Source organism: Halomonas piscis, from assembly GCF_031886125.1.
Classification (GTDB): domain Bacteria; phylum Pseudomonadota; class Gammaproteobacteria; order Pseudomonadales; family Halomonadaceae; genus Vreelandella; species Vreelandella piscis.
Map to the genome: position 1 here is coordinate 2,323,350 of NZ_CP119391.1, position 227,771 is coordinate 2,551,120.

A 227,771-nucleotide genomic window follows, 5' to 3' on the forward strand; every position below is an offset into this window, starting at 1 on the left:
AGGCCCTGCCGCGCATGGAAGGCAACCCGCTGGTATTCCCGGCGCCGCGTGGTGGCGAGATGTCAGACGCCACGCTGGCCGCCGTCATTAAGCGCATGAACGGCAAGCGCCCCGAAGGCGAGGCATACAGCGACCCAAAGCAGGATGGCCGTCCTATCACCGTTCACGGCTTCCGTTCCACGTTCCGAGACTGGGCTGGCGAGAGCACCGCTTATCCCGGCGAGGCCATCGAGCAGGCGCTGGCGCATACCATCCGCAACGCTGCCGAGGCCGCGTATCGGCGCGGTGACATGCTCGACAAGCGCCGCCGCCTGATGGCTGATTGGGCCGATTATCTGGCCGAGCCAGCCGGTAGCGCTGGCAGCGTGACGCCGATTCGCAAGGAGGCATGAAGATGGACTTATCCAACCCTTGGTATAACTTCGCCCACCACGTCAACAAAGGCGACTCAAGTAAGGCCGAGCTGGTTAGCCTGCTGCGCAGCGGCCACCCGATGCCCGTACAGATGCAGCCGCTGATAGCCGACTTGATGGAAGGCAAGCGGCGATACAGCAAGACCGGCCCGAAGGCTGTTATCAGTGGCCACTGGAGCCAGCAGATGGCTATACAGTCGGCGCTGCTAGGCGTGACGCGGTATCTACACACGCAAGATGATGATGACCTTAGCGCCATCTGGTGCTTTCAGCGCCAGCCGAGCAGGGATGACCTAGAGCAGCTTGCCGCCGATGCCAAGGCAATCGAGATGAATGGCGGTAGCACCAGAGAGGCGGTGCTAGAGTTCGTTGCCGCTGGCTTTGATGTTTCCACTCGCACCCTGGAAAAGTACCTGAGCGACATGATGAAGGGTTAGCACCCCCAACCCTTCGGGGAGTTATCAGCCCGCCCATAGAAAAATGAACCTGTCGCAATTCACAAAAGGCAGGTTCATACCATGGATACCAATACCCTACTGTCAGACAAGCGCCTTGCCAACCGGCTTGGCGTATCCCGCGCCACTATCTGGCGCTGGGCTAAAGCTGACCAACTACCCCGCCCCGTAAAACTTTCGCCCGGCTGCACCCGCTGGCGCCTTGCCGACATTGATCAGTGGCTGGCCGAGCTGTCCGGGGAGGTGGCCAAATGAAGCCCAACAACGAGAAAAGCCCCGCGCTGGCGGCCACCAGCGGCGAGGCTCAAGGTAATGCATCTGACACCCATCATTCTAGCCGCTGCCCAACCTTCCCGACAAGCGAACATGGCCGCGCCGTGCTGGGCTGCCTACTGACCGGCGGCAAGGTTGACCAGTACAGCTACTACCAGACGACCGGCCACCCGCTTGTTGACTTCAGGACACGGGTGTCTGAGCTGTCCCGTGACCACTATTGGCCTATTGATGGGGAGTTCCACGAGACCCAGGACTTTAACGGCGAGCCGCGCCGCGTGAAGCGCTACTGGCTGGATCGTGCCGAGCTGCTGGCGCTGTTTGAGCGCTGCCCCAGCCTGAAGCACCGCTGCGAGGTTTTCTCGGACAAGTTCAGGCAGGAGGGCAAGGCATGAGCACTTCAACTGCTGATGTTTATCGTTTCCTCGACCGCCTCGACAAAGTGCAGAGCAAAGGCCCAGAGCGCTGGGCCGCCTGCTGCCCGGCGCATGATGACCGTGGCCCGTCCCTCAGCGTTCGCGTGGCCGATGATGGAAAGCTGCTAGTCCATTGCTTCGCCGGATGCGGTGCCGCTGATGTTGTGGCCGCCGTCGGCCTGGAGCTGTCCGACCTGTTCCCGAAGCGCGATAGCGACACATGGGGCCGCCCGGTGGCGGCTACTCAGCGTTGGGTGCCGCGTGACGTACTGGCCGCCGTGGCCCGTGAGGCGCTCATAGCGGTGATGGCCGCTGAGGCTACCCACCGTGGCGAGTCGCTGTCTGACGATGATCTACAGCGCCTGTCAGTCGCTGCTGGCCGCTTACGCAGCGCGGCCAGGGAGGTCGGCTATGAGCTTTGAGGATAAGGGCGCCTCATTCCTCGACGCCGCCGCCAATGCGGTGCCACTTCGAGATGATTCAGCCGTTTCATACGACGACGTTCTAGCCGCCGCCCAGGCGCTCGGGAAAGACTCGACACCGGAAGCTATCGGCAAAGTGGTGGCCGACGCTGCCGGGCTAGGCGGTATCGCCAAGCGGCGCGTACATGAGGCTATCAAGGAAAGTACCGGGCTGCCATTCAGCGCCATGAAGGCCGAGGAAAGCCAAGAGCAGGAGGAAGGCCCAAGCGAGCTGGAGCTGGCCGAGGCGCTGGTGTCTGAGATCGGCCCCGAGAACGTGCTGGCTGACCATAATTTCGTCTGGAGGTGGCGAGATCGTGGCGTCTGGCAGCGGCTGGAGGATCGTTCCGTTAAGCAGATGGCTCAGCGGCATATTGCCGACAGACTGGAAGGCGTCAGGAAGTCCAACGTGGACAGCGTGGCCGACTTGTTCAAGAACGAGATATTCAAGGACTCGCACCAGTTCGACGTCGGCCCGCCGGAATGCGTAAACACCCCGACAGGCGAGCTAGTGCTAGACCCGGCTGGATTCTGGAGCCTAGAGCCTCACACCCGAGAGCACTACCGGACAACACAAGTCCCGGTGGCATATGACCCCCAGGCCACCGCGCCGCAGTTCGAGCGCTTCTTGGCCAGTACCTTCGAGGGCGACCCAGACGCGGCAGACAAGCGCCAAGTGGTGCTAGAGATGATGGGCTATACCCTGATGGCGCATTGCCGGTATGAAAAGTTCATCACCTTGGTAGGCAGTGGCAGTAACGGTAAGAGTGTGCTGATGGACGTGCTCAAGGCGCTGGTGGGCAGCGAGAATACCGCCGCTGTGCAGCCGTCACAGTTCGGAAGATCGTTCCAGCGGGCACACATGGACGGCAAGCTAGCCAACGTCGTGACCGAGATTCCCGAGGGCAGCGTGATTGATGACGCGGCACTGAAGGGCATCACGTCAGGCGAGGCAACCACCGTCGAGCACAAAAACAAAGACCCCTACGTGATGCAGCCGTTCGCCACCTGCTGGTTCGGCACCAACCACATGCCGCACACACGGGACTTCACCGGTGCATTCTTCCGTCGGGCTATCGTCGTGGAGTTCAACAACAAGTTCAGCCCTGAGCAGGGCAACTGTGATCCGCTGCTAAAAGATAAGCTGCTAGCCGAGCTGCCCGGCATCCTCAACATGGCGCTGACGGCTTACGCAGGTGTCATGGAGACGGGAGGTTTCACCATGCCCGCAAGCAGCAGACATGCTATCGGGAAGTGGCGCATGGAGTCGGATCAGGTGGCACAGTTCGTGGATGCAGCGTGCATTGTTGGCGACGTTGCGCCGGTTGATCGCTGGGCGCCGCAAGGGCTGTATAACCAGTACCGCATCTGGGCAGACAACAACGGCATCAATAAGAAGATCGGCCAGCGCAAGTTCCTAGATCGTCTGGCGACATTGGGCCACCCCGTCGAGAAGAGAGGCGGGAGGCGATACGTCGAGGGGCTGAGGTATGACAGCGCCGCATTCTTGGGAGCATAGGGACGATACAGGGACGCAACGAAACCCAAGCCTGGCCACTGAGCCGGGCTTTTTTGTGGCTGTAGGGACGAAACGGGACAGGATAGGGACGCTATAGGGACGATACTTTTTCGTTCCGTCCCTGCTGCAACCCGCATGGCTGCGGGCTTAGTGACCAAATAGGGACGATAGGGACGATACTTTTAACTCCTTATGTCACGAGAGCAAAACATATACCCCATATATCTTTCGCTCAGATATTAAAAGGTGTGAAAACTTGCGTCCCTTCCGTCCCTATTGAGGCTGTAACCCGCATGGCTAGGGGCTTTGCGCAGGGACGATGCGGCTTTTGTTGCGTCCCTCCTTGCGTCCCTATTGCGTCCCAACCGCCGAAGGGTGTCAGTCGAAGTGACCCCGCTGCACTTTGCCACCACTGGTGGAATCGCCGCCGCATCATCGCCACGTCTGCACCGCCGCTGCACCCCTACCCTGGTGCCTGATACCACGACGTTAGCAGGCTATCGAACACGGCTTATGGCGGAGATATTATCCGCTTAAAAAGGCTATTTTACGCTGTTTAAGACACGATCAATGCTTGAATACCAACATAAATACCATCATAATAGAGGGCGATTAACACGATAAAAGCACGAGGTATCACGCTGATGGCTGAACAACACGACGAACTGCACCGCCTGCGCTCGCACGCCGATGACCTGCTGACTGAGGTAAAGGCCGTGAAGAAGGAGCGCAACGAATTGCGCGAACAGGTAGAGGCACTGACTGGCGAGCGTGACGCCGCCCAGGGCGAACTGAACCGCGTCACCGTGGAAGAACCGCGCCGCGCCGTATTCGAGGAAGTGGCAGCGAAGCCGGAAGTAGCCGACGCGCTTGAACGTGAAGTGCTGCACCATGCCGACATTGCCGACGATGGCGCGCTGCTGGACAAGGCAGGCGAACCGCTCAAAGGCGAGGATGGCGAGCCGCTGAGCTTTGGTGAGGCTGGTATTCAGCACCTCGCAACCACCGTAGCGCCCGCGCTGATGGGCATGATTCGTCCGATCAACAAGTCAGTAGGCGGCGGCGCGCCCGGCTCACGCGGCGGCAACCCGCCCACGACCAGCCAGGCAGTGAAAACCAAGCCCAGCCCGTACGGCCTCAAGTAAAAACACCGCGCCCTGCTGGCCGTCAGTGATGGCAGGCAGGGTGCAGTCGCACCGCCTCCCGTGGGGGCAAGCAACGCGCCGCAAGTCGCTGCGCAGCTAGAACCCTAAGCAACCCCACAGAGGTTTATCACATGAGCACAGTACGCCTTAGCGACGTCATTCAGCCGGTCGAGTTTTCGGCCTACGTCGCACAGAACACCGCCGTTAAGTCGGCACTGGTACAGAGCGGCATCATGGCGCGGAACAACGCCATTGAAGCCCAGCTAAAGGCCGGTGCCGATTCCTTCACAATCCCGGCGTGGCTCGATTTGTCCGACGATGAAGCGTCTATCGTTTCAGACGACCCGGATCAGCTGTCCACGCCCGGCAAAGTCGGCACCACAAAACAGCGCGTTCGCAAGGCTTATCTTGCGAAGTCGTGGGCCGCGATGAACATGGCAAGCGAATTGTCGGGCTCCAACGCGATGGCGCATATCCAGAACCGCGTCACGGCGTACTGGGAGCGCCAACTCCAGGCGCGTCTGGTCGCTTCGCTTCAGGGCATCATTGCCGACAATGAAGCGTCAGACTCCTCAGATATGCTCAACGACATTAGCGAAGAAGCAGACGAAGCCGCGAAGCTGACTGCCGAAGCCCTGATCGACACCGTGGGCACCCTTGGTGACAGCATGTCTAGCGTGGTTGCGCTGTGCTGCCACAGCGACGTATTCCGGTATCTGCTCAAGCTCGACGCTATCGAGTACCTGCCCCCGTCTGAAGGCAGCCTGAGTCTGCCGACATGGCGCGGACTCGCCGTGGTGTACGACGACGCCATGCCCGAAGAAGCCGGCGTTTATACCACCGCGCTGTTCGGCCAGGGTGCCGTTGCCTACGGCGTCACCGCCCCGCGCATTGCCGATGGAACCGAAGTCGAGAGCCTGCCCGCGTCAGGCAACGGCGGCGGCCAGCAAGTGCTCCACAGCCGTCAGAACCTGGCCGTGGCGCCTGCCGGGTTTTCATTCGACGACACCGCTACCACTGGCGACAGCCCGAGCATTGCAGAACTTCGCGACGCTCAGTCGTGGAAACGCACCGCAGAGGATCGCCGCAACGTGCCGATGGCCTTCCTACGCCACAAAATCTGATTTTGTTAGCCGCCGGGTTTAGCCGCCCGGCACCTCAGCGCCGGCGGGTAGTCGCCGGCTTTGCCCTGGCCGTGCCGGGGCTTTTTTTAAGGTGACGCCATGAGCAAGACACAAATTGAGCGCGGCGATGGTGGCAAGTGGAAGTCCGGCCAGTCCGGCAACCCCAAGGGAAGGCCGCCAAAGGCCACGCAGGAGCTGCAACGCCTGATAGGTAGCCGACAGCCCGAGCTGATCGAGCGAACGATTCAGATGGCACTGGACGGCGATATGGCCGCAATGAAACTGCTACTGGAGCGCGTCTTACCACCGCTCAAGGCTAGCGCCGCGCCGGTATCTATCGAGCTGCCCGAAGGTGGCAGCCTGGCCGATAACGCCAAGGCGATCTTATCCGCCGCCGCCAACGGGCAGGTGCCCGGCGACGTGGCCTCGCAGCTAATCAGCGCGATTGGCGCAACCGCCAAGGTCGTGGAGATCGACGAAATCAGCGAACGGCTGGAAGCACTGGAGGCAGCAGCACATGAGCAGGAATGACATCGAGAAGCGCCTGGCCGCCCTGGAACAGCGCGTGGATGAGACGCCGCCCCTTATCATCCTGCTGGACTGCGTGGACGCCAGCGCGGGCCGTGATCCTGATGCACCGAGGGACATTATCAGCGCCGTCGTGACCGGCAGCGGCCAGAACCATGGCACGATGCTGCACCGGGAGGAGGGGGAAACGTCCGAGGAGTTCGAGGAGAGAGCCGAAGCCCACGCCAAGCGTCAGCGCGGGATTGTGTCCACCGTCGAGCTGAGAGGCTAATGCTATGGGTGCTGCACTGGAGCTTGATCTATTCGAGAAGCCGGCCTTGCCCGCGCCCACTGGCTGGGATGCACCCACGCCGCACGACCCCGGCGACCTTTGCCCGCGCGGACACGCCGCCCGCTGCACATCGCTGTGGACGTCTGCGCTGATCCAATACGTCAGGGACGCCCGCAGCGGCCTTGCCGGCCAGATGGGCGCATCACGCGAAGCCCTGGACGACCTCACCGGCAGCGGCGAACAGCTTGCCCACTTGTGCAACGTGATGGGCTGGGACTTCCACAGCACCCGCGCCGGGATCATCGACCTGCTGGATACAGGCCGCAGCCTGCCAAGCATGGGCTAGAGCGTCAGGCCGCCGAGTCGCCGGGCAAGCGTAATTACATAATACGTAATTACACCCACCCGTTGCGGCATTTCCCGGCAGGCAACCGCGTTTTGCTACCTACCGGCGGATAGGCCGCGCCGCGGCTGGCGATGAGTAGAGGGCCGGCCGCCACATCGCCCTACGCCGGCAAGTACCACTTTTGCCATGTTGGGGCTTATGTTGGTAACGATGCTCAGGTATAAAAAAAGCCCTGTAAAAACAGGACTTTATAGCAATTCTTGGCGGAGGAGGAGAGATTCGAACTCTCGAAGCCTTTCGACTTACTCACTTTCCAGGCGAGCTCCTTCGACCACTCGGACACTCCTCCGCAAATTGTCGTCCTGCGCGGGGCGGGCGCTTGGCTTTATCCGCGAGAACGGCGCGTATAATAATAGCTAAGGCAGGGAATGGCAAGGCTTTTTTGTCACCAGCTCAGCGAAAGGCCCAAACGCTGGCAAGAAGCACCGCTAAAGAAGCCTGCGCTCTTGCCTCCGGGAAAATAGCGCGGCCCGAACAGGCAGGCTCAGTCCCAGCGCTCGACGAATTTGGCGATCTCGTGTTCGGGAGCGGGCCTCAGCCGGCCGCCGGGCGTACCGACGTACAGAAAACCGATCAGCTCATCGTTTTCACCAAGGCCCAGCCCCTTGTGCACTACCGGATCAAAGGCGTACTTGCCGGTGCGCCACATGGCGCCAAAACCCTGGGCGTAGGCGGCCAGCAGCATGGCGTGACCGGCGCAGCCGGCGGAAAGCACCTGTTCCAGCCGGGGTACGCCGGGCACGTCGGGCTGAACCCTGGCCACCACGGCGATGAGCATCGGCGCGCGCAGGGGCTTTTTACGCGCGCTGGCAAGCACGGTATCGCTGGCGTCGGGGTCGGCCTGGAACTCGGCCTCGGCGTAAATCTCGCCCAGGCGCTCGCGGCCTTCGCCGGTGAATTCGATAAAATGCCAGGGGCGCAGCTCTTTATGGTCCGGGGCACGCAGGGCCGCCTGATAGATGGCCTCCAGGGCCTCGCCTTCGGGGACCGGGGCCATGAGCTTGCCCATGGAGCGGCGTTCGTGCAGAAGCGTCAGTGCATCCATCAATGACTCCGTTTCAGCGGTAGGAGCGCTACTCTAGCGCGGAGGTTACTGCCTTGCCAGCCGCAGCGGGCTTGGCGGGCGCAGCCCCGGCGTGGCGCGCCAGGGACTGATGTCCAGCCCGCCCCGACGTACGTAGCGGGCCAGCACCAGAAGCGAATCGGGCGCGGCCTTGGCCATCAGGTCGGCAAAGATCTGCTCGACGCAGTGTTCGTGAAAGCCCTGCGCCAGGCGAAAGCCGACGAGGTAGCGCAAAAGCCCTTCGCGGTCGAGCTTCGGCCCGCGGTAACGCACCATGACGCTGCCCCAGTCCGGCTGGCCGGTGACCGGGCAGTTGGACTTGAGCAGGTGGGAATGCAGAGTCTCTTCCACGATCTCGTTGCCGGCGCCCTGCTCCAGCCCCAGGTGCGCGGCGCTGGGGGTATAGTCGTCGATGGCGATGTCCAGCTCGTCGATGCACTCGCCGGGGAGCCGGCGCGGAGTCAGCGCGTCATCATCCACGCCGAGCAGGTCAACGCCCACGCGGCCGCCCACGGCGGCGGAAAGGTCGCGCTCGAGCGTAGCCACCACGTCTTCGCGGCGATGAAAGCGGGTCTGGTTGAAGCTGTTGAGGTAGAGCTTGAACGACTTGGACTCGATCAGGCCGGGCGCGTCGGCGGGCAAGCGAAAGCGCCCCACCGCCACCATCGGCTTGCCTTTGGCGTTGAGCCAGGAAAGCTCGTAGCCGTGCCATTCGTCCTCGCCGACAAACGGCAGCCCGTCGCCTTCCTTGATTCCCAGCGCGGCGCGATTCTCCGCCCGGAGCAAAGGAAAAAGCAACGACGCGTCGTACTGATCGGGATAGGCGGCGCTGCGCCCCAGCGGAGAGTGTTCAAGGCTTGCGGGAGTATCGCTCATCGGGAAGTTCCTTATGTCTGGCCGGCGGGAGGCGACAGGCCTAGCTGCGGATGCCGTAGCCGCGCTCAAGCATTACCAGCGCAATGGTATAAAGCACGGCAATGAACGCAAGCGATGCCGACAGCGCCCACACGGCGGGAATATCCGAGACGCCGAGAATGCCGAAGCGAAAGGCGTTGACCATGTAAAGGATGGGGTTGAGCATCGACACCCCCTGCCAGAAATCCGGCAGCAGCGAGATGGAATAGAACACCCCGCCCAGGTACGTCAGCGGCGTCAGCACAAAGGTCGGCACGATAGAGACGTCATCGAACTTGTTCGCCAGCAGCGCGTTGATAAAGCCGCCGACGGAAAACAGCGCCGAAGTCAGCGTCACCACCAGCAGGGTGAGCAGCGGGTGCGCCACGCTCAGCTGGGTGAAAAACAGCGACACCACCGTAACGATGGCCCCCACCCCCAGCCCGCGGGCCATGCCGCCGAGCACAAAGCCCGACAGGATCACCCAGCTGGGCATGGGCGAAACCATCATCTCTTCCACGCTGCGCTGAAACTTGTTGGAAAAAAAGCTCGAGGCCACGTTGGAATAGCTGTTGGTGATCACCGCCATCATGATCAGCCCGGGGACGATGAAGTCCATGTAGCTGAAGTCGTCCATGGTGCCGATGCGCGAGCCGATCAGATTGCCGAAGATGATGAAGTACATCGCCATGGTGATCGACGGCGGCAGCAGCGTCTGCGGCCAGATGCGGGTGAAGCGCTTGATTTCCTTGATGACCAGCGTCCACAGCGCGACCAGTGTCTGAGTGGCGCTCATGCCCTCTCCTCCTCTTTCTCGCCTGCGGCCGACTCCCGGTCCTCCACGGGCGCCTTCTGGCCAGCGTCGTCCGACTTGTCGTTGACCATGGAGACAAACATTTCTTCCAGCCGGTTGGCGCGGTTGCGCATGGACGTCACCTGGATACCCTGCCGGCTCAGCGCCTCGAAGATGCTGTTGAGCCGCTGGCCGCGGCGGATGACCACTGCCAGCTGGGCCGGCTCGCTTTGGTAAACCTCAAAGCCTTCCACGAAGGGCACCTCGTCGGCTTCCAGCGGGCGCGTGAGGTCAAGCAGAAAGGTTTCCGCATCCAGCTCGGCCAGCAGGCTGCGCACGCTGGTGTTACGGATGATGTCACCGTGGTTGATGATGGCAATGTTGCGGCACAGGCTTTCGGCCTCTTCCAGGTAGTGCGTGGTGAGGATGATGGTAGTGCCTTCTTCGCGGTTGATGCGGCGCATGTATTCCCACATGCTGCGCCGGAGCTCGATATCCACGCCGGCGGTCGGCTCGTCGAGAATCAGCAGCCTGGGCCGATGCATCAGGGCGCGCGCGATCATCAGCCGGCGCTTCATGCCGCCGGAGAGCATCCGCGCGCTGCCGTTGCGCTTTTCCCACAGGCCCAGGTCAGTCAGCAGCTGCTCGGCCCGGGGCAGCGCCTCCCGGCGCGGCATGCCGTAGTAGCCGGCCTGGGCGATGACGATATCGATCACCCGTTCGAACTGGTTGAAGTTGAATTCCTGGGGCACCACGCCCAGCTGATACTTGGCCCGGGCAAAATCGCGGTCGATATCGATACCGAACAGCGATACCCGCCCGGCGGTTTTTTGCACCAGCGAGCACACCACGCCCAGAGTGGTGGACTTGCCCGCGCCGTTGGGGCCCAGCAGGGCAAAAAAATCGCCCTGCTCGACGTCCAGGTCGATGCCTTTCAGTGCCTCAAAGCCGTTGCCGTAGACCTTGGTCAGGCCACGGATCGACAATGCCGGTTCAGCCATGAAACTGTCCTGTGAGCAAGAGTGGGGCGAACTACGCCAATAGATGATACGTCGATATAGCCGTTAAACATTAGGGCACTAACCGGACTTTCAAGGCGCCGCCGTGACAAGCCTTAGATACAGGCCTGAGGGAGGAACGCGCAAAAATCCGACCGTTAGCGGCGCTAGCGTCGGCAAGGCAAATCGATAATTGAACGGCCAGGATAAGGCCGGTGCGCCTGGAGCGGGAAAGGAGATTCGAACTCCCGACCCTCGCCTTGGCAAGGCGATGCTCTACCACTGAGCTATTCCCGCAGCGCATGGGGTGGCAACGATCCCGGGCGAGATGGCGTCCCATAGGGGGTTCGAACCCCTGTTACCGCCGTGAAAGGGCGGTGTCCTAGGCCACTAGACGAATGGGACGCTGGAGCGGGAAAGGAGACTCGAACTCCCGACCCTCGCCTTGGCAAGGCGATGCTCTACCGCTGAGCTATTCCCGCTTGGAAGCCTGCTGTGCACAGGGATCTCGCTGATCGATTGGCGTCCCATAGGGGGTTCGAACCCCTGTTACCGCCGTGAAAGGGCGGTGTCCTGGACCACTAGACGAATGGGACGCTGGAGCGGGAAAGGAGATTCGAACTCCCGACCCTCGCCTTGGCAAGGCGATGCTCTACCACTGAGCTATTCCCGCAATATCGATACCCTGACGTGGCAAGTGGCGTCCCATAGGGGGTTCGAACCCCTGTTACCGCCGTGAAAGGGCGGTGTCCTGGACCACTAGACGAATGGGACGCTGTAGCCGCCTCGTCGAGGTGGCGCGTATAATACTCAGCGGGTTATAGGGTGTCAAGCCTTTATCTTTTCCGCCCCGGACGTTCAATATACGATTGCCAGAGCAAACCAGCGGGCAGAACGGCGTCAGTACCGCTAAAGCCCACTCAGCCAGCAAACAGGAGTGACCAATGGCCAAACTGAAGAAAACGCCCGAGCAGTGGCGCGAGCAGCTCACCGACGAGCAGTACCGCGTTACCCGGGAGAAAGGCACCGAGCGCCCTTTCACCAGCGACTGCGACGTGCACGAGGGCCAGGGTATCTACCACTGCGTGTGCTGCGGCGCGCCGCTGTTTGAAAACGAGCACAAGTTCGACGCCGGCTGCGGCTGGCCCAGTTTTGACCGCCCGCTTGGCCGGCAAAGCGTGGAAGAGCATCGCGACACCAGCCACGGCATGACGCGCACCGAGGTGACCTGCGCCAAGTGCGACGCTCACCTGGGCCACGTCTTTCCCGACGGCCCGCCGGAGACGACCGGCGAGCGCTACTGCATCAACGGCGTGGCGCTGGATTTTCATCCCGACGAATGAGCCCTCGTGGCGCGTCAACGCACGCCAGCCCGGCCGCCTTCTGGTAGAATGGGTGCCCGTTTTTTTGCAGCGCCGCCGGGCGGGCTGCCGGAACCTGTCAGGAGAATGCCATGCTGGGCTGGTTTCCCGGTCACATGAACAAGGCGCGCCGCCAGATCCAGGAGGCGCTGCCCGACATCGACGTGGTGATCGAGGTGCTCGATGCGCGCCTGCCCTACTCCAGCGCCAACCCCATGCTTGCCCAGCTGACCCGGCACAAGCCGGTGCTGAAAATCCTTTCCCGGGCCGACCTTGCCGATCCCGAGCGCACCGCCGAATGGATTGCCCACTTTGACGCCGAGGAGGACACCCGGGCGCTGGCGGTCACCACTACCAGCGCCCGGGAGCTCAAGCAGATCCCCGACCTGTGCCATACGCTTGCCGGCCGGGTACGCGCGGATCGCGACGTTCGAGTGATGGTCATGGGCATTCCCAACGTGGGCAAGTCCACCCTGATCAACGGCCTGGCCGGACGCAAGATAGCCAGCACCGGCAACGAACCCGCGGTGACCAAGCGCCAGCAGAAAGTCCCCGTCGGCAGGCGCGTGGCGCTGATCGATACCCCTGGCGTTCTCTGGCCCAGGATCGAAGACCAGGCCAGCGCCTACCGGCTGGCGGCCAGCGGCGCCATCCGCGATACCGCCATCGAATACACCGATATCGCCACGGTCACCTGCGCCGAGCTGGCCCGGCGCTACCCCGACGCGCTTCGCGCGCGCTACAGGCTAAAGGAACTGCCTGCCTACACGGCCGACGCACCCCACCCCGCCGGGGAAACCGCCGAGGTGGACAGCGACGGACCCCAGCGCCCTGACTTTCTCGCCCTGGCGGGCTTTGACGGCCACGCCATCCTTGCCGAGATTGCCCGCAAGCGCGGCGGCCTTCGCGCCGGCGGCGTGGTTGACCTGCATCGCGGCGCCGAAGTGCTGCTCCACGAGCTGCGCGACGGCAAGCTTGGCCGCCTGACGCTGGAGACGCCGGCGGACATCTCCGCACCGGAAGCCTCCGCCGACGCCGACAACGCTGCTCCAAGCGCCTGACGCCTCGAACCCAACGCCCTGACTTCGCCTACTTTTCTGGAAACGCGCCATGGACACCCTGACCTTCCCCGAGCCGGTTACGCTCAACAAGTCCCACAAGCTGAACAACGTCTGCTACGACATACGCGGCCCGGTGCTGGAGCACGCCCGGCGTCTGGAGGACGAGGGCCACCGCATACTCAAGCTCAATATCGGCAACCCCGCGTCGTTCGGCTTTGAAGCGCCGGAAGAAATTCTCCAGGACGTCATGCGCAATCTGCCCTCCGCTCAGGGCTACTGCGACTCCAAGGGCCTTTATTCCGCGCGCAAGGCGATCATGCAGGAGTGCCAGCGCAAGGAGATTCCCGGCGTCGACATCGAGGATATCTACATCGGCAACGGCGTTTCGGAGCTCATCGTGATGGCGCTGCAGGCGCTTTTAAACGACGGCGACGAGGTGCTGATCCCCGCGCCCGACTACCCGCTGTGGACCGCCGCTGCCAATCTTTCCGGCGGGCACGCCGTCCATTACCTGTGCGACGAGCAGGCCGGCTGGACCCCGGACATGGACGACATTCGCCGCAAGGTCACCGCCCACACCCGGGCGATTGTGCTGATCAACCCCAACAACCCCACCGGTGCAGTGTATTCGCCCGAGGTCGTGCGCGAGCTTTTGGCCATTGCCCAGGCCCACGACCTGGTGGTGTTTGCCGACGAGATCTACGACAAGATCCTCTACGACGACGCCACCCACACCGCTACCGGGGCGCTGGCCGATGACGACCAGCTGGTCATCACCTTCAACGGCCTGTCCAAGAGCTACCGCTGCGCCGGTTTCCGTTCGGGCTGGATGACGCTCTCCGGCACCGTGGCCAAGCAGCGCTCGGAAAACTTCATCCAGGGGCTGACCATGCTCGCCTCCATGCGGCTGTGCGCCAACGTCCCCGCCCAGCACGCCATCCAGACCGCCCTTGGCGGCTATCAGTCGATCAACGATCTGATACTGCCCGGCGGACGCCTGCGGGCCCAGCGCGACATCACCTACGACAAGCTCAACGCCATTCCCGGGGTCAGCTGCGTCAAGCCCCAGGGCGCGCTGTACGCCTTCCCCCGGCTCGACCCCAAGGTATTCAACCTTCAGGACGACCAGCGCATGGTGCAGGACCTGCTGCTCCAGGAAAAAATCCTGCTGGTCCAGGGCACGGCGTTCAACTGGCCGGAACCGGACCACGTGCGCATCGTGACGCTGCCCTGGGCCGACCAGCTGGGCGATGCTCTGGATCGCTTCGCCAACTTTCTTTCGCGCTATCGGCAGTAAAACAGGCCGCCGCGCTTGAAAAGCCGGCGGCCGTACCGATATATAGCTAGCTCTGGTAAATAGTCATGCCGCTCGCCCATCGGGCGGCGGCTTGTTGATCATCCCGGCTTGACGGAGGCCTTTAGCGATGATGCGAATCGTACTGTTTCTTGCCACCAACCTTGCAGTACTGCTGGTGGCCAGCATTACCCTGCGCCTGCTCGGGGTCGAAAGCTATCTCACCAGCCAGGGCCTCAACTTCACCAGCCTGCTGATTTTCTGCTTTGTGTTCGGCATGGCAGGCTCAGTGGTATCGCTGTTCATTTCCAAATGGATGGCCAAGCGCTCCACGGGCACGACGATTATCGAGCGGCCGTCCAACGCGACCGAGCAGTGGCTGCTGGACACCGTAGCGGAGCTTGCCCAGGAAGCCGGCATCCAGACGCCGGAGGTAGGGATTTTCCCCGCCCAGCAGTCCAACGCCTTTGCCACCGGGTGGAACAAGGACGATGCCCTGGTGGCCGTGTCGGCGGGGCTGTTGAAGCGCATGGGCCGAGAGGAAATCCGCGCCGTGCTGGCCCACGAGATCGGTCACGTGGCCAACGGCGACATGGTGACGCTGGCTTTGATCCAGGGCGTGGTCAACACCTTCGTGATGTTCTTTGCCCGGGTGGTGGCGCACCTGGTCGACCAGTTTTTGCGCAGCGACGATGACGGCGGCGGCCTGGGCTTTTTCGGCTACTTCGCCGTGGTCATGGTCGCCGAGGTCATATTCGGCATTGCCGCCTCGACCATCGTCGCCTGGTTCTCGCGCTTCCGCGAATACCGCGCCGACGAAGCCGGCGCGCGCCTGGCCGGCAGCGGGGCGATGATCGGCGCTCTGGAACGGCTCAAGGCCGAAACCCAGGCGGCCGACGAAATGCCCGACACCCTGCGCGCCATGGCCATTACCCAGGGTCAGACCCGCTCGCTGATGGAAAAGCTGTTTGCCAGCCACCCGCCGCTGGACGATCGCATCCGCGCCATCCGGGAAGCCTCCTACCGCCGCTAGGCAGCGCCCTGCTCACCTTCAGGCAGCCAGGGTAAACCCCGCTGCCGCCAGCGGCCCGGCAAGCGTCCGGGCCTCGCCTTCCAGCCGCACGCTCAGGGTGGCAAACTCGCGGCGCAGCGGATAGCCGGCCCGGCAGGCGTCAAAGCCTGCTGCCGTGCCCGCCTCTGCCGCCCGGCGTCTCAGGGCATCATGGTCGCGACGAGCGTCATACACGGCGCGCGCGCACAGCCGCAGGGCGTCCTCCACCGGCAGCGCCCGGCCAAGCGTGAGCTCCGCCAGCGCCGGCGGCGGGCAGATGTCATCGAGCGCAAGCGCGCTTCGGCTCCCCAGGTGCCCTGCCAGGGCGTGATGGATCATCAGGCTGCCGCGCAGCTTGCCGTCCAGGCTATAGCCGGCAATATGGGGCGTGGCAAGAGCCGCCTCGGCGTGCAGCGCGGCGTCGATCCCCGGCTCGTTTTCCCAGACGTCGAGCAGCGCAGCGATATCGCCAAGCATCGTCAGGCGACGGTAAAGCGCGGCGCCGTCGACGCAGTCGCCGCGTCCGGCGTTCAGCACCGCGCTGCCCGGCTGCAGGCCGGCAATGCGGTTGGTGCCCAGCAGGTGGCGGGTGGCGTGGCGCCCCTCGCGCACCAAAGGCGTATGCAGGCACAGCACATCGCAGCGTTCGACCAGGGCATCGAGCCCGGCAAAGCCTGCGCTGCCCTCGCGCTCGGCCCGGGGCGGGTCGCACACCAACACCGTCATCCCCAGGCCCTCGAGGCGGGCCTGCACTCGACGCCCCACGTTGCCGGCGCCGACGATTCCGACCCGGCGCTCGAGCAGCGGCCTGCCCTCGCGCTCAGCGTGAGTGAGAAGGCTCGACAGCACGTAGTCCGCCACGGCTTCGGCGTTACAGCCCGGAGCGCTGGCAAAGCCGATGCCGTGCGCTGCCAGATAATCGCGGTCAACGTGGTCTGTGCCGATGGTGCAGGTCCCCACAAAGCGTACCGGCGTACCGGCCAGCAGCGCCTCACCCACCGGCGTCACCGAACGCACGATCAGCGCATCGGCGTCTTCCAGATGGGCCCGGGTGATCTCGCGCCCGGATACGCGGGTGACCCGGCCGAAGACGCCAAAGCAGGCGTCCGCGGCGGGTATGTTGGCATCCACAATCAGGTGCATGGCGTTTTTTATCTCGACCTTTACAATACGCCCGCCGACGGCTGAACAAAGCAGCGGCGCGCCGCGGGCGTGATGAACGGCACGTCAAAGCCGTGCCAGCAACACAAAGCGTCAAGCAAGAGGATATCGCGTGATCGTACGGTGGGAAACCGACCATGACTATGTGCTGATCCATATCCATCAGGATATGTTCGGCGACTGGATTTTCAGCCGCGCCTGGGGCCAGATCGGCACCCAGTTCGGCGGGCTTGAGCATCGCCTGGCGGATACGCTGGGGCAGGCGCAGATGTGGCTCGATGACGAAGCCACCATCCAGCGCTCCCGAGGGTTTGACAAAGTCCTCGACGTCGACGCCGAAACTCCCGAGGGCCGCCAGGCCATGCGCCAGCTCTCGCTGCTGGATGAGGGCTGAGGCCGCTTTTTATACCGCCCGGTTCACTCCTGGCAGCCCCCTGCCCCCTTTCATGCCGGCCAATATCAAGGCACAACCGGAAAATTGCAGCTAACTTGTATAGGGCACACAATCCATTCGTTTCTTTTCGACTCCCTGGAGGCGACTTACATGCAGGCTGCAGACGTCATGACCCCCGATGTAATCACGGCCCGCGCCCAGAGCGAGGCCAGCGACATTGCCGAACTGCTGCTGACCCACAACATCAGCGCCGTGCCTATCATTGACGACGACGGCCGGGTGCTCGGCATGGTCAGCGAAGGCGACCTGATGCGCCGCATCCAGAGCAGCTCCGATGAACGCCAGTCCTGGTGGCTAAAGCTCTTCGGCGACGGCGCCAGCGCCGCGGACTACGTCAAAAGCCACGGCCGCAAGGCACGCGAAATCATGACTCCGGACCCCGTCACCATTACCGAGGATGAGCCGCTCCATCGCATCGCCGGGCTGCTGGAAAAGCACCGCATCAAGCGCGTGCCGGTGATACGCGACGGCCGGCTGGTCGGCATCGTCAGCCGCTCCAACCTGCTGCGCGGCTTTTCGGCAAGCCGCATCAACGCCGGCGACGGCAGCGACCGGGAGATTCGCGATGCCATTCTCGGCGAGGTGGAAAAAAGCGTCGGCATGCTGCTCTACCGCCTCAACGTCATCGTTGCCGACGGTAACGTGCAGCTTTGGGGGCTGGTCGACAGCCACGACCAGAAGAGAGCTGTTCAGGTCGCCGCCGAACGCGTGAACGGCGTCAGGGCCATCGAAAACAACCTGGGCTTCCTTCCTCCGGGCGTGGGCGCCTAAGCCAGCCCGTCTGCCGCTATCCCAAATACCGCCGGCCATGGCGACGGTAGGCCGCCGTGGCCCGGGGCGCCTCCGGCGGGGTAAGCCAGGCGGCCAGGGCGGCTTCATCCAGCCAGCCGCGGCGGCGCAGCCATTCGCCCAGCCGTTCGGGGTCGAGCCCACGGTCAAGCTCCTTGCCGTCACGGTCGGCAAGCACCGGGATGCGCACGCCGTAGCGCTCGGCAAGCGCCTCGTCCGCGCTTATTTCGACGCGTTCGAGCGCGACCTCATCATTGGCAAGCGTGTGCACCAGCCCTTCCAGCTGGGCGCAGAGATGGCAGCCAAGCGTCGTGTAGAGGGTCAAACGGATCATGCCCAGCTCTCCTCTTTGTCATCTGTCGCTTTTTCCCCCGCTGCGTGGCGCACCAGGAAGACATGGTGCAGACCGGTGCTGCGCGCGAAATCGGGATCAAACGTCCGCCCCGAGATATCGTCCACCGCGTAGCGCTCACTGACCGCCTCATCCAGCTTGAAACGGCGCTGATTGTTGGAAAACACCAGGGTGCCACCGGGCGCCAGCCGCGCCATGGCCAGCGCGATCAGCCGGGCGTGATCGCGCTGAACGTCAAGGCTTGAGCGCATTTTTTTCGAGTTGGAAAACGTCGGCGGGTCCATGAAAATCAGGTCGAACTCGGTGCCGGCGGTTTCCAGCCACTCGATGCAGTCGGCGCGTATGGTCCGATGGCGAGCGCGATCCAGCCCGTTCAGGGCAAAGTTGTCCCGGGCCCAGTCCAGATAGGTGTTGGACATGTCCACGCTGACGCTTTCCGCGGCGCCGCCCAGTGCGGCGTGCACCGTGGCGCTGGCGGTATAGCAAAAAAGGTTCAGAAAACGCTTGCCCGTTGCCATCTCGCCAAGCATCCGGCGCACCGGACGATGGTCAAGAAACAGCCCGGTATCCAGGTAGTCGCGCAGGTTGACCCATAACCGCGCCCGGCCTTCCGCTACTTCGAAGCGCTCGCCGCTGGCGGCGCGCTTTTCGTACTGGGCCTTGCCCGCCTGGCGCTCCCGGCGCTTGACGTAAATATGCTGGGGCGACACTGCAAGCACCCGGGGCAGCGTCTCCAGGGCGTCGAACAGGCGCTTCTGCGCCTGGGCCGGGTTGACCGTGCGCGGCGGGGCGTATTCCTGAACGTGAACGCGGTCGCCGTAGACATCCACGGCCAGGGCATATTCGGGCATGTCGGCGTCGTAAAGCCGGTAGCAGCGCTCGCCGCTCTGCTTGAGCCATTTTTTCAGCCGCCGGCGGTTTTTCCGCAGCCGGTTGGCGAACATCTGCGCGTTTTCTGCCACCGGCGCGGCCGACTTGGGCCCGCTCTCCCCCTTCCCGGCAGCCTTTTGCGCTTCCGGCGCCTGCCTTTCGTCCCGGTCCGCTTGATCGATGGCCATCAGCAGCAGCTTGGCGTCCAGGGGACCGTTTTTCAGCGCGTACTGCCTGTGCGCCCGCAGGCCCAATCGGTGACCGAGATCCGGGTTGCCGGTGAATAGCGCCAGCGTCCAGCCGGGGAACAGCGCCTTTGCCTGCTCGCCGATGGTGGCGTAGAGGCTGACCAGCTCGGGCAGCTCCCCCAGCCGCTCGCCGTAGGGCGGGTTGGTGATCACAAGCCCCGGCCCCTTGGCCTCGACGCTTGTGGAATCCAGAGCGGCCACGCCCTCGCCTTTCAGGGTAAGCAGGGCAGGAATGCCCGCGCGCATGGCGTTGGCCCTGGCCGCGGCCAGCGCCGCCGGGCTTTGGTCAAAGCCGTAAAAAGCGCTTTTGCAGCGCTTGCGACCGATGGACGCCCGAGCTCTAGCTTCACGCGCAAGCTCCTGCCACGCAGCCGGCCTGAACTGCGCCCAGCCGTGAAAGCCGAAACGCCGGCGATGAAGCCCCGGCGCCTGGTCGGCGGCCATCAGCGCGGCCTCGATCAACAGCGTGCCGGCACCGCACAGCGGATCCACCAGAGGCTCGCCGGCCTTGGCGCGCTCGGGCCAGCCCGCGCGTACCAGAAGCGCGGCGGCGAGGTTTTCCTTGAGCGGCGCATGGCCCACGTCTCGGCGATAGCCCCGGCGGTGCAGGCTTTCCCCGGCCAGATCGATCCCCAGCGTCAGGTTCCGGCGGTGGAGATGGGCGTAGATCTGCACGTCCGGGGCCTTGTTGTCCACCCTGGGGCGCTCTCGCCCTGCCCGGCCGAGCGACTCGACGATGCCGTCCTTGACCGTCTGCGCGCCGAACAGCGTATGGCGGATATGCTCGCTGCGACCGTGAAAATCCACCGCCAGGGTGGCACCCTCGCTAAGGTGCTGCGCCCAGTCGAGGCGCGAGGCCGCCGCACGAATCTGCTCCGGCGTCTCGATCATGGCATTACGGCTCAGCTGCACAATGACGCGGTTGGCAAGCCGCGACCACAGACACAGACGGTAGGCGTCAGCGTGGCTTGCCGTGGCGTACACGCCGGCCACCGTGGTTTTCACCGGGGTGGCGCCCAGCGTGGTCATCTCGTCGGCCAGCAGGGCTTCGATACCCTTGGGACAGGTCACCAGAACATCCAGCGCGCCGGAGTCCGGGGCGTTGTTGTGGGGAGATATGTTGAAAGAAGAGTGGCTCGGCTCGGTCATGATGGTCGGGCGCCTGCGGCGCGGCATTCCTGGTCGATGAAAGGGGCAAGGAAAAGGGAGTAAAAAGGGAAACGTCAATGAATGATGCCGGATACGACTCCAAGGCTCGACAGAAGCTCCATTGTGGGCTATGCATAAGAGTGTAGCTACAAAACGCATGCGTTATCGGCCGTGCCTCAAGGCACGGCACCAGGGTAACCGGTGGTACGCTCCGCATGGGAATGCACAGCGCTTTGCCGGCCCGGTTCCCGCCGCTCTTTGTTTGCCAAGAGTGCAAGAGTGTTTGCCAAGATCCGCACGGCTATTCATTTGCCGGCGGCGTTTAAAGTCAGCGCCAGCCCGGCGTCGGGAACCGCCCAACGCCCGGTCAGCCGGCAGCGCGCTGCTTTATCGTCAAGGCTTTCATAAAAAGAGGTTAGCCCATGAAACGACAAAAGCGTGATCCCTTTCAGCGAGCCTATGTACGTGGTTACCAGGCCGGCGTCAAAGGCCGCTCCCGCGATGAGTGCCCGAGTGATAACGTCAACGTGCGCGAATACTGGATGAGCGGCTGGCGCGAGGGTCGCGGCGATCAATGGGACGGCATGACCGGCGTGGCCGGCATCCACCGACGTCCCACGGTTACCGTCTGAATGCGCCGGTGACGCCAGCGTCACTGCGGCCGCTCTCAGACGCAGAAAGCCCGCTTGTCCGGCGGGCTTTTTTGTGCCCACCGTTTCCTTGAGTTAACCGCCCTGGACTAGCGCCTCGGCGCATTCGCTTACCAGCCCGGGCCCCTGATAAATCAATCCGGTATACAGCTGCACCAGATCGGCCCCGGCGGCTATTTTCGCCTTTGCCGCCGCGCCGCTGTCGATGCCCCCCACGCCGATGATCACGACGTCGGGCAAATGCTCGCGCAGCCGGCGAATCACGCGATTCGAAGCCTCAAACACCGGACGGCCGGAAAGCCCGCCGGCCTCTTTGGCCTGGGGATCATCCTGCACCGCTTCCCGGGAGACCGTGGTGTTGGTGGCAATCACGCCGTCCAGGGCATTGCGCTCGATGCTTCCGGCCACCAGCGCTATTTCGTCGACCTCCATGTCCGGAGCAATCTTGACCAGCAGCGGCACGCGCCGGCCGTTTTCCTCATCAAGCTCGCTGGTGCGCGTGCGCAGCGGCGCCAGCAGCGCGTCCAGCTGCTCGCCGAACTGCAGGGTGCGAAGCCCCGGCGTGTTGGGCGAGGAAACGTTCACGGTGACGTAGTCGGCATGGGGATGTACCGCTTCCAGACAGGTCAGGTAATCGCGCAGGGCGTCGTCCACGTCCGTTGCCAGATTCTTGCCGATGTTGATGCCCACCGGGCCGTCAAAACGGCGCTTTTGCACCCGCTCGACCAGGTGCGCCACGCCGTGATTGTTGAAGCCGAAGCGGTTGATGATCGCCCCGTGTTCGGCCAGGCGAAACATCCGCGGCCTGGCATTGCCCGGCTGGGCCCTGGGCGTCACCGTGCCCACTTCCACAAAGCCGAAGCCCAGCTCGCCCAGCGCATCCAGATGGTCGGCGTTCTTGTCAAGCCCCGCCGCCAGGCCTACGCGGTTGGGAAACCGCAGGCCCAGAAGCTCCACCGGGTCTTCCGTGCACTTGCCGGCCAGGCGAGACGCGCCGCCGGCGCGGTGGAGCCAATCCAGGGATTTGAGCGCAGCGTTGTGGGCAGCTTCGGGATCCAGGCGGAACAACAGCGGGCGAACAAGATGATACATCGTCACTCCAGACGTTGGGCGGGGGCCGCGGCGAGTATAGCGCAAACCACTAGGGGACAAAAAAACACGTCGCCAAAAAAGCGCCCCGAGCGGCGCTGCTGGCGTCGCTCGGGGCGTTTGGGACGGCGCCCTGGCGCGCGAAGCGCCAGGCGTGTGGCTTATTCGCTGCCGCTTTCGGCAAGGCCCACCAGCGCTCGTATCGCGACGGTGAACAGGGCAAAGCCGGGCTCGTTGCCGCTGCGCACTTCGCTGATCAGGCGGCACCAGCGGTCGTGGAGCTCGGCGTGCTGCTCAAGCCACCGACCCACCTTGTCGGCGGCGCTGCCGCTGCCCTCGAGCGTCAATACGCCGGTGGTCAGCGCCAGCTGCTGGCGGTCGATGTCGTCGCGGAAGGTTTCCCGGGCCTGGGCCTGCCAGGCGTCCCGGGCTTCCAGCCGGTTCACCTGCTGGATCATCCACGGCAGCTCCAGCCGGCTGCCGATTTCGTAGAATACCTCGGCCACGCGCTCGGGTTCCTCGTCGGCCTGGCGGGCCGCCTGAATAATCCCCAGCCCGGCATACAGGCTCGGCGCGGCGGCCACGGTCGCGGCCAGGTTTTCCGGCACGCCGGCCTGTGTCAGCTCGTCCCGGCGCGCCTGCCAGGTCTCAAGCTCTTCGCCGCTCAAAAGCTCGCCGATGTTGCCTTGCAGCGTCGACAGGCGCGGGCCGAAATAGTCGATGGTCTCGGCGATCGAAAGCCCGGTGTGCTGGCGCAGGAACCAGCGCGTGGCGCGGCGGATCATGCGCATCAGGTCCAGCATCATGGAATACTGAACATGTCCCGGAACCTGGTTGTCGAGCGCTTCGATCTCGTCCCACAGCGCGGACAGGTTAAAGCTGTCCCGGGCGACGATATAGGCCCGCGCGATATCCGCTTGGCCAAGGCCGGTGGAGTCCATCAGCCGGCGCACAAAGACGATGCCCATGCGATCCACCAGGTCGTTGGCGACCTGGGTGGCAACGATTTCGCGCTTCAGGCGGTGGGCGTACATCTCGTCGGTGTAGCGCTCGACCAGCACCTCGGGGAACAAGCGCTCCAGATGCTTTTCCACGTAGCTGTCGTCGGGCAGCTCGGACTCGTTCAGAGCGCCCTTGAGCGTACTCTTGGCGTAGGAAATCAGCGTGGCAAGCTCGGGCAGCAGCATGCCCCGGCCGCCGGCGGTACGCTCCTTGAGCACGTCGTCGCTGGGCAAGGCTTCCAGCTCGCGGTCGATCTCGCCGACCTCTTCAAGCTCGCTGATAAAGCGACGGTAAGGCCCGATGCCCTGCTGCGAAATCAGCTCGGACAAATCCAGCGCCTGGGTCTGGCGGTAGTTGTCCTTGATCACCAGGTCGGCCACCTCGTCGGTCATGTCGGCCAGCAGCTGGTTGCGCTGCTTGTCGGTCATGTCGCCGCGCTTGACCACGTCATCGATGAGGATCTTGATGTTGACCTCGCGGTCGGAGCAGTTCACCCCGCCGGCGTTGTCGATGAAGTCGGCGTAGACGCGAATACCCTTGGCCGCGGCTTCGGTCCGGCCAGGCTGGGTGCAGCCCAGATTGCCGCCCTCGCCGATCACCCGGCAGTTGAGGTCGGCGCCGTTGACGCGCAGGGCATCGTTGGCCTTGTCGCCCACCTCGGCCTGGGTTTCCTGCGAGCCCTTGACGTAGGTGCCGATGCCGCCGTTCCACACCAGGTCGACCCGGGCGGTGAGCATCGCGCGAATCAGCTCCGCGGGCGACAGACGCTCCTCGCTGATGCCGAAAGCTTCCTGCATCTGCGGGGTAATGTCGATGGACTTGGCGCTGCGGCTGAAGACCCCGCCGCCCTCGGAAATCAGCGAGGTGTCGAAGTCTTCCCAGCTGGAGCGCGGCATCTCGAACAACCGCTTGCGCTCCTCATAGGTCGACGCGGCGTCCGGCGACGGATCAACGAAGATGTGCAGATGGTTGAACGCCCCCATCAGCCGGATCTGGTCGGACAGCAGCATGCCGTTGCCGAACACGTCGCCGGCCATGTCGCCCACGCCGACCACGGTAAAGGTATCGTTCTGGGTGTCGACGTCGAGCCCGCGGAAGTGGCGCTTGACCGACTCCCAGGCGCCCCGCGCGGTAATCGCCATGCCCTTGTGGTCATAGCCGTTGGCGCCGCCGGAAGCAAAGGCGTCGCCCAGCCAGTGGTTGTAGTCGTGCGAAATCTCGTTGGCGATGTCGGAAAAGGTCGCCGTGCCCTTGTCCGCCGCCACCACCATGTAGCTGTCGGCGTCGTCGTGGCGAACCACGTTGTCAGGCGGCACCACCTCGTCGCCGTCGAGGTTGTCGGTGATGTCGAGCAGCGCGCGGATAAAGGTCTTGTAGCAGGCGATGCCCTCGTTCTGGCGGGTTTCGCGGTCGGGGTTGTCGGGCATCTGCTTGCACACAAAGCCGCCCTTGGCGCCCACCGGCACGATCACCGAGTTCTTCACCTGCTGGGTTTTCACCAGGCCCAGCACCTCGGTGCGGAAGTCCTCCAGCCGGTCGGACCAGCGCAGGCCGCCGCGGGCAACCTTGCCGCCGCGCAGGTGCACGCCTTCGATGCGCGGCGAGCAGACAAAGATCTCGTACGCCGGCCTGGGCTTGGGCATGCCGGTCACCCGGGAGGGCGCCAGCTTGTAGGCAATGTAGTCCTTGGGTTTGCCGCTGGCCTCCTTCTGGTAATAGTTGGTGCGCAGCGTGGCATCGATCAGCTCCATGAAGCGACGCAGCAGCTGGTCGTCATTGAGGCTGTCCACCTGCTCCAGGTGCTCGTTGATGCGCGACAGGCAAGCGTCGGTATCCCGGCTTTCAAGCGCGGGATCAAAGCGCAGCCGGAACAGCTCAACCAGCTCCCGGGTGATTTCGGCGTAGCCGTTCAGCGTGTTGGCAATGTAGTCCTGGGACATGCCAAAGCGGATCTGCTTGAGATAGCGGGCATAGCCGCGCAGCATGGCCACTTCGCGCCAGTCGAGCCCGGCGGAGATGATCAGCCGGTTGTAGGGATCGTTGTCGGCTTCGCCGGCCCAGATGCGCTTGAACGCCTGGGTAAAGCCTTCGCTCATGTCGCGCAGGCTGATTTCGGCGCCGCTGTGCTCCAGGTTGAAGTCGTGAATCCAGTAGCTTTCGTCTGCCGCGACAATCTCGTAGGGCCGCTCGCCGATCACGCGCAGCCCCAAATTTTCCATCATCGGCAGAACGTCGGACAGCGGAATCTGGTCGTTGCGCTGGTAAAGCTTGAGCTTGACCCCGCCATTCTGCTCTTCCAGCGGGCGGTAGTGGGACATCGCCAGGCGGTTCTCGTCGTCCAGATCCAGAAGGTGCTGGACATCGTACACCGCCGTGCGGGCGGTAAAGTCTTCGCGATAGCTGGCCGAGAAAGCCCCGTCAAAGCGTTCCATGAGCCGGTTGGCCTGCTCTTCGCCAAAGCCCTCGTCCATGGCCGAATGCAGGTCGTCGCGCCAGCTGCGGGCAAGCCTGGCGATTTTCTGCTCCAGCCGGGCCAGATCGAACCTGCCGGGGCGCTCGCCGTTAAAGCGCAGGATCAGCTGAATGCGCGCCAGCACCGACTCGGAGAGATAGGTATTGAAGTCGCCAAAATGGGCGTCCATTTCCTCGCACAGCAGCTCCTGGATATCGACGCGCAGGCGAGTGGAAAACACGTCCCGGGGCACGAAAATCAGGCACGAATAAAACTTGCCGCTGAGGTCTTCGCGCACGAACAGGCGTACCTGGCGACGCTCGCGGATATCGAGAATGCCCCGGGCGGTTTTCGCCAGCGCCTCGGTGCCGATATGGAAGAGGTCGTCGCGCGGATAGACCTCCAGCACCTGCAGCAGCTGCTTGGCGTCGTGACCGTGATCGCCAAAGCCGGCCAGCTCCATCACCGCCTTGATCTTGCGCCGCAAAAGCGGAATGTTGCGCGGCGACTCGTTGTAGACGGTGGCGGTCAGCAGGCCGAAAAAGCGCCGTTCGCCGACGACGTTGCCGTCATCGTCGTAGCGATCGACGCTGATATAGTCCGGGTAGGCCGGCCGGTGTACCCGGGAGTGCTCCGCGCTTTTGGCAAACGACAAAAGCTGCGGCATCAGCACATAGTCGTTGTTGTCGTCCAGCCCTTCCGGCGCGCGGCTATGCTCGTCGTAGCGCGACTCTTCCAGGCGAAACACCCCGAGCAGGCTGTCGGGGTCGCGCCTGAGCGCGCCGTTTTCCAGGCCGTACTCGTCGTAGCCGAGAAAAATGAAGTTGTCCTTGAGCAGCCACTCGAGAAAGGCAATGGCCTCTTCGTGGTCGTCCGGATCCACCTGGGGCGGGCAGCCCTTCTCCAGCTCCTGGATGGCGTCGCCGACCCGCGCGTAGATACGGTCGTAGTCGCCCACCGCCGTGCGCACGTCGCGCAGCGCATCGTGCAACTCCTGCTCCACGGCCTTGAGGGCCTCGGGATCGCTGTGGCGATCCACCTCGACGACAATCAGCGACTCGCGCCGCACCGGCGCGTTTTCGCCGCGCACCGTGGTCACGCTTTGCAGCTCATGATCGGCATTGCGCTCTACCGCCAGCACCGCGTTCTGAATCGCGTGGACGGTGAGTCCCTGGCGGTTGAGGGCAATGCGCACCGAGTCCACCAGAAACGGCATGTCCGGATGCAGGACGGCAACGAAGGTGTGGGAGGACTGCCAGCCGTGGGCCTCGAAGTCGGGATTTAGCACCTGCACCTTGGGGCTGTCCGGCTCGTGGTGCTGCAAAAATTGCCAGACGGAAAGCGTGGCGCCGTACAGGTCATCCAGCCGGCGGTGGGCCAGATCTTCCATCGGCACCGTGGCGTAGAACTGCCGCGCGAAAGCGTCGATAGCGGCCGCTCGCCCGGGCTTCAGGCGAGCGTCCAGGCGCTCCTTTAGCTGCTTCAGCAGATCCTGCCGGCTTTCTTCAATCGCAACGTAATGCATCCGTCACCTCGACTGCCAAGACCGCTATCCGGCCAAAATTGAAAGAAGAGAGGTGCTTGCCTCTCCCTGCCCCAGCTTACGCCAGCCGGGCAAGTGACTAAAGCCCTTGAGCATTTACTCATACTGCATGCCGACTGCGCATGCGCCTGAAGCCGGCGTTGAAAAGCCTCAGGCGCCGTCGTGGCGAACCAGCAACACGCCGCACTCGCAGTGATCCGTAAACGGGAACTGGTCGAACAGCGCCAGCCGCGCGATGCGGTGGGTGGCCGCGAGCTGCGCCAGGTTTTCCGCGAGGGTTTCCGGGTTGCAGGAAATATAGACGATGCGCTCATAGCCGCTGATCTGCGCGCAGCTGTCCGCGTCCAGTCCGGCCCGCGGCGGATCCACCAGCACGGTAGAAAAAGCATAGTCGTCAAGCGCCATCTCGGCCACGCGGCGCCCGCCCTTCTCGCCTTTCAGCGCCAGGGAAAACTCCTCGGCGGACATCCGCGCCACGTGGACGTTATCCACGCCGTTGGCCGCCAGGTTAACCCGGGCGCTGGCCACGGCGGTACGCGAAATCTCGGTGGCCAGCACCCGGCGGAAGTTGCCGGCGAGGGCAACGGTAAAGTTGCCGTTGCCGCAGTAAAGCTCGACCAGATCCTGCGCTTCGCTGCCCTGGGTCACGTCCCGGGCCCAGGCGAGCATCTTTTCGCATACCCGGGCGTTGGGCTGGGTAAAGCTGTTTTCCACCTGCTGGTAGTCAAGCGCTCGGCCGTTGACCCTCAGCCGCTCCCAGACATGATCCCGGGTGAGCACAAGGCGCTGCTTGCGCGAGCGGCCGATGATCATGATACCAAGCGCACGCTCCAGCGCCCGGGCTTCGGCCTGCCAGGCATCGTCCAGCGGGCGGTGATACACCAGCGTCACCAGCGCTTCGCCGGAAAGCGTGGTCAGAAACTCGACCTGGAACAGTTTCCGGCGCAGGGTTTCGCTTGCCAAAAACGCCTCGCGCAGCCGGGGCATCAGCGCGTTGATGGCCTCGCTTGCCACCGGGTACTGGTCCAGACGCACGACCGTTTTCTGCTTGTTGCCGGCGGCGTCTCGCGCCACGTCGAACATGGCGTAGTAAAGATCGTCGCCTTCGTGCCAGAGGCGAAATTCGCAGCGCTGGCGATAGTGACTCGGCGGCGAGTCGTGAACTTCCATCTCGGGGGTGTCAAAGCCGGCAAAAAGGCGGCGGATAGTATCGCATTTGGCCGCGAGCTGGGCCTCGTAATGCTGCGGCTGTACCTGGGGTATGGCCAAGGGCATCTCCTGTTGGGCGAGTAGCGGCTGTGTTTCTGGGGCGACTAATGGGTAGCGGCATCGGCAAGCGCCAGCGGCGCGGGCGGGCCAAAGCCGTAGGCGGCAAGCGCGTACGCAAGCGCCGCATTGGGGGCAGTCGCAAACCCGGGGCCTGGCCGGCCGCCGGAAGCGGTCAGCGGCGCGACAAGCTGGCCCACGCGCCGGGCAATGGCATCGCCGGAATCGATCCAGGCAAGCGGCGTCGGGGCCAGCGCGGAAAGCGACGCAGTTAGCAGCGGAAAGTGAGTGCAGCCCAGCACCACGGTATCCAGCGGGGCCGCCTCGAGTCGGGCCGCCTGCCACAGGGACGCAAGGGCCATGTCAAGGCGCGCAGCGTCGGGCTCGCGCCCGCCAAGCCAGGCTTCCGCTTCGCCTACCAGCGCATCGGCGGCAACGCAGGTGACCCGGCAGTCCGCGGCAAAGCGCTCGATCAGCCGCCGGGTATAGGGCCGGCGCACCGTGGCCGAGGTGGCCAGCAGGCCCAGATGACGCGTACGACTCAGCGCCGCCGCGGGCTTGATCGCCGGCACGGTTCCCACCACGGGGACCTCAAGCGCGGCGCGCAGCGGCTCGAGCGCCAGGGTACTGGCGGTATTGCACGCCACCACCAAAACGGCCGGACGGCAGGCTTCCACCGCGGCTTTGCACGTCGCCACGATACGCCGAACCAGCGCCGCGTCCGGGCGCAGGCCGTAGGGCAGCCAGGCGTTGTCGCAGGCGTAGCACAGCGCCGCCTCGGGGAAGTGGCGGCGCAGCGCCGCCGCGACAGACAGCCCGCCGACGCCGGAGTCGAAAATCAGCACGGGGCCGGACATGAGCGGAAAGGCAATCTCCTCAAGCGTGGTGGCCCGGGGCACAGGCCGGCCCGACGGGCAGCAAGCCTGGAGGGCACAAAAAAACGGGGCGGCCAGTTTAGCACGCCCCGCTGTCAGGGTTCTCGCTTGTTATGCCCTCGGCGGGCGCTACTCGAGGGGCGGCACGTCGGCCTCTTCCAGCTCTTCATAAAGCTCGGGGTAGGCCTCTTTGAGGTGCTCGATTTTCTTGTCGGCGTTGCTGGGCATCGTCTGCTTGAAGAACTCGGTGCCCTTGGCGTCGAAGCGGTTTTCCAGCAGCGGGAAAAGCTCTTCGCGCTCCTGGCGCAGGTACTCCCGGTGCGCTTCCAGATACTGCTTCAAGTCGTCGGCAAAGCGATCCATGGGCAGAATATTATCCATCAGCACCATGTCGATATCGTCGGAAAGCGCTTCCAGCCGGGGCCTGAGCTTTTGGTAGTCGGCCAGCATCTGCTCGGCGACGTCCGAATGCTCGGGCACGTATTCCTTGAGCTGCTCGACGAACCCCTGCTCGAGAGAGACCGCGAAGTCTTCCATGTAGGAAAGAATGTAGTCCACCACTTCGCGCATCAGATGGAAGTTGGGACGCTCACCCTGCTGGAGAACCCGATATTTCAGGTCCAGCACGTGGAGCATCCGCGCCATGTTGGCGTGGTCCAGGCTCAGCTGCTTAATCATGGTACTGTCTCCTTGTTCACCGCGCCTGCTCCAGATCTTCGCGCGTGCACGCCTGACGCGCCAAGCCTGGCGGGGCACGACGAGTCGCTCATGTCCGGGGGTTGCGCTCGACTCTTTTCGCGCTGACTGAAACAATCATGCTAACCGTAGCCGGGCGCCGACTGGATTGCCACCCCAAGGCGAGTCGCGGCGCCTGCTATTCATGACAGCCAACGGCACGGCGTTGTTCAACGGAGTTTGCATGGATCTTTTTTCTACCGCCGGCCAGGCACCGCTGGCTTATCGCATGCGCCCGCGCAGCCTCGACGACTACATTGGCCAGCAGGCGCTGGTGGGCGAAGGCAAGCCGCTCAGGCAAATGGTGGATAACGCCACCGTTCGCTCCATGATCCTGTGGGGCCCGCCGGGCGTGGGCAAGACGACTTTAGCCGAAATACTCGCCCACGCCTCGGGCGCAGCGCTTGAATCCCTGAGCGCGGTAATGGCCGGGGTCAAGGAGATCCGCGCCGTGGTCGAGCGCGCCCGGGCGCTGTCCCCCACGCCGATGGTGCTGTTTCTCGACGAGATCCATCGCCTGAACAAAAGCCAGCAGGATGCCCTGCTGCCCCACGTCGAATCGGGGCTTTTCACCCTGATCGGCGCGACCACGGAAAACCCCTCCTTCGAGGTCAACTCGGCGCTTTTGTCCCGGGCCCGGGTCTACGTGCTCAAGCCGCTTGACCAGCAGGCGTTGATCGAGGTCATGCAGCAGGCGCTCGCCGATACGCAAAACGGCCTGGGCGCACGCCGCATCCGGGTGGAAGACGGCGTGCTTGAGGCGCTGGCCCGGGCAAGCGCCGGGGATGCCCGCCGGGCGCTGGGTCTATTGGAAACCGCCTGCGACTTTACCACCGCGACCGGCGCCGAGGAGACGCTGACGCCTGGCGTACTGGACGACGTCATCGGCCATCAGGCCAGCGCCATGGACAAGCAGGGAGACGACTACTACGACCTGCTTTCTGCCATCCACAAGTCGATCCGCTCCTCTCGTCCGGACGCCGCGCTGCTCTACATCGCACGGTTCACCCAGGGCGGCGGCGATCCGCTGGACGTGATCCGCCGGCTCACCGCCATCGCCTCGGAAGACGTGGGCAACGCCGATCCCCGCGCCCTGCCGCTGGCGATGGCCGCCTGGGACGCCTATCTACGCCTGGGCGACTACGAGGGACAGCGGGCCATGGCCCACGCCGCTATCCATCTGGCCGTGGCGCCCAAGAGCAACCGCATTGACCGCGCCTGGAAGGCAGCGCAGCAGTTCGTGCGCGACCAGCCCCAGGTCGAGGTGCCGGCCTACCTGCGCAACGCCCCGACCCGGCTGATGGAGGAGCTCGGCCACGGCGAGGGCTACCGCTATGCCCACAGCGAGCCCGACGGCTACCCCGCCGGCAGCGCCCACGACTGCTGGCCGGAAGGGCTGCCCCCGACGCGGTTCTACGAACCGGCAGAGCTGGGCCACGAAAAGCGCTTTGCCGCCATCATGGCCTGGCGCGCCGAGCGCGACGCCGAGGTCGACGGCCAGCGCCGGCCATGATGCCGGCGGCTTAGAGCGCCTATTCGCGAATCACGTCGACGCCGTCGGGCATATCAAAGCGGAAGCGCGCGTCGTCGATCGGCGCGTTCTGATGAATGCCGGAAAAGCGAATGGCGGTGCGCTGGCCGGTACTGTCAGCCATCCACAGTTCGGTCAGGGTATCGCCGTCAAAAGTCATGCTGAGCTCTTCAAACAGCGTGTCCGGCGAGACGGGAATCAGGGTAAAGACATCGTCGCCGTTTTCCTGCTCGTGGAAGACGTCGAAGCTGTCGGTAAGCTCGCCGGCACTGCCGGACAGCAGCAGCGCGGGGGTGTAGGTCACCCGGTTGTCCAGGTCCTGGACCGTTACCTGCTCCAGGTCCGGGTCATAGAGATAAACCTCGTCGCCGTCGGACACCACGGTCTGGCTATAGGGTGCAGCCACTTCCCAGCGCAGCATGCCCGGGCGCGACAGCCACATCTCCCCTTCTGCCTGCTGCAGGCGCTCGCCGCTGCTGTCGAGGATCTGCTGATCGAACCGAGCCTCGTAGGTCTCCAGCGGGTCAAGCCGCTCGGTCAGCCGCTCGGCGGCCTCGCTCGCCCACGCCAAAGGCGCGGCGATAAAGCCCAGGGCGCTGGCGGCTAGCGCAAATGAAAAAGATCGCGGTATGGCAAAATGGCGCATCGATATCTCCCTGAGGCCCTGTCAATTCAAGACCGGCCACGTCACTGCCGGTCGATTAGCGGTAAAAATGGCGTGCTCACTATGACGCAAAAAGCGCCGGCAGGTTTCCCTCAGCGGCGCTTTTTCCCGATTTTTTCACGTTGCGGTCAGTCCCTGACCGGCGGCGGCGCCAGCACTTCCCGGGCGCCGTTGCTGCCCATGGGGCTGACCACGCCGGCGCTTTCCATGGCGTCCACCAGCCGGGCGGCGCGGTTATAGCCGATCTTGAAGCGGCGCTGCACCGAGGAAATGGAAGCGCGCTGGGTCTCGGTGACAAACTGCACCACCTCGTCGTAGAGCGCGTCCTTCTCGGCGTCTTCGCCCTCGGCCCCCTCGGCCTCGAGGCCGGCCAGCGCGTCGGCGGATACCCCGCCGGAGAGGATTTCCTCGATGTACTCGGGCTCGCCCCGACGGCGCAGATCTTCCACCACCCGGTGGACCTCGTCGTCGTCGACGAAGGCGCCGTGCACCCGGTTGGGCGGGCCGGAGCCGGCGGGCAAATAGAGCATGTCGCCGTGGCCCAGCAGGCTTTCCGCGCCGCCCTGGTCGAGAATCGTGCGCGAGTCGATCCTTGACGACACCTGAAACGCCATCCGCGAGGGAATGTTGGCCTTGATCAGACCCGTCACCACGTCAACCGACGGCCGCTGGGTGGCGAGAATCAGATGGATCCCTGCGGCCCGGGCCTTCTGCGCCAGCCGAGCGATGAGTTCTTCGACTTTTTTGCCCACGATCATGAACATGTCGGCAAACTCGTCGATCACCACCACGATGTAGGGCAGCTTTTCCAGCACCGGCGGGGTCTGGTGCATTTCCCAGGGCTGGGGCTCCCACAGCGGGTCGGCCACCTGGGCGCCGGCGCGCTCGGCCTCGTCCAGCCGGGCGTTGAAGCCGGCGATATTGCGCACGCCCATGGCGGCCATCAGCTTGTAGCGGCGCTCCATTTCCGCCACGCACCAGCGCAGGGCGTTGGCCGCCTCTTTCATGTCGGTCACCACCGGCGCCAGCAGGTGCGGTATGCCGTCGTACACCGACAGCTCCAGCATCTTGGGGTCGACCATGATCATCTTGAGCTCGTCGGGCCTGGCCTTGAGCAGCATGGAAATCAGCATGGCGTTGACCCCCACCGACTTGCCCGAGCCGGTGGTGCCGGCCACCAGCAGATGGGGCATCTTGCCCAGATTGGCCACCACCGGCCCGCCGCCGATGTCCTGACCCAGCGCGACAGTCAGCGGCGATTCCTTGTCCTGATAGACGTCGGAATCGATCACCTCGCGCAGGCGGATCATCGCCCGACGGGGGTTGGGAATCTCGATGCCCACCGTCGGGCGGCCAGGAATCACCTCGACCACGCGCACGCTCTTGACCATCAGCGAACGCGCCAGATCCTTGGACAGGTTGCTGATCTTGGACACCTTGACCCCGGCCGCGGGCTTGATTTCAAAACGCGTAATCACCGGCCCCGGCCAGGTTTCCACTACCTCGGCCTTGACGCCGTACTCGCGCAGGCGCACCTCGAGAAGCTCGGCCATCTCGGCAAGCTCCTGATCGGTATAGTTGGGTTGGTGCGGTTCGGGCTGGGTCAGCAGCCGATAGCTCGGCAGCTCGCCTTCGGGCTCGGGCATGTCGTCAAGCTCGGGGCGCTGGCTTTGCAGGTGTTCCACCGTCCATAGCGCCGGCGCCTCGTCGTCCGCTGCCGCAGGGGGGTCAGCCATCTCCGTTTCCCGGCGCGCCGGCTCGGCCTCGGGCGCAGGGGCGGGTGATACCGGGGCGGCGGGGGCCTGCGGCGACTCGGGCACCTCATCATCCTCTTCCCAGACGGGCTCGGGCACCACTTCGGGGCTGCGCGGCGGCGCCGGCCTGGGTTCGGGTTCGGGGTCGGGGTCGGGGTCGGGGTCGGGTGCAGAATAGCGGGTAAACGACGGCTCCACCTCCGCCTCGGGGGCTGATTCGGGCTCCGCCTCTGAGTCGCGCTCTGTCTCTGTCTCTGCCTCCGGCTCCGGCTCCGGCTCCGGCTCCGGCTCCGGCTCCGGCTCCGGCTCCGTATCAGGTTCGGGCTCTGCAGGCTCTGTATCAAGCGACGCCTCCGGCGCCGCTCGTGGGCCAAGAATCGGCTCCCGGCGCGTGCCGGCTTCGGCTTCGCTGCGCTCCGGGGCCGGCTGATCCCACCCGGGCTGATCCGCCAGCTTGTCCGTCGACAGCTCAGCGGCTTTTGATTCAGGCTCTTCCGACTCAGGCGCTTCCGGCTCAGGGGCACGGCCGGCGGCCCTGCCGGTAAAGTACGCCGCGGCGTCCCAGGGGATTTCGGTGGCCTCGGCCTGCTCGGCGGCCGGTTCGGTCGCGGTCAGGCTCGGCTCGCGCCGGGAGGGGCGCGCCGGCTCGGCCGACGGGGCGGTACGCGCGCTCGGCGCCGACTCGCGCCTTGCCGGCTCGGCTGCCTGCCGCGCCGGCGACGGCGTCCGCGCAGCCGGCGCGGCGGCGGCGGCAGCACCGGCTCTGTTACGCCGTTTTTCACGCAGGCTCGCCGTGCGCGCCTTGAGCCAGCCGCCCAGGCCGTAGGCACGATGGCCCGCCTCGTCCGCTACCCGCAGCCAGGACACGCCGCTGAACAGCGGGAAGCCGCCGGCCATCAGCGCCGCGGCCATCAGCCCCGTACCGGCACTGCCCAGCAGCGGTACCAGCGCGCCTACCAGGCCCTCGCCGATAATGCCGCCGGAGCCGTAGGGCAGCACGCTTTGCGGATGATAGAAATGCAGCGCTCCCAGCATGGTGGTGCCCAGCACCAACAGTACGAGCCCGCCAAGGTGCACCGCCAGCGCCACCGGGTCCAGGGTAAAGCGCACCTGGCGGGAACGTATCAGCCACCAGGCGGCAAAGCCACACATGCCCGGCCACCACAGGGCGCTGGCGCCGAGCAGCGAATACAGCACGTCGGCAAGCCAGGCACCGATCGTGCCCATCCAGTTGGCCACGTCGCTTTCCGGCCCGCGATAGGACCACCCCGGATCTCCCGGCTGATAGCTCAAAAGCGCCAGCAGCAAGAAGACACACAGCGCCAGCAGTACCACCACAACGCCCTCGCGAGCGGCTCCCTGAAGACGCACCACCATGCGCCGCGCCCCTTGCGTCGCCGCCTGAACGCGCCCTTTTGAAACTTTTCCGGACGTCTGCGGCCTGCGTTTGTTTCCCGCTTTGTTGACTGTCAAGCGACCCCCTCTTGTACCCCTGTACCTTTGATGGATGCTTCGTTTGCCGGACACCGTGCGGTTTTTGGCAACGTTCTCGAACGGGCCGGGACGTGGCATCATACCGGGCATCTTGATGCCGTCACAGGGCTCGTCGCGACCTGTCCGCTACCGGAGCACGCCATGCTACCCTGGCTATCCTCGTCCAAACCCGCCTTTCCACCCCCCCATACGGCGCTGGCTCACCCCAACGGCCTGCTGGCCGCAGGCGGCTCGCTGACCCCGGCGTGGCTGGTCAGCGCTTATCGCCACGGCATCTTCCCGTGGTTCACCGACGGCGATCCGATCCTGTGGTGGAGCCCCGACCCGCGCATGGTGCTGTTTCCCGAGGCGTTCAAGCAGCGGCGCAGCCTGAGCAAGCGGCTGCGCCACGGCGGCTTTCACGTCACGCTGAACGGCGATTTCGCCGGCGTAATACGCGCCTGCGCGGCGCCTCGGGGCGACGAGGCCGGCAGCTGGATCACCGCGGAAATGCACGCCGCCTACTGCCGACTGCACCGGCTGGGCGTTGCCCACAGCCTGGAAGTCTACCAGCACGGCGTGCTGGCCGGGGGGCTGTACGGCGTCGCCCTGGGGCCGGTGTTTTTCGGCGAGTCGATGTTCTCGCACCGGCCCGACGGCTCCAAGGTGGCGCTTGCCTACCTGACCGCCGCCATGCGCGCTTGTGGCGGCAAGCTCATCGACTGCCAGATGCACACGCCGCACCTGGCAAGCCTCGGCGCGGTCAACGTGGCTCGGTCGAGGTTTCTTGCCTATCTTGATACCTGGCTGCCCGAGCTTACCCCCGCCACGCCCGCCAGCTCGACGCCACCGCCGCGCGTGCCTCGTCCTTCCTGGCTCGACGCCCTGGCGGCTCCCGACAATCGGCGGCTGGTCCTTTAGGCGGATTTATCCCGCAGCTTTTGCCTTGACGCCCGCCTTGCGGCACAATATAGCGCGTTTTCCCGCCCGGGCGCTGGCCACGGGCGGTAACTCCCTTCGTGAGTTTCCAACATCCATTGAACCAGTGAGGAAGGGCCTATATGGCACGTGAAGATCATATTGAAATGGAAGGCGTGATCGTCGACACCCTTCCCAACACCATGTTCCGCGTCGAGCTGGAAAACGGCCACGTGGTGACCGCCCATATTTCGGGCAAAATGCGCAAGAACTACATTCGCATCCTGACCGGCGACAAGGTCAAGGTCGAGCTGACCCCGTACGACCTTTCCAAGGGCCGCATCGTCTACCGCTCGCGCTAGCACCGGCCTTTTGCCCTTTCCGGGCACGCTCCCCTAGCGCCGCCCGCCACGCCTGCCGCCTCCCCCATCTTGCCAGGCCCGGATACGCAAGCGCCCCGTCATCGTTACGGACAGGGCGCCTGGCGCATTGCCGGGACGGGCGGTGACGCCTTACCGGCGAGACGAGGGTTTTGCCGGCTTTAGCGCCCGGCAGCGCCCCTCTCAGGGCGCATCCGCCATTTCCGCCTCCGTTGACAGCTTGAGCTCGCCGTTTTCCAGGCGGACGTGGACCGTGCCGCCGTGTTCGGCCAGCTCGCCGAAGAGGATCATCTCCGCCAGCGGCTTCTTGAGCTTTTCCTGGATCAGCCGTGCCATGGGGCGGGCGCCCATATCGGGGTCGTAGCCCTGCTCGGCCAGCCAGTTCCGGGCGCTGTCGTCCACTTCCAGCTGGACGCGCTTCTCGTCCAGCTGCGCCTGCAGCTCGATGAGGAACTTGTCCACGACGTTGCGCACCACCTCGACCGGCAGCGAGCTGAACTGAATGATGCCGTCCAGCCGGTTGCGAAACTCCGGCGAGAACGTGTTGTTGAGCACTTCCATGGCGTCGGTGGAGTGATCCTGGGTCTGAAAGCCGATGGAGCGCCGCGCGGCGAGCTCGGCACCGGCGTTGGACGTCATGATCACGATCACATGGCGGAAGTCCGCTTCCCGGCCGTTGTTGTCGGTGAGCCGGCCGCTGTCCATCACCTGAAGCATCAGGTTGAACACTTCCGGGTGCGCCTTCTCCATTTCGTCGAGCAGCAGCACGCAGTGGGGCTGCTTGGTGATGGCTTCGGTCAGAAGCCCGCCCTGCTCGTAGCCCACGTAGCCCGGAGGCGCACCGATCAGCCGTGACACGGTGTGGCGCTCCATGTATTCGGACATGTCGAAGCGTACAAGCTCGATTCCCATGATGTGGGATAGCTGGCGCGCCACCTCGGTCTTGCCCACCCCGGTGGGGCCGGCAAAGAGAAAGCTGCCCACGGGCTTGTCCGGGGACTTGAGCCCGGCCCGGGAGAGCTTGATGGCTGCCGCCAGGGTGTCGATGGCTTCGTCCTGACCGAACACCAGCATCTTGAGGTCGCGATCGAGATTGGCCAGCAGCTTGCGATCGGAGCTCGATACGCTCTTGGGCGGAATCCGCGCCATGGAGGCTACGACCGCCTCGACCTGGTCGACGTCGATGGTATCGATGCGCATTTCCGACGGCAGCAGCCGCTGGTGGGCGCCGGCTTCGTCGATGACGTCGATGGCCTTGTCCGGCAGATAGCGATCGTTGATGTAGCGATCCGCCAGACGAGCGGCGCTTTCCACGGCGGCGTCGGTGTATTTAAGCTGGTGGTGCTCCTCGAAGCGCGACCGCAGCCCCTTGAGAATGCTGATGGTGTCATCCACCGAGGGCGCCAGCACGTCGACTTTCTGGAAACGCCTGGCCAGCGCGCGATCCTTCTCGAAGATGCCGCGGAACTCCTGGAACGTCGTGGAGCCGATGCAGCGCAGCTCCCCGGACGAGAGCAGCGGCTTGAGCAGGTTGGACGCGTCCATTACCCCGCCCGAGGCCGCGCCGGCGCCGATCACGGTATGGATTTCGTCGATGAACAGAATCGCGTTGGGCTGTTTTTTCAGCTCGGCGAGCAGGGCCTTGAGGCGCTTTTCGAAGTCGCCGCGATACTTGGTGCCGGCCAGCAGCGCGCCCATGTCCAAAGCGTAGACCACCGCGTCGGCGATGACGTCGGGGACGTCCTCTTCCACCACCCGCCGGGCAAGCCCTTCGGCCACCGCCGTCTTGCCCACGCCGGCCTCGCCCACCAGCAGCGGGTTGTTCTTGCGCCGGCGGGCAAGAATCTGCACCACCCGCTCAAGCTCGTGGTCGCGGCCGATCAAGGGGTCGATCTTGCCCAGCCTGGCCTGCTCGTTGAGGTTGGTGGCGTAGCCGGTCAGCGGGTGCGAGGCGTTGTCGCCGGTGCCCTCTTCAGCCTCTTCGGCCTCGTCCCGGGACGGCGACGACGAGGCGCCGTGGCCGGACACCTTGGAAATGCCGTGGGCGATATAGTTGACCGCGTCCACCCGGGCAACGCTTTGCTGCTTGAGAAAGTAGACTGCCTGGCTTTCCTGCTCGGAAAAAATCGCTACCAGCACGTTGGCGCCGGTGACTTCGTTTTTTCCCGACGACTGCACGTGGAAGACCGCACGCTGCAGCACGCGCTGAAAGCCAAGCGTCGGCTGGGTTTCACGCTCGCCCTGGCTTTCGGGAATCAGCGGCGTGGTCGAGTTGATAAAGTCCTGCAGGTCGGAACGCAGCTTGTCCAGATCAGCCCCGCACGCCTTGAGGACGTCCACGGCGGCGGCGTTGTCCAGAAGCGCCAATAGCAGGTGCTCCACGGTCATGAACTCGTGGCGCTTGGAACGTGCCACGGTAAAGGCCGTATTCAGGGTCAGTTCAAGTTCTTTGCTCAGCATGGCAGTCCCCTTTTCGCTACTTCTGCCCGGGGCATAACGCCACCTGGGGCTGGCGTCGGATCGGTTTCACCCTTCCGCACTCTCAACATCGGGCACAAAACACCGACTTGCAAGCCTTCCAGCGAGGTTTTTCTCAACGCATTCGGCAAGGCTCGGCCTAGTCGTCGGCTACTTCGATATCACTTTTCAGCGGGTGTTCGCACTCTCGGGCGTACTCGTTGACCTGATGGCTCTTGGTTTCGGCGATATCCCGGGTGAACACCCCGCAGCTGGCCTTGCCCCGATGATGCACCGTCAGCATGACCTCGATCGCCGCTTCGCTGTCCAGATGAAAAATGCTCTTCAGCACCTCGACCACGAAGTCCATCGGCGTGTAGTCATCGTTGTGCAGCACTACCTTATACATGGGCGGCTTGGCAAGTTCGGGATCCGCCGGCGCGATCGATAGCGCATCGTCGCCCTCCGGCGAGCCCGGGCGCGTCATGCCCGACAGCAGCGGGCGAATGGCATGGGGTTTCAGCATAGGTAACAAAAGTGGCATCGTTCACGTCGGGTAAGGCAGGCCGCGGGGCTTTGCCCTTTGACGCCTCACCCGTGCAAGAGTTCAGAGCATCGGGCGTTCCGGGCTCGCATGGCTAAACGAGCCCAAAATAGCACAGCCGGGCACGCCGGCATAAAAAAGCCCCGCCCGCGGCAGTGCGGACAGGGCCCTGTGGCCGTCATCACGGCTCTTTTATAGCGCACATGGCTATAGCGCACATGGCGCGCGCCTACATGTTGTCGGCAACGGCCTGGCCAAACTCGGAGCACTTGAGCAGCACGGCATTATCCATCTGGCGATGGAAGTCGTAGGTGACTTCGCCCTTGGCGATGGCTTTTTCCATGCCCTTGATCACCAGCTCCGCGGCTTCCGTCCAGCCCATGTAGCGCAGCATCATCTCGGCGGAGAGAATCAGCGAGCCGGGGTTGACCTTGTCCTGACCGGCGTATTTGGGCGCGGTGCCGTGGGTGGCTTCAAACATGGCCACCGAGTCGGAAATGTTGGCCCCGGGGGCAATGCCGATGCCGCCGACTTCGGCCGCCAGAGCGTCGGAGATATAGTCGCCGTTGAGGTTGAGCGTGGCAATGACGTCGTACTCGGCCGGGCGCAGCAGGATCTGCTGGAGCATGGCGTCGGCAATCACGTCCTTGATGACGATGTCCTTGCCGGTTTTGGGGTTTTTCATGGTCATCCAGGGGCCGCCGTCGAGCGGCTCGGCGCCGAACTCTTCCGCGGCGAGCTCGTAGCCCCAGTTCTTGAACGAGCCCTCGGTGAATTTCATGATGTTGCCCTTGTGCACCAGCGTCATCGAATCGCGGTCGTTATCGATGGTGTACTGGATAGCCTGGCGTACCAGCCGCTTGGTGCCCTCCTCGGATACCGGCTTGACGCCGATGCCGCACTGCTCGGGGAAGCGGATGTTGGTGACGCCCATCTCTTCGCGCAGAAACTTGATGAGCTTGTCCGCCTCGGCGGAGCCTGCCTGCCACTCGACGCCGGCGTAGATGTCTTCGGAGTTTTCGCGGAAAATCACCATGTCCACGTCGGCGGGCTTTTTCATCGGGCTGGGCACGCCCTTGAACCAGCGCACCGGGCGCTGGCAGACGTACAGATCCAGCTTCTGACGCAGCGCCACGTTGAGCGAGCGGATGCCGCCGCTGACCGGCGTGGTCAAGGGCCCCTTGATCGACACCACGTAGTCCTCGACGGCGCTCAGGGTTTCCTCGGGCAGCCAGGTGTCGGCGTCGTAGATGCCGGTGGCCTTTTCGCCGGCATAAACCTCCATCCAGTGAATCTTGCGCTCGCCGCCGTAGGCCTTGGCGACGGCGGCATCGACGGCGATCTTCATCGCCGGGGTGATGTCGGTGCCGGTGCCGTCGCCTTCGATATAGGGAATGATCGGCTCGTGGGGAACGTTGAGCGTTTTGTCGGCGTTGACGGTAATCCGGCTACCGCCTTCGGGTACAACGATATGCTGATAGTCCGCGTGGTTGGCGCCCATGAAGAACTCCCTTGTGGGGGTCGGCCCTCGGGCCGGGTTAGCCCGGAGCCGACGGGTTGATTCAGTGCGTCCGCGAGTGTAACACCGCCGCATCCGGACGCAGTAGCCTTGAGGGCGCGCACTGATCTAAAGTCGAGTATGCTATGGCTTTTGCCTTGCCTCCCCAAGGCTCGAGCGAGCAACCTCGAGCCAGCAACAAGGGCTGCCAACGCTGCATGAGCCAACTTTACCTGCTACACAAGCCCTATCGCGTACTCAGCCAGTTTCGCGATGACCAGGGCCGCGCCACTCTTGCCGATCACCTGGACGCCAGGGGCGTCTATCCGGCAGGCCGGCTGGACTACGATTCCGAAGGCCTTTTGCTGCTCTCCGACGACGGCGCGCTGATCCATCGCATTGCCCACCCGCGCCACCGACAGCCCAAGACCTACTGGGTGCAGGTAGAAGGCCATGTCGACAACGACGCCCTTGCCGCCCTGCGCCGGGGCATTACGCTAAAGGACGGCCCCACCCGGCCGGCCCGGGCCCGGCGTATCGCTCCGCCCGAAATAGCCGAGCGCACGCCGCCGGTAAACCCCAAACGCCACCCGCGTACCGACTGGCTGGAGCTTGTCATCTCCGAGGGACGCAACCGCCAGGTTCGGCGGATGACCGCTCACCTGGGCTTCCCTACCCTGCGCCTGATACGCGCTGCGGTGGGCCCCTGGCGGCTGGGCAGCTTGGCGCCCGGCGAGTGGCGCCGGGAAACCCTGCACGCCCCGCGCTCTGCCAGCCGGAGACCTCGCCGATGACCTTCGAAACGCCCGCGCGCGCCGCTTGCCGCCCGCACATTCGCGCCACCGTCGCCTGCGTCATCCAGCACCAGGGACGTATCCTCATGGTGGAAGAAGACCGCGGCGGGCCCGTCACGCTTTACAACCAGCCCGCCGGCCACATCGAGGCCGGCGAAGGGCCGATCGCCGCCGCGCACCGCGAGGTCAAAGAGGAAACCGCCTGGGAAGTCACCCTTGACGGCTATCTCGGGCTGTACGTTTTCGAGCTCCACGGGCTAACCTTTCACAGCCACGGCTTCATCGCCTCGCCGGCGCGCTTTCTGGATACGCCGCTGGACGACGATATCCATGCGGTGCACTGGCTGACCCCCGACGAGATCCGCGCGCTTGACGCCAACGGACGCATGCGCAGCCCGCGCGTTCTCCCCCGGGTCGAGGACGCCCTGGCCGGGCAGGCCTTCCCGCTGGCGGTCATCCACGAAGGCTAACCGGTCGGGGAACGACCGCCGGCTGCCACGGCTCGAAGCATCGCCTGCGCATCGTGTATACTCGCAGCCTACCTGCAGCTTTCAATCGAGGGTGGCCATGACAACCCCCCAAGGCAAAGTGATCGTCGGCATGTCCGGCGGCGTCGACTCTTCCGTCTCAGCCCTTTTGCTGCTCGAGCAGGGTTACGAGGTCGAAGGCCTGTTCATGAAGAACTGGGACGAAGACGACGGCACCGAATACTGCACCGCCAAGGAAGACCTGGCGGACGCCGAGGCGGTGTGCGCAAAGCTCGGCATCCCGCTGCACACGGCCAACTTTGCCGCCGAATACTGGGACAACGTCTTTGAACACTTCCTGGCCGAATACCAGGCCGGGCGTACCCCCAACCCGGACATCCTTTGCAACCGCGAGATCAAGTTCAAGGTGTTTCTCGACTACGCCGAAATGCTCGGCGCCGAGAAGATCGCCACCGGCCACTACGTGCGTCAGGGGCTGGTCGCCCGGGGCGAAGACGTTGCCCGCCCGCGGCTGCTCAAGGGGCTGGATGCCAACAAGGACCAGAGCTACTTTCTCCACGCCGTGCCCGAGGCGGCCATCGCCCGCACGCTGTTCCCGGTAGGCGAACTGGAAAAGCCCGAGGTAAGAAGGCTGGCCGAGGCGCACGGCCTTGCCACCGCGCGCAAGAAAGATTCCACCGGCATCTGCTTTATCGGCGAGCGGCGCTTCAGCGATTTCTTGAAGCAGTACCTGCCCGCTCAGCCGGGCACCATCGAAACCCCGGACGGCGACGTCATCGGCGAGCACCAGGGGCTGATGTACTACACCCTGGGCCAGCGCCAGGGGCTGGGCATCGGCGGGCTGGCCGACTATTCCGAAGATCCCTGGTACGTGGCGCAAAAAGACCTTGCCCGCAACGTGCTCGTCGCCGTGCAGGGCAAGCACCACCCGCTTTTGTACAGCGACTCGCTTGCCACCGAGCCCATGGAATGGATCGCCGGACGCGCGCCCGCTGCCCGGGGGCGCTTTCGCGCCAAGACCCGCTACCGCCAGGCGGATCAGCCCTGCTCGCTGAAGACCCGCGCCGACGGCGGCGTCGAGGTGCACTTTGACGACCCTCAGCGCGCGGTAACGCCGGGCCAGTCGCTGGTGATCTACGACGGCGACGTTTGCCTTGGCGGCGGCGTGATCCGCAACGCCTGGAACGCCAGGGAGGCCGCCGCATGAGCAACGCCACGCCGATTCACCGCGCCCCGGACGATCCGGCCAGCCGCCAGGCGCTGGCGCTGGCCGGCGTCTTTCAGGCGGCCAGCCTGGTCGACGAGCTGACGCGCAACGGCCACGCCGATCAGCGCTCCTGGGAAACGCTGATCCAGGCCACCGTGGACACCAACCCGCCAAGCTTTGAGGCGATTTACGGCGGCCACCCCAACAATCTGCGCCAGGGGCTGGAAATGCTCGAAGCGCTCGTCGGCCGCAAGCAGGGAAGCCCGGTGATTATGCGCTACGGCTTTTCGCTGATTCTGCTGATGAGCAAGCTGCGCAAGAATACTGCCATGCTCGATGCGCTGGGCGAGTCGCTGGATCGTGTCCAGCACCAGGCTGCGCACTTCGGCGCCACCCACGAAAACGTTATCGCCAACCTCGGCGAAACCTATCAGGAAACGCTATCCACCTTTAAACACCGCATCGTGGTGCAGGGCGATCCCGCCATGCTGCAAAGCCCCATGATGCCCGAACGCGTGCGCGCCTGCCTGCTGGCCGGGGTGCGCTTTGCCCTGCTCTGGCACCAGCAGGGCGGACGCCGCTGGAAGCTGATGTTTCAGCGCAGCGCCCTGCGCCGCGCCCTGGATGACCTGCGCTAGACGGTTGGCGCGAGACAGCTTGCGCTCGCCTAGGCCTAGCCCGTGATGACGATCGACTGACCTGGAAAAAGACCATGCAACTTTCTGCCCTGACCGCCCTTTCCCCCGTTGACGGCCGCTACGGCGCCAAGACCGCCGCGCTGCGCGAGCACTTCAGCGAATTCGGCCTGATCCGCGCTCGGGTCATCGTCGAGGTACGCTGGCTTGAGTGCCTTGCGGGCCAGGGGCAGATTGTCGAAGTGCCGCCGCTGTCCGCCGACGCCGCGGGCTTTCTCGATGCCCTGATCCGGGATTTCAGCGAAGCCGACGCCCAGCGCATCAAGGATATCGAGGGCACCACCAACCACGACGTCAAGGCGGTGGAATATTTCCTCAAGGAACGCATCAGGGATAACGCCGAGCTTGACGCAATCAGCGAATTCATCCACTTCGCCTGCACCTCCGAGGACATCAACAACCTCGCCTACGGCGTGATGCTCAGCGACGGCCTGGACGCCCTGCTGCCCGTGCTCCACGAAGTGGTCGAGGGCATCGCCGCGCTGGCCGCAGAGCACGCCGCCCAGCCGATGCTCTCGCGTACCCACGGCCAGACCGCAAGCCCCACTACCCTGGGCAAGGAAATGGCCAACGTCGCCTATCGGCTGAAGCGCCAGCTTTGCCGGATCGAAGAAACGCCCCTTCTGGGCAAGATCAACGGCGCGGTGGGCAACTACAACGCCCACCTTGCTACCTACCCGGAAGTTGACTGGCAGGCCAACGCGCGCGCCTTCGTGGAAGGTCTGGGGCTCACCTTCAACCCCTATACGACCCAGATCGAGCCCCACGACTACATCGCCGAGCTGTTTGACGCCATCGGCCGCTTCAACACCGTGCTTTTGGACTTCGACCGCGACGTCTGGGGCTATATTTCGCTTGGCTACTTCAAGCAGAAAACCGTGGAAGGCGAAATCGGCTCCTCGACCATGCCGCACAAGGTCAACCCCATCGACTTCGAAAACTCCGAAGGCAATCTGGGGCTTGCCAACGCCGTGCTCGATCATCTGGCCACCAAGCTGCCGATTTCCCGCTGGCAGCGCGACCTCACCGACTCCACGGTGCTCAGAAACCTCGGCGTGGGGCTGGGCTATGCGCTGATCGCCTACCGCGCCTCGCTCAAGGGCATCGCCAAGCTCGAGGCCAACCCCGAACGTCTGGCGGCTGACCTCGACGCCAGCTGGGAAGTGCTGGCCGAGCCGATCCAGACCGTGATGCGCCGCTACGGCATTGAGAAACCCTACGAGAAGCTCAAGGAGCTGACCCGGGGCAAACGCATCGACCAGGCGGGCTTTGCCGCCTTCATCGACACCCTGGCGCTGCCCGACGACGTCAAGCACGAGCTAAAAGCGCTGACCCCGGCCCGCTATATCGGCAACGCCGAAGCCCAGGCCCGCGACCTCACCCGACAGCTGCGTACGCTATAAGTACGCGCGCTGTCACCACCTACGCTGTCAACCGGCCACCTCGCCAAGGATACCGCCATGACCCACCATGATACGCCGCTGACCCTGCTGGGAGACTTGACCCCGGCCGAGTTTATGGCCGAGTACTGGCAGCAAAAACCGCTGCTGATTCGCGGCGCCATGCCGGAGTTTCGGTCACCGATTGACGCCGACGAGCTCGCCGGACTTGCCTGCGAAGACGGCGTGGAAGCCCGGCTGATCGAAGAGCACGGCCCGGACAGCCCCTGGCAGGTCTCCCACGGCCCCTTTGACGAGGCCACCTTTGAGCGCCTGCCCGAGCGCGACTGGACGCTACTGGTGCAGGCCGTGGACCACTACGTGCCCTCGGTGGCTGCCCTGCTCGACGAGTTTGACTTCCTCCCGCGCTGGCGGCTGGACGACATCATGATCAGCTATGCGCCCCCGGGCGGCAGCGTCGGCCCCCACGCCGACCAGTACGATGTCTTTCTGCTTCAGGCTGCCGGGCATCGCCGCTGGCAGCTCGGCGGCAAAACCGCCGAAGACGCGCCGATCATCGACGGCATCGACCTGAAGATCCTCGAAACCTTCGAAGTCGAGACCGACTCCGACTGGGTGCTGGAAACCGGCGACATGCTTTATCTGCCGCCGGGCTGGGCCCACCACGGCGTCAGCGAAACCGACGAGTGCATGACCGTTTCGGTGGGCTTTCGCGCGCCGTCCGCCGATGAGGCCGTGACCTCCTATGCCGATTACCTGGGCGAGCAGCTGCCGGCGTCGCTGCGCTACAGCGACGCCGGCATGGCGCCGGCACGGACCCCCGGCGAGATCGACGACGCGGCCCTTGAACGCATGCGCCGGCTGATACTCGACACGCTGGACAACCCGGTGCAGATGAGCCAGTGGTTCGGCCGGGTGATGACCCAGCCCAAGTACGTTGACCAGCTGATTCCCTTTGATCCGCCGCTGGACGAGGCCGCCCTGGTGGAAAAACTCAAGGAAACGCCGCTGTATCCGGCGCCCGGCTCGCGCTTTGCCTGGCGCCGGGACGGCGGCGCCACTACGCTGTTTGTCGACGGCGACGGCTATCCCTGCACCCCGGAACTTGCCGTGAGGCTGTGCGAAAGCCGGCCCATACGCGCCGACGTGCTCGCCGACTTCCCAGGAGCGGCAGCGCTGCTCACGCAGCTGGTCAACGCCGGCAGCCTCAACTTCCCGCTCGACGACGACTAGCCCGACCCCGCTCCTGCCGGGCAGCCCGCCCGGCTTCGCCTCGCTTCCCGCCACGCGCACCAAACCTGACAGGAAACTCAGCTACAGCATTGGCCGAGCTTCTCCTCCCATGTCGTCACGCTACAACCCCGCCTGCTCCCAAAAGCCAATTGCTGCCGGAAGGCCCCATCGCGGATAGTAGAGTCACGTTCCGCGGCAAGCAGGGCCGCCGGATACCCTTAGCGATACCTCGACGCCACAGGAGAGAGCACATGACGGGACTGCTTGAAGAGATTCAGGAACTGAAAAAGAAGCGCGACGCCCAGGGCGGCAAGTGGGACAACATCAATCCCGAATACGCCGCGCGCATGCGCCGGCAGAACCAGTTCCATACCGGGCTGGACATCGCTCGCTACACCGCCGCCATCATGCGCGAAGACATGGCCGCCTATGACGCGGACAAAAGCCTCTACACCCAGTCGCTGGGCTGCTGGCACGGCTTTATCGGCCAGCAGAAGATGATTTCGATCAAAAAGCACTTCAACACCACCAAGCGCAGCTACCTTTACCTTTCCGGCTGGATGGTAGCGGCCATGCGCTCGGAGTTCGGCCCGCTGCCGGACCAGTCGATGCACGAAAAGACCTCGGTGCCGGCGCTGATCGAAGAGCTTTACACCTTTTTGAAGCAGGCCGACGCCTGGGAGCTCAACCACCTCTTCCGCGAGCTTGACGAAGCCCGTGAAGCCGGCAACGACGTCCAGGCCAAGGCGCTGGTCCGCGAAATCGACGAGCACCAGACCCATATCGTGCCGATCATCGCCGACATCGACGCCGGCTTTGGCAACTCCGAGGCGACCTATCTGCTGGCGAAGAAATTCATCGAGGCCGGCGCCTGCTGCATCCAGCTGGAAAACCAGGTATCCGACGAGAAGCAGTGCGGTCACCAGGACGGCAAGGTCACCGTGCCCCACGAGGACTTCATCGCCAAGATCAACGCCGTACGCTACGCCTTTCTCGAGCTTGGCGTCGATGACGGCGTCATCGTTGCCCGCACCGACTCGCTGGGTGCCGGCCTGACCCAGAAAATTGCCGTCACCGAAGAGCCCGGCGACCTGGGCGACCAGTACAACAGCTTCCTGGACGGCGACGAGATCGAAAGCGCCGACGACATCGGCAACGGCGACGTGGTCATCAAGCAGAACGGCAAGCTGGTCAAGCCCAAGCGCCTGGCCTCCAACCTTTACCAGTTCAAGCCCGGCACCGGCGAAGACCGCGTAGTGCTTGACTGCATCACCAGCCTGCAAAACGGCGCCGATCTTCTGTGGATTGAAACCGAAAAGCCCCACGTCGGCCAGATCGCCGGCATGGTCAACCGCATCCGCGAAGTCTGCCCGGACGCCAAGCTGGTCTACAACAACTCGCCCTCGTTCAACTGGACGCTGAACTTCCGCCAGCAGGTATTCGACGCCTGGCAGGCAGAGGGCAAGGACGTCTCGGCCTACGACCGCGACGCGCTGATGGACGAAAAATACGACGACACCGAGCTGGGCCGCCTGGCCGACGAGTGGACCGCTAACTTCCAGCGCGATGCCGCTCGGGAAGCCGGCGTGTTCCACCACCTGATCACGCTGCCGACCTACCACACCGCCGCGCTCTCCACCGACAACCTGGCCAAGGGCTACTTCGGTGAAGACGGCATGCTGGCCTACGTGGCCAACGTCCAGCGCGAGGAAATCCGTCAGGGCATCGCCACGGTCAAGCACCAGGACATGGCCGGCTCCAACATCGGCGACGACCACAAGGAATTCTTCCACGGCGACGCCGCGCTCAAGGCCGGCGGCAAGGACAACACCATGAACCAGTTCGGCTGATCCCCGGCGAAGCCAGCTGGAACACTCACGCACTACCACCGAAGGGAGGCTCTCGCGCCTCCCTTTTTTGTCGTTTGAACCCCGCTGAGCCGCCCGCCGAGCACGCCGGGCTGTTAATGCCCAGCGTTTCGGCCTATGCTGCACGCCGTAAAGACGTCTTGAGCGACGGGCTTTATCCTATTACGCTGCACGTAACATACTGACTGGAGAATGTGCCATGAAACGACTACTGCCCGTTGCCGCCCTCAGCCTGCTGACCCTTGCCGGCTGCGTTAACACCTCGCCCTACTCCGGCGACGTTTACAGCGGCAGCCAGGCGAAAAGCAGCCAGAACGTTACCTACGGCACCATCCAGGCCGTCCGCCCGGTTCAGATCCAGGCCGACAGCCGTACCGGCGGTCTGCTCGGCGGCGGCACCGGCGCGCTGATCGGCGGCGTGCTGGGCAACCAGGTAGGCGGCGGCAGCGGCAGGAAGATCGCCACCGCCGCGGGTGCCATCGGCGGCGCCATGGCCGGCACCAAGGTGGAAGACAGCGCCAACCGCATCAACGGCGTGGAGCTTGAAATCCGCACCGACGCCGGTAACGACGTGGTCGTGGTACAAAAAGCCGACCGCCAGTTCGAGCCCGGCCAGAAAGTCCGCCTGATCGGCTCAGGCTCCAACGTCAGCGTTGCGCCTTACTGAGCCGGCTACGCGCGCGCCGCGATCAAGGCAATTGCCGGTTTTGACGCTACGGTAACGAAAAACACCGGCCAGAAAGGCCGGTGTTTTTTTGCAGGCTGTTTTCTGCTCTAGGAAAGCTTCTTGCCCGCCACGCTTGTTACCTTGGCCACGATCAGCGCGATGATGCCCAGCAGGATCACCACCAGCAGCACGTCGATGGGGCGCACCAGGGCCGTGGCCCCGAGCACGGCAATGGCGGTTACCCAGATATAGCGGTTCTTGCCGTGGCTTTTCAGCATCGCCGTCAGCATCTTGTCGATACCCTGGCTGACGCCGTCGTTCCAGCGCTTGTTGGCAAAGTAGAAGATCAAGGCAAAAGCAATGACCCAGATGACAAAGATCGTCATAGACAGACTCCAGGAGGCAATAGGTCGACGTGAAAAGCCGAACGTCAAAAGGATAAGTGGCGCTAGGGTAGCTTTGCTCCTTGTACGGCGCAATAGCGCCGGGAAAACGCGTCAAGGAAAATCCCCGCGACCACTGACATCGGGTCCGTTTCCGCGTTACCATCCGCCGACACGATTCCAATGCATTCACCGAAAGGTTCTTTCATGCAAATTGCGCAAAACTCGGTCGTCGCATTTCACTACACCCTGACCAACGAAGCCGGTGAAGTGCTCGACAGCTCCGAAGGCCGCGAGCCGCTTACCTACCTGCACGGCACGGGCAACATCATTCCCGGGCTGGAAAAGCAGCTGGAAGGCGCCTCCCCCGGCGAAAAACTCAACGTCAGCGTAACGCCGGAAGAAGGCTACGGTGAAGTCCAGGAACAGCTGATGCAGGAAGTCCCCCGCGATGCCTTCCAGGGCGTGGAAAACGTTGAGCCGGGCATGCAGTTTCAGGCCCAGACCGAAGGCGGCCCGCTGATGGTTACCGTCAAGAAGGTCGAAGGCGACACGGTATTGGTAGACGGCAACCACCCGCTGGCCGGCCAGAACCTGACGTTCGACGTTGAAATCTCCGACGTCCGCGAAGCCAGCGCCGAGGAAATCGAGCACGGCCACGTGCACGGCGAAGGCGAAGGCAGCGCCGAACAATAAGCGCAGGTATCATCCCGCGGGCAAACCCCGATCAGGATACGACAAAGCGGCCCCTCCGGGTAATGCCAGTCAGTTAACGCTGACTGGCATTTTTCTTAGTGGGGTATTTCTGTGGTCGCCGCCTGACTGAGCGAGGATAAGATCGTTCGCGTCGTTCAGGCAGGACGAAGGAAGGTGCCATGTCCAGCATCGACTGAACCACGCCGGGCACGCGTCCTGGCGAGACCCAGGGCAGGATCGTTAACTCCTTGATGAGCCAGTGAGCAGCCTGATGGAAGCTGAGCTGATTGGGATGCACGGCATCCAGGCTATAGGCCATGCGAGCCATCTGGAAGCGGATCAGGTTATAGGCTAACAACGTGCCCCAGAGCTCCTGAAAGACCATCTCCGGGGTGCGGCTACGCAGTGTCAGGCGGTTACCCAGCAGAGATTGCTTCATTTCCCGGTAGCCCAGTTCGATTTCCCAGCGGTGGCTGTAGAGATCGACGATATCCGCCGCCGGAAAGCGCAGCGGGTCGGTCATCGAGGTCAGGATCTGCACTTCCTTGCCGTTCACCTTGCGGCGTAACAGCCGCGCCGTCATCGTCGGCGGCAAGGCTGGCCACTTCTTGCGCGCCTGAGGTGACGTCGACAGGGTCACCAGGCGATCCTGCCGGCCTAGTGAGCGCTCTTCCTGATACTGTGTTCCCTTCTTTAGAGGAATCAGCCAATGCCGCTGCTCGCCGGCGCTCTGCCAGGCATGCAGCAAACCCAGTGAGTAGAACCCACGATCAAACAGCGTCAGGGAGTGATCCGGGGTGCTGCCGATGAGCTGAGTGGTCAGCTCCATTTCACTGCTCGCGACACTGTCGAAGGCGGATCCCGTCAGCAGGTGGCTGGTCAGCTCCATCTGGCACACCATGCGAATCTGCGGATAGCTCGCCTCCCCCTGAGCATTGCGCGTGCGCGCAAAGGCTGCCTGATTCTCGGGAGAGTCAGGAGTACGCCAGACCACACCATCAACGCCCAGTAACGTCAGACCACTCCAGTGGGGGTGAGGGGTCTGCTGATGCCACAGGGCCTGGGTCTGCTCGAAGACGCGCTTGACGGGCTCCACTCCAAGCCGTTGACGTGCCTGCACCACGGCACTGGGCGCGACGAAGGGACGCTTGCCGGGCAGCATGATGTCGAGGTGATTGACGATCTGCCCCATCGGGATATGCCGAAACAAGGCCATCCCGACAACCGCCCAGACCACCATGTCCAACGGCAGGCGACGCTTGCGCAGTGTGGCCACGCCGGCTTCTTCAAGACAGGTGTCGATCAGTTCAGGGGAGAGCACCTCGGAGAGGCTGGAGAAATCGTCGGGTACCGACTTGGCGATGGCATCAATAGCGTCGCTGAAATGCATGGACCTTCCCGTGTCAGTGTGCCTGACACGGGAAGGTCTCATGATCAACTTATTGAGAACAGGCTTAACTGACTGGCATTAGGCCCCTCCGGGCCGCTTTTTTGGTTCACCGCACTTTATCAGGAAAGCCGGCACGACTCCCGGACAAACCGTGGTGGGAAATGGGATGGCCCCGTCCTTCTGTGCCAAGCTGGATATGACATCTAGCTAGCAGTGCACAGAACACTGACGGCATCTGAAAGGAGGGCCCATCCATGAAACAGATTAGCATTGTCGGCATTGACCTGGCCAAACACGTTTTTCAGTTGCACGCCGCCGATGCGCGCGGCCATAACGTCTTTAACAAGCAGGTTAAGCGTGATCAGCTGCGGCTCACGCTGGCCCAGCTGCCGCCTTGCCGCATCGCCATGGAGGCGTGCGGCTCGGCCCATTATTGGGCACGCGAAATTCGCGCCCTGGGCCATGAGGCAGAACTACTGCCGCCGCAGGCGGTCAAGCCCTTCGTGCTGGGCCACAAGAATGATGCACGCGATGCCGCGGCTATCGCCGAGGCCGCAGCACGCCCGGCGACGCCTCGGGTGACGATCAAGACAGAAGCGCAACAATCCCTGCAAGCGGTGCACCGGGTGCGCAGTCGGTTAGTGCGCGAGCGCACTGCCATCGGCAATGAGCTGCGCGGCCTACTGGGAGAGTTTGGCCTGATCGTGTCGCAAGGGCATGCGGTAATACGCCAGGGTGTGATCCGTGAGCGACTGGACGAGCAACGGGCGCGGCTGGGTGAAGAACTCTACACCCTGCTGAACGACCTGCTCGACCAGTGGCTCGAGAACGATGCGCGAATCGCGCGCTATGACAAGCGGCTGCAGCGACAGGCCAAAGCGTCAGCCGACATGCAGCGGCTGATGAGTCTGCCCGGCATCGGCCCGATCAACGCCACGCTGTTGTTCAGCCACCTGGGCGATCCGGCACGGTTTCCCAACGGGCGTCAGTTCAGCGCCTCGTTAGGGTTAGTGCCACGCCAGCATTCCAGTGGTGGCCGCCATCAGTTAATGGGTATCACCAAACGCGGCAATGGTGAGGTTCGACGGCAGCTGGTGCACGGTGCCCGCGCGGCATTACGCCAGTTTCAGCGCCAGGAACAGCCCGACCGGCTGTCCCGCTGGGCCTGCTCATTAGCGGCGCGTCTTGGACAACGCAAGGCCATTGTGGCCCTGGCAAACAAGATGGCGCGGATTTGCTGGTCGCTATTGGCCCATGAACGCCGCTACCAGCCGCAGGAGGCCGCTTAATGATACCGAATAAACAGGCGAGATCGTTCAGCATACGATAAGTTACCCAACCCCGAGGTTGCGCAGGCGAGATGCTTCGATGGCATAACGGGTCAGACCGACTCTCTGTCACTCTGTGAAGTGCGCAGGCCCATGGCGAGGCCGAGTGGGAGATCAGAGCAGAGAGCGCGTATTCCATCAGGGCCAGGCACCGCAGGTGCCACCAACAGGCCGGATATAAGCGTGCAGTCCTCACCTTTATGCGTGGTTGCTTCTAGCTTGCACAACAGGACGGGTCCATATAAGCGCACTTCAGTGCGCGAGGTTACCGCCACAACACCGCCTTCGCGCATAAGCTGCGCTCCCACCCAAAGACATATTTCAGTGCCATCACGGCGTCATTTTCACGCCAATCTGCGAAGAACTTTTTTAGCGTCGCATCACGGCTGGCGGCGCTCTACCCGGCGCAGCCAGGTGGCGATGGCAAAGGTTACCGCGAACAGCAGCCAGGAACCCAGGGTGACGCCGGCCCAGCCGTCCCACAGCCAGAACGGCTCCAGCCAGAAACCGCCAAGGCTGGCTCCGGTGTAGTAAAACACCAGATAAAGCGCCGAAGCGCTGCCCCTTGCCCGCTGGGCGTTGCGCCCCACCCAGGCAGACGCCAGCGAATGGGTCAGAAAAAAGCCGAAGGCGTTAACGGTCAGCCCCAGAATCACCAGCGTCAGCGCATCGGCCCGGGTCACGGCGGTGCCGACGCAAAGAAGCGCCACGCCTGCCATCATGCAGCGCGCCGGAGAGAAACGTCCCGCCAGCCGCCCGGACAGCGTGGAGCCCACGGTGCCGCTCAGATAGGTCAAGAACAAAAGCCCCAGGCTGCTCGCGGCCAGGCTGTACGGCGCCTGGGCAAGCCGGAAGGTGATATAGCTGTACTGGTTGATAAACACCATGAAGTTGATGCCGCCCAGCAAGTAGGCCCCCAGCAGCACCGGCGTACGCAGGTGCTGGCAGAGATCGACCGCGGCCGTCTTTAGGTGAAACGGCTGGGCCACGAACGTCCGGCTGCGCGGCAGCAGGCGCCAGAACACCGCCGTGCCTGCCAGGGTCATGACGCCCACGGCAATGAAGGCTGCCGAGGCGCCGCCCAGATCCGCTACCAGACCGCCCACTACCCGTCCGCTGATGCCGCCCAGCGAGTTGGCGGCAATATAAAGCCCCACGGCGCCGGCCAGCGCCCGTTTGTCGAACGTGTCCGCCATCCACGCAATGGCCACCGCCGGCAGCCCGCCAAGCACGAACCCCTGCAGCAGGCGCAGCGCCAGCAGAGCGGAAAAGCTGGGAGCAAAGGCCAGCACAATAGAGCCAACCCCCGCCACCAGCAGGCTGTAGCGCATTATGCCTTCGCGCCCGATGGCGTCCGACAGCGGCCCGAACACCACCAGGGCAAAGGCCAGCGACAGCGTCGCTGCCGACATCACAAAGCTGACCGCCAGCGTAGAGACGCCGTAGGTTCGATGGAGCTCGGGCAGCAGCGGCTGGGGAACGTACAGGTTGATAAAAACGAGAAACGACCCGAGGCACAGCGCCAGCGTCGCGCGCCACCAGGCCGGCGTATGGATGGTGATCATAAAGGGTGGCTCGGCCCGAGGGTCAAAACATCACAGTACACGGCTGAGCTGAGCCATTTGCGGGCCTTCAAGGGTGCGGCGCGACTGCCAGTAGTAGCGCTGCCAGTAGGTGTTATCCAGCTCCGACATGATCACGCCCCGGGACGTGGAGGCGTGGAGAAAGTAGCCGTCGCCGACGTAGATGCCCACGTGGCGGCTTCCCGGCGGGCGAAAAAACACCAGATCGCCGGCACGCAGGTTCCGCCGCTTGATCGCGTGCCCCTTGTTCACCAGCCCGCGGGTCGTTCGCGGCAGGGAAATATCGAACGTGTCCCGGTAGACGTTCTGCACCAGCGCCGAGCAGTCCACGCCGCTCTGGGTCGTGCCGCCCAGCCGATAAGGCGTACCCGACCAGCTGTCGTGCTGCTCCATCAGTGCCCGGCGGATCACCCGCGGCGGCGAGCTCTGCTGCTGCGGCAGCTGGCCGGCCGACCCTTCCACCGGCGACATCATCGCTTCTCCCGCCTGGCCCACGTCCGGCAGCGACATGGCAAAGTAGTCGTCGGGCGGCTCGGTGCTTGAAGCGCTGGGGGTCCCGGCACAGCCGGCCAGCATAAAGGCAAGCGTCAATACGCAGGCGTCACGGGTGCCCCTGAGACAGTGAGATGGCGCGTCAGCCATACGGCAGTCCTCATCCAACGGTAGAAAACGCCCGACGGCAACGGCACGACTCTCCACGCTCACGGCCACCGTCACGGGCACAAAAGGCTCGGTGGATATTAGCATAAACGAAACCCCCGGACATAAGCGAAAAGGGTTCCGCGTGACGCTGAATCAGTGCAGCGTTTGCCGGTCCCCCGGCAGCGTATCGATATGCAGCGGGGCAAAGTGGCGCGGCCGGCTGCCGGGAAAATCCAGGCTGGCCCAGGCCCCTCCCAGCACCGGCGCGCCGCAGCGCCAGGTGACTAGAGCTTGACGCAGCCCGGCCAGGAAGCTTTCGCGCTCGCCGGTCTCCCCCATGAAAAAGGAAAAGCCGGTGTACAGGCCTTCGGCGTACTCCTGCCAGCCGCCGTAGTGATTTTCGGCCAGCGCATAGGCGCGCTCGAGAAACCCCGCCAGCTGCGCCTGATCGAGCCAGCCAAGTTCGCGTCCGGCAATGGCCAGATCTACCGCCTGGGCAATGTCCCAGGCGGCCATATCGCGCTCGTTGCAGCCGTCCTCGTTGTCGCGCACGCGCTCCAGACGCAGCCGGTGGTTGCGCTCCTCGACGTCGCTGTCGCCGGTTTGCAAGACGGCGATTTCATCGTCCAGCCGCGCTCGGTTGAGCGTGTACGGCGCATAGTTGATCTGGTATTCCTGACGGTCGCCGGCTTCCAGCAGGGTATCGACAAAGCCGCGCAGCTCCTCTGCCTCGTGCAGCTGGTAATGCTCTTCCACCCAGGTGCGGATGGACTCGCGCTCACGCCGGCTTTCCGGCTCCGGCTGGCGCCAGGCGATGCTGTTCAGCGGCCCCACCAGCGCCATCGCGGTAAAGTGGCGAAGCGAAGGCCGCTCGTCGGGCTCCTGCCAGGCGCCGGGCTGCCAGTCGACCCAGTGAAAGATGCTTCCCGGATCGTTCAGATGCCAGGCAATATCGTGCTCAAGCCCGGCCTGGTCGGGCTCGGGCAGGCAACGCTCCCAGGCAAGCCAGGCCGCCAGCAGCCGGGTCGGGGTGGCGTAAAAATGGCACAGGCAGTTTTTCAGCGACTCCCCCAGCGCCAGCAGCGCCGCGTCATCGAAACCCCGACTGTCCATGGCCATATGCAGATAAAAGGCGAATTTCTCCGCCATGTGCACGGTAGCCGCATGGCGGCTGGCCTGGCTCAGCCGGCCGCGCTCGGCCAGCGCTTCCCGCGATGGCCGGCCAAACGGCGTACGCGAAGGCGCGTGGAGACCGTGGACGGCGTCCGCCGCCATCTGATTGAGGTGATGCGCCTGCGCCGGGAGCCAGTAGCGCTTGAGCGCTCCTGCTCCCTCGTCGGCATAAAGCTCCAGCACCTCCTCGAGGTAACGTTCGGCTTCTCGGCGCCGGGGTTCGGGCAGCGGCAGCCGCGGCTCGCGCTGGCGCAGCATAAGCTCGGGATCGCGCACTCCGGCAAGCGCCTGCAGCCAGTGGGCAAGCGTGGCGCGATAGCCACGCATGGCCGCGCGCGAGGCCTCTCGGCTGGCGGGCTCAAGCAGCGCTGCCAGCGTGCGCTGCCAGGGCCGGCCCGGTGCTCTGAGCGCCGCCGGGGGCTGAATCGCCGGGTCCAGCTCCCGGCAGTCGGCGCCGCAGAACAGGCTGAGCCCGCGCAGGTACGCCTGGAGCAACGACTGCCAGTCGTCATGGCGGGCGTGGAGCAGCTCGGCGGCGTGGCCGGCAAAGTGCCCGGCTTCGGCCTCGCTCAGATAGCCGCAGCAGGCGCCGGCCCAGGCCAGCTCCGCCAGGCGCAGCCAGTCCCACGCCGCCCATTCGAGAGGCTCGCCCGCGGCTACCCAGTCGGGCAGTAGTGCGGCATGGGGCGCGTCTTCCACCGACGTTTGCTGCTGCCATTCAAGGCGTTTGGGCACGCTCATGGCCTTGAGCCCGGCGGCATCGATATCCCAGCGCTGGCGCTCGCCTTGGGCGGCAAGCCACAGCATGACGTCCACCAACGCTTCTCGAGCATGAATCTGCCATGCCTGGGCCAGCCAGAGGCCGGGGTCGGGCCAGCGGCCCTCGGGCGTGGGGCAGGCAATGCCCAGGTGCCAAAGGTCTTCGCCTGTGGCGGCGGACAGCGGGCAGGACCGGGAGTTTGCCGTGCAAAGTTCCAGCTGTTGCCCCCACCAGGCATGTAACGCGTCGAGCAAAGGAATCCCCTATCAAGCACCACGGCCCGCCAGAGCGGCCGGCACAAAGGCGCCTAGTGTAACGGGGTGCGTACGGTAACGGAAAGCGTGATCACTCCGCGAGAGCCCAAACGCCATCGCCCGGCGGGGTGCCGGGCGATGAACGGGCCTGAGCCCGGAAGGGTGAACAGGGCCAGCGGGCGCTATCGCACCTTGCTCACCACCCACAGCAGTACGGCCGACCCCACCACGGCGGTGACCAGCGAACCGATGAAGCCGCCGGCAGAAAGCCCCAGCAGGCTGAACAGAAAACCACCGATGATCGCGCCGACAATGCCCACGCCGATATTCCCCAGAATACCGAAGCCGCCGCCGCGCATCAGATTACCCGCAATCCAGCCGGCAAGACCGCCAATGATCAACCACGCTATAAAGCCCATGGACGTCTCTCCTTTTGTCGTTATCGACAGAGTGCTAGTGAACGCTACAGGGAACGCGAAAGCGTGAACAGTGTAGCCCGCTTGTCTTAGCATAGCAGACGACTTAAGGTGCCTTGCATGCGCTCACCGATCAATGCCCCGCGTCGCCATACGAGCCTCATGCACGCTATTTCCGCAATTCTTTTCTCCATGCAAGGCACCCGGCACCCACTTAACGACGATCATCAGGACGCTTCATGATCCCCGATTCGCTTCAAGAGCGGCTTGACGCCACCGACGACCAGCAGACCCTGACCTGGGAAGGACGCGAGCTGGTGCTGTTCAACCAGCCCTGGGGGCAGCTGGCCGTGGCGCTGACCGGCGCCCAGGTAGTGCACTTTCAGCCGGCGGGCGACGCTCCCTGGCTGTGGCTTACGCCCACGCCGGCGGCGCCGCCGGCGACGCTGCGCGGCGGCATTCCGCTGTGCTGGCCGTGGTTCGGCGACGAGCGCTACGCCGATGACAGCCCCAATCGCCAGGGCCCCTTTCACGGCACGGCGCGGCTGGCGCCCTGGCGCCTGGAGGGCGTCGACGAGCACGAAGAGGGCATCGAAGTGCACCTCTCGCCGGAAGAGCGCCTGCACGGCCGGCTAACCGCCCGAGTCGTGATCCAGGCCAATGCCCGCCGCCTTCACGTCGAACTGATCAGCGAAAACATCGGCGACGCGCCGGTCAAGATCAGCGCCGCCCTGCACACCTATCTGGCCGTCGACGATGCCTTTGCCTGCCGCCTCGAGGGCCTGGCCGGCGCCCGCTACCTGGACAAGCGCCAGGGCTTCGCCGAAGCCGAGCAGCAGGGCACCCTGGCCCCGAACGGCGCCGTTGACCGCATCTACCACAGCAACGCCGCGGTAAGCGTCGATGACGGCAGGCGCACGCTGCGCGTGGCCAAGGATCAGAGCGACTCCACCGTGGTCTGGCACCCCGGAGAAACGCCGCCCGAGGATACCTCTCCCGCCGCCGCACGAGGGTTTCTCTGCGTGGAGGCGGCCAACACCCGGCTGGACCCGGTGTGGCTGGTGCCCGGTGCCCAGCACCTGCTGGGGACCACCCTCACACGCCCGTCAACGGAGGGTGCGGCATGAATCTTTCGCTGTGGATCGACGCCTTTTCCATGGTGTTCAACATCATCGGCATGGTGCTCGGCGTCGGCGGGCTGCTGATCGCCCAGCGCTCGGCTCGGCGCTGGCCGGGCTACAGCATGACCGCGCTGGGCTTTTTGATCGCCACCCTGCCGCTCTGGTATCAGTTCCTTACCACGCTGGCGGGCACGGAATAGCGCCCATGGCCGCCTTACACGACACCCTGGGCCGGGAGCTTGGCAATCTGCTGGAGCGCGGCCGCGATCGCCAGCTGCGCCTGGCCGTCACCGGCCTTTCCCAGGCGGGCAAAACGGCCTTTCTGACCTCGCTGGTCAATCAGCTCCGCCATGCCGGCGTGGAAGCTCGGCTGGACCTGCTGCCCGCCGCCCGGGACGGCCGGCTGCTGGGCGCTCGGCGCCTTAACCAGCCGGATCTGGGCGTGCCGCGCTTCCCCTACGACCCGGCCATGCAGGCGCTGAGGGACACACCGCCGCGCTGGCCCGACCCGACCCGGGGCATCAGCGAGCTGCGCCTTGAGCTGCGCTACCGCCCGGCACGCAGCGGCTGGCTGCGCGGGGCCGCCTCTCACCTGACGCTGGATCTTTTCGACTACCCCGGCGAATGGCTGCTGGACCTGCCGCTGCTGGATCAGGACTACTATCAGTGGTGCCAGACGCGCCCCTTTGATCAGGGCGAGCAGCGCCGTGAGGTATTCGCCGAGTGGCTTGCCGCCGCCGAAGCGCTCGACCCCGCCGCCGAGGCCGACGAAGCGGTGCTCGCCGAGCTGGCCGAGGCCTACGCCCAGGGGCTGCGGCGGGCCAAGCAGCTAGGCTTTTCGCAGCTGCAGCCGGGGCGGTTTCTGCTCCCCGGCGAGCTCGAGGGCGCGCCGGTGCTGCAGTTCTTTCCCCTGCCCCACCTCAGCAAGCCCCGGGAGGAGCTCGAGGCCCTTCCCGACTCAAGCGTTTACGCGACGCTTGCCACGCGTTTTCGCTACTATCAGAAACAGGTGGTGCAGCCCTTCTACCGCGAGCACTTTCGCCGCTTTGATCGCCAGATCGTGCTGGTCGACGTGCTGGGCGCCCTGAACGCCGGGCCGGAGCGTTTCGAAGACCTGTCCCGGGCGCTTGGCGAGCTTATGCAAAGCTTCAGCTACGGCAAGCGCAGCCTGCTGCGCCGGCTGTTTACCCCGCGCATCGACCGGCTTGCCATCGCCGCCACCAAGGCCGACCACGTCACCCCCGACCAGCACGACAACCTCGTGACGCTGCTCAATTCCCTGCTCAAGGAGCCGCTCAAGGACCTGCGCTTTGCCGACGTGCCGGTCAAGGCGCTGTCGCTGGCCGCTATCCGCACGACTTGGCCGCGCGAGGTCAATCAGGGCAAGACGCGCCTGCCGGCGCTGCGCGGCACCACCCTGGAAGGGGAAGACGTGCTCGTGTATCCCGGCGACGTGCCCGCTGCGCTTCCGGACGCTGCCTTCTGGCAGCGCCAGGGCTTCGACTTTCCGCGCTTCCGCCCGATGCCCGAGGTGTCCGGCGCGCTGCCGCATATCCGCATGGACGCCGCCATTGACTGGCTGATCGGAGACAAGCTGACATGACCTCGCCCAGACCGCGCCGGCACTTTACCCTTGACGACGGCAGCGCCGTTAAACCGCAGACGCACCACGACGAAACGCTGCGCGGCACCTACCGCTTTGACGACGCCGCCCGGGAGCAGCCTCTGGAAGACGACGCGGCCAGCCGCGACGCTCTGCCCGAACAAAGCCTCGGCGCGCCGCGCAAGCGCCGCTGGGGGCTGCTGTTTACCCTGGCCGGCTGCGCCGCGCTGGGCACCGCCGAGTTTGTCACCGGCCTGCCCGACGCCCTTACCGGCGCCCGCTGGCTGGACGCCGCCTGGCGGCTTTTCGGCCTCGGCGTCATCGGCATTGGCAGCGCCGCCGCGCTGCGCGAACTGGTGCGCCTGCGCCGGCTCAAGCGCCACGACAAGCTGCGAGCCGCGCTGGCCGAGCTGCCGGGCCGCTCGCCGCGCCAGGCCCGCGGCCTTGCCGACCGGCTGCAGACCCAGCTCGGGCTCAGCGGCGACGATCCGCACTGGGCGGCGTTCGCCGCAGCCCGGGAGCCCCACCACAGCGGCGAGGAGACGCTGGCGCTGCTCGACCACCACCTGCTTGCCCCCCGGGACCGCGAGGCACGCCGGCTGATTTCGCGCATGTGCGGAGAAACCGCGGTGATGGTCGCCGTGAGCCCCCTGACGCTGGTCGACATGGCGCTGGTCGCCTGGCGTAACCTGGCCATGGTCGACCGCCTGTGCCGGCTTTACGGTCTGGAGCTTGGCTACGCCAGCCGCCTGCGGCTGTTCAGGACCGTGCTTCACAACATGGCCTTTGCCGGCGCCAGCGAGCTTGCCACCGACGCCGGCATGGACATGCTGTCGCTTGACGTCACCGGCCGGCTCTCGACCCGCGCCGGCCAGGGCCTGGCCGTGGGGCTATTGAGCGCCAGGCTCGGGCTGCGTGCCCTGCGCCTGTGCCGGCCGCTGGCCTTTGCCCCGGGGCAGCAGCCTACCCTTGGCGATTTACGCCGGGACCTGTGGCTCCAGCTGCGCCGACTGGACAAAAGTCCCCGGCAAGAGGACGCGGCGCGGACGCCGTGATTGGCGCCATCGCCCGGAATCCGTATAGTGGCAGCCCATCCTCGCCAAACCGATTGAGCCTCATGTTGCAGAACAACTCCATGCTTGCCCAGCTCAAGCAGCAGATTCGTGACACCACGCCGCGCGCCGAAGGTGTCATCAAAGGCACCGACCGCGGCTTCGGCTTTCTGGAAACCGACGACGGTGAGTCCTACTTCGTCCCGCCGCCCGCCATGAAGCAGGTGATCCACGGCGACCGCGTCGAGGCCGTGATTCATGAAGACGGCGACAAGGTCTCCGTGGAGCCGGAAACGCTCATCGAACAAGGGCTCGACCGCTTCGTTGCCCGGGTGCAAAAGCGCGAAGGTCGCCTTGCGGTAGTGCCCGACCACCCCTCGATCCGCAACGTGATCAAGACGCGCGTCAAGCGCGGCCTGGACGAAGACAGCATTGCCGACGGCGACTGGGTGGTCGCCCGGCTGGTGCGCCATCCGCTGAAAAAGGACGACCGCAGCTTTTTCGCCCAGATCGACGAGCTGGTGGCCAAGAGCGACAACCCGGCCGTGCCCTGGCGCGTCACGCTTGCCCGCCACGCCCTGGAACAGGAGAGCCCCGACGCCGGAAGCGAATGGCCGCTGCACGACGAAGGCCTGGAGCGTGAAGACATCACCGCCACGCCCTTCTTCACCATCGACAGCGCCTCCACCCGGGACATGGACGACGCCCTGCACGTGGTCGAGCGCGAAGACGGCGGCTGGCGCCTGAGCGTGGCCATTGCCGACCCCACGGCCTACGTGGACGAAGAGCACGCCGCCGACAAGGAAGCTCGGGTGCGCGCCTTCACCGTCTACCTGCCGGGGCAGAACGTCACCATGCTGCCCGAGCAGCTGGCCGACGACCTGTGCTCGCTGCTCGAAGGGCAAACCCGTCCGGTGCTCGCCTGTACGCTGGACGTCAACGCCGACGGCAGCCTGGGCGACTATCGCTTCTTTGCCGCCAACGCCATGTCTCACGCCAGGCTTTCCTACGACAGCGTTTCCAACTGGATCGACGGCGAAGGCGACTGGTCGCCGGCGGACGCCATTGCCCCGCAGCTCACCGCCCTGCGCGACCTCACCGAGGCGCGCTCGCGCTGGCGCGAGGAGCACGCCCTGGTATTCAGCGGCAGCCCGGACTACGAGTTCGATCTGGACGACGCCGGCAACGTGCTGGGCATTCATGTCGAAGAGCGGCGCATCGCCAACCGCATGATCGAAGAGTCGATGATTGCGGCCAACGCCTGCTGCGCCGACTACCTTGCCGCCCACGTCGGCCACGGCATTTTCAACGTCCACCGCGCCTTCGAGCCGGAAAAGGCCGAAGACGCCCAGGCGTTTCTCGCCGAGCAGGATATCAACATTGATACCGAGGCCCTGCTCGAACTGCCGCGCTACAAGGAGCTCAAGCGCGAGCTCGAGGGTCGCGAAGACGCCTGGCTCGACGTGCGGCTGCGCCGTTTTCAGGGCTTTACCCGGATGTCCGCCCTGCCCGGCCCGCACTTCGGCCTGGGCCTTGCCGCCTATGCCACCTGGACCTCGCCGATTCGCAAATACGGCGACATGGTCAACCACCGCCTGATCAAACACGTGCTCAAGGGCGAGCAGGCCCCGGCCGAAGCCAGCGAAGCGCTCACCGAGCAGCTCACCGAGCGTCGCCGGCTCAACCGCATGGCCGAGCGCGACGTCAAGGACTGGCTCTACGTGCGCTACCTGACCCCGGACGCCGAAGCCCAGACGACCTTCGACGCCGAGATCATCGCCATCAACCGCGGCGGCATGCGCGTGCGCCTTGTCGACAACGGCGCCACCGCCTTTGTCCCCGCGCCGCTGATGCACAGCGACCGGCGCCAGGTCGTCATCGATGATCAGGAAGGCCGCATCCAGATCGAAGGCGTCGAGCGCTACAAGCTCGGCGACAGCGTGCGCGTGGACCTGGTCGAAGCCCGGGAAGACACCCGCTCGCTGGTTGCCCGCCCCGCGGCGTAACCGGATGACGCAGTGGACGCCGGGACCTAGTGGGCAGCGGGATATCATGGGCAATGCGCTGTAGCGAGCTGCCCTGATACAGAAAACGCCCGGACCATTTATCATGGCCCGGGCGTTTTTTTATCCCTCGCTTGCGCGTGAAGCCTTTACCAGCCGGTCACGGCCTTCAGCGCATCGCCGATGCCCGCCAGGGAGCGCACGGTCTTCACGCCGGCGTCTTCCAGCGCGGCAAACTTTTCATCCGCGGTGCCCTTGCCGCCGGCAATGATCGCGCCGGCGTGGCCCATACGCTTGCCGGGAGGGGCGGTCACGCCGGCAATGTAGGACACCACCGGCTTGGAGACGTTGTCCTTGATGTAGGCCGCCGCCTCTTCTTCCGCCGTGCCGCCGATCTCACCGATCATGACGATGGCTTCGGTTGCCGGGTCGTTTTCAAACAGCTCGAGCATGTCGATAAAGCTGGAGCCCGGAATCGGATCGCCGCCGATGCCCACGCAGGTGGACTGGCCAAAGCCGTGGTCGGTGGTCTGCTTGACCGCTTCGTAGGTCAGCGTGCCCGAACGCGAGATAATGCCCACGCGGCCCGGCTGGTGAATATGGCCGGGCATGATGCCGATCTTGGACTCGTCCGGCGTGATCACGCCCGGGCAGTTGGGGCCGATCAGGGTCACGCCCAGCTCGTCGCACTTCACCTTGGCCTCGAGCATGTCGAGGGTGGGGATACCTTCGGTAATGCACACGATCAGCTTGATGCCGCCGTTGGCCGCTTCGATGATCGAATCCTTGCAGAACGGCGCCGGCACGTAGATCACGCTGGCGTCCGCGCCGGTTTGCTCAACGGCTTCCTTGACCGTGTTGAACACCGGCAGACCCAGATGCTCCTGGCCGCCCTTGCCCGGCGTGACGCCGCCGACCATCTGGGTGCCGTAGGCGATGGCCTGCTCGGAGTGGAAGGTGCCCTGGCCGCCGGTGAATCCCTGGCAGATGACCTTGGTGTGCTTGTCGATGAGGATACTCATTACTTGCCCTCCGCCGCGTTGACGACCTGCTGTGCCGCGTCGGTCAGGCTGGTCGCGGCGAGAATGTTGAGACCGCTTGACGCCAGCTTTTCCGTACCCAGCTCGGCGTTGTTACCTTCCAGGCGCACGACCACCGGCACGTTGACGCCCACTTGCTCGACGGCGCCGATGATGCCTTCGGCGATCATGTCGCAGCGCACGATACCGCCAAAGATGTTGACCAGCACCGCCTTGACGTTGTCATCCGAGAGGATGATCTTGAACGCTTCGGCCACGCGCTCCTTGGTCGCGCCGCCGCCCACGTCGAGGAAGTTGGCCGGGCTGCCGCCGTTGAGATTGACGATGTCCATGGTGCCCATGGCAAGGCCGGCGCCGTTGACCATACAGCCGATGTTGCCGTCCAGCGCCACGTAGTTGAGCTCCCACTTGGCGGCGTCGGCTTCGCGCTCGTCCTCCTGGGACGGGTCGCGCATGGCCTGCAGGTCCGGATGGCGGTAAAGCGCGTTGCCGTCAAGGTTGATCTTGGCGTCCAGGCACAGCAGGTCGCCTTCGCCGGTGATCACCAGCGGGTTGATTTCCAAAAGCGCCAGATCCTTGTCGTGGAACAGCTTGGAAAGGCCCAGAAAGATCTTGGTGAACTGCTTGATCTGTGCGCCCTCGAGCCCCAGGGCAAACGCCAGTTCGCGCGCCTGGTACGGCTGGGCGCCGACCAGCGGATCGATTTCCGCCTTGAGAATCTTCTCCGGCGTCTCTTCGGCGACCTGTTCGATTTCCACGCCGCCTTCGGTCGACGCCATGAACACCACTCGGCGGGTGGTGCGATCCACCACGGCGCCCAGGTACAGCTCGGAGGCGATATCGGTGGCGTTTTCCACCAGGATTCTGGATACCGGTTGGCCCTTGGCGTCGGTCTGATAGGTCACCAGGCTCTGGCCCAGCCACTGTTCGGCAAAGGCTTTCGCCTCTTCCGGATCCTTGATCAGCTTGACGCCGCCGGCCTTGCCCCGACCGCCGGCGTGCACCTGGGCCTTGACGACCCACTGCTCACCGCCGATCTTCTTGCAGGCGTCTACGGCATCTTCCGGGGTGTCCACAGCAAAATTCTTGGACACCGGCAGACCATAGTCGGCAAACAGCTGTTTGCTCTGATACTCGTGAAGGTTCATCGCTTCATGCCATTGGTTGCATGTGACTCGAACGATGGGCGACGCTCGCCCCCCATCCCCGCGCCCCGGCTGCGGCTTTGGCGCGCAACCGGGGCTTCACGCCACCCGCGGGTGGCGCTTCTTTATCTGGGTTGGTTCACTTACGCTTCTTGCGGTTGGCCATGTGGATGGCGTGCCCGTCAACGGCCAGCGCCGCTTCGTGGACCGCCTCGGACATGGTCGGGTGGGCGTAGCAGGTGAGTGCCAGGTCTTCGGCGCTGGAGCCGAACTCCATGGCGATAACGCCCTGGGCGATCATCTCGCCGGCGTGCTGCCCGACGATGTGGACACCGAGCACGCGGTCGGTATCGGCATCGGCGATGACCTTGGCGCTGCCTTCGGTGGCGTTGTTGGCCATCGCCCGGCCGCTGGCGGCAAACGGAAAGGTGCCGGTCTTGACTTCGAAGCCCTGGTCCTTGGCCTCCTGCTCGGTGATCCCCACCCAGGCCAGCTCCGGGGCGATATAGATGACGCTGGGAATGGCGTCGTAGTTCATCTCGGCCTTCTGGCCGGCGATGATGTCCGCCACCATGATGCCCTCGTCGGAGGCCTTGTGCGCCAGCATCGGGCCGCGCACGCAGTCGCCGATGGCATAGACGCCGGGCACGCTGGTGCGGCACTGGTCGTCCACGGTGACAAAGCCGCGCTCGTCCAGCTCAACCTCGACGCCTTCGGCAATCACGCCTTCGGTATAGGGCTTGCGGCCGACGCAGACGATCAGCTTGTCGAAGGTCTGCTCCTGCTCGCCGTCGGCGTCTTCGTACTTGACCACGACTTCCTTGTCCTTGACCTCGGAGCCGCTGACCTTGGCGCCCAACCGGATGTCCATGCCCTGCTTCTTGAGCAGCTTCAGGGTCTCCTTGGCAATGGTGCCGTCGACCATGGGCAGGAAGGTGTCCATGGCTTCCAGCACGGTGACTTCGGAGCCCAGGCGGTTCCATACGCTGCCCAGCTCCAGGCCGATAACGCCGGCGCCGATCACGCCCAGGCGCTCGGGGGTTTCCTGAAACTCCAGCGCGCCGGTGGAATCGACGATCAGGTCTTCGGTCATCGGCGTCGGCGGAATTTCCACCGGCACGGAGCCGGCAGCCACCACGATGCTGTCGGCTTCGTAGGTCGTCTTCTTGCCGTCGAAGTCGGTTACCTCCACCTGCTTGTTGCCGGTCACCTGGCCGGTGCCGTCGATGGCGGTCACGCCGTTGGCCTTGAACAGCCCGGAAATGCCGCCGGTGAGGTTTTTGACGATCTTGTCCTTGCGCGCCATCATTTTCTTGACGTCCATGGACACATCGCCGCCGACGATACCCAGCTCGTCGAAGTCGTCCCGGGCTTCCACGAACTTGTGCGTGGTTTCGAGCAGCGCCTTGGACGGGATACAGCCCACGTTCAAACAAGTGCCGCCGTGGGCCACCTTGCCCTGCTTGTCCTGCCATTTTTCCACGCAGGCGGTTTTCAGCCCCAGCTGCGCTGCGCGAATGGCGGCAACGTAACCACCGGGGCCGGCACCAATAACAATTACGTCAAACTTGTCAGCCATATTGGCTCCTTTGTTCGGGCCGCCTCGCCCCGATAGAGCGAGGGCTATCATGAATAAAGCCTCTGGGCATCAGGCCTGCCTACACGGCCCTGCACCCAAAACACAGGCTATACGTTGAGCAGCAGGCGTGCAGGATCCTCCAGCAGCTCCTTGATTGCCACCAGAAACTGCACGGCATCCTTACCGTCGATCATGCGGTGGTCATAGGAGATCGCCAGATACATCATCGGCCGTATTTCCACCTGGCCGTCCACCGCCATCGGGCGCTCCTGGATCTTGTGCATGCCCAGAATGGCCGTCTGCGGCGGGTTGAGAATCGGCGTGGACAAAAGCGACCCGAAGATACCGCCGTTGGTGATGGTAAAGGTGCCGCCCTGCATTTCGTCGATGCCAAGCTTGCCGTCACGCGCGCGCTTGCCAAAATCGCCGATGGTCTTTTCCACGTCGGCCATCTGCATCTGGTCGGTATCGCGCAGCACCGGCACAACCAGACCGCGGTCGGTGGACACGGCAACGCTGATATCCTGATAGCCGTGGTAGACGATCTCGTTGCCGTCGATGGAGGCGTTGACGTCGGGGAAACGCTTGAGCGCTTCGGAGGCCGCCTTGACGAAAAAGCTCATGAAGCCAAGCTTGACGTCGTGGGCTTTCTGGAACCTTTCCTTGTACTCGGCGCGCAGCGCCATGATCGCGCTCATGTCCACCTCGTTGTAGGTGGTGAGCATGGCGGCGGTCTGCTGGGCCTCGACCAGACGCTTGGCAACGGTCTGGCGCAGCCGGCTCATGGGCACGCGCTTTTCCGGCCGCTCGCCTTCTACCGGCGCGGGCGCTGCCTTGGCTGCCGCGGCGGTCGAGGTGTCCGCTTGCTTCGACTTGCCGCCGGACTTCGCGGCGCTGCCGTCCTTGAGCGCTTTCTGGACGTCCTCCTTGAGAATTCGCCCGCCCTTGCCGGTGCCTTCAATACGCGAGACGTCCAGGTCGTTTTCCGCGACCATCCGGCGCGCCGCCGGCGCCAGGATCTTGCCGTCGAGGTTTTCATCGGCGCTGTCATCGCTTTCGCCGTGGGTGTCGGTCTCGGCAGAAGAAGCCTTTTCGCCCGACTCTTCACCACCGCCGCCTGCGCCTTCGGTAAACAGCGCCAGCACCTCTTCGGATTCGACCTGGCTGTCGGTCTCGGCCTTGATCTCGGCAAGCGCGCCGTCGGCCGGGGCCACGACTTCCAGTACCACCTTGTCGGTTTCGATTTCGGCCAGCACCTCGTCGCGCTTGACCGCTTCGCCGACCTGCTTGTTCCAGCTGGCTACCGTGCCTTCCTGGACCGATTCGGGGAACGACGGCGCCTTGACCTCGTGCTGCTTGCCGCCGCCCCCGGCCGCACCGGTTGGCTTTTCGCCGGCTGAGGCGTCATCCGCCTCGCCGTCATCGGACTGCGTGGCCTTTGACGTCTTGTCGTCGGAGGACTCGTTATCCGCCTTGTCCTGCTTGTCGCCGCCGCTCCGGGCAGCGCCCGCGTCGAGCTTGCCCAGCACCTGCTCGGACTCGACGGTGTCGCCCTCATCGGCGAGCACGTCGCCTAACGTGCCCGCTTCCGGTGCCACCACTTCAAGCACCACCTTGTCGGTTTCAATTTCCACCAGCAGCTCGTCGCGCTCGACGCTGTCGCCGGACTTTTTGTGCCAGGTGGCAACCGTGCCCTCGGCCACGGATTCCGGAAAACTCGGTGCTTTGATTTCGGTAGCCATGTTGCTTCCTCTTAATGTGTTCGCTAAACCGGTGTGACTCACACCCCAAAAGGCGCCTACAGGTTAAAGGCGTCTTCCACCAGCCGGCGCTGCTGCTCGGTGTGCACGGACATATAGCCCGCTGCAGGCGCGGCAGAGGCGGGACGACCGGCAAACTTCAGCTTGCCGCCAAGGCCTTCGCGCAGCCTTTCGGCAACGGCGCGCATGTGGTGCTGACTGGGGTACCAGGCCCCCTGGTTCAGCGGCTCTTCCTGACACCAGACGATATCCTCCACGTGCGGGTAGACTGTCAACACGTCAAGCAGGGCGTCCTGGGCGAAGGGATACAGCTGCTCGATACGCACGATCGCCGTATCGTAGCGCTCGTTTTCCTCTCGCCAGGCGGCCAGGTCGTAGTACACCTTGCCGGCGCACAGCACCACGCGGTTGACCTCTTCCGCCACCAGATCTGCCTGATCGGCGATCACCATGTGGAATTCGCCGTGGGCCAGATCTTCCAGGCTCGAGGTGGCCGCCTTGTGGCGCAAAAGCGACTTGGGCGACATCACCACCAAGGGCTTTCTCAGCGGGCGAATGACCTGGCGACGCAGCAGGTGGAAAATCTGTGCCGGCGTCGTCGGCACGCACACCTGCATGTTGTTTTCCGCGCTCAGCTGCAAGAACCGCTCGAGGCGTGCCGAGGAGTGCTCGGGCCCCTGGCCTTCGTAACCGTGGGGCAGCAGCATGGTCAGCCCGCACAGCCGCCCCCACTTGGTTTCGCCGGAGGAAATGAACTGGTCAATCATCACCTGGGCGCCGTTGGCAAAGTCGCCGAACTGGGCCTCCCAGATCACCAGATCGTTGGGCGCGGTGGTGGCATAGCCGTATTCGAAAGCCAGCACGGCCTCCTCGGAGAGGAAGGAGTCATGGATGGTAAACTGCGGCTGGCCGTCGCTGATGTTCTGCAGCGGCACGTAGGTGCTGCCGTCCTTCTGGTTGTGCACCACGGCGTGGCGGTGGGAGAAGGTGCCGCGCCCGGTGTCCTGACCGGTGATACGGATCGGGTGACCCTGATCCAGCAGCGTGGCGTAGGCCAGGGTCTCACCAAAGCCCCAGTTGATCGCCAGCTCGCCCGCCTGCATCTTGTAGCGATCGGCGTAGATCTTTTCCACCTGACGCTGCACGTCGATGCCTTCGGGGATGGTGCTCATGCGCTCGGCAAGCAGCTTCATGCGCTGCATGTCGAAGGTGGTATCGGCGTAGCCGGTCCACTCGTGGCCCAGGTACGGCTGCCAGTTGACGAACAGCGCCTCGTTGGGCTTTTGCACCAGGGCGTTGGCCACGTGGTTGCCGGCCATCAGGTCGTCGCGATACGTCTCCTCCATGGCTTCGGTATCGTCCTTGCTGACGACGCCCTGCTTGATCAGGCGATCGACGTAAAGGGAACGAGCCGATGCATGATTCTTGATCTTGGAGTACATCATCGGCTGAGTGCCGGACGGCTCGTCGGCCTCGTTGTGGCCGCGGCGGCGGTAACAGACCAGGTCGATGACCACGTCTTTCTTGAACTGCTGGCGATAGTCGAGCGCCACCTGGGTCGCGTGGATGACGGCGTCGGGATCGTCACCGTTGACGTGGAAAATTGGCGCCTGCACCATTTTGGCGATGTCGGTGCAGTACTCGGTAGAGCGCGCGTCCAGCGGGTGGGAGGTGGTAAACCCGATCTGGTTGTTGATCACGATATGCACGGTGCCGCCGGTACGATAGGCCCGGGTCTGGGACATCTGGAATGTTTCCATTACCACGCCCTGGCCGGCAAGCGAGGCGTCACCGTGTACGTTGATCGGCACGACTTTTTCGCCGTTGGGATCCTGACGGCGATCCTGGCGTGCGCGCACCGAACCTTCCACCACCGGTGCCACGATCTCCAGGTGGGAGGGGTTGAACGACAGCGCCAGGTGGACTTCGCCGCCCGGGGTCATGACGTTGGAGCTGAAACCCTGGTGATACTTGACGTCCCCCGAGCCGCGCTCGATCACCTTCTTGCCGTCGAACTCGTCGATCAGGTCGGCGGGGTTCTTGCCGAGGATGTTGATCAGCAGGTTCAAGCGTCCGCGGTGGGCCATGCCGATGACGACTTCCTTGGCGCCGTAGCCCCCTGCCCGCTGGATCAGCTCGTCCATCATGGGGATGAACGTCTCGCCGCCTTCCAGGCCAAAGCGCTTGGTGCCCGGATATTTGGACGCCAGATAGTTTTCCAGCCCTTCGGCGGCGGTCAAACGCTCGAGCACGTGACGGCGCGCCTTGTCGCTGAACTTGGGCGCGCTGCGTACCGATTCGAAGCGGCGCTGCAGCCAGCGCTTTTCTTCGGTATCGACAATGTGCATGATTTCGCAGCCGATGGAGCGGCAGTAGGTGCGCTCCAGAGCGTCGACGATATCGCGCAGCGGCGCCTTGTCGATGCCCAGAAAAAACGACCCGGTCTGGAACTCGGTGTCCATGTCGTCCTTGGACAGCTGATGGAAGGACAGATCAAGATCGGGAACGGGGGTGGGATCACGCAGACCCAGCGGGTCAATATCGGCCTTCTGGTGTCCGCGAAAGCGGTACGCGTTGATCAGCTGGAGCACCTTGACCTGTTTTCTGCCGACGCTGTCCTCGCCGGCGACAGCGGCGCCGGAGCGCTGCTCCTGGCCCAGCCTGTAGAACTGCTCGCGTACCGGGGTCAGCGGCACATCTTCTGCCGCTCCGCCGTCGGGCCTGGGCAACTCGTCAAAATAACGACGCCACTCGTCGGGAACGGCGTCGGGGTTGTCAAGGTACTGCTCAAACAGCGCTTCCGCATAGTGAGCGTTGCCGCTGCTCACGTGGGAAGAACGCCACATCAACTCCATTATGCCTTGTTGCATCTCTCGGTCACCCTGCACTGATGGGGTGGTATCGCTGCGCCAGGCGCGGCGATATCGTGATTGCGTAAAGCGGTGCGACGTCGCGCCGCACCGCTCAATAAGCCATGATAACAAGCTGCGCGCTAAGGTTTAAGTGGCTGTCATGCAACTTGAGGCGCCAAGGCGCGCGGCGGAAAGCGCTCGGCCGGGTTGTACCCGGCCCGAGCGCTTGCGCACATGGCCAACTCCAATCGGGCTAGGTTGCCTCGGCGACCAGCATTTCGCGAATCTTGCCGATGGCGCGGGTGGGGTTCAGCCCTTTGGGGCAAAACGCCACGCAGTTCATGATGCCGCGGCAGCGAAATACCGAGAACGGGTCCTGGAGGTCGGTAAGACGCTCCCGGGTCGCGGTGTCCCGGGAGTCGGCGAGAAAGCGATAGGACTGCAAAAGCCCCGCCGGACCGACAAACTTGTCGGGATTCCACCAGAATGACGGGCAGGCCGTGGAGCAGCAGGCGCACAGAATGCACTCGTAAAGGCCGTCGAGCTTTTCGCGATCTTCCGGCGACTGCAGGCGCTCGATGGCGGGCTCCGGCTCGTCGTTTTGCAGGTAGGGCTGAATGCGCTCGTACTGCTTGTAGAAGATCGCCATATCCACGACCAGATCGCGGATGACCGGCAGCCCCGGCAGCGGACGCAGCGTTATCTTGCCTTTTTTGACCACGTCGGAAAGCGGGGTGACGCAGGCCAGCCCGTTTTTTCCGTTCATGTTCATGCCGTCGGAACCGCACACCCCTTCGCGGCAGCTGCGACGAAACGCCAGGCTGGAATCCTGCTCTTTCATCATGTGCAGAACGTCAAGCACCATGACGTCGCGGCCTTTTGTATCGACCTGAAATTCCTGCATGTACGGCGCAGAATCGGTTTCAGGATTGTAGCGATATATCGATACCTGAAGATTGGACATCGTAACTCCCTCTCGTCTGCGCGAATCAGTAGGTGCGAACCTTGGGTTCGAACGTGTCGACGGTTTTCGGCGTGAAGTTCACATCGCGCTTGCCGAGCTGTTTCGTCTTGGGGCAATAGATGGAATGCTTCAGCCAGTTGTCGTCGTCACGATCGGGATGGTCGTAGCGCGAATGCGCGCCGCGGCTTTCCTTGCGCTCCAGCGCGGAAATCGCCGTGGCCTCGGCCACTTCCATCAGGTTATCCAGTTCCAGCGCCTCGACCCTAGCGGTGTTGAAGGCGTTGGACTTGTCCGGCAGGTAGGCGTTGTCGATCCGCTTGCGCAGCTCGGCCAGACGCTTGACCCCTTCCTGCATCTTCTGCTCTTCGCGGAATACGCCGAAGTCGGTCTGCATGATGTCCTGCAGAGCGCGCTTGAGCTCGGGCACGGACTCGCCGTCACCGGACTCGTTCCAGCGCTCCAAGCGTTTCATGGCGGCTTGAATATCGGACTCGTTGGCTTCCAGGTAGTCAACGCCCTCGTTCAGCGCGCTCTCGATGAATTTGCCCGCCGAACGGCCAAAGACCACCAGATCCAAAAGCGAGTTGCCGCCCAGGCGGTTGGCGCCGTGAACCGAGACGCAGGCGACTTCGCCGCAGGCAAAGAGGCCGTTGATTACGCGGTCGTTGCCGTTCTCGTCCTGCTGGATCGCCTGGCCGTGCACGTTGGTGGGAATGCCCCCCATCATATAGTGGCAGGTGGGAACCACGGGGATCGGCTCATGCACCGGGTCAACGTGGGCGAAGGTCTTGGACAGCTCGACGATGCCGGGCAGACGCTTGCTGAGCACCTCTTCCCCGAGGTGATCGAGCTTGAGGAAGACGTGGTCGCCGTCTTCGCCGGCGCCGCGGCCGTCAAGCATTTCCATGACCATGGAGCGGGCAACGACGTCGCGGCTGGCCAGGTCCTTGGCGTTGGGCGCGTAGCGCTCCATGAAGCGTTCGCCGTCCTTGTTGATCAGATAACCGCCCTCGCCGCGGCAGCCCTCGGTGACCAGCGTGCCCGCGCCGTGAATGCCGGTGGGGTGGAATTGCCACATTTCCATGTCCTGCATGGGAAAGCCCGCGCGCAGCGCCATGCCGATACCGTCGCCGGTGTTGATCAGGGCATTGGTGGTAGAGGCGTAGATGCGTCCGGCCCCGCCGGTGGCCAGCACCGTCGCCTTGGATTTGACGTGCACCACTTCGCCGGTTTCGATGCACATGGCAATGCAGCCCACCACGTCGCCGCTTTGGTTTTTCACCAGGTCAACGGCGTACCACTCGTTGAGAAAGGTGGTGTTGTTCTTGATATTGTTCTGGTAGAGCGTGTGCAGAAGCGCATGCCCGGTACGGTCGGCCGCCGCGCAGGTGCGCGCTGCCTGGCCGCCCTCGCCAAAGTTTTTCGACTGGCCGCCGAACGGGCGCTGATAGATACGGCCGTTGTCAAAGCGCGAAAACGGCAGCCCCATGTGCTCAAGCTCGAATACCGCCTTGGGGCCTTCGGAGCACAGGTACTCGGCCGCGTCCTGGTCGGCGATATAGTCGCTGCCCTTGACCGTGTCGTACATGTGCCAGCGCCAGTCGTCCTCGGGGTCGGCCGCGCCGATGGCGCAGGTAATGCCGCCCTGTGCCGAGACCGTGTGCGAACGCGTGGGGAACACCTTGGACAGCACGGCGGTTTGCTTGCCGGACTTGGCCAGCTCCAGCGCCGCTCGCAGACCGGAGCCGCCGCCACCGATGATAATGGCGTCAAATGTCAGGCTACGCAGGTTAGACATGAATCAGGCTCCCCACAGAAGTTGAATGCCCCATACCAGGTAGGCAAAGATGGCCAGGATAATCAGCATCTGGACGCCTATGCGCTGATAGGTAGCGTTGAGATAATCGGTGGTCACGGTCCACAGGCCGACCCAGGCGTGCGCCGCCAGGGAAATAAAGGCGAGCAGCGAGAAAATCCGCATCCAGGTCTGTTCAAACAGGCCGCTCCAGGTGTAATAGTCCAGATCGGGGTGAAACAGCAGGTAGCCCACGATGAATACCGTGTACACCGCCAGTACCACGGCAGACGCGCGCTGCATGACCCAGTCGGAAACGCCGTTGCGGCTGAAACTGGTGACGCTAGTAACGCTGTTTACCATATCCATACTCCTGCCAGGATGATCAGTACGACGCTGGCGATCACGGTGGCCTGCGCCTTCTGGATGCCCCCCTCATGAGTGACGCCGATATCGGCATCCATGAACAGGTGCTTGATGCCGGCCACGAAGTGAAACGCCAGGGCCGATACCAGCCCCCAGGCAATCAGCTTGGCCAGAAAATTGCTGGCCAGGGCGCTGCTGACGGCATCAAAGCCCGCCGGCGAGGACAGCGATTTGCTGAGCGCCCAGAAGGCAAAGATCAGGCCCACAAACAGGATGACGCCGGTAATGCGGTGCGCAATCGACGTCAATGCCGGCAGGGGGAAGTGGAACGTTCTCAGATCGAGATTTACGGGTCGTTTGCTATTCACGGCTCTATACACACTCTCTTGGCCCGCTCGGCGGCGATCGGGCATGGCCCGGGCGGGCGGTGATGGCTGGAAGGGCTCGGCCGTTGCCAAGTCGAGCACACCGCCTTGTTGCCGGCAGTGCGCTGCCCGAATTATATGAATCTGAGCGCTGGCTGACAAACCGAACCCGGGGTAACTCGACCATGGTGCAAGAAATCGGCCCCGGGTGACCGCTGCGACAGGGCGCATAATGGGCCCCGCCGCCCTGCCTGCCATGGCGGACTTGCCGGCAGCGGCGACAGCGTCGCTCCAAAGGCCACGGCCCTGTCAGTCGTCGACAAGACCGCTCATGAGCAAAGGCTGCCTCACGAAACAGCCCTGGTGCTGCAGGGCGCTGACGCCGCGGCTCTTGGCATTTTGGCTAATTGACAATCTTTCGGGCGCTTTTATAGTGGACTGGCCTTTTCCCCGGCGCGCAAACCACCGCAATCTCGTACGTCCCATCCGAACTTGAAAGGAGGTCAGCATGGCTGACAGGAAAGCAACACTGACGGTAGACGGTCTGGACAAGTCAATTGAACTGCCCGTCTACTCAGGCGCCCTTGGGCCCGACGTCATCGACGTTCGCGGCCTAGGCGGCGAGGGCCTGTTCACCTATGACCCCGGCTTCATGGCAACCTCTTCCTGCCAGTCCGCCATCACCTATATCGACGGCGGCCAGGGCATGCTCTTGCACCGCGGCTACCCCATCGGCCAGCTGGCCCAGCATTCCAACTTTGTCGAGCTCTGCTACACCCTGCTGTTCGGCGATCTACCCGACGACGACCAGTACGCCGAGTTTCAGGCGCGCATCCGCAACCACACCATGGTCCATGACCAGCTCAACAACTTCTTCAAGGGCTTCCGCCGGGACGCCCACCCCATGTCGATTCTGTGCAGCGTGACCGGCGGCCTGGCGGCCTTCTATCACGACCACATGAACATCGCCCGCGAGGAAGACCGCGTTATCAGCGCCGTGCGGCTGATCGCCAAGATGCCCACCATTGCCGCCATGGCCTACAAGTACAATATCGGCCAGCCGTTCAATTCGCCGCGCAACGACCTGAACTACGCGGAAAACTTCCTCTACATGATGTTTGCCACCCCCGCCGAGGAATACCGGGTCAACCCGGTCTACGCCAAGGCCATGGATCGCATCTTCATGCTCCACGCCGACCACGAACAGAACGCCTCGACCTCGACGGTGCGCATGGCCGGCTCCACCGGCGCCAACCCGTTTGCCTGCATCAGCGCCGGCATTGCCGCGCTCTGGGGGCCGGCACACGGCGGCGCCAACGAGGCGGTGCTCAAGATGCTCGACGAAATCGGCGACGATTCCGAAGAGAACATCCAGCGCTTTATCGACAAGGCCAAGGATAAAAATGACCCGTTCAAGCTCATGGGCTTTGGCCACCGCGTCTATCGCAACTTCGATCCCCGCGCCAGGGTGATGAAGGAAACCTGCGACGAGGTGCTCGACGAGCTGGGTCTGGCCGACGACCCGCAGCTCAAGATCGCCAAGCGCCTGGAGCAGATTGCGCTGGAAGACGACTACTTCATCGAGCGCAAGCTCTACCCCAACGTCGACTTCTACTCGGGCATCGTCCTCAAGGCCATGGGTATCCCCACCAACATGTTCACCGTGATCTTTGCCGTCTCGCGCACCATCGGCTGGATTTCCCACTGGCACGAAATGCTCAGCGACAGCTACAAGATCAGCCGGCCGCGCCAGCTCTACACCGGCCACGACCAGCGGGACTATCCGCAGAAAAAATAACGCGCCGCAGAAGAAAAGCTCGCGCCGAGGCAGCCCGCCAGCGGGCCGTCGGCCGGCGCCATGCCCCGGCGCTGCTGCAACTCCAAGGCCACCCCTCGGGTGGCCTTTTGCGTGGCCGGCCCGCTAACCTGACGTCTCACCTCTCACCCGCAGGAGCTCTTACCATGCGACCCGTCTCCACCGTTGCCTTTATCGGCCTTGGCGTCATGGGCGGCCCCATTGCCGGCCACCTGGCGCGCCAGGGCTTTGCCCTTCGCGTTTACAACCGCACTCGGCACAAGGCCGATACCTGGGTCGAGCAATACGGCGGCAGCGCCCACGAAACCCCCGCCGCGGCAGCTGAAGGTGCCAACCTGGTGCTGTGCTGCGTGGGCAACGACAACGACGTGCGCGAAGTCACCACCGGCGAACAGGGCGCGCTGGCGGGCATGTCCCCCGGCGCTTTTCTGGTCGACCACACCACCGCCTCGGCTGACCTGGCGCTGGAGCTGGCCGACACCTGCCGCCAGGGCGATATCGGCTTTCTCGACGCGCCGGTTTCCGGCGGCCAGCAAGGAGCGGAAAGCGGCGCACTGACGATCATGTGCGGGGGCGACCAGGCGCTGTTCCAGCATCTCGAACCGGTCATGGCCCACTACGCCTGCGCGGTGACGCTCATGGGGCCGGCAGGCAGCGGCCAGCTGACCAAGATGGTCAATCAGATCTGCGTGGCCGGGCTGGTACAAAGCCTTTCCGAAGGGCTGCATTTTGCCCGGCAGTCAGGACTCGACGCCCACCGCGTGATGGAAGTGCTCTCGAAGGGAGCGGCGGGCTCCTGGCAGATGGAAAACCGTCATCAGACCATGCTCGAAGGCGATTACGATCACGGCTTTGCCGTGGACTGGATGCGCAAGGATCTCCACATCTGCCTGAGCGAGGCACGCCGGCTGAACGCCGCTCTCCCGATCACCGCGCTGGTGGATCAGTTCTACGCCGAGCTGCAGCGTCAGAGCGACGGCCGCCGGGACATCACGGCGCTGCTCAAGCGCCTGCAGGCGACCGAATGACCCTTGACTTTTGCCGAAAATGGCACGCATTGGGTTTTTCCACACTTGCTGTGGATAACCCTGTTTACAACCGTTAGAAAACGTTCTCCAGTCGGCATGCAGAGCGGCTCTGACTCAAATTGATCATTTTTTGACCTCCATTAAGTGATTGTTTTTAAACAAAATAAAGATATCAAGTCTTTTTTGGGCCAATACCAGGCAGTTGTGCACAGCGCCTCTTCGCGGAACAGACAAAGTGGACAAGTCAAGCGCAAAAAGGCGCAAAAACGCCTTTTTTTGATGCCCGGCAGGGCGTTTTCGGCCCATGCCCCGGCAAGCCGGGAGAAACGCGCAAGGCTCTGCCCGAAAGCGGACAGGGGCCAGCGAAATCGCGCCTGGCCGGACAGTAAAGTCGCCGATACCGGAATGGAAAAAGGTTTGGGTTGACAGCGGCAGGAGGGCCGGCAAAAACGGAACAGGCAGCCGAAGTGGCGTCCCATAGGGGGTTCGAACCCCTGTTACCGCCGTGAAAGGGCGGTGTCCTGGACCACTAGACGAATGGGACGCAGAGATGCCGCGGTACGGCAGGAAGCGAAACGCTTCGGGGGGAAGTCCTTGAGAAGGTTGGTGGAGCCTAGCGGGATCGAACCGCTGACCTCGACACTGCCAGTGTCGCGCTCTCCCAGCTGAGCTAAGGCCCCGCTTGTCTCGAGGACGGAGCGTATAGTACGCATACCCCGGTTAGGCGTCAAGAAAAAAGCGCCGCTTTTTTGCGGCGCTTCTGATAGCTCAAGGCGACGACCAGCAAAGCCGCGTTCTGGCCGCTTCGCTAGTACTACAGTCGTAACTACAGCCGTGATCGTTCATGCATTGCCATCCGGGCTTGCTGCTGCCGACAGTGGCACTGCCAAGCCCGGTACTGGTGCTTTCGTCGCCAGTCCGACCAATGAAGCACATGGGACAGGGCCTGTTGTCCTTGCCATAGACATCTCCCGATTAGTCGCCTGAGCTCGGAGAGTGTCAACTGAATCCTGTCGGTACGAGTTTTTTTTGCTGGTGACTCGCTTGCCGTATCGCCACCAGCAAGGCGTGGGCGAGCAGCGACAAAGTAATGTGGCGATGCCAACTGGCCCAGCGCCTCACCTCATACTCATCCAGACCGCATTCCCCCTTGGCCGTCTGAAAACCCTGCTCGATTTTCCAGCGCTGACCCGCGACTCGAACCAGCGTCTCTATCGATACCCAGTCCCTGGGCGCGTGGACCACATAATAGGCCAACTCATCCGGTGTCGAGAGGCTGCGTCGGATCAGAAGATAATGGCCCCAGCGGCGTGCCTCTTCCGTAGGCTGCAGCCTTGTCAGCGGCGTCAACGCCCAGTCGTACCTGCGTTCGCCCTTGCTGCCTGAGCCAGCGGATAGGGTCTGCCATGCGTCATCCGGCAGTGCCGCCGCGATCTCGTCGGCTCGCGTGTACTGGAAACTCTTCCACCACAAGGGTTCGTTGCAAGCCACTTCTAAAACAAAGGGTTGTGAGCGATCCTCCAGCCACAGACGCAGGCTGCGGTTACCGCCATAGACGCTATCCCCCGTCACCCAGGCGGCCGGTATGTCCTGATCCATCGCGCGCTCCAGCATCCGGCGAGCGAGCTCGGGTTTGCTGGCAAATTCGACGTCATCAGGGATGCCCGCACGCCGACAACGCTCGCGGTCCTGTGTCCAGGATTTGGGCAAGTACAGGGCGCGATCCAGGAAGGCATGCCCTGCCGGGCTAGCGTAGAGAAGAAAGACCCCGATCTGACTATTTTCGATACGGCCGGCGGTGCCACTGTACTGGCGTTGCACGCCGGCCGAGTGCTGGCCTTTCTTGATAAAGCCGGTCTCGTCCAGGACCAGGACACCCTCAGGCGAGCCCAGCGTATCGATGACCCATTGGCGGAGAATATCGCGTGCTGCGTCCGCATCCCAGCGGGCACGATCCAACAGGTACTGCACCCCATCTGGGGTGGCATCCCCGAGCCACTCGGCAAGATGCCAGCTATTCTTACGTTCGCACTGACTAAGCAGACCCTGGAGGTAGCGTAGTGCGCGATCGCGCGTTTCCGAACGCGGAAAGAGCGGGCCTAACCGATCTGCCAGGTCATCCAACAATGCTGAGACAGAGAGATCCAGTTCTTGCATCCTTCACCCTGTGATCGCTTCCATATCAACCACATGCATTGTAGCTTATTCAGTTACGACTGTAGTACTAGGGGGCGTTAACAATTAGGCCAGCCATATGGCGGCTGACACGAGGCAGAGGAGTGACTGGTAGTTTCTTGCCAGTCGCTCATAGCGTGTAGATAACCGCCGGAACTTCTTGATTTTCTGAAAGAACCTCTCCACCAGATTGCGATCTTGGTAACAGTGCCAGTCTACTTCAATGCGCGCCAAACGATTCTTTTTCGGAGGAATCACCGGCTCGGCACCTGCGGCCTGAATCATGTCCCGCAGAGCAGTGGAGTCATACCCCTTGTCGCCCAGCACTGCTTGCGGGGAAAAACCTTCCAGTAGAGCGGGAGCAGCACCATACTCCGACGCCTGGCCCGGTGTGAGAACCAATCGTACTGGGTTACCTAACGCATCGACTGCGGCATGAATTTTGGTGCTCAATCCGCCTCGAGATTTGCCCATGGCTTCGACGTCTTGCGTGTTTTTTTTGACGCTCCATGCTGGTGCACCCTGACGATGCTACCGTCGATCATCAGCTGCTCTAGATCGGGATCGTCGGCTACTGTGTCAAAAATACGCTGCCAAACGCCCTTTCGTGACCAACGGTTATACCGCATGTAGACGGTGTGCCAGCGCCCAAAAGATTCGGGAAGATCACGCCACGGGGCGCCGGTCCGAGCGATCCAGAGCACGGCTTCCACGAACAGGCGATTGTCCTTGGCAGTTACCCCACAGTCTGAGGCTTTGCCGGGGAGCAGGTGCTCGATTCGCTCCCACTGATCATCGCGTAACTTCAACCGACTCATGGCCCACCAAAATCTATGAATACTAAATCAGTTTAAACGAAACTAATGATTGTTAACACACCCTAGGCAAGCTCGCGGTATTCCTTCTCCAGGCGCTTGGTCTGCTTTTTCGATACGCCGCCCAATACGCTGATGGCATGGCGCAGCCGCGCACGGGTCATGTCCGAGCCGAGAATGGCCATGGCGTCCATCACCGAGGTGCTGGCGCTGGAGCCGGTAATGGCGATAAACACCGGTGCCAGAAACGCTTTCATCTTCAGCTCGAAATGCGCCGCCAGCGCTTTCACTTCCTCGAGCAGCGCCTCCTTGTGCCAGGCGGGCAGCGTTTCCAGCCGCCACACCATAAACTGCAGCAGCTTGACCAGGGTCTCATGCTCCAGCTTCACGCCGTCAAAGGAGGCGTGGGTAATGGCCGGCAGCCCCGAGAAAAAGTGCCCGGCCAGCGGCATCACCTGGGCCAGCGTTTCCACCCGCGGGCGCACCTGGGGCAGAATCTGCTTGACGTAGTCCTCGTTAAAAGCCCAGTCGCGCAGCGCCTGCAGGAAGGCGTCGTCGTCCAGGTCCTCGCGAATGTAGACGCCGTTGAGCCAGGTCAGCTTGTCCAGGTCGAAGACCGGCCCGCCAAGCGATACCCGGTGAATATCAAAGGCGTCGATCATTTCGTCGAGGCTGAATTTTTCCCGCTCGTCGGGCATGGACCAGCCCATGCGCCCCAGGTAGTTGGTCACCGCCTGGGGCAAAAACCCCATGCGGCGATAGTAGTTGATCGAGGTGGGGTTCTTGCGCTTGGAAAGCTTGGACTTGTCGGGATTGCGCAACAGCGGCATATGGCAGAGCACCGGCATCTCCCAGCCCAGGTACTCGTAGAGCAGCTGATGCTTGGGCGCAGAGTTGATCCACTCCTCGCCGCGCATCACGTGGGTGATGCCCATCAAATGGTCGTCGATGACGTTAGCCAGATGGTAGGTGGGCATGCCGTCGGATTTCAGCAGGATCTGGGCGTCCACCTGGGCCCAGTCCACGTCGATACGCCCGCGCAGCATGTCCTGAACCACGCAGACACCGTCCTTGGGTACTTTCATCCGCACCACGTAAGGCCAGCCCTCGTCAGCGCGACGCTGCTGCTCGTCCGCCGTCAGCGCCAGATCCTCGGGCTTGAGCGCCAGGTGCATGCCCGCGGCCTTGCGCCCCTCGCGCAGCTCGTCCAGCTCTTCGGCGGTGCGATAGCACTTGAACGCGTGCCCGGCGTCCAGCAGCCTTTGCGCATGGTCGGCGTAGATGTCGCCGCGCTCGCTCTGCCGGTAAGGGCCATGCGCCCCGCCGACGTCGGGCCCTTCGTCCCACTCGATCCCCAGCCAGCGCAGCGAGTCGAGGATCATCTGCTCGGACTCCGCCGTGGAGCGCGCGCGATCGGTGTCCTCGATGCGCAGGATGAATTCACCGCCGTGCTGGCGCGCAAAGCACAGGTTAAACAGCGCCACGTAGGCAGTGCCAACATGGGGATCGCCCGTGGGCGACGGCGCGATACGGGTACGTACGGTCATGGTGAAATCCTTAATGTCGCAAGGGGTAAGCGTCGTAGACAGAAGCGTGGCGCCATTATACGCACCGCTGCCGTAACGGACAGCAGGCACAACGGGTTGAGGGCGACTATCGACGCGCCTGCCTAATCCTGGGGAGCGTTTTGCGAAGCGTCCTGGGAAGCGCCCTCGAGATAGCGCACGCCCTCGTCTTTCTCGCTGTGCCTGAGCTCGCTGCCGATCGAGAAGGCGCGCCTATACACCGCGATCTGTCCCAGCCCGTGGGGCGCTTCGCGCACCAGCTCGCCTGCCAGCCGCTCGCCTTCATCGCCGATGCGCCGACGTACCGCCGCGGGCTGCACGCCGGCTTCCGACAGCTGTACGCGAACGCTGTAGTCGCCGTCCGGCACGCCGCTGCCAAACCCTAGAGGCCCGGCTCGGAACTGCCCGTTCTGCACCCGGGCGCGCTCCTGCCAGCGCGCCCCGCTGGCCGCTCGCTCAATCGCGATCAGCAGCTGAGCGCTGTCGGGCAGATTGCTGCTCCCGGTCACTTTCAGCCGCCGATCCGATCGCATGGTCACTTCGGCGCTCATGGTTACCTTGAGCGGCTCGGCATCTTTGGGCGACGAGGCCGTCTGCTCCGCCGCCCCGTTACCGATGGGGTTCTCGGCTGTGCTCCGGGGCGCGGAGTCTTCGCTATCGCCGCAGCTCGCAAGCCACAGCACGGCGGCCAGCATCAGCGAATACCCGATAAGCGCACGCCCTCTGTGCATGGCTGCCTCCGTTTACGCGCCATCGCGCGATTCGGTTTCATCCCGTTTCGTTTTCAGCGACTGCTGCCAGTCGCGAAACGCATTGTACCAGCGATGGGGCTGCGCCCGAGTCTCGATCGCGGCCTCCGGCAGCGGCGCCAGCGACACGGGCTGCCAGTCGCTGGCGGCAAGCACCGCCTTCAGGCGCGTGTAATCCAGCACCTGCTCCCGGGCGCCGGGCGTTTCGTCGAGTGCGCGGATCACCGCGTCCATGCCCGCTTTCTGCTCGTCCAGCGGATAGGCCTGCAGATAGAAGCGCTCGCCGTCGCGGCCGATCTTCACCGGCATGTCAATGATGTTGACCTGCTCGTCGACGCCCACCCGGGAAAACAGCTTCTTGATGGTGTCCGGGCGCATGCGGATACAGCCGTGGCTGACGCGCATGCCGACGCCGTCCGGACGGTTGGTGCCGTGGATCAGATAGCCGGGCAGGTCCAGCAGGATCGCCCGCTCGCCCAGCGGGTTGTCCGGCCCGGCCGGCACCACCGAGGGCAGCGCGTCGCCCTTTTCCGCCGCCTCCTGGCGGATGGAATCGGGCGGGTACCAGGCCGGATTTTCCAGCTTCATGGTGGTTTTGGTAACCCCCAGCGGCGTGTCGTAACCGTCCCGGCCAATCCCGATGGGATAGGTCTCCACGGTCGGCGTCTCGCCCTCTGCGGTAGCGGGAAAGTAATACAGCCGCAGCTCGGCCAGGTTGATCACCAGCCCTTCCCGACGTACCGGCGGCAGAATATAGCGCGCCGGAATGGTCACCTCGGTGCCGGGCTCCGGCGCCCACAGACTGGTATCCGGATTGGCGTGGCGGATTTCTTCGTAGCCCACCTGCTGCTCGGCGGCAATATCGAGCAGAGTATCCCCCTCTTGGACCGTGATGTGATAGATCTCGCCCACCATGTTGCCCGTTTCCGGCAGCTCATAGTGGCCTGCGGGCAAGGCTTCTGCCAAAGCCGCAACCGGCAGGAAAATCAGCGCCGCGCCAAGCGCCCGCACGCAGAAGCGCCGCCCGGCGCCGAGGAAAAAAAGAAAAAGCATGGCTGGTATCATCTTGCTGTGGGGAGTGGAACCTGACGGCCCAGGGGTTACCGCCGTCAGGCCGCGTCCGGAAAACCCGGCTGCCATTCTATCAGGGCAGCACGGCCCCCGGAGAGTTCGGCGTCAGGCATCCGGCGCGGTGCGCCTGAGCGCATGGCGCAGCGTCGCCCGGGAAAGCTCGCCCAGGTGGGTGTCCACCAGCTTGCCGCTGGCGTCATAAAACAGCGTGGTCGGCAGCGCCGCCGACCCGGCTTCCTGACCAATGGCGCCCTTGAGATCCAGCAGCACGTTGTCCAGCACCAGCGATTCGTGGTCGAGAAAGTCCTCGATGGTGGGGGCCGCCTCGCCCTGGTTGGCAAAGACGAACAGCACGTCGGAGCGCTCCTGCTGGGCTTTTTCCAGCATCGGCATTTCCTTGCGACACGGCGGGCACCAGGTCGCCCAGAGATTGACCACCATCGGCTTGCCGCTGGCTTGCTGCTGCAGGCTGGCAAGGTCTACCCTGGCGCTGTCCAGGGTCTGAAGCTCGGCCCGGGGCGGCCGGCTTGCCTGATTTTCGATCAGGCTGATGGCACCGCCGGTCAGCCCCCAGGTCAGCAGCCCGGCAAACGCCGCCATGAAAAGCGGCCGGCGCAGCGCACCGCGCCGCCAGCCCAGATAAACGCCGTAGGCCGCCATGGCCAGCACACCGGCCACGGGGTCAAAGCCGCCGTCACGAATATCGATCCAGGCCAGCGGATCCATCCCGTAGCTTGAAAAATAGCGCCCGACAAACACAAGCCGCGCGGCCACCCCGCCCACCAGCGCCAGGTTGATAATCGTATCGCTGATGGCGACATCCCGGCGCCCGGCAGAAATCTTGCCGGCAATCAGCGCCACCAGAAACGCCAGCACGATCAGCGCCTGACCCACGGAAACGGCCAGCGGCCCCAACGTCAGTGATAACACCCGAAGCTCCTTACAGCTGCAATATGGCACCAGAATACAGGGACGCCCATGCTATCCGCAGCGGATTAAGCCGTGGTTAGCGGCAAGCGACAGAAACAGGGCTTTTGTCCTGCCTCCCTGTTATTGCGTAGAATACCCGCCATTCGTTGCTGAACGCCCATCCGCTATCGCTTTTGAAAATGCCCATGAACACGACCGCCGCTCACCCGGCCAATGCCGCGCGCCGCTTCTCCATCGCGCCGATGATGGACTGGACCACCCGAGACTACCGGGCGTTTGCGCGGACGCTGACCCGGCGGGCGCTGCTGTATACCGAAATGGTTACTACCGGGGCCCTTCTCTACGGCTCGCCCCGGGAGCGCTTTCTGGGCTACGACGCGGTGGAGCATCCGCTGGCGCTGCAGCTGGGCGGAAGCGATGCCGGGGAGCTTGCCGAGTGCGCGGCCGTTGCCGAAGCCTGGGGCTACGACGAGGTCAACCTCAACGTGGGCTGCCCAAGCGATAGGGTGCAGAACAACCTGATCGGCGCCTGCCTGATGGCGCATCCGGAAAAGGTCGCCGCGGCGGTAAAGGCCATGCAGGCGGCAGCGTCGATTCCGGTGACGGTCAAGTGCCGCATCGGTATCGACGATCAGGACGAGGACGCAGATCTGGAGCGCTTCGTCTCCACCGTGGCCGATGCCGGCTGCAGGACATTCACGGTGCACGCGCGCAAGGCCTGGCTTCAAGGGCTTTCTCCCAAGCAGAACCGCGACGTGCCGCCGCTCAACTACGCTCGGGTACACCGGCTCAAGATGCGCCACCCCGCGCTTCACATCGGCCTCAACGGCGGGTTGAAAACCCTCGACGCCTGTGCCGACGAGCTTGAGCGGGTGGATAGCGTGATGGTCGGCCGCGAGGCCTACCAGAACCCCTGGCTGCTCGCCGAGGTGGACAGCCGCCTCTACGGCGAGGCCAATCCGGCGGCCGAGCGCATGGAAGCGGCGCTGGCGTTTCGCCCCTATATCGCCAAGCGCCTGGCCGAGGGCGCCAGGCTCAACCACGTGACGCGCCACACTCTGGGGCTATTCCAGGGATGCCCGGGCGGGCGCCAGTTCCGCCGGCACCTGGCCGAAAACGCCCACCGTGAAGGCGCCGGCCTGAGCGTTTACGACGATGCGCTGGGCCGCGTCAAAGCGCCGGCGGCAGCGTAAGCTGCGACTGAAATGACGCTACCGCGGTTTCGGCCTCGTGGATGGCGTCAAAGCGGGCGATATGAAACAGCGCTTCGCCCTCGTTGACCAGCGGCAGGCGACTCATGCCGATGACGATGCCGTCGGCTACCGCCTGCACCTCGGTGACGTTATTGCCGAAAGGGCCGGCTACCCGGCCCAGCAGATCGCCTTTGGCCACTCGCGCGCCGAGCCGCACGCCGGGGCGCAGGATGCCGTCGATGGGTGCCCTTGCCCAGCTCGAACCGTTGGCCACCTCAACCGGCGCGGGCCGACGGCGCCCTGTGCCGGTGAGCATGCCCAGCCGCCGCATGACGCGCAGAACGCCGCTAACGCCCGGGGCAATGGCCCATTCGTCAAAGCGCAGCGCCTCCCCCGCCTCGTAGGTCAGCACCGGCGTGTTGCGATGCTGGGCGTAGTGGCGCAGGCTGCCGTCGCGCAGTTCGGCGTTGAGCACGACCGGAGCGCCGAAAGCCTCGGCCATGCGCTCGGTTTCACTACCCGGCGTTAGCCGAGCGCGGATCTGCGGCAGGTTGGTGCGGTGCAGCGCCCCGGTATGCAGATCGATGATATGGGTGGCGTGATCGACGATCTGTTCGCAAAACAGCGCCGCGATACGCCCGCCAAGCGAGCCGCTTTCGCTCCCGGGAAAGCAGCGGTTGAGGTCGCGCCTGTCGGGCAAATAACGGATTTGCTGCAAAAAGCCGAAGACGTTAACCACCGGCACGGCAATCAGCGTGCCGCGCAGGGCAGCAATGGCCTTGACGTGGAGCAGCCGGCGGACAATCTCCACGCCGTTGATTTCATCGCCGTGAATGCCGCCGCATACCAGCAGCACCGGTCCTTCCCGGCGCCCGTGCACCACCTCTACCGGAATATTCAGCGGCGTATGGGTATAAAGCCGCGCTACCGGCACGTCGATCTGTCGGCGCGTGCCCGGGGCCACGCTTTCCCGACCCAGCTGAAAAGGCGCGCGCCGATGAAGGTCTGGGTGAAGGTCTGCCTGTCATGATGAGCGTTATCCATACACTTTTGAATGTAAAAATTCCGGCGGTGGGGTAAACTGGGGCGGCCGTACCCACTCTTCAGGCTGCTCGACCCATGGCCCGAAAAACCAAAGCCGAGGCTGCCGCCACGCGGGAAACGCTGCTGGACGCCGCCGAAGACATGTTCATTGCGCACGGGGTCGCCCGCACCTCGCTTGACCAGATTGCCCGCCACGCCGGCATGACCCGGGGCGCCGTGTACTGGCATTTCAAGAACAAGGCAGATCTCTTTCACGCCATGCTCCAGCGCGTGCGCCTGCCCTTCGAAGACCTGGTAAAAGAGCTCGACGATACCACCCTCGACCAACAACCGCTGGAAGCGGTGCGGCTGGCCTGCCTGAACGGCTTTGCGCACCTGGAGCAGCCGCGCTACCGGCGCGTGCATTCCATCCTGCTGCACCACTGCGAAACGTTTGGCGACATCGACCCGCTGGCCATGCAAAACGAAATGTCCGCCGAAACCTGCGGCGCGCTGCTCAAGTACTTCAACATGGCCGACAAGCTCGGCCAGCTGCGCCCCTGCCTGGCGCCGGACGTGGCCGCGCAGATCATGCAGGCCATGCTGGCCGGGTTGTTTCACGACTGGCTGCGCAACCACGAAAGCTACTCGATTCGCCGCGAAGGGGCACGCCTGATTGATACCCAGCTGGCCCTGATGCAGCGCAACCCTCCCCCGCGGACCTACAGGTGATGCGACGACGTCTTGCGCTGCAGGGTCAGGCGCCGGGCGTGGGCGCGAGCATCGCGGTAGGCATCTTCGGTGACGCTGCGGTAGGCGTTTTCCCCGGCGATAAACTTGACCAGCACCCGGTGCTCCCCGGCCTTGGGTATCCTTCCGCTTTGCCGCTTGCCGTGCAGGCGTACGTAACAGCTACGGTCGCTCAGCAGGACGGCATCGGCCCAGCCGTCGGCATCCGCCTCATTGGTGACTTCCACCATCTCGCCGAGCAGCGTACGGCGCTGACCGTGGAACCAGCGGTGGGTTTTATGACACAGGCGCGCCGCCAGCGGTGACGCCAGCGCAAACGCTGCCCACAGCACGGCCACACCCAACGGCACGCGAAACAGCCCCAACGACAGCCGACTGAGCACGAAAAACTCAACGGCCAGGGTGATCAACCCGGCTAAAACGATCAGCACGCTCAGCGCAAAGGTCGCCGGCACGCCGGCAAAGCCAAGCGACACCAGCGTGCTTGCGGTGTGTTCGTGCCTGAGGCTATCGCGCTCAAAAAGCTCGACCGGCACCAGCCGCACGGTGGCCAGCAGCCAATAAAGCACTACCAGCGGCACCAGCAGGCTGAACACGATCATCGGAAAGCTGATAAAAAGCGCGTTGACGTTTTCCATATCTTGCCCCCTTCCATTCATCTCTTGCCGTTTCCAGTATAGCCCACAAGCCGCTTATATACTTTAAGGCTTGGCTTTGCCGGCATGCCGACATAAAAAAGCACCGACCCAATGGCCGGTGCTCATTTCTTTCATATAAGCCTGCTATATGAGCCTGCGCGTCCGGCGCAGGCGCTTTTCAGGTTTTATGCCGAGGTATTATTGCTGTCTTCTTCGGTGCTTTGGTCGCCGCCTGCGCCGCGCTTGCGGTTGGCCCAGTCGGCCACGCCGGCAATCATGGCGTAGAAGCTGGGAACAAAGCAGCTGGAGACGACGGCCACCGTTGCCATGCCGACCGATACCGTGGTGCCGATGTGGTGGCTGCTGGTATCGCTCGCCCCGGTCGCCAGCGCCAGCGGCATCGTACCCAGGATAAAGGCCAGCGACGTCATCACGATGGGCCTGAAGCGCAGCTCGGCGGCGATGATCGCCGCTTCGCGAATGCTTTTGCCCATTTCTTTGCGCTGCAGCTCGGCAAACTCCACGATCAGGATGGCGTTTTTCGCCGCCAGCCCCACGACCACCAGCATGCCGATCTCGACGTACACGCTGCTGTCAAGCCCGCGCAGGGCCACCCCGCCGATGCCGCCAAACAGGGCGAAAGGCGTGGCGGTAAGCACCGCCAGCGGCAGCGACCAGCTTTCGTACTGGGCCGCCAGGATCAAAAACACCATCAGCAGGCCGAAGACGATGGCAAGCGTCGCCGCACCCCCCTGGGTGGATTCCTGGTAGGCGGTACCGGTCCAGCCCATGCCCCATTCATCGCCCAGGGTTTCCTGAACGATCTCTTCCATGGTGTCGATGGCCTGGGTAGAGCTGTAGCCTTCCGCCGGCTCGCCCTGGAACTGCGCGCCCAGGTACACCCCGAAGCGCGATACCACCGAGGGCTTGGTCTGGCGCTCGAGCGTCACGAATTCGGAAAGCGGAATACGCTCGCCGTTGCCCCCGCGCACATAGACGTTGCCAATATCGTCCGGCGTCTTGCGGAACTCGTCCTCGTTTTGCAGATAGACCTGGAAGTTGCGGTTCTGGTAGCTGAAGTAGTTAACGAAACCGTTACCGAAGGTGTTGGACAGCGTCGAGTACAAGTCCGTCAGCGATACGCCATAGCCCAGCACCTTCTGCTGGTCGATCTCGGCCCGGTAGCCCGGCACGTTGACGTTGAAGGTGGAAAACACCTGGTTGAGTCCCGGGTGCTCGTTGGCCGCCTGCATGACCTTGAGCGAAGCCTCGTAGAGCTCCTGGGAAGAGGCACCGCCAAACGACTGCAGATAGCCGGTAAAGCCGCCGGTGGTGGAGAGCCCGATAATTGGCGGCACGTTGAACGCCATCGCTTCACCGCCGTCGGTCTCGGCGCCCAGCTGCATGATCTTGCCTACCAGCTGCTCCGCCGTCAGGTCACGCTCGGACCAGTCGTCCATGTTGATGAACATGATGCCCCGAGCGGTATTCACCGCGCTTGACAGCATGTCGTAACCGGCTACCGCCGAGGAATACTCTACGCCGGGAATCTCCTCGATACGCTCGGAAAGCCGCGACATGTAGTCCCGGGTGCGCGTCAGCGACGCCGAGTCCGGCAGCGATACGGTAGCCAGCACGATACCCTGGTCCGTCTCCGGCACCAGCGTGGCCGGCGTGGTTTCATAAAGCCACCAGGTCGCCCCGCCCACCAGGGCAGTAAGCAGCAGGGCCAGCCCCCAGAAGCGCACCAGCACCTTCACCGCAGCCATATAGGCGGCGGTGATGCCGGCAAAAATACGGTCAAACAGGCGCAGCGGCGTATGCAGCGCGCGCATCGCTTTCGTCTCTTCTGTATCTTTCTTGTTCTTGATGAAAATCGCCGACAGCGCCGGGGTAAACGTCAGCGCCATCAGCGCCGAGAACGCCACCGAAATCGCCACGGTCAGGGCGAACTGCTGGTAAATCTGCCCGGTAAAGCCGCCGAGGAAGGCCACGGGCACAAACACCGCCGCCATGATCAGCGACGTCGCGATAATCGGCCCGCCGACTTCCTGCATCGCGCGCACGGTGGCCTGACGCACGGTCAGGTCCTCCTCGCCGAGCACCCTTTCGACGTTTTCCACCACCAGAATGGCGTCGTCCACCACAATGCCTATCGACAGCACCAGGGCAAACAGCGTCAACAGGTTGATGGAAAAGCCAAACATGTAGAAACCGGCGAAGGTGGCCAGCACCGAGACCGGCACCACCGACATGGCGATCACGGTAAAGCGCCAGTTCTGCAGGAAGATGAACAGGATCACGCCGACGATCAGGAAGGCTTCGATGAAGGTGTGCAGCACGGTTTCTACCGAAGCATCGATAAACAGCGTGGTGTCGTAGGGCACCACGTAGTCGAGCCCTTCGGGGAAGCGCTGCTCGAGCTCTTGCATGGTGTCCTTGACCGCCTTGGCGGTTTCAAGGGCGTTGGCGCCGGGCTGCTGGTTGATGACGATCGGCGCCATGGTGCCGCCGTTCAGCCGCGCCTCGACGCCGTAGAACGACGCACCCAGCTCGACGCGGGCGACGTCCTCCAGGGTCAGCGAGGAGCCGTCGGGGTTGGTGCGAAGCTCGATGTTGCGGAAATCATCGACGTTGTTCAGCCGCCCGCCGGCGGTGATGGTATAGGTAAACGCCCGGGGCTCGCTCTGGGGCGTGGCCGCCAGGCTGCCCGCCGGCACCTCGGTGTTCTGCGAGCGAATCGCCGTGGCCACCTCGGCCGGCGTCAGGTCATACTGGGACAGCTTGTTGGGGTCCATCCAGATGCGCATGGCGAACTCGCCGCCACCGAGTACTTCGGCCTCGCCGACCCCTGGCACCTGGCGCAGCTCGTCGAGGATGTTGAGCGTGGCGTAGTTCTGCAGGTAGACGCGGTCGTAGTCTTCCTGGGGCGAGGTCATTGCGATCATCATCAGAATCGAGCTTGACCTGAGCTCGACCTGTACGCCCTGGTCCTGAACTGCCTCGGGCAGCTGGGACAGCGCCCCCTGCACCCGGTTGTTGACGTTGATGGTGTTGATGTCGCCGTCGGTGCCGATGTCAAAGGCGATCGACAGGCTCATCGAGCCGTTGTCGGCACTGGTCGAGGTCATGTAGAGCATGTCCTCGACGCCGTTGATCGACTCGGCCAGCGGCGCCGCTACGGTTTGCGCCACGGTTTCGGCATCGGCCCCCGGGAACTGGGCGCTAACCGACACCGTGGGCGGCACGATGCTTGGGTACTGCTCGATGGGCAGCACGCGCATGCTCATGACCCCGATCACGGTCAGGATAATGGCAATGACCGTGGCAAAGATCGGCCGTTTGATGAAGAAGTTGGAGAAATTCATTACGACGCGTCCTCGTCATCCGCCGCGGCCTGGGACTGTTCGGTATCCGCTGACGACTCGGCGTCTTCACCCGGCGCTTGCTGCTGCTCCTGCTGTGCCTCCTGGGCTTCCTGTTTCTCCTGCTGCTCTTCGGCCTGCTTTTCTTCCCTGGCCTCTTCCATCAGCGCGCCCGCATCGCCGTCAAAGGATTCCGGCTTGATCGGCGTGCCGGGCTTGAGTCCGGCCGGATCGCCCACGACCACGCGATCGCCGGCCTCTACGCCGTCGCGCAGAATCTGCCAGGGGCCGGCCAGGTCGCCAAGGTCCACGGTTTGGGCGCGTGCCTTGTCCTCCTCGTCAAGAACAAAGACCTGGGGGCCCATCAGCCCCTGGGTCAGGGCAATTTCCGGCACCGCCAGCACGTCGTAGCGCTTGAGGCCTTCCAGGTGCACGCGCACGTACTGGCCGGGCAACACCTGGCCGTCAGGGTTGGCAAAGTTGGCGTTGGCCTGCACGGTGCTGGTCGCTTCGTCTACCCGCGCGCCGAGAAAGTCCAGATGCCCGCTAAGCCCGGTGTCGCTGCCCGGCAGCTCAAGCCGGGCGCCGATGCTCTCGATATCGGCGCCGTCTTTCAGCTGATGGCGCAGCTCATAGGCATCCTTCTGGGGCAGCTGAAAGCGCACTTCCAGCGGGTCAAGCGGAGTAATGGTGGCAAGCCTGGTGCCCGAGTCGACAAGGTTGCCGACGTTGACCATGCTCAGGCTGATCATGCCCGATACCGGCGCCGTCACGCCGGCATAGTCGAGATCGATATTGGCGCTTTCCAGCGCCGCCGAGGCCTGGGCTACGCTTGCCTGGGCCACCCGCCGATCGGCCAGCGCCTGGTCGTACTGCTGGCGGCTCACCGAGTTCTGGCTGAGCAGGCGCTCAAAGCGCTCGGCGTCGCGCTGGGCGCGCGACAGCTTGGCGCGGGCGCTTTCCAGATCGGCCTTGCGCTGGTTAACCGCCGTCTGGTAGCGGTCGGGCTCGATACGGTAGAGCGTGTCGCCCTTTTCGACCATTTGGCCCGGTTCGAACAGCCTTTTTTCCAGCGTGCCGGTCACCCGCGCCACCAGCGTGACTTCGTCATCGCTGCGCAGCAGGGCCGGATAGGATTTCTCCAGCGCGACGTCCTGGCGCTCAAGCGTGGTGACCTCGACGGATCGGGGCTTGCCCTGCTCTTCGCCGCCCTGCTGGCCCTGCTGATCCGAGGCCTCTTCGCCGCCGCAGGCAGCCAGCAATACGCTGGCTCCCACGGCGGCGGCCGCGCGGCCAACTCTACTCAACGTCGTTTTCATGATGTCCTTGTATCCGTTAACGCCCTGACAGAATGTGCAAAGCCTACAACCATACACACATGAATGTAAACATGAACGCCACCCCGTCAGGCCTGCGGCAGCGAACCGGTGTTTAGCGAACTGATGCTTCAGGAGTCGCGCGTCGGCCGCTCGCCGATGCGGGTCACGCTATCCGCGTTTTCTTCGGGGAGGGTGAAGCTGACGCTGTCTGCGCTCAGCCAGCCGTTGACCTCTTCCAGCGCATCGACGTCCAGCACGCCGGCCTGCTGGCGCAGCGTGAGCAGGTTGATCACGTAGTCGTAGCGGGCGCTGGCGTAGTCGGCCATGGCGTTGTAGAGGTTTTGCTCGGCGTCGAGCACGTCGACGATGTTGCGCGTGCCCACTTCATAGCCGGCCCGGGTGGCGTCCAGCGCGCTCTGGTTGGAGACGATCGCCTGACGGCGTGCATCCACCGTGGAGACGTTGTTGCTTACCTGGGTATAGCGCGAGCGCACCTGCTGGACGGCTTCGCGGCGCTGGTCTTCAAAGTCGTACTGGCTGGACTCCAGCAGGAAGGTGTTCTGGCGAATCGTCGAGGTGGTGGTACCGCCGGTATAAAGCGGCAGGCTGAACTGCACGCCGACCTGGCCTTCGGAGTTATAGCCGTCCACGCCGTCGGCGTCGTTGTCGTCGTAGTTGTAGCTGGCAAAGGCGCTGACCGTAGGCAGGCGGTTGGCCCGGGCAATGTCGACGTTGCTTTGGCTGACCTCGACGCCGGCCTGGCTAGCCAGCACCTGGGGATTGTTTTCCACCGCCAGATCGACCCAGTGCTGGCGGTCATCCGGGGTCGGTACCTGAATGGGCATGTCGTCGCCCAGCGCTTCCACGTCTGAATAGCGCTTGCCGGTCAGGCGCTCGAGCGCCTCAAAGCTGACCTGAAGATCGCTTTGCCCGGCGATGCGCTCGGCCCGGGACTGGTCGAAGCGCGCCTGGGCTTCTTCCACCTCGGTAATCGCGATCAGGCCGACGTCAAACTGCTCCTTGGCCTGCTCGAGCTGGCGGCCGATGGCGCGCTCCTGGGCGCGACGGGCCTCGAGGATCTCGTGGGCGCGGAGGATCTCGAAGTAGGCCGATGCCACGTTGATCAGCACCTCCTGCTCGGTAGCGGCCAGCTGGTAAAGCTGCTGATCAATCTGGCGCTCGGCTTTGGTCACCTCGCGGCTGTTGAGGGCATCGAACAGCGCCTGGGTGGCCTCGAGGGTGAGGCTGGCGCTGTTGACGCTGTCGTCCTGAGAGCCCGCCCCCGGCATGCCGGGCGCTCCCTGACGGCTTTGCCGCTCGAACTGCTCGCTGTGGGCGGCGTTACCCTGGGCGTTGATCTGCGGCAGCAAGTTGCCCTGTTCGGCGTCCCGGGCGGCCCTGGTGCTTTCCGTCACCGCCTCGGCGGACCCCAGCGCGGCGTTGTTGTCCAGCGCGTCCCGGGTGATGGTCAAAAGATCCGCCGACAGGGCCGGCGTCGCCCAGGCCGCCGCGATGAGCGAAGGCAGCAGCGCGCGACGCGCCGTGGTCAGGGCAGATGTGAGGGGCTGTCGCAGCATGACGTCTTCCTCGTTACATGATGATCGGTTTCAGGTTGGCCGGGAGGGCCGGAACTTACATACATTATCGCATGTTAGCGCGGCAAGCACAGCGCTTTTGCACGATTGTCACCGCTTGATTCGCCGCTAGCCGGCGCGCTCCAACCGGGAAAGCGCCCGGCGCACACCACCGAGGTAGCCGGTGCCGAACAGCAGCACATGGTTGAGCAGCGGATAAAGCTGAAACAGCGCTTCGCGCCGCGGCCAGTCCGCCGGCGCGGCGCCGTCCCAGTAGGCGTCGAAAAATGCCCTACCCGGGGCGCCGAACAGCGTCAGCATGGCCAGGTCCACCTCCGGATAGTGGGCGTATACCGCCGGGTCGATCATCGCCGGGCCGCGCGGGGTATAAAGCACGTTGCCGGCCCAGAGGTCGCCGTGAACAAGCCGGGGTGCAGCCGGCGTCAGCCAGTCTTCCAGAGTCTCGGCCTGGCGGCGGATGCGCCGCTGGGTCTCTGGGTCCAGCAGCTCCAGCCGGGCGCAGGCCGCCACCAGCGGCAGCAGGCGCCTTTCCCGCTGAAAGGCGCGGCCGTCCGCCATGGGCGCATTGGGCTGGGGCGTCTGCCCGCAGGCGTTGTCGCGGTGCCAGCCGTGCTCCCTGAACGACGTCTGGTGAAGTCGGCGCAGCCCCTCACCCAGCGCGGTCTCGTCACCGCCGCCGGCGGTTTCCAGCGCCTCGGTCAACAGCCAGCCGTGGCCGCAGCCGACTACCTCGGGCACGATTAGCCCGCTGGCGGCCCGGGCAAGCGCCATGAGCCCATCGGCCTCGCCCTCCAGCTGCTCGGGCGCGTCGCTCTTGGCGATAAGCTCGCCCTCGGCGATGGCCAGAAAGTATACGGCATTGTTCCCTCCCGCGCTGATCAGGCGGGGCGTCTCGGTGGCTTTCACTCCCTGCTCCTCAAGCAGGGCGCGCAGTCCGGCCTCCATGGGCAGTCTCCTTTTTGTCAGACCCGGCGAGCGTCGCTTTTTACCCCGCACTTTTGGCAAGATAGCTGCTATCCCTCACTAATGCCGGGAGGCAAATATGTACAAGCTGGCTTTTTACGTGCCGCTGGACGCGGCTGAAAGCGTCAAGGAAGCGGTATTCGAAACCGGCGCCGGGCGCCAGGGCAACTATGAAGCGTGCTGTTTTCAAACCCGGGGCACCGGGCAGTTCCGCCCGCTGGCCGGTGCCGAGCCGCACATCGGCGAGGTCGACTCGCTGACCCGGGTCGAGGAGCTCAGGGTAGAGCTGGCCTGCGACGACGAGGTGATTCACGCCGCCGTTGCCGCTCTCAGGCTCGCCCACCCCTATGAAGAGCCGGCCTTTGATGTCTGGCAGCTGGCCGACATATGAGCGCCGCGAGAGACAGCCGCCCATGCTAGACACCCTGCGCCAGCGCCTGCAAGCGTACCGCCCGCCCACGCTTGACCACCTGGGCCTGCCCCAGGCCGCCGTGCTGCTGCCCATTGTTGACCGCGCCGAGCCCACGCTGCTGTTTACCCGCCGCGCGCTGCACCTGACCACCCACCGCGGGCAGGTAGCGTTTCCCGGCGGCAAGCGCGACCCCGGCGACCGCGACCTCTACGCCACGGCGCTGCGCGAGAGCGAAGAGGAAATTGCCCTGGCGCCGAGCCAGGTCACCTCGCTTGGGCGGCTGTCGGACCTGGTGTCGCTCCACGGCCTCCAGGTCACTCCCTGGGTCGGCGTGATTCCTCCGGACCTGCCGCTCAGAGCCGAGCCTGACGAGCTCGACGCCATTTTCGAAGTGCCGCTGGCGTACTTTCTCGACGACCGGCGCACCCATACCGACGTCATTACTGCCGAAGGGCGCCGCTACTACGTGCCCAGCTACCGGGTCGACGACTACGTGATCTGGGGCCTGTCGGCGATGATGCTGGTGGAGCTGCTCGCTCGGGGCTACGGCATGGATATCGACATGACCCGGCGCCCCGCCGGCGAGCTGCGCACCTATCCGCCTCGCCGGCGCCGGGCCACCCTGCCAAACGCAAAAAAGCCCTGACGACCGTCAGGGCCTTGCACTTGCGTAGTCCCGCCCGGAGGCGAGAACCGATGAAGCCTGGGCGTCAATCTAGGCGTTTTTCAGCGTGGCGCTCATGGTGATGTTGGCGTTAAACAGCTTGGAAATCGGGCAGCCTTCCTTGGCGCCTTCGGCCGCCTTCTGGAACGCCGCGTCGTCGGCACCCGGCACCGTTGCCGTCACGTCCAGGTGGATCGTGGGGATTTCAAAGCCGCCGTCGCCTTCCTGAAGGGTAACCTTTGCCTGGGTATCGACGGCGTCCGGCGTGTAGCCGGCTTCGCCCAGCACCATCGACAGCGCCATGGAAAAGCAGCTGGCGTGCGCCGCCGCTACCAGCTCTTCGGGGTTGGTGCCCTTTTCATTCTCGAAGCGCTGGCCGAAATTGTACGGGCGCGCGTCGAGGACGCCGCTCTCGCTCGAGACCGTACCCTTGCCGTCTTTCAGTCCGCCTTCCCAGTGTGCGCTTGCATGACGATCCATAGCGATACTCCTTAGCTTAGCGTTATTCGTAGCCGATTGGCGGCCGCTCTGCCGCCGTGCGCGGCGACAGGTCACGGCAACAAAGCCCATCGTGCAGCGAAGCCGGGGCTTTATCAAGACGGCAGACGCCTGTCGCCGCTCAGGCTGCGCGCGTCGCGCCTCTCCTTTTTTGCGGCTTTGGCAGGCATATGTTATGCCTCTAAAGCTGCCCGACGCCACGCCGGCTTTTAGCCGAGGTCACGGCATGGGGCGCCAACTTTTGAGTCCTCGACCCCGTTGCTATCACAGGAGATCACCATGAGCGATACGTCCTACACCCTGCCCCGTGTCTGGCAGTGGGAAGCCGGTAACGGCGGCAAGTTTGCCGGCACCAACCGCCCCACCGCCGGCGCCACCCACGACCGCGAGCTGCCGGTGGGCCAGCACCGCTTTCAGCTTTACTCCCTGGCCACGCCCAACGGCGTCAAGGCCACCATCATGTTCGAGGAGCTTTTGGCCCTTGGCCACGACGCCGAATACGACGCCTGGCTCATCGATATCGGCGAGGGCGACCAGTTCGGCAGCGGCTTTGTCGAGGCCAACCCCAACTCCAAGATCCCCGCGCTTGTCGACCACGGCCAGGACAGCCCCCAGCGGGTGTTTGAATCCGGCGCCATCCTTTTGTACCTCGCCGAGCAGTTTGACGCCCTGCTGCCAAAAGCCCCCGCGGCGCGCACCGAAACGCTGAGCTGGCTGTTCTGGCAAATGGGCAGCGCGCCCTTCGTCGGCGGCGGCTTCGGCCACTTTTTTGCCTATGCGCCGGAGGCGATGAAGTACCCCATCGACCGCTACGCCATGGAGACCAAGCGCCTGCTCGACGTGCTCAACCAGCGCCTGGCGGAAACCCGCTACCTCAACGGCGACGCCTACAGCATCGCCGACATTGCCAACTGGGCGTGGTTCGGTCAGCTGGCGCTGGGCCGGGTATACGACGCCACCGAGTTCCTCCAGACCCACGAATACCAGCACGTCATGCGCTGGGCCCGGGATATCGCCGAGCGCCCCGAGGTCAAGCGCGGCTGCATGGTCAACCGCTCCTTCGGCGAGCCCCACGAGCAGCTGCTGGAGCGCCACGACTCAAGCGACTTCGAGCACCGCACCCAGGACAAGATCGGCTAGCCGCCCGGCGCCCCGCTGAGCCGCTGACGCTGGCGCGGCGCCTACAGGCGCTTGCCCAGCGTCAGCGCGGCAAACTTGTCGGGGTCATCCTGACCGCGAAATTCTCGGCTGCGCTGCACGGCGGCAAAGCGCACCTGCCAGTCGTTCCATCCCAGGGCCAGGCCGGCCGAGAGATCTCCCACCCATTCGCGCCGGCTGACCGAATGGCTGCTGGAAAAAGTGTTGCCGTCGAGCAGGAGGTTGTGCGCCACGTAGTAGCCCTCCGTCCCGGCGAACAGATACCAGCGCCACCCCTTCTCGGCGTCAAACCCCGCGCTGCTGGACGAACGGGGCGAAAGACTGGGCACGCTTCTCGCCTCGTCGCCAAAGCGCACGTTGTAGCCGATGCTTGCATAGGTGTGCAGGTTGCCCAGGGCGACGCCGGCGGCGGGCCCGTAGGCCAGCTGCTTGCCGGCAAGCGGTGTTTCCTGCCACCACTGGCGCTGCACGCCCAGGTTGACAATGGCCTCGTCGCCGAGCTGATGCGACCATCCCTGGGGGCGGTTATTGCCCAGCCGGCGGTGCACCTCCTGCTGAATGCTGTCGGCAAGCGACGACGGCCCGACCATGCCCAGGTCCAGATGCAGATCCGTCGTCACGCGCCCCCGGACCGTGGCGTCGGTGCCGAACAGCGAAACGCCGCCGTACACCAGCCCGGCGTAGGGGCGATCATCCTCGATCAGCGCCGAGGTCTTGATGTTGTCCGGCGTATAGATCTTGTGCGTCAGCCGGTATTCGGCCCGCTCGGCGCGCTCGATCAGCCCGTTGGGCAGCGCCCGGGACACACGCTGGCTCCAGTGGTCGGCGTCAGGGGCAAAGCTGTAGCCAAGCGCCACGCCGCTGGTGTAGTGGCCGTCGTCGTTGCTGATCATGCCGTCGTTGGCAATCTTGAAGCTGAAGGCCTTGCTGTCGCTTGCCACTGCCGGCGACGCGACGGCGGCAAGGCTGGCCGCCATGGCCAGGGGTAGCGCTTGACGGATCGGCATCATGCCTTGCTCTCCTTGACAAGGGGATAAAAAACGCTTCAGTAAAGCATGATTTGCCGTAAATTTCCCGGGGTCGGCGGGCAAAAATCCGGATCAAAACCGAGCCGGGCGTTTTTCCACGAACGCCGCCATGCCTTCGGCCTGCTCGTCGCCGGCAAAGCACAGGGCAAAAAGGCCTGTCTCCAGCGCCAGCGCGCTGTCCAGCGGCTGCTCCATGCCGTCGTATAGCGCACGCTTGGCGGTGCCCACGGCGCCGGGCGCGCTGGCTCGGAGCTCATCGCCGAGCGTCTCGGCGTAAGTATCAAGCTCCGCCTGAGGCATCACCTGGTTAACGAGCCCGATGCGCAGCGCCTCGGCCGCGTCGATCTTGCGCCCGGTGGTCACCAGCTCCAGCGCCATGGCCGGCCCGACCCGGCGCGGCAGGCGCTGGGTGCCGCCAAAGCCGGGGATGATGCCCAGCTGAACTTCCGGCTGGCCGAACACGGCGTTGTCGCCTGCCACCGCCCAGTCGCAGGCCAGCGCCAGCTCGCAGCCGCCGCCCAGGCAAAAGCCGTTGACCAGCGCTACCACCGGCACCGGCAGGCGCTCCAGGCGCTTGAGGACGGTCTGGGCGCGGCCGGCAAACGCCCGGGCTTCGGGGGCGGTCAGCTCGCGCATTCGGGTAATGTCGGCGCCGGCCACAAAGGCCTTGTCGCCGGCGCCGGAAATCAGCACCCCGCGCAGCTCGGCGTCGCGCTCCAGGGCGTCGAGGGCCGTTTCCAGAGCCTCGATGACTTCTTCGTTCAAGGCGTTAAGCGCCTTGGGCCGGTTGACGGTCAGCCGCACCACGCCCTCATGGCGGTGCCATGCAACGACGCTATCAGCCGCACCCAGGTGATCGGTAGTCTCTGTCTTTGCGCTCATTCGTCTCCCCACCTCCGTTATCGTCTGATCGTCAAGCTTCTGTCCAGCGCGCAAGCACAGACCTGGATGCCTGCGCTTTCCGCCGCGCCCGGCGCGGAGCAAGGCTTTTGCGTCAAAATGCCCCGGCAGCGTATTCTTGACGGTATACGCTTCGCTTTACGCCTTTTGACGCAAGGAAAGTGCCATGCTTTCAGGACTGGACCATCTGGTCATCACGGTAACCGATATTACCCGCGCCGTGGATTTCTATTCCCGGGTGCTGGGGCTGGATGTGCGCTACCGCGACGCCCAGCGCGTGGACCTGATGCTTGGCGACACGGCCCTGCGCCTGCATCAGACCGATACCGACATCGCCCCCATTTCGGCCACGCCGACCCCGGGCAGCCTGGATCTGTGCCTACGCTGCCAGCTGCCGCTGACCGAGTTCAAGCAGCACCTGGACGCTCTGGGCATCGATATCGAGCTGGGGCCGGTCGACCGCCAGGGCGCCAACGGCCCCATCGAGTCCGTTTACCTGCGCGACCCCGACGGCAACCTGCTGGAAGTTGCCCGCCCGCTGCGCCAGCCGGAAAAAATCCCGCCGGAAGACGACGCCTACCGGTGAACCCGGCGCCGCGCCCGGGTATCATGATGCCCGGGCGGCCGCCTGGACGGCGCCTGCGAAACAACAGAGGTTATGCATATGAAAGAGGGTGCCCCTCAGCAGGCTCCCGGAAAGGGAGAGGTGGTAAGCGAGTCGCCCCGCTCGCCGGACACCACCATGGTCACCGTGGTGTACGCGCTCTATCTGGCCAGCTTTGTGGTCGGCTTCACCTCCGTCATCGGCGTGGTCATCGCCTATACCTACGGCGGCAGCGGCCCGGCCTGGCTCGACGAGCACTACCGCTACCAGATCCGCACCTTCTGGATCGGCCTGCTCTACGCCAGCGTCGCGACGCTGCTGACGCTGATCGTTATCGGCTTTCCGCTGCTGCTGGCGCTGGCGGTGTGGTTTATCGTGCGCTGCGTCAAGGGCTTCAAGGGCGTGCAGGAAAAGCGCGCGCCGCACAGCGTCGACAGCTGGCTTTTGTAAGCGTATGACGACTATCCCCTCTGCACACAGCCGCCGAGCCGGCGCCGTCGCCTGGCTGTGGCGCCGCCTGGCCGGCTGGCCGCTCGCCCGGCTGTGGCGCCTGGCGCGCCTGGCCGGGGCGCTGGTCTACCGGCTGAGCCGGCGCGAGCGCGAAGTCACCCGGCGCAACCTGGCGGCGGTCTACCCTGAGCTCGATGCCAAAAGCCGCCGGGCGCTGACCCGGCGCAGCCTGCATCACTCCGCCGCCACCATGCTCGAGCTTGGCCACGCCTGGATGGCGCCCCCCGAGCGCGTCGCCGCCGGTATCGTGGCGGTGCGTGGCCGCGACAAGCTCGACAGCGCCCGGCAGGAAGGCCGCGGCGTGATCGTGCTCGCCCCGCACTTTGGCAACTGGGAAGTGCTCAACTTCTGGCTGTCCAGCCATTTCCCCTTCACCGCCATGTACGAGCCGCCCAAAATGGCCGCGCTCGACCCGGTCATTCGCCACGGCCGCGAACGCCAGGGAGCTGCGCTGGTGCCCACCAACGCCCGGGGCGTGGCGGCGCTGCTCAAGGCGCTCAAGCGCCACGAGGCCATCGGCATCCTGCCCGACCAGGAGCCCGGCTGGGGCAGCGGGGTGTTTGCGCCGTTTTTTCACCGCGACGCCTATACCGCCACGCTGCTATCCAAGCTGGTCGCCCGAACCCGGGCTCGGGTGGTAACCGGGGTCGCCCTGCGCGTGCCCGGCCAGGGCTTCGAGATCCATTTTCTCGACGCCGACCAGCGCGTCTACAGCGCCGAGGAGGTGACTTCGGCCACCGGCGTCAACGCCAGCGTCGAGGCCGCCATTGCCCTGGACCCGGCCCAGTACCAATGGGAATACAAGCGCTACCGCAAGGTCGTTCAGGAACAGCAGGGACGACCCGACTACCGCGACTTTCGGCTTTACTGAGCCCTCGCCCCCCTTGCCACGAGACCGCACCATGACCGAACGCCACCCCTCCCGCGAGGAGGCGCGCACGCCGCAAATCGTCTACGCCCTGTTTCTGGGCGGCATCGTCACCGCCAACCTCACGCTGCTGATCGGCGTGATCGTGGCCTACGTCTACCGCAAGAACGCCGCTCCCTGGCTCCAGCCCCATTACCGCTACCTGATCCGCACCTTCTGGATCGGCACGCTGTATTTCTGCGTCGTCTTTGCCTTGAGCGTTTTCGCCCTGGGTGCCATCCTGTGGCCGCTTCTGGCGGTGTGGCTGGCCGTGCGCTGCGTCACCGGCTTTATCAAGGTGCGCCGCGGCCTCCCGCCGGCGCGGCCGGGCAGCTGGCTCTGGTAGAATAGCGCTCCCGGCCGCCGTGCGCGCAGCCCGCCACCGCCGTTGCCGGCCCGCTGACCGATACCGCTTTCATCAACCAGTGAGACCCCCATGCCAGCCTCGATCAATTTGCTACAAGCCGCGCGCCAGGCGCTACCGCTGCTGGATGTGACCCGCCTTGACACGGCGGACCGCGACGCCGACATCGAGTCGCTGTGCCAGCAGGCCAAAACCCCGTTCGGCCACCCGGCAGCGGTGTGCGTCTACCCGCAGTTCGTGGTGGCCGCGCGGCGCGCCCTGACCGCCCACACGCTGAGCGGCGAGGTCAGAATTGCCGCGGTCGCCAATTTCCCCGAGGGCGGTGACGATATCATGGCCGCCGCCCGGGAGACCCGGGAAGCCGTGGCCTCGGGCGCCGATGAGGTCGACGTGGTGCTGCCCTGGCGGGCCCTGCTCGACGGCGACGAAGACACCTGCCTCGAGTTTGTCGAGATGTGCAAGGCGGCCTGCGGCGGCCAGGCGCTGCTGAAGGTCATTCTCGAAGCCGGCGAGCTTGAAGACCCGGCGCAGATCAGGCGCGCAAGCGAGCTTGCCATCGAAGGCGGCGCCGACTTCCTCAAGACCGCCACCGGCAGGGCCGCCACCGGCGCCACGCCCGAGGCGGCGACCGTCATGCTCGAGGCCATCAGGGAAAGCGGCGAAGACGTCGGCTTCAAGGCCGCCGGCGGCGTTGATACCGCCGAAGACGCCGCTACCTATCTGTCGCTGGTAGCAGACATCATGGGGCCGGCCTGGATTGCGCCGACGCACCTGCGCCTGGGCTCTACCACCCTGCTGCCCAACCTGGTTGCCACCCTCGCCGGCTCCCCGGATACGGCCTGAGCGCGCCGGCGCCACTTTCCCCGAGGCGCGTTTCCTCGTATTCTTGATCCCCGCCCGGCGCCGCGCCGGGCAGCCCTTGCATACCTGCACAACCGACGTGGCCGCCGGGCGCCGGCGGCTACCCACCAGGAGAGCACCATGGCCGGCCTGCTGCCCCATATCGATCCGGAAGGACTGCTGGAATACTCCGTGGTCTACACCGACCGCGCGCTGAACCACATGTCCGAGCGCTTCCAGAACGTCATGCGCGATATTTCCGCCACGCTCAAGGACGTCTACCGCGCCGAGGCCACGGCGATCATTCCCGGTAGCGGCACCTTCGGCATGGAGGCCGTGGCCCGCCAGTTCGCCACCGACCGGAAAACCCTGGTGATCCGCAACGGCTGGTTCAGCTATCGCTGGACGCAGATCATCGAACAGGGCCGGCTGACCGATCAGCACACCGTGCTCAAGGCTCGCCGCCAGAACCCCGACGACGAACGCTCGCCGTTCATTCCCGTGCCCGCGGAAGAAGCCGCCGAGCGCATTCGCGCGGAGAAGCCCGCCGTGGTGTTTGCCCCCCAGGTGGAAACCGCTGCCGGCATGCAGCTGCCCAACGACTACCTGCGCACCCTTTCGCGCGCTACCCGGGAGGCGGGGGGGCTTTTTGTCCTCGACGCCATCGCCGCCGGCACGCTGTGGGTCGACATGCAGGAGCTCGGCATCGACGTTTTGGTCACCGCGCCGCAGAAAGGCTGGAGCGGCTCGCCCTGCTGCGCCATGGTGATGCTCTCCGAACGCGCAGAGAAACGCCTCGAGCAGACCCAAAGCAGCAGCTTTGCCTGCGACCTTGCCCGGTGGCACGGCATCATGCAGGCCTACGAAAAAGGCGGCCACGCCTACCACGCCACCCTGCCCACGGACGCGCTTTACACCCTGCGCGACATCATGCTCGAAACCCGCGACTACGGCTTTGCCCAGGTCAAGCAGGAGCAGCAGGTAGTGGGCGAGGCGGTGCGCGCCATGCTCAAGCGCCACGGCTTTATCAGCGTCGCCGCCGAAGGCTTCGAGGCGCCGGGCGTGGTGGTGTGCTATACCGACGACCCCGGGCTACCGGCCAAGCTCGCCGAGCAGGGCGTGCAGGTCGCCGGCGGCGTGGCGCTCCAGTGCGACGAGGGCGATAACTTCCAGACGTTTCGCATCGGCCTTTTTGGCCTCGACAAGCTGCACCACCCCGAGCGCAGCGTGGACAACCTCGAGCGCGCCCTCGACGCGCTGAAAGAATAGCCCGACGCCTTCTTTCAGGCCTCGCTGCTGTCGGCCACCTTGTCCACGGCAACGATACCCGAGCGGCTGATGACCACTTTCCAGCGGGCGAGATGCGCCCCGGCGTGGTTTTCGGTCTCGCGCACCACCAGGTTGAACAGATGGCGGCGCTCGACGCTTTCGCGCACCGCCTGGCCGTCCTTCAGCCGGTACACGTGGTGGGTGCTGCGGCTCATCAGCCGGGTCAGCTGGGAGACGTCCAGGGTCAAGGTTTCCCGGGTGTGCCGATAGCCGCTGAGAAACCGCGTGGGCGACATCCGCGAGCTCGAGCGATAGTGCAGCACCACCTCTTCCCGCTGGGCCATCTTGCGCCGGCGCATCTCGCGTATGGCGGGGTCGAGCGAGGCGTAGCGCTTGTAGTCGAACCACTCCAGCTGGCGGCCGACCAGCACGTTGCGCGTGGCATCGCGATATTCCCGACGCCACTTGGGCCGCCCCTTGCGCAGCCAGTGCCACAGGGTGTTGCGCAAGTCGTCCTTGAACACTTCGCGAATGGCATACAGCACCGCCATGGCGAGGATGAACAGCGCCGTGATATCCCCCAGCTGGTCGCGAACGCGCAGCACGGCAAAGGAGACAAACGCCATGACCACCGCCGTGGCCAGCGCCTTGACCGCTTTCTGCTCGCCGCCCCCGAGCTCCCGGTTGCGCTGCTTGAGAGTAATCGGGTATTCGATCAGCCGACGCAGCAGCCGCATCTTGTTCGACATCCGCGTGGGGTCGTTCATCACCCGCTCGGCGTTATACTGCTGCTCCCGGCGGTAGCCGCTCTCCTCTTCGCACACCGCGATCAGCTCGCGCTTGAGCGGCGTCAGCTCGCTCGAGCGCGGCATGTACGCCACCACCGCCAACAGCTGCTGCTCGGTAAACCACGACAGGTAGTTATCGATGTTGGCAAAGTACTTGTAAAGCCGCTCGTCCCGGGGTCGATTGCGCCGCATGCGCTTGAGAATACCGTCGCTCAGCGACACCATTTCGCGCACCGACTGGGCAAAGGCAGCGTCCTTTTCGCGGTTCAGCGCCTCGTCCGTCTCCGGCGGGCGCTCGCGCAGCGCCCGGGCACTGTCCAGCAGCGAGCGCGTGGTGCGCTCCAGCGCTTCCACGTACTGGTAGGCATAAAGACTCAGGCTCAACCGATAGGAGGCGCTGCCCAACTGGTTGCGGCTGGCCAGCCGGCTGTGCACCAGCGGCAGACGATAGGCCTCGCTGTGGTAGGTCCGCGACACCTGAATGGCGCTGTGATAAAAGGCGTCTTCGGCAATCAGCTCGGTGCTCAGCCCCAGCTCGCCGGGCACAAACAGATAGACGTCAAGAGTGTGCGACGTTTCTTCTTCCAGCCGCCGCGACAGGCGCAGCTGAAAACTGTTTTTTCGCTCTACGTGGACCACCTGGGTACTGCTCCTTGCCGTTTCGCTGTTGGTTGGCCCGGTGGTGCTGCCTTTGATCAGTCACCGTCGCCGCCGTCATCACCGCTGCCCGCCCGGGTTTCGCCGCTGGGCTCGCCCTGCCCCTGGGGCCGGGGACGGGTCCGGCTCAGCGCCTGCTCCCGGGCCTCTTCCCGACGCGTGGGCGTGGGCGCCGGCTTGGGCGGCGTGGGCCGGTGGGTCACCTCGGGCTCCTCGTCGTTGACCCCGGCGGGCTCCTCGCCCCGAGCGTCCAGAGAAGTGACGCCGTCTTCGCCCTCGCCGTCTTCCCAGCGGCGCTCGGAGCTTGCTTCCATGCTCAGACTCAGCCGCGGCACGCCAAGGTCGATTTCCTGGGCTTCCATGCGCTGCTTGAGCAGCAGGTTGAACGCCCGGGCCACGTCCCACTGCATTTCCGGCGCGGTGCGAAAGCGCATCCGCAGAATCGGACAGCCCTCTTCAAAGGCGTGGATGCCCTGCATTTCCAGCGGCGCCCAGATGTAGTGGCGCATCATGGGGTTGTTGCGCAGCTCCTGGGCGGTTTCCTGCATCAGCGTGATGGCGTCGTCGATGCGCATGGAAAACGGAATACGGATCTTCATCAGCGCAATGCCGAACTGGCGCGACATGTTGTGGATCGAGTCAAAGCGGCTGAAGGTGATGATATGGACGATGCCGTCGAGGTCGCGCAGGCGCACGGTGCGCAGCGTCAGCCCTTCGACGGTGCCCATGTGGCCGTTGATCTCGACGAAGTCGCCCACCGCCAGCGAATCCTCGATGAGGATGAAGATCCCCGTGATCAGATCCTGGACCAGGGTCTGGGCACCGAAACCGATCGCCAGACCGATCACCCCGGCACCGGCCAAAAGCGGCGTGACGTTGACCCCCAGGTTGGCCAGCCCCGCTATCCCCGCGATGATCAGGATGGTGACGAAAATCACGTTGCGAATCATCGGCGTGATGGTCTGGGCCCGGGCCTGGTTGACCCGCCGCCCCTGGCTCTTGGCCGACGACACCAGCGCTCGCTGGATCGCGGTATCGGCAAAGATCCACACCAGCCAGGCCAGCAGCATCGTCGCCCCCAGGCTCAAAAGCGCCTTGCCGATGCGCGCCCCGGCGACCCCTTCCTGACCGAGACCGAACAGCGAGCCGCCCCACACCTGCATGAACAGCTCGGCAAACACCATCCAGGCGCAGATGTGCGCCAGCACAAAGCCCACGCGGGCCAGACGACGGCGATACTGGCGGTAGCGCGGCGGCCGCCGACGCCGTTTGCGCCGCTCGCCGTGGCGGCGCAGAAGCCCGGTCACCACCAGCGTCAGCACCAGCAGGCTCGCCGAAATGATCGAGCGCGCCAGTGCGGTACCCACGTCGCCCACGCTGATGAAAATCGCCAGCAGCGAGCCGCCCACCAGCAGCAGCGCGGGGACGTGCCACATGCCGCCCAGCGCCCGGCTGAGCTCGACGGCGGTTCCCGCCTCCCGACGCTGGCGATAGGGGCGATTACAGATCAGATGGCGAATGGGGCGCTTGAACTTGATGATAAAGCGAGCCGCCACCAGCGCGGCCAGCATGTTGGCCAGCACCGATACCAGGCCGGAAAAGTCTTCGCCGAGCATCGCTACCAGGCGATTGGAAATCAGCGCGTCGCCCAGGGCGATCAGCGCGCCGATCACAAACAGGGTACGCAGGGCACGCTGCTGCAGCAGGCGCACGGCGGTAAAGCGGTGTCCGCTGCTGAAAAAGGCGATCACGGTTTCAAATACCACCGACAGCGCCCGACCGCAGACGCAGACGTAGGCCACCACCAGCACCGCCACGCGCCCGGGGCTTGCGGGCATGATCTGGCCCAGACCGAACACCACGGCAAAGGACAGCACCCAGGGCAGCATGCGGCGGAAAAAATGAATGGCCATCAGCCGGCCGCGCGGGTCCCGGGGCAGGTCGTGGGGCCAGCCCCGGCGGGTGGCGATCAAACGCCCGAGGGCGATCATGATCACCAAAAGCCCCACCCAGACAATGCTCAACACCGCGCCGTCGGCCACGGCGCGGATCATGCCGGCGCGGCCAGGCTGATTGAGCAGCTCGCGAAGCTCGTCCATGCCTTCGCGCAGCTGCTCGGCCCACTGCTCGGTGGGCGTGCCGCCCTCCTGGGCCTGCTCGTTGATGTCGGTCAGGGTGTCGGCCAACGCTCCGAGCAGCCCCTGGCGGCCGCCGCTTTGCTCCGCGGAGGCATCGGCCGCCGCCTTGAGGTCGCGCAGCGACTTGAGCAGCTGCTCGCGCTGCTGGCCGTCTTCCAGAGTGGCAATAATATCGTCCAGCGACCGCTGCAGCGAAGCGCTGTCGGGCTTCTTGTCCTGGCCGGCGTCCTGGTTGAGTCCGGGCAGCGACACCCCCTGGGCATGCGCCGGCGTGGCCAGCATCAGCATCGCGATGAAAAACGCCACCATCAGGGCGCTGAGCGTAATAGGGTGCTGTCGCACTTGCCTCTCTCCTGAACATGATCATGAAAACGGCGGATGGGCGGGCACGCCAGCGGCAGTGCCGAAACGGCAAACCGCGCCACGATGCGCCCGGCCCGATATGATAATCTGAGCGCACTACTGGTTCACCTCACAGGACGCCCATGACGCTGCAAGCTCCCCCCGCTCCCCGCAATGCCCAGGGCCGTATGCGCCGCGTCGGCGTGGAAATCGAGTTTGCCGGCCTGCCGCCCAGGGATACGGCGCTGGTCGTGCGCGAGCTGTTCGGCGGTGAGCTTAACGCGGTCAGCCCCCACCGGCTACAGGTGGAAAACACCCGCTGGGGCGAGTTCGTGATCGAGCTGGACACCCAGTATGCCCACCCCGACCGCCGGGTGCTCGACGATAGCGCCGCGCTGGACAGCGAATGGGCGCACCACCAGCACCAGCTGCGCGCGGAGTTTCACCAGAAGACCCGCGAGCTCATCGGCGATATGGTAACCGGCCTGGTCCCCACCGAGATCATCTGTCCGCCGGTGCCCTGGAGCGAGCTCGAGACGCTGGACCTGTTGTTTGACGCCCTGCGCGAACACGGCGCCAAGGGCACCGACGCCAGCCTTTTATACGGCTTTGGCCTGCATCTCAACCCCGAAATCGCCTCGCCGGCCGCTGACGACATCCGCGCCCTGCTCCAGGCCTACCTGCTGCTGGCACCCTGGCTGCGCGACGACATCAAGGTCGACATTACCCGCGAAGTGCTGCCCCACGCCAACCCCTTTCCCAGGGACTACGCGCTGAAGGTGCTCGCCGCCGACTATCGACCTCCGCTGACCGAGCTGATCGATGACTATCTGCACGACAACCCCACGCGCAACCGCGAGCTGGATATGCTGCCGCTGTTTGCCCATCTCTGCCCCGAGCACCCCCACGCGCTGCTGCACAGCGGGCTGACCAAGCCCCGGCCGACGTTTCACTACCGGCTGCCCAACGCCCAGCTGTCCCAGCCCGGCTGGGGAGCGGTGACCGAGTGGAACCGCTGGGTCGAGGTGGAAAAGCTCGCCGCCGATCGCCAGGCGCTGGGGGAACGCAGCGCGGCCTATATTGCCGACCACAGCCGGCCGTTCTACCGCCGCTGGGCGGACAGGCTGCGCCGCCTGTGGCATAGGCGCTAGGCCTCGCTTTTCTTTCGCCCGTTTTTCTTTCACCCGTTGGCCACTTCTCCTCATTCGCCACTAACCAGGAACGCCCAAGCCGTATGTCACGCCCTCTTATCGGCATCACCACTTCCGACCGCAAAAGCCGCCTGGCCTGGTGGTTCGACTGGTTCGCCGTCTGGCGCCACGGCGGCCAGCCGCTGCGCCTCTCCCCGAGCCGCGAGCGCCCAGCGCACCTTGATGGACTGATTATCGGCGGCGGCGATGACATTCAGGCCAACCTCTACGACGCCGAGCTCCGGCTCGACGTGCGCGTGGACCCCGAGCGCGACAGGCTGGAGCTTGCGCTGCTCGAGCGCTTTATTCCCCAGGATACGCCGGTGCTGGGCATCTGCCGGGGCGCTCAGTTGATCAACGTCCATCTGGGCGGCACCCTGGACCCGGACATCTACACCACCCACGAGGGGCTCAAGCGCCGGCGCACCGTGCTGCCGCGCAAGACCGTGGACATCGTCGAACACAGCCGGCTGCACGCGCTTTTGGGCGTGCGCTGGTGCCGGGTCAACAGCCTTCACCATCAGGCGGTGAACCGCGCAGGCGCTGGCGTGGACATCGTCGCCCGGGACCGCGACGGCCTGGTGCAGGGGATTGAATCCCGCCGCCACGACTTTCTGCTCGGCGTGCAGTGGCACCCGGAATGGCTGATTTTCAACCGCCCCCAGCAGCGCCTGATCCGCGCGCTGGTCAACGCCGCCCGGAAGCGTCGCGCCGGCTAGCCAGACGGTCAGCCAGCCGGGTGGGCTCGGGCAGCTTGGTGCGGTGCAAAAAGCGCAGCGTCCACTCAAGAGCCGCGGCCTGGCTGACCCGGTGACCGGGGGAGACATACAGCGGCTTGACCCGGGTGCGCGAGCGCAGCACGGTGCCGATCACCTCCCCCTTGTGCACAAGCGGCGTCTGCTCGCCCCGGGTATCGCCCACTTCGTCGTGGCGGCCGCACAGCCGTGACTTGGCGACGCCGATGGCCGGCAGGTCGAGCCACAGCCCCAAAAGCGAGGCCACGCCCAGCCGGCGCGGGTGGGCAATGCCCTGGCCGTCGACCATGACCAGCTCGGGCCGGGTTTCAAGCCGGGCAAAGGCGCCCAGCGCCGCCGGCGTTTCGCGAAACGATAGAAGCCCCGGGATATAGGGCATGCGCGTGGGCTCGCGGTAGACCACCTGCTCGACCACCTCGAAGGGCGGGCCGCCCGCCTGCCAGTCAAGCACCACGATGGCAGCCCGAGTCGTGGCGCCGTCGTCTTCAAAGCCGATGTCCACCCCGGCCACGCGGCGCACCGGAGCGAAGCGGTCTTCAAGCACCACGCGGCTTGCCAGCCGCGACTGCAGCGCCACCGCTTCCGCCGGGGAAAGATTCCATTCGTGCAGGGTTTCCGGGGGCAGCACGGGCATAGTAACTCCTGAGGGCGTTGCAAAAGCGGGCGCAAAAAACTGGCAGGAAACGCCGATGGACAACGAGCGTCAAGCAAAATGAAGGCCAAACGCCCGAGCGCTCGCTCGGGCACCTGCCCAAATCACGGCACCCCCGCACCGGGATAAGCGGCACGGGGGTGCTGACAGGCCAACGCCGCGTTAGCCGGCGGCGTTGATACCGCGGCTCGAATCAGGCGCGGCGACGCACCGGCGCTTCGCCGTCGCGGCGGCGCGGGGCGCGCTCCGGCCCGCGGTCTTCGCTGATTTCGAGCGGCCGGCCGGAAACCCTTGCCCGGGCCATCTTGGCCAGGATCGAGGCCGGCAGGCCCTTGGGCAGCTCGACCACGGAGAAGGCGTTGCGGATATCGATGCGGCCGATACGCGCGCCTTCGATACCGCCTTCGTTGGCCAGCGCCCCGACCAGCTGGCCGGGCTTGACGCCGTCCTTGTGACCCACGGAGACGCGATAGCGGATCATGCCTTCGCTGGGGCCGCGGTCCCGGCGCGAGCCGCCGCTGCTGCGCCCTTCGCGCGGAGCGCGCTCCTTGCGCGGTGCCTGGAGGCGGCCGATGGGTGCTTCGTCGGCCCGGGCCATCTGGGCAAAGGCGCAAGCCAGCTCCACGGGGTCGTGGCCCTCTGCCACCAGTCGCTCGACCAGCGCGCGCTGCTCGTCGGCGCCCTGGGTCAGGGAGGCGATCACGCGCTGATAAAACACGTTGTCGCGGTGGGCGCGAATCGCGGCTTCGTCGGGCAGCGCCATCTGGGTCATTTTCTGCCCGGTGGCCTGCTCCATCCAGCCGACCTTGCGGCCTTCGCGGAAGCCGGCAAAGGTAATCGCGATGCCGCTACGCCCGGCGCGGCCGGTACGGCCGATGCGGTGGGTATAGGCTTCGCTGTCCTGGGGCAGATCGTAGTTGACCACGTGGGTAATGCGCGGCACGTCAAGGCCCCGGGCGGCCACGTCGGTGGCGATGAGCACGTCTACCTTGCCGCGCTTGAGGCGCGTGATGGTGCGCTCGCGCAGGCTCTGGTCGAGGTCTCCGGAGAGACCGGCGGCGTTGACGCCGCGAGCGGTGAGCTGCTCCACCAGCGTGGTGCAGGCCGCGCGGGTGCGCACAAAGACAATGGCGGCGTCCACCGGCTCGACTTCCAAAATCCGCGAGAGCGCCTCAAGCTTCGCCCCGCCGTCCACGCGGACCACGCGCTGCTCGATGTTGTCCGCCGTGGCGGTGCGCGACTCGATGGTCACCTTGACCGGATCGACCAGGTAGCGGTTGACGATGCGCTCGATTTCGCTTGGCAGCGTCGCCGAGAAGAACACCCGCTGGGCATCCGTCGGCGTGTCGGCCACCACGCGCTTGACGTCGTCGATAAAGCCCATGCGCAGCATTTCGTCGGCCTCGTCGAGCACCAGCGCCGAGAGGCCGTCAAGCTTGAGGCTGCCGCGGTCCAGGTGGTCGATCACCCGGCCCGGCGTGCCGACAACCACCTGGGCGCCGCGGCGCAGCGCGGAGAGCTGCTCGCGGTATTCCTGGCCGCCGCACAGGGTCGCCACTTCCAGCCCCTTGAGGTTGTGGCCGTACTTGCCGAAGGAAACCGCTACCTGCTGGGCAAGCTCGCGGGTTGGGGCCAGCACCAGCACCTGGGGTTCGCGCCGGTCAAGCTCGAGGCGAGACAGCAGCGGCAGCGCAAAGGCGGCGGTCTTGCCCGTGCCGGTCTGGGCCTGGCCCAGCATGTCGCGGCCGTCAAGCAGCGCGGGAATGGTTTTCGCCTGAATGGGCGAAGGCTCTGTATAGCCCTGACTTTCCACGGCAGACAAAACGGCAGGCAGCAGAGCAAGATCGCCGAAGCTCGGCGAAGCGACAGAAGTCGAGGTCATTAATCACACCTTGGTAGGCCGGATAATACCGGCAAAAAACATCAATAGCGTCTCTGACTCCGGGCCTGAACGGCCTCCGGCAACGCCGGTCAGCCGCCCTGGCGCTGCCGCCACGTGGGCCTTGACAGTCAACAGGAGCCGGTTTCACGAAGTCGATTTCAACGACGGCTGAAAACAGAACGGCTGAAAACAGAGAGTCTGAGACGCCGGTCGCACCTGGCATACGGACAGCAACGCCAACGCAGTCTGTCCGCTGTGGCGACCTTGCTGCGCTAACTTCACCCGTGCGGTGAAATTGACAAAGCGCGCCATCTTCTCATCAGAAACATCCGCTGGACGAATGTTCTGCATGCGCACGGCGGTAACGGCCGGCGCCACGTCGTGATGGAGGGGTCAACACATGCGAGGAGCGCACATGCTACCACTTCTTTACGCGCCGCGCCAGCCTTTCCCCAGTGCCAGCCGGCCGCCGGCGCTTTCATGGTTTTTACCTATTCCGGGGTTTGCAGCCGCGCCCTGTTCAACTAGCTTGTAAAACGTGATCGGGCGATTTTTTCACTGACGGACTCAGCCCCGAGACACCCTCCGGCGGGAACCGTCAGCCCACTCGAGCTGATGCCCCACCCGGATTCAATGCAGACAAGGAGTTGAGCCATGCGCAAGAATACCTTGATGACAGCACTCGGCGTTTCCGTACTGAGCTTCACACTGGGCGCACAGGCTCAAAGCGGCCAGCCGCAAGAGCAAACCGGCCCCCAGGGCATGTACTCCGCCGACAACATCCTGGATGCTGACGCCTACATCGTGAACGGCTCGGGCGATCCCATCGGCGAGGTCGAGGATATTCTCTTTGACGAAGAGATGAAGATCTCCGCTCTGGTCGTGGAAAGCGGCGAGGTGCTGGGTCTTGGCGGCCGCGAGCTGGTCGTCGGCAGCAACTATTTCACGCTGGAGAGCTACACCGAGCAGGATGACGACGACGTCAACGATACCGAGCACCGCGTGATGATCGACGCCACTTCTGAAGAAGTGGAGCAGTTCCCGGCCTACAACCACGACTGGTGGAAGCAGGCGAAGTCCAACGCCAGAGATGCCTGGCAAACCACTCAGGAAGGCGCCAAGAGCGCTTGGCAAACCACCCAGGAAGGCGCCCAGAACGCCTGGCAGAAAACCAGGGAAGCCACCTCGGACATGGGTAACGACGGTATGGACAACCCTAACAACTGAGCCTGAACACGCCGCCAACAACGTCAACGGGCACCCTTCGGGGTGCCCGTTTTGCGTTGTGGCGTCGAGACTGCTGCCGGGCCGGGCCTATTCGCGCCGATAAATGCCCCGCCCGGTCAGGCGATCGCGGTCATGAGGGCGATCAAGCGCCAGCAGCGGCCCGGCCGGCACAATGCCGTTGGGATTGATCGAAGGATGGCTCAGGTAGTAGTGGCGCTGGATATGCGTCATGCTGACCGTCTCGGCCACCCCCGGCCACTGGTAGAGCTCGCGCAGATAGTTCGACAGGTGGGGGTAGTCCTCGATGCGCCTGAGGTTGCACTTGAAGTGCCCGTGATACACGGCGTCAAAGCGGACCAGCGTGGTAAACAGGCGAATGTCCGCCTCGGTGAGATACTCGCCGGCCAGGTAGCGCTGCTCGCCGAGCCGCGCTTCCATCCGCTCAAGCGCCTCAAACAGCGCCGCTACGTGCTTGTCGTATACCGCCTGCTCGGTGGCAAACCCTGCCTTGTAGACGCCGTTGTTGATGTGTTCGTAGACGTCTTCGTTGACCGCCTCGACGGTGTCGCGCAGCGCCGGCGGATAGAAATCCCGGGTATCGCCGGTAATGTCGTCGAACGCCGTATTGAACATCCGCACCAGCTCGGCGGATTCGTTATTGACGATGGCGCCGCGTTTTTTATCCCACAGCATGGGGACGGTGACCCGGCCGGTATAGCCAGGGTCGTGCCGGGTATAAAGCTCGTGGTGATAGGTGACGCCGTTGACCGCGTCGCCGCTTGAGCCTTCGTCCTCATGATAGTTCCAGCCCTTGCTGCCCATCAGCGGGCTGGTATAAGAAACGTCGATGAGCGGCGCCAGCCCTTTCAGCCGGCGCATGATCAGCGCCCGATGCGCCCAGGGGCAGGCAAGCGACACATACAGGTGATAGCGCCCGGCCTCGGGCGGCAGGGCGTCAGGAGCCTCGCTCCCGATCCAGTCGCGAAGCTTGGCCGATTCGCGCACGAACTCGCCGCCGTGCCTGGCAGTATCATACCCTTGCTCGTGCCATTCGCCGTTGATCAACAGGCCCATAGCATCCCCCTCCCTTGATTCACCTACGTGCATCACATGATTAGGGACAGCGCCCTCTTCCAGCAAGTGGCCAACCGCTCATTCAGCCACATGGACGTGCCTTGCCCGAGCGGTAAAATTCATCGTATTTGCAAAAAGTTAACGGCGCTGCAAAGTTTGGCGAGCTTGGCCGACCAGGTTAAAGAACAGCGTTTTTCAGCCCCTGTCCAACTATTTTGCGGCTCGGTGTCCAACTACGGTTTCGACTTTGTACTGAATACCGACTTTGTGTATGGATGTACAGTCTATGCACCCTATCGCGCATAAGTTAAAGTTTCGAAGCTTATTTCTTCTCAGTTGTTTTTTTCGACACGATTTGGCGGCCTTTTCACCCATGTTGCGAATCCTTCATTCGCTGCCCCGCACGCATAAATTTTTACTGTTACCCGTGGCCACCATGGTCACCGTGCTGGGCGGACAAAAATTACTTACCTCCTACCAACATCATAGCCAGCCAGACACGCCGGTAAAGAACGTGCTTGTCCCGCTTGCCGACGATGCCGCGCCCAGCCTCCCGGCGCTGGCCAAGGCCGGAGCCCAGCGCGCCCGAACCCCGGTAGCCACCGCCATCGACGAAGCTTCTCGCCTGCTGGACGCCACGCGCGACACTATCCCCCTGAAGGATCTCAAAGCGTCGGAAGTGATCGATCTGGACGTGGTGCAGAACGCCACCGCCGAACCGCTGGACGAGGCTCCCGAACTCCCCGCCAGGCGCCTCGCCGCCAGCGACGAGACGACGCTGGATGAGGGCGCCCAGCACATGGCCACCGTCATCGGCACCCTGGCCAGCGGCATGCTCGCGGCCAACAGCCGCGATGGCAGCATCGGCACCGGCGACGGCGCCGGTGACGCCGAGCCAAAAGTGGTGAACCAGGCGCCAGTGGCAGACGCTACGTCGTACGAAGACTACGGCATCGACAGCTTTGACGAAGTGTCCTTTCTGCCGCTGGAGCTCGCCGCGGAAAAGACCTACGTACCGGAGTGGAAAACCCACACCGTCAGCGCCGGCGAGACCTTTGCCGTCATGGCCCAGAACGAGCTGGGGCTGGGCTACAGCGAAGTCCTCGACCTGCTGGACGAGCTTCCCGACTCGAATATCTTCAGCCGCTGGCGGGTCGGCCAGAGCTTTGACTACCAGCTGGACGAGAACGGCAAGCTGCTGACGCTGAAGATGATGCAAAACGTCCGCGACGGCGTGCTCATCGACCGCCGCGACGGCGACCTTGACGTCAGGGCCATCGAGCGCAAGGGCGAGCCCGTGCAGCGCCTTTACGCCGGCACCGTCAGCGGCAGCTTCGCCCGCTCCGCGGAGGCAACCGGTCTCGACAGCCGCTCGGTCACCAAGCTGACCCGCCTGCTGGAAAAGAAATACGACTTCCGCCGCGACACCCGCCGCGGCGACGACTTTCAGGTGCTCGTCGAATCCGACATGATCGACGACGAATCCCTGGGCTCCCGGGTGCTGGCGGTGAAGTACCAGGGCCAGCGCATGAACCTGACCCTGGTCCGCAACCCCGACAACAACAACTTCTACACGCCGGACGGCGACAGCCTCGACCCCGCCTTTGCCCGCTACCCCTTCGAAGGCAGCTACCGGCTGAGCTCCAACTTCAACCCCAACCGCAGAAACCCGGTCACCGGACGCGTCAGCCCGCATAACGGCACCGACTTTGCCATGCCCATCGGCACGCCGGTCACCGCCCCCGCCGCCGGGCGCGTGGAGCGCGTGGTCAAGCACTATGCGGCCGGCCGCTATGTGGTCATCCGCCACGACAACGGCTACCGCACCCGCTACCTGCACCTGTCCAAGTCGCTGGTGCACAAGGGCGACCGAGTGGAGATGGGCGACCGCATCGCGCTCTCCGGCAATACCGGGCGCAGCACCGGTCCGCACCTGCACTATGAAGTCCACGTCAACAACGCGCCGGTCAACGCCATGAAGGTCGACCTGCCGGAAAATACTCGCCTGCACGGCGATACGCTGGTGGCCTTCCAGGAGCAGGCCGAGCCCATGGTCGCGGCGCTGGAAAGCGGCGACACCGGAACCGTCAGCGTGGCTTCCTACCGCCGCCACGAGAAAGACGACGACAGCGACAGCTAGTCGCTCGTCTTCGATACCATGGCTGCCCGCCAGACAAAAACGCCGCCTCGGCCGAGGCGGCGTTTTTTTTATTGCCTTCCCGGGCTTGCTAAAGCGCCCGGCGCAGCGCCTCGTCGCGGCGGTAGATATCCGGGCGGAAGGTAACCTCGCCGCTCTCATCGGGCCAGGCCGTCAGGTACACCAGCGCCACCGGTATCCGCTCGGGCAGATTGACGTTCAGATCGCTCTGGCGGCGTTCGAGCAACGTATCCAGCCGGTAGCGGCTGCCGGTGTCGGCCAGCAGCATGCGCACCAGCTCGCGCACGCCCTCCACCCGCACGCAGCCCGAGCTCAACGCCCGCCGGTCGCGTTTGAAGAGCCCCCGGGACGGCGTGTCGTGCAGATAAATCAGCTGGCTGTTGGGAAAGCGCACCACCACGCGCCCCAGCGGATTGCCCGGCCCGGCGGACTGGCGCAGCATGACGTTGCCCGGCGCCTGCCAGTCGATGCGCTCGGGGTCGAGCCGTGCCCCGTCCGGGCCCACCACCTGCATGTTGCGCCGGCTCAGATAGCCCGGATCGCGCCGGATCCGCGGCAGCGCGTCTTCCCGCCAAATAGTCGGCGGCACCGTCCAGGTGGGGTTCACGGTCAGGTGGGTAATCGCCGAGTGGAGCACCGGCGTTTCGCGCCCGGCGCGGCCCACAATCACTCGCGACGACCAGCGCTCGCCGTCCGGGCGAGCGTAGTGCAGACGATAGCCGGCGATATCCACCCACACCCCGGGCCTGCGCGCGATGACAGGCTGCATCCAGCGGGCGCGCTCGAGGTTGACCCGCAGCGTAGCCATCTGCGAGCGCACCGAGGCGTTGAGCGCCCGGCGAGTCTTGCCGCCCACCACGCCGTCCTCATCGAGCAGGTGGCGGCGCTGAAAGCGCTTGACCGCCGCTTCCATCTCGGCGTCGAAGCGCCCGAGATCTGGCGCCTCGGCGTCTATCCGGGCATAGGCGGCCGGGTCGCCGGGCAGCACCCAAGGGTTGCCCCAATAGGCCAGCCGGCGACGCAGCGCGGTGACCGCATCGCCCTCGTCGCCGCGGCGTAGGGCGTCATCCCCGGCTGGCACCAGCGGCGCGCTTGCCCGCTCCGCCAGCGCACGATGCGCCCCGAGCGCCTCGCGCAGCGCCTCGTAGGCCGGCAAATCCGGCCGCGCCAGCGACAGCGCCTGCTCGATATCAGCGCTGTTAACGGCGGCGACCACCCGGGCCATGGAATAGGACCGCGCCGGCCGGGCCGTCTCCCAGCCCGGCACCTGCTGCTCGGGATCGACCCGGCCGCGCTGCAGATGATCGAGGGCCAGCAGCAGCGCCCGGGTCGCGCGAACGTCGAACGCCGCCCGGGCCTCGGCGTCGTCCCGGCTGCGCGCAAACGCCTGCGCCAGCGGCTGCCCTCCGCCATCCGCCCCGAGAGAGCCCTTGAGAGGGCCTCTGAGATAGTCGGCGGGATCGAGGCCGTCGTTTTCCAGCGTTTCCAGCGCCCTGGCAAGGGCTTCCACCCGCTCTGCGCTGTGCCATACCGGCTGCTGCTGCGCGGCCTGATAAAACGCCGCCACCGGAAGCGCCTCCGCCCGGCTGTCTGCCCTGGCGAGGTGCTGCGCCATGGCGTTAGCAAACGGCGTCTGGCCCGCCGCAGGTACGGCCGCCAGCGCGGCGCCGAGCGCCAGCGCCACGAGGACTGGCGCTTTCCCCGGCGCTCCGCCGCTTTTTCTCCGCCGCGTCTTATTCATAGCCTTCCCCTTGGGTTACGATAGCGATTCTGGACTTGCCACGGGGCAGAGCCTGGCTGCCCGGCCGGTCATTTTTCATTCATCTTCAGGGATGACGACATGGCGTTTTGCATCAAAGCCTCGGCGCTACTGCTGAGCCTGTCCCTTGGCGCTTTCACGTTACCACTGCCGGCCGCCGATTTCTCCGCTCGGGTGGCCTCTGCCCCCGCCACCGCCTCGCCGCTGCTCCACCGGCTTGAACAGCTGGCCCCCGGGGCCACGCCTCGGGCGCTGCGCATGGCGGCCGAGTCTCTCGGCTGCGCCGACCCCGACGCCGAGCGCCTGGCGCTCATCGACTTTTCCCGGCCGTCCACCGAGGCGCGCCTGTGGGTGTTTGACCTTGAGCGCCATCGGCTCTTGTTCAAGGAGCTGGTCTCTCACGGCCAGGGCTCCGGCAACGCCCTGGCCACGTCGTTTTCCAACACGCCGGACAGCCACCAGTCGAGCCTGGGGCTGTTTCGCACCCTGAACAGCTACTACGGGCGCAACGGCTACTCGCTGCGCCTGGAAGGCCTTGAGCCCGACGTCAACGATCTGGCCTTCGAGCGCGCCATCGTCATTCACGGCGCCGACTACGTCAGCGACGCCTTCATCGACAGAACCGGGCGGCTGGGGCGCAGCCACGGCTGCCCGGCGGTGCGCTCCGAGGTGGCCTACCCGCTGATCGACAGCCTCAAGAACGAGCAGTACGTGTTTGCCTACTACCCCGACGAAGAGTGGCTGGCAAGCTCGGCGCTACAAAGCTGCGAGGCCGACACTCGCCGGCAGCTGGCCCGGCGCTAGCGTACCGCTTCCTTGTCTACCGCTCACGCCTCGCGTCACGCGCCCTCTGCCGCCGCCCCGGTGAGCGGCTTTTTCGGCGTTTTCCGCTACAGCAGCCGGGCGCTTTTGCTGGTCTGGCAAACCTCGCGGCTGATGATGGTAGGGCTGGCGCTGGCCACCCTGGTCGCCGGGGTGTTGCCGGCGGTGGCCGCCTGGGTGGGCCAGCTGATCGTCGACGGCGTAGTGGCCGCCATGGAGGCCCAAGAAGCCAGCGCTGCCCCGCCGCTTGCCCAAAGTCTCACCCCGGTACTCTGGCTGGTGGCGCTGGAAGGCGCGATCATCGGCTTGATCGCGCTTGCCCAGCGCGGGCTCGACGCGCAGAAGTCGCTTCTGGTATGGATTGACCCGTCAAGGGGTCGGTTGACTCTGCTACGTGTGATTGTCCTCAATGCCCACGGATCAGGAAGCGAGGGGCTATCAGCGACGGTGGATCTCTCTGGTATTCGTGGGTTGGTTACCGACCTGTCATCACTTCGTCGCGGAGCTACCCTGGTCTACGAGCGAGGGTCACCCCGCCCCGCAGGGCGGGGGCCTCATAGGAGCGTCAGGGGTTCTCCCACCGGCCCGACGCTCCCTGAATCGTAGGCACTGAGGCGCGATCATCATGCGGTGGCCCGGCTGCCGTGCGGTTTGCCCATCGCTTCGCAGGCAATCGCCCACAGGAAGCCGGCCATTTCTCGCGCCACCGCCGTGGTGACTTGCTGCTTGGCCTTGCCCGTGGCAGCCAGGCGGCGGTAGCGCCCGCACAGTCGCTTCTGCGCCTCCCAGGCGATCGCCTGCACCGTTGGCGAGGTCTTCTCGGCGCGCTGCTCAATAATGCGCGTCTTGCGGGCCGGGAACCGGTAGCTCCAGGCCGCCTCCACCAGCACTCGTCGCACATGGCCATTGCCGGTCTTGGTGATGCCGCCCTGGCGCCGACTGCCCCCGCTCGAGTGCTCGCTGGGCACCAGGCCCAGGTAGGCCATCAGCTGGCGGGGCGAGTCGAAGCGACTGATGTCACCCAGCTCGGCCAGCACCGTCATCGCCGTGATCAGGCTCACGCCCCACATCGCCTGAACGGCCTCGACCACCGGAGCCAGTGACCAGTTTGGTAACACCGCTCTCATCTGTTTTTCGAGACCCGCCACACGGCGCTGGGCATCTTTCACGTTGTCGACGTACTCCTGCAACACAACCTGCTGAACCGGGGTGTCGAAGCGCACCGTCTCCAGCCAGCGGAAGTGTGCCGGTATCCACTTGCTCTTGCCGGGGTAGATCTTGCTGTGCCGCAACAAGAAGGCGTTGAGTCGCTGTCGGGCGCGGAGCTCAGCGGCTTTCATGTCTTCCCGGGCACGCGTCAGATCGCGAATCGCCTCCTGTTCCGGCGTTGGCACCCAGACCGGTGTCAGCTCTCCTGAGCGCGACAGGCGAGCCAGCATCTTGGCATCGCGACGGTCGGTCTTGATGCGATCCCCTGCGCGCTGAGGAATCAGCGTCGGGGCAACGACCTCGCAATCATGGCCGCTGGCCTGAATCTGGTGATAGACCCCGTAGCCACAGGGGCCAGCCTCGTAGCTGAATAACAACGGCTGCCCATCGAAACGCTGACTCAGCTGACGAACCAGCTTATCGATGGCCTGAGGCTCGTTCGGAATTTCGCCGCGGAACTCGGGAGCTTGGCGTCCGGCCTCGGCGATTGCCACGGAGATACTCGCCTTGTGCACGTCCAGGCCAATATAAGCGGCGTGGACGTTGCTGGCAGCACTAACCCGCTGGGCAACAGTGCGCTCGACAATAGCTGGCTGAGTTGCGTTAGACTGTTTCATGACCTGCCTCCCTCAATAGTGGCTCTGTGTTGTTGCCCTACCTCAACATAACCCACGACGTTGAGGTGGGGCAGGTCAATCCATGATGTCTACGCGCCCGGCTGGGCCATCGGGTCAACGTGATGATTCTGGAAAAGGCCGGCACGCTGTCCCTTGCCCAGTTCGAGGATTCCGAGCTTTACGACAAGCTCACCCGGGCCCGGCGCGAAGCCTCCACCCGGCCGCTGGGGCTGGTCAACAAGACGTTTTCGCTGTTGCAAAACGCCATTTCCCTGGGCAGCTTCGGCGTGCTTCTGGTGCAGTTTTCGCCCTGGGCGCTGCTGATTCTGGTGATCGGGGCTCTGCCGGTATTCCTCTCCGAGGCCAGGTTTTCCGGCGAAGCGTTTCGTCTGTTTCGCGGGCGCTCGCCCCAGTCGCGGATGCAGATGTACCTGGAAACCGTGCTCGCCCGGGAAGACAGCATCAAGGAGGTCAAGCTCTTCGGCCTGGAAGAGCTCTTCCTCAAGCGCTACAAGGCCATCTTCAACCGCCTGTTTGCCGAGGAGCGCCGGCTCACCCTGCGCCGGGAAGGCTGGGGCTTTGCCCTGGGGCTGCTGGGTACGCTGACGTTCTACGCCGCCTACGGCTGGGTGGTGGTGGAAACCGTGGCCGGCGCGCTGACCCTGGGCCAGATGACGATGTACCTGATGGTGTTCAAGCAGGGCCAGAGCGCGCTTTCGGCAAGCCTCACGGCGATCAGCGGCATGTACGAGGACAACCTGTATCTGTCCAACCTCTACGAGTACCTGGAGCAGCCGGTGGAGGAAGAAGCCGGCACCGCCACCCGGGGCGAAGCGCCCGGCGACGGCCTGCGCTTCGAGGGCGTGAGCTTCGCCTACCCCGGCGGCAAGGAAGTCCTCCACGACGTCTCGCTGCACCTGGTGCCCGGCCAGAGCCTGGCCCTGGTGGGGGAAAACGGCTCGGGCAAGACCACCCTGATCAAGCTCTTGACCCGGCTGTACTCACCCACTGCCGGGCGCATCCTGCTCGACGGCACCGACCTTCGCCACTGGGACGCGGTGGCCCTGCGCGAGCGCATCGGCGTCATCTTTCAGGACTTCGTGCGCTACCAGCTGCCCGTGGGCGAGAACCTGGGCGTGGGCGACACCCACGCCTTCGGCGATGAGAGCCGCTGGGAACACGCCGCCCGCCACGGCATGGCCAACGATTTTATTCGCGACATGCCCAAGGGCTATCACACCCAGCTGGGGCGCTGGTTCAAGAACGGCCAGGAGCTTTCCGGCGGCCAGTGGCAGAAAATCGCCCTCTCCCGGGCCTACATGCGCGAAAACGCCGATATTCTGGTGCTCGACGAGCCCACCGCGGCCATGGACCCCGCCGCCGAGGCCGAGGTGTTCGCCCGCTTTCGCGAGCACAGCCGGGACAAGATGACGATTCTGATCTCGCACCGCTTTTCCACGGTGCGAAGCGCCGAGCAGATACTGGTGGTGGACGCCGGGCGCATCATCGAGCGCGGCACCCACGCCGAGCTTCTGGCGCAAAACGGCCGCTACGCCGCGCTGTTCCGCCTCCAGGCCAGAGGCTACCAGTAGCGCTGCCCGAACCGGCACCCGCCCGGGTTTATTTTTAGCCGGCTTTGTTTTACCACTGGGGTTTGTTTCACCTTTTTTCAGGGAGCCATCATGATCGATCTGCGCAGCGATACCGTCACCCGGCCCACCCAGGCCATGTACGAAGCCATGTGCGCCGCCCCGGTGGGCGACGACGTCTGGGGCGACGACCCCACGGTCAACGCCTTCGAGCGGGCCGTTGCCGAAGCGGCCGGCAAAGAGGACGCGCTGCTGTTTCCCAGCGGCACCCAGAGCAACCTGGTGGCGCTCATGGCCCACTGCGGGCGCGGCGACGAGTACATCGTCGGCCAGCAGGCCCATACCTACGGCTTTGAAGGCGGCGGCGCGGCGGTACTCGGCAGCATCCAGCCCCAGCCGGTGGAAAACGCCGACGACGGCACCCTGCCCCTGGATAAGATCCGCGCGGCGATCAAGATCGACGACTTCCACTTTGCCCGCACCCGGCTTCTGGCGCTGGAAAACACCATCGGCGGCAAGGTCGTCTCTCAGGATTACATGCAGCAGGCCACGACGCTAGCTCGGGAGCACGGCCTGGCCACCCACCTGGACGGCGCGCGGCTTTTCAACGCCGCGGTAGCCACGGACACGCCGCTGGCCGCACTCTGCGCGCCGTTTGACAGCGTCTCGCTGTGCTTTTCCAAAGGGCTGGGGGCACCGGTGGGCTCAGTGCTCGCGGGCTCGACCGAGCTGATCGCCCGGGCGCGGCGCTGGCGCAAGGTCGCCGGCGGCGGCATGCGCCAGTCGGGGATTCTCGCCGCGGCCTGCTGGCACGCCCTGGAGCACCACATGGCAGGCCTTGCCGACGATCACCGCCGGGCGGAAACTCTGGCCCGGGGCATGGCCGAGCTGCCCGGCGTTACCATTACTTCCCAGGCCACCAACATGGTGTTTGCCGACTTCCCCGCTGAGCACGTCGCACCGCTGGCCGACTGGCTTCGCGAAAACGGCATTCTGATCGATCTGCTGGAAAGCGCGCGCCTGGTAACCCACCTGGATATCAGCGATGCCGATATCGACCGCGTGATTGCCGTCATGCAGGCCTACTTCAACCGTCACGGCTAAGCCTCTGCTGCGCGCCGCGGTGCCCGGCATGGCCAAAGCGTGCTACGCTTTGTATCTCATTTGGGAGAACTGCCGATGACCAACCGCTTTTTCTTCGTGACAGGCTCCGCCCGAGCGCTGATCGCCGGGCTGATCATTGCGCTCATGAGCGGCTGCGCCCTGGCCGATGCCAAGCCCGACGCGCAAAAAGGTCAGGCGTCCTACTACAGCGACCGCTTCCAGGGCGCGCTCACCGCCAGCGGCACGCCGTTCGACCAGCAGGCGCTGACCGCCGCGCACCCCACCCTGCCGCTGGGTACCAAGGTACTGGTCACCCGGCCCGACACCGGCAACACCGTCAAGGTGGTGGTCAACGACCGCGGCCCCTACGTGCGCGGGCGCATCATTGATCTCTCCAAGCGCGCCGCGCGCAAGCTCAATATCATCCAGCGCGGCGTCGCCCAGGTGACCGTCAGAGTGATCGACTAAGTGATCGACTAGCGGCCGTGATACTCGCGGTGCAGCGCTTCCATGGTGGCGGCAAGCTCCGGCACCGGGCCGTCGACGGCAATGCCGGGGACGATCTGCTCGACGGGCAACGTCGCCACCGGCGGCGGCGGCACGTCCATGGCGGCAAGCCACTCGCCCAGCTGTTTTGACGAGCTGACGTAGACAATGCGCCCAAGCCCCACCCAGCCGTGGGCGGCGGCGCACATGGGGCAGTGCTCGCCGGAGGTATAGACCGTGGCCCGGGCGCGCTCCTCGGGGGTGAGGTTTTCTACCGCCCAGTAGGCCAGCGCAATTTCCGGATGGCGGGTGTTGTCGCCGCCGGCAATGCGGTTGCGGTCCTCATGGAGCACTTTGCCCTCCGCGCTCACCAGCAGGCTGCCAAAGGGCTCGTCTCCCGCTGCCAGCGCTTCCCTGGCAAGCTCGACGCTTCTCTCCAGATATTTCCGCTCGTGATCCGCGATCATCGCCGCTTCTCCTTTCTGAATGGCTTTCGGTTGAGTGAAGACCGACTGGTGACGCTATCCGCTTTCCGCCCCGCAGGCTGCCCCGGACGGCGCCCTGGCAAGCCTGCCGCCTTCGCTGCGGCTGATAATCGAGGTGCCGACCAGATCCCCGGTGACGTTAAGCGACGTGCAGCCCATGCCTACCAGCGCATCGATGGCGGTCAGAAGCGCCACGGTTTCAATCGGCAGGCCCACCTGGGCAAACACCGTGGCGATCATGATGATGCCCGCGCCGGGCACGCCGGCGGTGCCTACCGACACCAGAGTGCCGATCAGCACGATCTGCACCATGCTCATGAAGTCCAGCGGCGCGCCGATGACGTTGGCCGCAAACACCGCCGAGATGGCGATACGAATGGCCGCGCCGTCCATGTTCAGCGTCGCGCCCAGCGGCAGGCTGAAACCGTAAATGGTTTTGTGAATGCCCAGGCGGTTGGCGGCGTTGATGGTCAGCGGCAGCGTGCCCGAGCTGCTCTGAGTGGCAAAGGAGGTGGCCATGGGCGCGCGCGCCTCGCGGAAAAACGCCCTGAGGCTGACGCCAAACAGCCGCATGCCGGCACAGTACAGCGCCAGCTGAATGCCCAGCGCCAGATAGAGCACCAGCACCATGTCGCCAAGGGACAAGAGCGTCTCCATGCCCTGGCGGCTCACGGTATCGGCGACGATAGCGAAAACGCCGATGGGCACGTAGTGCAGCACCCCGGCCATGACCTTGAGCGTGATTTCGTTGAGCGCTTCCAGCACCTCCAAAAGCCGCTCGCCCAGCGCCGACTGGCGCTCGGTGCCGGACTCGCGCAGCTTCAAAAGCGCTATGCCGAACACCAGCGCGGTAAAGATGATGCCCAGCATGTTGAGCTCGGTGAACGCCTCGAGAATATTGCCCGGCACGATGTCGAGCAGCACTTCCGTCAGCCCCGGGTTGTCCGGCACCGAGAAACTGGCGCTGTCGTCCAGCGTCATGCCGCTGCCGGGGCTGAACACAGAGGCCACGGCAAGCCCGACAATAATCGCCAGCGCCGTGCTGACCAGGTAATACACAAACACCTTGCGCCCGATGCGGCCGACGCTGCCCTCCCGGGACTGATTGACCCCCACCATCAGGGTAAACAGCACGATGGGCACGATCAGAAACGTCAGCAGCCTGAGCAGCAGATCCCCGAGCGGCGCAAGCCAGCCCACCGTCTCCTGGCTGCCCAAAAGGCCCACGGCAACGCCTGCCACCAGCGCAATCGTGACACGCAGAATCAGCGACGACCCGGCGTATTTTTTCCAGAGAAAATGCATAGCGACAACCACCGTGGATGAGCTTGGGAAGGGCTAAGTGAGGGCGCCACAGTATAATACAATCGTTTTATAGCCAAGCAGGTTAATTAAATGGCTTATATATTCAATAATAGAATATAAAAATGCTTAGCAGGAATGATTCAGCGCGGCCATGTCGTGCATGGCATGCCATCAATACCGCTTTCATGCTAAATACCCGATGGTTCAAGACTTCAGGATGATCATGGCGCCCCTGTTCAATAATCCCAGTCCTCCTTTGCCAGCGGACTTTGATTGAGCTCGTCCCGGCGCAGTCGCCAATCCGGCATGTAGCGGTCCATCAGCGAGCGGAAGCGATCGTTATGGTGGCGTTCCAGCAGGTGCACCATTTCATGTACGAGGATGTACTCCAGACAGCGCGGGGGCTTTTTTGCCAGCTCCAGGTTCAGCCAAATGCGCCTTGCCTCAATGGCGCAGCTGCCCCATTTGGTTTTCATCTTTTTGATACGAACGTCCGCCACGTCAACACCGATCTCCTGCTCCCAATAGTGCACCAGAGCCGGGAGCCGTGCCTTAAGCCGGCGGCGATACCACCGCTCCAGCACGCCACGGCGCGCTTCGGCGTCCGAGTCCGGCAGCACCCGCAGCCAAAGCGTGGCGTTGTTGACCATGCGCACGCGCGGATTGCCCGGCTGTTCCACCACGTCCAGCCGATAGCGCTTACCGTCAACGTAATGGCTTTCGCCGGTCACCATTTCCCGGCGTGACTGGCGCTGCTGGCGGGCAAAGCCCTGCTGCTGGCGCCGAATCCAGCTCAGACGCGAGACAATAGCCAGCCGAATGGCCTCATTATCCAGGTGCTGGGGCGCGGCCACCCGCACCTGGCCATCTGGCGGATAGACGCCCACATGCAGGTTTTTGATCGCCTTGCGGCGGATTTCGACTGAGATACCGCTTACTTCGATATGGTTGCGCTCAGTAGTCACTTTGGTTCTTCACCAGCTCAAAAACGGCATCCGTATCCGCGCCGCCCACTTCTCTGACTTGCGTATCAAGCACGGCGGCAATGGCGTGGCGCACCTCGCGCTCCTTGAACTTGTTGCCCCGCCAGTCGGCTTTCTTGACTGCGCAAATTCTTTCGTCCAACGAGATCGCCAGCTCGGCATCCTGGCCCAGATTATCGTAAAGCGCCTGTCTCGCCGGCGTATCAACGTCCTGGGGGTAGGGGCTTTTCTGTTCGCTGCCGGCCACTTTCCGCGTTAGTGCCACGATGCGCTGGAGATATTCCTTGTATTCCAGCGCTTCCTTGCGCCGCTGTTCGATCAGGGCATCGAGCAGTTCGGACATCTTCTCGTAGTACTTCGGGTTGACCGCCATCTCGTCGATGATCAGCCGGCGCACGTTGTTCTCAATGGTCTCCGCCATCGCTTCACGGTCCCCGGCAATCGATGCCGGCAGGCTGTCCACTGCTTCTTCGCCGCGCTCGACCACCAGCTCCACCAGCGTCATGTCATCGAAGGCCGACAGCTTTTCGCTCTCCTCGGCGCGGATGTAGCTATCCAGCAGGTGGCGCATGGCCGGCTCGTAGAGCTTCATGTCGATATAGTCGCCGCTGGCCAGCTTGACTTCTTCGCGAACGTGCTCGTAGTGCTCGACCTCCGCCTTGATGGCAGCTGCTTCATCCTTGCCGTAGCCGGCTTCGCTCATCTCGTTGGCGAGATCGGCATAGGCGCGCAGAAAAGCGCCCACGTGTTTGTACAGCGCCAGCCGTTTGGGCTCGTTGTTCTTTTGCGCTTCGGGGGCATCGCTTGCGCCGACAAAATAGCGACGATAGGCGGCGTTGTCATGGGGCGGCTCTACCGCCTCGCACAGCGCCTTGACCGCCTCGCGGGTCTCTTCCAGCCGTTCCCGCGCCTTCTCCAGCCGGTCTTCCAGCAGTCCCTCCACGTCCTCGGCGTCGAAGGCATCGAAGGCGCCGCCGGTGTAGTCCTGAATGGACTGCTCCAGGGACTTGAACAGGTCCTTGTAGTCGATGATGTAGCCGACTTCCTTATCCTCGCTGTGCAGGCGATTGACTCGGCAGATGGCCTGGAACAGGCCGTGGTCGCGCATCTGCTTGTCGATGTAGAGATAGGTCGCCGGCGGCGCGTCAAACCCGGTGAGCAGCTTGTCCACCACGATCAGCAGCTTCATCTGGCCCGGCGCGTCGATAAAGCGCTTCTTCACCTCCTGCTCGAAGGTCTCCACCTTGTTGACCGCCGTGTCTGCCGGCTCGTTGAAGTGCTCGGCCAGCATGCGGCGATAGATGTCGTATTGATGCAGCTTCTCGGTTTCGCCCTCGCCGGTGGCCTCGCCCTTGATATCGGCGGTGGATGGCACGTAGGAGGTGACGATGGCGCACTTGCCCTTCAGCTCGGTCTTCTCGAACATCTCGAATAGCCGGCAGGCCGAGTAGATACTGCCGGCCACCAGCATGGCGTTGCCGTGGCCGCTCATCAGCCGGTCGCGGGTGGCCATGTCCCAGAGGATGTCGGCGACGATCTTCTCCAGCCGATCCCGGGAGCTGAGCACCTTCTGCAGCGTGCCCCAGCGCTTCTTGAGCTGGGCACGGGCGTAGTCGTTCAGGCCCTGGGTCTTGAGCTCGAACCACTGGTCGATCTTTGCTTGCGAGGTGACCTGCTGGTCGATATCCCGCGCCTCGTAGCGCAGGTCCAGCACCACCCCGTCGCGCACGGCCTCATCGAATCTGTAAGTGTGGATATAGGGGCCGAAGACTTCGATACTCTTGCGCTTGTCCTGCTTGAGCAGCGGCGTACCGGTAAAGCCGATCAGCATCGCCTCGGGCAGCAGGACCTTCATCGCCTCATGCAGCTTGCCGGACTGGGTGCGGTGACACTCGTCCACAAACACGAACAGATTGCCCCGGGCGCGGAAGCCCTTGGGCAGGTGGCTTCGCATATCCTGAATAAAAGCATCCACATCGCCGTCTTCCGAGGCGCCGAACTTGTGGATCAGCGAGGCCATCAGCCACTCGTCACTGCGGCCCAGCACATCGATCAGGTCTGCGCCACTCCTGGTGCGATAGATCTGCTCATCCACGCCCTTGAAGACCTTCTCGATCTGTTCGTCCAGCTCGGTGCGGTCGGTGATCACCAGCACCCGGGCATCTTGCACATTCTCGCGAATCCACTTGGCCAACCACACCATAGTCAGCGACTTTCCGCTGCCCTGGGTGTGCCAGATGATGCCGCCCTCCCGGCGCTGCACATGGTCCTGCGCCGCGCGCACGCCGAAGAACTGGTTGTAACGGCAGGTCTTCTTGATGCCGGCATCGAAGACCATGAAGTCGTGGATGATCTCCAGCAAGCGTTCCTTGCGGCAGAGCTGCTGCAAGCCGCGCTGCAGGGGATCGGCAATCCCGGACGGCTCCTTCCACTCCATCCAGAACTTCTCGGGTGTCTCGATCACCCCGTAGCGCAGCCCCTCGCTGGGATTGCCCGCCATGGCCAGTTGCACGGTGGCGAAAAACGGCTGGATGAACTCCCGTTTCTGGTTGTCCAGGCTCTGGCGGATGCCCTCGGCCACCGCCACGGTGGAGCGCTTGAGCTCCAGCACACCCAGCGCGATGCCGTTGACGTAGAGCACCACGTCCGGCCGCTTGGTGTTGGGCCCGGCCACCGTGACCTCCTCGGCCACGGCAAAGTCGTTGTTCGCGGGGTTTGTCCAGTCGATCAGCCACACGGTGACGGTCTGCTCCTGCACCGACGGCTTGATGTGAACGCCATAGCGCAGCTTCTCATATACCGCGCGGTTGGCGTCGTACAGCGTTTTGCTGCCGGAAAGAGCTGCCGCCTGATCCAGCTCGCGCAGGGCGCGGCTAATCACGCGCTCGTCATGGCCCTGCCGCGTCAGCCAATCGCACAGCAGCGTTTCTTCGACGTTGCGATTACCCTCGCGATCTTTCCAGTCGCCCAGGTAGCGGTAACCCAGCTCCTGCTGAAAAAACCGGATGACTTGTTGCTGAGTCAAGCGTTCGCGTTGGCCGACGGTGCTCATCAATTCGCTCCCGATTTTTTGTTTGCTACGCCGCCCGGCACAAGCAGGTGCATCACCAGCCGCACCATCAGATCCTTGGCCTTGGGGTCGCTTTCGGCAATCAACAGCGTCAATGCCGTCAGAGCGTTTTCGTCCAGCGTCAGCGGCATGCCCTCCTGACGCAGATAGAGCAGAAACAGAAACGCCCCCGAGCGTTTGTTGCCGTCGGCAAAGGGATGATTCTTGATCACGAAATACAACAAATGGGCGGCGCGTTCTTCGCGGCTCTTGTACAGCGGCTCGCCGAACATGGTTTGCTCAATGCTGCCGAGGATGGCGGCCAATCCGTCACCACGGTCGCGAGAAAACAGTTCGCTGGCCTCACCGCGGCTTTTCAATTCCATCGCCAAAGCATCGAGCGCCCGGCGCGCTTCGCCCAAATCCAGCACGCCCCGCGCCGGCACACCATCGGCGGGCAGTTCGAGCTGGCCTTCGTCGTAGTCGAGCAGCAAGCGCCAGGTACGGGCATAGCCGAGTACCAGACCGATTACATCGCGCCCGATGTCGCTCACCAGTTGCTGACGCACCAAGGTGTTTCCGAGCACATCGACCGCCTGCTCCAGCTCCTGCAACCCGCGTTGCGCCAGCCGGTGTTCGTTCAGGCTATAGCCCTGTGTGAGGTGGTCGCGCAACACACGGGTGGACCATTGGCGAAAGCGCGTGGCGCGCAGGGAGCTGACCCGGTAGCCCACGGAGATGATGGCATCGAGGTTGTAGTGCTTGAGCTGACGCCGAACCCGGCGGTTACCCTCTTGGCGAACTACCGAGAAATCCTCGGTAGTTGCTTCCGCCTCCAACTCCCCGTCCTTGAAAATGTTTTTCAAGTGCAGGCCGATGTTGTCTGTAGAGGTGTCGAACAACTCCGCCATCTGCGCCTGGGTCACCCACAGTGTTTCCCCCTCCAGCCGCACCTCCACGCGCTGCTCATCAGCGTCAAAGATGACGAGATCACTCATGGATCACCTCGCCTGTGCCGATTGTTGAGCAAAGCAGTCGCGTTGGCCGACGGTGCTCATGCGCTGGCCTCCCTTACGTTTTCTACCTCCGGCTCAACCAGTCGGACTCGCCCGGTAAGAAGCTGCTGCATCATGCCCTGTTTGAGCTGACGGGCCTTGTAGCGGCGGTGTTCCAGGGCTTCGACTTCACTGTCCATATCAGAGAGGACGGTGGCGATGGCGGTTTGCTCTTTCTGGTCCGGAAAATGCACTTCAATCTGCGCTAGGTTGCGCGCGCTGATGTGCACAACGGCGTCCCCCTGGCCAACCCGGGCTTTCTGCTGGGCTATCGTGGGATGGTTAAGCAAACGACCCAAATAGGCGGAGGTGCCCCCGTTTGGGCGCAACACCACGATATCCCCGCCAGCGAATGCCGGTTGCTCGCCCAGGTAGGCAACACACATACCGATTTCTTCCGCCGTTTCTCCCGATCCTGCAAATAGGATATCTCCACTTCGCAATGGAAATGCAGATTCGGACAAATGCTCAGGAATACTTGATTCAGGGGCTACGACGCAATCGCCATACCGCGTGTAAATCTCGCCGTATCGAATGCAGGGAACACCTTCATCGCTGACATCATCCCGCCGAATACCTTGTCCCTTATAAAAAGTGCCGATCTCCCCCAACCGCTTTGTCTCCCACTCGCCGGTAAAGCCCGGCAGGCGGGTCTGGCCGGTGAGGAGTTGTTGCATGGCGGCCTGTTTGATGGCGCGCTTTTTGGCGATCAGACGGTCGAGGGATTCGATCAACGCGTCCGCGTCAGACAGGGCGGTGGCGATGGCGCGTTGTTCGCCTACTTCGGGCAGCGGCACTCGGATTCGCGCCATAACCCCATTCATGAGCTTTGGGTTCGCTAGATTCCTCGATACGTGGCTTGGCGCAAACTTTGCGAGAATAAGCGATAGAAACCTAGGGTGTGTTAACAATCATTAGTTTCGTTTAAACTGATTTAGTATTCATAGATTTTGGTGGGCCATGAGTCGGTTGAAGTTACGCGATGATCAGTGGGAGCGAATCGAGCACCTGCTCCCCGGCAAAGCCTCAGACTGTGGGGTAACTGCCAAGGACAATCGCCTGTTCGTGGAAGCCGTGCTCTGGATCGCTCGGACCGGCGCCCCGTGGCGTGATCTTCCCGAATCTTTTGGGCGCTGGCACACCGTCTACATGCGGTATAACCGTTGGTCACGAAAGGGCGTTTGGCAGCGTATTTTTGACACAGTAGCCGACGATCCCGATCTAGAGCAGCTAATGATCGACGGTAGCATCGTCAGGGTGCACCAGCATGGAGCGTCAAAAAAAACACGCAAGACGTCGAAGCCATGGGCAAATCTCGAGGCGGATTGAGCACCAAAATTCATGCCGCAGTCGATGCGTTAGGTAACCCAGTACGATTGGTTCTCACACCGGGCCAGGCGTCGGAGTATGGTGCTGCTCCCGCTCTACTGGAAGGTTTTTCCCCGCAAGCAGTGCTGGGCGACAAGGGGTATGACTCCACTGCTCTGCGGGACATGATTCAGGCCGCAGGTGCCGAGCCGGTGATTCCTCCGAAAAAGAATCGTTTGGCGCGCATTGAAGTAGACTGGCACTGTTACCAAGATCGCAATCTGGTGGAGAGGTTCTTTCAGAAAATCAAGAAGTTCCGGCGGTTATCTACACGCTATGAGCGACTGGCAAGAAACTACCAGTCACTCCTCTGCCTCGTGTCAGCCGCCATATGGCTGGCCTAATTGTTAACGCCCCCTAGCTTCTGGTATGGATTGACCCGTCAAGGGGTCGGTTGACTCTGCTACGTGTGATTGTCCTCAATGCCCACGGATCAGGAAGCGAGGGGCTATCAGCGACGGTGGATCTCTCTGGTATTCGTGGGTTGGTTACCGACCTGTCATCACTTCGTCGCGGAGCTACCCTGGTCTACGAGCGAGGGTCACCCCGCCCCGCAGGGCGGGGGCCTCATAGGAGCGTCAGGGGTTCTCCCACCGGCCCGACGCTCCCTGAATCGTAGGCACTGAGGCGCGATCATCATGCGGTGGCCCGGCTGCCGTGCGGTTTGCCCATCGCTTCGCAGGCAATCGCCCACAGGAAGCCGGCCATTTCTCGCGCCACCGCCGTGGTGACTTGCTGCTTGGCCTTGCCCGTGGCAGCCAGGCGGCGGTAGCGCCCGCACAGTCGCTTCTGCGCCTCCCAGGCGATCGCCTGCACCGTTGGCGAGGTCTTCTCGGCGCGCTGCTCAATAATGCGCGTCTTGCGGGCCGGGAACCGGTAGCTCCAGGCCGCCTCCACCAGCACTCGTCGCACATGGCCATTGCCGGTCTTGGTGATGCCGCCCTGGCGCCGACTGCCCCCGCTCGAGTGCTCGCTGGGCACCAGGCCCAGGTAGGCCATCAGCTGGCGGGGCGAGTCGAAGCGACTGATGTCACCCAGCTCGGCCAGCACCGTCATCGCCGTGATCAGGCTCACGCCCCACATCGCCTGAACGGCCTCGACCACCGGAGCCAGTGACCAGTTTGGTAACACCGCTCTCATCTGTTTTTCGAGACCCGCCACACGGCGCTGGGCATCTTTCACGTTGTCGACGTACTCCTGCAACACAACCTGCTGAACCGGGGTGTCGAAGCGCACCGTCTCCAGCCAGCGGAAGTGTGCCGGTATCCACTTGCTCTTGCCGGGGTAGATCTTGCTGTGCCGCAACAAGAAGGCGTTGAGTCGCTGTCGGGCGCGGAGCTCAGCGGCTTTCATGTCTTCCCGGGCACGCGTCAGATCGCGAATCGCCTCCTGTTCCGGCGTTGGCACCCAGACCGGTGTCAGCTCTCCTGAGCGCGACAGGCGAGCCAGCATCTTGGCATCGCGACGGTCGGTCTTGATGCGATCCCCTGCGCGCTGAGGAATCAGCGTCGGGGCAACGACCTCGCAATCATGGCCGCTGGCCTGAATCTGGTGATAGACCCCGTAGCCACAGGGGCCAGCCTCGTAGCTGAATAACAACGGCTGCCCATCGAAACGCTGACTCAGCTGACGAACCAGCTTATCGATGGCCTGAGGCTCGTTCGGAATTTCGCCGCGGAACTCGGGAGCTTGGCGTCCGGCCTCGGCGATTGCCACGGAGATACTCGCCTTGTGCACGTCCAGGCCAATATAAGCGGCGTGGACGTTGCTGGCAGCACTAACCCGCTGGGCAACAGTGCGCTCGACAATAGCTGGCTGAGTTGCGTTAGACTGTTTCATGACCTGCCTCCCTCAATAGTGGCTCTGTGTTGTTGCCCTACCTCAACATAACCCACGACGTTGAGGTGGGGCAGGTCAATCCATGATGTCTATTCCTTCCTTTATCTTGAGCGTCCCACAGACGTTAGTGCAGTTAAATCGACCTGTTCTGTGGAATACTCGCCCAGCATTAACGCCATCTGTAGTCCATGTAACGTACTCTCCGTCAAAATCATATGAATCGATATATCCCATCAATCCTTCGTTACTGGTCTGGGAAGAAAACACGGGATATTGCTGATTGATAGACCGTCTAATTTCGTTGTGGCTGATAACGCGCCCTCGGCCCAGCATCGCCAACTGATCGATCTTTTGGATTCGCCAATCCCTTGGAATAACCCCCACTTCGGTCCGCTTGTACCCAAGCGGCACACCCTCTGCAGTCGCGATGCATACTCTTGCCGAATAGGTGGGCGATGTATCCCGCACCGTTTCCTCTTTCAATATCGAACCCTGCTCAGCCATCGACCCGCACCCCCATCTTTTGCAGGTGGCCGGAAACCTTGGCGGCCAGTACTTCCACCTCGCGCTCGATACTCGGCAGGGGGTCGGCGTAGCGTTCCTCCAGCTCGCGCACGCGGCCGGCGAGCTGGTTGGTGATACGCTCGACTTCGGATTCGATGACGGCGCGGATGTCGGCCAGCCACTTGTCGTCCACAGCGAGCTGCTTGACCTCGTCCTCGGTGAGTGCCTCGTAGCGATTCAGCACGGCCTGATCAAGTTTGGTCTGGGCGTCCTTGACGGCTTTTTTGGCGCTGGCTTCGGCGTCCATCCGCTTTTTGCACTGCTTGAGCGCGGCGGTTTCCTCGTCGCTTTCCGGCTCACCCTTGAGGGCCTTGAGGCGTTTGGGAATTTCACCCTTGGTGACCTTGCCCTTGTCGTTTTTCACCTCGCTCAAGAGGTCTTCCTCGCCGTCGTGTTCTTCGATGAACTCCTCCAGCTCACGGGTGGCGGTTTCCAGCTCGGCCTGCAGGGCATCAAGGCGGGTCTGATCGTCAGCGAAATAGCGCGCAATGACCAGTGCCGGCGGGATGAGGTCGAGCTTGTATCGCTTCGCCTGTCGGCCGCGGCCAATGGTGAGGTCGGGCTCTTCCCTGATCTTGCGTTCCTTGTCCTGAATCACGCCGCGGGGACGGGCCGCCTCTTGCCAGCCTTCGACAGCGACCAGGTGAACATCGTCCTGCATGACATCGGCCCAGTAGTCCATCAGACGCTGGTAGACGGCGTAGCGATCCAGCAGGGGCACGTCGGCAAAGCGGTGGAGCAGATCCTCGGACAAGGCGTGGATCACATCCCGGGGCTTGATGCCTGCTTGCAAGCCATGCAGGGCCCGTTGATGGGCCGCCTGCCAGCTGTCGATCACGCCGCCGATCCGCCCGGCAAACGCCCGGAAAGCGGGATGGGCCAGCACGGTGGACTTGACCTCTGCGGTTTTGACGTTTGCCGTCAGGTAGCCAGGCCGGCCGTTGTCACGGAACAGCGCCTCGCGCAGGCCGGGCAGCTCGGCCCAGTAGGCATCGAGCGCGTCCACGTCGCGCTGCGGAATGCCGCCGTTCAGGTGGGCATAGAGGTCGTGCTGGTCCTCGGCTTCGGCGCTGTCGATGTAGCGCGGGATGTTGAGGTTATAGTCGTTGGCTTCACTGGCGATTTCATCCAACGGCACGCGCCGAGCGTAGCCGGGCAGCTCGCGCTGGTAATTGAACACATCGACAATCTTGTGGATGTCGCGGGAGCGCAGGCGGTTCTTGTTGCCGTCCTTGATGAACTCACGACTGGCGTCGACCATAAAGATGTGCTCGCGCTGCGCCGCGTCTTTTTTGTCGATCACCAGAATGCAGGCCGGGATGCCGGTGCCGTAGAACAGGTTAGCCGGAAGGCCAATAATGCCCTTGATCAGCCCGCGCTGGATCAGGTTACGGCGGATATCGGCCTCCTTGTGGCCACGAAACAGTACGCCGTGGGGCAGGATAATGGCGCCGCGGCCGTCAGATTTGAGCGACTTGATCAAGTGCAGCAGAAAGGCGTAGTCGCCGTTCTTGGTCGGCGGGATGCCGTATTCGAAGCGGTTGAATTCGTCATTCTCCGGGTTCAGGCCGTTGGTCCAGGATTTGACGGAAAACGGCGGATTGGCCACCGCGTAGTCAAAGGTTTTGAGGCTGCCATCGGCGTTTTTGAAATACGGGCGCGACAGCGTGTTGTCCCGCCACAGCTCGGCGGTGGGATAGTCGTGCAGGATCATGTTCATCCGCGCCAGCGCCCAGGTGGCGTTATCGTTCTCTTGGCCGTAGAGGCTCATGCCCTGCGGGGCCTCGTAAGCGGCGCGCAGCAGCAAGGACCCCGAGCCGCTGGTGGGGTCGTAGATCGTTTCGTCCTGACGCGTTTCCGGGCCGATACCCACCACCTGAGCGATGACCCGCGAGACTTCGCCCGGGGTATAGAATTGCCCCTTGCTCTTGCCCGACTCGGTGGCGAAGTGGCGCATCAGATATTCGTAGGCATCCCCCAGCAGGTCGTCGCCGTCGGCTCGGTTGGCGCCCAGATCCAGCTGATCGAAGATGGCCACCAGCTTTGAGAGCCGATCCTGCATGTCCTTGCCGGAGCCGAGCTTGGTCTCGTCGTTAAAGTCCGCCTGGTCGATCACGCCTTTCAGATCATTTTCTTCCGCCAGCCGGCCGATGATCTTATTGATGCCGTCGCCGATCTCTTTATCGCCCTTGAGCGCGACCATATCAGCGAAGCTACCGCCTTCCGGCACCTCAATCAGCGAGTCCTTCTTATCGCTGACGTACTTCATGAACAGCAGCGTCAGGACGTAGTCCTTGTACTGCGAAGCGTCCATTCCGCCACGCAGCTCGTCGCAGGACTGCCAAAGGGAGCTGTAGAGCTGGGATTTCTTGAGTGCCATGTATCATCGCCATATCGATTAAATATTACCGGAAGGCATCGCGCCGCTGACTACCTTACCAAACAGCGCCGCTGAGCCCACAAAAAACCCGCCTCACGCCTGACGAATCCCCACGAATATGTTGCTACTCGCCGCATAGGCTCTGCTCCCTGACTTCCTCGCGAAGTCGTGCTCGGAGGGTTGTCCAAGCAGGCCAAGGCACGGCGTCGGGTTGATGACGACGAAGACATTCCAAGCCCAGGCGCCACACGGAAAGCACGCTCCGGTGCCGGATACTGTTGCTCTGATAGCGCCGCTGTTGCCCCCGGGCTCGGACATCCAGGCCGGCCACCATCATGGCCACGTTCGCCAACATGGCGATCAGCAGCAGGACCTCGATGCGCTTGCCCTGGCGAGACTGATGCATGCCGAAGCCCAGCCCGAACAAGGGACTTTTGACATCGCGGAACCCTTCCTCAATCTGCATGCGCTGTCGGTAGATCGTTACCACTTTATTCGCCAGCGTTGAGCGGTCCGGCAGATTGCTGACCAGCACCCAGGGCTCCTGCTGACGCCGGGCGATCGTCCGGCTGCCGCCGTCCCGAGAGATCCGGCCTTGTTTATTGCGATGCTTACGTCCCCGTGGCGGTCGATAATAGAGCACCATCTGAGCGCGGAACGGATGGTTTTCGGCGATCCGGACGGAGCCCCACGCCTGCGGTTCCGATGTCGCGTGTTGAAACAGGGTCTTCACGGGTTGCCATGCTTCGCCTGACGCCTGGTAACGGGCGGGCTGACGGACCCGTCCAACGATATACCAGCCGCGCGCTTCAACGGCCCGAAACCACGGGTTACGAAAGCCGGCATCGGTCACCAGGATCGGCGTGGCCTTGTCGGGCAGGATCCTTGCCAGCGCATCCAGCAGATAGGCTTCACAGTATGGGCATCCTTCCTTGTGATGAACCTTCTCGAAGATGGGCAGCGATCGCCCGGCGAAGGGCACCGCCGCACGCAGCAGGAAATGCCTGCCGCGGTCATCAATCGGCGACCAGTCCACCAGAATCAGTGGGCGCGTTGTATGGCCGATCAGCAGCGAGGCCATGAGCCAATAGAACAGCGGTCGTTCCTGATGAAGGTGAGGGTTGCCTAATAGTCGATCGACTCGTTTGATGGCGTGCTTGGCATCCGTCGAGCTCGGCAACGCACGGCCAATGGCCGTTAATCCCAGACGTCGCTCGCCCAGCAGAGCGCCAACGGTATCGAGGACGGTCTGTAGCCGCTTGGCATGGATCACGGAGAGTGAAGACGTCAGCAAGTTATGCAAGAATCGAGGGGCCTGCATGGGTCTCCTTCGCATGTTGTTGTGTGTCGTAACTCACAACATGCATGACTCATGCAGGCTTTTTCAATCCTATCATGCTGATTTTATTACCCATTTCATGGGGATTCCTCAGGCCTCACGCGGGTTTTCTGACTCACATCAAGCGGCTTTCAGCGCAGCAAGCGCTCACTCCCACTCAATCGTCGCGGGGGGCTTGGAGGAGACGTCGTAGGTGACGCGGGAGACGCCTTCCATCTCGTTGATGATGCGGTTGGAGACGGTTTCCAGCAGCTCGTACGGCAGGTGCGCCCAGCGAGCGGTCATGAAGTCGACGGTTTCTACCGCGCGCAGGGCGATCACCCATTCGTAGCGGCGGCCGTCGCCGACCACGCCGACGGACTTGACGGGCAGGAACACCGCAAACGCCTGGCTGGTCTTGTCGTACCAGCCGGAGCGGCGCAGCTCTTCGATGAAGATGGCGTCGGCATCGCGCAGGATGTCGGCGTATTCCTTCTTGATCTCGCCGAGGATGCGCACGCCAAGGCCCGGCCCCGGGAAGGGGTGGCGGTAGACCATGTCCGCCGGCAGGCCGAGCTCGACGCCGAGGCGGCGCACTTCGTCCTTGAACAGCTCGCGCAGGGGCTCGACCAGCTTGAGCTTCATGGTCTCGGGCAGCCCGCCGACGTTGTGGTGTGACTTGATCACGTGGGCCTTGCCGGTCTTGGAAGCAGCGGACTCGATCACGTCGGGGTAGATGGTGCCCTGGGCGAGGAAGTCCACGTTGTCGATCTTTCCGGCTTCTTCGTCGAACACCTCGATGAAGGTGTTGCCGATGATCTTGCGCTTGGCCTCCGGGTCGCTCTCGCCCCTGAGCTTGTCGAGAAAGCGCTGCTCGGCGTCCACGCGGATGACCCTGACGCCCATGTGGCGGGAAAAGGTTTCCATCACCTGCTCGCCTTCGTCCTTGCGCAAAAGGCCGTTGTCGACGAACACACAGGTGAGCTGGTCGCCCAGGGCGCGATGCAGAAGCGCGGCGACCACGGAGGAGTCCACGCCGCCGGAAAGCCCCAGCAGCACGTGGCGCTCGCCCACCTGCTCGCGCACCCGCGCCACCTGATCCTCGATGATCTGCGCCGGGGTCCAGTTCGTTTCCGCGCCGCAGATGCCCACCACAAACTGCTCGAGAATGCGCTGCCCCTGGGGGGTGTGCGTCACCTCGGGGTGAAACTGCACGCCGAAAAACTGCTTGTCTTCCCGGCTCATGGCGGCAATCGGGCAGCTCGGGGTGGAGGCGGTGACGGTGAACTCGGCGGGTACTTGCGCCACCTTGTCGCCATGGCTCATCCACACTTCCAGGGTGCGCTTGCCGGTGTCGGTATCCAGGTGGTCGGCGATGCCGTCGAACAGCGCGGTATCGGCGTCCAGGCCCACTTCGGCGTAGCCGAACTCGCGCTTGTGGGAGCCTTCCACCGAGCCGCCCAGCTGCTCGGCCATAGTCTGCATGCCGTAGCAGATGCCCAGCACCGGCAGCCCCAGGGTAAACACGCACCCCGGCGCCCGGGGCGAATCCAGCTCCGCCACCGACTCCGGCCCGCCGGCGAGGATAATGCCGTTGGGGCTGTACTCGCGGATCTCGGCCTCGGTCATGTCGAAGGCGCGCACTTCGGAGTACACGCCCAGCTCGCGCACGCGCCGGGCGATCAGCTGGGTGTACTGGGAGCCAAAGTCCAGAATCAGGATCTTGTGGGCGTGGATATCAGTCATCGCGGTGTCTCTTGAAAAGCGGGCGGCAGGCTGCCCCGCCGCCGTATGGCAAGCGTGCCGTTGTTAGCCGGCGCGGTAGTTGGGGGCTTCCTTGGTGATCTGCACGTCGTGAACGTGGGACTCGTTGAAGCCGGCGCCGGTGATCTTGACGAACTCGGGCAGCGTGCGCATCTGCTGAATATCGCGGCAGCCGGTATAGCCCATGGAGGCACGCAGCCCGCCCATCATCTGGTGGACGATGGCGCCCATCATGCCTTTATAGGGCACCCGGCCCTCGATGCCCTCGGGGACGAGCTTTTCGGCGCTGGCGCCGGGGTCCTGGAAGTAGCGGTCGGCGCTGCCCTGGCTCTGGGCCATGGCGCCCATGGAACCCATGCCGCGGTAGGCCTTGTAGGTCCGCCCCTGGTAGAGCTCGACCTCGCCCGGGGCCTCTTCGGTACCGGCGAGCAGCCCGCCGACCATCACCGTGCTGGCGCCGGCGGCAACGGCTTTGGCCAGATCCCCGGAGAAGCGCACGCCGCCGTCGGCGATCAGCGGAATATCGTAGGGCTCAAGGGCCGCGGCGACGTTGGACACCGCGGTAATCTGCGGCACGCCCACGCCGGCTACCACCCGGGTGGTGCAGATGGAGCCGGGGCCGATGCCCACCTTGACGCCGTCGACGCCGGCGTCGGCCAGCGCCCGGGCGGCGTCGCCGGTGGCGATGTTGCCGCCGATCACCTGAATCTGGGGAAAGGTCTGCTTGACCCAGCGCACCCGCTCGATCACGCCCCGGGAGTGGCCGTGGGCGGTATCCACGATGACGGCGTCCACGCCGGCCTCGGCCAGCGCCGCGATGCGGTCTGGGGTTTCCGCGCCGGTGCCCACGGCCGCGCCCACCAGCAGGCGGCCGTCGCTGTCCTTGGCGGCCATGGGGTAGGTGCGGGCCTTTTCGATATCCTGAAACGTCACCAGCCCGCGCAGGCGAAAGTCGTCGTCCACCGCCAGCATCTTCTCGACGCGGTGCTCCTGCATCTTTGCCTTGATCACGTCGAGGCCGGTGCCTTCGGGCACGGTGACCAGGCGTTCCCGGGGGGTCATGATGTCGGCTACGCTGTCGCCGTGGTTGGGCTGAAAGCGCATGTCGCGCTCGGTGACCAGCCCCACCAGCGTCTCGCCCTCGATCACCGGAAAGCCGGAAAAGCCGTTTTCCCGGGCGAGCGTCAGAAGGTCCGCCAGTTTGGCCTTGGGGCCAACGGTGACCGGGTCGTTGACGATGACGCTTTCGTGCTTTTTGACCTTGCGCACTTCCAGCGCCTGCTGGGCCACGGTCATGTTCTTGTGGATAATGCCGATGCCGCCTTCCTGGGCCATGGCGATCGCCAGCCGCCCTTCGGTCACGGTATCCATCGCCGCCGAGACCAGCGGGATGTTGAGCGCAAGCCCCCGGGTCAGACGGGTTCTGAGGTTGACGTCGTTGGGCAACACGTCGGAAAAACCGGGAACGAGGAGAACGTCGTCAAACGTCAGCGCTTCTTGGGCCATACGTAGCATAGCGGCAACACCCAGGTTGAAGTGGGAAGATGGGGCGTGAAAGGATAATCGCTTATTATAGCGTTTCGCCCGGCTTTTCGGCAATCCAAAAGCGCGCGATGGCGGGCGCTGCGCCCGCGTTTGGCGGCGGCTTTGCGACCTTGGTCCCAGGCACATTTTCCTGACCGCTCATACAGTTTTCACCGCCGCTTTTGCTGCTGTTTTGTCCGCCGTTTCCTCATCCTGGGCCCTTCCGCCCACTGCCACCGAGCCGCCATGACCGCCGATACCGTTTCACCGCTTTCCGTCACCCAGCTCAATCGCCGTGCCCGCCGCTCCCTTGAAGACGGCCTGGGCAAGGTCTGGGTGGAAGGCGAGCTCTCCAACGTGGCGACGCCTGCCTCGGGGCACGTGTACTTCACCCTCAAGGACGACGGCGCCCAGGTGCGCTGCGCGCTGTTTCGTGCCCGGGCGCGCTTTGTCACCGCGCCGCTCCGGGACGGCAACCAGGTTCGGGTGCGCGCCGGAGTGTCGCTGTTCGAGCCAAGGGGCGACTACCAGCTGATCGTGGAGGCGGTGCAGGCGGCGGGCATCGGCGAGCTGCTGGCGACCTTCGAGCGGCTGAAAAAGGCGCTCGACGCCGAGGGCGTGTTCACCAACGCCCGGCCGCTGCCCTATCCGCCAAGGCGGCTGCTGGTGATGACCTCGGCCACTGGGGCAGCGGTGCGCGACGTGCTCGCCGTGCTCGAAAAACGCTGGCCGCTGGTGGAAATCACGGTGATTCCCGTGCCGGTACAGGGCGAGCGGGCCGCTCCGGCGATGATCGCCGCGCTTTCGCTGCTGAATCGCCAGCCGCGCCTGGACGCAGCGCAAGACGCGGTGCTGATCACCCGGGGCGGCGGCAGCCTGGAGGACCTCTGGGCGTTCAACAGCGAGCACCTGGCCCGGGCCATTCAGCACTCGCGGCTGCCGGTGATGTCCGCGGTGGGCCACGAGGTAGATGTCACCCTGGCCGACTTTGCCGCCGACAAGCGCGCGCCCACTCCCTCCGCCGCGGCCGAGCAGCTGGTGCCCGACCGCGAAAGCCTGGCGGCGGGGATTGCCGACCAGCGCCGCCGGCTGGCACAGGCCATGGAGCGCCGCCTGGAGCGCGACAGCCAGCGCCTGGACGCCCTGCGCGCAAGGCTGCGCCACCCGGGCGAGGCGCTTGACCAAAGCCGCCAGCGGCTAAACGCTCTGCGGCTGCGGCTTGACCGCGCGGCGCACAAAAGCCTGGCCGAGCGCCGGAGCGCGCTGGCCGGACTCGAAAAACGCCTGAAAAACCACCGTCTTGACCGCCGCCACCGCCAGGAAAGCGAGCGCCTGGCCGGCCTGAGCAGCCGCCTGCATCACGCCATCAGCCAGCAGCTCGAGGCCCGCCGGGCGCGCCTGACCGCGGCCGCTCGCCAGCTCGAAGCGGTCAGCCCGCTTGCGGTACTCGGGCGCGGCTACGCCATCGCCCACGACACCAGCGGGCAGGTGGTGCGCCGGGCGGCGGATACCGCGCCGGGCCAGCGGCTCAGGCTGCGCCTGGGCGAAGGCTCGCTGAGCGTCGAGGTCAAGCGGCGGTATAAAAACCCTGCGTCATAGCGAGCACAGCGAAGCTATCTCGGGGTTTCCTGCCACCTATTTTTCTGCGTCATAGCGAGCGCAGCGAAGCTATCTCGGGATTTCCTGCCACCCGCACCGAAAGAGATCGCTTCGGCATAACGCCTCGCGATGACCGGTAGCCGACCTACCCCAGCGCCTTGACTAGCACCTTGGACTTGCGCGCGTGGTTATAGGCCTCGCGCTTGAGCGGCGGCAGATCGTCCAGCGCCGCCGGCAGAAAGCCGCGCTCGGCAAACCAGTGGACGGTATGGGTGGTGAGCACAAACAACGAGCCGATGCCGCGCTGGCGGGCGCGCTCCTCGAGCGCTTCGATGAGACGCTCGCCCCGGGCACCGCCGCGGTAGTCGCGGTGCACCGCCACGCAGGCAATCTCGGCAACGTCCCTTTCGCCAAACAGCTGCAGCGCCCCGCAGCCGATGACCATGCCGTCGCGCTCGATGACCAGATAGTCGTCGATCTCGTGCTCCAGGCGCTCCCGGGAGCGGGCCACCAGCATGCCGCGCTGCTCCAGCGGCTCCAGAAGCTCCAGAAGCCCGGCCACGTCGGCCAGGGTGGCCGGGCGCAGCTGCTCGTAGCGGTGGCAGGTGATCATGGTGCCTACGCCGTCCCGGGTAAAAAGCTCGCCGAGCAGCGCCTCCTGATTGCGCCAGGACAGCAGGTGGGTGCGCGCCACGCCTTCCCGGGCGGCTGAGCAGGCCGCCTGAAGGTGGCGACCAAGCTCGCTTCCCGGCGCCGCCTGGTCGAGAAGCGGCATGGCGTCAGCCGGCGCCAGCTGGCGCAGCAGCGCCCCTTGCGCGTCGCGCACCCCGTCGGAATCGCCGAGCAGGATCAGCTTGTCGGCCCCAAGCGCCACGGCGGCGTGGCGGGCCACCTCGGCAGCGTCGAGGTCAAACACTTCGCCGGTACTGGAAAACCCCAGCGGCGGCAGCAGCACCAGCGAGCCCTGCTCCAAAAGCCCTTCTATGGCGCCGGCGCGCACCCGGCGCACCTCGCCGCTGTGATCAAAGTCGATGCCTTCGCGCACCCCCAGCGGCTTGGCGGTGACCAGGTTGCCCGATACCACCCCAAGCTCCACCCCGTGCAGCGGCGTGCTGGGCAGCCCCAGCGACAGCCGCGCCTCGAGCCACAGGCGCAGCCGGGCCGCGACCTGCTCCACCCGGCGCATGACAGCGGCATCGGCCACCCAGCGGCCGCTGACGCGCTCGGGCACGATACCGTCAGCCTCGAGCGCGGCCTCGACCTGGGGACGAATGCCGAACACCAGCGTCAGGCGCACGCCCAGGGTGTGCAACAGCGCCAGATCCTGGATCAGCTGCTCGCCGCGCTCGGAGCCCAGCGCCTCGCCCTCCACCAGGATGACAAAGGTTCGCCCGCGGTGCGCGTTGATGTAGGGCGACGCGTTGCGAAACCAGTCAACAAAGGGGAAGCGGGTGTCCAAGGGTGGCTCTCCGTCAGCGGCGGTTCATGTCAGGGTTACAGCGGAATTAGAAAACAGCGCGGGCGGAAAACACAAGGTCTTCCCCCCGGCAAAAAAAGTGCGGCGCCCGCAGGCGCCGCAAGACAGGCCCATATGCAGCGTTTGGTCAAGCGCCGAACATCCCCTTGAACATGAAGAAAAAGAGGATGGCAAGGCCGGCGCCGGCGGGCAGAGTAATCAGCCAGGACATGGCGATGGTGCCCAGCACCCGCAGGTTGAGCGCGGTCATGCCCCGGGCAAGGCCCACTCCGAGCACCGCTCCCACCAGGGTGTGGGTGGTGGAAATCGGCAGGCCGGTGCCCGAGGCCAGCACGACCGTTGCGGCCGCTGCCAGGGTCGCGGCAAAGCCGCGGCTGGGCGTCAGCTCGGTAATGCGCGTGCCCACGGTGGCGATCACCTTGTGGCCGTAGGTGACCAGGCCCACCACGATACCGCCGCCGCCGAGCACCAGCACCCACCAGGGTACCACCGAGGCCTCGCCGATATTGCCGCCGCTTTGCACCACGTTGATCACCGCCGCCAGCGGCCCCACGGCGTTGGCAACGTCGTTGGAGCCGTGGGCAAAGGCCATGGCGCAGGCGGTAAACAGCATCAGCACGCCGAACACTTTTTCCACGTTGGCATAGCCGAACTGGTCTTCGCGGATGTGCACGTATTTCACCCGGCGCTCGAGCAGCATGCCGATACCGGTGACGGCGAGCCCCGCCACGGCCGACAGCCCCAGGCTTTGCAGAAAGCTGATGTGCAGGCCCACGTGCTTGAGCCCCTTGGTCATGGTCACCATGGCGACGATGAAGCCGACCAGAAACATGTAGAACGGCACATAGCGCCTGGCCGCCGCAAAGGGGTCGCGAGCGTCGAAAATCAGCATATGCACCGACTTGAACAGCACAAAGCCCACGGTGCCGGCCAGCACCGGCGAGACCACCCAGCTGGCGGCAATGGCGGTAACGGCCCCCCAGTCCACCGTGGAGGCGCCAAGCCCCGCCACGGCAAAGCCGACGATGGCCCCCACGATCGAGTGCGTGGTCGACACCGGCCAGCCCTTGAGCGACGCCATCAACAGCCAGGTGCCCGCCGCCAGCAGCGCCGCCAGCATGCCGTAGACCAGCAGGTGCGGATCGTTTTCCAGCAGATCGGGGTCGATAATGCCCTTGCGGATGGTGTTGGTGACCTCGCCCCCGGCAAGCCAGGCGCCGAGAAACTCAAAGACCACCGCGATCACGATGGCCTGCTTGATGGTGATGGCCCGAGACCCCACCGAGGTCCCCATGGCGTTGGCCACGTCGTTGGCCCCCACGCCCCAGGCCATGAAAAAGCCGAACGCACAGGCCAGGATGATGAGAACCTCGCCGTGCTGTGCGATAACCTGCATGCCCTGCCCCCTTAGCGCGCAGTGAGAATCTGCAGACGACTGCCCACGCGCTCGGCGCGGTCGGAAAGCTCGCCGATGCCGTCGATGATCTTGTAGAGAAAGACCACGTCCACCGGGGGCAGCTCGTCTTCCAGCTCAAAAAGCTGCCGGCGAATGGCGACCTGCTGGCCGTCGGTCTGGTTCTCCAGCACGTGAAGCTCGCGGATCATGTTTTGCATCACGTCGGCGACGTTACGGCCGAAGGCCGAATCCAGAAGCTCCTGGAGTTCCTCCAGCGCCTGGCGCGCCTGGGCCACGCACTTCACGCTGGTGCGGATGTAGTCGCGCATGGGGCCGGCCAGCGGCTCGGGTACCTGCATCTTGCGTCCGAGCATGATCCCGGTGATGTCGCGCACCTTGTTGGCGATCTTGTCCTGTACGCTGATCAGATCGAGCAAATCCGAACGCGACACCGGCAGGAACATGGTGTTGGGCAGGTTCAGCCGCAGGTCAGTCTTGAGCTCGTCGGCCTCGTGCTCCAGGCGGGTGACGCTTTCGCGCAGCTTGGCGGCGCTGTCCCAGTCGCTTTCAAGGGACGCTTCAAAAAACGGCAGGAGCTGATCGGCACATTCGTTTGCCTTGACGATGTGCGCCAGCAGCGGCTGGAATGGCGAGCGGCCAAACATTGCGGAAAAAGGATTCGAGGTAACCATAAAAGCCTTTAAGCCCGTGGTGGAAAAACCTATTGTCGAAAAGCCCGAAAACGGCAGGCGCCAGTATAAAGACTGGCCCTGCCAGCGTCACAAAAACTTCGCCGGTTCATAAAAACTTCATCCGGCTGTCATACAGCGAAACGACGGCCATCCAGGGAGACAGCACACGCCATGCCTCACCCAGCTTCTCAGCCGGACGCCCCGGCACCCAGGGAGATCGAACTCAAGCTGGCGCTCGCCCCCGGCGCCGCCGAACGCCTTGTACGCCATCCGCTGCTGGCCGACAGCGCCCCGGACGTCTCCGCGCTGGCCAATACCTACTTCGATACGCCCGCCGGCACTCTGGCCGCCGCCCGCATGGCGCTGCGCCTGCGCCGGGTAGACGGCATCACCCTGCAAACGCTGAAAACCGCCGGCCACGGCGGCGGCGGCCTTTCCACCCGAAACGAGTGGGAATGGGAAGTGGACGACAGCGCGCTGGACCTCGCCGGCCTTGCCGAGCTGGCCCCCATCCAGGCGCTAGAAGGCGACGTTCTGTCGCAGCTCGTGGCGCAGCTGCGCACCGACTTCACCCGTCGCCGCTACGAAGTTCGCTGCCGGCAAAGCGTAGTGGAAGTGGCGCTGGACGAAGGCGAGATCATCGCCGGCGAAGCCCGGGCGCCCATCCGCGAGCTGGAGCTGGAGCTCAAGGCCGGAAGCCCTGACGCCCTTTGGGAGCTGGCCGACGCGCTTGCCGGCACCGCGGCGCTGCGCCCGTCGGACAGCAGCAAGGCCGCCCGGGGCGAGGCGCTGGGCAGGGGCGACTGGCCGCTGCCCGAGGCGCACACCGCCGCTGAATGCTTTCACCTTGTCCTGCTCGCCCTGGACGCCTTCCACGACAGCGGCCGAGCGACTTTCCTCCATACGGCACGCAGCGCCCTGGCCGAGCTTGCCGACCATGAGCAGCTGGCCGGCGAAACAAGCGGCCCGGCGCAGCGCCTGCCCGGCGAGCTGGGCCAGGACGGCGAGCCCACCGTCGCCTTCGGTCGGGCCGCGCTCGCGCTGGCTCGCCATTTCGCCCGGAGCGCGCCGCTGCGCTAAGCTGGCCCGAGCGATGTAACCATGACCCGGCATACCGCCGGGCCGACGCCGGCGCTATGCAGGCATGACACCGAAGGGAAGCCCATGGAACTAAGACCCGGCCCGGAGGGGCTGCGCTCGCGCCTCTTTCACATTATTTTCGAGTCCGACACCCCCGCCGCCAAGGGTTTCGACATTGCCCTGATCGCCACCATCCTGCTGGGCACCGCGGCCATCCTGCTGGACAGCGTTCTTGCCTACCATCAGCGCTTCGGCACGCTGTTCGACTATGTGGAGTGGTCGCTGACGGTGCTTTTTACCCTGGAGCTGGCGCTGCGGATTTACTGCCTGGAGCGGCGGTCGCTGTACCTCAAGAGCTTTTACGGCATCGTCGATATGCTCGCGATCCTGCCCGCCTGGCTGGTGCTCGTCATCCCCGGCTCCCAGGGGCTGGTGATCATTCGCCTGCTGCGCGTGCTGCGGATTTTTCGCATCCTGCGGCTGATGGAGTTCGTCGGCGAGGCGCAGCTGCTGCTGGACGCGGTGAAACGCAGCGCCCACCAGATTCTGCTGTTCTTTTTGAGCATTCTCATGGTGGTGACGCTGTTCGCCGCGCTGATGTACACCATCGAGCCGGCCTCGGCGGGCTTTTCCAGTATTCCCCGCTCGATCTATTGGGCGATCGTAAGCATGACCACGGTGGGCTACGGCGATATCGTCCCCGTGACCGCGCTGGGCCAGGCGATTACCGTGCTGCTGATGCTGCTGGGGTATTCGATCATCGCCGTGCCCACCGGGGTATTTTCCGCCCAGGTGATCCGCTCGATCCGCGCCGAGCGCTACTCCGACGAGGCCTGCCCCGGCTGCGGCCACGACCACCACGAAAAGCGCGCCTACTACTGCCTTTTGTGCGGCACCTGGCTTGACGAAAACAGCGAGGACCCGCGCCTGGCCGAAGACAAGGACGCGGATACCGACGAGGCTCCGCCCGCCACGGATACCTAACCGACTAGTACTCGCGGAAGGGCGTGACGTCGCCGCGCCCTTCGCGCACGATCACCGGCGGCAGCTCGCGCAGATCGATCACGCTGGTGGGCTCCAGATGGCAGGCGCCGCCGTCGATGATCAGATCCAGGTGCGCGCCGAAGCGCTCGCGGATAGCGTCGGCATCGGTCATCGGCAGGTCATCGTCCACGGGAATCAGCGTCACGCTCATCAGCGGCTGGCCCAGCGCCTGGAGCAGAGCGTTGGTGATGCGGTGATCGGGCACGCGCACGCCGATGGAGCGGCGCTTGGGGTGCAGCAACAGGCGCGGCACCTCGCCGGTCGCCGTCAGAATATAGGTATAGGGCCCCGGGGTATGCGCCTTGAGCAGGCGGAATTCGGCATTGTCCAGCTTGGCGTAGGTGCCGATCTCGGAAAGGTCCGAGCACACCAGGGTAAAGTTGTGCTTCTGATCCAGCGAGCGCAGCCACTTGATCTTCTCGATGGCCTTCTTTTCGCCCAGGTGGCAGCCCAGGGCATAGCCCGAGTCGGTGGGATACGCGATCACCCCGCCCCGGCGAATAATCTCCACGGCTTGGTCGATCAGGCGCTTCTGGGGGGTTTCCGGATGGATCTGGAAAAACTGGCTCATTGTCGCCTCTCCCTGTGGTTAACAGCTTGTTATTAACAATAGCGTTATTGAGAAAACGTTGTTAAAAAACCGTTTTAGCTCAGACGCAGCCGCGGGTGCTGCCATATCGGCGGCGCCGCGGTGCGCGGCACCGCGCTCATGCTGCCCGGCGCGGCGTGGCCGCCAGGGGCGTGGAAATCGCTGCCGATAGAAGCGTACATCCCGCGCTCCACCAGCTGGCGCGCCAGGTCCCGGGTCGCGTCCGGGTTCTGCTGGCCGCTGACCAGCTCCACCGCCTGGCCGCCGGCCTCGGCAAAGCGGTCCATCAGCAGGCCGCGCTTGCGCCGGGTCAGACCGTAGCGCAGCGGGTGCGCCAGCGCGGCGACGCCCCCGGCGTCCAGAATCCAGCCCACGGCCTCGCCGATTTCCGGCCACTGGGCCTTGACGTCGCCCTTCTTGCCGCTGCCCAGGTAGCGCTTGAACGCCTCGGGAAAGTCCTTCACCAGGCCGTCGGCCACCAGCGCCCGAGCAAAGTCCGGCCGCCCCAGCGGGCGCTCGCTGCCCGCCTGGGCGCGCGCCTTGGCCAGGGCGTCTGCCAGGCCGGCCTTTTCCAGCCGCTCGGCGATGACGCCGGCGCGCTCGATTCTCGCCCGGCGCTGATGCTCGAGCCCTTCTACCAGCGCTCCCCGGGGGCCGTCGGGCACCAGCGCCACCACGTGAATGCCCACGCCCCGCCAGCGGGTGGAAAGTTCGCTGCCCGGCATAAAGCCGATGCCCGCGTCCCGCGCCGCCGCTGCCGCCTCGGCCACGCCGTCCATGGTGTCATGGTCGGTCAGCGCCACGTGCTCAAGGCCACGCTCGGCGCACAACGCTACCAGTTCGGCCGGCGACAGCGCGCCGTCGGAGGCCGTGGAGTGCAGGTGGAAATCCAGCGGGTAGCGGCGATCGGCATCCAGAGCAACGGGCAGTGATAAAGGCGACAGTGATAAGGACATGGGCATGACGCCGTGTGAGGAGTTTGTCAGAATGCCGCTTGCCAGAACACGGGTTTCTGGCGGCGCGCTGCGCCACGGCTATGCCGCCATAGTGCGGGCTCGGGCCAGAGCGGTCAATTGCGCCTTGTCCCTGCTTCCCTCTCGAGGAGTTATCCCCATGCTTTACGCCATCATCAGCGAAGACATCGAACAGAGCCTGGAGCGCCGCCTGGCCGCCCGCCCGGAGCACCTGGCCCGGCTCGAGGCCCTGCGCGACGCCGGTCGGCTGGTGCTGGCCGGCCCCCATCCGGCCATCGATGCCGAAAGCCCCGGCGAAGCGGGCTTCAGCGGCAGCCTCGTGGTGGCCGAGTTTGAAAGCCTCGAGGCCGCCCAGGCCTGGGCCGACGCCGACCCCTACGTGGCTGCCGGCGTCTATGCCCGGGTCAGCGTCAAGCCGTTCAACAAAGCGCTGCCCTGAAGCGGCGCCTGCCCAGCGAGGCCTTTTCGCCGGCGCGTTTTTCACAAAGGCTGTGGAAAACTCTGTGAAAAGCCGGCGGACGCTTTGCTCCAGGGCAGAAGTCGCGCCCGGCTCAACAAATTGATTATTTTTTAACCACGACGGATGCTTTCTTGACCCACGCAAACGGCGAGATGCGCTTTCCTCCCCTGCCCGCGCTTGAGGCCCTCGAACGCCCGGCGCTGGGCTGGGAAAACGGCGCGCCGCACTCCCAAGCCTTTGATGACGTTTACTTTTCCCGCCAGGACGGGCGTGCGGAGACCGAGCACGTTTTCCTTGACGCCAACCATCTGCCCCAGCGCTTCGCCGCCTGGCGCGAAGCCCGCGCCTTTGTCATCGGCGAGACCGGCTTCGGCACCGGGCTCAACATGCTGTGCGCCTGGGCCTGCTTTGTACGACAGGCCCCGCCCGGCGCTCGGCTGCACCTGATATCCACAGAAAAATACCCGCTTGCGCGCGCCAGCCTCGCCCGGGCGCTCGGCGCCTGGCCCGAACTCGACGCTTACGCCGAGGCGCTTGGCCGCCAGTGGCCGAACGCCGTCGCCGGCATTCACCGGCTGCGGCTGGATGAGCGCGTCACTCTGGACCTGCACTTTGGCGACGCCGCCGAGCGGCTGAGACTTCTGGACGGCAAGGTGGACGCCTGGTTTCTCGACGGCTTTGCCCCGGCGCAGAACCCCGACATGTGGCAGCCTGAGCTGTTTGCCGCCATGGCCGCGCGCTCTCGCCCCGGCGCCACCTTTGCCACCTTTACCTGCGCCGGCATGGTCAAGCGCGGGCTGAAGGCGGCGGGCTTTGAGTGGAAAAAAGTGCCCGGCTACGGGCGCAAGCGCGAGATGCTTGCCGGCCACATCGACGCGCCGCCCGTCGATACCCGCCGCCAGGCCACGCCCTGGTTTACCCCACCGGCTGCCCGGGCGGCGCAAAGCGCCGTCGTTGTCGGCGCGGGCATTGCCGGTGCCAGCACGGCCGACGCCCTGGCTCGACGCGGCGTCAAGGTTACCGTGGTGGAAAAAGCCGCGCCGGCGTCGGGCGGCTCGGGCAACCGCCAGGGCGCGCTTTACGTCAAGCTGGCGGCGGACACCAGCCTGCAAAGCCGCTTTTACCTGGCCGGGCTCGAGCACAGCCGCCGCTGGCTGGAAGCCCTCGACCCCGGCCACACCCTGTGGCAGCCAAGCGGCGTGCTTCAGCTGGCGCCGGGGTCGAAAGAAGCCGCCCGCCAGCGGCGCTTTTGCGCCCACCACCCGCTACCGGAGGCGCTGGTAGCGCTGCGAAAGCCGCGGGACTGGCGGGAAAACGTCGGCGAGGACACCCCCGTCGAGCAGGGGCTTTACTATTCACAGGCGGGCTGGGTGCGCCCGGCGGCGCTGTGCCATCGCCTGCTGGCGCGCCCCGGCGTTACGCTCAAATACGGCGAGGCCGTCGCGCTCGAGCAGGCGGACAGCGGCTGGCGCGTGGTTCTGGCCGGCGGCCAGGCGCTTGAGGCCGATCAGGTGGTCATCGCCAGCGCCCATCTGGCCAACGGCTTTGCCCAGACCGAAGCGCTGCCGCTGCAGCCGGTGCGCGGCCAGGTCAGCGAAATACCGCTGCCCGACGGCGTCGCGAGCCCTGCCCAGGTAGTATGCGCCAAAGGCTACGCGCCGCCGGCGCTTGACGGCGTGCTTACCGTCGGGGCGAGCTTTGTGCCCAACGACACCGACAGCCGGCTGCGCGCGGAAGACCACGCCCATAATCTTGACGAGCTGAAAGCGATGCTGCCGGAGCTTTATCGGGCGCTTGAGGATGCCGGCGCCGCGCTTGACCCGGCCAGGATGCCGGGCCGGGCGGCGATCCGCGCGGCCAGCCCGGACAAGACGCCCTACGCCGGCCCGGTGCCGGACGCCGACGCCTGGGCCGCGGACTACGCCGCTCTGGCCAAGGATGCCACCCGGACGTTCAGCGCGCCGGGGCAGCACTTTCCCGGCCTGTGGATCAGCGCCGCCCACGGTTCGCGCGGGCTCGCCAGCGCCCCGCTGTGCGCCGAAATTATCGCCTCGCGCCTCTGTGACGAGCCGCTGCCCGTGGAGGGGCCGCTGGCCGACCACCTGCACCCCGGCCGGCGGCTGATCCGCGCGCTCGAGCGCGGCTAGATATCGCCCTCTTCCTCGTCGTCGGCGATATCCCGGCCGAAGCGGCGCCACTGCTCCAGGGTCATTACCTCGGTCATTTCCAGCTCGAGGTCGTGGGCGATCAAGAGCTCGCCCCGCTCGAGCTGCGCCTTGAGCTCCTCGACCCAGCCGGCCATGCCCGCGCCGGTAGTGTCCGTGGTGTCGTAGCCCTGGCGGGTAACGAAGGACTCCAGCAGGGCGTTCAGGGTGTCCGCCGGCAGCATCCGCGCCGGCACTTCGATAAAGCGGCTCATCAACAGCTCCCGTTTACTGGCCTGCGTCCCGGGTCTCAGCGTCCTGCTCGCCGGCTTCCCAGGCGTCCAGCCAAGCGACAAAGTCGGCTTCGCCCAGCACTTCGACCCCCAGCTCTTCGGCCCTGGCAAGCTTGCTCCCCGCCGCCTCGCCGGCCACCACGCAGGCGGTTTTCTTCGACACGCTGCCGGTCACCCTGGCCCCCAGCGCCTGAAGTCGCGCCTTGCCCTCGTCTCGGGTCATGCTCTCCAGAGTGCCAGTCAGCACCCAGGTCTGGCCGTCAAGCGGCGTGGGGCCGGCCGTCACCTCCTGCTCGTCCCAGTGAACGCCGGCGGCGCGCAGCGCGGCGATGGTCTCGCGGTTGTGCGGCTGGCGAAAAAACGTATGCACGTGGGCGGCAACTACCGGGCCGACGTCGTTGACGCGCTCGAGGTCGGCCTGCTCAGCGCGCGCCAGGGCGTCGAGGGTGCCGAAGTGGGCGGCAAGCCCGGCGGCGGTGGCTTCGCCCACCTCGCGGATGCCAAGGGCGTAGATAAAGCGCGCCAGCGTCGTGGCCTTGGCGCCCTCTAGCGCGTTGACCAGATTCTGCGAGGACTTTTCGGCCATCCGCGGCAGGGTTTTCAAGTGCTCGACGGACAGCGCAAACAGATCCGCCGGGGTTTTTACCCAGCCGTTTTCCACCAGCTGGTCGATGAGCTTTTCGCCCAGGCCGTCGATGTCCAGCGCCCGGCGGCCGGCGAAGTGCTTGAGCGCTTCCTTGCGCTGAGCCGGGCAGAAAAGCCCGCCGGAGCAGCGCGCCACCGCCTCGCCCTCGTGACGCTCGATCTGAGAGTCGCACACCGGGCAGCGCGCGGGGAAAACGATCTCCCGGGCATCGTCGGGGCGCTTTTCCGCGTCCACCCGCACCACCTGGGGGATGACGTCGCCGGCCCGACGGACGGTCACCGTATCGCCGATGCGCACGTCAAGCCGGGCGATTTCGTCGGCGTTGTGCAGGGTGGCATTGGACACGGTCACCCCGGCTACCGTGACCGGCGCGAGCCTGGCCACCGGGGTAATCGCGCCGGTGCGCCCGACCTGAAACTCGACGTCGTCGAGGCGGGTGGTTTCTTCCTGGGCGGGAAATTTCCACGCCGTGGCCCAGCGCGGCGCCCGGGCAACAAATCCCAGCTCGCGCTGCTGGCGCAGATCGTTGACCTTGATCACCGCGCCGTCGATGTCAAAGCCCAGGCCCTCGCGACGCTGGCCCAGCGCTTCGCAGTAGTCGGCCACGGCCTTTGGCCCGGTGAGAATTTCAAGCTCGCGGCTGGTACGAAACCCCAGCCGGGAAAGGCGCGCCATCAGCTCGCTGTGGGTGGCATCGCCCTGGTCGGGCTCGAGGCGCGCGGCCTGGTAGGCGTGAAACTCCAGCGGCCGGGTCGCGGTCACCGCCGGGTCGAGCTGGCGCAGGCTGCCGGCGGCGGCGTTGCGCGGGTTGGCAAACACCTTGGCGCCGGTTTCCCTGGCGTGGTCATTGAGCGCCTCGAAGCCCGTGTGGCGCATGATCACCTCGCCGCGGACCTCCAGCAGCGCCGGCACGCCGTCGCCGCGCAGCTTAAGCGGCACCGACCCCAGGGTGCGCAGGCTGGAGGTGATGTCTTCGCCGGTGCGCCCGTCGCCCCGGGTAGCGCCGCTTGCAAGCTCGCCGTTTTCATACACCAGCGATACCGCCGCGCCGTCGAGCTTGGGCTCGGCGGTGAAGACCACTTCGTCCGCTGCGCATTCCAGACGCTCGGCCACGCGCTCGGCAAAGGCAAAGACCTCTTCGCGGCTGAAGGCGTTGGCAAGCGAGAGCATGGGCACGGCGTGCTCGACTTCGGGGAAGCCGGCCGCCGGCGGCGCGCCCACTCGCTGGGTGGGCGAGTCCGCGGTTACCAGCGCCGGGTAGTCGGCCTCGAGATTCTGCAGCCGGCGCAGCTTGCGGTCGTAGTCGGCGTCGGTAAGCGTCGGCTCGTCGCGCACGTAGTAACGGTAGTTGGCATCGTCCAGCGCGGCGCGCAGCGCCCGGGCCTCGTCGCGCACGGCGGCAGGCGGCGTGGATGACGGCGACGGTGAATCGGACTGGCGCATGACCACAAACCCTCAGGCGAATCAAACGAAAGGCGGAAAAACAAAGCAAAGGCGCCATGATAAAACAAAACACCCGCCTCGGGGGCGGGTGCGGTACAAAGGCGTCGGAACGCGCGGGCGTTTACTGCGCCTGAAGCTGGCGGTGCAGGCGGTGGCGACGCTCGAACTCGTGCACCTGCTGGCGGGCAAACTCGATGGTTTGCGCGGTCATCACGCTGTGGTTTTCGTCCTTGAGCTCGCCGCCCATGTGGCGCACCACGACCATGGCGGTTTCCACCATGGCTTCAAAGGCGGTGGCGCTGTCCTCGGCGCCGGGCAGCGGCATCAAGAAGGTGATGCCCGGGCAGGTAAACGGCGCGCCCTCCTCCACCGGGAACGACCCCGGCTTGATCACGTTGACCATGGAAAACTGCAGCTCGCTGTCCTCGCTTTCGGTCTCGAAGCGGTGGAAAACGCCCAGCCCCTGGCTGTAGCGCAGCCCGCAGGCCATCAGCAGCTCGAGCAGGCGGAGACCGTCAAAGCCCTCTGCGTCCCGAGACATCACGCTGATGACGATAAGCTCATCGGCATCGGTGAGGGTCTTGCGCGCGTGGCCGCCGGGGACGTCGTTGCGCAGGGCCTTTTCGAGGACCGGCTCCATGGCCGGCTGGCCCGCCGGGCGGAAGTCGTCTGCGGGCGGATAGGCGGCGTCCGGGGCTTCGTCAGGGTCAGGCGCTGCCTCGGCAGAGGCACGACGGGACTTTTCTGCCTTCCGCTGGCGCTCTGCGGCCTCGCGGTCCTGCTCCTCGGCCCGGGCCTGCTCTGCGGCCAGACGGTCCTGTTCCGCCCTGGCGGCCAGCTGCGCCTCCTGTTGCTGCCGCTTTTCTTCCTGCTCCTGCTGTTTGCGCGCCTGCCGCTCGGCCTGCTCTTTTGCCTGGGCCTCGGCACGGCGCGCCTTTTCTTCCTGGCGGCGCTTTTTGGCTTCCTGCCTCGCCCGGCGGCGCTGAACAAGGCGCTTTTTCATCGAGCGGCCCATGCCCTCGATATCCACCAGCCGATATTCTTCTTCCTCTTCGTCGTCGTACTCGCCCACGGTCTCGCTGCGCAGCTGGCGACGCGACGCCGGACGATAGCTGACCTGATGGACCCGGGCGTCGTCGGCCTCGGCGCGCAGGGCAAAGTCGGCAGCGGCGGGGGTCTCCTCTTGCTCTTGCTCTGGCACTGACTCTTGCTCCGGCTCAGGGGCGGGCTGTGCCTTGACGGTATCGGTCGAGGCCCGGGTGGCACTCGAGAGCGGCTCTGCCGCGTCCGGCGCCGGGGCGCGCTGCGGACGGGGCGCTGCCTCTTGCTCGGGAACGGCGCCGAGCGTGGGCTCCTGCGGCGAGGAGCTCGAGGAGGCCGTGGATATTTCGGGGTGGGTCTTTTCCGGCCCGGCGGCGCGCGGTTCGCGGCGGGGCGCAGCAAACCCTGAACGATGCGACTCGGCAAACACTTTCGAAGGCCCCGAATACTCGGGCTCCCGGCGCTCAAGGGGCGGCTTTTCGGTCAGGTTGCTGTAATCCGCCGGTCTCACCACTCGGGCACCGCCGTTGGGCAGCTCCCAGTCGAGCTCGGCGTCGCGCGCAGCTGCATCAGAGTCCCGAGCATCGGCCTTGCCCTGGGCCTGATCCAGGCGCGGAACGCGACGCTGGCGCTGTAGCCGGCGCACGCCGTCAATGACGATGAGCGATACCAGCGCCAGCCCTAAAATGATTAGCCACTCTCTTAGTTCCATGTCGTACTTTCCATGGGTCGTTTGCCGGCTTGAGTCTGCCGGCTGCTTTTACCGATGGCCTTCACCGGTGGCAAAGCGTCGTTGTCATGTTATGCTGTATATAATTACAGCTTCTTGTTGGCTGCTGCTGTTTTGACAAGGTTGTTTACTTACCGTTTTGCTTGCCGCGATACGGCTGTCCGGGTTTCCGGTAACGCCATGATCCTGCCTGTACTTCTACCGCAAGCATAGCCCGAGCGCCATGAGAAGCGCCAGTTTTTGCGAAATCTCACCTTTTAGTGCCGTTTTTTCCCGATTTTAGCATCACCGCTAACCGTATATTTACATTATTACGCCGTTTCATCGGCGAGCGCCGCGGCTTCTTCCACGCCTACCGCGACGAGCCGTGAGACGCCGGGCTCCTGCATGGTCACGCCCATCAGGCGTTCGGAGGCCTCCATGGCGATCTTGTTATGGGTAATGTAGATGAACTGCACGCTTTCCGACATCTCTTTCACCAGCTTGGCATAGCGTCCCACGTTGGCGTCGTCAAGCGGCGCGTCCACTTCGTCGAGCATGCAAAACGGCGCCGGGTTGAGCTGAAAGATGGCAAACACCAGCGACAGCGCGGTCAGCGCCTTCTCTCCGCCGGACAGCAGATGAATGGTGGTGTTTTTCTTGCCCGGCGGGCGCGCCATGATGGCCACGCCGGTTTCCAGAAGGTCGTCGCCGGTGAGCGCAAGCCAGGCCGTGCCGCCGCCGAACACCCGCGGAAACAGCGCCTGCAGCCCGGCGTTTATCTCCTCAAAGGTCGCCTTGAAACGCGTCCGGGTTTCCTGGTCGATGCGCTGAATCGCCCGCTCCAGCGTCTCCAGCGCCTCGGTGAGCTCATCGTGCTGGGCTTCCAGGTAGTTGCGCCGCTCGGCCTGCTGGTCGTACTCCTCGATGGCGGCCAGGTTGATCGCCCCCAGCCGGCGTATTTTATCCGTGGTGGACTCTAGCGTGGCCTGCCAGCGCGACTCGTCGGCGTCCGCGGGCAGGGTCTCGCTCAGCGCTTCGGCGTCGAGTTCGAGCTCGGCCAGCTGCTCGTCCTGGGCGGTAGCCTTCAGCGCCAGCGCCTGAACGTCCATACGCCGCTGCTGCAGCTGTTCGCGGCTTTGTTCGAGAGTGCGTTCGTGGTTCTGGCGCGCCAGCTCGTCGGTGCGCAGCTGCTCGGCCAGCGCCTGGGCCTGATCCTTGGTATCGGCCAGCCGGCGCTCCTGCTGCTCGCGCTGGTGCAAAAGCTCCTCCAGCTCTTCGCCGGCCAGCTCGTCGGGCTCGAACAGCGCTTCAAGGCTTTCCTCGAGCTCGGCGATGCGCAGCGCCAGGCGTTCCTCGCCTTCGTCGCTGCGCGCGCGCTGGGCGTTCAGGCTGTCGCGCTCGACCGTGAGGCGCTCGCGCTCGATGGCCAGCTCCTGCTGGCGGGCCTTCAGCGGCGCCTGCTGCTGCTCGAGGCGCTGATAATGTTCGCGCTGACGCTGGCTTTCGGCTCGGGCCTCTTCACGCTGCTCGGCGGCCTGCTCCAGCCGCTCCATGGCCTCCCCCCAGCGTTCGCGCTGCTCCTCGAGCGCCAGGGTCAGCTCGGCGTCGTCTTCGTCCAGCCGGGCAAGCTCCTCATCCAGCTCGGCGGCACGGCTTTGCAGATGTTCGATGCGCTGGGCCTGGCTGCGCTCGGCCAGGGCCGCCTGCTGCCGAGTCGCGGCGTGCTCGCGCTCCTGGCGCGCGTGATCTTCCCCGGCCGCCTCAAGCGTCTTCAGCCGCTCGCTGGTGCCGTCCAGCTCCCCCTGGGCCTGCTCCAGCGCCGCCTGCTGTTCTTCCCGCTGGGCGGCCAGCTCGGCGTAGCGCCGGCGGGTCACCAGCAGCGCGTCGACGCCTTCGCCTTCGGCCTGCTGGCGGACGAATCCCGGCCCCTGCCAAACGCCGTCGGCGCTGAGGACGCTGTGACCGTGGTCAAGCGTCGACGCCAGCTTGCCGGCTTCGGCGGCGCTGTCCGCGCAGTAGATGCGGCCAAGCCAGTGGCCCAGCGCGCCGGCGCCGGTGACCTGCTCGGCCAGGGTGCCGGCAGGCGCCGGCGCCTCGGCGTGATCCAAAAGGCACCAGTCGGCGGCCAGCGCCTCGGGCAGCGCGGCCAGCGCCTCGCCGGCCACCATGCGCGCGCCCAGCCAGGGCGCCAAAAGCCAGGAAACCGCCGCCTCCCAGCCGGCCGCCACATCGATGGCCTCGCCAAGCCTTGGCGCCTCGGCCAGCCCGCGCTCGGCCAGGGCAGCGTCAATGGCCGGGTCGTGGTCGGCGAGGGCGGCGTCGATCAGCGTTTGCAGCGAGGTTTGCTCGCCCTCGAGGCGGCTGAGCGCGGCCTGCGCCTCGTCCCGGCGGCGACTCTGCTCGTCCTGGGCCTGGCGCGCGCGGGCCAGAGCCTCGCGGTCGCGCTCGCGCTGCTCGGCCAGACGCTCCGCCTCACGCTCGGCGTCGTCGAAAGCGGCGCGGCGCTCGGCGTGGCGTTCTCTAAGCTCGGCCAGATCGTCCATGTCGCCGCGCTGGCCGCGGCGGCGTTCGCGCTCGGCGCGCAGGCGCTGGATGCGCTGCTCCTGATCGCGCAGCTGGTCCTGGCCGCGCTCGGCGTCGCGGCTGGCCTCGCGCCAGCTTTCGTCGGCGGCGCTTTGCGCCTCTTCCGCGGCTTCCAGCGCCGGAGCGGCATCGGCAAGCTCGGCGTCGAGAGTTTCCAGCTGCTCTTCCAGCGCCGCCATGTCCGGCAGCAGGCTGTCCAGGCGCTCGCCGATCGCCGTCAGCCGCTCGGCATCGCTTGCGCTTACCCGGCGCTGCTCGTCGCGCTCGCGGCGGGCAGCGTCGATGTCGCTTTTCAGCTGGGCCTCGCGGCTTTTGCGGTGGCTTTGGTCCTGCTCGATGCGGGCAATGCGGGTGGTGGTGGCGTAAAACGCCTGCTGATGGCGGTCGAGCACCTCGCTCAGGGCGTCGTGCTGCTCGCGCGCCTGTTCCAGCCGGGTTTCGCACTGGCGCACGCCGAAGACGTCCTTTTCCACCGCGGTTTCCAGCTCGCGCACGCGGCTTTCCTGATGGTGCTGCTCGGCGCGCAGGGCCCGGCCGCGCAGCAGCGCCAGCTCGCCTTTCAGGCGGTGCTCCTGCTGCTTGAGGGTCTGGTAGCGCTTGGCCGCTTCGGCCTGGCGCTTCAGGCGTTCGAGCTGCTTGTCCAGCTCTTCGCGGATATCGTCCAGGCGGTCGAGGTTTTCCTGGGTGCGGCGCATGCGGTTTTCGGTTTCTCGCCGGCGCTCCTTGTACTTGGAAATCCCCGCGGCTTCTTCCAGCGTGGCGCGCAGGTCGTCCGGACGCGCTTCGATCAGCTGGGAAATCATCCCCTGGCCGATGATGGCGTAGGAGCGCGGCCCCAGGCCGGTCCCCATGAACAGATCGGCGATATCCCGGCGGCGGCATTTCTGGCCGTTGAAGAAGTACGTCGACTGCCCGTCTCGGGTGACCTGGCGCTTGACCGCAATTTCGGCGTACCGGGCGTACATGCCGCCCATGGCGCCGTCGCGGTTGTCGAACTTGAGCTCGATGGAGGCCTGGCCCACGGGCTTGCGCCCGGTGGAGCCGTTGAAGATGACGTCGGCCATGGATTCGCCGCGCAGGGTCTTGGCCGAGGATTCGCCCATCACCCAGCGCACGGCGTCGATGATGTTCGACTTGCCGCAGCCGTTGGGGCCGACAATGGCGGTCATGTTGCCGTCAAATGGCACGCTGACCGGGTCCACGAAGGACTTGAACCCGGCCAGACGGATGGCGGTTAAACGCATGGGCGCACGGGCTTACTTGAAGACGCGGTTGACGGTGACGTCCACGGTGTCGCTGTCCTCGAGCGCTCCCACGGAAACGTTGTCAACGTCGCCGAACAGGTCACCCGGCTGCGGCGTGGCCTGACCCGAGGGCGACACGCGCACGACCAGGCGGACGCTGTCCTCGCCGGCGATGGAGGCCTGGGGCGACATGGCATCGTTTTCGCTCAGCGTGACGGTCTCGGGAAGCGCCGACACCGTGGTGCGCACCACGGCCAGCGGCGGCTTCTCGCCTTCCAGATCCCGGGCGGTGATGAAGACCGTGGCGTTGTCCGGGGCCTGGTCGCGCAGTGAATCGTCCAGCGCAACTTTGACGCTCACGCCGTGGCCGGCACCGTCAGCGGCGTCGGGCTCGATACCCAGCCGCTGCTGGGCCACCTCGATGCCCTGCTTGAGCGACTCCACGGTGTCCGGGTTCTGCACGTTGGCCACCGCCCGGCGCCAGCGATCGATGGCCGCTTCGTAGTCGCCGTTTTCGAAGGCGTGGATACCCATGACGCCGAGCATGGTGGGCTCGCGGGGATCCTTCTGGCGGATCTCGTCGACCAGCGACTGCACCTCGTCGGTGAGCTCGCGGTCGGCCATGAAAAAGCGGATCTGCGCCAGCTGGGCCAGAAGCGGAGCCTCGCGCCCTTCCAGCTCGATCAGGTGCTCGAGCGCATCGGCGGCTTTTTCCGGCTGATTGGTCTGACGGTAGAGCGGGAACAGCTCGCCCCAGACGTTGGGGTTGTTCGGCTGGCGCTCGGCCTGGGCTTCCATGCGCTCGAGATAGGTGGCAAGCGAGCCTTCGGGGTCGTTCTGCACTTCCTGCTGCACGGCGTACAGCGCCAGGTCGCCTTCGGCGCCCTGCTGCTGGTACCAGAGCACGCTTGCCAGCACCACGCCCACCATGACCAGCGGCACGGCGATACGCCCGGCGGTGGCCTTGCCCAGCGGGCGATGCGACAAACGCCGGGTATCGTCGAGCAGGCTGCGCTCCAGCTCCAGGCGGTCTTCTTCGTACTGCGCCTCGCCGATATCGCCGCGCTCCCGGGCAGCGTCCAAAGAGGCCATCCGGCGCTTGAAGATCGCCACGTTCTGTTCGGCGGCGGTGTCGTTGGCCTCGTCTTCGGCCAGGGTATCGTGCAGCCGGCGCGACTGGCGCAGCGGCAGCACCAGAAACCAGAGCGCGAGGGCCAGCAGTACGGCAAACCCGATCCACAGCGGTGTCATGGTGACCTCTTGCGGTTGATCAATGCATCAAGGCGGGCGCGCTCCTCGGCGCTCAGCGAGGCCGAGGAGGCGTTGCGCCGCGCGCGTACGATAAACACCACCAGCAGAGCGCCGGCCAGCAGCAGCGCCACGGGGATGCCCCACAGCAGGTAGGTGCGGTTCTCGAGCCTGGGGTTGTACAGGATGTACTCGCCGAAGCGGTCCACCATGTGGTTGATGATTTCGGTGTCCGACTGGCCGTCCTGCAGCAGCATGTACACGCGGTCGCGCATGTCGCCGGAGATGGGCGCGTCGGAATCGCCGATGGCCTGGTTTTCGCACAGCGGACAGCGCATGGACCCGGTGAGGTCGCGGTAGCGCTCTTTCATCACCGGATCGTCAAAGTCGCGTACTTCGATGCCGCCGGCAAGCGCAGCGGCGGCACAGCCCATGAGCACGGCGGCCAGCAGCAGCCGGCGGATCAGCGGCGCCATTTTTCCACCTCCGGCACGATCACGTCGCGCACGTCTTCGGGGGCAATGTAGCCCGTATGGTGATAGCGAATAACCCCGTCGGCATCCACCAGGAAGGTTTCCGGGGCGCCGTAGACGCCAAGGTCAAAGCCCAGGTCGCCCTCGGGGTCGAAGATGTTGAGCTCGAAGGGGTCGCCGAACTCATTGAGGAACTGGCGGCCCTTCTTGCGGGTATCGCGGTAGTTGACCCCGATCATGCGGATGCCGCGATCCGCCAGGTCCAACAGCTGGGGCATCTCCTGCTTGCACGCCGGGCACCACTCGCCCCAGACGTTGACCAGGGTCACCTCGCCTTCGAGCAGGCTTTCATCCACGGTGCGGTCGGGGTCGTCAAGCGTCGAGGTGCTGAAGGCGGGAAAGTCCCGGGCAATCAGCGCCGAATCGCGGTACGACGGATCCATGCCCAGCCGATAGTAGAAAAACGCCGCCAGCCCCAGAAAGGCGATGAGCGGCAAAAACAGCAGCAGTCGACGCTTCATGCGCTTGCCTCCGCAGTTGTGGCGGCGCCCGTGGCGCTGGCCCGTTCGACGCGGCGGTTACGTCCGGGCACCTTCACCCGGCGGTAGCGCTTGTCGATCACGGCGAGCACGCCGCCGGCCGCCATCAGCAGCCCGCCCAGCCACAGCCAGCGCACCAGCGGCTTGTACTGCAGGCGGATGGCCCAGCTGCCGTCGCCGAGATCCTCGCCCATGGCCACGTAAAGATCGCGAGTGAAGCCGGCGCGCAGCGCCACCTGGGTCATGGGCATGCCGGTGGCCAGATAGAGGCGCTTTTCCGGGCGCATCATGAAGTCGCTGCCGTTTTCCCGCTCGACGCGGATGATGCCGGTATCCGCCAGGTAGTTGGGTCCGCGGCGCTCGACAAAGTCCTGCATGTGGAAGGTATAGCCGGCCATTTCCACCGAATCCCCCGGCGCCATGCGCACGTTGCGCTCAATGTTGTCGTTGGACACCACGGCCACGCCGACCATGGTCACCGCGATCCCCAGGTGGCCGAGCACCATGCCCCAGTAGGACAGCGAAATCCGCCGGAAGCCGCGGCCCACGCTGCTGGCCGAGCGCACCCGGGCGACGATATCGCGGACCATGGGCAGCACGATCCACAGCGCCAGCATCATGCCGAGCATGACTTTGGCGTTCCACTCGGGCCCGTAAAACAGCGGGATCACCGCCCCCAGCACCAGCGCGGCAGCGCCGGAAAGCCACACGCGGGCAACAAGCTCGCGGCCCGGCATGTGCTTCCAGCGGGCGATGGGCCCAAGGCCCATGAACAGGCTCATGACAATTGCCAGCGGCACGAAAATGGCGTTGAAGTACGGCGGGCCCACGCTGATCTTGCCCAACCCCAGGGCGTCGAGAATCAGCGGATACAGCGTCCCCAGCAGGATGGTCACGGTCATGATGACCAGCAGGATGTTGTTGACCAGCAAAAGCGAGTCCCGGGACAGCCAGCTAAATCCGACCTTGTGGCTGACCCTGGGAGCGCGCAGGGCGAAAATCAGCAGCGACAGCGTCACGGTGATCGCCAGCAGCACCAGGATGAAAAGCCCCCGGGACGGATCGTTGGCAAAGGCGTGGACCGAGGTCAACACCCCGGAGCGCACCAGGAAGGTGCCCATCAGCGACAGCGAGAAGGTGGCAATGGCCAAAAGCACCGTCCAGCTCTTGAACGAGCCGCGCTTTTCGGTTACCGCCAGCGAGTGAATCAGCGCGGTGCCCGCAAGCCAGGGCAAGAGCGAGGCGTTTTCCACCGGGTCCCAGAACCACCAGCCGCCCCAGCCGAGCTCGTAGTAGGCCCACCAGCTGCCCAGGGCAATGCCCACGGTGAGAAACGCCCAGGCGGCGTTGGTCCAGGGGCGCGCCCAGCGGGTCCAGGCGGCGTCCAGCCGCCCGCCCAAAAGCGCGGCGATGGCAAAGGCAAAGACCACCGAAAAGCCCACGTAGCCCATGTACAGCATCGGCGGGTGAACCACCAGGCCGAAGTCCTGGAGCAGCGGGTTCAGGTCGGTGCCGTCCTCGGGCATGTTGGGCAAAAGCCGCGCAAAGGGGTTGGAGGTGGCCAGCACGAACACCAGAAAGCCGGCGCCGATGGTCCCCAGAATACCGGTCACCCGGGCCGCCATGTCCCGGGGCAGCCTGCGCGACCAGAGCGAGGCCAAAAGCCCCCAGACCGAAAGCATCAGGCTCCACAGCAGCACCGAGCCTTCGTGGTTGCCCCACACCGCGCTGAGCTTGTAGTACCACGGCAGCAGCGAGTTGGAGTTGTTGGCGACGGTGGCCACGCTGAAGTCATCCAGCATATAGCTTGCCGTAAGGCATAGATAGGCGATGGCGAGAAACACGAACTGGCCGGCCGCCATGGGCCGATCAAAGGCCATCCACAGCGGCCGCCGGGTAGCGGCACCGGCCAGCGGCACCGCCGCCTGGAGCAGCGCCATCATCAGCGCAATGATCAGCGCAAAATGGCCAATTTCAGGAATCATTTTCGTCAACATGGGCGCTCCGGTGTCGCGGGTGCAGCTGCGAGCCTAGCGGCGAACGTAGCTGCGGCGTCGGTGTCAGGGTCTGTCAAAATCGTTGCGCGGGCCGCTCGGGGTCGTTGCCGGTGCTGCTAGGTGCCGGCCGCCGACTCGGCGGCCTGCTCGGCGTAGTCCGACGGCTTGTAGCCCGCCTCCTCCAGCGCCTCGGCCACCTCCGGCGGCATGTAGTTTTCGTCGTGGCGCGCCAGCACCTGGTCGGCACGGAAGCGGCCGTTTTCCTGCAGCTCGCCGACGACCACAACGCCCTGCCCTTCGCGGAACAGGTCCGGCAGAATCCCGCTGAAATAGACGTCGAGATCGCCAACATAGTCGGTCACGGTGAATTCAACGTTAAGGCTTTCCGGATCGCGCGCCACGGTGCCTTCCTTGACCATGCCGCCGGCGCGTATCTGGCGCTCGAAGGGCGCGTTGCCCTCGGCGATTTCCACCGGGCTGAAAAACAGGTTGATGTTGCTGCGCAGGGCGTAAAGCGTCAGCCCCACGGCCACCGCGGCCAGGCTGACCAGGCCGAGGATGACAAAGAGTTTCTGCTTGCGCTTAGGTGTCATAGTGACCTCCGCCTTCGGCCGCGGGTTCCGCGGTGTTGGACCCGGGCGCGCTGCGCTGCGCCTGCTCGCGCCGTTCGCGGCGCTCAAGGCCCTTGGTGAGCTGGCGACGCTCGAGGCGTGCATGCCATACCGACGCCAGCAGAAGAAACAGCGTAACGCCCCAGGCCGACCACACGTAAGGCGCGTGGCCGCCCATGGCGATAAAATCAGCAAACGATGCAAACGCCATCTATCGCGCCTCCTGGAAAAGCTCTCGGACCCAGCGCTTGCGGAACTCCCGGCGCAGGATCTCGCTGCGCGTGCGCATCAGCGTCAGGGCGATGAAAAAGCTGTAGAAGCCAAGCACCATCACCAGCAGCGGCAGCCACATGTCGACGGGCATCGCCGGCCTTGAAGTCACGCTGAAAGTGGCCGGCTGGTGCAGGGTGTACCACCAGTCCACCGAATACTTGATGATAGGGATATTGATCACGCCGACCATGGCCAGCACCGACGCCGCCCGGGCGCCGCCGTCGCGGCTGGCAAAGGCGCCGCGCAGGGCAATCACGCCGAGGTAGAGAAACAAAAGGATCAGCATCGACGTCAGGCGGGCGTCCCACATCCACCAGGTGCCCCAGGTGGGTACGCCCCAGACCGCGCCGGAAAACAGCGCCACGAACGTCATCGCCGCGCCGAACGGTGCCATCACCTTGGCCGCCATGTCGGCGATCTTGATTTTCCAGACCATGAACACCAGCCCCGCGGCGGCCATGCTGATAAACACCGACTGAGCCAGAAACGCCGCCGGCACGTGAATATAGATAATGCGAAAACTGTTGCCCTGCTGATAGTCGGCCGGGGCGAAGGCCAGCCCCCAGACGGTGCCGGCGACGATCAGCACCGCTGCCAGGGCCCAGAACCAGGGCTCAAGCCTGGCACTGATGGCATAAAACCATTTAGGCGACCCGAGCTTGTGAATAAACGCCCACATAGTGGTTTCCTCAACCGTTGAGACTGATACGCAGCGCGGCGGCAACGGCCCAGGGCGCAAGCGCCAGCGACGTCGCCAGCAGCGCCCCGAGGATGGCCAGGTGCGCCCCGGCGCCGTCGCCCATGATGGCGGCCTGAACGGCGCCGGCGCCGAAGATGAGCACGGGGATATAAAGCGGCAGCACCAAAAGCGACAGCAGCACGCCGCCCCGGGCAAGCCCCACCGTCAGCGCCGCGCCGATGGCGCCGATGAGGCTCAGGGTGGCGCTGCCCAGCGCCAGCGAAAGCGCCAGCACGCCGTAGCTTCCCGCCGGCAGCGACAGCATCACGCCCAGCACCGGCGCCATCAGCGAAAGCGGCAGCCCGGTCAAAAGCCAGTGCACCGCCACCTTGGCCAGCGCCAGCGCGGCCAGCGGCTGGGGCGCCAGCAGCAGCTGCTCGAGGCTGCCGTCGTCAAAGTCGCCGCGAAACAGGCTGTCCAGCGAGAGCAGCGCGGCGAGCAGCGCGGCCACCCACAAAAGCCCCGGCGCGATGCGCTGCAAAAGGTCCGGATCGGGCGAAATACCGATGGGAAACAGCGTGATCACCAGGGCAAAGAACACCAGCGGGTTGATCACCTCGCCGCGGCTGCGCAGCATCAGCACCAGGTCGCGTCTGAGCGTCGCCCACAGCGCAGCGGACGCGCCGCTCCGGGCGTCCCTGAGCTTGCCGACTGCCTGAGGGTCTGCCGTTAGTGTGGTTTCGTCTGCCATGGTCTTGTCCATTACTTACCGCCTTCAGTGCACCGGCCCGCCCTGGTTGCCCAGCGGCAGCCGCCGCAGCCGCGCCGACGCCGCCAGCTCGTGGTGGGTGGTCACAATCACGCAGCCTCCGGCCCGGGCATGGGCGTCAAGCGCCGCCTCCAGCGCCGCCACGCCGTCGCGGTCGATGGCGGTGAAAGGCTCGTCGAGCACCCACAGCGCGCGCGGCGTGAGCGTCAGCCGCGCCAGCGCCACCCGGCGCTGCTGGCCCGCCGACAGCTGCCCGGCGGGCACGTCTTCAAACCCGGCAAGGCCGACGCCGGCCAGCGCCTCGAGGCGCCCGGCCTCGCTGCCGCGCTCGCCGCCCAGGGCCTGATACCAGGCCAGGTTTTCCAGCGGCGACAGCCCTGCCTTGACCCCCGGCGCATGGCCCAGATACAGCAGGTTGGCCAAAAACGTATCCCGAGCCTTGTGCAGGGGCCGGCCGTTCCAGAAAAGCGCTCCCTCATGGTCGCTCAGCTGGCCCGCGAGAATCTTCAGCAGCGTCGTTTTGCCACAGCCGTTGGGCCCTTCCACCCGCACGATTTCACCGCTTTGGATATCCACGTCGAGATCGGTAAACAGCCAGCGGTCATCGCGCTCGCAGGCAAGTTTCCGGGCTTGAAGGCACAGGTTCAAGAGCTCTCTCCAGGCAGACGATGGCGCTGGGACTTTACAGGTAAAGCCCGCCGCTCGCCAGTCGTACTGCGACTCACGGCCGCAGAGATGGCGCCGCATTGCCGCCCTTGAGCGCTCGGCAGAAAACCGCCGGCAAGGAAACGTCCGGGTGGCCCTTTAACTGTATTTAAAAACAGGCAGACTCCACAAAGCTGTATAGAAAACCATGTATTGATATCCAGCTTAATGAACACAAGCCTCGCCGCACTCGACCCGACGCTCCCTGTTCGCGTGCGGCCGGCTTGCCGCTACCGGAGGTGCTCGATGCTTGCCAAGCCCGCTACTCTGCCGACTGCCCCTGCCCCAGGCCGCCGTGGCGCACGCCGCCTCGGCCGCCGCTGCGCGGTACGCAACACCTATGCCATCCGGGTGCGCCGCCACGACCCGGGCGATTGCCAGCTGTTCACCGGCGATGTCATCATTATCCGCCGCCTTCAGCACGGCGCCCATGAAACGGCGACGGCGGAAATCAACCAGCACACCCTGACGCTCGAGCGGCTCATCATCAGGCGCGACGGCCTGCACCTGATCTTTGCCCGGGGCGAACGGCCGGCGGTGTTTCTGCACAACCGCGATATCGAGGTGCTGAGCCTGGTCATGGGCACCGAGCATCATGCAACGGAGCATTAATGCGCTACTTCATTCCCCGACCGACGCCGGATTCGCCCCGCTGTGCGGAAATCGACGTCGAGAAAAGCCGGTTCATTGCCTGGCTGTGCCACACGCCCACGCCGGGCGATTTTGATGCCCTGCTGGCCGCGGCCCAAAGCGCCCACCCGAGCGCCAGCCATCACTGCACTGCCTTTATTGCCGGCCCGCCCGGCGAGCAGCAGGACATCGGCTTTTCCGACGACGGCGAACCCGGCGGCACCGCCGGCCGGCCGATGTACCAGGTGCTGGACGGCAGCGGTCTGGGTGAGCTCGGCTGCGTGGTCATCCGCTATTTCAGCGGCACCAAGCTCGGCACCGGGGGGCTTGCCCGCGCCTATGCCCAGGCGGTGAGCAATGCCCTTGAAGGCCTGCCCACTCGAGAGGTCGTCGAGCGCGACGCCTACACCCTGCGACTCGGTTTTGCCCAGGAAGCCGAAGCCCGCGCCTGGTGCGACGACAACGACATCCCCGTCACCGCCGCGGACTACGACGGCAAGGGGGTTTGTTTGACGCTTGCCTGGCCCCGGGACGCGGCGGTGGATCCGGCGCCGCTGGAAAACCGGCTGAAAGCCAGCGTCACCTTAACCGCCGCCACCCAGGACACTCCCTCATGAGCCGCCTTGTGCCCCGCGGCCGGATCGGCCTTGCCCCCATGGAAGGCGTGATCGACGCTGTGACTCGGGAGCTTTTGACCGCCCGTCCGGGGTTTGACTGGACGGTGACCGAATTCGTTCGCGTGGTGGACGCCCGCCTGCCGCCCCGGGTGTTCTACAAGCACTGCCCGGAGCTTGAAACCGGGGCCAACGCCACGCCCACCGGCGTCCCGGTGCATATTCAGCTGCTGGGCTCGGACAGCGAGGCGCTGGCGGCCAACGCCCGCCAGGCGGTCAGGCTCGGCGCTACGGGCATCGATCTGAACTTCGGCTGCCCGGCCAAGCTGGTCAACCGCCACGACGGCGGCGCCTCGCTGCTGCGCCGCCCGGAGCGGGTCTACCAGGCCACTCGGGCGGTGGTTGACGCCGCCGCCGGGGACATCCCCGTCACCGCCAAGATCCGCCTGGGCTTTGCCGATCGCCGCCAGGCGGTGGCCTGCGGCCAGGCCGCCGAGGCCGGCGGTGCCCACCGGCTGACGGTGCACGCGCGCACCCGCAACGACGGCTATCGGCCACCGGCCCATTGGGAGTGGATCGGCAAAATACGCCGCCGGCTGGGCATTCCGGTGGTGGCCAACGGCGATATCTGGACGCTTGAGGACTACTGGAAGGCGCGCACCCTCTCCGGCTGCGCTGACGTGATGCTCGGGCGCAGCGCGCTGGCCGACCCCTGGCTTGCCGGCCGTATTCGCCACTGGCAGCAGACCGGCGAGCGCCTGGCCGACACCACTTGGGCCATGCGCGCCGGCGTGCTCAGGGATTACGCCTGCCGCCAGCGGCAAAAGCTGCCCGAGCGCATCGTCACCTCGCTGGTCAAGCAGTGGCTTGCGCAGATGCGCCAGGGCAACGCCGAGGCCGGCGAGCATTTCCAGCGCGTCAAGCGCCTGACCGATCTCGATGCGCTGCTCGGGGCGCTCGCCGAACCGGCGGCGAGCGCCCCTCTGATCGACGCCACGGCCTAGAAAAAGCGCTGGCCGCTCAGGCGGCCGGCGCTGTCGCGAGCACCGCCAAGGGGGCTGCCGTGCGACAAAATAAAACCCGCCTTCCCTGGGGAAGGCGGGTCAGCAGAATCTGGTGCGCCCGGGAGGATTCGAACCTCCGACCACCTGATTCGTAGTCAGGTACTCTATCCAGCTGAGCTACGGGCGCTTTTTCAGCGCTTTACCTGTGGCGCATCGTTCAGGCTGTCGAATGAGCTGACACAACGCCAGGCACAGGAGCGTGGCAGGCAACGCTTGTCTCTGGAAGATGGTGCGCCCGGGAGGATTCGAACCTCCGACCACCTGATTCGTAGTCAGGTACTCTATCCAGCTGAGCTACGGGCGCTTACCGTCTTGCAAGTGCAGTAGTGGCGGAGAGAGAGGGATTCGAACCCTCGATAGGGCTACAAACCCTATACTCCCTTAGCAGGGGAGCGCCTTCAGCCACTCGGCCACCTCTCCTCAACGGCACGGCGCGCATATTACCGACTTGAGCGGGGCCTGTCTACCCCTGCGCCGTTTTTTCTCGCTTTCGCCGGATCACCGCCGCTATCCGACAGGCCTGGCGGGGCAGGCCGACGCGTTTCAGCCTTCGTCACTGCCTGGTTCACTTTCCTCGTCGTCCACCACCTCACGCTGGATGCGCTGATAAATCTCTTCGCGGTGGACAGCCACGTCTTTGGGCGCATTCACGCCGATCCGCACCTGATTGCCCTTCACACCGAGCACCGTCACGGTGATGTCATCACCGATCATCAGGGTTTCGCCCACGCGGCGGGTCAGGATAAGCATGGCTGATCTCCTTCTCAGACATTTTATGGCAACAGAGTCGCCAACGCCGGCGACGCTGGGTTTAGCGCCACCCTTCCCGTTCAGTCAGAGTGCGCCACAATACGTTAGCAGAGAAAGCTTTACCCCGCGTAGAAGGTTATAACGATGGCCTCGTTAGTCTTCTTCAATATCCGCCTGGTCCAGACCGAACGCCTTGTGCAGCGCCTTGACCGCAAGCTCCATGTGCTTTTCGTCGATCACCACGGAAATCTTGATCTCAGAGGTAGACACCATACGGATGTTAACGTTCTCTTCCGCCAGCACGCGGAACATCTTCGACGCCACGCCGGCGTGGGAGCGCATGCCCACGCCCACCAGCGACACCTTGACGATGTTGTCGTCGCCGCGCAGCTCGCCACCCCCCAGATCGGGAAGAATGGTTTCCTCGATAAGCTTCTTGGTGGCTCTGTAGTCGCTCTTGGCCACGGTAAAGGTGAAGTCGGTATAGTCGCCGGCCGGCGCCACGTTCTGGACGATCATGTCGACTTCGATGTTGGCCGCGGCAATGGGCCCAAGGATGCGCGAGGCAACGCCGGGGATGTCGGGGGTGTTCAGCAGCGTCAGCTTGGCCTCGTTCTTGTTGAACGCGATGCCGGAAATCAGCGGTTCTTCCATGGAGTCCTCGTCTTTTTCGGATTCTGCCACAATAAGCGTGCCGGGGCCGTCCTCGAAGCTCGACAGCACCCGGAGGGGGACGTTGTACTTGCCGGCAAACTCGACCGCGCGAATCTGCAGCACCTTGGAGCCCAGGCTGGCAAGTTCGAGCATTTCTTCCACGGTAATGCTTTTCAGCCGGCTGGCCTTGGAGCACACCCGCGGGTCTGTGGTGTACACACCGTCGACGTCGGTGTAGATCTGGCACTCGTCGGCGCCCAGCGACGCCGCCAGCGCCACGCCGGTGGTGTCCGAGCCGCCGCGGCCCAGCGTGGTGATGTTGCCCTCTTCGTCAATGCCCTGAAAACCGGCCACCACCACGACCTTGCCGGCCTCGAGGTCGGCTCTGAGGTCGTCGGTCTCGATGCGCTGGATACGCGCTCGGGTGTAGGCGTTGTCGGTATGGATACCCACCTGGGCACCGGTGTGCGAGGTGGCCGGCACGCCCAGCTCCTGCAGCGCCATGGCCAGCAGCGAAATGGTCACCTGCTCGCCGGTGGAGAGCAGCATGTCCATTTCCCGCGGGTCGGGGCTGGCGTTGAGTGACTCGGCCATGTCGGTCAGGCGATTGGTTTCGCCGCTCATGGCGGATACCACGACCACGACCTGGTGTCCCCGGTCGCGAAAGCCCTTGACCTTTTCCGCGACGGCTCTGATGCGCTCGGGCGAGCCCACCGAGGTGCCGCCAAACTTCTGTACGTATAGTGCCATAGAGGGTGGTTTTCCTTATGCGTTCGGGAGTGGAAGGTAAAAGCGGAAAGTCACGATGATCAGTATAGGCGGAAAGTCAAAACGGCAGAGACAAAAATGACGCCGCCGGATAAAAGCAGGGCCGGTAGCGCGTGGCGCTACCGGCCCTGGTATCAGCTTAGCGTATTATCCAGCCAGGCCGGGACGCTATCCAGCGCCTCCGGCAGCGCCTCGGGTTGGCTGCCTCCGGCCTGGGCCATGTCCGGGCGACCGCCGCCCTTGCCTCCCACCTGGGAGGCCACGTGGTTGACCAGATCGCCGGCCTTGACCCGGTCGGTCAGATCCTTGGTGACCCCGGCAATCAAACTGACCTTGCCGGCGCTCTTGTCCGCCGCGCCGAGCACGATGACGCCGGAACCCAGCTTGTTTTTCAGCTGGTCGAGCATGCCGCGCAGCTCCTTGCCGGAGACGCCGTCAAGCTCGGTGGCCAGCAGCTTGACGCCGGCCACCTCCCGGGTCCGGCCGAGCATATCGCTGCCGGCGGCGCTGGCGAGCTTGCCCTTGGCCTGCTCAAGCTCCTTTTCCAGGGTGCGGTTGCGCTCCAACAGCGCCTCTACCTTGGCTTCGACCTGTTCGGGCTTGGCCTTCAGGCGCTCGCCCAGGCGCTGCACGCAGGCTTCCTGCTCGTGGAACCAGGCTAGCGCGGCCTCGCCGGTAATGGCCTCGATGCGGCGCACGCCGGAGGCAATGCCGGCTTCGCTGACGATATGAAAGCTGCCAATATCGCCGCTGCGGGCGACGTGAGTACCGCCGCACAGCTCGATGGAAAAATCGTCGGCGCCGATGGTCAGCACGCGCACGCTGTCGGCGTATTTGGCCTCAAAAAGCGCCGCTGCGCCCTTGTCTCGGGCTTCGTCCAGGGTCATCTCCTCGACCACGGTAGGCGCGTTGACCAGCACCTGCTCGTTGACCAGGCGCTCGACCTCGGCCAGCTGGGCGGAGGTCATGGGCTCGAAATGGCTGAAGTCGAAGCGCAGGCGCTCGGCGGTCACCAGCGAGCCCTTCTGCTGGACGTGGTCGCCGAGCACCAGGCGCAGCGCCTTGTGCAAGAGGTGGGTCGCCGAGTGGTTGCGCACCGTAGCGGTGCGCAGCCCGGCATCCACTTCCGGGCGCGCCTCGGCGCCCACGACCAGGCGCCCCTCGAGCATCACGCCCTGGTGCAGGTGGTGGCCGCCCTGCTTCTGGGTATCGGTGACCTGGAAGCGCCCGCCGTCGACGTAGAGATAGCCGGTATCGCCGACCTGGCCGCCGGACTCGCCGTAGAACGGCGTGCGGTCCAGCACCACGATGCCTTTCTGGTCGGCGTCGAGCTCGGCCAGGTCATTGCCTTCGGCGTCAACCAGCGCCACGATTCGGGCCTCGTCGGTAAGCTGTTCATAGCCGGTAAAGGTGGTTTCGCCGTCGATATCCACCGCGGCGGTGTAGTCGGCGCCGAACTGGCTGGCGGCACGAGCGCGTTCGCGCTGGGCCTCAAGCTCGCGCTGAAAGCCCGCCTCGTCGGGCGCCACGCCGCGCTCGCGGCAGACATCGGCGGTCAGGTCGAAGGGGAAGCCGTAGGTGTCGTATAGCTTGAACACGGTGTCGCCGGGCAGCACGTCGCCGGAAAGCTCATCGAGAGCGGCGTTGAGCAGGCCCATGCCGTGCTCCAGAGTGCGGGAGAACTGCTGCTCTTCTTTCAGCAAAATGCGCTCGATCTGCTCCCGGGCACGGCGCAGCTCGGGGTAGGCGTCGCCCATCTCGGCGTCGAGCGCGGCCACCAGGGTGTGGAAGAACGGATCAACGGCGCCCAGCTTGTGGCCGTGGCGCACCGCCCGGCGGATGATTCGGCGCAGCACGTAGCCGCGGCCCTCGTTGGACGGCATCACGCCGTCGGCGACAAGGAACGCGCAGGAGCGGATATGGTCGGCAATCACGCACAGCGACGGCGCCTGGAGATCGTCGTAGCCGGTGGCTTTGGCGGCGGCCTTGAGCAGGTTCTGGAACAGGTCGATCTCGTAGTTGGAATGCACGCCCTGGAGTACCGCGGCGACGCGCTCAAGCCCCATGCCGGTGTCGATGGACGGCTTGGGCAGCTCGTGCAGCGTGCCCTCGGCGTCGCGGTCGTACTGCATGAACACCAGGTTCCAGATCTCGATGTAGCGGTCGCCGTCTTCCTCGGCGCTGCCGGGCGGCCCGCCCCAGACGCCGGGACCGTGATCAAAGAAAATCTCGGAGCTGGGACCGCAGGGGCCGGTATCGCCCATCTGCCAGAAGTTGTCCTCGTCAAGCTTGGAGAAGCGCTCGGGGTTCACGCCCACTTCATCCTTCCAGATGCGCTCGGCCTCGTCGTCGCTTGTGTGCACGGTGACCCAGAGCTTTTCCGCCGGCAGCCCCAGGGTTTCGGTCAAGAACGTCCAGGCGTAGCGGATGGCGTCGCGCTTGAAATAGTCGCCGAAGCTGAAGTTGCCCAGCATTTCAAAAAAGGTGTGGTGGCGGGCGGTATAGCCGACGTTGTCCAGGTCGTTGTGCTTGCCGCCGGCGCGCACGCAGCGCTGGGCCGAGGTGGCGCGCACGTAGGGGCGCGGATCGCGGCCCAGAAACACGTCCTTGAACGGCACCATGCCGGCGTTGGTAAACAAAAGTGTGGGATCGTTATCCGGCACTAGCGGGCTCGTGGGCACAACGGTATGGCCGTGTTGCGCGAAAAAGTTTAGAAAGGCCTGTCTGATGTCTGCGCTTCGCATAGGGTATCCGTAACAAGAAAGCGTGGTGTCCCAGGGCGCTTGAGCCGCTACCCCACGGGGTCGCCAAAGGGGCCATTATAGCGCACTTGGGCGCCGACTAAAGCCGTCGTTCAACGCAGCCACGCTCCGGGGCAGGCTGTATACGGGTGTCAGGCCGGGCTCGAAGCGGCCAGCAAGGGCGGCTCGGCGGCAGAAGACGAGCCCCTAAAGGCTGGCGAGCGCGTGGCGAATCTGCTCGAACTCAAAGCCTCTCGAGGCCAGAAAGCGCTCCCGGCGGGCGCGCTCTCTGGGGCTGTCTCCGGGGGTTTGAAAGCGACGCGCCAACACCTCGCGGGCGAGCTCGAACCAGTCAACGTTTTCCTGCGCTTCGACCTCGGCAATGGCCCGGCGCTGCAGCGCCGGCTCAACGCCGCGCTGAGAAAGCTCGCTTTTGATACGCCGCACGCCCTGGCCGCGCAGCACCCGGCTGCGCACGAAGCTTTCGGCAAAGCGCGCGTCGGACTGCAGGCCCTGTTCGGCAAGGGCGTCCAGGCAGGCGTCAATCTCTTCGGGCGCCACCGCCTTGCGCGCCAGGCGGTGCTCCAGCTCGGCGCGGGAGTATTCGCGCCGGGCCAACAGGCCGATGGCGATCTCCCGGGGCGAGCGCTGCTGATCGCTGGCCGGGGGCATGGCTTACAGCAGCTCGTCGTTTTCCGCTGGCTTTTCTGCCGCTTCCCCGTCGGCCTTTTTCTCGCCTTCCTTTTCCGATTCGGGCTGGGCCAGCAGCTGGGCACGAATCTGCGACTCGATCTCTTCCATGATCTCGGGGTTGTCTTCCAGGTACTGGGCGGCGTTGGCCTTGCCCTGGCCGATCTTCTTGCCCTTGTAGCTGTACCAGGCGCCGGCCTTGTCCACCAGGCTGCACTGCACGCCCAGATCGACCACTTCGCCGGCGTGGTAGATCCCCTTGCCGTAGAGAATCTGGAACTCGGCCTGGCGAAACGGCGGCGCAACCTTGTTCTTGACCACCTTCACCCGGGTCTCGTTGCCGGTAACCTCGTCGCCGGACTTCACCGAGCCGGTGCGGCGGATATCCAGCCGCACGCTTGAGTAGAACTTCAGCGCATTGCCGCCGGTGGTGGTTTCGGGGCTGCCGAACATCACGCCGATCTTCATGCGGATCTGGTTGATGAACACCACCATGCAGTTGGCGTTCTTGATGTTGCCGGTGATCTTGCGCAGCGCCTGGGACATCAGCCGGGCCTGGAGGCCGACGTGGGAATCGCCCATTTCGCCTTCGATTTCGGCCCGCGGCGTCAGCGCTGCCACCGAGTCGATGATGATCACGTCGACGCCGCCGGAGCGCACCAGCATGTCGGTGATTTCCAGCGCCTGCTCGCCGGTGTCCGGCTGAGAGACCAGCAGGTCGTCAAGGTTGATGCCGAGCTTTTCGGCGTAGCTGGGGTCAAGGGCATGCTCGGCGTCGACAAAGGCGCACACCTTGCCCTGCTTTTGCGCCTCGGCGATGACCGACAGCGTCAACGTGGTCTTGCCCGAGGACTCCGGGCCGAAAATTTCCACCACCCGGCCAAAGGGCAGCCCGCCAATGCCCAGCGCGATATCCAGCCCCAGCGAGCCGGTGGAGACCGAGGGCATGGTCACCCGGGGCGCATCGCCCAGGCGCATGACGGTGCCCTTGCCGAACTGACGGTCAATCTGACCAAGCGCGGCTTCCAGCGCTTTGCTGCGGTTTTCATCCTGAGCCATTCGATGCTTCCTCATTAAGAAGGCTGTATAATTAGCCAGTAGTATGCCAAAAAAACGCCGGCAAACAAATGCCGCTGCGGCGTTACGCCGACCCGTCCAGGGTATCCAGGGTTTCCACCAGCCGCGCCATGGCCTGGCGCACCGCCTGTTCGCGCACGGCCTGGCGGTCGCCGGGAAAGTGCAGACACTCCGCGCGCATCTCCTGTTCGCTGCCCCAGGCCAGCCACACCGTGCCTACCGGCTTGTCGTCGCTGCCGCCGCCGGGGCCGGCCACGCCGCTCACGGCCACGCCGATGTCCGCGCCGCTTTGCCGGCAAGCGCCTTTCACCATGGCCCTGACCACGGCTTCGCTGACCGCGCCGTGGGCGTTCAGCGTGGCGTCCTCTACCCCCAGCATGCGGGTTTTTGCGGCGTTGGCATAGGTCACGTAGCCGCTGGCAAAATAGGCCGAGCTCCCCGCCACCGCGGTAATCGCCTCGGCGATGCCGCCGCCGGTGCACGACTCCGCGGTGGTCACCTCAACGCCGTGCTCGCCGCAAAGCTTGCCCAGCCGCTGGGCCAGCAGCGACAAATCCAGGTTCTTCAGACTTTCGACGCTCGGTTCCATGCCACGCTCCTTCATGTCCAGGGTCGGTTAAGCGTAGAATACCCGCCTACGTTGACTCAACGAAACGCCTTGTCACGCATCACGCCCGTCCGCCCGCATACGCCCGCCCGGCTTTCGGGTGCCCCACGGCGCCGTTAACGTCAGGATAGCCATGGCCACCAATACCCCGGCGCATACGCCGATGATCGCGCAGTACCTGAAAATCAAACGCGACCACCCCGACGTTTTGCTGTTCTACCGCATGGGGGATTTTTACGAGCTGTTTTTTGACGATGCCAAGCGCGCCGCCGCGCTTTTGGACATCACCCTGACCCAGCGCGGCAAGTCCGGCGGGCAGACCACCCCCATGGCCGGCATCCCCTACCACAGCGCCGAAGGCTATCTCGCCCGGCTGGTGGCCGCCGGCGAGTCCGTGGCCATCTGCGAGCAGATCGGCGACCCGCATGCCAGCAAAGGCCCCATGGAGCGCCGGGTGGTGCGCATCGTCACCCCCGGCACCCTCCACGACGAAGCGCTTTTGGACGCCCGGCAGGACAACCTGCTCGCCGCCATTGCCCCCTACAAGGACGCCTGGGGTCTTGCCTGGCTGGAGCTCTCCAGCGGGCGTTTTTCCGTGCTGGAGGTTGCAAGCGAAGCGGAAATGCTCGCCGAGCTCACGCGGCTGTCGCCGGCGGAGCTGATTCTGCCGGAAACGCTCGAGCTGCCCGACGAGCTCGCTCGCCACCGCGGCCTGCGCCGCCAGGGCGAATGGCTGTTTGATCGGGAAAGCGCCACCCGCACCCTGTGCCGCCAGTTTGGCGTCCAGGACCTGCGCGGCTTTGGCTGCGCCCACCTTCACGCCGCGCTCATCAGCGCCGGCGTGCTTATCGACTACGCCCGGGATACCCAGCGCACCGACCTGCCCCACGTCAACGCCCTGGGCGTGGAAAACCGCGACGACGCCGTGGTCATCGACGCCGCCAGCCGGCGCAACCTGGAAATCGATCAAAACCTCGGCGGCGGGGCCGACAACACCCTGGCAAGCGTTATCGATACCTGCACCACGGCCATGGGCTCAAGGCTGCTCAAGCGCTGGCTCAACCGCCCCCTGCGCCAGCGCGAGGTCGTCGCCGGGCGCCAGGCCGGCGTGGCGCTGCTCGGCCTCGACGCCGCCTGGATGTCGCTGCGCGACACGCTGTCCGCGGTAGGCGACGTGGAGCGCATTCTCGCCCGGGTGGCGCTTTATAGCGCCCGTCCGCGAGACCTCGCCCGGCTGCGCGACGCGCTCGCCACTCTGCCCGAACTTGAGCGCGAGCTGGCCGCCGTGGAGCACGGCAGCGCCCTGGACGCCCTGCGCCCCCACGTTCGCCCCTACCCCGAGATCGCCGACACCCTGGAGCGGGCGATCATCGACAATCCCCCGGTGGTGCTGCGCGACGGCGGCGTGATCCGCGAAGGTTTTGATGACGAACTCGACGAGCAGCGCAGCATGGCCGAAAACGCCGGCGACTACCTGGTACGGCTGGAAACCCGGGAGCGCGAGCGCACCGGCCTTGCCAATCTCAAGGTCGGCTACAACCGCGTCCACGGCTACTACATCGAGCTACCCCGCGCCCAGGCCCGGGACGCGCCGGCGGACTATATCCGCCGCCAGACGCTGAAAAACGCCGAGCGCTTCATCATTCCCGAGCTCAAGGAGTTCGAGGACAAGGCGCTGTCGGCCAAGTCCCGGGCGCTGGCTCGGGAACGACACCTCTACGAGCAGCTGCTGGAAACCCTCAACGCCGAGCTTGACGCTCTCCAGACCTCGTCCCGGGCGCTGGCCGAACTCGACGTGCTTTGCACCTTTGCCGAGCGCGCCGAGGCCCTTGACTGGGTGCGCCCCACGCTCGCCGAACGCACCGGCCTGACCATCCACGGCGGGCGCCACCCGGTGGTCGAGCACGTCAGCGACGAGCCTTTCGTGCCCAACGACGTGGCCCTGGACACCGCCCGGCACATGCTGGTGATCACCGGCCCCAACATGGGCGGCAAGTCGACTTACATGCGCCAGACGGCGCTGATCGCCCTGCTCGCCCACTGCGGCAGCTTCGTCCCCGCCGACGCCGCCGACATCGGCCCGCTGGACCGCATCTTCACCCGCATCGGCTCCTCGGACGACCTCGCCGGCGGACGCTCGACCTTCATGGTGGAAATGACCGAGACGGCCAATATTCTGCACAACGCTACCGGGCAAAGCCTGGTGCTGATGGACGAGATCGGCCGCGGAACCAGCACCTTCGACGGCCTGTCGCTTGCCTGGGCCAGCGCCGAGCACCTGGCGGATATCCGCGCGCTTACGCTGTTTGCCACCCACTACTTCGAGATGACCGCGCTGCCCGACCACCGCGACGGCGTGGCCAACGTCCACCTGACCGCCGCCGAACACGGCGAGCAGATCGTGTTCATGCACCGTATCGAAGACGGCCCGGCAAGCCAGAGCTACGGGCTTCAGGTCGCGCAGCTGGCCGGCGTGCCGGAAGCGGTGATTCGCCGGGCTCGGGAAAAGCTCGGCACCCTCGAGACGTCCGACGATCAAGCGCCCCCCGCCGCTGCCGGAGAGCCAACTCCCCGGCAAAGCGACCTTTTTGCCACGGCCCCTCATCCCCTCGTCGAGACGCTGGAAACCCTGGAGGTGGATGACATTTCGCCGCGCCGGGCGCTTGAGCTGTTATATGAATGGCAGGGCCGTCTGTAATATACTTTCGGGTTACATAGCGTGCGAGCGGCACGGCCCTACCACTCAAACGGCCGCCCCCCGGCCTTAGCCATGTTTCGACGCGTTTGTGTTTGACAACGCGACTGATGACCAGCGGCCAGACGTTCGGCCGCGCAAGAGGATACCGCGATGACGTTTGTCGTGACAGAAAACTGCATTCAGTGCAAACACACCGACTGCGTGGAAGTCTGCCCCGTGGACTGCTTCTACGAAGGCCCCAATTTCCTGGTGATTCATCCCGACGAGTGTATCGACTGCGCCCTGTGCGAGCCCGAATGCCCGGTCGATGCCATTTACTCGGAGGACGAACTGCCCAAGGGGCAGGAAGAGTTTATCGAGATAAACGCCGAGCTGGCGGAAGAGTGGCCCAACATCGCCGAGAAGAAGGATCCGCTGCCTGACGCCGAAGAGTGGGACGGCAAACCCGGCAAGATCGATATGCTCGAGCGCTAGCGACCGCCCCTGCCGCTTTCTGCCCGCGCCGAGCGCCACTGCTCCCCGCTCGCGCCGATACGTGAAGGAGACCTTTGTGCATATCGGTATTCTGACCCTGACCTTTTTCATGCCCGGCTGCGGCTCTCTGAAGGAAAAGCGCCAGCGCATGGGCGGGCTGCATCAGCGCTTCGGGCGCAATCCAGCGGTGGCGGTCTGCGAAAGCGGCGAGCGCGACCGGCTCGACACCAGCGAGTGGTCCTTTGTGGTGGCCGCCAAGTCGCAGCGCGAAGCCGAGTCGCTGTGCAGCGAGATCGAGGACAAGCTGCAGCGCACCGTCGACGGCCGCGTATCGGACGTCAGCCGCGAATTTCTCTAGGCTTTTTTTGGTTTATCGCACCTTACCGGGAAAGCGGCACAAACCTTCGATACTTGTCCTTCGATACTTGGGGCGGGAGCGCCATTCATGGCGCAAAAGCAGGCCTTCAGGCCTGCCAAAGATTGGTGGCTTTATCGTCGCGGACTGAGGTCCGCTCTCACCGTGTCAGATACCTCAGCGTTTTCGCGGGCTGGAGTCTGCTCCGACATGGCAGCGCTTTCCCGCCAAACGGCGAAGAACCCGATTACTGCCCCTTGATGGCCTTGCGCCCGGGGTAGCTCACGCCCTCCAGCTCGTCCTCGATCACCAGCAGGCGGTTGTACTTGGCCACGCGGTCCGAGCGGCACAGCGAGCCGGTCTTGATCTGCCCGGCCGCCGTGGCCACGGCCAGATCGGCAATGGTGGTGTCCTCGGTCTCGCCGCTGCGGTGGGAAATCACCGCGGTGAAGCCGGCGTTCTGGGCCATTTTGATGGCGTCCAGGGTTTCGGACAGCGAGCCAATCTGGTTGAACTTGATCAGAATCGAGTTGCCGATCTGCTCGTCGATGCCGCGCTGAAGAATCCGGGTGTTGGTCACGAAAAGATCGTCGCCCACCAGCTGCACCCGGTCGCCCAGCCTGTCGGTCAGCGCCTGCCAGCCGTCCCAGTCGGACTCGTCCATGCCGTCCTCGATGGAAACGATGGGGTAGTCGTCGCACAGGCCCGCCAGGTAGTCGGTGAAGCCCTGGGCGTCGTAGCTCTTGCCTTCGCCTGACAGAAGATACTGACCGTTTTCGTAGAACTCGCTCGACGCGCAGTCCAGCGCCAGGGTGACGTCGTCGCCAAGCGCGTAGCCCGCGGCTTCCACCGCCTGCTTGATCACCGCCAGCGCCTCGGCGTTGGACTCGAGGTTCGGCGCGAAGCCGCCTTCGTCGCCGACCGAGGTGGAAAGCCCGCGCTCGGAGAGTACCTTTTTCAGCGCGTGGAAGATTTCCGCGCCGACGCGCAGCGCTTCGCCGAAGCTTTTCGCGCCCACCGGCTGAATCATGAATTCCTGGATATCCACGTTGTTGTCGGCGTGCTCGCCGCCGTTGAGGATATTCATCATGGGTACCGGCATGCTGTACACGCCCGGAGTGCCGTAGAGCTCGGCCATGTGGGCGTAAAGCGGCACCCCCTTGGCGCTTGCCGCCGCCTTGGCCGCGGCCAGCGACACGGCGAGGATGGCGTTGGCGCCCAGGCTGGCCTTGTTGTCGGTGCCGTCAAGCTCGAGCATGGCGCGGTCCAGGGCGCGCTGGTCCCGGGCGTCCATGCCGAGAAGCGCCTCGCGAATCTTGCCGTTGACCACTGCCACCGCCTGCTGCACGCCCTTGCCCAGATAGCGGTTTTTATCGCCGTCGCGCAGCTCAAGCGCCTCCCGAGAGCCGGTGGAGGCACCGCTCGGGGCGCTGGCCTCGCCGACCGCGCCGCTTTCCAGGTGCACCGCGGCAAACACGGTGGGGTTGCCCCGGGAGTCCAGCACTTCCAGCGCCCGAATATCAGCAATCTTGGTCATCAAGGTATCCTTTTTATCGTGATCGAACAGTTTCGTTAACGTATGGCCAGCGGCTCAAAGCCCTTCACCAGGCCGTCTATGGCGGCGAGCTGGTGCAAGAACGGCGCCAGCTGCCCGAGCGGCAGCGCGCAGGGGCCGTCGCACAGGGCGCGGTCGGGGTCGGGGTGGGCTTCCAGAAACAGCCCCGCAAGCCCGGTGGCCACGCCCGCCCGGGCAAGCTCTGCCACCTGGGCGCGGCGGCCGCCGGCGCTGTCGGCGCGCCCGCCCGGGCGCTGCAGCGAATGGGTAACGTCAAAAAACACCGGGTAGCCGCTCTGCTTGAGCTCGCCAAGGCCCAGCATATCGACCACCAGGTTATTGTAGCCGAAGCTCGTCCCGCGCTCGCACAGCATCAGCGTATCGTTACCCGCCTCGCGGCACTTGGCGAGGATGTGGCGCATCTCGTGAGGAGCGAGAAACTGGGGCTTTTTAATATTGATCACCGCCCCGGTCTTGGCCATTGCGACTACCAGATCGGTCTGCCGGGCAAGAAACGCCGGCAGCTGGATGATATCCGCCACCTCGGCGGCGGGCGCGGCCTGCCAGGGCTCGTGGACGTCGGTAATCACCGGCACGCCGTAGCGCGCCTTGATGTCGGCGAGCATTTGCAGGCCCTTCTCGAGCCCTGGGCCGCGGAAGGAGTGGATCGAGCTGCGGTTGGCCTTGTCGAAGCTGGCCTTGTAGACGTAGGGCATGCCGAGCGCCCGGGTAGCCTCGACAAAGGCGCTGGCCACCTCGTCGGCCAGCGCCTCGGACTCCAGCACGTTCATCCCGCCCAGGAGCATCAGCGGCAGGGAGTTGCCGGCCGTCAGCCCGGCAACGTCGATGCGGCGCTCTTCGGCGTCGGGCCGGCGCTTCTGACTCATGGCAAGCTACTCCTGGGCGGAAGTGTGGGTACGGGTACGCGCCGTCTTGTGGTCGACCGCCGCGTTGACAAAGCCGCTGAACAGCGGATGGCCGTCGCGCGGGGTCGAGGTAAACTCCGGATGGAACTGGCAGGCAACATACCACGGGTGGTCGGCAAGCTCGACGACCTCGACCAGCGTTTCGTCAACGCTGCGTCCGGAGACGGTCAACCCCGCGGCCTCCAGATCGCCGATGAACTGGTCGTTGACCTCGAAACGGTGGCGGTGGCGCTCGACGATCTCGTCGGTGCCGTAGGCGTCGCGGGCCCGGGTGCCGCCGACCAGGCGGCATACCTGGCCGCCCAGGCGCATGGTGCCGCCAAGATCCGACGCTTCGTCGCGCAGCTCGACCTTGCCCTCCGGCGAAAGCCATTCGGTAATCAGCCCCACCACCGGGTGCTTTGTATCGTGGGTAAACTCGGTGGAGTTGGCGTCCTCCCAGCCGGCGACGTGGCGGGCAAACTCGATCACCGCCACCTGCAGCCCCAGGCAGATGCCCAGGTAGGGCACGTGATTTTCCCGGGCAAACTGCGCGGCCATGATCTTGCCTTCCACGCCGCGCTCGCCGAAACCGCCGGGCACCAGGATCGCATCCTTGCCCGCCAGCCGCTCGGTACCGTAGCGCTCGATGTCCTCGGCGTCGATATAGTCGACGTTGACCTTGATGCGCCCCTGGATACCGGCGTGGACCAGCGCTTCGTTGAGCGACTTGTAGGCGTCGAGAAGCTCCATGTACTTGCCCACCATGGCGATGCTCACCGACTTCAGGGGGTTGAGCTTGGCATCGAGCACGTGGATCCACTCGGTGAGATCGGCCTCGCCGGCGTCCAGGCGCAGCTTGTCGCAGACGATATCGTCCAGGCCGTGCTCGTGGAGCATCAGCGGAATGCGGTAGATGGTATCGGCGTCCTGCAGCGGCACCACGGCGCGCTCTTCGACGTTGGTGAACAGCGCGATCTTGCGCCGCTCGGCTTCCTCAAGTTCCACTTCGCTTCTGCAGATCAGAATATCCGGCTGGATACCGATGGAGCGCAGCTCTTTCACGCTGTGCTGGGTGGGCTTGGTCTTGGTTTCCCCGGCGGTGGCAATAAAGGGCACCAGCGTCAGGTGCATGTAAATCGCCCGGCTGGCCCCCAGCTCGCTTCTGATCTGGCGGATCGACTCGAGAAACGGCAGCGACTCGATATCGCCCACGGTACCGCCGATCTCCACCAGCGCCACGTCGAAGCCCTCGCCGCCGGCGTACACCCGGCGCTTGATGTCGTCGGTGATGTGCGGAATCACCTGGACGGTACCGCCCAGATAGTCGCCGCGGCGCTCCCGGCGCAGCACGTGCTCGTAGACTCGGCCGGTGGTGAAGTTGTTGCCCTGGGTCATCTTGGTGCGGATGAAGCGTTCGTAGTGCCCCAGATCCAGATCCGTTTCGGCGCCATCCTCGGTGACGAACACCTCTCCGTGCTGGAAAGGGCTCATGGTGCCCGGGTCGACGTTGATGTAGGGGTCGAGCTTGAGCATGGTGACGCTGAGGCCGCGCGCCTCGAGAATCGCCGCCAGCGAGGCGGAGGCGATGCCCTTGCCCAACGAGGACACAACGCCGCCGGTCACGAAGATATATCGTGTCATGGGAAACCTGTCGAAACGTGATCAGAAGGCACGGCAGAAAGCCACGCCGGGATGGGACGACAGAGTAGCAGAATCGCCGATAAGGCTCAATTTGCGACGCTGACAAAACGCCCGCGGCCATTAGGGCACAGAGCGTTGCCCAGATCTTGGGAAGCGCAGTTCTTGGTGGGAAATGGGATGGACCCGTCCTTCTGTGCCAAGCTGGATATAACATCTAGCCAGCAGTGCACAGAACACTGACGGCATCGGTGAAGGAGGATCCATCCATGAAACAGATTAGCATTATAGGCATTGACCTGGCGAAACACGTTTTTCAACTGCATGCCGTGGATGCGCACGGTCACAAAGTATTCAGCAAGCAAGTCCGGCGAGAGAAGTTACGCTTGACGCTGGCCCAAATTCCGCCTTGCCACGTCGCCATGGAAGCGTGCGGCTCCGCTCATTACTGGGCGAGAGACATTGGCACGCTGGGCCATGAGGCCGAGCTACTGCCACCGCAGGCGGTCAAGCCCTTCGTGCTGGGCCACAAGAACGATGCGCGCGATGCCGCGGCTATCGCCGAGGCTGCGGCGCGCCCGGCCACGCCTCGAGTGACGATCAAGACGGAAGCACAACAGTCCCTGCAAGCAGTGCACCGAGTACGCAGTCGGTTAGTGCGCGAACGCACCGCCGTCGGCAACGAGCTGCGCGGCCTGCTGGGCGAGTTTGGTCTAATCGTGTCGCAGGGGCACGCGGTGATACGCCAGGGCGTTATTCGTGAGCGGCTGGACGAGCAACGGGCGCGGCTGGGGGAAGAACTCTACACCCTGCTGAACGACCTGCTCGATCAATGGCTCGAGAACGATGCCCGGATCGCGCGCTATGACAAGCGTCTGCAGCGTCTGGCCAGGGCATCAGATGACATGCAGCGGCTGATGAGTCTGCCCGGCATCGGCCCGATCAATGCGACGCTGTTGTTCAGCCATCTGGGCGATCCGGCGCGATTCCCCAACGGACGTCAGTTCAGCGCCTCGTTGGGGCTAGTGCCACGCCAGCATTCCAGCGGGGGTCGCAACCAGTTGATGGGGATCACCAAACGCGGCAATGGCGAGGTTCGAAAGCAGTTGGTGCACGGTGCCCGCGCGGCATTACGCCAGTTCCAACGTCAGGAACATCCCGACCGGCTGTCCCGTTGGGCCTGCTCGTTAGCGGCGCGTCTTGGGCAACGCAAGGCCATTGTGGCCCTGGCGAACAAGATGGCGCGGATTTGCTGGTCGCTATTGGCCCATGAACGGCGCTATCAGCCGCAGGAGGCCGCTTGATGATACCGAACAAACAGGGAATATAGCTTAGCATGCGATAAGTTACCCAACCCCGAGGTTGCGCAGGCAAGATGCTTCGATGGCATAACGGGTCAGACCGGCTTTCTGTCACTCTGTAAAGTGCGCAGGCCCATCACGAGGCCGAGTGGGAGATCAGAGCAGAGAGCGCGTATTCCATCAGGGCCAGGCACGGCAAGTGCCATCAATAGGCCGGATATAAGCGTGCAGTCCTCACTCTTATGCGTTGTTGCTTCTGGCTTGCACAACAGGACGGGTCCATATAAGCGCAATTTATTGCGCGAAGAGTGTGCCACCGCGCCTGATTAAGCCACGGCAGGCCTTGGCGGCCTGCATTCGCGCAATAAATTGGCTCTTCGTCGTTGGGTGTGGAATTCGCCCCCTGACCTGGGCCAGGATACGACCTCCACTTGGAAAGGAGGCATGGCATGGACGGCACCCAGATTCTGACCCTCGGCCTGGGCCTGGAAGCGCCCTGGATCCTCAAGAACCAACACCTAGATACCTCCTTGTCACCCCACCGCCTGGATCTCTATGTCGAGGCCGAGCGGGGAAGCCTCTACCCCTGTCCGGAGTGCGGCAAGGCCTGCCCGGCCCATGACTTCGCCGACAAGACTTGGCGGCACCTGAACTTCTTCCAGCACCTCTGCTACCTGCATGCGCGGGTGCCTCGGACCAAGTGCCCCGAGCATGGCGTCAAGCGCATCGAGGTGCCCTGGGCACGGCCCGGCAGCGACTTCACTCTGTTGTTCGAGCAGGCCGCCATGTCACTGGTCAAGGAGATGCCGGTGCTGGCCGTCTCCCGGCAACTGGAAATCTCTGACAAGCGCTTGTGGCGCATCGTGCACCACTACGTCGGCCGCATGCTGGGTGAGCTGGACTTGTCCCGCGTAGCCACCGTCGGCGTGGATGAGACCGCGTCTCGGCGTGGTCAGCGCTATGTCACGGTGTTTCTCGACATGCAGCGCAAGCAGGAGCCGGTGCTCTTCGCCGTACCCGGGCATGGTAAGGCCGCCATCAAGGCCTTCAGCGCCTTCCTGGCGAAACATGGCGGCGACCCGGGTAACGTGGTCGAGGTGGTCTGCGACATGTCTCAGGCCTTCCTGAGCGGCGTAGCCGAGCACCTACCCAACGCCGAAGTGACAGTCGACTGGTTTCACATCGTGCAGACCTTCACCAAGGCGCTGGACGAGGTTCGCAAGAAGGAGCGCCGGGAGAAGGGTCACCCCAAAGCCCTTCGTTGGGCCGTCTTGAAGAATCTGGATAACGGCAACCAGACGGCCAAGCAACTGGCCGCCCTACAAGAGCTGGTGGCCGATCGAGGCGCCACTGCCGATGCCTGGGTGATCAAGGAAAAGCTGCGCTGGATCCAGAAGGCTGCGACGCCGCGTGCTGCCCGATGGCGCATCACAAATTATCTCAAGGTGATGCGGGAGGCGGTCACCGACCAGCCACTGCTCAAGCCTATGGCGAAGGCTCTGACCACGCTTGAACGGCATGCTGAGCAGGTCGTGAGGCGCTGGATATCGGGACTGACCAACGCGCGCCTGGAAGGTATGAACGGGCTCTTCCAGGCGGCTAGGTCACGCGCACGTGGCTACCGGAACGAGGCCAACTTCATCGCCATGATCTACCTGATTGGGAGCCCCGTGGGGCGCCTGCTGGATCAAGCCAAATCCACATGAAACGTCGAAGAACCAATAAATTGCGCTTATATGGACCCGTCCTGTTGTGCAAGCTAGAAGCAACCACGCATAAAGGTGAGGACTGCACGCTTATATCCGGCCTGTTGGTGGCACCTGCGGTGCCTGGCCCTGATGGAATACGCGCTCTCTGCTCTGATCTCCCACTCGGCCTCGCCATGGGCCTGCGCACTTCACAGAGTGACAGAGAGTCGGTCTGACCCGTTATGCCATCGAAGCATCTCGCCTGCGCAACCTCGGGGTTGGGTAACTTATCGTATGCTGAACGATCTCGCCTGTTTATTCGGTATCATTAAGCGGCCTCCTGCGGCTGGTAGCGGCGCTCATGGGCCAATAGCGACCAGCAAATCCGCGCCATCTTGTTTGCCAGGGCCACAATGGCCTTGCGTTGTCCAAGACGCGCCGCTAATGAGCAGGCCCAGCGGGACAGCCGGTCGGGCTGTTCCTGGCGCTGAAACTGGCGTAATGCCGCGCGGGCACCGTGCACCAGCTGCCGTCGAACCTCACCATTGCCGCGTTTGGTGATACCCATTAACTGATGGCGGCCACCACTGGAATGCTGGCGTGGCACTAGCCCTAACGAGGCGCTGAACTGACGCCCGTTGGGAAACCGTGCCGGATCGCCCAGGTGGCTGAACAACAGCGTGGCGTTGATCGGGCCGATGCCGGGCAGACTCATCAGCCGCTGCATGTCGGCTGACGCTTTGGCCTGTCGCTGCAGCCGCTTGTCATAGCGCGCGATCCGCGCATCGTTCTCGAGCCACTGGTCGAGCAGGTCGTTCAGCAGGGTGTAGAGTTCTTCACCCAGCCGCGCCCGTTGCTCGTCCAGGCGTTCACGGATCACACCTTGGCGTATTACCGCATGCCCTTGCGACACGATCAGGCCAAACTCTCCCAGTAGGCCGCGCAGCTCATTGCCGATGGCAGTGCGCTCGCGCACTAACCGGCTGCGCACCCGGTGCACCGCTTGCAGGGATTGTTGCGCTTCTGTCTTGATCGTCACCCGAGGCGTCGCCGGGCGTGCTGCGGCCTCGGCGATAGCCGCGGCATCGCGTGCATCATTCTTGTGGCCCAGCACGAAGGGCTTGACCGCCTGCGGCGGCAGTAGTTCTGCCTCATGGCCCAGGGCGCGAATTTCGCGTGCCCAATAATGGGCCGAGCCGCACGCCTCCATAGCGATGCGGCAAGGCGGCAGCTGGGCCAGCGTGAGCCGCAGCTGATCACGCTTAACCTGCTTGTTAAAGATGTTATGGCCGCGCGCATCGGCGGCGTGCAACTGAAAAACGTGTTTGGCCAGGTCAATGCCGACAATGCTAATCTGTTTCATGGATGGGCCCTCCTTTCAGATGCCGTCAGTGTTCTGTGCACTGCTAGCTAGATGTCATATCCAGCTTGGCACAGAAGAACGGGTCCATCCCATTTCCCACCAGGTAGTTGGCTCAAGCCATATGGCAAGAAGCGCACAATAAATTGCGCTCCTGGTATGGATTGACCCGTCAAGGGGTCGGTTGACTCTGCTACGTGTGATTGTCCTCAATGCCCACGGATCAGGAAGCGAGGGGCTATCAGCGACGGTGGATCTCTCTGGTATTCGTGGGTTGGTTACCGACCTGTCATCACTTCGTCGCGGAGCTACCCTGGTCTACGAGCGAGGGTCACCCCGCCCCGCAGGGCGGGGGCCTCATAGGAGCGTCAGGGGTTCTCCCACCGGCCCGACGCTCCCTGAATCGTAGGCACTGAGGCGCGATCATCATGCGGTGGCCCGGCTGCCGTGCGGTTTGCCCATCGCTTCGCAGGCAATCGCCCACAGGAAGCCGGCCATTTCTCGCGCCACCGCCGTGGTGACTTGCTGCTTGGCCTTGCCCGTGGCAGCCAGGCGGCGGTAGCGCCCGCACAGTCGCTTCTGCGCCTCCCAGGCGATCGCCTGCACCGTTGGCGAGGTCTTCTCGGCGCGCTGCTCAATAATGCGCGTCTTGCGGGCCGGGAACCGGTAGCTCCAGGCCGCCTCCACCAGCACTCGTCGCACATGGCCATTGCCGGTCTTGGTGATGCCGCCCTGGCGCCGACTGCCCCCGCTCGAGTGCTCGCTGGGCACCAGGCCCAGGTAGGCCATCAGCTGGCGGGGCGAGTCGAAGCGACTGATGTCACCCAGCTCGGCCAGCACCGTCATCGCCGTGATCAGGCTCACGCCCCACATCGCCTGAACGGCCTCGACCACCGGAGCCAGTGACCAGTTTGGTAACACCGCTCTCATCTGTTTTTCGAGACCCGCCACACGGCGCTGGGCATCTTTCACGTTGTCGACGTACTCCTGCAACACAACCTGCTGAACCGGGGTGTCGAAGCGCACCGTCTCCAGCCAGCGGAAGTGTGCCGGTATCCACTTGCTCTTGCCGGGGTAGATCTTGCTGTGCCGCAACAAGAAGGCGTTGAGTCGCTGTCGGGCGCGGAGCTCAGCGGCTTTCATGTCTTCCCGGGCACGCGTCAGATCGCGAATCGCCTCCTGTTCCGGCGTTGGCACCCAGACCGGTGTCAGCTCTCCTGAGCGCGACAGGCGAGCCAGCATCTTGGCATCGCGACGGTCGGTCTTGATGCGATCCCCTGCGCGCTGAGGAATCAGCGTCGGGGCAACGACCTCGCAATCATGGCCGCTGGCCTGAATCTGGTGATAGACCCCGTAGCCACAGGGGCCAGCCTCGTAGCTGAATAACAACGGCTGCCCATCGAAACGCTGACTCAGCTGACGAACCAGCTTATCGATGGCCTGAGGCTCGTTCGGAATTTCGCCGCGGAACTCGGGAGCTTGGCGTCCGGCCTCGGCGATTGCCACGGAGATACTCGCCTTGTGCACGTCCAGGCCAATATAAGCGGCGTGGACGTTGCTGGCAGCACTAACCCGCTGGGCAACAGTGCGCTCGACAATAGCTGGCTGAGTTGCGTTAGACTGTTTCATGACCTGCCTCCCTCAATAGTGGCTCTGTGTTGTTGCCCTACCTCAACATAACCCACGACGTTGAGGTGGGGCAGGTCAATCCATGATGTCTACCAGGCAGTTGGCTCAAGCCATATGGCAAGAAGCGCACAATAAATTGCGCTCCTACCAGGCAGTTGGCTCAAGCCATATGGCAAGAAGCGCGCAATAAACTGCGCTCCTACCAGGCAGTTGGCTCAAGCCATATGGCAAGAAGCGCACATGCCTTTTTTATCCCCGCGGGTAGTCGTCCAACAGCGCGTTGAGCGTCTCCGCCGGCGTTTCCGAGCTGATGCAGGCGTCCCCTGGCGCGCGCAGCAGGATCAGCCGCAGCTCGTCGTCGAGGTTTTTCTTGTCCCTTCGCATGTGGGCCAGAAACGCTTCGCGACCCATGCCCGCGGGCGCGCTGACGGGCAGCCCGGCAGCCTCAATCACCGCCCGGCAGCGCGCAAGCGTCGCGGCGTCGATCCAGCCCAGCCGGTGGGACAGCGTCGCCGCCATGGCCATGCCCGCGCCTACCGCCTCGCCGTGCAGCCAGGCGCCGTAGCCCTGCTCGGCCTCGATGGCGTGGCCGAAGGTGTGGCCGAGGTTGAGCAGCGCGCGCACGCCCTGCTCGGTTTCGTCCTCGGCCACCACTTCGGCCTTGATCTCGCAGCTGCGGGCAATGGCCCAGGCCAGCGTTTCGGGGTCGCAGGCGCGCAGCGCGGCCATGTTGGCTTCAAGCCAGCCGAGAAACGCCGCGTCGCGGATCAGGCCGTACTTGACCACCTCGGCAAGCCCGGCGGACAGCTCCCGGGCCGGCAGCGTCTTGAGCGTATCGATGTCCACCACCACGGCCCGGGGCTGCCAGAAGGCGCCGATCATGTTCTTGCCAAGCGCATGGTTGACCCCGGTCTTGCCGCCCACCGAGGAGTCCACCTGGGCGAGCAGCGTGGTGGGCACCTGGATAAAGGCCACGCCCCGCTGGTAGCTCGCCGCGGCAAAGCCGGTCATGTCGCCGATGACGCCGCCGCCCAGCGCAATCAGGGTGCAGCGGCGGTTGAACCCTGCTTCCAGCAGCGCATCCCAGATGCGCTCGACGTAGTCCACCGACTTGTAGCCTTCGCCGTCGGGCAGCACCACCGCGCGCACGTCGAGCCCGTCGGGCAGAGCCTCGCGCAGCGCCTCCAGATACAGCGGCGCGACGGTCTCGTTGGTGACGATCATCACCTGGCGACCGGCCAGGTACGGCGCGACGGCCTCAGCGCTGCCGATCAGGCCGGCGCCGATATGAATGGGATAGCTGCGTTCCTCCAGGGCAACGCTTAGCGTGCGCAGCACGCCGTCATTGGGCTTCATGGCATTACCTTGTGCTCGGGAAGAAAAGCGGCCCGCACCGGGCTCAGCGCACCGTTCGGGTGCGGCTGTCCGGCAGCGGGTCGGCCAGCCGGCGGACCTGGCGCAGGATCTCGTTGACCATGGCCCGGGGACCGCGCCGGTCGGTGCGCACGGTGATATCCGCCGTGGCGCGGTACAGAGGGTCGCGCCGAACATACATGTCGTTGAGCACCTGCTCGCGGTTGGCGCACTGCAAAAGCGGGCGGCTGCGGTCCCGAGCGGTGCGCCTGAGCTGCTGCTCGACGGTGGTATACAAATACACCACCGTGCCGCGTTCGCGCAGGGCGCGGCGGTTTTCCTCGCGCAGCACCGCGCCGCCGCCGGTGGCAAGCACCACCTCCTCGCGCCGGGTCAGCTCGTCGAGCATGTTGACTTCCCGCTGGCGAAAGCCGTCTTCGCCTTCGACGTCGAAAATCCACGGGATGTCCGCGCCGCAGCGCGCCTCGATGACGTGATCGCTATCGAGGAACTCGCGGGCCAGTTCGGCCGCCAGCAGGCGGCCGATGGTGCTTTTCCCGGCCCCCATGGGGCCGATCAAAAAAAGGTTGGGTAAGTCCTGCATCAGCGAATCGCCTGCCCCTCATCCAGGAGTCGGGGAGTAATGAATACCAGCAATTCTACCTTGTCGTTGCTTTCTTCGGTAGAACGAAACAGGTTGCCGATCACCGGCAGATCGCCGAGCAGCGGCGTTTTGGCCACCTGGCGCAGCTCCTCGGTGGTCAGAATACCGCCAAGCACCACGGTCTGGCCGTTGTCCACCAGCACCTGGGTTTCAATGGTGTTGGTATCGATCGGCGGCTCGCCGCCGAATTCGGATTCGCGGAAGCTGTCCTTGGTCACTCTAAGCTCCATGATGATGCGATCGTCCGGGGTGATCTGCGGGGTCACCTCCAGGGACAGCAGCGCCTCCTTGAACTCGGTATCCGGATTGCCCTCGGTATCCACGCTCTGGTAGGGGCGCTCCTCGCCCTGGCTGATGGTCGCCTTGCGCTGGTTGGCGGTGATGATCCGCGGCTGGGAGATGGTCTGGCTCTTGCCCTCGCTTTCCAGCGCCCTGAGCTCCAGGTCCAGCAGCACGTCGCCAGAGAGGTAGCCGAAGCCGAAGCTGGTCTGCCCGCCGCCACCGGACGCGTCCAGGTCCACCGACAGACCGCCGTTGCTCGCCGTACCGTCCGAGGCGCCGCCGAGGTCAAGGTTCCCCCCGCCCCCCGAAGACAGCCCCCAGCTAATCCCCAGCTCCCGGGAGGCGGAATCCCGGGCGATCACAATGCGCGCCTCGATCTGCACCTGACGTACGGCCACGTCCAGCTGGTCGAGCGTGTCGACGATGACGCCGACCTGTTCGGCGGTGTCCTGAATCAGCAGCGTGTTCGTGCGCTGGTCGACGGCCACGCGGCCGCGGTCGGTCATCAGGCCGAAGCCGCTGTTGCGGCTCTCGCCACCGCTGGCGCTGCCGAGATCACTATCGCTTTTCAAAAGCGCCGCCAGGTCCGTGGCCCGGGCGTATTTGACCTTGATGAACTTGGTCACCAGCGGCGCCAGCTCTTCCTGCTGGCTGCGCGCCTCCAGCCGCTGGCGCTCCATGGCGGCGAGCTCTTCGGCCGGCGCCACCACAATCACGTTGCCCCGCTTGCGGCTGGCGAGCTGCTTGCTCTGCAGTATCAGGTCCAGCGCCTGGTCCCAGGGCACGTTGTTCAGGTTGAGCGTCACCCGGCCGTCGACGCTGTCGCTTGCCACGATGTTCAGGCCGGTAAACTCGGCAAGCGTTGACAGCACCGCGCGGACTTCGATGTCCTGGAAGTTGAGGCTCAGGCGCTGGCCGTCATAGCTTTTTTCCGCGCCGGGCTCGGGCGCCGACGGGGCGCTTTCCGTGGTTTGCCGGGCAGGCTCGACCTCCACGGTGACCACGCGGCCTTCCTGCGACGTCATCATGGCGTAGGGGCCGTCGGTGAGCAGCTGCAGCCGGGTACTGCCGGGGTTGACCTCGGGCACGATACGCCTGACCGGGGTGCCGAAGTCGGTCACGTCGTACACCTGGTCGAGCGAGCGGGGCAGTGTGCTGTCGCCAAGGTTCACGGTCACGCGGTTATCGCCGCTTTTACTCACCTGCGGGCGCACGCCGCCGCGGTCGAACGTGATCGCCAGCCGGCCGGTATCGCCGCCGCCGCGGCGAAAGTCGATGTCTTCTACCCGAGCGCCCTCGCCTCGCACATCGGCCGACTGGGCGCTGGCGACCAGCGGCAGCCACAGCCCCCCTGACGCCAGCAACACCAGCCCTGCCTGCCGCAGTCTTTTGATCATGAACCTCTCACCCACCGTTGGTATGCATCATTGTGCTTGTTTATCATTGCCCGGCCTCGTCGACGGCAAGCTCTATCGACACGCTGCGCTCCTGCCACCCTTCCCGGGGCTTAAAGATTCGCTCGACCACCGTCAGCCGCTGCGGCTCGATCTGCTTGACCCGGCCGAAGTTGACGCCCATGTAGCTGCCCTCGCGGACCGATGTCACCTCGCCCTGGGGCGTTTTGATCAGCGCGCTTCGGCGCTTGCCCATACGCAGGGTGCCGACCAGCTCTAGCTCGGGCAGCGGATAGCTTTCCAGCGGTTCGGCGCTGCGCGACTGGTCCGGAGCCAGCTCGCTGTCGAACGTTTCCGCAAGCGCCTCCTGCCCCAGCTCGTCAGGCGGCAAAAAGGGGCTTCGCCGTTTGGGGTAGGCATACGCCACCGGAGTGTACGCCGGCATTTCCGGCACCTCGACTTCCGCCGGCTCTTCGGTCAAGCGCTGCTTCTCATCCAGCGTGTCCTGCAATTCCCCAAACTTCGGGTCGACACAGCCGGCCAGCAGCAGCGCCAGCAGCAAGGTAGCGGCCCTAGGGTGTGTTAACAATCATTAGTTTCGTTTAAACTGATTTAGTATTCATAGATTTTGGTGGGCCATGAGTCGGTTGAAGTTACGCGATGATCAGTGGGAGCGAATCGAGCACCTGCTCCCCGGCAAAGCCTCAGACTGTGGGGTAACTGCCAAGGACAATCGCCTGTTCGTGGAAGCCGTGCTCTGGATCGCTCGGACCGGCGCCCCGTGGCGTGATCTTCCCGAATCTTTTGGGCGCTGGCACACCGTCTACATGCGGTATAACCGTTGGTCACGAAAGGGCGTTTGGCAGCGTATTTTTGACACAGTAGCCGACGATCCCGATCTAGAGCAGCTGATGATCGACGGTAGCATCGTCAGGGTGCACCAGCATGGAGCGTCAAAAAAAACACGCAAGACGTCGAAGCCATGGGCAAATCTCGAGGCGGATTGAGCACCAAAATTCATGCCGCAGTCGATGCGTTAGGTAACCCAGTACGATTGGTTCTCACACCGGGCCAGGCGTCGGAGTATGGTGCTGCTCCCGCTCTACTGGAAGGTTTTTCCCCGCAAGCAGTGCTGGGCGACAAGGGGTATGACTCCACTGCTCTGCGGGACATGATTCAGGCCGCAGGTGCCGAGCCGGTGATTCCTCCGAAAAAGAATCGTTTGGCGCGCATTGAAGTAGACTGGCACTGTTACCAAGATCGCAATCTGGTGGAGAGGTTCTTTCAGAAAATCAAGAAGTTCCGGCGGTTATCTACACGCTATGAGCGACTGGCAAGAAACTACCAGTCACTCCTCTGCCTCGTGTCAGCCGCCATATGGCTGGCCTAATTGTTAACGCCCCCTAGGGTGTGTTAACAATCATTAGTTTCGTTTAAGCTGATTTAGGGTGTGTTAACAATCATTAGTTTCGTTTAAACTGATTTAGTATTCATAGATTTTGGTGGGCCATGAGTCGGTTGAAGTTACGCGATGATCAGTGGGAGCGAATCGAGCACCTGCTCCCCGGCAAAGCCTCAGACTGTGGGGTAACTGCCAAGGACAATCGCCTGTTCGTGGAAGCCGTGCTCTGGATCGCTCGGACCGGCGCCCCGTGGCGTGATCTTCCCGAATCTTTTGGGCGCTGGCACACCGTCTACATGCGGTATAACCGTTGGTCACGAAAGGGCGTTTGGCAGCGTATTTTTGACACAGTAGCCGACGATCCCGATCTAGAGCAGCTGATGATCGACGGTAGCATCGTCAGGGTGCACCAGCATGGAGCGTCAAAAAAAACACGCAAGACGTCGAAGCCATGGGCAAATCTCGAGGCGGATTGAGCACCAAAATTCATGCCGCAGTCGATGCGTTAGGTAACCCAGTACGATTGGTTCTCACACCGGGCCAGGCGTCGGAGTATGGTGCTGCTCCCGCTCTACTGGAAGGTTTTTCCCCGCAAGCGGTGCTGGGCGACAAGGGGTATGACTCCACTGCTCTGCGGGACATGATTCAGGCCGCAGGTGCCGAGCCGGTGATTCCTCCGAAAAAGAATCGTTTGGCGCGCATTGAAGTAGACTGGCACTGTTACCAAGATCGCAATCTGGTGGAGAGGTTCTTTCAGAAAATCAAGAAGTTCCGGCGGTTATCTACACGCTATGAGCGACTGGCAAGAAACTACCAGTCACTCCTCTGCCTCGTGTCAGCCGCCATATGGCTGGCCTAATTGTTAACGCCCCCTAGTATTCATAGATTTTGGTGGGCCATGAGTCGGTTGAAGTTACGCGATGATCAGTGGGAGCGAATCGAGCACCTGCTCCCCGGCAAAGCCTCAGACTGTGGGGTAACTGCCAAGGACAATCGCCTGTTCGTGGAAGCCGTGCTCTGGATCGCTCGGACCGGCGCCCCGTGGCGTGATCTTCCCGAATCTTTTGGGCGCTGGCACACCGTCTACATGCGGTATAACCGTTGGTCACGAAAGGGCGTTTGGCAGCGTATTTTTGACACAGTAGCCGACGATCCCGATCTAGAGCAGCTGATGATCGACGGTAGCATCGTCAGGGTGCACCAGCATGGAGCGTCAAAAAAAACACGCAAGACGTCGAAGCCATGGGCAAATCTCGAGGCGGATTGAGCACCAAAATTCATGCCGCAGTCGATGCGTTAGGTAACCCAGTACGATTGGTTCTCACACCGGGCCAGGCGTCGGAGTATGGTGCTGCTCCCGCTCTACTGGAAGGTTTTTCCCCGCAAGCGGTGCTGGGCGACAAGGGGTATGACTCCACTGCTCTGCGGGACATGATTCAGGCCGCAGGTGCCGAGCCGGTGATTCCTCCGAAAAAGAATCGTTTGGCGCGCATTGAAGTAGACTGGCACTGTTACCAAGATCGCAATCTGGTGGAGAGGTTCTTTCAGAAAATCAAGAAGTTCCGGCGGTTATCTACACGCTATGAGCGACTGGCAAGAAACTACCAGTCACTCCTCTGCCTCGTGTCAGCCGCCATATGGCTGGCCTAATTGTTAACGCCCCCCCCCTAGGCATCGGGCGCCTCCTTGTCAGCTTTGATCGCTTCCTCCTCAGCGGCGGGCGCCTGGTAGCTGTAGGTACGCGCCTGCATGGAAAGGCTGAGCAGGCCGCTCTCCTGAGCCCCCTCGAGCGGCTGCAGCACAAAGTCGTGCTGGGTGACCACCCGCGGCAGCGCGGCCATTTCCGCGACAAAGCCGGCAATCTGATGGTAGCCGCCCTGCACCTGAATACTGAACGGGTGCTCCACGTAGAAAGCTCGGTCCACCGTTGGCTGCGAACGGATATGGTCGATTTGCAGACGATGCTCCACCGCCGCATCGTTGATGCTGTCGAGCAGCGTGGGGATTTCCACCGTCGTCGGCAGCATTTCCCGCACTTCCTGCATCTGCTCGCCGAGCAGAGCCAGCTTTTGGCGCACCCGGGGCAGGTACGCCGCCTTGACGGCCTTTTCCCGAAATTCGTCCAGCAGCTGCTCCTCCTCCGCCCTGGCCTCATCCAGCGCCGCGCGATGGTCCTTCACCACCAGCCAGCCCACAGCGGCAAACGCCAGCGCCAGCGCCAGCGCACAGCTGAGAAGCTTGAGCAAAACCGGCCAGCTGCCGGCTTCGCTGAACTCAAGTCCCTGCCAGTCAATCCGTTTCAGCTGGCGCCACTCGTTTACCAGCCATTCGCCGCTAAACATGATGTTCTCTGCTCCCGGCATTCATTGGCCGGCCTCCTTTGCCATCCCGCTATCCTCTGCGGTCAGGGTGTCATCCCCGGCGCGCTTTTGCTCCACCCGGAAACGGAACTGGCGCCGGGTCTCGCTTTCGCTTTCCACCTCGGAAAACCGCGGCACTCCCATCGCCGGCAGCTGGGCGATACGCCTTAGCTGTTCGGAAATCTGCCTGTCGCTGCCCGCCCGGGCCGTTACGCTGACCTCATCATCGCTGCGCGCCAGGCGCTGATAGACCACCCCCTGAGCCACACTTTGGGAAACCCCATTCAAAAGCCGGATCGTCTGCAGGCGCTCGTCCTGCAGCGAGGCAAAGAGCGCTATCTGTTCCCGAAACTGCTCTACCTGGCGTTCGTACTGCGTGACGTCACGGATGGCCTCGTCCAGCCGTTCGGTTTGCTGGCGAATATACTGATTGCGCTCCTGCTGGGCGTCGAGCGCCGCCTGATAGTAGCGCGCCACGCCAAAGCCCAGCGCCGTCCCCGCTATTAGCATGCCCACCAGCCACAGCTGCACCCGGCGCGTGCGGCGTTCTCGGCGTGCCGCGCGCCAGGGCAGCAGATTGATCCTGACACTCATCGTCTGGCCCTCATCCCTTGGCCCTCATGGCCAGTCCGCACGCGGTGAGCATGGCCGGCGCATCGCGGGTCAGCGCGTCCAGGTCGATACGCCGGCTGACCGTCATGCACTCGAAGGGGTTGGCGATCGTCACCCGCATGCCGCTGTCCTCGGCGATGCGCTCGGCAAGGCCGGGAATCAGGCTGGTACCGCCGGCCAGCACGATTTCTCTCACCTCGTGGTGGCGCCCCGCCGAGTAATACAATTGCAGCGAGCGCCCCACCTGTTGCACTATCGTGTCCAGAAACGGATCCAGCACCTCGGCCTGATAGTCGTCGGGCAGCCCGCCGTACTTCTTGGCATAGCCGGCTTCTTCCCTGGACATGTCGTAGCGGCTGCCGATGGCGTCGGTGAGCCTGCGCCCGCCAAAGACGGTATCGCGGGTATAAATGATGTTGTCGCCGCGCATGACGTGAAAGGCGTTAATATTGGCGCCGACATCCACCAGTCCGACACAGGCCTCGGGATCGCTTGCACTTCTGTCCTTGAGCTGGCGTCTCACCACCCCAAAGGCGCGCTCCACGGCAAACGACTCAACGTCCACCACTACCGGCTCCAGGCCGGCGCGCTCCAGGGTATCGGTCAGCTGGGCAATCTCCTGGCGGCGGCAGGCCACCAGCAGCACGCGCTGCTCGTCCTCGTTGAATGCCGACGGGCCCAGACACTGAAAGTCAAAGGCCACCTCATTGAACGGAAACGGTATATGACGATCCGACTCGGTGACAATACGCTCTTCGATATCTTCCTCGCTCAGCGAGGCGGGAAATGCCAGCGTCTTGGTGATCGCCGAGCTTGCGGGTACGGCCACCGCCGCCTTGCGGGTGGTGGGCCTGGCGCGGCTTACCGCGCGACCGAGCACCTCGGCCACGGCCTCAACGTCCTGTATGCGGCGCTCCTCAACGGCGCCGTCGGGCAGCGGCCTCACCGCGTAGCTTTCCACCTGGTAGCCGCCGCCCGACGCCTTGAGCTCCAGCAGCTTGACCGTCATCGAGGTAATGTCGATGCCGATCAGCCCGTCGTGTCTGTTAAAAAGTCGCATGGTGGTGGCTCCGCCTATACCAGAATGCACAGAGATTACTTGATTTTAACGCAGCTAACACACGCGGATCCCTTACCGTTGGCACCACTGGTGGCCGTTACGCTGCCTCTTTATAATGCGCCTTTCGCCATGGCTGGCCTCAAGGCCCGGCATGTCCCATTTATTTTCACGGGTACCCTGTTTCCATGACGCTTTTCCGCACCCTTGTGCTATCACTCATCGGCATACTGGTCTCCCTTGTCGGGGCCGTCGCGCTGGCCACGATAGCTGCCGCGCTGTACTTCGCGCCCGGACTCCCCGACGTGCGCCAGCTGGAGGACTTTGACCTCCACACGCCTCTGCGCATCTATACCCGGGACGGCCAGCTGATCGGTGAGTATGGCGAGGAGCGGCGCATCCCCGTGGATTTCCAGGACATTCCCGAGCCGCTGATCAATGCCCTGGTCGCCGCCGAGGACCAGCACTACTTCGAGCACCCCGGGGTTGACCCGCGCGGGCTGGTGCGCGCGGCCGTCGAGCTTGCCCGCAGCGGCGGCACCATTCAGTCCGGCGGCTCCACCATTACCATGCAGGTCGCGCGCAACTACCTGCTGACGCTGGACCAGACCTTTACCCGGAAATTTCGCGAGATCCTGCTGGCGCTGCAAATGGAGCAGGTGCTCAACAAGCAGGAAATCCTCTCGCTCTACGTCAACAAGATCTTTCTGGGTCACCGCGCCTACGGCATCGCCGCCGCCTCCCGAACCTACTACGACCGGCCCATGGACGAGCTGACGCTTGCCGAATCGGCAATGATTGCCGGGCTGCCCAAGGCGCCGTCGGCGTTCAATCCGCTGTCCAACCCCGAACGCTCGCTGATTCGGCGCAACTGGATTCTGTTTCGCATGCGCGAGCTGGGCTTTATCGATCCGGACGTCTACCAGGAAGCGGTCCAGGCGCCGATTACCGCCCAGCGTCACGTGGCCCAGGCCGAGGTGGAAGCCGCCTACGTTGCGGAAATGGCGCGCCAGTATGCCATCGAGCAGTTCGGCGACAAGGCCTATACCAGCGGCTACCACATTTACACCACCATCGACAGCGAGCTTCAGCCCCTGGCCCGCCGCACGCTGGCCCAGGGGCTTCTGGCCTACGACCGCCGCCACGGCTTTCGCGGGCCCGAGCAGAACGACATCCCCGCCAGCCTGGTCGAGGCCCAGGAAAAAACCGCCACCGAGGGGCTTGAAGAAGAGCTCTCCGAGTCGCCGGAAATCCGCCAGACCGCCCGCGAGGCCGCCGAGCGCAGCCAGACCGAAGTGGCAGGCATCGAGGGCGACGTGAGCAACTGGGTGCAGGTGCTCCAGCGTACACCAAGCTACGGCCTGCTCGAGCCTGCCATCGTGGTCGAGAGCGGCGAGCGGGAAATGCGCGTGCTCACCGACGAGGAAAACGTCCACACCCTCGACTGGGAAGGCATGCAGTGGACGGGCAGGGGTAGCGCCAAAAAGATTGCCAAGCGCGGCGACCTAATCCGCGTGATCATTGACGAGGAGGAAGACACCCTGCGCCTGTCTCAGCGCCCCGAGGCCGAGGGCGCGCTGATTGCCCAGCAGCCGCGCACCGGCGCCATTCTGGCGCTGCAGGGCGGCTTTGACTTCGACGCCAGCAAGTTCAACCGCGCCATTCAGGCCCGCCGTCAGTCCGGCTCGATCTTCAAGCCGTTCATTTATCTGGCGGCGCTCAACGACGGCGAGATGAACGCGGCGAGCGTGGTCAACGACGCCCCCATCGTCATCGACGACGGCAGCGATTCGCTGTGGCGCCCGGTCAACTCCAGCCGCGACTTCAACGGCCCCATGCGCCTGCGCCCGGCGCTGGCCCGCTCGCGCAACCTGGTCACCATCCGCATCCTGCAAAGTATGGGGCTTGGCTATACCATCAACTTCCTCGAGCGCTTCGGCTTCAACCCCGATCACCTGCCCCGGGGGCTGTCGCTGGCGCTGGGCAGCGCCAGCCTGACGCCCCTGGAGATGACCAACGCCTACGCCATCCTCGCCAACGGCGGCTTCAAGGTGTCGCCCTGGTACATCAAGCGCATCGAGCGCGGCGAGGAGGACAGCGCCACCGAGGTCTACAAGGCCGACCCCACGGCGGCCTGTCGCGACTGCGCCGAGGGGCAAGAGACCGTGGAGATCGACGGCGATAGCTACCGCATAGCCCAGCGCATCGCCGACAAGGAAGCCGTCTACATTCTCCGCGACATGCTCCGCGACGTCATCGAACACGGCACCGGGCGCGCCGCGCTGACCCTTGAGCGCGACGACATCGTGGGCAAGACCGGCAGCACCAACGCCCTCCGGGACGCCTGGTTTGCCGGCTTCAACGGCAATATCGCCACCGCCGTCTGGGTGGGCAAGGACAGCAACCAGACCATCGCCGAATACGGCTCCCAGGCGGCCCTGCCGATCTGGAAGGACTTCATGGGCGGCGCCCTTGAGGGCACCCCCGAAGCCTGGCCGGAGCAGCCGGAAACCGTCGTCAGCATGCGGGTCGACCCGGATACCGGGCTGCGCATGCGCGACGACGAGTCCGGGGGCATCAGCGAGCTTTTCGACGAGGAGCACCTGCCCAGCTATCAGCCGCGGCGCGTCAGCCGCGAGCTGGAAAGAGTCAGCGGCTCCGAAGGCTCCGGCACCGCCGAGTCGATCTTCTGATCCGCCGTTGATCCTGCACGGTCGCTGTGCCTGCGTGGGCGCCGCGACCGCTGCCTGATCGAGGGCCCATGCAACTATCCGACCAGGACACCGGCCAAGACGGGGCGGCCGCCAAGGGGCTACACTGAGTCGAGGAGTTTCGACAGAACAACGCAGCAAGGAGCCCTCATGTCTAAAAACAGCACGGCCAAAAACGTTGCCCAGAAGCTGATCGAGGCCCACCTGGTGGAAGGCGAAATGAACGCCACAGAGCCGATCGCCATCGCCATCGACCAGACCCTCACCCAGGACGCCACCGGCACCATGGTGATGCTGGAGCTGGAGGCCATGGGCCTTGATCGGGTCAAGACCGAGCTTTCCGCCCAGTACGTGGATCACAACCTGATCCAGGGCGACAACAAGAACCCCGACGATCATTTCTTCCTGCAGAGCTCCGCCGCCAGGCTCGGGGTGTGGTTCTCCCGGGCCGGCAACGGCGTCAGCCACCCCACCCACCAGCAGCATTTCGGCAAGCCCGGCAAGACCCTGCTGGGCTCGGACAGCCATACCCCGGCAGCAGGCTCCATGGGCATGCTGGCCATCGGCGCCGGCGGCATCGACGTGGCCATGGCCATGGCCGGGGAGCCCTTCCATCTCAAGATGCCGGAAATCTGGGGAGTCAAGCTGACCGGCAAGCTCAACGACTGGGTCAGCGCCAAGGACGTCATTCTGGAGATGCTGCGCCGTCACGGGGTCGACGGCGGCAGCGGGCGCATCATCGAATACTACGGCCCGGGCCTTGAGACGCTGTCCGCCATGGACCGCCACGTGATCGCCAACATGGGCGCAGAGCTCGGCGCCACTACCAGCGTCTTTCCCTCCGACGAGGCGGTGAAGGGTTTCCTGACGGCGGTGGGCCGCGGCGACGACTGGCAAGAGCTCAAGGCGGACGAAGGCGCCGACTACGACGTTCACGAGACCATCGAACTTTCCAGCGTCGAGCCGCTGATCGCTAAGCCCTCCAGCCCGGGCAAGGTGGTGCCGGTGCGGGAAGTGGCCGGAGAGCCGCTATCCCAGGCCTATATCGGCTCCTCCGCCAACCCGGGCTATCGAGACCTGGCTATCGCCGCGGCCATGGTCAAGGGGCGCCAAATCCACGACTGGATTTCCTTCGACATCAACCCCACCTCGCGCTCGATTCTCGAGACGCTGGTGCGCGACGGCCACGTGGCAAGCCTGCTGGGCGCCGGGGCACGGCTGCACCAGGCCGGCTGCAACGGCTGCATCGGCATGGGCCAGGCGCCGGCCAACGACACCAACAGCCTGCGCACCACGCCGCGCAACTTCCCCGGCCGTTCCGGCACCCGGGAAGACCGCGTTTTCCTGTGCAGCCCGGAAACCGCCACCGCCTCGGCGCTGCGCGGCGAGATCACCGATCCGCGGGATCTGGATTTCGCCTATCCCCTTATCGAAGAGCCCGCTTCGCCGATCATCAACACCCAGAACCTGTTTGCGCCCCTGGAGGAAGAGGAGGCCCGAAAGGTCGAGCTGATCAAGGGGCCCAACATCGAGTCGCTGCCCCAGTTCGAGCCCCTCGAGGAAAGTTTCGAACTGCCCATCCTGGTGAAGGCCGGCGACGACGTTTCCACGGACGAGATCATGCCCGCCGGCAGCGAGGTGCTGCCCTATCGCAGCAACATCCCCAGGATTGCCGAGTTTTCCCTGCGCGGCGTCGACGAAAGCTACGTCGAGCAGGCCAGGGAAAAAGGCGACCACATCATCGTTGCCGGCGCCAACTACGGCCAGGGGTCGAGCCGGGAACACGCCGCCATCGCCCCGCGCTATCTGGGCCTGCGCCTCGTGATTGCCAAGAGCTTCGCGCGCATTCACTGGCAGAACCTGATCAATTTCGGCGTGCTGCCGCTGACATTTGCCAGCGACGACGACTACGAGAGAGTCAGGGCCGGCGAGTCTCTGAGCTTCGAGAGCCTGCACGAGGCCTTGAAGCAGGGCGATACGCTCAAGGCCAGAGGCGCAAGCGGCGAGATAGCCCTGAAGCACGGCCTGAGCAGCCGCCAGGTCGAGGTGCTGCTCGCCGGCGGGCTGATCAACTGGATGCGGGCCAACAAGAAAGCGGCCTGACGCCGGCTTTGTAGAACCCGGCTTCTTTCCGGGGGTTGATCGCACCGGCAAGCCGCAAGCCAGGGGTCGCACCATGATCCAGGTCAACTGCGACCTCTCGGCTTCGCCTTACCATGACGGCCTTACCTATCACGGGAGGCTTAACATGGAGCTTGTCTGCCCGGCCGGCAATCTGCCCGCGCTCAAGCGCGCCGTAGACGAAGGTGCCGACGCCGTCTATTTCGGTTTTCAAAACACCACCAACGCCCGCCAGTTTGCCGGACTCAACTTTACCGACAAGCGCGCACGGGAAGGCATCGACTACGCCCACGCCCGGGGCAAGCGGGTATTCTGCGCGATTAACACCTACCCCCAGCCCGAGAGCTTTGCCATGTGGACCCGCGCGGTGGACGACGCTGCCGAGCTCGGCGTGGACGCGCTGATTCTCGCCGACATGGGCCTGCTCGACTACGCCGCCAAGCGCTACCCCGACCTTTCCCGCCATCTTTCCGTCCAGGGCTCGGCGACGAGCCATGAGGCGCTCAGGTTCTACCACGAGCAGTTCGGCATCCGCCGCGCGGTGCTGCCCCGGGTGCTGTCGATGACCCAGGTGCGCGACCTGGCCGGGCAGTCGCCGGTAGAGCTCGAGGTCTTTGCCTTCGGCAGCCTGTGCATCATGGCCGAGGGGCGCTGCTATCTGTCGTCGTATCTCACCGGCGAATCGCCCAACACCCGGGGCGTATGCTCGCCGGCGGCCCACGTGCGCTGGGAGGAAACCGAGGCGGGGCTCGAATCCCGGCTCAACGGCGTACTCATCGACCGCTACGGCAAAGGCGAAAACGCCGGCTACCCCACCCTGTGCAAGGGGCGCTTCGAGGTCGAGGGCGAGACCTACCACGCCATCGAGGAGCCCACCAGCCTGAATACCCTGGAGCTTTTGCCCGAGCTGGCCGAGCTGAATATCAGCGCGGTGAAGATCGAAGGTCGGCAAAGAAGCCCGGCCTACGTATCGAAGGTGGCCGGTATCTGGCGCGAGGCCATCGACCGGCTGGACACCGCCCCCGGACGCTTTCATCCAGACCCCGCCTGGATCGCCGGGCTCGGCGAAATATCCGAAGGCACTACCACCACCCTGGGCGCCTACGAGCGCCGCTGGAAATAGCTCTTTGAAAACGGGAGATTGTCATGGCTGATAGCTCTGTCTCATCGCTGCGGCTGGCGCTGGGGCCGGTCTTGTTCTACTGGACCCGGGAACATTACGCGCAGTTTTACCGCGACGCCGCCGACTGGCCGGCGGATATCGTCTATCTCGGCGAGTCGGTATGCTCGCGCCGGCGGGATATGAAGCTCGACGACTGGCTGGGAATAGGCCGGGAGCTTGCCCAGAGCGGCAAGGAAGTGGTGCTCTCGAGCCAGACGCTGATCGAGTCCGAGGCCGACCTGCGCGATCTGCGCAAGCTGTGCGACAACGGCGAGTTCACCGTGGAAGCCAACGACCAGAGCGCGGTACAGCGCTGCGCGGCGGCCGGGCTTGGGTTCGTCGGCGGTGCGGCGCTCAACCTGTACAACACCGCGGCCATCGGCGTGCTGGAGCGGGCGGGAATGAGGCGCTTCAACGCGCCGGTGGAGATGTCGGGAAAGGACGTCACCCGGCTGGTGGCCGACTGCCGCGAGCAGGGCCTGGCCGCCGAATGCGAAGTGTTCGCCTACGGCCACCTGCCGCTGGCCTGGTCGTCGCGCTGCTTTACCGCCCGGCGCTACCAAAAGCCCAAGGACCGCTGTCAGTTTGTCTGCCAGAAGCACCCGGAAGGCATGGCGCTGCGCTCCCAGGAAACCCAGGACGTATTTACGCTGAACGGCATTCAGACGCTCTCCGGCGCCTGCCAGGACCTGCGCCATGAAGTCGCCTCGATTGCCGCCTCAGGCGCAGGCGTTGCCCGCCTGAGCCCCCGGGCGGAAGGCATGGCCAGGGTAGTGGCGGACTTTGACCGTGCCCGGCGCGGCGAGCTGGCCGCCCCTGACCCGCTTTCCCTGGTAGACGCCGAGATCTGCGACGGCTACTGGCACGGCCGCCCGGGCATGGACTACACCCGGGCCGCGAACGTGTCCAGCTGACGCAGTACGGCGCCCAGCCGCCCTTCGCTCAGCCCCTCCTCGAGCCCGTCGAGGAGGTTTTTCACCGTGAGCCCAAGCTCGGTGTCGCCTTCGATCATCAGCCGGCGCTGAAAGAACATGGCGTCCGGGTCTTCCCGCCGGGCGGCCAGGCACAGGAACTCCCGCCAGCCGCCGCGAATGGTGGCTTCGCCTTCTTCCCGGCTCAGAGCAAAGCGCGCGTCATCGAGCGCAAGCGTCAGCCGAACGCCCAGGTCTTCCACCTCCAAAGTGACCCGCCGCCCTTCCAGGGCGTCGAACTCGCCCTCGGCCAGAGGCTCGGCAAAGGTGCGGTTGAGCAGCGGCTCGACCACCCGGCGCTTGAGCGCGAGCGGCACCTGCGGATCCAGCAAGGCGATCAGGCGCGCCGGCGAAGGCAGGCGCTCGGTGGCGGACACTAGGTGGGCAAACGGCAAAGCAGACATGCAGGCTCCTTGAAAGCGCTTTACACCGTGCGCGAATAGCGCGCCTCGGCGGGATTCAGGTAGGCATCGAAGGCCATGGCGAGGTTGCGCATCATCAGCTGCCCGGCGGGCAGTACGTCAAGCCGGCGCTCGCCGACCTCGACCAAGCCGTCGGCCTGCATCTCCTCGAGCGATGCCAGGGCATCGGCAAAGTAGCGCGTGAAATCGATCCCGTGGGCGGCGCTCACGGCGTCAAAGTCGAGCTCGCCGTGGCACATCAGGGTGCTGATCACGTCCCGGCGCAGGCGGTCGTCGTCGCTTAGCCGATAGCCGCGCATCACCGGCAGCCGGCCGCTTTCCAGCCGGTGCTGGTACTGGGCGGTTTCCTTGACGTTCTGGCTGTAGGTGTCGTCCACCTTGCCGATGGCGGTGACTCCCAGGCCGATCAGGTCGCAGTCGGCGTGGGTGGAGTAGCCCTGGAAGTTGCGCTGCAGGGTACCGTTGTCCCGGGCCAGCGCCAGCTCGTCGTCGGGCAGGGCGAAGTGATCCATGCCGATATAGACATAGCCCGCCGCGATCAGCCGCTGGATGATCAGCTCAAGAAGCTCGAGCTTGCGCTCCGGCGGCGGCATGTCCTCGTCGCGGATCAGCCGCTGAGCCTTGAACAGCGACGGCAGGTGGGCGTAGCTGTAGGTGGCGATGCGATCGGGCCTGAGCGCGATGATCTTCTCGAGGGTGGCGTCGAAGCTGGCCACGGTCTGCAACGGCAGACCGTAGATCAGATCCACGCTGATCGACGCGTATCCGGCATCGCGGGCGGCCTGCATCAGCCCCACCACCTGCTCTTCGCTCTGCACCCGGTTCACGGCCTTTTGCACGTCCGGGTCGAAGTCCTGCACGCCGAAGCTCAGGCGGTTGAACCCCAGGGCGCGCAGCTCGTGAATCTGCTCGGCGGTGACGGTGCGCGGATCGACCTCCAGGGAAAACTCGCGCTCTTCGGGCGCGGCGAAGTGGAAGGCGTCGTCCAGCACGGCCATCAGCTCGGCGAGCTGGTCGTTGCTTAGATACGTCGGCGTGCCGCCGCCCAGGTGCAGCTGGGTCATGCGCCGGCTGTCGTCAAACAGCTCGCCCTGCAGGCGGATCTCATCCTTGAGCCACTCGAGGTACTCCGCCGCCCGCTCGCGGTTGTGGGTAATGATCTTGTTGCACGCGCAGTAGTAGCAAAGGCTTTCGCAGAACGGGATATGCACGTAGGCCGACAGCGGCTTGGGGTTGTCGGCGGCGTTGCTGCGCGCCGCGGCGGCGCGGTAGTCGTCCTCGGCAAAGGCCGCATGAAACTGCGGTGCGGTGGGATAGGAGGTATAGCGCGGCCCCGGGCGGTCGTACTTTTCCACCAGTGCGCGATCAAACAACAGCTCGTCCTGCATAGCATCAAGGCCCTTTTCGTCTTTGCGCTCTCGAATCTGTGCCGCCCAACATAGCGCCTCTGCGAAAGCGAGGCTACCCGTTCGGGCGCCCGGCGTTATGCGACCGAATGCCACGCGGCCAGGGGGCTACCTCCTTGGGAGCAACGGCCGTATTTTAAGGGAGTAGCCGGCGAAAAAAGTGACCCACGTCAACGTCTCTTCTGCCCGGGCGTTCTAATCTAGAGCCACGCATTCGGGCAGCCCCCGACCCGGCTACCGCGATACCAGTATTTTTCTCCCCAAAAAGATGCATAAGGAATACCCGTTATGAAACTGCTCACCGCAACGCTGCTTCCCCTGGCCTTTGTCCTCACCGCCACCGCCGCCCAGGCCGACGGCGAAGCCACCTATAACCAGGCCTGCATGGCCTGCCACATGACCGGGGCCGCCGGCGCGGCGATGCCGACGCCTGGGCGCCGCGTCAGGAAAAAGGCATCGACACCCTGTACGACCACGCCATCAACGGCTTTCAGGCCATGCCGCCCAAAGGCGGCCAGGTCAGCCTGAGCGACGACGAGGTCAAGGCCGCCGTGGACTACATGCTCGAACCCACGCTGTAACCCCAGGCTGCCACTTGCCGTATCCAGGCTCTCTACCCGAGGAGGATCTCATGCACCGCCCCGCCTGCCGGCTACGCGCCCTTTGCGCCTGGCTCATCGCCGCCGGCCTGCTGCTCATTGCGACGGCAAGCCAGGCCGTCGAACTATCCGACATCAAGGCGGGGTTTCCCTCGGCCAACCGGCTGGAGCCGGCCGACTCCCAGTGGCCGGTCAGCCGCGTGATGCAGGACGACACCCTGCTCGGCTACGCCTTCGAGACCGTCGACGTAGCCCCTATTCCCGCCTACTCGGGCAAGCCCATCAACCTGCTGGTGGGCATCGACACCGAGGGGCAAATCACCCAGACCGATGTCCTTGGCCACGATGAGCCGATCATGCTGGTGGGTATCCCCGAGTCGAAGCTGGAAAACTTTGCCGACAAGCACATCGGCGCCCATGTCAACGACCATCTCAAGGTCGGCGGCGAGCTGGACGCCGTCTCCGGCGCCACGGTCACGGTGATCGTCGCCGGCGACACCATCATGCGCGCCGCCCGCCTGGTGGCCGCCGACCAGGGGCTGATTGCCGACCCCGCGGCCATGCCGCCGGCAAAGGTGCTTGACGACGTATATGACTCGGCCGACTGGCAAACCCTGGTCGGGGACGGCACGATTCGCCGCCTTCACCTGACCCACGGCGAGGTCGACGAGGCCTTTGTCGGCACTCCGGCGGAAGACTACATGCACACGCCGCAGCCCGCCGACAAAACCTTCATCGAGCTTTTTTATACCTACCTGAACGCGCCCATGGCCGGACGCAACCTGCTCGGCGACAGCGGCTACGAATCGCTGATGGCCGAACTTGAGCCCGGCGAACACGCCGTGGCGCTGATGGGCCGCGGCGACTACTCGTTCAAGGGATCGGGCTACGTGCGCGGCGGCATTTTTGACCGCGTCGAGCTCGCCCAGCACGGCAGCTCCATCAGCTTTCACGACAGCGATCACATCCGCCTGGGCGATCTCGCCATCGACGGCGCTCCGGCCTTCAGCGAACGCGATATCTTCATCGTCCGCGAAGACGCCGCCTTTGACCCCGGCGCCCCCTGGCAGCTCTCGCTGCTGGTGCGCCGCGCCTCCGGCCCGCTGGATACCGAGTTTGTCCGCTTCAACGCCGACTACTCGATCCCCGAGGCCTATGTCGAGCGCCCCGAGCCGCCGAAGGAAGAAGCCATCTGGGTGCAGGTCTGGCGCGACAAGGCGTTCCAGATCGGCGTGCTGGGCGCCGGGCTTGTGGTGCTCACCGGCATCATGCTGTTCCAGGACGTGCTCGCGCGCCACCCGCGTATCCTCAACCCGCTGCGGCTGGGGTTCAAGTTCTACACGCTGCTGTTCATCGGCTGGTACGCGCTGGCCCAGCTGTCGGTGGTCAACATCCTCACCTTTACCCATGCCCTGATCACCGACTTCAGCTGGGGCTCGTTTCTCATCGACCCGATGATGTTCATTCTCTGGTCGTTCGTGGCGGTCACTCTGCTGCTCTGGGGCCGGGGCGTGTTCTGCGGCTGGCTGTGCCCCTTCGGCGCGCTGCAGGACCTGGTCAACCAGGCCGCGCGCAAGCTCAAGGTCAAGCAGATCGAAGTCCCCTTCGGCCTGCACGAGCGCCTCTGGGCCATCAAATATCTGATTCTGCTGGTGCTGTTTGCGGTATCGCTGCATTCGCTGGGCGCCGCCGAGCGCTACGCCGAGGTCGAACCGTTCAAGACGGCCATCACTCTGCGCTTCCAGCGCGACTGGGCCTTTGTCGCCTACGCCATCGGGCTGATAGCGGTCTCCGCCTTCAACCACAAGTTCTACTGCCGCTACGTGTGCCCGCTGGGCGCGGGGCTTGCTATCCCGGCCCGGCTGCGCCTGTTCGACTGGCTCAAGCGCCACCGCGGCAGCTGCGGCACCCCCTGCCAGATCTGCGCCCACGAGTGCGAGGTCGGCGCCATCCATCCGGACGGGCACATCAATGCCAACGAGTGCCACTACTGCCTCGACTGCCAAATTCTCTATCACGACGAGCATCGCTGCCCCCCTATGGTGAAGCGGCGCAAGCGTCGGGAAAAGGCGGCGCGCATGGCCGAAGACCGGCCCGCCGTTGCCACCCACGATCCCAAGGTCGGAAAAAGCAAACTGGAGCGTATTCCCGCCCTGCAACAGGAGTAAGACATGAGCGAGAAGAAACAAGACGTGCAAAACCTGGGCCGCCGCCACTTTCTGCGCAACAGCGCGGTGACCGGTGTGGCCGGCGCGGGCCTTGCCAGCGGCTTTGGCACCGGCGCGCTGATGACCAGCCGCCAGTCCAGAGCGGCGGAAAACGGTATCGAAGTGGCTCCCGGCGAGCTGGACGAATACTACGGCTTCTGGAGCGGCGGCCAGTCCGGCGAAGTGCGCGTGCTCGGCATTCCCTCGATGCGCGAACTGATGCGGATCCCGGTGTTCAACATGGACGGCGCCACCGGCTGGGGCTTTACCAACGAGTCGAAGCGCGTGCTGGGCGAGTCGGCGCGGTTTTTCAACGGCGACGCCCACCACCCGCACATTTCCATGACCGACGGCAGCTACGACGGCAAGTACCTGTTCATCAACGACAAGGCCAATACCCGGGTGGCGCGGATTCGTCTGGACATCATGAAGACGGACAAGATCACCACCGTGCCCAACGTCCAGGCGATTCACGGCCTGCGCCTGCAGAAGGTGCCGCACACCAAGTACGTGTTCGCCAACGCCGAGTTTTTCATTCCTCACCCCAACGACGGGGAAAACATGGAGGACACCGAAAACCACTACACCATGTTCAACGGCATCGATGCCGAAACCATGGAGATGGCCTGGCAGGTCATCGTCGACGGCAACCTGGACAACACCGACGCCGACTATACCGGCCGCTTCTTCGCTTCCACCTGCTACAACTCGGAGAAAGGCCTGACCCTGACGGATACCATGCGCGTTGAGCGCGACTGGGTGGTGGTGTTTGACGTCCACGCCATCGAGGCCGCGGTGAAAGCCGGGGAGTACGAAACCCTGGGCGACTCCGACGTGCCGGTGGTCGACGGCCGCCACGGCTCCAGGCTGACCCGCTATATTCCCGTGCCCAAGAACCCCCACGGGCTCAACACTTCGCCGGACGGCAAGTACTTCATCGCCAACGGCAAGCTCTCGCCCACCTGCTCGATCATCGCCATCGACAAGCTGGCAGACGTCTTCGATGACGCCATCGAGCCCCGGGACGCCGTGGTCGGCGAGCCCGAGCTGGGCCTGGGGCCGCTGCACACCACCTTTGACGGCCGCGGCAACGCCTATACCACGCTGTTCATCGACAGCCAGATCGCCAAGTGGAACATCGAAGACGCCATCCGCGCCTACCAGGGCGACGAGGTCAACTACCTGCGCCAGAAGCTCGACGTGCACTACCAGCCCGGGCACAACCACGCCAGCCTCACCGAAACCAAGGACGCCGACGGCAAGTGGCTGGTGGTGCTGTCCAAGTTCTCCAAGGACCGCTTCCTGCCGGTGGGCCCGCTGCACCCGGAAAACGACCAGCTGATCGACATTTCCGGCGAGGAAATGAAGCTGGTCCACGACGGCCCGGCCTTCGCCGAACCCCACGACTGTATCCTGCTGCGCGCCGACCAGCTCAACCCCAGCCGCACCTGGACACGGGACGACCCCTTCTTTGCCGCCACGCGGAAAATGGCCGAGGATGACGGCATCAACCTGGAAGGCGACAACAAGGTCGTGCGCGACGGCAACCAGGTGCGCGTCTACATGACGTCGGTGGCGCCGCAGTTCGGCATGACCGAGTTCAAGGTCAAGCAGGGCGACGAAGTCACGGTGACCATCACCAACCTGGACCAGGTCGAGGACCTGACCCACGGCTTCTGCATGGTCAACCACGGCGTTGCCATGGAGATCAGCCCGCAGCAGACCTCGAGCATCACCTTCACCGCGGACAAGCCCGGGGTGCACTGGTACTACTGCAACTGGTTCTGCCACGCCATGCATATGGAAATGTTTGGCCGCATGCTGGTAGAAAAGGCCTGATATCGATGATACGACGCGCTTTCGTGGTGAATATCCGCAGCGTCGCTATTGGGCTGATTGCCGCCTGGCTGGGGCTTTTGACAAGCCTCTGGCCGGGCGGCGCCCCGCTCGCTGCCGAATGGACGGCGACGCCGGGTGATTCCCTTCAGCCGCTGGTGGCAAACGCCGCCGGCGGCGACCGTATTCTATTGCCCGAAGGCCGCTATGCCGGGCCTTTGGTGATTGACAAAACGCTTGCGCTGCGCGCTGAAAACGGCGCGGTGGTCGACGGCGGCGGCGCCGGCAACGCCGTGGTCGTCGAAGCCCCCGACGTCGTGATCGACGGCGTCAACGTGGAAAACTGGGGCGCCGACCTTACCGCCATGGACGCGGGGATTTTCATCGCCCGCGAGGCCACCGGCAGCGTGGTGAAAAACGCCCGGCTTGAAGGGCCGGGCTTCGGCATCTGGCTGGACGGCGTCCACGACGCGGTGATCGAAGACAACGTCATCCGCGGCGACGCCGAACGGCGCTCCCAGGACCGCGGCAACGGCGTTCACCTGTTCAACGTGGAAAACGTCCGGGTTGAAGGCAACGACATCGCCCGCACCCGGGACGGTATCTACATCGACAACAGCAGCCGGAGCTTTCTTGCCCGCAACAGGCTTCATGACCTGCGCTACGGCGTGCACTACATGTACGCCCACGACAACCGCCTGGAAAACAACAGCACCACCGGCACGCGCACCGGCTACGCGCTGATGCAGTCCAAACGGCTGACGGTGATCAACAACCATTCCGAAGGCGACCTCAACTACGGGATCCTGATGAATAACATCACCAACTCGACGCTGCGTGGCAACCGAGTCAGCGACATCCACCAGCGGCGCGACGCTTCGGGCCAGGCACTGGTCAGCGGCGCCGCGGGCAAGGCGCTGTTTGTCTACAACTCGCAGTACAACCTCTTCGAGAACAACCGCTTCGCCAACAGCGGTATCGGTATCCACCTCACCGCCGGCTCCGAGGACAACGAGGTCACCGGCAACGCCTTCATCGACAATCGCCAGCAGGTCAAGTACGTGGCCACCCGGTCCCAGGAGTGGCAGGGCAACTACTGGAGCAACTACCTGGGCTGGGACCTGGACGACGACGGCGTGGGCGACACGGTCTTCGAGCCCAACGACGCCATGGACCGGCTGCTGTGGCGCTACCCCGCAGCCAGAATCCTGATGGACAGCCCGGCGGTGCTCGCCCTGCGCTGGGTGCAGCGCCAGTTTCCGGTGTTTCGCCCCCAGGGCGTGCGCGACAGCGCGCCGCTCATGGACGAGCCCGAGGCCCTCACCGCCCATGCCGAGGAGGCCAGCCCATGACAGGAGTCATCGACTTTCACGAGGTAACCCATCGTCACGGCGCGCTGACTCGGCTGGACTCCCTGAGCTTCAGCGCCAGCCAGGGCGAAGTGCTGGCGCTTCTGGGCCACAACGGCGCGGGCAAGACCACTACCATGCACCTGATACTCGGGCTGCTGACGCCGACGTCCGGACGGGTCAGCGTGCTCGGCGGGACGCCGGACAGCCGCCACGCCGCCGCGCTGCGCCAGCGCCTGGGCTACCTGCCGGAAAACGTCAGCTTCTACGAGGCGCTTACCGGCGTTGAGGTACTGACCTATTTTGCCCGGCTCAAGCGCGCCGACCGCGGCCAGGTGACGCCGCTGCTGGAAAAGGTCGGCCTGGGTCACGCCGCCCACCGCCGGGTCAAAACCTACTCCAAGGGCATGCGCCAGCGCCTGGGCCTGGCCCAGGCGCTGCTGGGCGAGCCTGGCCTGCTGCTGCTGGACGAGCCCACCACCGGCCTTGACCCGGCGGCCACCCGGGATTTCTACGTCACCCTTGACGAGCTGCGCGGCCGCGGCGGCACCGTGGTGCTGTCCTCGCACATCCTGCCGGGGGTGGAGCCCTATATCGACCGCGCGCTGATCCTCGGCAACGGCAGGCGGCTGGCGCTGGGAAACATGGAGACGCTGCGCCGGGAGGCGGCGCTGCCGCTGGTCATCCGGGTGCGTGGCCGCCTTGCCGACAGCGACTGGCAGGCGCTGAGCAACCAGCCGGGGCACACGCTGCTGGCCCGGGACGACGCCGGTGCCACGCTCGCGGTGCCCGAAGCGGCCAAGCTCGACACCCTGCGCCGGCTCACCGGCACGGCGGGCGTCATCGACCTCGGCGTGGAGCCGCCGACCCTTGAGCACCTGTATCAGCATTTTTCCCGGGGAGCCCATCAATGAACGCCATCATGATTATCGCCGGCAAGGAGTTCCGCGACGGCCTGCGCAACCGCTGGGTGCTTTCCATTACTCTGGTGCTTGCCGTGCTCGCCGTGGGCATCGCCTGGGCAGGCGCGGCGGCCAGCGGCGGGCTCGGGTTTACCTCGCTTGCCAGCACTCTGGTCAGCCTGACCACGCTGGCGGTATTTCTCATCCCGCTGATCGCCCTGCTGCTGGCCTTTGATGCCGTGGTCGGCGAGCGCGAAGCCGGCACCCTGCTGCTGCTGCTCACCTACCCCATCAGCCGCTCGGCGCTGCTGCTGGGCAAGTTCTGCGGCCACGGGCTGATTCTCGGCGCGGCGACGACGCTGGGCTTTGGTATCGCCGGCATCACCATCGCGCTGGGCGCCGACGGCGTGGCGCTGGGGGAGCTGGCCCGGGGCATGGGGCTATTGATTGTCAGCACCGTGCTGCTGGGCTGGATATTTATCGCCTTCGCCTATCTGATCAGCGTGGGCGCGGCGGAGAAGCAGCGCGCTGCGGGCATGGCGCTGGGGGTGTGGTTTTTCTTCGTGCTGGTGTTTGATCTCGCGCTACTGGCGCTGCTGGTCAGCGTCAAGCAGGGCGGCGACTGGCTGGCCTGGCTTTTGCTCCTGAACCCCACCGAATGCTTCAGGCTTTTGAATCTGGCGGGCTTTGCCGCCGCGCGCGAACACGCCGGCGTGACCGCCATTGCCGCCCCCGGCGCGTTTCATCCCGCCACCCTGGTGGCGCTACTGCTGGGCTGGGCGGCCCTGCCGCTGGGGCTGGCGCTGTGGCGCTTCCACCGCCGCGCCGCCTAAGCTTTATTATTCCTGGGGGAGATGCCCATGCAACGTCTGTCACGCTACCTCGTTCTAGCCGGGCTTTTGGCCGCCGCCCTGGTGCTTGGCGGCTGCGGAGACTCTGCACCGAAGCCGCTCGCCGAGGCCGACCCCATCGCCTCGGGAGACAGCTGCCACGTCTGCGGCATGACCATCACCAACCACCCTGGCCCCAAGGGTGAGGCCTTCATGGGCCGCAATGAGGCCCCGCTCAAGTTCTGCTCCACCGCCGAGCTCTTCACCTTTTTGCGCCAGCCGGAGAACGAGGCGCAGCTGTCCCACGCCTACGTCCACGACATGGGCGCCACCGGCTGGGAAAGCCCCGATGACGACGCCTTCATCCGCGCCGACGAGGCCGTCTACGTCGTCGGCCACGATCGCCGCGGCAGCATGGGCCATACCCTTGCGCCCTTTGCCGACAACAGCGCCGCCGAGGCCTTTATCGAAGACCACGGCGGCCAAATCGTTGCCTTTGACGACATTACCCTTGAGCGATTGGCCAACCTCGGCACAAGCGGTATGAAGCATTGACATGGCAAGGCTTTGTAAGAGACCTGCCGGAGTTCCGGTGGGGATGCCGTCGCGCAGCAGAGCTGCCCTCCTACAATAGATCCGGGGCAACTCGCAGGAGGCCGGCTATGCCGGGCGATGCAGGCCGTAGGCCTGCCGAGGATTGTGCCAATGCCACCCACCCCAGGCGCCTGGCGGCGCCGTCGCGCAATAAATTGCCCTCCTACAGCGGCCTGACGCACAAGGGGCTTGTAGGAGGCCGGCTGAGCCGGGCGATGCAGGCAGCAGGCCTGCCGAGGATCGTGCCAATGCCACCCACCCCAGGCGCCTGGCGGCGCCGTCGCGCAATAAATTGCCCTCCTACAGCGGCCTGACGCACAAGGGGCTTGTAGGAGGCCGGCTGTGCCGGGCGATGCAGGCCGTAGGCCTGCCGAGGATTGTGCCAATGCCACCTACCCCAGGCGCCTGGCGGCGCCGTCGCGCAATAAATTGCCCTCCTACAGCGGCCTGACGCACAAGGGGCTTGTAGGAGGCCGGCTATGCCGGGCGATGCAGGCCGCAGGCCTGCCCGAACCTAGCCGTTCAGGCTCAGCGCCTCACCGTTTTTGTCGAAGGCGATAAAGGAGCCGACGTTGCCCGTCTGCAGCGACTCGGTCATTTTGGTCAGCTGAAGCTGAATCTCGTCGTCGTCCCCGGGGTCGTCCATGGCGGCGACAAAGAACAGGTCCCACTCGGCGCCGATCTGCTGCGCCTCTTTCACCAGCGCGCCCATGTCTTCAAGTTCGTCTGGGGTCTTGTCGGCGCAGACCGTGGGCGCCAGCACGCCGCCCTCGCCTTCGTCAAAGCGGCGACGCTGCTCGTCGTCGGGATAGTCCGGCAGCTCCGCCCTGGCAAACACCAGCAGCAGCCGCTGGGGACGATGCTGGCTACGCGCCTCGCTGAGAAGGTCGTTAAAGTGGGAGATGGCCATAGCGAGAACCTCTTGTGGATAGATGGCGGTCCGGCCAGTATAAACCGCCAAAGCGAGCCGGGCCTACCGCCCGTCCAGCCATACCGTCAGTGGCTGGTGCCTTCTTCGTAGCGCGTCTTGTTCCACACATTGTACTTGCCCGAGGGCTTGCTCATGGGAATGCGCCGAAGCTCCTCCAGGCTGTCGCCGTCGTAGACGATCACCGCGCCGTCGTCCTCCCAGATGCTCAGCAAAAGCTTCTTGCCGTCGCGGTCAAACTCCACGTGGGCCGCGGTCTTGCCCGGCTCCGGCGTAAGCGTTTCGACGATCTCAAGGCTCTGCTTGTCGATGACGTGCACCCGATCGCGGTTGGGGCCAAAGAACACGTCCACCCAAGCGTAGGGCGAATTTTCGTGGCTGCGCATGAAAAAGCCCGGGCCGTCGGTTTCCAGGGTCTTGATCCGCTCCCAGCTTTCCATGTCGATGATCGACACCTCGGCCCGGCTCAGATGCGGCAGCGCCATCACCCGCCGGCCGCCCTGCTTCCAGGTAATACCCGACCCCAGGTGCGGCATGCCTTCCAGCGGCAAGTCGGCCACCTTTTCCCCGCTGTCCAGATTGACCACCATGCCGCCCTGCCCGCCCCGGGAGGCGCCGATGACGTGCTCATAGCCCGGGTCGAAAAAGAAGTCGTCGAGGTAGTCCGGCACCGCGATGCGGCGCACCTTGAAGCTCTCCCGCGACGGATCCCGGCTCGGCGCCAGCGGGGTTTTCATGTGGCCGGTGGATACCACCGGCTCGGTGGGCAGCGGCCAGGGGATTTCCCAGACCTCTTTTATATCCTTGAGCGCGGCGATAAAGCTCCCTCGGGGCGGGGCGGCGTATACCGCGCTGACCCGTGAGCTTTCGCCCGCCGCGTTTTCCACCGGGTAGACCTTCATCAGGTCGAGATTATGGGCGTCGAACAGCGCCAGGCTGTGGGGCAGATAGTTGGCTGCCATGACGTAGCGGCCGTCGGCGGAGACGGCGATGTTGCGCATGTTGATGCCCGCACGCACCTCGGCCACCACCTCAAGGTTGTAGAGGTCGTACTTGGTGATCCAGCCGTCCCGGGAGCCGAAGAACACGTAGCGCCCGTCCGGGGTGTACTTGGGCCCGCCGTGGAGCGCGTAGCGGGTTTCGAAGCGGTGGATGCGCTCGAAGCTGTCGCCGTCGAGCAGGCTGGCGTGGTGGTCGCCGGTTTCCACCACGATAAAGAGATTGAGCGGGTCGGCGTCAAAAAGCGGCGTGTCGGGCAGGCTGCCGTCGGGATGAAATACCCGGTGGCTCTCGCCAATCTCCGCCTCGCCCCAGCGCGGCTCGGTCTCCGGCGGGCGATAGAGCCACCGGGCAAGCGCCTCGATATCCCCTTCGTCGAGCGTTTCGCCGAAGGCGGGCATCTGGCTTGCCGGGCGGCTGTTGGCGATGACGTCTACCGCGGCATCGGGCTTGAGCCGGGACAGATTCCCCGGCAATAGCGCCGGGCCAATGCCGCCAAGCCTGGCCTCGCCGTGGCAGCTGGCGCAGTGAGTCTGATAGAGCTCGGCGGTGTCGTCTGCGCCCAGCGCCAACGCTGGGCTAGCGGCCATCAGCACCAGCGGGGCAAGCGCGTGGCAGAGTCGTTTCATAGCGCGACTTTCTCCCGGTAGGCAGATGCCAGCGCGGGGAGTGCGGCGGGAACGGGCGCCTCGACCTGGGCCGGCATCAGCGTATTGGCCAGGGCCACGACTTCGCCCACCACCATCATGGTGGGCGGGGTCAGCCGCTCGCGCTCGATGACGCGCGTCATCTCGCCAAGGCAGGTGATGACTCGGCGCTGCGCGGGCGTGGTGCCGCGTTCCACCAGCGCCACCGGGTGGGAGGCCGAAAGCCCGGCGGCCATGAGCTCGCGGCTGATCAGCGCGGCGTTGGACAGCCCCATGTAAAACACCGAGGTGTGGCGCGGGGTCGCCAGCGCCTGCCAGTCCAGCGCCAGCTCGCCGTCGCTTTTGCAGTGGCCGGTAACGAAGGTCACGCTCTGGGCGTAGTCGCGGTGGGTGAGCGGAAAACCGGCGTAGGCCGCGCATCCCTGGGCCGAGGTGATCCCCGGCACGGCGTGAAAGCCGATGCCGTTTGCCACCAGCGTTTCGGCCTCCTCGCCGCCGCGGCCGAAAATGTAAGGGTCGCCGCCCTTGAGCCTCACCACGCGCCGGTTTTCCCGGGCAAGGCGCACCAGCAGGGCGTTGGTCTCGTCCTGGCTCAGGGCGTGGCAGCGCGAGGCCTTGCCCACGTAAAAGCGCTCCACGTTGGCACCGGCCAGCGCCAGCACTTCGGCGGACACCAAGCGGTCGAACACCAGGCAGTCGGCCTGCTCGATCAGCGCCAGCGCCTTGAGCGTCAACAGCCCCGGGTCCCCCGGGCCGGCGCCGACGATGGCCACTTCGCCGGGGGCAAGCGCTGCCCCGGCCACGTCATACACAACGCGATGTAGCGACATGACATCACTCCTTGAACGCCAGCGGCGCTAAAAGATTTCCACGGCCTGGATCGGGGCAAAGGGCGCGTGAAGCTTCCGGTCCGGCGCCTCTGCCAGGCCGATTTCGGCGTTGGTGAGATAGCAGCCGGGATCCTCTTCCCAGGGGTCGCCGGTGACCTTCCATGCCCGCACCCGGGTATTGCCGTTGCAGATGGGCAGATACTGGCATTCGCCGCAGCGCCCCTTGACCGGGCGCGGCCGCTGGCGAAAACCAAGCATCAGCGGATCCCGAGTGTCGCGCCAGATCTCGGAGAACGGACGGTCGCGCACGTTGCCCAGGTGGTGATCCCACCAGAAAGTGTCCGGGTGGACGTTGCCGAGGTTGTCGATGTTGGCGATGTGTTCGCCGGAGGCGTTGCCGCCCCAGTTGGTCAACCGCTCGGTCAGCGCCGGCACCTGGTCGGGAAAGTGCTCCCGGGCCCACATGAGCAGAAACGGGCCGTCGGCGTCGTTGTTGCCGGTAACGTATTCGCGCACCACGCCGCGGGCAAGCTCGTCGCGGCAGTGATCGAACAGCTGGGTCATCGCCGCCCGGGTCATTTCGTGCCAGGCGTCGTTCTTGCTGTGGCGCCGGCCGCGCCCGCCGTAGTTGAGGTGGGAAAGATAGAACTTGTCGACGTCGTGGTAGTCGATCAGCTCGAGGATATCGCCCAGCTGGTCGGCATTTTCCCGGGTCAGGGTAAAGCGCAGCCCCACCTTGATGCCGCGCTCCTTGCACAGCTTGACCGCGTGCATGGACTCGCGAAACGCCCCCTTTCGCTGGCGAATCGCGTCGTGGGTGGCTTCCAGACCGTCGATGCTGATGCCCACGTAGTCATAGCCCACCTCGGCAATCTCGTCGATGTTGTCTTCGGTAATCAGCGTGCCGTTGGTGGAAAGCCCCGTGTAGATGCCAAGCTCGCGCGCCCGGCGGGAAAGTTCGAAAATATCCGGGCGCATCAGGGGCTCGCCGCCGGAGAGAATCAGCGCCGGGACGTGAAACGCCTTGAGATCGTCGAGCACCGCGTGCGCCTCGGCGGTATCGAGCTCCCCGGCGAAGTCGATATCCGCCGAGGTGGTGTAGCAGTGCTTGCAGGTCAGGTTGCAGCGGCGAATCAGGTTCCAGATCACCACCGGCCCCTTGGGCTTGCGCACCGGCGGCACCGGAGCCGGCGCCATCAGCGACTGGATATAGCGTGTTACACGAAACATGGCGTCTCCCCCGCTTATGATTTGCCCGCGCCCGCCAGGCGCAGGCCGGTCTTTTTCAGAATTCGCGAGCTGTACAGAATGCGATAGCCGCGGCAGGCGCTGCCCAGCCGCAGGCGCAGGGCCTCGGCCTGGTGCTCCACCTCGTCACGGGTCTTGCCGTGGAGCATGGCAAAGAGGTTGTACGGCCAGTGCGGCAGATGCCGCGGCCGGCGGTAGCAGTGGCTGACGCCCTCTACGCCGGCGACTTCCCGGCCCAGGCGGTCGATGTCGTCGTCGTCCACGTCCCATACGCTCATGCCGTTGGCCACGTAGCCCAGCCGGTAGTGGTTGGGCACCGCGGCCACCCGGCGGATCACTCCGGCCCTGTGCATGGCCTGCATGCGGGAAAGCACCTCGGCGCCGCTCAGGCCCACCTGCTCGCCCACGGCGCGCCAGGGGTCGGGGTAAAGCGGCAGCCCCGCCTGGGTGGCCAGCACAATGGCGCGGTCCACGGCGTCCGGGGCAAAGGCCGGCATGGCCGCTACGCTGTCCGGCTCAGACCGGCAGATGGAGTCGCACATGAAACTCCTCCTCCTTGGGCATGTTGTAGACGGCAAGGCCCGTGGCGGCTTCGATCTCGGCGATCACCTCGGCAATGCGTTTGGGCGTCTCGGTGGCGAGCACAAACCACATGTTCAGCGCGTGCTCCCGGCGATAGTTGTGGGCCACCTCGGGGAAGGCGTTGACCGCCCGGGTCACGCGCTCGTAGTCGTCCTCGGGCACCCGGAGCGCGGCGAGGGTCAGCCCGCCGCCCAGCCGCTCGGCGTGATACATGGGGCCGAAGCGGCTGAGCACGCCGCTATCGCGCAGCTGTTCCAGCCGATACAGAAGCCGACCTTCGCCAATGCCAAGCTCCTCGGCGACTCGGGCAAAGGGCCGCTCGGCCAGCGGCAGGCCGTCCTGCAGACGGTTGATGATCGCGCGGTCGGTGGCGTCAAGCGCCACCGGCGCCTGACTGGCAGCGGTTCTGGCGGCGGTCATGTGGTTTCCTCCCGGGTGTAGCGGGCGCCATGCTGGCGGTAGGCGTGTTGGCTGAACAGCACCTGATGGGCGGTATTCGCCAGCGCCTGACGCTCGATGATGGCGCGAAGCTCGGCCAGCACGCGCTCCCGGCGCACGCCGTGAATCATGCAAAACAGGTTGTAGGGCCAGTCCGGCAGGCGGCGCGGGCGGCGGTAGCAAAGCGTTACCGCGGGCTCGGCGGCAAGAGCCCGGCCCACCTCGCTCACGCGCTTGTCGGCAATGTCCCACACCACCATGGCGTTGGCCGCCATGCCCAGCCGGCGGTGGCGCACCACCAGGCCCATGCGCTTGATCAGCCCGTCGTCCTGCCAGCGCCGGGCGCAGGCCAGCGCCTCGTCTTCGCTCATGCCCGCCTGAGCGGCGAGCGTCTGCCAGGGGCGCGGCGTCAGCGGCAGGCCTTTCTCCAGCAGGCCGCGCAGCCGCCGCTCGGCGTCAGTCCGGCTCATGCGCCCTCCGCGACGGCGTGACGGTCAAGCTCATCCCAGGGCAGCGGAAAGGCCAGGTCGATATGAAAGCTTTCCAGCATGGGCAGGCGCAAAACCGCGCGCCCGAGACGCTGCTCGAGCGCCTCGAGGCGGGCCTCGAGCTCGGCCTCGTCGGGCGCGGTCATCACGAACCAGAGATTGAACCCCCGGGCGGCGTCGCGCAGATAGTTGTGGTTGACGCCGGGCGCGCGGTTGATCTTCGCGGCCACGGCGTCGCGTTCGTCGTCATTGGCGGCCACCGCCGCGAGCAGGCTGGCGCCGGCTCGGGCGTGGTCGAATACCGGCCCCGCCCGGCTGATCACGCCCAGGGCGTGCAGCCGCGCAAGGCGGTTTAGAATCTCGTCTTCCGTGGTGTGCAGGCGCTCGGCTAGCGCACGGTAAGGCTCGGCTACCACGGGCAGGCCGCGCTGATAGGTATCCAGCAGGCGGCGATCCAGGGCGTCGAGCTCGCCCGGATCAAGCTTGCCCGGACCGGGACGGCGCCTCTGAGCGTGCATTTGATTCGGCATGAGCTCTCTCCCTCTCTTGCTTCATCCGGCGTCTGCCGGAGAGCCGGCCAGCAGTAAGCCCGCCGGCCGGTGTTACGGTCTTTGACTTGCGAGCTAGTAGATGTCTTTTTGGGTGTTCACCACGTTGAACTTGCCGGTCGGCGTGACGATTCGCTCGTCCTTGATGACCTTCTTGAGTTCGCGGGTGGTATCGTCAACCACTACCAGCGCGGACTGCTGGTCCATGGTGTTCCACACCGAGAACCAGACTTCGTCGCCGGCCTGGTTGTACTCCGGCTGCACCACGCGCTTGGGCCCCTCTCCCACGTCGGCCCATTCGGCGATGGGCAGCACCTCGAAACCGTCCTCCAGGTTGTTGATATCAAATACCGCCACGCTCTGGCTGACGTCGGTATCGGGGTTCAGCGCCGTATCCACGTAGAGGTTGTCGGATTCCGGATGGGTCTTGACGAACAGCGAGCCGCCGCCCTGACCGTCCAGGCTGCGCACCACCTTCCAGGCGTTGTCCGGATGCCCCTCGGGGTCGGTGCCGATGAGCTGGATGCTGGCGTCGCCCAGGTGGCTGGTGGCCCAGACCGGCCCGAACTCGGGGTCGACGAAGTTGGCGCCGCGGCCCGGGTGGGGCGTCTTGCCCACGTCGACGATGGTCTCGAGCTCGCGATCCTTGGCGTCGATCACCACGATCTGGTTGGACTCGTTGG

The 227,771-nt window shown here is 64.7% G+C and carries 199 protein-coding genes, 12 tRNA genes and 2 pseudogenes (2 of these 213 cut by a window edge); 88 read left to right on the forward strand and 125 right to left on the reverse strand.

Features of this window, described 5'->3' with window-relative positions; translation table 11 throughout:
- The 11 genes from P1P91_RS10890 to P1P91_RS10940 form a co-directional block, all read left to right on the forward strand.
- Positions 1-392: the 3' portion of a tyrosine-type recombinase/integrase gene (locus P1P91_RS10890; RefSeq protein ID WP_311882569.1), read on the forward strand. The gene continues 814 nt to the left of window position 1, outside the view; 392 of the gene's 1,206 nt are visible here — the last part of the coding sequence; its start codon lies off the left edge, out of view; its stop codon occupies positions 390-392.
- Between the two features lie 2 nt (positions 393-394).
- On the forward strand, positions 395-850 hold the full coding sequence (locus tag P1P91_RS10895) for a hypothetical protein (RefSeq protein ID WP_311882571.1): 456 nt from the start codon (positions 395-397) through the stop codon (positions 848-850).
- An 81-nt stretch (positions 851-931) separates the two neighbouring features.
- The gene (locus P1P91_RS10900) at positions 932-1,123 is read left to right on the forward strand and encodes a helix-turn-helix transcriptional regulator (protein WP_311882572.1); all 192 of its coding nucleotides are present in this window, start codon (positions 932-934) and stop codon (positions 1,121-1,123) included.
- Positions 1,120-1,536: a hypothetical protein gene (locus tag P1P91_RS10905; protein WP_311882573.1), complete on the forward strand. Its 417-nt coding sequence runs from the start codon at positions 1,120-1,122 to the stop codon at positions 1,534-1,536. The genes P1P91_RS10900 and P1P91_RS10905 overlap by 4 nt, the downstream gene beginning before the upstream one ends.
- Complete coding sequence (locus P1P91_RS10910) at positions 1,533-1,979, forward strand: CHC2 zinc finger domain-containing protein (RefSeq protein ID WP_311882575.1); 447 nt, start codon at positions 1,533-1,535, stop codon at positions 1,977-1,979. Before P1P91_RS10905 ends, P1P91_RS10910 begins: the two co-directional genes overlap by 4 nt.
- Positions 1,969-3,537 carry a DNA primase family protein gene (locus P1P91_RS10915; RefSeq protein ID WP_311882577.1) on the forward strand — a complete coding sequence of 523 codons (1,569 nt, stop codon included), beginning with the start codon at positions 1,969-1,971 and terminating at the stop codon, positions 3,535-3,537. Before P1P91_RS10910 ends, P1P91_RS10915 begins: the two co-directional genes overlap by 11 nt.
- 644 nt (positions 3,538-4,181) lie before the next feature.
- Positions 4,182-4,682 carry a hypothetical protein gene (locus P1P91_RS10920; RefSeq protein ID WP_311882579.1) on the forward strand — a complete coding sequence of 167 codons (501 nt, stop codon included), beginning with the start codon at positions 4,182-4,184 and terminating at the stop codon, positions 4,680-4,682.
- A gap of 131 nt (positions 4,683-4,813) precedes the next feature.
- A complete protein-coding gene (locus P1P91_RS10925; RefSeq protein ID WP_311882580.1) occupies positions 4,814-5,806 on the forward strand; it encodes a hypothetical protein in 993 nt (330 codons plus the stop codon).
- A 99-nt stretch (positions 5,807-5,905) separates the two neighbouring features.
- Positions 5,906-6,337: a DUF5681 domain-containing protein gene (locus P1P91_RS10930; protein ID WP_311882581.1), complete on the forward strand. Its 432-nt coding sequence runs from the start codon at positions 5,906-5,908 to the stop codon at positions 6,335-6,337.
- Complete coding sequence (locus P1P91_RS10935) at positions 6,324-6,605, forward strand: hypothetical protein (RefSeq protein WP_311882582.1); 282 nt, start codon at positions 6,324-6,326, stop codon at positions 6,603-6,605. Before P1P91_RS10930 ends, P1P91_RS10935 begins: the two co-directional genes overlap by 14 nt.
- A 4-nt stretch (positions 6,606-6,609) precedes the next feature.
- Complete coding sequence (locus P1P91_RS10940) at positions 6,610-6,951, forward strand: hypothetical protein (protein ID WP_311882584.1); 342 nt, start codon at positions 6,610-6,612, stop codon at positions 6,949-6,951.
- A 261-nt stretch (positions 6,952-7,212) separates the two neighbouring features.
- Here P1P91_RS10940 and P1P91_RS10945 read toward each other — a convergent pair.
- The 11 genes from P1P91_RS10945 to P1P91_RS10995 all read right to left on the reverse strand — a co-directional run bounded on the left by P1P91_RS10945 (position 7,213) and on the right by P1P91_RS10995 (position 11,533).
- A tRNA-Ser gene (locus P1P91_RS10945) sits at positions 7,213-7,300 on the reverse strand.
- A gap of 195 nt (positions 7,301-7,495) precedes the next feature.
- Positions 7,496-8,056, reverse strand: a complete 561-nt coding sequence (locus P1P91_RS10950; protein WP_311882585.1) for an NAD(P)H nitroreductase — start codon at positions 8,054-8,056, stop codon at positions 7,496-7,498.
- A 45-nt stretch (positions 8,057-8,101) separates the two neighbouring features.
- Positions 8,102-8,950, reverse strand: a complete 849-nt coding sequence (gene queF / locus P1P91_RS10955) for an NADPH-dependent 7-cyano-7-deazaguanine reductase QueF (protein WP_311882587.1) — start codon at positions 8,948-8,950, stop codon at positions 8,102-8,104.
- A gap of 40 nt (positions 8,951-8,990) precedes the next feature.
- On the reverse strand, positions 8,991-9,764 hold the full coding sequence (locus P1P91_RS10960) for an ABC transporter permease (RefSeq protein ID WP_311882588.1): 774 nt from the start codon (positions 9,762-9,764) through the stop codon (positions 8,991-8,993).
- Complete coding sequence (locus tag P1P91_RS10965; RefSeq protein WP_311882589.1) at positions 9,761-10,762, reverse strand: ABC transporter ATP-binding protein; 1,002 nt, start codon at positions 10,760-10,762, stop codon at positions 9,761-9,763. The genes P1P91_RS10960 and P1P91_RS10965 overlap by 4 nt, the downstream gene beginning before the upstream one ends.
- Before the next feature lie 219 nt (positions 10,763-10,981).
- Positions 10,982-11,056, reverse strand: a tRNA-Gly gene (locus P1P91_RS10970).
- A 32-nt stretch (positions 11,057-11,088) separates the two neighbouring features.
- A tRNA-Glu gene (locus tag P1P91_RS10975) sits at positions 11,089-11,164 on the reverse strand.
- A gap of 2 nt (positions 11,165-11,166) precedes the next feature.
- Positions 11,167-11,241 (reverse strand) — tRNA-Gly (locus P1P91_RS10980).
- Between the two features lie 38 nt (positions 11,242-11,279).
- A tRNA-Glu gene (locus P1P91_RS10985) sits at positions 11,280-11,355 on the reverse strand.
- A 2-nt stretch (positions 11,356-11,357) separates the two neighbouring features.
- Positions 11,358-11,432 (reverse strand) — tRNA-Gly (locus P1P91_RS10990).
- A 25-nt stretch (positions 11,433-11,457) separates the two neighbouring features.
- A tRNA-Glu gene (locus tag P1P91_RS10995) sits at positions 11,458-11,533 on the reverse strand.
- Positions 11,534-11,703: 170 nt separating this feature from the next.
- Here P1P91_RS10995 and msrB point away from each other — a divergent pair.
- From msrB to htpX, 4 genes are all read left to right on the forward strand, one after another.
- Entirely contained in the window at positions 11,704-12,102 is a 399-nt protein-coding gene (gene msrB / locus P1P91_RS11000; protein WP_311882591.1) for a peptide-methionine (R)-S-oxide reductase MsrB, read from the forward strand.
- Between the two features lie 110 nt (positions 12,103-12,212).
- Positions 12,213-13,181, forward strand: a complete 969-nt coding sequence (gene ylqF, locus P1P91_RS11005; protein ID WP_311882593.1) for a ribosome biogenesis GTPase YlqF — start codon at positions 12,213-12,215, stop codon at positions 13,179-13,181.
- 49 nt (positions 13,182-13,230) lie between these two features.
- On the forward strand, positions 13,231-14,478 hold the full coding sequence (locus P1P91_RS11010) for a pyridoxal phosphate-dependent aminotransferase (protein ID WP_311882595.1): 1,248 nt from the start codon (positions 13,231-13,233) through the stop codon (positions 14,476-14,478).
- 127 nt (positions 14,479-14,605) lie between these two features.
- Positions 14,606-15,508: a protease HtpX gene (gene htpX / locus P1P91_RS11015; RefSeq protein ID WP_311882597.1), complete on the forward strand. Its 903-nt coding sequence runs from the start codon at positions 14,606-14,608 to the stop codon at positions 15,506-15,508.
- An 18-nt stretch (positions 15,509-15,526) separates the two neighbouring features.
- Here htpX and pdxB read toward each other — a convergent pair whose 3' ends face one another.
- Entirely contained in the window at positions 15,527-16,669 is a 1,143-nt protein-coding gene (gene pdxB / locus P1P91_RS11020) for a 4-phosphoerythronate dehydrogenase PdxB (RefSeq protein ID WP_311882599.1), read from the reverse strand.
- Positions 16,670-16,799: 130 nt separating this feature from the next.
- Between pdxB and P1P91_RS11025 the strand changes: the two genes are divergently transcribed.
- Complete coding sequence (locus P1P91_RS11025) at positions 16,800-17,081, forward strand: hypothetical protein (protein ID WP_311882600.1); 282 nt, start codon at positions 16,800-16,802, stop codon at positions 17,079-17,081.
- Positions 17,082-17,231: 150 nt separating this feature from the next.
- Entirely contained in the window at positions 17,232-17,912 is a 681-nt protein-coding gene (locus tag P1P91_RS11030) for a CBS domain-containing protein (protein ID WP_311882601.1), read from the forward strand.
- 16 nt (positions 17,913-17,928) lie between these two features.
- Here the strand turns inward: P1P91_RS11030 and P1P91_RS11035 are convergent, their stop codons facing one another.
- Together P1P91_RS11035 and rlmKL are read right to left on the reverse strand one after the other, a co-directional pair.
- Positions 17,929-18,264 (reverse strand): glutaredoxin family protein, encoded by a 336-nt coding sequence (locus P1P91_RS11035; protein ID WP_311882602.1) that lies wholly within the window; start codon positions 18,262-18,264, stop codon positions 17,929-17,931.
- Positions 18,261-20,549, reverse strand: coding sequence for a bifunctional 23S rRNA (guanine(2069)-N(7))-methyltransferase RlmK/23S rRNA (guanine(2445)-N(2))-methyltransferase RlmL (rlmKL, locus tag P1P91_RS11040; protein ID WP_311882604.1), 2,289 nt, complete (start codon positions 20,547-20,549; stop codon positions 18,261-18,263). Before rlmKL ends, P1P91_RS11035 begins: the two co-directional genes overlap by 4 nt.
- Positions 20,550-20,971: 422 nt before the next feature.
- On the opposite strand from rlmKL, the gene rmf reads away from it, so the two are divergent.
- Positions 20,972-21,181: a ribosome modulation factor gene (gene rmf / locus P1P91_RS11045; protein WP_311882605.1), complete on the forward strand. Its 210-nt coding sequence runs from the start codon at positions 20,972-20,974 to the stop codon at positions 21,179-21,181.
- Between the two features lie 93 nt (positions 21,182-21,274).
- Here the strand turns inward: rmf and P1P91_RS11050 are convergent, their stop codons facing one another.
- The 5 genes from P1P91_RS11050 to P1P91_RS11070 form a co-directional block, all read right to left on the reverse strand.
- Positions 21,275-22,291 carry a quinone-dependent dihydroorotate dehydrogenase gene (locus tag P1P91_RS11050; RefSeq protein WP_311882606.1) on the reverse strand — a complete coding sequence of 339 codons (1,017 nt, stop codon included), beginning with the start codon at positions 22,289-22,291 and terminating at the stop codon, positions 21,275-21,277.
- 158 nt (positions 22,292-22,449) lie between these two features.
- On the reverse strand, positions 22,450-27,267 hold the full coding sequence (locus tag P1P91_RS11055) for an NAD-glutamate dehydrogenase (protein WP_311882608.1): 4,818 nt from the start codon (positions 27,265-27,267) through the stop codon (positions 22,450-22,452).
- A 168-nt stretch (positions 27,268-27,435) separates the two neighbouring features.
- A complete protein-coding gene (gene trmA, locus P1P91_RS11060; RefSeq protein WP_311882610.1) occupies positions 27,436-28,554 on the reverse strand; it encodes a tRNA (uridine(54)-C5)-methyltransferase TrmA in 1,119 nt (372 codons plus the stop codon).
- A gap of 44 nt (positions 28,555-28,598) precedes the next feature.
- Positions 28,599-29,408, reverse strand: a complete 810-nt coding sequence (gene murI, locus P1P91_RS11065) for a glutamate racemase (protein WP_311882611.1) — start codon at positions 29,406-29,408, stop codon at positions 28,599-28,601.
- A gap of 147 nt (positions 29,409-29,555) precedes the next feature.
- Positions 29,556-30,104 (reverse strand): hemerythrin domain-containing protein, encoded by a 549-nt coding sequence (locus tag P1P91_RS11070; RefSeq protein ID WP_311882612.1) that lies wholly within the window; start codon positions 30,102-30,104, stop codon positions 29,556-29,558.
- A gap of 241 nt (positions 30,105-30,345) precedes the next feature.
- Between P1P91_RS11070 and P1P91_RS11075 the strand changes: the two genes are divergently transcribed.
- Positions 30,346-31,674: a replication-associated recombination protein A gene (locus P1P91_RS11075; protein WP_311882614.1), complete on the forward strand. Its 1,329-nt coding sequence runs from the start codon at positions 30,346-30,348 to the stop codon at positions 31,672-31,674.
- Positions 31,675-31,693: 19 nt separating this feature from the next.
- Here P1P91_RS11075 and lolA read toward each other — a convergent pair whose 3' ends face one another.
- Both lolA and P1P91_RS11085 read right to left on the reverse strand, forming a co-directional pair.
- Positions 31,694-32,338, reverse strand: coding sequence for an outer membrane lipoprotein chaperone LolA (gene lolA, locus P1P91_RS11080; protein WP_311882615.1), 645 nt, complete (start codon positions 32,336-32,338; stop codon positions 31,694-31,696).
- A 146-nt stretch (positions 32,339-32,484) separates the two neighbouring features.
- Positions 32,485-35,487: a DNA translocase FtsK gene (locus P1P91_RS11085; protein WP_311882616.1), complete on the reverse strand. Its 3,003-nt coding sequence runs from the start codon at positions 35,485-35,487 to the stop codon at positions 32,485-32,487.
- Positions 35,488-35,745: 258 nt separating this feature from the next.
- Here P1P91_RS11085 and aat point away from each other — a divergent pair, with 258 nt between their 5' ends.
- Positions 35,746-36,504 (forward strand): leucyl/phenylalanyl-tRNA--protein transferase, encoded by a 759-nt coding sequence (gene aat / locus P1P91_RS11090; protein ID WP_311882618.1) that lies wholly within the window; start codon positions 35,746-35,748, stop codon positions 36,502-36,504.
- A gap of 140 nt (positions 36,505-36,644) precedes the next feature.
- Positions 36,645-36,863 (forward strand): translation initiation factor IF-1, encoded by a 219-nt coding sequence (gene infA / locus P1P91_RS11095; protein ID WP_007111068.1) that lies wholly within the window; start codon positions 36,645-36,647, stop codon positions 36,861-36,863.
- Between the two features lie 201 nt (positions 36,864-37,064).
- Here the strand turns inward: infA and clpA are convergent, their stop codons facing one another.
- From clpA to icd, 3 genes are all read right to left on the reverse strand, one after another.
- Positions 37,065-39,341 carry an ATP-dependent Clp protease ATP-binding subunit ClpA gene (gene clpA, locus P1P91_RS11100; RefSeq protein WP_311882655.1) on the reverse strand — a complete coding sequence of 759 codons (2,277 nt, stop codon included), beginning with the start codon at positions 39,339-39,341 and terminating at the stop codon, positions 37,065-37,067.
- A 157-nt stretch (positions 39,342-39,498) separates the two neighbouring features.
- Entirely contained in the window at positions 39,499-39,864 is a 366-nt protein-coding gene (clpS, locus tag P1P91_RS11105) for an ATP-dependent Clp protease adapter ClpS (RefSeq protein WP_311882657.1), read from the reverse strand.
- 247 nt (positions 39,865-40,111) lie between these two features.
- Positions 40,112-41,383: an NADP-dependent isocitrate dehydrogenase gene (gene icd / locus P1P91_RS11110; protein ID WP_311882659.1), complete on the reverse strand. Its 1,272-nt coding sequence runs from the start codon at positions 41,381-41,383 to the stop codon at positions 40,112-40,114.
- Between the two features lie 215 nt (positions 41,384-41,598).
- Here icd and P1P91_RS11115 point away from each other — a divergent pair, with 215 nt between their 5' ends.
- The 8 genes from P1P91_RS11115 to P1P91_RS11150 all read left to right on the forward strand — a co-directional run bounded on the left by P1P91_RS11115 (position 41,599) and on the right by P1P91_RS11150 (position 49,732).
- Positions 41,599-42,174 (forward strand): pseudouridine synthase, encoded by a 576-nt coding sequence (locus tag P1P91_RS11115; protein ID WP_311882660.1) that lies wholly within the window; start codon positions 41,599-41,601, stop codon positions 42,172-42,174.
- Complete coding sequence (locus P1P91_RS11120) at positions 42,171-42,644, forward strand: NUDIX domain-containing protein (RefSeq protein ID WP_311882661.1); 474 nt, start codon at positions 42,171-42,173, stop codon at positions 42,642-42,644. The genes P1P91_RS11115 and P1P91_RS11120 overlap by 4 nt, the downstream gene beginning before the upstream one ends.
- A gap of 97 nt (positions 42,645-42,741) precedes the next feature.
- Complete coding sequence (gene mnmA / locus P1P91_RS11125; RefSeq protein WP_311882662.1) at positions 42,742-43,869, forward strand: tRNA 2-thiouridine(34) synthase MnmA; 1,128 nt, start codon at positions 42,742-42,744, stop codon at positions 43,867-43,869.
- Positions 43,866-44,507 (forward strand): high frequency lysogenization protein HflD, encoded by a 642-nt coding sequence (hflD, locus tag P1P91_RS11130; RefSeq protein WP_311882663.1) that lies wholly within the window; start codon positions 43,866-43,868, stop codon positions 44,505-44,507. The genes mnmA and hflD overlap by 4 nt, the downstream gene beginning before the upstream one ends.
- 74 nt (positions 44,508-44,581) lie before the next feature.
- Positions 44,582-45,967, forward strand: a complete 1,386-nt coding sequence (gene purB, locus P1P91_RS11135) for an adenylosuccinate lyase (protein ID WP_311882664.1) — start codon at positions 44,582-44,584, stop codon at positions 45,965-45,967.
- Between the two features lie 57 nt (positions 45,968-46,024).
- Positions 46,025-47,197 carry a cupin domain-containing protein gene (locus tag P1P91_RS11140; RefSeq protein ID WP_311882665.1) on the forward strand — a complete coding sequence of 391 codons (1,173 nt, stop codon included), beginning with the start codon at positions 46,025-46,027 and terminating at the stop codon, positions 47,195-47,197.
- 251 nt (positions 47,198-47,448) lie between these two features.
- Positions 47,449-49,047: an isocitrate lyase gene (locus P1P91_RS11145; protein WP_311882666.1), complete on the forward strand. Its 1,599-nt coding sequence runs from the start codon at positions 47,449-47,451 to the stop codon at positions 49,045-49,047.
- Between the two features lie 217 nt (positions 49,048-49,264).
- Positions 49,265-49,732: an outer membrane lipoprotein gene (locus P1P91_RS11150; protein ID WP_311882667.1), complete on the forward strand. Its 468-nt coding sequence runs from the start codon at positions 49,265-49,267 to the stop codon at positions 49,730-49,732.
- Positions 49,733-49,839: 107 nt separating this feature from the next.
- On the opposite strand, the gene P1P91_RS11155 is transcribed toward P1P91_RS11150, so the two are convergent.
- Positions 49,840-50,118, reverse strand: coding sequence for a DUF3566 domain-containing protein (locus P1P91_RS11155; protein ID WP_311882669.1), 279 nt, complete (start codon positions 50,116-50,118; stop codon positions 49,840-49,842).
- A gap of 204 nt (positions 50,119-50,322) precedes the next feature.
- Here P1P91_RS11155 and P1P91_RS11160 point away from each other — a divergent pair, with 204 nt between their 5' ends.
- On the forward strand, positions 50,323-50,811 hold the full coding sequence (locus P1P91_RS11160) for an FKBP-type peptidyl-prolyl cis-trans isomerase (RefSeq protein WP_311882671.1): 489 nt from the start codon (positions 50,323-50,325) through the stop codon (positions 50,809-50,811).
- 73 nt (positions 50,812-50,884) lie between these two features.
- On the opposite strand, the gene P1P91_RS11165 is transcribed toward P1P91_RS11160, so the two are convergent.
- Entirely contained in the window at positions 50,885-52,201 is a 1,317-nt protein-coding gene (locus P1P91_RS11165; protein WP_311882673.1) for an IS4 family transposase, read from the reverse strand.
- A gap of 254 nt (positions 52,202-52,455) precedes the next feature.
- Between P1P91_RS11165 and P1P91_RS11170 the strand changes: the two genes are divergently transcribed.
- Positions 52,456-53,490 carry an IS110 family RNA-guided transposase gene (locus P1P91_RS11170; protein WP_311882674.1) on the forward strand — a complete coding sequence of 345 codons (1,035 nt, stop codon included), beginning with the start codon at positions 52,456-52,458 and terminating at the stop codon, positions 53,488-53,490.
- A gap of 419 nt (positions 53,491-53,909) precedes the next feature.
- Here P1P91_RS11170 and P1P91_RS11175 read toward each other — a convergent pair whose 3' ends face one another.
- From P1P91_RS11175 to P1P91_RS11190, 4 genes are all read right to left on the reverse strand, one after another.
- A complete protein-coding gene (locus P1P91_RS11175; protein ID WP_311882675.1) occupies positions 53,910-55,094 on the reverse strand; it encodes an MFS transporter in 1,185 nt (394 codons plus the stop codon).
- Positions 55,095-55,124: 30 nt separating this feature from the next.
- Positions 55,125-55,754: an NlpC/P60 family protein gene (locus tag P1P91_RS11180; RefSeq protein WP_376717184.1), complete on the reverse strand. Its 630-nt coding sequence runs from the start codon at positions 55,752-55,754 to the stop codon at positions 55,125-55,127.
- Positions 55,755-55,907: 153 nt separating this feature from the next.
- Positions 55,908-57,941, reverse strand: a complete 2,034-nt coding sequence (locus tag P1P91_RS11185) for a YbeU/YbeR family protein (RefSeq protein WP_311882677.1) — start codon at positions 57,939-57,941, stop codon at positions 55,908-55,910.
- A 182-nt stretch (positions 57,942-58,123) separates the two neighbouring features.
- Complete coding sequence (locus tag P1P91_RS11190; protein ID WP_311882678.1) at positions 58,124-58,360, reverse strand: GlsB/YeaQ/YmgE family stress response membrane protein; 237 nt, start codon at positions 58,358-58,360, stop codon at positions 58,124-58,126.
- Positions 58,361-58,596: 236 nt separating this feature from the next.
- Here P1P91_RS11190 and P1P91_RS11195 point away from each other — a divergent pair, with 236 nt between their 5' ends.
- The 5 genes from P1P91_RS11195 to P1P91_RS11215 all read left to right on the forward strand — a co-directional run bounded on the left by P1P91_RS11195 (position 58,597) and on the right by P1P91_RS11215 (position 64,139).
- Positions 58,597-59,484: a D-hexose-6-phosphate mutarotase gene (locus P1P91_RS11195; RefSeq protein ID WP_311882680.1), complete on the forward strand. Its 888-nt coding sequence runs from the start codon at positions 58,597-58,599 to the stop codon at positions 59,482-59,484.
- Positions 59,481-59,678 carry a hypothetical protein gene (locus P1P91_RS11200; protein ID WP_311882682.1) on the forward strand — a complete coding sequence of 66 codons (198 nt, stop codon included), beginning with the start codon at positions 59,481-59,483 and terminating at the stop codon, positions 59,676-59,678. The genes P1P91_RS11195 and P1P91_RS11200 overlap by 4 nt, the downstream gene beginning before the upstream one ends.
- 5 nt (positions 59,679-59,683) lie before the next feature.
- Complete coding sequence (locus P1P91_RS11205; RefSeq protein ID WP_311882684.1) at positions 59,684-61,081, forward strand: YcjX family GTP-binding protein; 1,398 nt, start codon at positions 59,684-59,686, stop codon at positions 61,079-61,081.
- On the forward strand, positions 61,078-62,136 hold the full coding sequence (locus tag P1P91_RS11210; protein WP_311882686.1) for a TIGR01620 family protein: 1,059 nt from the start codon (positions 61,078-61,080) through the stop codon (positions 62,134-62,136). The genes P1P91_RS11205 and P1P91_RS11210 overlap by 4 nt, the downstream gene beginning before the upstream one ends.
- A gap of 62 nt (positions 62,137-62,198) precedes the next feature.
- A complete protein-coding gene (locus P1P91_RS11215) occupies positions 62,199-64,139 on the forward strand; it encodes an exoribonuclease II (protein ID WP_311882688.1) in 1,941 nt (646 codons plus the stop codon).
- A 146-nt stretch (positions 64,140-64,285) separates the two neighbouring features.
- Here the strand turns inward: P1P91_RS11215 and sucD are convergent, their stop codons facing one another.
- The 9 genes from sucD to sdhC form a co-directional block, all read right to left on the reverse strand.
- A complete protein-coding gene (gene sucD / locus P1P91_RS11220; protein ID WP_311882691.1) occupies positions 64,286-65,158 on the reverse strand; it encodes a succinate--CoA ligase subunit alpha in 873 nt (290 codons plus the stop codon).
- Positions 65,158-66,324, reverse strand: a complete 1,167-nt coding sequence (gene sucC, locus P1P91_RS11225; RefSeq protein ID WP_311882693.1) for an ADP-forming succinate--CoA ligase subunit beta — start codon at positions 66,322-66,324, stop codon at positions 65,158-65,160. Before sucC ends, sucD begins: the two co-directional genes overlap by 1 nt.
- Before the next feature lie 136 nt (positions 66,325-66,460).
- A complete protein-coding gene (gene lpdA, locus P1P91_RS11230; RefSeq protein ID WP_311882694.1) occupies positions 66,461-67,900 on the reverse strand; it encodes a dihydrolipoyl dehydrogenase in 1,440 nt (479 codons plus the stop codon).
- Positions 67,901-68,007: 107 nt separating this feature from the next.
- A complete protein-coding gene (odhB, locus tag P1P91_RS11235; RefSeq protein WP_311882695.1) occupies positions 68,008-69,642 on the reverse strand; it encodes a 2-oxoglutarate dehydrogenase complex dihydrolipoyllysine-residue succinyltransferase in 1,635 nt (544 codons plus the stop codon).
- A 56-nt stretch (positions 69,643-69,698) separates the two neighbouring features.
- Complete coding sequence (locus P1P91_RS11240) at positions 69,699-72,530, reverse strand: 2-oxoglutarate dehydrogenase E1 component (RefSeq protein ID WP_311882696.1); 2,832 nt, start codon at positions 72,528-72,530, stop codon at positions 69,699-69,701.
- Between the two features lie 235 nt (positions 72,531-72,765).
- Complete coding sequence (locus tag P1P91_RS11245) at positions 72,766-73,476, reverse strand: succinate dehydrogenase iron-sulfur subunit (protein ID WP_311882699.1); 711 nt, start codon at positions 73,474-73,476, stop codon at positions 72,766-72,768.
- Between the two features lie 25 nt (positions 73,477-73,501).
- Positions 73,502-75,274: a succinate dehydrogenase flavoprotein subunit gene (gene sdhA / locus P1P91_RS11250; protein ID WP_311882701.1), complete on the reverse strand. Its 1,773-nt coding sequence runs from the start codon at positions 75,272-75,274 to the stop codon at positions 73,502-73,504.
- Positions 75,275-75,277: 3 nt separating this feature from the next.
- Entirely contained in the window at positions 75,278-75,634 is a 357-nt protein-coding gene (sdhD, locus tag P1P91_RS11255; RefSeq protein ID WP_311882703.1) for a succinate dehydrogenase, hydrophobic membrane anchor protein, read from the reverse strand.
- Positions 75,628-76,005, reverse strand: coding sequence for a succinate dehydrogenase, cytochrome b556 subunit (gene sdhC / locus P1P91_RS11260; protein ID WP_311882705.1), 378 nt, complete (start codon positions 76,003-76,005; stop codon positions 75,628-75,630). The genes sdhD and sdhC overlap by 7 nt, the downstream gene beginning before the upstream one ends.
- A gap of 505 nt (positions 76,006-76,510) precedes the next feature.
- Here sdhC and gltA point away from each other — a divergent pair.
- The 3 genes from gltA to P1P91_RS11275 all read left to right on the forward strand — a co-directional run bounded on the left by gltA (position 76,511) and on the right by P1P91_RS11275 (position 79,272).
- Entirely contained in the window at positions 76,511-77,800 is a 1,290-nt protein-coding gene (gene gltA / locus P1P91_RS11265) for a citrate synthase (protein ID WP_311882707.1), read from the forward strand.
- 164 nt (positions 77,801-77,964) lie between these two features.
- On the forward strand, positions 77,965-78,846 hold the full coding sequence (locus tag P1P91_RS11270) for an NAD(P)-dependent oxidoreductase (protein ID WP_311882709.1): 882 nt from the start codon (positions 77,965-77,967) through the stop codon (positions 78,844-78,846).
- Positions 78,847-78,990: 144 nt separating this feature from the next.
- The gene (locus tag P1P91_RS11275; protein ID WP_311882711.1) at positions 78,991-79,272 is read left to right on the forward strand and encodes a hypothetical protein; all 282 of its coding nucleotides are present in this window, start codon (positions 78,991-78,993) and stop codon (positions 79,270-79,272) included.
- Positions 79,273-79,314: 42 nt separating this feature from the next.
- Here P1P91_RS11275 and P1P91_RS11280 read toward each other — a convergent pair.
- The 8 genes from P1P91_RS11280 to P1P91_RS11315 all read right to left on the reverse strand — a co-directional run bounded on the left by P1P91_RS11280 (position 79,315) and on the right by P1P91_RS11315 (position 86,151).
- Positions 79,315-79,390 (reverse strand) — tRNA-Glu (locus tag P1P91_RS11280).
- 60 nt (positions 79,391-79,450) lie between these two features.
- A tRNA-Ala gene (locus P1P91_RS11285) sits at positions 79,451-79,526 on the reverse strand.
- A gap of 319 nt (positions 79,527-79,845) precedes the next feature.
- Positions 79,846-81,003: an IS701 family transposase gene (locus P1P91_RS11290; protein WP_311882712.1), complete on the reverse strand. Its 1,158-nt coding sequence runs from the start codon at positions 81,001-81,003 to the stop codon at positions 79,846-79,848.
- Positions 81,004-81,087: 84 nt separating this feature from the next.
- Positions 81,088-81,839, reverse strand: a protein-coding gene (locus P1P91_RS11295) for an IS5 family transposase (protein WP_407650535.1) whose coding sequence is annotated in 2 segments (ribosomal slippage) — positions 81,088-81,504 and positions 81,507-81,839 — 750 coding nt in all. Because the reading frame shifts where the segments join, the coding sequence is not laid out codon by codon here.
- A gap of 62 nt (positions 81,840-81,901) precedes the next feature.
- Positions 81,902-83,383, reverse strand: coding sequence for a glutamate--tRNA ligase (gltX, locus tag P1P91_RS11300; RefSeq protein WP_311882715.1), 1,482 nt, complete (start codon positions 83,381-83,383; stop codon positions 81,902-81,904).
- Between the two features lie 122 nt (positions 83,384-83,505).
- Positions 83,506-84,132: a hypothetical protein gene (locus P1P91_RS11305; RefSeq protein ID WP_311882717.1), complete on the reverse strand. Its 627-nt coding sequence runs from the start codon at positions 84,130-84,132 to the stop codon at positions 83,506-83,508.
- Between the two features lie 12 nt (positions 84,133-84,144).
- Positions 84,145-85,203, reverse strand: a complete 1,059-nt coding sequence (locus tag P1P91_RS11310) for a L,D-transpeptidase family protein (protein ID WP_311882718.1) — start codon at positions 85,201-85,203, stop codon at positions 84,145-84,147.
- Between the two features lie 123 nt (positions 85,204-85,326).
- Complete coding sequence (locus P1P91_RS11315; protein ID WP_311882719.1) at positions 85,327-86,151, reverse strand: TlpA disulfide reductase family protein; 825 nt, start codon at positions 86,149-86,151, stop codon at positions 85,327-85,329.
- A 185-nt stretch (positions 86,152-86,336) separates the two neighbouring features.
- On the opposite strand from P1P91_RS11315, the gene dusA reads away from it, so the two are divergent.
- Positions 86,337-87,344, forward strand: coding sequence for a tRNA dihydrouridine(20/20a) synthase DusA (dusA, locus tag P1P91_RS11320; protein ID WP_311882720.1), 1,008 nt, complete (start codon positions 86,337-86,339; stop codon positions 87,342-87,344).
- Here the strand turns inward: dusA and P1P91_RS11325 are convergent.
- A complete protein-coding gene (locus P1P91_RS11325; RefSeq protein WP_311882721.1) occupies positions 87,322-88,308 on the reverse strand; it encodes a succinylglutamate desuccinylase/aspartoacylase family protein in 987 nt (328 codons plus the stop codon). The genes dusA and P1P91_RS11325 overlap by 23 nt on opposite strands.
- 155 nt (positions 88,309-88,463) lie before the next feature.
- Here P1P91_RS11325 and P1P91_RS11330 point away from each other — a divergent pair, with 155 nt between their 5' ends.
- On the forward strand, positions 88,464-89,099 hold the full coding sequence (locus P1P91_RS11330) for a TetR family transcriptional regulator (RefSeq protein WP_311882722.1): 636 nt from the start codon (positions 88,464-88,466) through the stop codon (positions 89,097-89,099).
- Here P1P91_RS11330 and P1P91_RS11335 read toward each other — a convergent pair.
- From P1P91_RS11335 to P1P91_RS11355, 5 genes are all read right to left on the reverse strand, one after another.
- Complete coding sequence (locus tag P1P91_RS11335) at positions 89,090-89,755, reverse strand: hypothetical protein (protein ID WP_311882723.1); 666 nt, start codon at positions 89,753-89,755, stop codon at positions 89,090-89,092. The genes P1P91_RS11330 and P1P91_RS11335 overlap by 10 nt on opposite strands.
- Before the next feature lie 185 nt (positions 89,756-89,940).
- Complete coding sequence (locus P1P91_RS11340) at positions 89,941-93,123, reverse strand: efflux RND transporter permease subunit (protein ID WP_311882724.1); 3,183 nt, start codon at positions 93,121-93,123, stop codon at positions 89,941-89,943.
- Positions 93,123-94,439, reverse strand: coding sequence for an efflux RND transporter periplasmic adaptor subunit (locus tag P1P91_RS11345; protein ID WP_311882725.1), 1,317 nt, complete (start codon positions 94,437-94,439; stop codon positions 93,123-93,125). Before P1P91_RS11345 ends, P1P91_RS11340 begins: the two co-directional genes overlap by 1 nt.
- Before the next feature lie 128 nt (positions 94,440-94,567).
- Positions 94,568-96,016 (reverse strand): TolC family outer membrane protein, encoded by a 1,449-nt coding sequence (locus P1P91_RS11350; RefSeq protein ID WP_311882726.1) that lies wholly within the window; start codon positions 96,014-96,016, stop codon positions 94,568-94,570.
- A gap of 126 nt (positions 96,017-96,142) precedes the next feature.
- Complete coding sequence (locus P1P91_RS11355; RefSeq protein ID WP_311882728.1) at positions 96,143-96,979, reverse strand: fructosamine kinase family protein; 837 nt, start codon at positions 96,977-96,979, stop codon at positions 96,143-96,145.
- Positions 96,980-97,076: 97 nt separating this feature from the next.
- On the opposite strand from P1P91_RS11355, the gene P1P91_RS11360 reads away from it, so the two are divergent.
- Both P1P91_RS11360 and P1P91_RS11365 read left to right on the forward strand, forming a co-directional pair.
- The gene (locus tag P1P91_RS11360) at positions 97,077-97,388 is read left to right on the forward strand and encodes a YqfO family protein (RefSeq protein WP_311882729.1); all 312 of its coding nucleotides are present in this window, start codon (positions 97,077-97,079) and stop codon (positions 97,386-97,388) included.
- Positions 97,389-97,410: 22 nt separating this feature from the next.
- Positions 97,411-98,055, forward strand: a complete 645-nt coding sequence (locus tag P1P91_RS11365; RefSeq protein WP_311882731.1) for a CoA pyrophosphatase — start codon at positions 97,411-97,413, stop codon at positions 98,053-98,055.
- 69 nt (positions 98,056-98,124) lie between these two features.
- Here P1P91_RS11365 and P1P91_RS11370 read toward each other — a convergent pair whose 3' ends face one another.
- Complete coding sequence (locus P1P91_RS11370; protein WP_311882732.1) at positions 98,125-98,553, reverse strand: OsmC family protein; 429 nt, start codon at positions 98,551-98,553, stop codon at positions 98,125-98,127.
- Between the two features lie 297 nt (positions 98,554-98,850).
- Here P1P91_RS11370 and yghU point away from each other — a divergent pair, with 297 nt between their 5' ends.
- Positions 98,851-99,711, forward strand: coding sequence for a glutathione-dependent disulfide-bond oxidoreductase (yghU, locus tag P1P91_RS11375; protein ID WP_311882733.1), 861 nt, complete (start codon positions 98,851-98,853; stop codon positions 99,709-99,711).
- Between the two features lie 41 nt (positions 99,712-99,752).
- On the opposite strand, the gene P1P91_RS11380 is transcribed toward yghU, so the two are convergent.
- Together P1P91_RS11380 and P1P91_RS11385 are read right to left on the reverse strand one after the other, a co-directional pair.
- Complete coding sequence (locus P1P91_RS11380; RefSeq protein WP_311882735.1) at positions 99,753-100,739, reverse strand: lipid A deacylase LpxR family protein; 987 nt, start codon at positions 100,737-100,739, stop codon at positions 99,753-99,755.
- Positions 100,740-100,829: 90 nt separating this feature from the next.
- On the reverse strand, positions 100,830-101,639 hold the full coding sequence (locus tag P1P91_RS11385; protein ID WP_311882736.1) for an enoyl-CoA hydratase-related protein: 810 nt from the start codon (positions 101,637-101,639) through the stop codon (positions 100,830-100,832).
- Positions 101,640-101,823: 184 nt separating this feature from the next.
- Here P1P91_RS11385 and P1P91_RS11390 point away from each other — a divergent pair, with 184 nt between their 5' ends.
- The 6 genes from P1P91_RS11390 (at position 101,824) to P1P91_RS11415 (ending at position 106,151) form a co-directional block, all read left to right on the forward strand.
- Entirely contained in the window at positions 101,824-102,243 is a 420-nt protein-coding gene (locus P1P91_RS11390) for a VOC family protein (protein ID WP_311882737.1), read from the forward strand.
- Between the two features lie 78 nt (positions 102,244-102,321).
- Complete coding sequence (locus tag P1P91_RS11395) at positions 102,322-102,711, forward strand: DUF4870 family protein (RefSeq protein WP_311882740.1); 390 nt, start codon at positions 102,322-102,324, stop codon at positions 102,709-102,711.
- 4 nt (positions 102,712-102,715) lie between these two features.
- Entirely contained in the window at positions 102,716-103,642 is a 927-nt protein-coding gene (locus P1P91_RS11400; RefSeq protein ID WP_311882742.1) for a lysophospholipid acyltransferase family protein, read from the forward strand.
- 31 nt (positions 103,643-103,673) lie between these two features.
- The gene (locus tag P1P91_RS11405; protein WP_311882744.1) at positions 103,674-104,024 is read left to right on the forward strand and encodes a DUF4870 family protein; all 351 of its coding nucleotides are present in this window, start codon (positions 103,674-103,676) and stop codon (positions 104,022-104,024) included.
- A 90-nt stretch (positions 104,025-104,114) separates the two neighbouring features.
- The gene (gene deoC, locus P1P91_RS11410) at positions 104,115-104,885 is read left to right on the forward strand and encodes a deoxyribose-phosphate aldolase (RefSeq protein ID WP_311882745.1); all 771 of its coding nucleotides are present in this window, start codon (positions 104,115-104,117) and stop codon (positions 104,883-104,885) included.
- A gap of 138 nt (positions 104,886-105,023) precedes the next feature.
- Positions 105,024-106,151 (forward strand): aminotransferase class V-fold PLP-dependent enzyme, encoded by a 1,128-nt coding sequence (locus P1P91_RS11415; RefSeq protein WP_311882747.1) that lies wholly within the window; start codon positions 105,024-105,026, stop codon positions 106,149-106,151.
- 14 nt (positions 106,152-106,165) lie between these two features.
- Here the strand turns inward: P1P91_RS11415 and P1P91_RS11420 are convergent, their stop codons facing one another.
- Both P1P91_RS11420 and P1P91_RS11425 read right to left on the reverse strand, forming a co-directional pair.
- Positions 106,166-107,578, reverse strand: a complete 1,413-nt coding sequence (locus P1P91_RS11420) for a hypothetical protein (RefSeq protein WP_311882748.1) — start codon at positions 107,576-107,578, stop codon at positions 106,166-106,168.
- Positions 107,579-107,634: 56 nt separating this feature from the next.
- The gene (locus P1P91_RS11425; protein ID WP_311882750.1) at positions 107,635-110,076 is read right to left on the reverse strand and encodes a mechanosensitive ion channel family protein; all 2,442 of its coding nucleotides are present in this window, start codon (positions 110,074-110,076) and stop codon (positions 107,635-107,637) included.
- Between the two features lie 143 nt (positions 110,077-110,219).
- On the opposite strand from P1P91_RS11425, the gene P1P91_RS11430 reads away from it, so the two are divergent.
- Complete coding sequence (locus P1P91_RS11430; protein WP_311882752.1) at positions 110,220-111,227, forward strand: amidoligase family protein; 1,008 nt, start codon at positions 110,220-110,222, stop codon at positions 111,225-111,227.
- 83 nt (positions 111,228-111,310) lie between these two features.
- Positions 111,311-111,985: a gamma-glutamyl-gamma-aminobutyrate hydrolase family protein gene (locus P1P91_RS11435; RefSeq protein WP_311882754.1), complete on the forward strand. Its 675-nt coding sequence runs from the start codon at positions 111,311-111,313 to the stop codon at positions 111,983-111,985.
- Here P1P91_RS11435 and nfi read toward each other — a convergent pair.
- Positions 111,954-112,655: a deoxyribonuclease V gene (gene nfi, locus P1P91_RS11440; protein WP_311882756.1), complete on the reverse strand. Its 702-nt coding sequence runs from the start codon at positions 112,653-112,655 to the stop codon at positions 111,954-111,956. The two genes, P1P91_RS11435 and nfi, sit on opposite strands and share 32 nt — an antisense overlap.
- 211 nt (positions 112,656-112,866) lie before the next feature.
- Positions 112,867-114,555, reverse strand: a complete 1,689-nt coding sequence (locus tag P1P91_RS11445; RefSeq protein ID WP_311882758.1) for a DEAD/DEAH box helicase — start codon at positions 114,553-114,555, stop codon at positions 112,867-112,869.
- 654 nt (positions 114,556-115,209) lie between these two features.
- On the opposite strand from P1P91_RS11445, the gene P1P91_RS11450 reads away from it, so the two are divergent.
- Positions 115,210-115,782: a PRC-barrel domain-containing protein gene (locus P1P91_RS11450; protein WP_311882760.1), complete on the forward strand. Its 573-nt coding sequence runs from the start codon at positions 115,210-115,212 to the stop codon at positions 115,780-115,782.
- Between the two features lie 87 nt (positions 115,783-115,869).
- On the opposite strand, the gene P1P91_RS11455 is transcribed toward P1P91_RS11450, so the two are convergent.
- Entirely contained in the window at positions 115,870-116,856 is a 987-nt protein-coding gene (locus P1P91_RS11455) for a glutathione S-transferase family protein (protein WP_311882761.1), read from the reverse strand.
- 36 nt (positions 116,857-116,892) lie between these two features.
- Between P1P91_RS11455 and P1P91_RS11460 the strand changes: the two genes are divergently transcribed.
- Together P1P91_RS11460 and P1P91_RS11465 are read left to right on the forward strand one after the other, a co-directional pair.
- Positions 116,893-117,162 (forward strand): hypothetical protein, encoded by a 270-nt coding sequence (locus P1P91_RS11460; RefSeq protein WP_311882762.1) that lies wholly within the window; start codon positions 116,893-116,895, stop codon positions 117,160-117,162.
- Positions 117,163-117,229: 67 nt separating this feature from the next.
- Complete coding sequence (locus P1P91_RS11465) at positions 117,230-118,996, forward strand: peptidoglycan DD-metalloendopeptidase family protein (RefSeq protein WP_311882763.1); 1,767 nt, start codon at positions 117,230-117,232, stop codon at positions 118,994-118,996.
- Positions 118,997-119,084: 88 nt separating this feature from the next.
- Here P1P91_RS11465 and P1P91_RS11470 read toward each other — a convergent pair whose 3' ends face one another.
- The gene (locus P1P91_RS11470) at positions 119,085-120,698 is read right to left on the reverse strand and encodes a L,D-transpeptidase family protein (protein WP_311882764.1); all 1,614 of its coding nucleotides are present in this window, start codon (positions 120,696-120,698) and stop codon (positions 119,085-119,087) included.
- Between the two features lie 156 nt (positions 120,699-120,854).
- Between P1P91_RS11470 and P1P91_RS11475 the strand changes: the two genes are divergently transcribed.
- Together P1P91_RS11475 and P1P91_RS15200 are read left to right on the forward strand one after the other, a co-directional pair.
- Positions 120,855-121,577 carry a murein L,D-transpeptidase catalytic domain family protein gene (locus tag P1P91_RS11475; protein ID WP_311882766.1) on the forward strand — a complete coding sequence of 241 codons (723 nt, stop codon included), beginning with the start codon at positions 120,855-120,857 and terminating at the stop codon, positions 121,575-121,577.
- Positions 121,578-121,589: 12 nt separating this feature from the next.
- Positions 121,590-122,201: a hypothetical protein gene (locus P1P91_RS15200; RefSeq protein ID WP_311882768.1), complete on the forward strand. Its 612-nt coding sequence runs from the start codon at positions 121,590-121,592 to the stop codon at positions 122,199-122,201.
- A gap of 17 nt (positions 122,202-122,218) precedes the next feature.
- Here the strand turns inward: P1P91_RS15200 and P1P91_RS11485 are convergent, their stop codons facing one another.
- Entirely contained in the window at positions 122,219-123,421 is a 1,203-nt protein-coding gene (locus P1P91_RS11485; protein ID WP_311882770.1) for an IS110 family RNA-guided transposase, read from the reverse strand.
- Between the two features lie 89 nt (positions 123,422-123,510).
- Here P1P91_RS11485 and P1P91_RS11490 point away from each other — a divergent pair.
- The 3 genes and pseudogenes from P1P91_RS11490 to P1P91_RS11500 form a co-directional block, all read left to right on the forward strand.
- Positions 123,511-125,013 (forward strand): annotated as a pseudogene (locus P1P91_RS11490) (ABC transporter ATP-binding protein); the annotation flags it as partial.
- Positions 125,014-125,103: 90 nt separating this feature from the next.
- Positions 125,104-126,114 carry a low-specificity L-threonine aldolase gene (ltaE, locus tag P1P91_RS11495; RefSeq protein WP_311882774.1) on the forward strand — a complete coding sequence of 337 codons (1,011 nt, stop codon included), beginning with the start codon at positions 125,104-125,106 and terminating at the stop codon, positions 126,112-126,114.
- A gap of 75 nt (positions 126,115-126,189) precedes the next feature.
- Positions 126,190-126,582 (forward strand): septal ring lytic transglycosylase RlpA family protein, encoded by a 393-nt coding sequence (locus P1P91_RS11500; RefSeq protein WP_376717170.1) that lies wholly within the window; start codon positions 126,190-126,192, stop codon positions 126,580-126,582.
- Between the two features lie 8 nt (positions 126,583-126,590).
- On the opposite strand, the gene P1P91_RS11505 is transcribed toward P1P91_RS11500, so the two are convergent.
- The 6 genes from P1P91_RS11505 to P1P91_RS11530 all read right to left on the reverse strand — a co-directional run bounded on the left by P1P91_RS11505 (position 126,591) and on the right by P1P91_RS11530 (position 134,289).
- The gene (locus tag P1P91_RS11505; protein WP_311882775.1) at positions 126,591-127,067 is read right to left on the reverse strand and encodes a nucleoside deaminase; all 477 of its coding nucleotides are present in this window, start codon (positions 127,065-127,067) and stop codon (positions 126,591-126,593) included.
- 54 nt (positions 127,068-127,121) lie between these two features.
- Positions 127,122-128,390, reverse strand: coding sequence for a dicarboxylate/amino acid:cation symporter (locus P1P91_RS11510; protein WP_311882777.1), 1,269 nt, complete (start codon positions 128,388-128,390; stop codon positions 127,122-127,124).
- 236 nt (positions 128,391-128,626) lie between these two features.
- Positions 128,627-129,355, reverse strand: coding sequence for a M48 family metallopeptidase (locus tag P1P91_RS11515; RefSeq protein ID WP_311882779.1), 729 nt, complete (start codon positions 129,353-129,355; stop codon positions 128,627-128,629).
- Positions 129,345-132,425 (reverse strand): type I restriction endonuclease subunit R, encoded by a 3,081-nt coding sequence (locus P1P91_RS11520; RefSeq protein ID WP_311882781.1) that lies wholly within the window; start codon positions 132,423-132,425, stop codon positions 129,345-129,347. The genes P1P91_RS11515 and P1P91_RS11520 overlap by 11 nt, the downstream gene beginning before the upstream one ends.
- Entirely contained in the window at positions 132,425-133,420 is a 996-nt protein-coding gene (locus P1P91_RS11525; RefSeq protein ID WP_311882783.1) for a virulence protein RhuM/Fic/DOC family protein, read from the reverse strand. The genes P1P91_RS11520 and P1P91_RS11525 overlap by 1 nt, the downstream gene beginning before the upstream one ends.
- Before the next feature lie 56 nt (positions 133,421-133,476).
- A complete protein-coding gene (locus P1P91_RS11530; protein ID WP_311882785.1) occupies positions 133,477-134,289 on the reverse strand; it encodes a restriction endonuclease subunit S in 813 nt (270 codons plus the stop codon).
- A gap of 148 nt (positions 134,290-134,437) precedes the next feature.
- On the opposite strand from P1P91_RS11530, the gene P1P91_RS11535 reads away from it, so the two are divergent.
- Positions 134,438-135,189 (forward strand): IS5 family transposase gene (locus P1P91_RS11535; RefSeq protein ID WP_407650536.1). Its coding sequence is split into 2 segments (ribosomal slippage): positions 134,438-134,753 and positions 134,753-135,189, totalling 753 coding nucleotides; the frame shifts between segments, so codons are not numbered across the junction.
- Positions 135,190-135,481: 292 nt separating this feature from the next.
- Here the strand turns inward: P1P91_RS11535 and P1P91_RS11540 are convergent.
- The 6 genes from P1P91_RS11540 to guaB all read right to left on the reverse strand — a co-directional run bounded on the left by P1P91_RS11540 (position 135,482) and on the right by guaB (position 144,225).
- A complete protein-coding gene (locus tag P1P91_RS11540; protein ID WP_311882770.1) occupies positions 135,482-136,684 on the reverse strand; it encodes an IS110 family RNA-guided transposase in 1,203 nt (400 codons plus the stop codon).
- Between the two features lie 75 nt (positions 136,685-136,759).
- Positions 136,760-137,188 carry a restriction endonuclease subunit S gene (locus P1P91_RS11545; RefSeq protein ID WP_311882787.1) on the reverse strand — a complete coding sequence of 143 codons (429 nt, stop codon included), beginning with the start codon at positions 137,186-137,188 and terminating at the stop codon, positions 136,760-136,762.
- Positions 137,181-139,628, reverse strand: a complete 2,448-nt coding sequence (locus tag P1P91_RS11550) for a type I restriction-modification system subunit M (RefSeq protein WP_311882789.1) — start codon at positions 139,626-139,628, stop codon at positions 137,181-137,183. The genes P1P91_RS11545 and P1P91_RS11550 overlap by 8 nt, the downstream gene beginning before the upstream one ends.
- 124 nt (positions 139,629-139,752) lie before the next feature.
- Positions 139,753-140,949, reverse strand: a complete 1,197-nt coding sequence (locus P1P91_RS11555) for an IS4 family transposase (RefSeq protein ID WP_311882096.1) — start codon at positions 140,947-140,949, stop codon at positions 139,753-139,755.
- A gap of 165 nt (positions 140,950-141,114) precedes the next feature.
- Positions 141,115-142,692 (reverse strand): glutamine-hydrolyzing GMP synthase, encoded by a 1,578-nt coding sequence (gene guaA / locus P1P91_RS11560; protein ID WP_311882790.1) that lies wholly within the window; start codon positions 142,690-142,692, stop codon positions 141,115-141,117.
- A 63-nt stretch (positions 142,693-142,755) separates the two neighbouring features.
- A complete protein-coding gene (guaB, locus tag P1P91_RS11565; RefSeq protein WP_311882791.1) occupies positions 142,756-144,225 on the reverse strand; it encodes an IMP dehydrogenase in 1,470 nt (489 codons plus the stop codon).
- A 255-nt stretch (positions 144,226-144,480) separates the two neighbouring features.
- Here guaB and xseA point away from each other — a divergent pair, with 255 nt between their 5' ends.
- Positions 144,481-145,833, forward strand: coding sequence for an exodeoxyribonuclease VII large subunit (xseA, locus tag P1P91_RS11570; protein WP_311882793.1), 1,353 nt, complete (start codon positions 144,481-144,483; stop codon positions 145,831-145,833).
- Between the two features lie 145 nt (positions 145,834-145,978).
- Here the strand turns inward: xseA and argA are convergent, their stop codons facing one another.
- From argA to P1P91_RS11585, 3 genes are all read right to left on the reverse strand, one after another.
- Entirely contained in the window at positions 145,979-147,292 is a 1,314-nt protein-coding gene (gene argA, locus P1P91_RS11575) for an amino-acid N-acetyltransferase (RefSeq protein ID WP_311882795.1), read from the reverse strand.
- Between the two features lie 145 nt (positions 147,293-147,437).
- Complete coding sequence (locus P1P91_RS11580; protein WP_311882797.1) at positions 147,438-148,706, reverse strand: inorganic phosphate transporter; 1,269 nt, start codon at positions 148,704-148,706, stop codon at positions 147,438-147,440.
- An 11-nt stretch (positions 148,707-148,717) separates the two neighbouring features.
- Positions 148,718-149,398, reverse strand: a complete 681-nt coding sequence (locus P1P91_RS11585) for a TIGR00153 family protein (protein ID WP_311882799.1) — start codon at positions 149,396-149,398, stop codon at positions 148,718-148,720.
- A gap of 171 nt (positions 149,399-149,569) precedes the next feature.
- On the opposite strand from P1P91_RS11585, the gene P1P91_RS11590 reads away from it, so the two are divergent.
- Together P1P91_RS11590 and P1P91_RS11595 are read left to right on the forward strand one after the other, a co-directional pair.
- Positions 149,570-150,478: a CYTH domain-containing protein gene (locus tag P1P91_RS11590; RefSeq protein WP_311882801.1), complete on the forward strand. Its 909-nt coding sequence runs from the start codon at positions 149,570-149,572 to the stop codon at positions 150,476-150,478.
- Positions 150,479-150,562: 84 nt separating this feature from the next.
- Positions 150,563-151,462 carry an ion transporter gene (locus P1P91_RS11595; RefSeq protein ID WP_311882803.1) on the forward strand — a complete coding sequence of 300 codons (900 nt, stop codon included), beginning with the start codon at positions 150,563-150,565 and terminating at the stop codon, positions 151,460-151,462.
- A gap of 4 nt (positions 151,463-151,466) precedes the next feature.
- Here the strand turns inward: P1P91_RS11595 and P1P91_RS11600 are convergent, their stop codons facing one another.
- Both P1P91_RS11600 and P1P91_RS11605 read right to left on the reverse strand, forming a co-directional pair.
- A complete protein-coding gene (locus P1P91_RS11600) occupies positions 151,467-152,093 on the reverse strand; it encodes an L-threonylcarbamoyladenylate synthase (RefSeq protein ID WP_311882805.1) in 627 nt (208 codons plus the stop codon).
- 74 nt (positions 152,094-152,167) lie between these two features.
- Positions 152,168-153,067: a PHP domain-containing protein gene (locus P1P91_RS11605; protein ID WP_311882807.1), complete on the reverse strand. Its 900-nt coding sequence runs from the start codon at positions 153,065-153,067 to the stop codon at positions 152,168-152,170.
- Positions 153,068-153,224: 157 nt separating this feature from the next.
- On the opposite strand from P1P91_RS11605, the gene P1P91_RS11610 reads away from it, so the two are divergent.
- Together P1P91_RS11610 and mnmC are read left to right on the forward strand one after the other, a co-directional pair.
- On the forward strand, positions 153,225-153,524 hold the full coding sequence (locus P1P91_RS11610) for a YciI family protein (protein WP_311882808.1): 300 nt from the start codon (positions 153,225-153,227) through the stop codon (positions 153,522-153,524).
- A 173-nt stretch (positions 153,525-153,697) separates the two neighbouring features.
- A complete protein-coding gene (mnmC, locus tag P1P91_RS11615; RefSeq protein WP_311885792.1) occupies positions 153,698-155,692 on the forward strand; it encodes a bifunctional tRNA (5-methylaminomethyl-2-thiouridine)(34)-methyltransferase MnmD/FAD-dependent 5-carboxymethylaminomethyl-2-thiouridine(34) oxidoreductase MnmC in 1,995 nt (664 codons plus the stop codon).
- Here the strand turns inward: mnmC and P1P91_RS11620 are convergent.
- The 13 genes from P1P91_RS11620 to ccmA form a co-directional block, all read right to left on the reverse strand.
- Positions 155,689-155,964 (reverse strand): YheU family protein, encoded by a 276-nt coding sequence (locus P1P91_RS11620; protein WP_311882809.1) that lies wholly within the window; start codon positions 155,962-155,964, stop codon positions 155,689-155,691. The genes mnmC and P1P91_RS11620 overlap by 4 nt on opposite strands.
- A 13-nt stretch (positions 155,965-155,977) precedes the next feature.
- The gene (gene ligA / locus P1P91_RS11625) at positions 155,978-158,071 is read right to left on the reverse strand and encodes an NAD-dependent DNA ligase LigA (RefSeq protein WP_311882811.1); all 2,094 of its coding nucleotides are present in this window, start codon (positions 158,069-158,071) and stop codon (positions 155,978-155,980) included.
- A 121-nt stretch (positions 158,072-158,192) separates the two neighbouring features.
- Positions 158,193-159,824 (reverse strand): cell division protein ZipA, encoded by a 1,632-nt coding sequence (locus P1P91_RS11630; RefSeq protein ID WP_311882812.1) that lies wholly within the window; start codon positions 159,822-159,824, stop codon positions 158,193-158,195.
- Positions 159,825-160,153: 329 nt separating this feature from the next.
- On the reverse strand, positions 160,154-163,651 hold the full coding sequence (smc, locus tag P1P91_RS11635) for a chromosome segregation protein SMC (protein ID WP_311882814.1): 3,498 nt from the start codon (positions 163,649-163,651) through the stop codon (positions 160,154-160,156).
- 12 nt (positions 163,652-163,663) lie between these two features.
- On the reverse strand, positions 163,664-164,902 hold the full coding sequence (gene ccmI / locus P1P91_RS11640) for a c-type cytochrome biogenesis protein CcmI (RefSeq protein ID WP_311882815.1): 1,239 nt from the start codon (positions 164,900-164,902) through the stop codon (positions 163,664-163,666).
- Positions 164,899-165,375: a cytochrome c-type biogenesis protein gene (locus tag P1P91_RS11645; protein WP_311882816.1), complete on the reverse strand. Its 477-nt coding sequence runs from the start codon at positions 165,373-165,375 to the stop codon at positions 164,899-164,901. Before P1P91_RS11645 ends, ccmI begins: the two co-directional genes overlap by 4 nt.
- Positions 165,363-165,893, reverse strand: coding sequence for a DsbE family thiol:disulfide interchange protein (locus P1P91_RS11650; RefSeq protein WP_311882817.1), 531 nt, complete (start codon positions 165,891-165,893; stop codon positions 165,363-165,365). The genes P1P91_RS11645 and P1P91_RS11650 overlap by 13 nt, the downstream gene beginning before the upstream one ends.
- Positions 165,890-167,896, reverse strand: coding sequence for a heme lyase CcmF/NrfE family subunit (locus P1P91_RS11655; RefSeq protein WP_446497203.1), 2,007 nt, complete (start codon positions 167,894-167,896; stop codon positions 165,890-165,892). The genes P1P91_RS11650 and P1P91_RS11655 overlap by 4 nt, the downstream gene beginning before the upstream one ends.
- 128 nt (positions 167,897-168,024) lie before the next feature.
- Positions 168,025-168,501, reverse strand: a complete 477-nt coding sequence (gene ccmE / locus P1P91_RS11660; protein WP_311882820.1) for a cytochrome c maturation protein CcmE — start codon at positions 168,499-168,501, stop codon at positions 168,025-168,027.
- Positions 168,491-168,730 (reverse strand): heme exporter protein CcmD, encoded by a 240-nt coding sequence (gene ccmD, locus P1P91_RS11665; RefSeq protein WP_311882822.1) that lies wholly within the window; start codon positions 168,728-168,730, stop codon positions 168,491-168,493. Before ccmD ends, ccmE begins: the two co-directional genes overlap by 11 nt.
- The gene (locus P1P91_RS11670; RefSeq protein ID WP_311882824.1) at positions 168,731-169,471 is read right to left on the reverse strand and encodes a heme ABC transporter permease; all 741 of its coding nucleotides are present in this window, start codon (positions 169,469-169,471) and stop codon (positions 168,731-168,733) included. It lies immediately after the preceding gene.
- A gap of 10 nt (positions 169,472-169,481) precedes the next feature.
- Positions 169,482-170,108, reverse strand: a complete 627-nt coding sequence (gene ccmB / locus P1P91_RS11675; protein ID WP_311885793.1) for a heme exporter protein CcmB — start codon at positions 170,106-170,108, stop codon at positions 169,482-169,484.
- A gap of 138 nt (positions 170,109-170,246) precedes the next feature.
- Positions 170,247-170,987: a cytochrome c biogenesis heme-transporting ATPase CcmA gene (gene ccmA / locus P1P91_RS11680; RefSeq protein ID WP_446497202.1), complete on the reverse strand. Its 741-nt coding sequence runs from the start codon at positions 170,985-170,987 to the stop codon at positions 170,247-170,249.
- A gap of 204 nt (positions 170,988-171,191) precedes the next feature.
- Here ccmA and P1P91_RS11685 point away from each other — a divergent pair, with 204 nt between their 5' ends.
- The 3 genes from P1P91_RS11685 to P1P91_RS11695 are packed head-to-tail and all read left to right on the forward strand — an operon-like array spanning position 171,192 to position 173,193.
- Positions 171,192-171,557: a hypothetical protein gene (locus P1P91_RS11685; RefSeq protein WP_311882826.1), complete on the forward strand. Its 366-nt coding sequence runs from the start codon at positions 171,192-171,194 to the stop codon at positions 171,555-171,557.
- Positions 171,557-172,192 carry an IMPACT family protein gene (locus P1P91_RS11690; protein WP_311882827.1) on the forward strand — a complete coding sequence of 212 codons (636 nt, stop codon included), beginning with the start codon at positions 171,557-171,559 and terminating at the stop codon, positions 172,190-172,192. The genes P1P91_RS11685 and P1P91_RS11690 overlap by 1 nt, the downstream gene beginning before the upstream one ends.
- A 38-nt stretch (positions 172,193-172,230) precedes the next feature.
- Entirely contained in the window at positions 172,231-173,193 is a 963-nt protein-coding gene (locus tag P1P91_RS11695; protein ID WP_311885795.1) for a tRNA dihydrouridine synthase, read from the forward strand.
- Between the two features lie 110 nt (positions 173,194-173,303).
- Here P1P91_RS11695 and P1P91_RS11700 read toward each other — a convergent pair.
- From P1P91_RS11700 to P1P91_RS11740, 9 genes are all read right to left on the reverse strand, one after another.
- Positions 173,304-173,380, reverse strand: a tRNA-Arg gene (locus tag P1P91_RS11700).
- 100 nt (positions 173,381-173,480) lie between these two features.
- Positions 173,481-173,557 (reverse strand) — tRNA-Arg (locus P1P91_RS11705).
- 23 nt (positions 173,558-173,580) lie between these two features.
- A tRNA-Ser gene (locus P1P91_RS11710) sits at positions 173,581-173,673 on the reverse strand.
- Positions 173,674-173,796: 123 nt separating this feature from the next.
- Positions 173,797-174,003, reverse strand: coding sequence for a carbon storage regulator CsrA (gene csrA, locus P1P91_RS11715; protein WP_311882828.1), 207 nt, complete (start codon positions 174,001-174,003; stop codon positions 173,797-173,799).
- A gap of 153 nt (positions 174,004-174,156) precedes the next feature.
- Positions 174,157-175,407 carry an aspartate kinase gene (locus P1P91_RS11720; RefSeq protein WP_311882830.1) on the reverse strand — a complete coding sequence of 417 codons (1,251 nt, stop codon included), beginning with the start codon at positions 175,405-175,407 and terminating at the stop codon, positions 174,157-174,159.
- Positions 175,408-175,559: 152 nt separating this feature from the next.
- On the reverse strand, positions 175,560-178,169 hold the full coding sequence (alaS, locus tag P1P91_RS11725; protein WP_311882832.1) for an alanine--tRNA ligase: 2,610 nt from the start codon (positions 178,167-178,169) through the stop codon (positions 175,560-175,562).
- 204 nt (positions 178,170-178,373) lie between these two features.
- Positions 178,374-178,838 carry a regulatory protein RecX gene (locus P1P91_RS11730; RefSeq protein ID WP_311882834.1) on the reverse strand — a complete coding sequence of 155 codons (465 nt, stop codon included), beginning with the start codon at positions 178,836-178,838 and terminating at the stop codon, positions 178,374-178,376.
- A 3-nt stretch (positions 178,839-178,841) separates the two neighbouring features.
- Positions 178,842-179,915 (reverse strand): recombinase RecA, encoded by a 1,074-nt coding sequence (gene recA, locus P1P91_RS11735; protein ID WP_311882835.1) that lies wholly within the window; start codon positions 179,913-179,915, stop codon positions 178,842-178,844.
- Positions 179,916-179,997: 82 nt separating this feature from the next.
- A complete protein-coding gene (locus tag P1P91_RS11740; protein WP_311882836.1) occupies positions 179,998-180,522 on the reverse strand; it encodes a CinA family protein in 525 nt (174 codons plus the stop codon).
- Between the two features lie 151 nt (positions 180,523-180,673).
- Between P1P91_RS11740 and mutS the strand changes: the two genes are divergently transcribed.
- From mutS to P1P91_RS11755, 3 genes are all read left to right on the forward strand, one after another.
- Positions 180,674-183,238: a DNA mismatch repair protein MutS gene (gene mutS, locus P1P91_RS11745; RefSeq protein ID WP_311882837.1), complete on the forward strand. Its 2,565-nt coding sequence runs from the start codon at positions 180,674-180,676 to the stop codon at positions 183,236-183,238.
- 150 nt (positions 183,239-183,388) lie between these two features.
- Positions 183,389-183,712, forward strand: a complete 324-nt coding sequence (gene fdxA / locus P1P91_RS11750) for a ferredoxin FdxA (RefSeq protein ID WP_311882838.1) — start codon at positions 183,389-183,391, stop codon at positions 183,710-183,712.
- 76 nt (positions 183,713-183,788) lie between these two features.
- Entirely contained in the window at positions 183,789-184,070 is a 282-nt protein-coding gene (locus P1P91_RS11755; protein WP_311882840.1) for a DUF503 domain-containing protein, read from the forward strand.
- Between the two features lie 244 nt (positions 184,071-184,314).
- Here P1P91_RS11755 and eno read toward each other — a convergent pair whose 3' ends face one another.
- From eno to P1P91_RS11770, 3 genes are read right to left on the reverse strand one after another with little or no spacing between them, the layout of a single operon-like run.
- On the reverse strand, positions 184,315-185,604 hold the full coding sequence (gene eno, locus P1P91_RS11760; protein ID WP_311882842.1) for a phosphopyruvate hydratase: 1,290 nt from the start codon (positions 185,602-185,604) through the stop codon (positions 184,315-184,317).
- Positions 185,605-185,639: 35 nt separating this feature from the next.
- Positions 185,640-186,509, reverse strand: coding sequence for a 3-deoxy-8-phosphooctulonate synthase (kdsA, locus tag P1P91_RS11765; protein WP_311882844.1), 870 nt, complete (start codon positions 186,507-186,509; stop codon positions 185,640-185,642).
- A 6-nt stretch (positions 186,510-186,515) separates the two neighbouring features.
- The gene (locus tag P1P91_RS11770) at positions 186,516-188,171 is read right to left on the reverse strand and encodes a CTP synthase (RefSeq protein WP_311882845.1); all 1,656 of its coding nucleotides are present in this window, start codon (positions 188,169-188,171) and stop codon (positions 186,516-186,518) included.
- Between the two features lie 266 nt (positions 188,172-188,437).
- Between P1P91_RS11770 and P1P91_RS11775 the strand changes: the two genes are divergently transcribed.
- Both P1P91_RS11775 and P1P91_RS11780 read left to right on the forward strand, forming a co-directional pair.
- On the forward strand, positions 188,438-189,472 hold the full coding sequence (locus P1P91_RS11775) for an IS110 family RNA-guided transposase (protein WP_311882018.1): 1,035 nt from the start codon (positions 188,438-188,440) through the stop codon (positions 189,470-189,472).
- 446 nt (positions 189,473-189,918) lie between these two features.
- Positions 189,919-191,175: an ISL3 family transposase gene (locus P1P91_RS11780; RefSeq protein ID WP_311882846.1), complete on the forward strand. Its 1,257-nt coding sequence runs from the start codon at positions 189,919-189,921 to the stop codon at positions 191,173-191,175.
- Positions 191,176-191,485: 310 nt separating this feature from the next.
- Here P1P91_RS11780 and P1P91_RS11785 read toward each other — a convergent pair whose 3' ends face one another.
- From P1P91_RS11785 to P1P91_RS11810, 6 genes are all read right to left on the reverse strand, one after another.
- Positions 191,486-192,520, reverse strand: a complete 1,035-nt coding sequence (locus tag P1P91_RS11785) for an IS110 family RNA-guided transposase (protein ID WP_311882511.1) — start codon at positions 192,518-192,520, stop codon at positions 191,486-191,488.
- 423 nt (positions 192,521-192,943) lie between these two features.
- Positions 192,944-194,146: an IS110 family RNA-guided transposase gene (locus P1P91_RS11790; protein ID WP_311882770.1), complete on the reverse strand. Its 1,203-nt coding sequence runs from the start codon at positions 194,144-194,146 to the stop codon at positions 192,944-192,946.
- Between the two features lie 249 nt (positions 194,147-194,395).
- Positions 194,396-195,502: a 3-dehydroquinate synthase gene (gene aroB / locus P1P91_RS11795; RefSeq protein ID WP_311882847.1), complete on the reverse strand. Its 1,107-nt coding sequence runs from the start codon at positions 195,500-195,502 to the stop codon at positions 194,396-194,398.
- Between the two features lie 43 nt (positions 195,503-195,545).
- Entirely contained in the window at positions 195,546-196,103 is a 558-nt protein-coding gene (gene aroK / locus P1P91_RS11800; RefSeq protein WP_311882849.1) for a shikimate kinase AroK, read from the reverse strand.
- Positions 196,103-197,842 carry a type IV pilus secretin PilQ gene (locus tag P1P91_RS11805; RefSeq protein ID WP_311882851.1) on the reverse strand — a complete coding sequence of 580 codons (1,740 nt, stop codon included), beginning with the start codon at positions 197,840-197,842 and terminating at the stop codon, positions 196,103-196,105. The genes aroK and P1P91_RS11805 overlap by 1 nt, the downstream gene beginning before the upstream one ends.
- Positions 197,843-197,885: 43 nt before the next feature.
- Positions 197,886-198,428: a pilus assembly protein PilP gene (locus P1P91_RS11810; protein ID WP_311882852.1), complete on the reverse strand. Its 543-nt coding sequence runs from the start codon at positions 198,426-198,428 to the stop codon at positions 197,886-197,888.
- Between the two features lie 49 nt (positions 198,429-198,477).
- On the opposite strand from P1P91_RS11810, the gene P1P91_RS11815 reads away from it, so the two are divergent.
- From P1P91_RS11815 to P1P91_RS11825, 3 genes are all read left to right on the forward strand, one after another.
- Positions 198,478-199,229, forward strand: a protein-coding gene (locus tag P1P91_RS11815; RefSeq protein WP_407650536.1) for an IS5 family transposase whose coding sequence is annotated in 2 segments (ribosomal slippage) — positions 198,478-198,793 and positions 198,793-199,229 — 753 coding nt in all. Because the reading frame shifts where the segments join, the coding sequence is not laid out codon by codon here.
- Between the two features lie 119 nt (positions 199,230-199,348).
- Positions 199,349-200,100, forward strand: a protein-coding gene (locus tag P1P91_RS11820; RefSeq protein WP_407650536.1) for an IS5 family transposase whose coding sequence is annotated in 2 segments (ribosomal slippage) — positions 199,349-199,664 and positions 199,664-200,100 — 753 coding nt in all. Because the reading frame shifts where the segments join, the coding sequence is not laid out codon by codon here.
- A gap of 39 nt (positions 200,101-200,139) precedes the next feature.
- Positions 200,140-200,891, forward strand: a protein-coding gene (locus tag P1P91_RS11825) for an IS5 family transposase (protein ID WP_407650536.1) whose coding sequence is annotated in 2 segments (ribosomal slippage) — positions 200,140-200,455 and positions 200,455-200,891 — 753 coding nt in all. Because the reading frame shifts where the segments join, the coding sequence is not laid out codon by codon here.
- 17 nt (positions 200,892-200,908) lie between these two features.
- On the opposite strand, the gene P1P91_RS11830 is transcribed toward P1P91_RS11825, so the two are convergent.
- From P1P91_RS11830 to pilM, 3 genes are read right to left on the reverse strand one after another with little or no spacing between them, the layout of a single operon-like run.
- Positions 200,909-201,604, reverse strand: coding sequence for a type IV pilus inner membrane component PilO (locus tag P1P91_RS11830; protein WP_311882854.1), 696 nt, complete (start codon positions 201,602-201,604; stop codon positions 200,909-200,911).
- On the reverse strand, positions 201,605-202,195 hold the full coding sequence (locus tag P1P91_RS11835) for a PilN domain-containing protein (RefSeq protein ID WP_311882855.1): 591 nt from the start codon (positions 202,193-202,195) through the stop codon (positions 201,605-201,607).
- 10 nt (positions 202,196-202,205) lie between these two features.
- Positions 202,206-203,273 carry a type IV pilus assembly protein PilM gene (gene pilM, locus P1P91_RS11840; RefSeq protein WP_311882857.1) on the reverse strand — a complete coding sequence of 356 codons (1,068 nt, stop codon included), beginning with the start codon at positions 203,271-203,273 and terminating at the stop codon, positions 202,206-202,208.
- A gap of 185 nt (positions 203,274-203,458) precedes the next feature.
- Between pilM and P1P91_RS11845 the strand changes: the two genes are divergently transcribed.
- The 4 genes from P1P91_RS11845 (at position 203,459) to P1P91_RS11860 (ending at position 210,178) form a co-directional block, all read left to right on the forward strand.
- A complete protein-coding gene (locus P1P91_RS11845) occupies positions 203,459-205,963 on the forward strand; it encodes a penicillin-binding protein 1A (RefSeq protein ID WP_311882858.1) in 2,505 nt (834 codons plus the stop codon).
- 168 nt (positions 205,964-206,131) lie between these two features.
- Entirely contained in the window at positions 206,132-208,084 is a 1,953-nt protein-coding gene (locus P1P91_RS11850; protein ID WP_311882860.1) for an aconitate hydratase, read from the forward strand.
- A gap of 145 nt (positions 208,085-208,229) precedes the next feature.
- Complete coding sequence (gene ubiU, locus P1P91_RS11855; protein WP_311882862.1) at positions 208,230-209,225, forward strand: ubiquinone anaerobic biosynthesis protein UbiU; 996 nt, start codon at positions 208,230-208,232, stop codon at positions 209,223-209,225.
- Positions 209,226-209,248: 23 nt separating this feature from the next.
- The gene (locus tag P1P91_RS11860; RefSeq protein WP_311882864.1) at positions 209,249-210,178 is read left to right on the forward strand and encodes a U32 family peptidase; all 930 of its coding nucleotides are present in this window, start codon (positions 209,249-209,251) and stop codon (positions 210,176-210,178) included.
- Here the strand turns inward: P1P91_RS11860 and ubiT are convergent.
- Positions 210,148-210,639: a ubiquinone anaerobic biosynthesis accessory factor UbiT gene (gene ubiT / locus P1P91_RS11865; protein ID WP_311882865.1), complete on the reverse strand. Its 492-nt coding sequence runs from the start codon at positions 210,637-210,639 to the stop codon at positions 210,148-210,150. The two genes, P1P91_RS11860 and ubiT, sit on opposite strands and share 31 nt — an antisense overlap.
- Before the next feature lie 20 nt (positions 210,640-210,659).
- On the reverse strand, positions 210,660-212,045 hold the full coding sequence (gene hemN / locus P1P91_RS11870) for an oxygen-independent coproporphyrinogen III oxidase (RefSeq protein WP_311882866.1): 1,386 nt from the start codon (positions 212,043-212,045) through the stop codon (positions 210,660-210,662).
- Between the two features lie 414 nt (positions 212,046-212,459).
- On the opposite strand from hemN, the pseudogene P1P91_RS15135 reads away from it, so the two are divergent.
- The 7 genes and pseudogenes from P1P91_RS15135 to P1P91_RS11905 all read left to right on the forward strand — a co-directional run bounded on the left by P1P91_RS15135 (position 212,460) and on the right by P1P91_RS11905 (position 220,341).
- Positions 212,460-212,644 (forward strand): annotated as a pseudogene (locus tag P1P91_RS15135) (c-type cytochrome).
- Positions 212,645-212,694: 50 nt separating this feature from the next.
- Complete coding sequence (nosR, locus tag P1P91_RS11880) at positions 212,695-214,830, forward strand: transcriptional regulator NosR (RefSeq protein WP_311882867.1); 2,136 nt, start codon at positions 212,695-212,697, stop codon at positions 214,828-214,830.
- A 3-nt stretch (positions 214,831-214,833) separates the two neighbouring features.
- The gene (gene nosZ, locus P1P91_RS11885; RefSeq protein WP_311882868.1) at positions 214,834-216,708 is read left to right on the forward strand and encodes a TAT-dependent nitrous-oxide reductase; all 1,875 of its coding nucleotides are present in this window, start codon (positions 214,834-214,836) and stop codon (positions 216,706-216,708) included.
- Between the two features lie 5 nt (positions 216,709-216,713).
- Positions 216,714-218,057, forward strand: coding sequence for a nitrous oxide reductase family maturation protein NosD (locus P1P91_RS11890; protein WP_311882869.1), 1,344 nt, complete (start codon positions 216,714-216,716; stop codon positions 218,055-218,057).
- Positions 218,054-218,968, forward strand: coding sequence for an ABC transporter ATP-binding protein (locus P1P91_RS11895; RefSeq protein ID WP_311882871.1), 915 nt, complete (start codon positions 218,054-218,056; stop codon positions 218,966-218,968). The genes P1P91_RS11890 and P1P91_RS11895 overlap by 4 nt, the downstream gene beginning before the upstream one ends.
- A complete protein-coding gene (locus P1P91_RS11900; protein WP_311882872.1) occupies positions 218,965-219,789 on the forward strand; it encodes an ABC transporter permease subunit in 825 nt (274 codons plus the stop codon). Before P1P91_RS11895 ends, P1P91_RS11900 begins: the two co-directional genes overlap by 4 nt.
- A gap of 27 nt (positions 219,790-219,816) precedes the next feature.
- Entirely contained in the window at positions 219,817-220,341 is a 525-nt protein-coding gene (locus P1P91_RS11905; protein ID WP_311882874.1) for a nitrous oxide reductase accessory protein NosL, read from the forward strand.
- Between the two features lie 553 nt (positions 220,342-220,894).
- Here P1P91_RS11905 and P1P91_RS11910 read toward each other — a convergent pair.
- The 9 genes from P1P91_RS11910 to P1P91_RS11950 all read right to left on the reverse strand — a co-directional run.
- Positions 220,895-221,290, reverse strand: a complete 396-nt coding sequence (locus P1P91_RS11910; protein ID WP_311882876.1) for a ribonucleotide reductase subunit alpha — start codon at positions 221,288-221,290, stop codon at positions 220,895-220,897.
- Between the two features lie 86 nt (positions 221,291-221,376).
- A complete protein-coding gene (locus tag P1P91_RS11915; RefSeq protein ID WP_311882877.1) occupies positions 221,377-222,936 on the reverse strand; it encodes a cytochrome D1 domain-containing protein in 1,560 nt (519 codons plus the stop codon).
- Entirely contained in the window at positions 222,933-223,784 is an 852-nt protein-coding gene (gene cobA, locus P1P91_RS11920; protein WP_311882878.1) for a uroporphyrinogen-III C-methyltransferase, read from the reverse strand. Before cobA ends, P1P91_RS11915 begins: the two co-directional genes overlap by 4 nt.
- Before the next feature lie 27 nt (positions 223,785-223,811).
- A complete protein-coding gene (nirJ, locus tag P1P91_RS11925) occupies positions 223,812-225,014 on the reverse strand; it encodes a heme d1 biosynthesis radical SAM protein NirJ (RefSeq protein WP_311882880.1) in 1,203 nt (400 codons plus the stop codon).
- 14 nt (positions 225,015-225,028) lie between these two features.
- Positions 225,029-225,574, reverse strand: a complete 546-nt coding sequence (ahbB, locus tag P1P91_RS11930) for a siroheme decarboxylase subunit beta (protein WP_311882882.1) — start codon at positions 225,572-225,574, stop codon at positions 225,029-225,031.
- Positions 225,549-226,034, reverse strand: a complete 486-nt coding sequence (locus tag P1P91_RS11935; protein ID WP_311882883.1) for an Lrp/AsnC family transcriptional regulator — start codon at positions 226,032-226,034, stop codon at positions 225,549-225,551. Before P1P91_RS11935 ends, ahbB (P1P91_RS11930) begins: the two co-directional genes overlap by 26 nt.
- Positions 226,031-226,522 carry a siroheme decarboxylase subunit beta gene (gene ahbB / locus P1P91_RS11940; RefSeq protein ID WP_311882885.1) on the reverse strand — a complete coding sequence of 164 codons (492 nt, stop codon included), beginning with the start codon at positions 226,520-226,522 and terminating at the stop codon, positions 226,031-226,033. Before ahbB (P1P91_RS11940) ends, P1P91_RS11935 begins: the two co-directional genes overlap by 4 nt.
- Positions 226,519-227,070 carry an Lrp/AsnC family transcriptional regulator gene (locus tag P1P91_RS11945; RefSeq protein WP_311882887.1) on the reverse strand — a complete coding sequence of 184 codons (552 nt, stop codon included), beginning with the start codon at positions 227,068-227,070 and terminating at the stop codon, positions 226,519-226,521. The genes ahbB (P1P91_RS11940) and P1P91_RS11945 overlap by 4 nt, the downstream gene beginning before the upstream one ends.
- A gap of 93 nt (positions 227,071-227,163) precedes the next feature.
- Positions 227,164-227,771: the 3' portion of a cytochrome D1 domain-containing protein gene (locus tag P1P91_RS11950; RefSeq protein WP_311882890.1), read on the reverse strand. Its footprint extends 1,117 nt past the window's final position; 608 of the gene's 1,725 nt are visible here — the last part of the coding sequence; its start codon lies beyond the right edge, outside the window; its stop codon occupies positions 227,164-227,166.

Excerpts from the sequence above, each read along its gene's own strand:
- P1P91_RS11775 (WP_311882018.1), top strand. The coding sequence starts at position 188,438 with ATGAAACAGATTAGCATTATAGGCATTGACCTGGCGAAACACGTTTTT.
- P1P91_RS11310 (WP_311882718.1), bottom strand. The coding sequence starts at position 85,203 with ATGCTTTTTCTTTTTTTCCTCGGCGCCGGGCGGCGCTTCTGCGTGCGG.
- P1P91_RS11910 (WP_311882876.1), bottom strand. The coding sequence starts at position 221,290 with ATGGCCATCTCCCACTTTAACGACCTTCTCAGCGAGGCGCGTAGCCAG.
- P1P91_RS10925 (WP_311882580.1), top strand. The coding sequence starts at position 4,814 with ATGAGCACAGTACGCCTTAGCGACGTCATTCAGCCGGTCGAGTTTTCG.
- P1P91_RS11530 (WP_311882785.1), bottom strand. The coding sequence starts at position 134,289 with ATGGCGCGAATCCGAGTGCCGCTGCCCGAAGTAGGCGAACAACGCGCC.
- sucC (WP_311882693.1), bottom strand. The coding sequence starts at position 66,324 with ATGAACCTTCACGAGTATCAGAGCAAACAGCTGTTTGCCGACTATGGT.
- P1P91_RS11935 (WP_311882883.1), bottom strand. The coding sequence starts at position 226,034 with ATGACCGCCGCCAGAACCGCTGCCAGTCAGGCGCCGGTGGCGCTTGAC.
- P1P91_RS11600 (WP_311882805.1), bottom strand. The coding sequence starts at position 152,093 with ATGAGCCAGTTTTTCCAGATCCATCCGGAAACCCCCCAGAAGCGCCTG.
- P1P91_RS11365 (WP_311882731.1), top strand. The coding sequence starts at position 97,411 with ATGCTAGACACCCTGCGCCAGCGCCTGCAAGCGTACCGCCCGCCCACG.
- P1P91_RS11070 (WP_311882612.1), bottom strand. The coding sequence starts at position 30,104 with ATGATTAAGCAGCTGAGCCTGGACCACGCCAACATGGCGCGGATGCTC.
- P1P91_RS11465 (WP_311882763.1), top strand. The coding sequence starts at position 117,230 with ATGTTGCGAATCCTTCATTCGCTGCCCCGCACGCATAAATTTTTACTG.
- P1P91_RS11390 (WP_311882737.1), top strand. The coding sequence starts at position 101,824 with ATGCTTTCAGGACTGGACCATCTGGTCATCACGGTAACCGATATTACC.
- ahbB (WP_311882885.1), bottom strand. The coding sequence starts at position 226,522 with ATGAGCCGGACTGACGCCGAGCGGCGGCTGCGCGGCCTGCTGGAGAAA.
- P1P91_RS11485 (WP_311882770.1), bottom strand. The coding sequence starts at position 123,421 with ATGAAACAGTCTAACGCAACTCAGCCAGCTATTGTCGAGCGCACTGTT.
- ccmA (WP_446497202.1), bottom strand. The coding sequence starts at position 170,987 with ATGCGGCGCCATCTCTGCGGCCGTGAGTCGCAGTACGACTGGCGAGCG.
- P1P91_RS11405 (WP_311882744.1), top strand. The coding sequence starts at position 103,674 with ATGACCGAACGCCACCCCTCCCGCGAGGAGGCGCGCACGCCGCAAATC.
- P1P91_RS11200 (WP_311882682.1), top strand. The coding sequence starts at position 59,481 with ATGAATCTTTCGCTGTGGATCGACGCCTTTTCCATGGTGTTCAACATC.
- gltX (WP_311882715.1), bottom strand. The coding sequence starts at position 83,383 with ATGACCGTACGTACCCGTATCGCGCCGTCGCCCACGGGCGATCCCCAT.
- P1P91_RS11505 (WP_311882775.1), bottom strand. The coding sequence starts at position 127,067 with ATGATCGCGGATCACGAGCGGAAATATCTGGAGAGAAGCGTCGAGCTT.
- xseA (WP_311882793.1), top strand. The coding sequence starts at position 144,481 with ATGACCGCCGATACCGTTTCACCGCTTTCCGTCACCCAGCTCAATCGC.
- P1P91_RS11620 (WP_311882809.1), bottom strand. The coding sequence starts at position 155,964 with ATGAGCCGCTTTATCGAAGTGCCGGCGCGGATGCTGCCGGCGGACACC.
- P1P91_RS11445 (WP_311882758.1), bottom strand. The coding sequence starts at position 114,555 with ATGACCTCGACTTCTGTCGCTTCGCCGAGCTTCGGCGATCTTGCTCTG.
- lpdA (WP_311882694.1), bottom strand. The coding sequence starts at position 67,900 with ATGGCTGACAAGTTTGACGTAATTGTTATTGGTGCCGGCCCCGGTGGT.
- lolA (WP_311882615.1), bottom strand. The coding sequence starts at position 32,338 with ATGCGCCATTTTGCCATACCGCGATCTTTTTCATTTGCGCTAGCCGCC.
- fdxA (WP_311882838.1), top strand. The coding sequence starts at position 183,389 with ATGACGTTTGTCGTGACAGAAAACTGCATTCAGTGCAAACACACCGAC.
- smc (WP_311882814.1), bottom strand. The coding sequence starts at position 163,651 with ATGCGTTTAACCGCCATCCGTCTGGCCGGGTTCAAGTCCTTCGTGGAC.
- P1P91_RS11240 (WP_311882696.1), bottom strand. The coding sequence starts at position 72,530 with ATGCAACAAGGCATAATGGAGTTGATGTGGCGTTCTTCCCACGTGAGC.
- P1P91_RS11450 (WP_311882760.1), top strand. The coding sequence starts at position 115,210 with ATGCGCAAGAATACCTTGATGACAGCACTCGGCGTTTCCGTACTGAGC.
- P1P91_RS11610 (WP_311882808.1), top strand. The coding sequence starts at position 153,225 with ATGCTTTACGCCATCATCAGCGAAGACATCGAACAGAGCCTGGAGCGC.
- cobA (WP_311882878.1), bottom strand. The coding sequence starts at position 223,784 with ATGTCGCTACATCGCGTTGTGTATGACGTGGCCGGGGCAGCGCTTGCC.
- kdsA (WP_311882844.1), bottom strand. The coding sequence starts at position 186,509 with ATGAGTCAGAAGCGCCGGCCCGACGCCGAAGAGCGCCGCATCGACGTT.
- nirJ (WP_311882880.1), bottom strand. The coding sequence starts at position 225,014 with ATGTTTCGTGTAACACGCTATATCCAGTCGCTGATGGCGCCGGCTCCG.
- P1P91_RS10940 (WP_311882584.1), top strand. The coding sequence starts at position 6,610 with ATGGGTGCTGCACTGGAGCTTGATCTATTCGAGAAGCCGGCCTTGCCC.
- P1P91_RS11180 (WP_376717184.1), bottom strand. The coding sequence starts at position 55,754 with ATGGCTGACGCGCCATCTCACTGTCTCAGGGGCACCCGTGACGCCTGC.
- guaB (WP_311882791.1), bottom strand. The coding sequence starts at position 144,225 with ATGCTACGTATGGCCCAAGAAGCGCTGACGTTTGACGACGTTCTCCTC.
- P1P91_RS10900 (WP_311882572.1), top strand. The coding sequence starts at position 932 with ATGGATACCAATACCCTACTGTCAGACAAGCGCCTTGCCAACCGGCTT.
- rmf (WP_311882605.1), top strand. The coding sequence starts at position 20,972 with ATGAAACGACAAAAGCGTGATCCCTTTCAGCGAGCCTATGTACGTGGT.
- aat (WP_311882618.1), top strand. The coding sequence starts at position 35,746 with ATGCTACCCTGGCTATCCTCGTCCAAACCCGCCTTTCCACCCCCCCAT.
- purB (WP_311882664.1), top strand. The coding sequence starts at position 44,582 with ATGCAACTTTCTGCCCTGACCGCCCTTTCCCCCGTTGACGGCCGCTAC.
- P1P91_RS11580 (WP_311882797.1), bottom strand. The coding sequence starts at position 148,706 with ATGCAGGTTATCGCACAGCACGGCGAGGTTCTCATCATCCTGGCCTGT.
- P1P91_RS10965 (WP_311882589.1), bottom strand. The coding sequence starts at position 10,762 with ATGGCTGAACCGGCATTGTCGATCCGTGGCCTGACCAAGGTCTACGGC.
- P1P91_RS11540 (WP_311882770.1), bottom strand. The coding sequence starts at position 136,684 with ATGAAACAGTCTAACGCAACTCAGCCAGCTATTGTCGAGCGCACTGTT.
- P1P91_RS11145 (WP_311882666.1), top strand. The coding sequence starts at position 47,449 with ATGACGGGACTGCTTGAAGAGATTCAGGAACTGAAAAAGAAGCGCGAC.
- yghU (WP_311882733.1), top strand. The coding sequence starts at position 98,851 with ATGAGCGATACGTCCTACACCCTGCCCCGTGTCTGGCAGTGGGAAGCC.
- P1P91_RS11730 (WP_311882834.1), bottom strand. The coding sequence starts at position 178,838 with ATGCCCCCGGCCAGCGATCAGCAGCGCTCGCCCCGGGAGATCGCCATC.
- ccmI (WP_311882815.1), bottom strand. The coding sequence starts at position 164,902 with ATGACACCGCTGTGGATCGGGTTTGCCGTACTGCTGGCCCTCGCGCTC.
- P1P91_RS11385 (WP_311882736.1), bottom strand. The coding sequence starts at position 101,639 with ATGAGCGCAAAGACAGAGACTACCGATCACCTGGGTGCGGCTGATAGC.
- P1P91_RS10930 (WP_311882581.1), top strand. The coding sequence starts at position 5,906 with ATGAGCAAGACACAAATTGAGCGCGGCGATGGTGGCAAGTGGAAGTCC.
- P1P91_RS11590 (WP_311882801.1), top strand. The coding sequence starts at position 149,570 with ATGCCTCACCCAGCTTCTCAGCCGGACGCCCCGGCACCCAGGGAGATC.
- htpX (WP_311882597.1), top strand. The coding sequence starts at position 14,606 with ATGATGCGAATCGTACTGTTTCTTGCCACCAACCTTGCAGTACTGCTG.
- mnmA (WP_311882662.1), top strand. The coding sequence starts at position 42,742 with ATGACAACCCCCCAAGGCAAAGTGATCGTCGGCATGTCCGGCGGCGTC.
- P1P91_RS11210 (WP_311882686.1), top strand. The coding sequence starts at position 61,078 with ATGACCTCGCCCAGACCGCGCCGGCACTTTACCCTTGACGACGGCAGC.
- P1P91_RS11330 (WP_311882722.1), top strand. The coding sequence starts at position 88,464 with ATGGCCCGAAAAACCAAAGCCGAGGCTGCCGCCACGCGGGAAACGCTG.
- murI (WP_311882611.1), bottom strand. The coding sequence starts at position 29,408 with ATGTCCGGCCCCGTGCTGATTTTCGACTCCGGCGTCGGCGGGCTGTCT.
- sdhD (WP_311882703.1), bottom strand. The coding sequence starts at position 75,634 with ATGGTAAACAGCGTTACTAGCGTCACCAGTTTCAGCCGCAACGGCGTT.
- sdhA (WP_311882701.1), bottom strand. The coding sequence starts at position 75,274 with ATGTCTAACCTGCGTAGCCTGACATTTGACGCCATTATCATCGGTGGC.
- P1P91_RS11245 (WP_311882699.1), bottom strand. The coding sequence starts at position 73,476 with ATGTCCAATCTTCAGGTATCGATATATCGCTACAATCCTGAAACCGAT.
- P1P91_RS11475 (WP_311882766.1), top strand. The coding sequence starts at position 120,855 with ATGGCGTTTTGCATCAAAGCCTCGGCGCTACTGCTGAGCCTGTCCCTT.
- P1P91_RS11585 (WP_311882799.1), bottom strand. The coding sequence starts at position 149,398 with ATGGTTACCTCGAATCCTTTTTCCGCAATGTTTGGCCGCTCGCCATTC.
- P1P91_RS11860 (WP_311882864.1), top strand. The coding sequence starts at position 209,249 with ATGGCTGATAGCTCTGTCTCATCGCTGCGGCTGGCGCTGGGGCCGGTC.
- msrB (WP_311882591.1), top strand. The coding sequence starts at position 11,704 with ATGGCCAAACTGAAGAAAACGCCCGAGCAGTGGCGCGAGCAGCTCACC.
- P1P91_RS11770 (WP_311882845.1), bottom strand. The coding sequence starts at position 188,171 with ATGACACGATATATCTTCGTGACCGGCGGCGTTGTGTCCTCGTTGGGC.
- P1P91_RS11195 (WP_311882680.1), top strand. The coding sequence starts at position 58,597 with ATGATCCCCGATTCGCTTCAAGAGCGGCTTGACGCCACCGACGACCAG.
- P1P91_RS11845 (WP_311882858.1), top strand. The coding sequence starts at position 203,459 with ATGACGCTTTTCCGCACCCTTGTGCTATCACTCATCGGCATACTGGTC.
- P1P91_RS11270 (WP_311882709.1), top strand. The coding sequence starts at position 77,965 with ATGCGACCCGTCTCCACCGTTGCCTTTATCGGCCTTGGCGTCATGGGC.
- gltA (WP_311882707.1), top strand. The coding sequence starts at position 76,511 with ATGGCTGACAGGAAAGCAACACTGACGGTAGACGGTCTGGACAAGTCA.
- hemN (WP_311882866.1), bottom strand. The coding sequence starts at position 212,045 with ATGCAGGACGAGCTGTTGTTTGATCGCGCACTGGTGGAAAAGTACGAC.
- P1P91_RS11150 (WP_311882667.1), top strand. The coding sequence starts at position 49,265 with ATGAAACGACTACTGCCCGTTGCCGCCCTCAGCCTGCTGACCCTTGCC.
- P1P91_RS11160 (WP_311882671.1), top strand. The coding sequence starts at position 50,323 with ATGCAAATTGCGCAAAACTCGGTCGTCGCATTTCACTACACCCTGACC.
- guaA (WP_311882790.1), bottom strand. The coding sequence starts at position 142,692 with ATGACTGATATCCACGCCCACAAGATCCTGATTCTGGACTTTGGCTCC.
- P1P91_RS11305 (WP_311882717.1), bottom strand. The coding sequence starts at position 84,132 with ATGCACAGAGGGCGTGCGCTTATCGGGTATTCGCTGATGCTGGCCGCC.
- P1P91_RS10905 (WP_311882573.1), top strand. The coding sequence starts at position 1,120 with ATGAAGCCCAACAACGAGAAAAGCCCCGCGCTGGCGGCCACCAGCGGC.
- hflD (WP_311882663.1), top strand. The coding sequence starts at position 43,866 with ATGAGCAACGCCACGCCGATTCACCGCGCCCCGGACGATCCGGCCAGC.
- mnmC (WP_311885792.1), top strand. The coding sequence starts at position 153,698 with ATGCGCTTTCCTCCCCTGCCCGCGCTTGAGGCCCTCGAACGCCCGGCG.
- P1P91_RS11395 (WP_311882740.1), top strand. The coding sequence starts at position 102,322 with ATGAAAGAGGGTGCCCCTCAGCAGGCTCCCGGAAAGGGAGAGGTGGTA.
- nosR (WP_311882867.1), top strand. The coding sequence starts at position 212,695 with ATGCACCGCCCCGCCTGCCGGCTACGCGCCCTTTGCGCCTGGCTCATC.
- P1P91_RS11175 (WP_311882675.1), bottom strand. The coding sequence starts at position 55,094 with ATGATCACCATCCATACGCCGGCCTGGTGGCGCGCGACGCTGGCGCTG.
- ligA (WP_311882811.1), bottom strand. The coding sequence starts at position 158,071 with ATGCGCCAGTCCGATTCACCGTCGCCGTCATCCACGCCGCCTGCCGCC.
- P1P91_RS11345 (WP_311882725.1), bottom strand. The coding sequence starts at position 94,439 with ATGAAAACGACGTTGAGTAGAGTTGGCCGCGCGGCCGCCGCCGTGGGA.
- clpA (WP_311882655.1), bottom strand. The coding sequence starts at position 39,341 with ATGCTGAGCAAAGAACTTGAACTGACCCTGAATACGGCCTTTACCGTG.
- P1P91_RS11290 (WP_311882712.1), bottom strand. The coding sequence starts at position 81,003 with ATGCAAGAACTGGATCTCTCTGTCTCAGCATTGTTGGATGACCTGGCA.
- P1P91_RS11850 (WP_311882860.1), top strand. The coding sequence starts at position 206,132 with ATGTCTAAAAACAGCACGGCCAAAAACGTTGCCCAGAAGCTGATCGAG.
- aroB (WP_311882847.1), bottom strand. The coding sequence starts at position 195,502 with ATGAAGCCCAATGACGGCGTGCTGCGCACGCTAAGCGTTGCCCTGGAG.
- P1P91_RS11890 (WP_311882869.1), top strand. The coding sequence starts at position 216,714 with ATGATACGACGCGCTTTCGTGGTGAATATCCGCAGCGTCGCTATTGGG.
- ahbB (WP_311882882.1), bottom strand. The coding sequence starts at position 225,574 with ATGTGCGACTCCATCTGCCGGTCTGAGCCGGACAGCGTAGCGGCCATG.
- ltaE (WP_311882774.1), top strand. The coding sequence starts at position 125,104 with ATGATCGATCTGCGCAGCGATACCGTCACCCGGCCCACCCAGGCCATG.
- infA (WP_007111068.1), top strand. The coding sequence starts at position 36,645 with ATGGCACGTGAAGATCATATTGAAATGGAAGGCGTGATCGTCGACACC.
- P1P91_RS11835 (WP_311882855.1), bottom strand. The coding sequence starts at position 202,195 with ATGAGTGTCAGGATCAATCTGCTGCCCTGGCGCGCGGCACGCCGAGAA.
- ubiT (WP_311882865.1), bottom strand. The coding sequence starts at position 210,639 with ATGTCTGCTTTGCCGTTTGCCCACCTAGTGTCCGCCACCGAGCGCCTG.
- P1P91_RS10960 (WP_311882588.1), bottom strand. The coding sequence starts at position 9,764 with ATGAGCGCCACTCAGACACTGGTCGCGCTGTGGACGCTGGTCATCAAG.
- P1P91_RS10910 (WP_311882575.1), top strand. The coding sequence starts at position 1,533 with ATGAGCACTTCAACTGCTGATGTTTATCGTTTCCTCGACCGCCTCGAC.
- P1P91_RS11190 (WP_311882678.1), bottom strand. The coding sequence starts at position 58,360 with ATGGGCTTTATAGCGTGGTTGATCATTGGCGGTCTTGCCGGCTGGATT.
- P1P91_RS11085 (WP_311882616.1), bottom strand. The coding sequence starts at position 35,487 with ATGGTGGTGCGTCTTCAGGGAGCCGCTCGCGAGGGCGTTGTGGTGGTA.
- P1P91_RS11555 (WP_311882096.1), bottom strand. The coding sequence starts at position 140,949 with ATGCAGGCCCCTCGATTCTTGCATAACTTGCTGACGTCTTCACTCTCC.
- P1P91_RS11460 (WP_311882762.1), top strand. The coding sequence starts at position 116,893 with ATGATTAGGGACAGCGCCCTCTTCCAGCAAGTGGCCAACCGCTCATTC.
- P1P91_RS11900 (WP_311882872.1), top strand. The coding sequence starts at position 218,965 with ATGAACGCCATCATGATTATCGCCGGCAAGGAGTTCCGCGACGGCCTG.
- P1P91_RS11905 (WP_311882874.1), top strand. The coding sequence starts at position 219,817 with ATGCAACGTCTGTCACGCTACCTCGTTCTAGCCGGGCTTTTGGCCGCC.
- ylqF (WP_311882593.1), top strand. The coding sequence starts at position 12,213 with ATGCTGGGCTGGTTTCCCGGTCACATGAACAAGGCGCGCCGCCAGATC.
- odhB (WP_311882695.1), bottom strand. The coding sequence starts at position 69,642 with ATGGCTACCGAAATCAAAGCACCGAGTTTTCCGGAATCCGTGGCCGAG.
- P1P91_RS11595 (WP_311882803.1), top strand. The coding sequence starts at position 150,563 with ATGGAACTAAGACCCGGCCCGGAGGGGCTGCGCTCGCGCCTCTTTCAC.
- P1P91_RS11695 (WP_311885795.1), top strand. The coding sequence starts at position 172,231 with ATGGAAGGCGTGATCGACGCTGTGACTCGGGAGCTTTTGACCGCCCGT.
- P1P91_RS11055 (WP_311882608.1), bottom strand. The coding sequence starts at position 27,267 with ATGCATTACGTTGCGATTGAAGAAAGCCGGCAGGATCTGCTGAAGCAG.
- rlmKL (WP_311882604.1), bottom strand. The coding sequence starts at position 20,549 with ATGACCGAGCCGAGCCACTCTTCTTTCAACATATCTCCCCACAACAAC.
- P1P91_RS11685 (WP_311882826.1), top strand. The coding sequence starts at position 171,192 with ATGCTTGCCAAGCCCGCTACTCTGCCGACTGCCCCTGCCCCAGGCCGC.
- P1P91_RS10935 (WP_311882582.1), top strand. The coding sequence starts at position 6,324 with ATGAGCAGGAATGACATCGAGAAGCGCCTGGCCGCCCTGGAACAGCGC.
- P1P91_RS11630 (WP_311882812.1), bottom strand. The coding sequence starts at position 159,824 with ATGGAACTAAGAGAGTGGCTAATCATTTTAGGGCTGGCGCTGGTATCG.
- dusA (WP_311882720.1), top strand. The coding sequence starts at position 86,337 with ATGAACACGACCGCCGCTCACCCGGCCAATGCCGCGCGCCGCTTCTCC.
- P1P91_RS10920 (WP_311882579.1), top strand. The coding sequence starts at position 4,182 with ATGGCTGAACAACACGACGAACTGCACCGCCTGCGCTCGCACGCCGAT.
- P1P91_RS11520 (WP_311882781.1), bottom strand. The coding sequence starts at position 132,425 with ATGAGCACCGTCGGCCAACGCGAACGCTTGACTCAGCAACAAGTCATC.
- ccmD (WP_311882822.1), bottom strand. The coding sequence starts at position 168,730 with ATGGCGTTTGCATCGTTTGCTGATTTTATCGCCATGGGCGGCCACGCG.
- aroK (WP_311882849.1), bottom strand. The coding sequence starts at position 196,103 with ATGCAGGACTTACCCAACCTTTTTTTGATCGGCCCCATGGGGGCCGGG.
- P1P91_RS11670 (WP_311882824.1), bottom strand. The coding sequence starts at position 169,471 with ATGTGGGCGTTTATTCACAAGCTCGGGTCGCCTAAATGGTTTTATGCC.
- P1P91_RS11335 (WP_311882723.1), bottom strand. The coding sequence starts at position 89,755 with ATGGAAAACGTCAACGCGCTTTTTATCAGCTTTCCGATGATCGTGTTC.
- P1P91_RS11050 (WP_311882606.1), bottom strand. The coding sequence starts at position 22,291 with ATGTATCATCTTGTTCGCCCGCTGTTGTTCCGCCTGGATCCCGAAGCT.
- P1P91_RS11655 (WP_446497203.1), bottom strand. The coding sequence starts at position 167,896 with ATGATTCCTGAAATTGGCCATTTTGCGCTGATCATTGCGCTGATGATG.
- P1P91_RS11740 (WP_311882836.1), bottom strand. The coding sequence starts at position 180,522 with ATGGAACCGAGCGTCGAAAGTCTGAAGAACCTGGATTTGTCGCTGCTG.
- P1P91_RS11550 (WP_311882789.1), bottom strand. The coding sequence starts at position 139,628 with ATGGCACTCAAGAAATCCCAGCTCTACAGCTCCCTTTGGCAGTCCTGC.
- nosZ (WP_311882868.1), top strand. The coding sequence starts at position 214,834 with ATGAGCGAGAAGAAACAAGACGTGCAAAACCTGGGCCGCCGCCACTTT.
- P1P91_RS11895 (WP_311882871.1), top strand. The coding sequence starts at position 218,054 with ATGACAGGAGTCATCGACTTTCACGAGGTAACCCATCGTCACGGCGCG.
- P1P91_RS11035 (WP_311882602.1), bottom strand. The coding sequence starts at position 18,264 with ATGATCCGTTTGACCCTCTACACGACGCTTGGCTGCCATCTCTGCGCC.
- P1P91_RS11785 (WP_311882511.1), bottom strand. The coding sequence starts at position 192,520 with ATGAAACAGATTAGCATTGTCGGCATTGACCTGGCCAAACACGTTTTT.
- pdxB (WP_311882599.1), bottom strand. The coding sequence starts at position 16,669 with ATGCACCTGATTGTGGATGCCAACATACCCGCCGCGGACGCCTGCTTT.
- P1P91_RS11525 (WP_311882783.1), bottom strand. The coding sequence starts at position 133,420 with ATGAGTGATCTCGTCATCTTTGACGCTGATGAGCAGCGCGTGGAGGTG.
- ccmB (WP_311885793.1), bottom strand. The coding sequence starts at position 170,108 with ATGCTGCGCAGCCGCGGCGAGGTGATCAACCCGCTGGTGTTCTTTGCC.
- P1P91_RS11400 (WP_311882742.1), top strand. The coding sequence starts at position 102,716 with ATGACGACTATCCCCTCTGCACACAGCCGCCGAGCCGGCGCCGTCGCC.
- P1P91_RS11650 (WP_311882817.1), bottom strand. The coding sequence starts at position 165,893 with ATGAAGCGTCGACTGCTGCTGTTTTTGCCGCTCATCGCCTTTCTGGGG.
- P1P91_RS11690 (WP_311882827.1), top strand. The coding sequence starts at position 171,557 with ATGCGCTACTTCATTCCCCGACCGACGCCGGATTCGCCCCGCTGTGCG.
- P1P91_RS11205 (WP_311882684.1), top strand. The coding sequence starts at position 59,684 with ATGGCCGCCTTACACGACACCCTGGGCCGGGAGCTTGGCAATCTGCTG.
- P1P91_RS11430 (WP_311882752.1), top strand. The coding sequence starts at position 110,220 with ATGACGCTGCAAGCTCCCCCCGCTCCCCGCAATGCCCAGGGCCGTATG.
- P1P91_RS11140 (WP_311882665.1), top strand. The coding sequence starts at position 46,025 with ATGACCCACCATGATACGCCGCTGACCCTGCTGGGAGACTTGACCCCG.
- P1P91_RS11215 (WP_311882688.1), top strand. The coding sequence starts at position 62,199 with ATGTTGCAGAACAACTCCATGCTTGCCCAGCTCAAGCAGCAGATTCGT.
- P1P91_RS11435 (WP_311882754.1), top strand. The coding sequence starts at position 111,311 with ATGTCACGCCCTCTTATCGGCATCACCACTTCCGACCGCAAAAGCCGC.
- P1P91_RS11780 (WP_311882846.1), top strand. The coding sequence starts at position 189,919 with ATGGACGGCACCCAGATTCTGACCCTCGGCCTGGGCCTGGAAGCGCCC.
- P1P91_RS11830 (WP_311882854.1), bottom strand. The coding sequence starts at position 201,604 with ATGCCGGGAGCAGAGAACATCATGTTTAGCGGCGAATGGCTGGTAAAC.
- P1P91_RS11115 (WP_311882660.1), top strand. The coding sequence starts at position 41,599 with ATGAGCCAACTTTACCTGCTACACAAGCCCTATCGCGTACTCAGCCAG.
- P1P91_RS11340 (WP_311882724.1), bottom strand. The coding sequence starts at position 93,123 with ATGAATTTCTCCAACTTCTTCATCAAACGGCCGATCTTTGCCACGGTC.
- P1P91_RS11120 (WP_311882661.1), top strand. The coding sequence starts at position 42,171 with ATGACCTTCGAAACGCCCGCGCGCGCCGCTTGCCGCCCGCACATTCGC.
- P1P91_RS11360 (WP_311882729.1), top strand. The coding sequence starts at position 97,077 with ATGTACAAGCTGGCTTTTTACGTGCCGCTGGACGCGGCTGAAAGCGTC.
- P1P91_RS11805 (WP_311882851.1), bottom strand. The coding sequence starts at position 197,842 with ATGATCAAAAGACTGCGGCAGGCAGGGCTGGTGTTGCTGGCGTCAGGG.
- P1P91_RS11415 (WP_311882747.1), top strand. The coding sequence starts at position 105,024 with ATGGCCGGCCTGCTGCCCCATATCGATCCGGAAGGACTGCTGGAATAC.
- icd (WP_311882659.1), bottom strand. The coding sequence starts at position 41,383 with ATGGGCGCCAACCACGCGGACTATCAGCATATCGTTGTACCCGAAGGC.
- P1P91_RS10915 (WP_311882577.1), top strand. The coding sequence starts at position 1,969 with ATGAGCTTTGAGGATAAGGGCGCCTCATTCCTCGACGCCGCCGCCAAT.
- P1P91_RS11605 (WP_311882807.1), bottom strand. The coding sequence starts at position 153,067 with ATGTCCTTATCACTGTCGCCTTTATCACTGCCCGTTGCTCTGGATGCC.
- P1P91_RS11545 (WP_311882787.1), bottom strand. The coding sequence starts at position 137,188 with ATGGCTGAGCAGGGTTCGATATTGAAAGAGGAAACGGTGCGGGATACA.
- P1P91_RS11010 (WP_311882595.1), top strand. The coding sequence starts at position 13,231 with ATGGACACCCTGACCTTCCCCGAGCCGGTTACGCTCAACAAGTCCCAC.
- queF (WP_311882587.1), bottom strand. The coding sequence starts at position 8,950 with ATGAGCGATACTCCCGCAAGCCTTGAACACTCTCCGCTGGGGCGCAGC.
- P1P91_RS11075 (WP_311882614.1), top strand. The coding sequence starts at position 30,346 with ATGGATCTTTTTTCTACCGCCGGCCAGGCACCGCTGGCTTATCGCATG.
- mutS (WP_311882837.1), top strand. The coding sequence starts at position 180,674 with ATGGCCACCAATACCCCGGCGCATACGCCGATGATCGCGCAGTACCTG.
- P1P91_RS11165 (WP_311882673.1), bottom strand. The coding sequence starts at position 52,201 with ATGCATTTCAGCGACGCTATTGATGCCATCGCCAAGTCGGTACCCGAC.
- P1P91_RS11500 (WP_376717170.1), top strand. The coding sequence starts at position 126,190 with ATGACCAACCGCTTTTTCTTCGTGACAGGCTCCGCCCGAGCGCTGATC.
- P1P91_RS11720 (WP_311882830.1), bottom strand. The coding sequence starts at position 175,407 with ATGGCACTATACGTACAGAAGTTTGGCGGCACCTCGGTGGGCTCGCCC.
- P1P91_RS11155 (WP_311882669.1), bottom strand. The coding sequence starts at position 50,118 with ATGACGATCTTTGTCATCTGGGTCATTGCTTTTGCCTTGATCTTCTAC.
- deoC (WP_311882745.1), top strand. The coding sequence starts at position 104,115 with ATGCCAGCCTCGATCAATTTGCTACAAGCCGCGCGCCAGGCGCTACCG.
- P1P91_RS11945 (WP_311882887.1), bottom strand. The coding sequence starts at position 227,070 with ATGCCGAATCAAATGCACGCTCAGAGGCGCCGTCCCGGTCCGGGCAAG.
- alaS (WP_311882832.1), bottom strand. The coding sequence starts at position 178,169 with ATGCGAAGCGCAGACATCAGACAGGCCTTTCTAAACTTTTTCGCGCAA.
- P1P91_RS10950 (WP_311882585.1), bottom strand. The coding sequence starts at position 8,056 with ATGGATGCACTGACGCTTCTGCACGAACGCCGCTCCATGGGCAAGCTC.
- P1P91_RS11380 (WP_311882735.1), bottom strand. The coding sequence starts at position 100,739 with ATGATGCCGATCCGTCAAGCGCTACCCCTGGCCATGGCGGCCAGCCTT.
- eno (WP_311882842.1), bottom strand. The coding sequence starts at position 185,604 with ATGACCAAGATTGCTGATATTCGGGCGCTGGAAGTGCTGGACTCCCGG.
- nfi (WP_311882756.1), bottom strand. The coding sequence starts at position 112,655 with ATGCCCGTGCTGCCCCCGGAAACCCTGCACGAATGGAATCTTTCCCCG.
- clpS (WP_311882657.1), bottom strand. The coding sequence starts at position 39,864 with ATGCTGAAACCCCATGCCATTCGCCCGCTGCTGTCGGGCATGACGCGC.
- ubiU (WP_311882862.1), top strand. The coding sequence starts at position 208,230 with ATGGAGCTTGTCTGCCCGGCCGGCAATCTGCCCGCGCTCAAGCGCGCC.
- P1P91_RS11030 (WP_311882601.1), top strand. The coding sequence starts at position 17,232 with ATGCAGGCTGCAGACGTCATGACCCCCGATGTAATCACGGCCCGCGCC.
- P1P91_RS11455 (WP_311882761.1), bottom strand. The coding sequence starts at position 116,856 with ATGGGCCTGTTGATCAACGGCGAATGGCACGAGCAAGGGTATGATACT.
- P1P91_RS11510 (WP_311882777.1), bottom strand. The coding sequence starts at position 128,390 with ATGCATTTTCTCTGGAAAAAATACGCCGGGTCGTCGCTGATTCTGCGT.
- P1P91_RS11355 (WP_311882728.1), bottom strand. The coding sequence starts at position 96,979 with ATGGAGGCCGGACTGCGCGCCCTGCTTGAGGAGCAGGGAGTGAAAGCC.
- P1P91_RS10895 (WP_311882571.1), top strand. The coding sequence starts at position 395 with ATGGACTTATCCAACCCTTGGTATAACTTCGCCCACCACGTCAACAAA.
- P1P91_RS11915 (WP_311882877.1), bottom strand. The coding sequence starts at position 222,936 with ATGAAACGACTCTGCCACGCGCTTGCCCCGCTGGTGCTGATGGCCGCT.
- pilM (WP_311882857.1), bottom strand. The coding sequence starts at position 203,273 with ATGCGACTTTTTAACAGACACGACGGGCTGATCGGCATCGACATTACC.
- csrA (WP_311882828.1), bottom strand. The coding sequence starts at position 174,003 with ATGCTTATCCTGACCCGCCGCGTGGGCGAAACCCTGATGATCGGTGAT.
- P1P91_RS11350 (WP_311882726.1), bottom strand. The coding sequence starts at position 96,016 with ATGCTGCGACAGCCCCTCACATCTGCCCTGACCACGGCGCGTCGCGCG.
- ccmE (WP_311882820.1), bottom strand. The coding sequence starts at position 168,501 with ATGACACCTAAGCGCAAGCAGAAACTCTTTGTCATCCTCGGCCTGGTC.
- P1P91_RS11645 (WP_311882816.1), bottom strand. The coding sequence starts at position 165,375 with ATGGCGCCGCTGATCCGCCGGCTGCTGCTGGCCGCCGTGCTCATGGGC.
- sucD (WP_311882691.1), bottom strand. The coding sequence starts at position 65,158 with ATGAGTATCCTCATCGACAAGCACACCAAGGTCATCTGCCAGGGATTC.
- P1P91_RS11170 (WP_311882674.1), top strand. The coding sequence starts at position 52,456 with ATGAAACAGATTAGCATTGTCGGCATTGACCTGGCCAAACACGTTTTT.
- recA (WP_311882835.1), bottom strand. The coding sequence starts at position 179,915 with ATGGCTCAGGATGAAAACCGCAGCAAAGCGCTGGAAGCCGCGCTTGGT.
- P1P91_RS11370 (WP_311882732.1), bottom strand. The coding sequence starts at position 98,553 with ATGGATCGTCATGCAAGCGCACACTGGGAAGGCGGACTGAAAGACGGC.
- P1P91_RS11790 (WP_311882770.1), bottom strand. The coding sequence starts at position 194,146 with ATGAAACAGTCTAACGCAACTCAGCCAGCTATTGTCGAGCGCACTGTT.